We start from the raw sequence: 225,616 nt of genomic DNA, 5'->3' as shown, positions 1-225,616 counted from the left end.
GGCCCGGCCCGACTGGCTGATCGAGGTGGAGGTCACCGCGCTGGACCGCTGAGTCCGCGAAACCGTCACCACCGGGCCACCCGACCACGATCACCACAGGAATGGATACCGCGTTGACTTCCCCGACCCGCACCGCCAACCCGCTGCTGACCCGCTATCGCCACGGCCGCCTGGATCTGCCCAACCGGATCGCGATGGCCCCGATGACCCGAGGCCGCGCCGACGACGCCACCGGCGTGCCGAGCGCTTTCGCCGCCACCTACTACCGACAGCGCGCCGGCGCCGGGCTGTTGATCACCGAGGGCATCTCGGTGCACCCGCTCGGCAAGGCCGGACCGGGCATTCCGGCGCTGCGTACGGACGAACAGGCGGCCCGGTGGCGCGAGGTCACCACCGCCGTGCACGACGCGGGTGGGCGGATCTTCGCCCAGCTGTGGCATGTGGGCCGGATGACCCATCCGGTGACCCTGGACGGCGAGACGCCCACCGCGCCGTCGGCGGTGCGGATCACCGAAGCGCCGATCCACACCCGCGACGGCCTGCTCCCGCACGTCACCCCGCGTGCGCTGACCGTCGCCGAAATCGCCGAGGTGGTCGCTGCGTTCGCCCGCGCCGCACGTCGCGCGATCGAGGCCGGGTTCGACGGCGTCGAGATCCACGGCGCCAACGGGTACCTGTTCCAGCAGTTCCTGGCCGAGAACAGCAACCTGCGCACCGACCGCTACGGCGGTTCGCGGGAGAACCGGCTGCGTTTCGTGTTCGAGGTGGTGGGGGCGGTGGTGGCGGAGATCGGCGCGGACCGGGTGGGGCTGCGGATCTCGCCGGACAACCCGGAGAACCAACTCGTGGAGCCGGACGCGCGCGGCACCTACCGCGCGCTGGTCGACACGCTGGATCCGATCGGCCTGGCCTACCTGCACGTCCTCGAACGTGGTGCCTACGCGGCGCTCGCCGACCTGCGGCCGCGCTGGTCCGGCATGTTGATCGCGAACCACAACGGCCCGACCCCGGTCGACCCGGCCATCGGCGAGCGTCTGATCGCCGACGGCCTCGCCGACGTGGTGGCGTTCGGGCGGTTGTTCATCACCAACCCCGACCTGCCGGAGCGGATCGCCCGGGGGCTGCCGCCGGCCCCGCCGCCGGTGGCGGATGTGTACGGCGGCGGTGCGCGCGGCTACGTGGACTATCCGGCGATCACCGTCCCGGAGCGGGTCTAGGGTCGGGGTCGGTCGCGGGTCGGGTCGGTCGCGGACCGGGTCGGGCCCGCAACGGCGCACGGCCCACGGGCAATGCGCGAATCGACGGCGGATCGTGGTGCGGCACGCGGGTGTTCGTGCGGTACGGACCCCGTACCGCACGAACCGCCGTCGGATGGTCGGAAGTTACGCCGCCGCGCCGATCGGGCGGTCGGTGTCGGTGAGCACGGCGCGCAGGGACTCGGGGGTCAGGACGCCGACGGCTCGGCCCTCCGGGTCGGTCACCGCCCATACCCGCAGGCCGCGGGCGCGCATCGTGGCCAGCGCCTCGGCGGCGGGTGTCGTGGGCCGGGCGAAGGGGCCGCGTTCGTGGGTGATGTTCCGGATCGGCGTACGCGCGGTGTACCAGGAACGGTTCTGGTACGGCGCGAGTTGCGCGCGGCGCACGATGCCCAGGCAGCGGCCGTCCTCGGCGTGCAGGATCGTGTGGTCGGCGTCGGCCGCGTGGACGAGGTCGATCGCCTTGTCGACCATGGTGTTCGCGTCGATCCGCACCTCGGCGGGTCGCATGGCGTCGGCGACCGTGGGCGTGCCGGGGGCGGTGGGGGGATGGTGGGGGAGGTTGGTCATCGGGTACGCACCTGGTTTCGAGTCGTCCGGTGGGACCGGAGTCGGGCGGCGGGGCACCCGGGCCCGTGTCGTCGCAGGCCGCGCGAAGGCGCGCGGGGCCGAAGAGGCGGCGAGGTCACGGGACTCGATGCGGGCGGCCGGGCCCGCGCCGGGTGATGGCGCTGTGCGCTGGTCGGCGGACGCAAGGCGGGCCGCACGGACAGCCGGTGCACTCGCCTTCGGACCCGCCGGCACGGCCGGCGTCGTCGCCCACCGAGGACGGCGTCGACAAGGAAGCCGACGTACGGAATGTCTTCGGTACGGCCACCTTACCGTCATTTCGACGGGAGGCCGACATGGCGTCGGTACATATCGTCATGAACCGGCTTTATTTGCCGCCGTGTTCGGGATGGCGAACAGAGAGAATCGGCGCGATCGGGCCGGTGGCCGGTGGCGTTCGCCACCGGCCCGTCGTGTCACCGGGATCGCCGGATCACCAGGTGTAGATCGGCTTCCCGTTGCGGTCCTTGGCCTCGGTGTAGACCTTCATGCACGCACTTTCGTCGGCACCGTTCAACGCGGCCGAATCCTTGGGGAGTTCGCCCGCCGGCGGCGGTGGCGGCGGGGTGGACGGAGGCGCCGAGGTCGGGTTGCCCTTGCCGCCCTTGAAGGTGGCCTCCGAACCCCAGTCGGTGCCGATCTGGACCGTGATGTGCGTCGCGTTCGACTGCGCGGACAGGGCGCTCGCCGGCAGGCCGAGCGAGTCCGCGACGGCCTGGGCCTGGTCCTTGGCGTCGGCCGGGTGGATCACCGTACTGGTCTGCCGCTTGAGCGGGGTCGAGTCCCGGACGGCCTTGGTGAAGCCCTGGGCGATCAGCCGGTCGGTGACCAGGCCCGGCAGGCTCGTCCTGGTCGTGCCGTTGACCACCGTGACCCGGACGGCGGCCTTGTCCAGGGGCGGGGCGGGCGGCGGCTCGGGCGTGGTCGGCGGGTTGGTCTCGGTGCCGGGCGGCGGGCCGTTCTTGTCGAAGGCCACGTCGGAACGCACCATCTTGAACAGGGTTTCCGCGGACGCGGCCGGGACCAGATGCTCGTTCGGCGCCTGCGGGTCCGGCACGTTCGGCATCGTCGTCATGGTGATCCGGTTGGTGTTCACCTTGTTCAGCGTGGTCGCGAGCGAGGTCAGCTTCGGGATGCCGTTGAGCCCGTCGTCCACGGTCAGCGCCTTGGTGGCCGCCTCGGCGACCTTGAACAGCTTGATCGGGTTGGTGATCGTGCTGTTGGACTTGAGCGTGCGCACCATCGAGTTGAGGTACATGTGCTGCGCGTGCGTGCGGCCCACGTCGCCGCCGTCCTCGAAGGCGTGCCGGGTACGCAGCCACTTCAGCGCGTCCTCGCCCTGGATGTTGTGCTTGCCGGCGGTCAACTTCAGGTGCGAGCCGATCTCGTGCCGCACACCGTCGCGGTACTCGATCTGCTCGTCCTGGATGTTGGACTGCACGCACACCTCGACCCCGCCGACCGCGTCGGCCATCGAGACCACGCCGGAGAAGGTCACCATCATGAAGTGGTCGATGTGGATCTTGGTGAGCAACTGCCAGGCCCCGACCACACAACCGGGCCCGCCGCGGCCCAGCGCCTCGTTGATCGTGGTGTTGATCGGGTTGAACTTCTGCTTGGTCTTCGGGTCGACGCAGGTCGGGACCTGGACCCGGGTGTCGCGCGGGATGCTGATCACCGACGCGTTGCTCCGGTCCGCGGACACGTGCAGCAACATCTGCACGTCCGCGCGCGGCGGTCCGCCGTCGCACGCGCCGCCGAGCTTGCAGTCGGTCGGGTTGTCGCGGCCGTCCGAGCCGAGCATCAGGATGTTCATCGGGGTGCGCCCGAACGCGTCGGGGCCCTCCTTGGGCACGTCCACATCGCTGATGTTGAGCTTGCTGTGCTTTATGTTGCCGTTCAGCTTCTGGTAGATCACGAAGCCGGTGATCCCGATCGCGACCAGCGCCAACGACAACACCATCGCGGTGATCTTGAGCTTGCGGAAGCGGCGCGGCTTGCCGTGGCCGGTGGGCTTGGCCTTGCGTCCGGAGCGGGCGCGGCCCCGGCCGTCGGCACGTCGGGGAGGCGGTACGCCCGCGCCGGTGTCGTCGGCTCCGGCCGCCTCGGGGCCGCCCTCGACCGCGGAATCGGTGGGCACGACCGGGTCGGGGGGCGCGGACTCGGGAGTACGCCGGCGGCGCCCGCCGTGCTCCGGAACGGAATTCAAAACAACCCCCGAGAATGCTGTCGTCGGACCGACGTCGCGTTGCGGCGGACTGGCTCGACACCGTATCGGGCGGCCGGAACGGACCGTACATGTACCGGTCGCGGATCATCGTGCCGGCGGCCTTCGGGAAGACGGACGGTCCCGGGCGCGGGACGGTTGCAGCGCGCATCGTCCAAGATGCCGGGGGTTCGGTCCGGGCGCCGGGCGCACGGGCCCGGCCGAACGAGGGACGGCGCCGCCCTCGGGGGGAGGGGGCGACGCCGTCGTATTCGGGTCGGTGAACGAGATCACCTCTCGGCGGGTGGCACACCGCGATTCCAGCCGAACGGTAACTCGCGGCGGCAATGATTGGGCCCGGGGACACCCGCTCACCGACTGCTCCGTACAACGAGCGAGCCGCCGGGGTCATTCCCGGCGATTTCGGCGCGTATTCGGCGGCGGTGTCGAAGCCCTATGCGACGGCGGGGTCGCGTCGGCCGCCGTCCGGTCCGGCCGGGCGGCGCTCCAGGCCGGCCAGCAGCAGGTCGAGGCCCGCCCGGAACTCGTCGGACGGTGAGCTCTCGGCCGCCGCGCCGGCGATCTCGATCAGGTACGGGAAGCGGTCGGCGGGCAGCGCCCGAGCCCGGTCCGTGATGGACCGCACGTCCTCGTCGGGTGCGATCGAGAGCGGGCCGGCGAGTTCGGCCTGGGCGAAGCCGGTGACGAAGCCGGTCACGGTGCGGAAGGCGTACAGCAGCTCGACACCGCGGCGACCGCTTCGGGCCAGGGCACGCAGCAGGGCCTCGCCGTGTACGAGGGTCGCCTCGTCGGTGATCCGGCGGGTGAGGATCAGCGGGATCACGTCCGGGTGGGCGCGTACGGCGCGCCAGTTCGCCTCGGCCAGCCGGCGGACCTCGCTCCGCCAGTCGTCCGCCTCGGCGCCGGGTTCGGTCGCGGGGAGCGCGTCCGCCAGGACGGCCTCGACGAGCAGCCCCTCCAGGCCCTCGCGCCCGTCCACGTAGTTGTAGATGGTCATCGCCCCGGTGCCGAGCGTCGCCGCGAGGCTGCGCATGGTCAGCGCGGCGAGGCCGTGCGCGTCGACCAGGGTCAGGGCCGCGGCGCGCAGTTGTTCGCGGCTGAACTTTCGGGGCGCGGGCATGGTGCTCCTCCTTGACGTACGTACGGCGTACGTGTTCGACTGAGGCTGTTCACGTACAGAGTACGTCAACGCGTCGCCGGTGTCTCCCGGCGTGCTTTTCCCTGTGGCAAGGAGTTTCGATGACGTATGTCGACCTGTTCGAACCCGCGGTGCGATCGGCCGAAGCCGGTGGCCGGATCGAGGTCGGGGAGCGCCGGCCGGCCGGGGGCGCGGTGGAGTGGCGGGTGGCCGTCCTCCGGGTGGAGATCGATGCCGACCCGCGCGCCGACGGGGTCGGGGTGCGGGGATGACCGGGGCGAGGGGTGGGACGACGACCGGGGTGACCGGGACGACCGGGACGATCGCGGCTTCGGTCGGCGCGGGCCGGGCGCTGCCGAGCACCCGGCTGTTGCTGCTGGTCGTGTTGACCGTGCAGTTCACCGTCGCGTTGGACATGTCGGTGGTCAATGTGGCGTTGCCGGACATCCGGGACGACCTCGGCTTCGGCGTCGACGGGCTGCCGTGGGTGGTCAACGCGTATGCGCTGAGTTTCGGCGGGTTGTTGATGCTGGGTGGGCGCGTCGGTGACCTGGTGGGTCGGCGGCGCACGCTGATCGGCGGCCTCGCCGTGTTCGGCCTGGCCGGGCTGGCGGGCGGCTTCGTCTCCTCGCCGGCGGCGCTGATCGCGGCCCGCGCGGTACAGGGGGTCGGGGCCGCGGCGCTGGCGCCGGTGGCGTTCGCGCTGATCACGGTGACCTTCCCGGCCGGGCCGGCCCGTTCCCGGGCGCTCGGCCTGTGGGGTGCGACGGCGGCGGCCGGGGGTGCGTGCGGGGTGCTGATCGGTGGGCTGCTGACCGAGTCGGTGGGGTGGCGGGCGGTGATGTTGATCAATGTGCCGATCGTGGCCTTCGCGCTGCTCGCCGCCCGGCGGCTGCCCGGCGACCGGCCCGCGCGGGGTGCCGGCGGCGGGCTCGATCCGGCGGGTGCGCTGCTGGTCACCGCCGGGGCGACCACGCTGGTCCTCGGTGTGGTGCGGGCCGAACGGCAGGGCTGGGGATCGATGGTCACGATCGGCACGCTCACCGCCGCGGTGGTCTTGCTCGTTGCCTTCGTCCTGGTCGAACTGCGGGTGGCCACACCGCTGTTGCGGATGGGACTGCTGAGCCGTCGGCCGGTGGTCGGCGCGAACCTGTTCATGATGTTGTTGTTCTCCGGGCAGTTCGCCGCGTTCTACTTCACCTCGCTGTATCTCCAGCAGGTGCTCGGCTACGGTCCGGCCGCCGCCGGGGTGGCGTTCCTGCCCTTCTCGCTCGGGGTGTTGATCGGCTCGGTGCTGGCCACCAAGGTGGTGGCCCGGGTCGGGCTCGGGCGGTTGCTCGCGCTGGGCGGGGTGCTGGTGGGGGTCGGCTTCGGGTGGTTCGGGCTGGCCTTCGACGCGGACGGTACGTTCCTGCGCTCGATCCTGGGGCCGTCGCTGGTCGCGAGCATCGGCGCGGGCCTGTGCTTCGTTCCGCTGGGTACCGCCGCCACCTCCGGCGTGGCCGCGCACGAGGCGGGCATGGCCGGCGGGTTGATCAACAGCTCGCGCCAGATCGGTGGTTCGATCGGCCTGGCCGCGCTGGTCACCCTGGCCGCGTCGGTGACCGGACCCGAAGAAGGGGCGTCGAAGCGCGAACTCGCCCACGGCTACGCGGTATCGCTCGGTGCGGCGGGTGGATTGTTGCTGGTCGCCGCGGTCGTCGCGGTGCTGCTGGTGCCGACGAAGTCGACGGTGACGTAGGGGAGTTCGCGCGTCGGGTGCGGTTGTCGCGGCGCGCCGTCCCGCCGCGTCGTGTGAAAAGACCCGTTGGTGGGTGTGCGGCACCGTCGGGCGCGGGCAGGATTGACGGCGTGTGGCAGGTCCCGTACCTGCCGGTGACCGGGGCGTCCGTGGGTCGAACGGCGGCGCGGGCGGGCGGAGTCGACTGCGAAGGGGGCGGCGATGGGTGTGTTCGGGCGGGTGTGTCGGCGGGTGGGGACGGTGGTGGTCGCGGCCGGGGTCGTGGTGCCGTTGGGGGTGGTGGTCGCCGCGCCGGCGAGTGCGGGGCCCACGGCCTGTACCTCGCGAACCGGGCCGTATCAGCGGCAGGTCGAGGCGGCGCTCGGACTGCCGGTGGACGGACGGGAGTCCGCGGCCGACTGCCGGGCCATCCGGACGTACCAGGCCGACAACGGCATTCGCCCGGCGGCCGGTTACGCCGGTCCGGTCACCTACGCGGCGCTGAAGCGGCGGGCCGCCGGCGGCGAGGGCGGGTGTCCGACCGATGTCGGGCGGATCGCGTGTGTGGACCTCGGCCGGCAGGTCAGTTGGATCCAGGACGGCGCGAAGCGGGTGTACGGGCCGGTGCAGATCCGTTCGGGGCGGGCCGACTTCGCCACCCGCACCGGGTTGCACAAGATCTACTACCGGGTGCCGAACCACTGGTCGACGCTCTACGACGTGGCGATGCCGTACAGCCAGTTCTTCGACGGCGGCATCGCCTTCCACGCGATCGACGGCTCGGTCACCTCGCCGCCCGGCTCGCACGGCTGCGTCAACATGCGGCCGGCCGACGCGAAGGCCTACTGGGACCTGCTGCACACCGGTGACGAGGTGTACGTGTACGGCCGCAAGTCCGGTACCTGATCGACGAGTCGTGCCTTCCCCGAGTGCGGGCGGGGAAGGCGGCGGCGGTCAGACCGCGCGCAGCGCGCCCGGGTGGCGGCCGGTGAGGTGGTCGAGCGCGGCGGAGGTGGGTTCGTCGCAGGGGAGGTAGACGACCAGCGTCTGGTCGACGTCGGCGAGGTCCAGGATCTCGCGTTCCAGGCGCAGTTCGCCCGCCTCCGGGTGGGCCAGTCGTTCCACGCCGACCCGGCGCGGCGGGGTGGCCGGCGCGGCCAGTCGGCGGCTGAACACGGTGCCGGCGGTGATCGCGAGGCCGTCCAGGAAGTCCTGGACGTAGGGATCGGCGAACGCGGCGGCCGTGCGCAGGATCGCGGCGTGTTCGTCGGCTATCCGCTCCCAGTCGGGGTAGGCCGTGCGGGCTCGGGGATCGGTGAACACGTAGCGCGCCAGGTTGGGTTGGTCCGGGTCGAGAATGCCGAGGGGGCGGGCCAGCCGCTCGTAGCCGTTGGTGAACGCCAGCACGTTGCCGAGCCGGTCGACCAGCAGCGCGGGGGCCGGTTCGAGCCGGTCGAGCAGCGCGCGTACGGTGGGCCGGATCGCGCGTGCGGGCGGTTCGACCGCCGCGTAGGAGAACGCGTTGCCGGTGGCGGCCCTGGCGAGCAGCCGCACGTGGACCCGCTCCTCCGAGGTCAACCGGAGCGCGTCGGCGAGCGCCGCGAGTACCTGGCCGGAGGGGCGTCGGTCGCGCCCCTGCTCCAACCGCGTCAGGTATTCCACGCTGACCCCCGCCAGGCCCGCCAACTCGGACCGCCGCAACCCCGGGTCACGGCGCCGGGGCCCGTCGGGCAGCCCGACTTCGGCGGGGGTGACCGCCGCGCGACGGTCACGGAGGAAGCCACCAAGCTCGTTCTCACTCACGGCCCGAAGTCTAAGGCGCGCCGACACGGGGGCGGTTGCCGCCGGTTGCCGGTGGCTCGCGCTGGTGGGGCGGGGGTGCGCGATGGGTTGCGTGGGGCGGGCCGCGAGGTGGGTGGCGGGTCTCGGGACGCCGGGGCGTGAGGTCGGGAGCGGTGGGCCGGCGTCGCGGGGTGAGCGGGGCGGGGTCGGGGCGTCGGGGTCGTGAGTGGGGTGCCGGGGGCGTGAGTTCGGGGGCGGTGTGCCGGCGGGCGTCGCGTCTCGATCGGTTGCGGTCCCGGTGCGGGGGCCGGTTGGGGTCGGTGATGAGGCGCCGTCGGTGTGTGGGGCTTCGAGGCCGGGGCTTTCCGGCGGGGGGTGGGTGTGTTGCTCGGCGAGAAGCGGGGGCGATGGCCGGCGGGGAAGGGGGTCGGTCGAGTCCGCGGGGGCTTTCCCGAGTGGGTCGGGCTTTCCGGCGAGGGGCGTGTCTCGACCGGTTGTGGTGCCGGGGGCCGGTTGGGGTCGGTGGTGGGTTGCCGTTGGTGTGTGGGGCTTCGAGGCTGGGGCTTTCCTGCGGGGTGGGTGTGTTGCTTGGCGAGAAGTGGGGGGGCGATGGCGGGCGGGAGGGGGGGGTTGGTCGCGTCTGCGGGGCTTTCCCGAGGGGGCGGGCGTTTTCGGCGAGGGGCTTGTCTTGGTTGGTTGTGGTGCCGGTGTGGGGTTGCGGTGAGTTGGTCGGGGCGTGGAGTCGTGGGTGGGGGTGTGGGTGGCCTCGGTGGGGGTGGTTTGGGCGGTGCCGGGACCGGTGGGCGGTGTTGTCGCCGGCCCCTCGTGGGGGGCTTTCCGGGGGGCTGTGACGTCATGTGGCGTCAAGGTGTGCTGATGTCGAGCTTGCCATGACGTCACTGTGGCGTCATGATGACGTCATGGACCTCACGCCGTATGTCGACAAGCTCTGCCGTGAACTGGCGGTTGCCGCCGAGGCGAACGGCGCGGAGGCACGGGCGCTTGCCGAGCGGTTGATCGGGCCGCTCGAATCGGCGACCAGGCTCGCGCTGCTGAGCGCGCTGTCCGCCGCCGCCGACGAGATCAGCCGCGACCTCGCGCCGGGGTCGGTCGACATGCGATTGCGCGGGCTCGACCCGGACTTCGTGGTGTCGCCGGCGGTCGCCCGCTCGTTCGAGGAGGCCGGCGGCGGTGCCTTCGACGACGAGCCGGACGAGCGACCCGGGCCGCCGCCCGCCGCGTCCGCGCCGGAGCCCGAGGAGGGCGGCACGGCACGGATCACGCTGCGGCTCGCCGAGCACATCAAGCCTCGGATCGAGCAGGCCGCCGGTCGGGCGGGTCTGTCCGTCAACGCCTGGCTGGTTCGTACGGTGACCGCCGCGCTCGACCCCGCCGAGGAGCGCGGGCGCGAACGGCGCGGCACCTCGCGCAGCAGGCAGCGGTACACCGGCTGGGTGCGGTGACCCGATGCCCGGCCGGCGAACCCGCACCGGCACGCGGCACCCGACGGCGGACACGATCGGGCCGCGGCCGGACGCCGGCGCGACTGCCGCGAGACACGCGCCCGATCGGCCCGCGCCGCACGCGTGCCCCGCGGGCGGCGGGTGCGTGCACGACGGAGTACGCCCGGTACGACCTTCAACTCCCAGGACGGGATGTCATGCCTGCTTTCGATACCCCCAAGCCGATCTTCGCCACCGTCGATCTGGTCGTCGGCAGCCTTCGGATCAGCGCGAGCGACCGCGTCGACACGGTCGTCGAGGTACGCCCCACCGACCCGTCGCACACCGCGTCCGTACAGGCCGCCGAGCAGACGTCGGTCACCTGTACCTCGGGGCGACTGTCGGTGCGCGTGCCGAGGAACAAGAGCCGTTCGTTCTTCGGACGCAGTGCCTCGGTGGACGTGACGATCGAGTTGCCCACCGGCTCCCGGATCGAGGGCCAGGCCGCCGCGGCGGACATCCACGTCGAGGGGCGGGTCGGCGAGACCCGGCTCTCGGTCGCCTCGGGCGACATCCGACTGGATCGCACCGGCGCGCTGCGGCTGAACTCCACCGCCGGTGACGTCTCCGTGGCGCACTCGGTGGGCCACACCGACATCAGCGCGGCGGCGGGCGAGATCCGGGTCGGCAAGATCGACGGCACGGCGGTGGTCCGCAACACCGCCGGCGGCATCTCGCTCGGCGCGGTCAGCGGCGACCTGCGCCTGAACAGCACGCTCGGCGACATCACCGTGGACCGGGCGCTGACCACCGTCGGCGCCAAGACCGTGTCCGGCAGCGTGCGGATCGGTGAGGTGGTGCACGGCGCGATCCGGCTGGAGACCGCGTCCGGCGAACTGGAGGTGGGGATCCGCGAGGGTACCGCCGCCTGGCTCGACCTGAACTCGATGGCCGGCAAGGTGCATACCTCGTTGGCCTCGGTCGACGGCCCGGCGCCGACCGACGACACGGTCGACGTGCGTGCCCGCACGCTGTCGGGCGACATCGTGATCCGTCGGTCCTGACGTCCGAAGCACGCAGCGGAGAGGACAGCTCATGTGGGCCGCACCCGAAGTGTCCGGCGGCGTCTGGCCGTTACCGCATCCGGTGCCGATGCCCCTGCTGTGCGCGGTACTGATCCTCGCGGCCCTCGCGCCGTTGGAACGGTGGCGCCGGCAGCGGGAGATCGCGCGGCGTCGCGCCGATCGACTCGCCGGTCGGGAGGTCGCGCCGGTCGCCGCCCGCGCCGTGCCATGTGGCGCCATGCGGTCGGCCGCGCCATCCGGTACTCGATCTGCGACACGCGTAATCGGGCAAATGTCGGAATCATCGACAATTCCGACGGAATATGGGGGCGAATCGCGGCGACCGGCCGCTTCGAACCCGCAGGGAGAACCCATGCCCGTGACCGCCGACCTCGACAAGCTGCTCGACAAGGCCTACGAGAACAAGACGCTCAGCGAGGTCCTGGCCGCGCCGGTCGCCGGACTGGCCGGGATCACCGACGCGCACGCCGAGCACCTGGCGTCGCTGAAGATCACCACCATCGGCGACCTGGGCCGCAACAAGTACTTCCGCTGGGCCGCGTCGCTCGCCGACCTCCAGGACAGCGGCGCCAAGTAGCCGTTGGGCGAGGTTGCCCGGACCGGGGGGTCAACCGGTCGGGTCGGTTTCCAGGGCCAGGAGCAGGTCCACCCGGTCTCGGGCGGAGAACAGGTCACGGCCCGTCAGATCCCGTACCCGGCCCATGCGTTGGTGCAGTGCGCTGACGTGTACGCCGAGCGTTCCGGCGCAGCGCTGCCAGGCGCCGTTGGCGGCCAGGAACGCGGCCAGGGTGTCGATCAGGTCGGTGCCGTGTTCGGCGTCGTACGCCCGCAGCCCGCCCAGCACCCGCTCCGCGAACGCGGCGCGGACGGGCGGGGGGACCGCGGTGAGCAGGGCCGGGTATGCGTCGATCTCGGGGCCTTCGGCCACGGTGAGCCGGCCGGGGCGCGTCCATGCGAGGTCCCGCGCGCCCCTGGCCTCGGCCAATGCCGTCCCCCACGTGGGTGACGTCCCGGCGATGCCGATCGCCAGCCGCTCGGGCCCGAGGAGCGGCTCCCACCAGTCGGCCGCCCGCTCCAGCGCGCGAGCGACGCGCGTCGCGCCGCCGGGCCCGGTTCCGGCCGAGGCGAACACGACCACCTCGGCCTTGCCGACGGCCACCACCCACCGCGCCGTCGGCTCCTCGTCCAGCGCGTGCTCGATCAGGTCGGTGACCAGGCGTCCGGTCGCCGCGTCGGCGCCGTGGCCGGCGGCGGAGCAGACGATCGGCGCCGCGTCGGGTGGGAGGCCGGCCGCAGCCAGGCGGGCCCGAATCGTGTCCGGGGCCGCATTTGACTCGACGAGGTCGACCAACTCCCACGCGTAGGACCGTTCCACGGCCGCCCGCTCGGCGCGCCGCGCGTCGCCGAGCACGAACAGGTCGGCCACACGCGCCAGCGCCTCGTCGGTACGGCGATCCCCACCGCAGACCAGATACCCGACCAGGCCGGCCCCCCGCCCCACGGCGAAGACCGTGTCCCCGCCCACCAGAACCGGCAACCGGCCACCGGTCCGGGCCATGACCCGGGCCACCTCACCGCGGCCGGGGCCGGGGCCGCCGGAGCAACGGCCGCCCGGCGGACCCTCGCCGAGCGCCGCCGCCTCCGGCCGGGCAACCACGCCGAAGCGATTCGCCACGTGCGCCCCGGGCGCCGTACCGGCCCCGGGCGCCGCACCAGCCCCCAGCGCCGCACCGGCCCCGACCGCTCCGCCGGCCCCCACGACTTCGCGCGAACCCGTCGTTTCACGCGGCCCGGCCGAGGTACGCGGCCCCGCGCCGCCCAGCCGTGCCACGATCCCGTCCGCCCCGGCCGACGCTCCTCGCGGCGGACGCGCCGACGGCGTCACCCTGGCGGGCCCACCCGGCCCCGGCTCCTCGCTCGACCGAGAGGGCCGCTCCGCCCCGACCCCCCTACCCGCCGCCGCCCCGTCCGCTTCGCCTCGCGCCGCTCTCCCGCCCGGCCCCGCCGCCCCGTCCGCTTCGGCCGGCCCGCCCCGCTCCGCCGTCGTGCCCTCCGGCGTAGGTGTCGCCGATGCCAAGAGGCGGCCCGCCGGGGTGATCACGTGGCAGTGGGTGTCGAGTTCGGTGGCCAGGAGGGTGAGGAGGGCTCGGGTGTCGGCGCCGTTGGTCAGGGCCGTGAGCAGGCGGGTCTGGCGGCTGGGGGAGCGTTCGGCGGTGGGGTCGGCCTCCCGGGCCATGCGGTGGGCGACCACCTCGGCGACGCGGACCGCCGGGATCGAGTGCGGCGCCAGGAACAGCGGCAGGCCGGCCCGAACACAGGCCTCGACCAGGGGATATGGCACGTCGTCGGGACCGGGCTCGGCCACCGGCGCCCGGGGCGAGAGCACCAGGGCCGCCGCGCCGTTCGTGGTGAGGGCGCGTACGAGGCGGGCGGACTCCGCGGGGGATGCGGGCACTTCGCCGGCCACCACGAGTTCGCCGCCGGCCAGACCCCGCCCCGGGGCGGTGGGATCGTACGCCGACACGCGCCGCACCTCGCGGCCGAGCCGCCCCGTACCCGCCAGCAGGGCCAGTCGCAGCTCGGGCATGCCCAACAAATCGTCGACCCGCACCGCCGTGCCCCCAAGCCCGTCGTCCATATCGTTCGAATGATCGTATGAACACGCGGCGCTCCGGATGGGGACCTTCCACCCTTCGGCCGGATCCGGCCGATGCCGACGGCCGCCTCGGCCGTGTCGGCAGGCGGTTCCCGGGCCGATCGTGGCCGTGTCGTCCGAGGTCGTTCGGCGTGTCGTCGACGGCTTCGCCCACGCCCGGCGATGGCCGAATCACGCCCCCGGAGCGCGCCGGCCCCGCCCCCGATCACACCGGCACGGCCAAGCGATACCCCCGCTTCGTCACCGTCTTGACCAGCCCCTTGTGCGGCCCCAGGGCGCTCCGCAGCCGGGCCACCGCGGCCTCGACCGCGTGTTCGTCCGCGCTCGCGCCCTGCCAGACGCGGCGCAGCAGCTCGGCGCGGCTGAGCACCCATCCCGGCTTTTCCGCCAGCGCGCGCAACACCGCGGCCGGGACCGGCGACAGCGCGATCACCCCACCCCGGACCAGCACCGCGTTGCCCTGCAGCACCAGCCGATCCGTCCCGGTGTCCAGTTCGCGCCGCACCCGGGCCGGCAGTGTCTCGGTGACCGTGCGCACCATCGACCCCAGCCGCCCGCGCTCCGGCCACAACGCCGGCACACCCTCCTCCGACAGCGGCTTCGCGCAGATCGCGCCGATGCACACCGGCAACACGTCGGCGCGCAGCGCGTCCAGCACCTGCTCGCGCCGACCCGCCTCGCCCGCCGCGGCCAGGAACGCGTCGATCGCCGGCGCGCTGGTGAACGTCATCGCGTGCACCTCGCCCCGGACCACCTGCTCGACCAGGCGACGCACGGCCGCCGGATCCTCCGGCGGCCCCCACCGGTACACCGGCAACTCGATCACCTCGGCGCCACGCTCGCGCAGCGCCGTCGCGAAGCCGTCCAGTGGCGCGCCGTGTTCCTGGACCGCGATCCGCCGGCCGCGCAGATCGCGCGCCAACAACCAGTGCAGCAGCTCGTCGTTGGCCTCCGAACCCGGTGAGTACATCTCCCGCAATCCGGACGCGCGCACCGCGCCGGTGGCCTTGGGCCCACGGCTGATCACCGTCGCCGCCGCGCACACCCGCCGCACCTCGCCGGAACGCCCCCACCCCTCCGCCGCGTTCATCCACCCGCGCCAACCGACCCCGGTGGTGGCCACCACGTAGTCCAGCGGCTCGACCAGGCAGCGCTCGGTCGCCCGCCGCAGCTCCCGGTCCTCCCGCAGCGGCACGATGCTCATCGTCGGCGTGCCCACGACCTTCGCGCCCCGGCGCTCCAGAAGCGCGACGAGTTCGTCGCGCCGCCGGGCCGCCGTGACCGCGACCGTGAGCCCGACGAGGGGTTCGGCCGCACCTGTACGAGTAACCATGTCGTGAGATTGACGGACCGGTGTTACGGACGTATTGCCGGGCGATCACCCGGGGGTAAGGGCTCGCGCCCGAAACGCACCCGATCGTGTCGCGGTTCTCACCGTCGCCGCCGCCCCGGGTGAGCCGGCCGTACCGCTCGCGCAACATCGGGGACCAGGACCCGTAACAGCGGCTCGGGACGCTTCGGTGAGCAGCAGTCACCCGCCCCGCCCCCGCCCCGAAGGAGTCCATCCGTGACCGACGCCCAACAGACGCACGTGGTCCTGGTCGGCCACGGCATGGTCGGTCAGCGCTTTCTCGAAGCGCTGACCGAGGCCGAGCCCCGACCGCCGGGGCTGCGCATCACGGTGTTGGCCGAGGAGCCCCGGCGCGCCTACGACCGGGTGCACCTGACCTCGTGGTTCTCGGGTACCACGGCCGAGGAGTTGTCCCTGTGCGGCGACGGGTTCGCCGCCGAGCACGGGATCGACATCCGGCTCGGCGACCCGGTCGAGACGATCGACCGCGCCGCCCGCACCGTGACCACCGGGGCCGGCCACACCGTCGGCTACGACACGCTCGTCCTGGCCACCGGCTCCTACCCGTTCGTACCGCCCGTGCCCGGACACGACACCCCCGGCTGCTTCGTCTACCGCACGATCGAGGACCTGGAGGCGATCAAGGCCGCCGCCGACCGGGCCCGGATCGGCGTGGTGGTCGGCGGCGGGTTGCTCGGCCTGGAGGCCGCCGGGGCGCTGACCGCGATGGGCCTGGACACGCACGTGGTCGAGTTCGCGCCACGCCTGATGGCGTTGCAGATCGACGACGGCGGCGGCCGGGTGCTGCGCCGCAAGATCCAGGACCTGGGCGTGACGGTACACACCGGCGCCGGCACCCGGGCGATCGTGGACCGGGCCGGCCGGGTCGCCGGCATGGTGCTGTCCGACGGCACCGAACTGGCCGCCGACCTGGTGGTCTTCTCCGCCGGGGTACGCCCCCGCGACCAACTCGCCCGCGCGGCCGGACTGGCGGTCGGCGAACGCGGCGGGATCGTGGTGGACGAGTACTGCCGCACCGCCGACCCGCACGTGCTGGCCATCGGGGAATGCGCGCTGGCCGTCGACGGGCGGGTGTACGGCCTGGTCGCGCCCGGCTACGCGATGGCCGAGGTGGCCGCCCGGCAACTCGTCGCCGGCCCGCCCGACCCGGACCGCACCTTCACCGGCGCCGACCTGTCCACCAGCCTCAAACTGCTCGGCGTGGACGTGGCCGGCTTCGGCGACGCGCACGGGGTCGCCGAGGACTGCGTGGAGGTGCTGTACTCGAACCCGCAGGCGGGCGTCTACAAGAAGCTGGTGATCGGCGCCGACGGCCGGCTGCTCGGCGGCGTCCTGGTCGGCGACGCCGACGCGTACGCCCAGTTGCGCCCGCTCACCGGCGGCCCGCTACCCGTCCCGCCCGAACAGCTGGTGCTGCCGACCGCGGCCGGCCCGCGCGTGCGACTCGCGCTGCCCGACACGGCCGTGGTCTGTTCCTGCCACGGCGTCGCCAAGGGCACCATCCGGGCCGCGGTCACCGAGCACGACGTGGTCGACGTACCCGGCGTCAAACGCCGCACCAAGGCCGGTACCGGCTGCGGCGGTTGTGTGAAGCTGATCGGCGGCATCGTCACCGAGGAACTGGCCGCGGCGGGCATCGAGACCCGGCGCGGGTTGTGCGAGCACTTCGCCCGCTACACCCGGGCCGAACTGTACGAGATCGTCCGGGTCAAGGGGATCGGCGGCTTCGCCCGGCTGATCGACGAACACGGCAGCGCCGAAGGGCCCGACGCGGACGGCTGCGAGGTCTGCAAGCCCGCCGTCGGCTCGATCCTGGCGAGCCTGTCCGGCGGGCACATCCTGGACGGCGAACAGGCCGCGCTCCAGGACACCAACGACCACTTCCTGGCCAACCTCCAGCGCAACGGCTCCTACTCGGTGGTGCCGCGCATCCCCGGCGGCGAGGTCACCCCCGAAGGGCTGATCACCATCGGCGAGATCGCCCGGGACTTCGGCCTCTACACCAAGATCACCGGCGGCCAGCGGATCGACATGTTCGGCGCCACCGTCGACCAGCTCCCGAGCATCTGGCAGCGCCTGGTGGCGGCCGGATTCGAGTCGGGCCACGCCTACGGCAAGGCGCTGCGCACGGTGAAGTCGTGTGTCGGGCAGACCTGGTGCCGCTACGGCGTGCAGGACTCGGTGGCGCTCGCGATCGAGTTGGAACTGCGCTACCGGGGGCTGCGCTCGCCGCACAAGCTCAAGTCCGCGGTGAGCGGCTGCACCCGCGAGTGCGCGGAGGCGCAGAGCAAGGACTTCGGGGTGATCGCCACCGCCGAGGGCTGGAACCTGTACGTCGGCGGCAACGGCGGCACCACCCCGCGCCACGCCGAACTGCTCGCGAGCGACCTCGACCACGACACGCTGATCCGCACCATCGACCGTTTCCTGATGTTCTACATCCGCACCGCCGACCGCCTGGAGCGCACCGCCTCGTGGCTGACCCGGATCGAGGGCGGCCTCGACCACGTCCGCGCGGTGGTCATGGACGACGCGCTGGGGATCTGCGCCGACCTCGACGAGTTGATGGGCCGGCACGTGGAGACCTACGAGGACGAATGGGCCGCGACCCTGGCCGACCCGGAACGGGTGCGCCGCTTCGTGTCGTTCGCCAACGCGCCGGGCGTGCCGGACCCGACCGTGCGGTTCACGCCGGAGCGCGAGCAGATCAAGCCGGTGTTGTTCGAGAGGTTGGAGGTGCGTGGGCGATGAGCGGACCAGGGAACGGGTGGTGCGCGGCCGAGCGGGAGCGGATCGACTCCGCGGTGTTCGAGGAATCGGAGGTGTGCGGGTGATGGGTGCGACCGGGACCACCGTCGAGACGACGGTCGAGATCGCCACCGGGACCGGGTGGGTCACGATCTGCCCGTACGACCGGCTGACCCCGGGGCGTGGCGTGGCGGCGCTGATCGAGGGCGAGCAGGTGGCCGTCTTCCGCACGCGTGCGGGCGAGTTGTACGCGCTGGGCAACCGCGATCCGTTCAGCGGCGCCTACGTCATGTCGCGCGGCATCGTGGGTCGGCGCGGCGAGGTGCCGATCGTCACGTCGCCGATGTACCAGCAGGCCTTCGACCTGCGCACGGGCGAGTGCCTGGACGAGCCGACCACGCCGGACGGGACGCCGGCGGCCCTGCCGACCTGGCGGGTGCGGGTCCGTTCCTGAAACCGCCGCCGGGCGCGGGCGCAGCGTCGCGCCCTCGCCCGGCGGCCCCGTGTCACGAGGCGTCGGCGGGCGCGATGTTGTGGTTGCCGGTGAAGAGGTTGCCCGGGTCGTGCGCCGCCTTGAGCTCGCGCAGCCGCGTCCAGCTCCGCGGGTCGTACATCGACGCGACCCGGTCCGGATCGGAGGGGACGCCGTCGCCGTAGACGAAGTTGAGGTTGCGCCCGACGGACAGCGGGTCGAGGACGGCGTGCACGTCGGCCAGCAACGCGCGCGCGGCGTCCGGTCCCGGGCCCTCGACCATCGCCACCACGCGCACGATGTAGCCCGCGTCGCGACCGCCGACGGCGTTGGGCACCGAGGGCTGCCGGGACAGCGCGCCGCCGAGGTGGCGCACCTCGTGCACGACCATCATCGGCGCTTCGGGACCGGTCAGTTCGTACACCTTGCCCACCACGGCGGCGTCCAGGTCGCGCACCAGGACGTTGTCGCCGAGGTAGGCGTGCGGGTAGGTCGGGTCGGCGTGGATCGTGTGCGACTCGGCGTACGGCAGGTCGGCCAGGTTGTCCACCAGGCGCGGGCCGATCGCCCGCAGCGGGGCCACCAGGCGCTCCCCGTCGGCGGCGTCGCCGCTGTACACGATCTTGATCGCCGCGGTGTGCCGACCCCGCAGCGGCGGCGGCACGTGCTCGATGTCGGGCAGGCCGATGAACAGGATCGAGGAGGTCACCTCCTCCGGGACGGTCTCGGTCCAGGCCAGATACGCCGCGGTCGCCGCCTCGACCAGGTCGGCGTCGAAGATCAGCGAGCCGCCGTACACCCGCGCCACCGGCACCAGGTCCACCTCGATCGAGGTGACGATGCCGAAGTTGTCCCGTCCGCCGCGCAGCGCCCAGAACAGGTCCGGGTCGCTTTCGGCGGTGACGTGGCGCAGCGTGGCGTCGGCGGTGACGACGTCGATGGCGCGTACGTGGTCGGCCGCGTAGCCGTACTCGCGGGCGAGCAGGCTCAGGCCGCCGCCGAGGGTGTAGGCGACGACGCCCACGTGCGGCGCCGAGCCGTTGAGCGGGGCCAGGCCGTGCGGGGTGCTCGCGGCGACCACGGCCGCCCAGCGTGCCCCGGCCTGGGCCCGGGCGCTCCGGGCGGCCGGGTCGACGTGTACCTCGGCCATCCGGCGGGTGGAGATCAGCAGGCCCCCGGGCGCGGCGTCGGCGGGCGCGTGTCCGGTGGCCTGGACCGACACGCGCAGCGCGTGCGTGCGGGCGAACTCGACGGCGAGCCGCACGTCCTCGGCGGAGGCGGCGGCCACGATCAGGGCCGGTCGCTGTCGAAAGGCCGTCTGGAATCCGGTGCGTTCGGTGTCGTAGCCGGGATCGTCGGGGGTGAGCGCGGCGCCGGTCAGGCGCGTGTTCAGGGCCTTGACCGCGACGGCGAACTCCGGGTCGTGCTCGGGGGCGGGGGAGGGGGCGTTGGTCGCGGGCACGGGTGACTCCTGATCTCGGGCGGCCGATGCGCGTCCCACTCTCTCCCGAAACCGGCCGGGCGGCCGTCAAGTAGTCGGGTGAGTGTCAGGTAGGCGGGCGAAGGCCGCGGGTGCCGGCCGATCCGCGACGGTCGCCCGAGGGATTCTCACAGCCGGGGATCGGGGTGTTGAGCGAGATGTAGCGTCGTCGAGGCGCAGGGCGCGTCGTGCGGAAACCTGGGGTTTCTACCGTCACCCGACATCGGTTCCCATGCCCTTCCGGACAGGTAGGTTCCCGTGACGACAACGACGACAACCGTGAGCGCACCGGCCCGGAGCGATCGGCCGCTCGACGACTGGCGGCCCGAGGACGAGGCGTTCTGGGATCGGGCGGGCGCTCGCATCGCCCGGCGCAACCTGGTGTTCTCGGTACTGTCGGAGCACATCGGCTTCTCCGTATGGAGTCTGTGGTCGGTCATCGTGCTCTTCCTCGGGCCCGAGTACGGGTTCGACCCCGCGCAGAAGTTCACGCTGACCGCCGTACCGACGCTCGTCGGCGCGGCGATGCGCATTCCCTATACCTTCGCGGTCGCTCGCTTCGGCGGCCGGAACTGGACCGTGGTGAGCGCGCTGCTGTTGCTGGCACCGACGATCTCGATCGCGATCGTGCTGGAGCCCGGTGTCTCGTATCGCACGCTGCTCCTGGTCGCGGCGGTGGCCGGCGTCGGGGGCGGCAACTTCGCCTCGTCGATGGCCAATATCAACGCGTTCTACCCGCAGCGGTTGAAGGGGTGGGCGCTGGGGGTCAACGCCGGTGGCGGCAATCTCGGGGTGCCCGCCGTGCAACTGGTCGGACTGGCCGTGCTGGCGACGGCCGGCGCCGAGCATCCTCGGCTGCTGCTCGCGGTGTACATCCCGCTGATCGTGGTCGCCGCGGTGCTCTCCGCGCGGTACATGGACAACCTCCCGTCGTTGCGCAACGACAAGGGCGCGATGCGGGAGGTGACGCGGGATCCGCACACGTGGGTGATGTCGCTGCTGTATATCGGCACGTTCGGGTCGTTCATCGGATTCGGCTTCGCCTTCGGGCAGGTATTGCAGGTGCAGTTTCACGCCGAGTTCGCGACACCGGTCAAGGCCGCCTATCTGACCTTTCTCGGACCGCTGCTCGGGTCGCTGGTGCGGCCGGTCGGCGGATTGCTCGCCGACCGGTGGGGCGGGGCGCTGGTGACGTTCTGGAATTTCGTCGCGATGGCCGGCGCCGCGTTCGCGGTCTACGTCGCCTCGCGGCAGGAATCGCTCGGTCTGTTCCTGACCGGCTTCGTGCTGCTGTTCGTGTTCAGCGGTCTGGGCAACGGCTCGGCGTACAAGATGATCCCCGCGATATTCGCGGTCAGGCTCGGCTCGGAACCGGCCGCGCGGCGGGCTTCGGGTGCGTTGATGGGTATCGCGGGGGCGGTCGGCGCGTTGGGCGGGGTTCTGGTCAACGTCGCGTTTCGCGAGTCGTTTCTGAATTCCGGGCGCGGGGACGCCGCCTATCTGGCCTTCCTGGGTTACTACGCGTTTTGTCTGGTGCTCACGTGGGCGGTGTATCTGCGGCCGGCGCGGGGTCGGTCCGCCCGGATCTGAGCCGGCTCCCGGGCGAGCGCGGGGCGGCCGAACGCCGGGAACTCCCGGCGCCGGCCGCCCCGTCGGGCCGTGCCCGCGGGTCAGGCGACCTTGCGCGGCGCCCCGGACACGGCGACGGCTCGCACGGTGGTCGGCAGGTCGCGGCAGCGGCCCACCGGGGACAGGATGAGGATCAGGCCGGAGGCCGAGATGGCCACCGCCATCACCCACAGGGCGGTACGGACCCCGAACGCCGAACCCAGCGCGCCGGCCAGGACCGCGCCGAGCGGGATGGTGCCGTAGTTGACGAACTGCATGCTCGCGGTGATCCGGCCGAGCAACCGCGGTGGGCAGTACTGCTGTTGGAAGCTCGACTTGATCACATTGCTCGCCACCACCCCCGCCGACATCGCGAACGAACCGCAGACGAACACCGTCAGACCCGGGCCCGCCGTGGTCAGGGGGATGAGCAGGACCAGGCTCGACACACCGGGCTCGAAGAGGAGGAACGCGCGGGCGGTGCCGATCCGGGAGGACACCCGGCGGGAGACGAACGCGCCCGCCACGCCGCCGACGGCGCCGGCCGCGATCAGCGCGCCGGCCAGGCCCTCGTCGATGCCGACCGTGCGGATCAGGAACACCAGTTGGAGCGACTGGAGACCGATCAGGCCCAGGTTGGACACGCCGCCGAAGAGGGCGAACGCCCGCAGCCAGGGGTCGTGCGCGACCAGGCGCAGCCCCTCGCCGATCTCGCCGACCAGCGAGCGCTCGGCGCGCTCCTCGGGCGCCGGCTTCGACTCGGGCTCGCGGTGGCGGATGCGGAACAGGCAGACGAACGAGGTCAGGAACGTGCCGGCGTTGACGAACATGCCGTTCACGGCGCCCGCGAGCTGCGCGATCAGGCCGCCCGCGCCGACCCCGGCGATCTGTGCCGCGGACGCGCTGCCGTGCAGCTTGCTGTTGCCCTCGGCCTGGTCGGCGGGGAGCAGGATGCCGGGCAGGTAGGCGGTGTACGCGGTCTGGAAGAACACCGCGGACACCCCCGTCGCCAGCGTGATGGCGAGGAGCAGACCGATGCTCAGCAGGCCCGCCCGGTGCGCCAGTGGGACGGCCAGGAACAGCGCGCACGAGGTCGCGGCGGCGGCGAGCATGATCGGGCGGCGGGCCATCCGGTCCACCCAGACGCCGACCGGCAGGCCGATCAGCAGCCACGGCAGCCAGGCCGCGGCGCCGAGCAGGCCGATCTCGAAGGTGCTCGCGTCCAGGGTCGAGATCGCGATCAGCGGCATCGCCACGCCGGTCACGGACGCGCCGAACTTGCCGGTGGTCTCGCCGAACCACAGCAGACGGAAGTCGCGGTGGCGGTGCAGGAGGCCGCTCATCGGGAGTCCTCGTCGGGTTCGGTGGGGGGATCGGCTTCGGTGGTTTCGCTCGGATCGGCCGACGCCGTCCCGTCCTTCGGCCGGCGCGGGAAGGACTGGAACTGGAGGACGACCGTGGCCGCGCCCGGCTGCTCCGGGCCGCGAGTGGCCTCGTGGATCAGTTCGACGACCCGGCGGTTGAGGTCGGCCAGCTGGTCGACGGTCAGGCGCACGCCGCTCCAGTCCGAGGCGATGCGGGCGCGGACCCACTCGGGGCCCATCTCGTCGGCGTCGGCGAACGACTCCAGCAGACGTTCGCCCTGCTGCCGGAAGAACTCGTGCATGTAGACGTCGAGCGCGCCCCGGGCCTCGGGGTCCTGGCGGAATTCGCTGGTGTGCAGGTCGCGCGGGTCGACCACGGCACGCCACCAGCGTTCGCGGCGGGTGCCGCGCTCGGGCACGTCCTCGATGAAGCCGTGTTCGGCGAGGTGGCGCAGGTGCCAGCTGACCGTCCCGGTGCTCTCGCCGACGCGGGCGGCCAGGTGGGTGCCCGTCGAGGGGCCGTCGAGGCGCAACATTTCGAGCAGGCGCATGCGTAGGGGATGGGCGAGGGCGCGCAGGCTGCGGGCGTCGATCCGCCGGCGGGAGTCGGTCACATCCCCACCGTAATACGCAGAGAAGTCTCTGCAAAGGGTTCTCTGCATTTTTTGCAGAGAAGTCTCTGCTAATCCTGCCCGCGCCGTCTCCCCGGGTGCCGCGCCTGGTGTCCGGCCGCCGCCACCGACGGGGACGCCGACCGCGATGTGGCGGTCGGGAGCGGGCTCGGGCTCGGCTCCGGGTCGTGCGAGTCGTGGGTCAGGTGCAGCACGAGGGTCACCAGCAGGCCGATCACGATCACCGTCACCCCGACGAGGGCCTGTACGGTCTCGCGCTGCGGGCGGCGTCGATTCTCGGACATAGCGCCACGTTAGGCATGTTCGTGGTGGTCCGACCGGCAAAGCGCCCGACTTCGCCGAAGGTGTCGCCGCCGGCGCCGGCCCCGAACTCCCCGGCTGCGGATTTCGGATAGGGGATAACGTGGCGCACGCGCTGCCCGGCGCATGGTCGCGGCCGGTACCGGGCAGTGGTCCCGTTTTGTGCACCACTCCAGGCCCGTGAGGAACACCGTGGACAAGCCCGTCCTGCTGACCGTCGACGACGACCCGGCCGTTTCCCGTGCGGTGGCCCGCGACCTGCGGCGACAGTACGGCGACCGGCACCGGGTGGTCCGCGCCGAATCCGGTGCGCAGGCCCTGGAGGCGCTGGCCGAGCTGCACGAGCGCGGCGAGCAGGTCGCGGTGCTGATCGCCGACCAGCGCATGCCGCAGATGGACGGCGTGGCCTTCCTGGAACAGGCCGCGCACCGGTACCCACGCGCGAAACGGGTGCTGCTCACCGCCTACGCGGACACCGGGGCCGCGATCCGGGCGATCAACGACGTCGACATCGACCACTACCTGCTCAAGCCGTGGGATCCACCGGAGGAACGGCTCTACCCCGTGCTCGACTCGCTGATCACCGCGTGGGAGACCGCGCCGGTGCCGGACGAGAGCTGGGCCACGGTGATCGGCGCGCGCTTTTCCGCGCCGTCCTTCGAGCTGCGCGACTTCCTCGCCAACAACGGCGTGCCGTATCGCTGGTACGACGTCGGCCAGGCCGAGGCGCGCCGGCTGCTGCGCGAGACCGGCACCACCGAGGCCGACGTGCCGGTGGTGATCGCCCCCGACTCGACCGTGCTGCGCGGCCCGTCCAAGGGCGAACTGGCCGAGTACGTCGGCCTGTCGGTGACCGCGTCCGACGACCTGTACGACGTGGTGATCGTCGGCGGCGGCCCGGCCGGTCTCGGGGCCGCGGTGTACGCGGCCAGCGAGGGGCTGCGCACACTGCTCGTGGAGCGGCAGGCCACCGGCGGGCAGGCCGGGCAGAGTTCGCGGATCGAGAACTACCTCGGCTTCCCCGACGGCATCTCCGGATCGCAGTTCATCGGCCGCGCCCGCCGCCAGGCGCTCAAGTTCGGCGCGGAGATGGTCAGTACGCGCGACGTGACCGGTCTGCACGTGGACGGCGACGTGCGCACCATCTCCTGCGACGGCGACGTCGTCGCCCGGGGACACGCGGTCGTGCTCGCGACCGGCGTGTCCTACCGCACCCTGGACGCGCCGGGCCTGGCCGAGTTGACCGACCGCGGCGTGTACTACGGCGCCGCGCTGACCACCGGGCCGGACACCCGTGACCAGGACGTCTACATCGTCGGCGCGGCCAACTCGGCCGGGCAGGCGGCGGTGTTCTTCGCCCGCTACGCCCGCCGGGTGATCATCCTGGTGCGCGGCGCGGGCCTGGAGGCGTCCATGTCGCACTACCTGATCGAGCAACTGGAGCAGATTCCCAACGTCGAGGTCCGGGTCCGCACCGAGGTCTCCCGGGCGCACGGCACCGGCCGACTGCGCGAACTCACCCTGCGCGACCGGGACTCCGGCACGGAGGAGACCGTGCCCGCGTCGTGGTTGTTCGTCTTCATCGGCGCCAGCCCGCGCACCGCGTGGCTGGACGGCAGCGGCGTGCGGCGCGACCGGGACGGCTACATCCTCACCGGCGGCGAACTGCTCGACGACTGCGACGGCGAACTCGACGGCTGGAGCCGGCCGCCGTTCGTCCAGGAGACGGCGGTGCCCGGGGTCTTCGCCGCGGGCGACTCGCGCGCGGCCTCGGTCAAGCGGGTCGCCTCGGCGGTCGGGGAGGGCGCGATGACGGTGATGCTCGTGCACCGCTATCTGGACACCCTGGACACCCGGAAGCCGGGCGACGATCCGGGCCGACCGGGCGACGCGCGGACCCCGGCCGACACCCGCACCCCGGCGACGGAGGCATCGCGATGAGTGTGTGCGACGTGTTGCCGCCGGAGGAACTGCGCACCCTGTTCCTGTTCGAGAAGTTGCCCGACGAACACCTGAACTGGCTGTGTGCGCACGGCAGGGTCGAGGCGTTCCCGGCGAACACCACGCTCTACCACGAGGGCGATCCCGGCGAGTGCTTCTTCGTGCTGCTCTCCGGCGAGGTCACGATGAACCGCACGGTGCGCGGCGGCGAGTTGGAGGTGCACCGCTCGTCGATGCGCGGCGCCTACGTCGGCGCGGCACTGGCCCTGGACGGCGAGGGCGCGACCCCGGCGGTGCACGCGTACGGCAACACCGCGCGCACGCACGTCGATTCGACCTTCTTCGTGCTGCCGGCCGCCCAGTTGGCGCAGGCCTTCACCGAGTGGTTCCCGATGGCCGCGCACCTGGTCGCGGGCATGTTCCTGGGCGGGCGCCGGACCGGTTCGGCGGTCGGGCAGCGCGAGCGCATGGTGGCGCTCGGCACGCTCACCGCCGGGCTCACCCACGAACTGGGCAACCCGGCAGCGGCGGCCGAGCGGGCCGCGGCGAACCTGCGCACCCGGCTGGGGGAGTTGCGCCGGGCCCGGGCCGAACTGGCCCGCTGCGGCGCCGCCGCCGACGCGCTGGAGGCACTGGACCGGCTCCAGGGCGAGGTGTTGGCCCGACGGGAGGTGGAGCCGCCTCGGCTGCGCCCGCTGGAGTTCGCCGACCGGACCGACGAAGTGGCCGAGATCTTCGAGGACCTGGACCTGCCGGACGCGTACGAGACGGCGCCGTCGTTCGTCAACGTCGGCCTGTACGAGGACTGGGCCCGGGACGCGGGCGCGGCCCTCGGCGCGGCGGCGCGCCCCGGACTGACCTGGCTCGCGGCCAACCTCGAGGGCGAGGCGCTGCTCGACGAGGTCGCCGACGCGCTGGGCCGGATCACCGATCTGCTCGCCGCCGCCGGGCAGTACACCCAGATGGACCGGGCCCCCTACCAGGAGACCGACCTGCGCAAGGGCCTGGACAGCACGGTGGCGATGCTGGCCGGCCCGCTGCGCGACATCCGGGTCGAGCGCGAGTACGCCGAGGACCTGCCCAGGATCCAGGCCTATCCGGCCGAGCTGAACCAGGTGTGGACGAACCTGATCGACAACGCCGCCGACGCGATGGGCGGCAAGGGCACGCTGACCCTGCGCGCCCGCGCCGACACCGCGTCGGTGGTGATCGAGATCGAGGACACCGGCCCCGGGATAGCGCCCGACATCCAGGACCGGATCTTCGAGCCGTTCTTCACCACCAAGGCCCTGGGCGAGGGCACCGGCCTGGGCCTCGACATCTCGTACCGCATCATCGTCCAGCGCCACGACGGCACGCTCACCGTCGACTCCGAACCGGGCCGCACCACCTTCCGGATCACCCTGCCGCGCTAGGGCCCCGGTCCGACGCGGCCGGCCGGGTCCGTCGGTTCGAGGCGTGGCGGTGCTTCGTCGCCGCGCGTGCGTGAGGGGTTGGGTGTGGGTGGGCGGCCTCGGGGGTGTGGGGCTACAGCCGGGGGAGGCGCATCCGGGTGAGGCGGCCGCCCTCCACGGGGGCGTCGTCCGTGGTGCGGACGGCCAGGGCGCGGTAGGTGCCGGGGACCGTGGCCACCCAGAAGCGGTCGGCGAAGATCGTCGCGGGCGCCTGGAGCACGAAGCGGCCTCGGCGGAACTCGACCCGAGGCGGCACACCGTCGTCGGGCAGCACCCCCCACGCCAGGGCCCAGGCCGGCTCGCGACGGGCCGAGCGGAGCGCGCCGCGCAACAGCGTCGGCGCCAGGGTGGAACCGGCCACCGCCACGTCGATCAGACGGTAGCCCGCGTATACCTCCAGCGCCGGGCGGCCCCGCGAGCCCCTGCCCACGCGCATCGTGCAGTCGCTCAGCCGCAGATACAGTTCGGCGGTCGTCTGCTGCATCACGTCGCTCATGGCGCCCCCGTTCGAAGCCCCCGACGGGTCAGTCCCCTCGGGCCACCCCAGGATTCGCCTTCGGGGTGCTGCGCCGCATCGGCTGTACGAACCGTTTCCGCGACACCGTCTACTCCCCCTGTAGGACGGAGATTCCGCTCGCTACTCCCCCGAACGAGCGAGGCGCGGACTTCAGGCGGCGCCCGGCACGGCCAGCCCGGTCTCGTAGGCACAGATCACCGCGTGTACCCGGTCGCGCAGGCCGAGCTTGCCGAGGATGCTGCTGACGTGCGTCTTCACCGTATGTTCGCTGACCACGAGGGCCTCGGCGATCTCCGCGTTGGACATCCCGAGGGCCAGACAGCGCATCGTCTCCCGCTCGCGCGTGGTCAACACGGCCAACCGCTCGGAGGGTTGGGCCTGCTGCTCCGTACGTGGCAGTCGCCGCGTGTAGTCGGCGATCAGCCGCCGGGTCACCGACGGCGCGAGCAGCGCCTCGCCGCTCGCCACCATGCGCACCGCGTGCACCAGGTCGTCGCGCCGTACGTCCTTGAGCAGGAACCCGGCCGCGCCCGCGTAGAGCGCGTCGTAGACGTACTCGTCGACGTCGAACGTGGTCAGCATGACGATCCGACACGCCGGCGCCTCGGCGGACACCACCCGGGCCGCCTCGATGCCGTCCATCCGCGGCATCCGGATGTCCAGGAGCAGTACGTCGGGCCGGTGCGCGCGCACCGCCTCGATCGCCGCCACCCCGTCGCCCGCCTCGGCCACCACGGAGATGTCCGACTGCGCGTCCAGGATCATCGCGAAGCCGCTGCGCACCAGCCCCTGGTCGTCGGCGACCACCACCTTGATCGTCATCGGACCGCCCGCGTCGCGTCGAGCGGGATGCGCAGCGCGACCTCGAACCCGGGCCCGGTCACCCGCGGTCCGGCCACCACACTGCCCCCGCACGCGCTGGCCCGCTCCCGGATGCCGATCAGCCCGTGGCCCCCGCCCGGGCGCGGCCGGCCGCCCCGCCCGTCGTCGGTGATGGTGATCCCCATCGTGTCCTCGCCCCATTCGAGTCGTACGGTCACCGTCGTGGCCTGCGCGTGCCTGACCGCGTTGGTCAGCGCCTCCTGGACCACACGGTACGCGGCGATCTCCGCGTCGGAGCGCAGCGGTCGACGCTCGCCGACGCTCTCGTACACCACCTTCAGATCGGTCCGCCCGACCTCGGCGACCAGGTCGGCGATATTGGCCACGGTGGGCTGCGGCGCCCGGGCGCCGGCCTCCTCGTCGTCCTTGAGCGTGCCCAGGATGCGCCGGAGTTGCACCATCGCGTCGCGCCCGGCGTCGGCGATCGCGTCGAACGCCGCCTCCGCGCGGGCCGGATCGCTGCGCACCACCACCGGGCCGGCCTCCGCCTGTACGGTCATCAGGCTCACCGCGTGCGCCAGGATGTCGTGCATGTCGCGGGCGATCCTGGCCCGTTCGCGGGCGGCGGCCCGGGCCACCTCGGCGTCGGCGCGGCGGATCTCCAGGTCGCGCTCGTGCTCCAGCCGCCGGGTGCGCTCCTCGATCTCGGCGATGTAGGCGGTGCGGTGCCGGGTGGCCAGCCCGAAGGCGGCGGCGGCGGTCAGCGTCAGGATGTCCAAGGTGGCCTGCTGCGGCGGTTGGGCCTTGGCGAACTCCACCATCAGCGTGATCGGCAGGGCCAGCGCCGCGACGGCGATCCGCTCCCAGCGCCGACCGAGTGAGAAGACCGTGTAGATGGCGATCGTCATGCCGAACTGGAAGGACTGGCCGGGCCGATGGTGCAGCGAGGCCGGTACCGCGAAGAGCGCGACCACACACGCGACCACGAACGGCTGCCGGCGCCGCCAGATCAGCGGGATCGCGGTTCCGCTGAGCAGGAGGAACCCGAGCCGGTACGGCGACCGCAGGTAGATCAGGAACGGCAGCGACACCAGGAACTGCACCAGCAGCGCGATCATCACGTCGAGGAGTCGCGGATCGATCCGCCGCATCACGTCGCGGGTGTGCCGGGCGCGGTCGCGGACGTGGCGGTCCGCGTCGTGCGCGGCGCGAGGCGCGGCGTGCCGATCGGCGCAGCGGTCGGCGTCGCGCGTGGCGAGGTGGTCGGACATACGGCGTACTCCTGGGTGGACGTCTCCGACAGTGTCGCGGTTGCGCGTTCGGCGGCGCTTCGCTCTCGCGGGGGATCTGCTCACCCGGGGTGCGGCGGCGCGGTGGGACCACTCGGTGACGATCGAATCCGTGCGCCGGCGGCGAACGCGCGCCCTGTTGGCGATGCGGGTGGCGTCGCGTCTGGTACGACTGGTGGCATGGCTACCGGCAACCGCTTCGTCCCCGAGCGCGACCGTTCGACGCCGGCGGCCCGGTGGGGCCGGCCGGCGGGTTCGGCCGCGCGCGCATTCGGCCGCCGGAAGAGAGCGGGGGCGCGGCCGTGCGGCCACTGAGGCGGGGTCAGGTGTGGACGATTCCCACCGTCGGCCGCGAACGCACCTTCATGATCGTGCAGAACGACCACGTCGCCGCGCTGCATCCGGGCGCGGCGTTGTGCGCGCTGGTGGACACCATCGGCGACCGCCGCGAGTCGCTGGTCACGGTCCGGATCACCAGCCCGGTCGAGGGTGTCGTGCTCGCGCCCGACCTGTACACGTCGCGCCATCACCGGTTCGAGCAGGGGACGTACCTGGGCGACGTCGGGCCGGAGGAAATGGAGCAGGTGGACGTGGCGTTGCGGGCCGTTCTGGGGTTGTGAGGAGGCGGGGCGCGCGGCCGGGTCGGGGGGCGGGCGGATCCGAGGACCGCGACAATCTCGCGTGCGGGGCGTCGATGTCCGGATACGGCGGGATCGTTCAGGTCTCCAACGGCGACAGCTCGGCGGCGAACGCGGCCGGGAACGCGGTCCACGAGCGCGGTGTCGTGGCGGGGCGGATCACGAACTTGCCCACCCCGGCCGCCGCGTAGCGCCCGATCAACGCGCGTGTGGCGGCCCATCCGGTCGGTACCGGTTCGGCGAGGTACACGTCGGGTCGCCGCCGGCGCAACGCGCCGAAGTCGCGGCCCGGTTCGTCGTCGAACGCGACGATCCGGCGCATTCCGTAGCGGTCGTCGTCGACGGTACGCCCGGCCTGTGCCGCGGCGGCCTCGATCGTGCGTCGCGCCTCGGCGGCCGCGTCGGGGGTCAGCGCCGCGCCGAGCCATCCGTCGCCGAGCCGGCCCACCCGGCGCAACTATCGTGGTCCGCCGCCGCCCAGCCACAGGTCCAAGGGGCGGACCGGGCGCGGGCCGATGGTGACATGGTCGAGGGTGTGGTACTTGCCCTCGAACGAGATGTCCTCCCCTTCGAGGAGCAGCCGCACGACGGTCGGCGCCTCGTCCGTCACCTCGCCGCGCGGGCCCGGGATCGGGAACAGCGGCCGCTCGCGCGCGGTCGCGTGTCGCACGTCGAACACCGGCAGGATCCGGCCCGGCGCGAGCGCGGCCAGGGTTGCCAACTCCTTGGCCACCACGACCGGATTGCGTCCCGGCAGTACGGTCACCCCGCTGCCGACGAGGGGATCGGGCAGGTCTGCGCCGAGCGCGTCGGGCAACCACGGCGAATCCACCCCGAGTTGCTCCATGCGCACGACCGGGTCGCCGAACGTGACGGGGTCGGCGGGGTCGCGCGGCCCGAGGCCGACGCCGATGCGGAGTTTCATGAGCCCAGCCGAACCCGGATGCCGGACCCGGTCAAGCAAGGGCCGGTCCGGCGGCCGACAGGCGCTCCGCCGCCGCGCGCAACTCGGTGATGTAGTGCCGGCGTTCGGTCGGGCCGACGGCGGGCCGCAGCGGGCCGATCTGGAGTTCGTGGGTCGGCCGACCGTGCGCGTCCCGTACCGGCGCGGCCAGGTGGCTCAGGGGCAGGGTGCGGTCCGAGGTCAATTCGGCGTCGGTGTAGGCGTGCGCGCTGATCGCGGCGAGTTGGTCGAGCACCCGCGCGCGCAGCTCGGCCCGTCCGGGATGTTCGTCCAACAGGCCCACCACGTCCCGCAGTACGGGCAACAACTCGGCCGAGTCGCGGCGCGGTCGCCACGCGGCCACGCCGTGCGCGCGGATCGTGTCCAGCACCGGGGCCGACTCGGGTGCGTGTGCGAGCCAGGCGGCCCGTTCGGCGGCCGGCCGCCAGGGCATCACCGCGGCGCCGGCCGGCGGGCGCAGCGGCAGCCGGGTGCCCACCGCGATCCCGGCCGGCACCCGACCCGGTCCCGGTTCGACCGCGACGAACACCACCTGATCGACGCCGACGAGCGACAGGGCCACCCCGCACCCGACCCGCGCCGCGAGTTCGGCCAACATCTCCGCCGCGGCGGCCGGCAGCCGTACCCGGGCACGCACCGCGTCGGCGACGGCGAGCAGTCCGGCGCCGAGCGTGTACAGCCGATCCGGACCGCGTTGCACCCAACCGGGCGCCTCCAGGGCGGCGAGCACCGCGGTCGCGGTGGACCGGTTCAGATCGAGTCGGGCCGCCACCTCGGACACGCTCGACCCGTGCGGCGTGGCGGCCAGCAACTCGACGACGGCCACGACCCGTTCGGTGGGCGGTGACGCGACCATGGGCACCCCTTGCTCCGGTCGGACGGCATCCCTAGAGTCAACGAATATACGTCACTTCGACGACGAATATTCGTCACCCGGTCATGCCGACGGGCTGCCGCCGTCGCCGGAGCTTCGGCCGAGGAGGCTGTATGACCCGAGGAATCGAGGCCGACGAGACGGCGGGGGCGGCGGTCGCGCCCCTCGACCCGTTCGACCCCGGCGCGCCCTTCGACATCGAGGGCCACGACTTCGCCTTCGACGACATCCCCGACCTGCACGGCGTGCTCGCCGCCGCACGGGCGCGCAAGCCGTACGCCGTCGTGCCGTTCCTGGGGACCAGGGCGCTGCTGTTCCTGACCCACGACCTGGTGACCGCCGCGTTCAAGGACGAGGAGGCCTTTCCGGCGTCCGCGATCTACGCCGCCACCACCGAACCCGTGCTCGGGCACACCATCCAGTGCATGCGCGGCGCCGAGCACCGGGTCAACCGCAAGCTCGTGGTTCCCGCCTTCCGACGTCGGGTGGTCACCGAGCAGGTCGAGGCGATCCTGGAACCGCTCGCCCACGAGTTGGTCGACGGCTTCGCGGCGCGCGGCGAGGCCGACCTCGTCACCGAGTTCACCCACGGCTATCCGGTCCGGGTGATCACCCGGCTGCTCGGGCTGCCGATGGACGACGAGGACCGCTTCCGGCGCTGGGCGGTCGACCTGTTCCACTTCCCGATGGCGCCGGAGGCGGCCGAGCGCGCGTCCCGCGAGTTCACCGAGTACGTGACGCCGATCGTCGCGCGTCGGCGACGGGATCCCGGCGACGACCTGCTCTCCACCCTCGCGCACACCGAGGCGGAGGGGCGTCGGCTCACCGACGAGGAGATCCTGTCCTTCCTGCGGCTGCTCTTCCCGGCCGGCGCCGACACCACCTACCTGGGCCTGGGCAACGCCCTGTTCGCCCTGCTCACCCATCCCGAGCAGTTGTCCCGGACACTCGCGGACCCGGACGCCGAACTCGAGTGGGCGGTCGAGGAGGCACTGCGCTGGGAGCCGCCGGTGGGCCTGCTGCCGAGGATGTGCCCCGCTCCGGTGTCCGACTGGCAGGGCCTCGGCCTCGACATCCCGGGGGAGACCCCGCTGATCTTCGCCGTCACCGCCGCGAATCGGGACCCGGCCCGGTATCCCGATCCCGACGTGTTCGACATCGGCCGCCGGGTGCGCGCGACGCTCGCCTTCGGCGACGGACCCCACGTGTGCCCGGGCACGTGGTTGGCGCTCGCCGAGATCCGGGCCGCGCTGAAGGTACTGCTCGAACGGCTGCCGGAGCTGCGGCTCACCGCACCCACGCGGGTACGCGGTCTGCTCGGCACCGCGCTGCGCGGCCCGGAGTCGCTACCGGTCCGGTTCGGGCGCTGAGCCGGGCACGCCCGCTCAGTCGAGGCGGGTGACGTTCTGGAGCAGGCCCCAGGTGAAGTCGACGCGGTGCTCGACGCCGTTCTCGGTGATCACGCTCGCCCAGCGACCGGGGGCGGAGCCCTCGGTGTGGCGCAGGGTCGGGAAGGCGGCGGCGACGTCGGCGATCACGAAGCGCCAGGGGCGCAGGTCCGCCACCGTTTCGGCGGGCGGGGTCGTGGAAGGGTCGGCGCGGACCAGCCACTCCTGCCAGACCCGTCCGTCGGGACCGGTCAGGATCTCGAAACGCAACTCCGGCCACAGCGGCAACTCCCACCACTGCGCCTCGGCGGTGAGGTCCCCGATCGCGCGCCGCGCGCGGCCGTGCGGTTCGCCGAGCGCGGCCCGGTAGGCGCGCCCGGGGCCGCCGATCGCCCGGCTGCGCACCATGCGCTGCCACTGCGCGTTCACCTCGCGCATCCGGGCCCGGGTGAACTCCAACTCGCGGATCGCGTCGGCCACCAGATCGGGCTGGTAATCGCCCATGCGTCGCAACAACACCAGACAGAACTGATCGGGTCCCACGATGCAGATCTCCGTACTCGTTCGTTCGTTACCGCTTCCGATCCATCCCTATCCACAAAGCGGACGCTCGCGCAGGCATTCCCGGCAGGTCGATCGCCCGTACCCGGATGACCGAGGTGCTGTGATCTGACGGCCCGTCAGCGCTATCGTTTCCCCCGACGTCATCGGGCGGCCACCGGACAACCGGCGCCGACCCACTACATGGCAAGGGGTACACATGATCGTCGACTACATCCGGATGCTCGGCGCGGACCGCATCGAACATCCCGGCGGGACCCTGCTGGCCCACCTGACCCGGGTCGAGGCGCTGCTCGACTCCTGGGGCGCGCGACCGACACTGCGTACGGCCGGCCTGTGTCACGCGTTCTACGGCACGGACGGCTTCGCCCCCCGCCTGCTCCCGCTGGACCGCCGCGCGGAACTGGCCGGCCGGATCGGCGTGGACGCCGAGCGCATCGTCTACTTCTACGCCAGCTGCGACCGGGCCGCCGGCCACCCCACCCTGGTCGACGGCCCGTTCCGGGACCGCTTCACCGGCCGGACCTACCTGCCCGCCGAGGCCGAACGCCGCGACTTCGCCGAACTGACCGCGGCCAACGAACTCGACATCGTCCGGGTCGACCCCGAGGCCCGCGACCGCTACGGCGCGGGCCTGCGGGACCTGCTGGCGGGCTTTCGCCCCCTGCTCAGCACCGCCGCCCGGGACGAGTGCGACCGGGTGCTCGGCGACCGCGCCGCGCACACCGGGTAGCGGACGGGTCAGCGGCCGTCCGCCGTCGGGCGATGCTCGACGTACTCCACCACGGTGCCGTCGGCGTGCCGCGCGGTGAACCCGGATCCGGTCGGGACGCGGCGCGGCGGCTCGGTGATCTCGGCCCCGACCGCGGCCAGGCGGTCGAGGTAGGGCGCCAGTTCGGGCACCAGGAGCGTGCCGGTGGTGGATCGGAACCGCTCCACCGTGGCCGGCTCGCCCTCGATCAACAGGAAGCCGCCGACCGCGGCGAGGGCGATGCCGAACTCGCGGAAGGTGAACCACATGTCCCGCTCCACCCCCTGGAGTTCCTCGTAGAACCCGGCGGCCGCCTCCAGGCCGCCGGGTTCCACGAAGACGCGGATGAGCGCGCGCGGCGTGGTGAGCGTGGACGAGTCGTTGCTGCGGCGCCACATGATGTCGGCGGCGGGGTCGGCGGGGGTGTCCCCGGTCGACGCGGGGGCGGTGACGGGTGTGTCGGTCATCGGGAACGGGTTCCTTTTCGGGTGGCCGGCGGCCCTCGGCGGTGCCGCCCGGCGGTGTTCGTCGGTACGTCCGCCACCCTCGCGCCGCCGCCGGCGTCGAGCCAGGCTCCGGCTTGTACGGTGAGCGGCGGTCATAGGCTGGGCCGATGGCCATTCGGGACGAGCACGATCACCGGCACGAGTTGGGCACGTTCCTGCGCGCGCACCGCGAACTGCTCGCCCCCGAGGACATCGGGCTGCCCCGCTCCCCGCGCCGCCGCACCCCCGGGCTGCGCCGCGAGGAGGTCGCCGCGCTGTCCGGGGTGGGCGTGGCCTGGTACACGTGGCTGGAGCAGGGCCGGGTGGACACCTCGCGGCAGGTGCTCGACGCGGTGGCGCTCACGCTGCGCCTGGACGCCGACGCCCACCGGCACGTCCTGGAACTCGCCGGCTTCCACGTGCCGGCCGGGCCCGGCCCGATGCCGGTCGACGCACTGCGGGCGATGGTCGAGGGCTGGCCGATCAGTCCGGCGCTGGTGTTGGATCCCGCGTTGGACCTGGTGGCCTGGAACCACGCCTGGCGGGTGATCGCGCCGGACCCGGCCGAGGTGCCCGCCGAGCGCCGCAACCTGCTGTCGATGTTGCTGACCGATCCCGCGTATCGTGCGCGCTTCCCCGCGCACGAGGCGATCGCCCTCGACCTGGTGCGCCACCTGCGCACCCGCGCCGAACACCCGCGCGGCGCCGAGATCGCCGCCGAACTGCGGTCGGCGCGCCCGGACCTGGCGGCGTGGTGGGCATGCCGGGCGGTCGGGGTGTTCGCGCCCCGGACGGTGGCGACCCGGCCGGTTCCCGGCGTGTCGCCGCGGTTCGCGATGTCCCTGCTGACACCCGCGGCGGCGCCGGACGCGACGGTGCTGGTGGGCACGCCCGTCGACGCCGAGACGATCGCGCACATGGCCGGCCGGGCGGGAACGGAAGCCGGATTCGGCGGACACGACGTCTCCGGGGTCCGTAGCTTGGAGGGGTAGCGACTTCCGACGGGAAGGCAGAACTCATGGATTCCGCCACCCTGGCCGTACCCGGGGCCGAGTTGTACTACCAGGTGCACGGGTCGGGCCCCGTACTGCTGTTGATCAGCGGCGGCAACGCCGACACCGGTCTGTACACGACCCTGGCCGAACGACTCGCGGCCCATCACACCGTCGTCACCTACGACCGGCGCGGCAACTCGCACAGCCGGCTCACCGAACCGCCCACCGAACAGCGGATCGAGGAGCACGCCGACGACGCGCACCGCCTCCTGGCCGCCCTCACCGACGAACCGGCGACCGTGTTCGGCAACGGGACCGGAGCCACGATCGGGCTCGACCTGCTGGCCCGACACCCCGGACAGGTCCGCCTGTTGGTCGCCCACGAGCCGTTCCTGCCCGGCGTGCTGCCCGACGCGAAGTATTGGCGCGAGACCTTCGACGAGATCCACGACCTCTTCCTGCGCAGCGGACGGGAGGCCGCGACGGAGGAGTTGATCCGGCTGTTCGACGTGTCCGTCCCGACCGTGGAACCGGCCGAACTGTCCGACCCGGCGCGCGAGATGCTCGACCGGGTGTTCGCCAACGTGGACTTCAACCTGGCCTACGAAATACGCTCCTTCAGCCGATACGAACCCGACCTCGCCGCACTGCGCGGCGCGCCGCTGAGCCTGGTGGCCGGCGACGAGGGAGCACACACCCCGCTGTATCGCACCGCCGCGGTGCTCGCCGAGCGCCTGGATCTCTCACTCACCGAATTCCCGGCCGACCACGTGGGCCACATCATGCGGCCGGACGAATTCGCGGACGCGTTGTTCGAGGTGTTGGACGTGGCGTAGCGGGCGGGCTCGGGCGGGGGCCGCACGGTCCGCCCCCGCCCGGGCGCCCGGTTACGCCTCCGTGGGGTCCTCCGTTACGGTCAGCACCGCCTTGCCGCCGAGTTTGCGGTCGGTCAGCAGGGCGGCGGCCTCGGCGATGCGGGTCCACGAGCCGCGCCAGGCGATCTGTGGGTCGAGGTCGCCGCGCGCGGTTCGGGCGGCGAGCCAGGTGAGGTCGGCGTCCACGCCCGCGAGGTCGTCGAGCAGGAAGTAGGTGACGATCGAGCGGTTGTGCCGGCCCGCGTCGCCGAACAGCGCGCCGAACGCGAAATGCTCACCCACGCCCGTGGAATGACCGAGGGCGACGAGCGTGCCGCCGGGGGCCAACAGGTCGTACGCGGCGGTCAGATGCGGCCCGCCGACGTTGTCCAGCACGCCGTACACAGGGGCCGTTCGGTACGGGAGGCCGTCGGTCAGCACCTCGGTCGCGCCCAGCGCTCGCAGTTCGTCGACCCGGGCCGGATCCCCGGTGGCCGCGATCACCTCGGCGCCGCCGCGCGCGGCCAGTTGTACGGCGAACCGGCCCACCCCGCCGCCCGCGCCGGTGATCAGCACGCGCCGACCCAGGATCGGGCCGATGCGACGCAGGACGCGCAGGGCGGACAGGGCCGCCACGGGCAGCGCCGCGGCCGACGCCATGGGCATTCCGGCGGGCAGCGTGCCCAGCAGCCGGGTCGGGACGGCACGCAGTTCGGCCCAGGCGCCGTCTCCGCCGAGCGTGGTCACGGGCGTGCCCACCGCGGGGCCCGACCCGTCCGCGGCGGCCCGCTCCACGACGCCGGCCGCGTCCCAGCCGGGGATCGTGCCGGTCGCCCCGGACGGCACCGCGAAGTGCGCCTCACCCGCGTTGATCGAGATCGCCCGGACCCGGACCAGCACCTCGTCCGGCGCGGGTACGGGGTCGGGCACCTCGGCGAGGGTGAGATGGGACGCGACGGCGTGGTCGATGACAAGGGCACGCATGGTGGCTCCGGGGCTGGTGCGGGCTGGGCCGCCGAGCCCGACCGACGGGCTCGGCGCGGCTCACTTTGCCACTGAGTGGCATTTGCGCACAAGAGGCTTTGGCGACCGATGGGCGGATGAGGATAGGGTGGGGATCATGACCACCGAACTGCCGCTGCGGGAACGCAAGAAGCTGCGCACACGGCAGGCGTTGGCCGCGGCGGCCCTGGAGTTGTTCACGACCAAGGGCTTCGACGCGACGACCCTCGACGAGATCGTCGGCGCGGTGGAGGTCTCCAAGCGCACGTTCTTCCGCACCTTCGCGTCCAAGGAGGACGTGGCCCTCGCGCCCGAGCGCGAGCTGTGGACCGCCTATCTCGTCGACCTGGGCGAACGCCCGTTGGCGGGACCCGTCCTGACGATTTATCAGGACGCCCTCACGGAGACCCTCGACGCCATGCCGGCGGACTGGGCGGATCGCTTCGCCGCCAGTCGTCGGATCGCCGACGCCACCCCCGCGCTGAACGCGCTCAGCCTGCGGTTCTGCGCGGACACCACCGATGCGGTGGTGGATACGCTCGCCGACCGGCTCGGTCCGGACGCGCCGGACCGGATCCTGTTGCATCTGCCGCTCGACACGATGCTCGCGGCGTGGCACTGGGCACAGCGCGAGTGGACCGCGCGGGGTGCCGGGCCGGGGTTGGCCGGGCATCTGGAGCGGGCCTTCGCGGCGATCCCGGCGAGTCTGGAACTGGCGATCCCGACGACCTCGGCCTGAACCCGGCGCGATCGTCGGCGCCACCCACCCCCCGGCCGGGGCGCGCGTCGGCGGCCGGGCCGGGGCGAGGGGATCCGCAGGTCAGGCCGTGGCGCCGCCGTCGAGGACCAGGTCGGTGCCCACCGCGAAGCCCGCCTCGTCCGAGGCCAGATACAGCACGGCGGCGGCGAGTTCGGCGAGGTCGCCGACCCGGCCGGACGGGTTCTGCGCCTTCATCCGGTCCGACCGCTCGGCCTCGGTCTCGCCGCTGCGCAGCGACATCGTGGTGGCCAGCGGGCCGGGGCTGACCGCGTTGATCCGGACGCCGTCGCCGATGTGGTCCAGGGCGGCGTTGCGGGTGAGCGCGCTGACCGCGGCCTTCGAGGTGACGTAGGCGCCGAGGTCGGCCAGCCGGCCGTGCGCGCCGAGGTTGGACGCGATGTTGACGATCGCGCCGCCGTTGGCCCGCATGTGGCCGATCTCGTGCTTCATGGACAACCACGTGCCGGTGACGTTGATGTCCAGGGTGGCCCGGAAGTCGGCTTCGTCGAGGTCGGCGAGCGGGCCCACGCCGACGATCGCGCCGGCGTTGTTGACCGCGACGTCGAGGCCGCCGAAGAGTTCGACGGTGCGGGCGACGAGCGCGGCGACGCTCGCCGAGTCGGTCACGTCGGCGGTGACGGCCGCGCCGCGCCCGCCGTCGGCCTCGATCAGCCGGACGGTCTCCGCCAGCGGCGCCGCGCCGCGGCCGGCGACCACGACCGCAGCACCCTCACGGGCGAAGGCGAGCGCGATCGCCCGGCCGGCACCCGAGCCGGCGCCGGTGACGAGGACGGTCTTGGCGGTGAAACGTGCGGACATGGTGGTGTCTCCCGAGGTGTGTGGTGGTGCGGTGACGGTGGGTTGGCGGAGATGGTCGGTTCGGTGGTGCGTCACGGGGCGTGCTCGCGGCTTCGGGTCGGCTCGCCGCCCCGGTCCCGGTCCGGACCCCCGTCCCGGACCAGGACCGCCGCCGTCACCGCGGTCAGCAGGAAGACGACTCCGGCGGTGCCGAAGGCCCAGGCGTAGCCGCGGATCGGGTCGGTCCGCGTGGCGGCCACCGACATCAGCGCGGCCAGGCCGACGGTGGGGCCGAGTTCCATCGCGGTGTTGAGGACGCCGCCGGCCAGGCCCGCCCGATGGGCGGGGACGTCCCCGGTGGTCAGCACGGCGGTGCCCGCGAAGACGAGGGCGGCGCCGATCGGGAGCAGCACCAGGCCGGGCAACAGGTCGACGGCGTAGCGGCTCGGGTGGTCGATCCGGGCGAGCAGGAGCAGCCCGGCGGCGCCCACGACCAGCCCGGCCACGGTGGCGCGGACCGGACCGTACCGCCCGATCAGCGGCCCGGCCGCCCGGCCGGCCCCGATCAGGGCGAGGGTGAACGGGACGAACGCGCCGGCCGTCGCGAGCGGCGACCAGTCGTGCTCCTGCCGGAGGTAGAGCGAGATCAGGAAACTGATCGAACCCGTGCCGGTGGCCGCGAGCAACACCCCGACCAGGCCGAGGATCCGACGCCGATCGCGGACGAAGCCCGGGGGCAGCAGCGGGTCGGCCACCCGGCGCTCGACGGTCGGGAACGCGGCGAGCAGGACCACGCCGGCGCCGAGCGGGAGCAGGACGACGGTCGACGTCCAGGCGTGGTCGCCGGTGACGGTCAGCCCGTAGCCCGCGAGCGTGATGCCGATCGTGGCCAGGATCGCGCCGAGCGGATCGAGGCCGGGGCGGCGTCGCGACGCCGGCACGGACGCGCGGGGCAGTCGCGAGGGCGCGAGCAGCAGGGCGAGCGCGGCGACGGCGACCGGTACGGCGAACATCCAGCGCCAGGACACCCACGTGGTGAGCACGCCCGAGGCCAGATTGCCGGTGGCGGCGCCCAGTACGGACAGGCCGCCCCAGGTCGCCATCGCCCGCCGGTACGCGCCCGGTTCGGGATGTACCGCGCGCAGCACGGCCATCGCGGCGGGCGCGGTGAGCGCCGCCCCGAGCCCCTGCCCGAAGCGCACCGCGACCAGCACCGCGAAACCCGGCGCGAACGCGGCGACCGCCGAGGTCAGACCGAAGACGACCAGACCCGCGGTGAACATCGGGCGCCCGCCGTAGCGGTCCGCGAGCCGCCCGCCGAACAGCAACAACCCGCTGAACGGCAGCCCGTACGCGGCGCTGAGCAACACCAGATCGGCCGCACCGAGACCGAACTCGCGGCCGATGTCGGGCAGCGGCACGCCGATGACGGTGATCGTGAAGATCAGCGTGGCCTGCACGGTGCCGAGCAGCGCGAAGGCCCCGGCGCCCGAGGCCCCGCCGCCGCGCGTGTGGTCGGGTTCCGTGCCGATCCCGATGCTCGTCATGTCGATTCCCCCTCACCGCCGACAGTCTTTTCGGATCGATCGTTCTTGATTTAGGGCATGGTCCAGGACATGTCGCGGTGCGTGCCGAAGGCATGACGGCGGGCGGTCCCCGCCCGGATCAGACCAGCAGACTCAGTGCCTGCCGTGTCGCGTCGCGCAGGCGGTGCGAGTCGGGGCCGGCCTTGCCGACCACGCGCATCCCCTGGAGAACCACCAGCAGGAAGCGGGCCAGGGCCTGCGGATCCCGGTCCGGGCCGAGTTCGCCCTGGGCCCTGGCCCGGGTGAGCGCGAGGGTCAGATTGGTCTCCATCTGACTCCAGCCGTACTCGACGATCCGCGCCGCGCCCGCGTCGTGCGCGGCCAGCTCGGCGGCGGTGTTGGTCAGGAAACAGCCGCGCAGCCGGGTCGGCTCCTCGGACGCCTGACGGGCGAACCGCTCGACCAGCGCCCGTACGGCCGGCAGTACCGGACCGGGCTGGGACAACTCCTCGAACAGCTCGGGGTTGCGCGCCTCGCGGTAGCGGTCGAGCGCCGCGAGGTAGAGGTCGTGTTTGTTGCCGAACGTCGCGTAGATGCTCGCCCGGGCGATGCCGAGGCGCGCCACGAGGTCCGCCATGGAGGTCGCCTCGTAGCCGCGCTCCCAGAACAGTTCGAGCGCGGACTGCAGGGCGGCGTCGGGGTCGAATTCCTTGGTCCTGGCCACGGGTGTGACTCTAGGGCATTCGAGAATGCTCGGTCAAGAAAGATCGACGCGACGGAGCGGGGAGGCAGGGCGACGGGATTGCGGCAAGCCTTCGTCCGCATTCGCTTCTAGTCTGCGGGCATGGAGATCACCACGCTCAGCGTCCGTCGGCTCAACCGCGCCCTGCTCGAACGCCAGTTGCTGGCGCGGCGGCATTCGATCTCGGCCGAGGCGGCGATCACCCACCTGGTCGGCATGCAGGCGCAGGCCCCGCATCCGCCCTACGTCGGACTGTGGACCCGGCTCGCCGAGTTCGGGCCCGCCGACCTGGCCGACGCGCTGACCGATCGTCGGGTGGTCCGGATCGGTCTGATGCGCGGCACGGTGCACCTCGTGACGGCCGCGGACTGCCTCGCACTGCGGCCGGTGGTGCAACCGATCTACGACGCGGACCTGTACCGGAACTCCACGCACGGGCTGGGCGAGTCCACCGTGGACGTCGGGAAACTCGTCGCCGCCGGCCGCGAGTTGCTGGTCGAGCGGGCACTCACCGCCAAGGAACTCGGGCTCGCGCTCGCCGAACGGTTCCCCGGCGAGAACCCGGGGGCGCTGGCGCACGCGCTGCGCGGGCAGGCGGCGTTGGTCCAGGTGCCGCCGCGTGCCCTGTGGGGGCGCAGCGGGCAGTCCGCGTGCACCACCGCCGAACACTGGCTCGGCCGCCCGCTCGGTACGGACACCGCGCCCGACGCGATGGTGCTGCGCTACCTGGCGGCGTTCGGCCCGGCCACCGTCGCCGACGTGCAGGCCTGGTCCGGCCTCGGCCGGTTGCGCGAGGTGGTCGAGCGGCTGCGGCCGAACCTGGTGGTCCGTCGCGACGAGGCGGGCCGGGAGTTGTACGACCTCCCCGACGCGCCGCTGCCGGCCGAGGACACGCCCGCGCCGCCGCGTTTGTTGCCGGAGTTCGACAACGTGTCGCTGTCCCACGCGGAACGTTCGCGGATCATCGGCGAGTCGGACCGCAAGCGGCTGTTCACGGTCAACGGCATCGTCCGCGCCACGTTCCTGGTGGACGGTTTCGTCGCGGGGATGTGGCGGCTCACCCGGGGCGGCAAGCCGGTGACGGCCGGCTCGGCCGCCGCCGGCGCCGCCTCGGCAACGCCGCTGGTCCTCGAGCTGCAACCGTTCCGGCCGATCGACGCCCCCTCGCGCGAGGCGCTGGAGGCGGAGGCGGCCCGGTTGCTCGCGTTCGTCACACCGCACCCGTCCGAGGTGCGCTTCGGGTGAGCCCGGCCCGCAACTCGTGGGCCAGGTCGCGGCCGGCCGGTCGGCGACCGGGGACGTGCAACAGCCGGGCGGTGTCGGCCAGGAGGCGGGTGATCCGGGCCGACGAGACGCCGGATCGGGCCGGCAACACGCGCGTGGTCAGCAGGTCGGCGGCGTCGGACCAGGCGCGGGTACGGGCGAAGGCGTGCAGCAGGTAGGCGTGGTCGTTGTGCGCGGTGCGGCTGCCGGGGATCCGCCCCGCGGCGGCCTGCTCGAACAGGGGGATCGCGCGGGTCCAGTCCCCGTTGTCGGCGTGCACCATCGCGTGGTGCCAGGTGATCTCGGCGGCGTCCAGCCACCACGTCCAGGCCGGATCGCGGGTGCCGGGGCCCTGGAGATGCCGGCCGTACGTCTCGGCGATCAGTCGACGGGCCGCGGCGTGCTCGCCGTACTGGTTGACCGCGCGGGCCCGGCGCAGCACGAACAACGTGCGCACGCCGGGGGGCAGTTCGTCCCGCAACACGTCGTCGCAGATGCGCAGCGCCACGTCGGGCCGGCGCAGGTGGACGGCCTGCATGGCGAGCTGGGACAGCGCGAAGTGCTCGGCGGAGCGATCGCCCGCCAGACGCGCGGTCCGTACCGCCCGCGTGGTGAGCCGCCGGGCGAGCGGGTGCCGGTCGGCGTCGTAGGCCAGCCACCCGGCGAGCTGATCCGCCTCCGCCACGGCGGCGAGCCGGTCCCGGGACGGGGCCGCGCCCGGGACGGCCCGCCCCGCCGCGTCGGCCGCGCGGACGGCCGGCCCCAGCAGTTCGCCGGCGCCGAACCGGGTGTCCAGGGCGACCAGTCGCGCGGTGTGCTCCCGCAACCGCCACGCCTCGGCGGCGTCCTCCCGCCGTCCCCGCCCCACCGGCCCGAAGCGTGCGCCGGGCAGGCCCGGTTCCACCTCGGCCCGGTGCCCGGCGGGGTGTTCCCGATCCACGCGCCCGTGCTCCGTCGACCTCTCCCGCCCGCGATCCGCCCACCGTGACCCCACGACCCTACGGCGCACACGGCGGACGGCGCTGCCACGGGTGCCTACATCAGTCCGACCACCCGGGGCGGGACGAACAGGTGGAAGGCCCGATGCTCCGCGGCCACCATCGCGGCGGCGCCGCCCGGATGGTGCGGTTCGGGACCGGCGTCCAGGATGCGATGATGCCAGGCGCAACGTTCGCAGCCCGGAGTCCAGTCCGGCAGATGCTCGCGGTGGCCCGTGACCAGGTGCCGGGCCAGGCGGATCCGGGATCCGATCATGCTGTCCAGCGGGTCGTGATCGACGCCGCGATCGCCGCTCCGGCGCCGCTCGTCGGTCTCCTCCTGGACCCGTTTCATCCGGTGGTACAGGCGCACACACTCCGGGCAACCCCACATCCACGGCGGGGGTACCGGCCATTGGTTCTCGGGTCTGCCGTCGTCGGCGGTCATGTTCGTCACGGTAGTGGCGGGCCCGGGCGGGTACCAGAGTGTGACGGCGCCGCGACCAAGCGGTACGCCGATCGTGTTCGGGTCAGCCCGCCGCGAGTTCGATGCTCTCGCCGTCGGCCGGGCGTCGCACGGAGCGGCTGTCGGTGCCCGCGAGTTGGCCCAGCAGGCGCTCGGTCATGGCCAGCCCGGTGTCGTTGAACACGCCGTCGTGGATCAGCAGGGCCCGGGCGGGATCCACCTCCCGGATGAAGTCGGCCGCGTCGCCGAGCGCGAGCCAGGGGCCGCCTGCCGGGACCAGGAGGGTGGGCGTGGTCTCCTCCGGAACGGTGAGCGCGTCGCCCGGGTGGAAGACCTCGCCCGCGATCAGGAAGCCGACGTTGTCGATGACCTCGATGTCGCGGTGGATCACCGCGTGCCGCTCGCCGTACACGTGCACCGACACGCCCCCCGCGCCGCCGATCTCGAAGGTGTCGCCGTGGGTGACCGCGTGGATGCGGCCGGCCAGGTCGGGGAACTGCGCGGCCACGGCCGGGTTGGTCCACACCTCCAGATCCGGGTTCGCCGCCGCGGCGGCCCGTAGCGTTTCGGGCACCACGTGGTCGAAGTGCTCGTGGGTGATCAGTACGACGTCCGCGCCGGCCATCGCGTCGGGGTCGCTGAGCGCCCCCGGGTCGATCACGACGGTGCCGTGCGGCGTGGTCAGACGTACACACGCGTGACCGAGTTTGGTGAATCGCATGGCTCTGCTCTCCCGGGTCGGTGGGTCTGCCGCGGGTCGCGCGGTCGGTGCCGCGATACGTCCCCGACGCTTCGTGCCGCGGCCCTCGTCGATCATGCCAAGTGCGGCGCCCTCGTGCGGCGGGAAGGGTGGCCCGGCTGCGAGAGAATCGATCCATGTACGACGATCAGGATCAGCAGGAAGCCCCCGAGTCGATCCCGGTGGGGCGGGCGACCGATCTCGGCGCGGCGTTGCTGATGCCCGACATCGACCGGCCCCGCGCGTGGTTGCTCACACTGAACGATTCGCCGCAGTCGTACGTGGATCTCGACCGACCCGAGCACCTGGAATTCGAGTACACCCGACGGCTCGGGCACGTCGTCGACCTCGCCGCCGCGCCGGGCGAGTCGCTCGCCGCACTGCACCTGGGCGGCGGCGGATTGACGCTGCCCCGCTACATCGCGGCCACCCGGCCCGGCTCGTCGCAGACGGTCGCCGAACTCGACGGCGAACTGGTCGCCCTGGTCCTGGAACACCTGCCGCTGCCGGTCGGGGCGGCGGTGGACGTGCGTACGGGCGACGCCCGCGAGGAGTTGACCGCGCGCCCCGACGACTCGGCCGATCTGATCATCGCCGACGTGTTCGGCGGCGCGCAGGTGCCGGCGCACCTGACCTCGCGGGAGTTCGCCGTCGAGGTGGCCAGGGTGCTGCGGCAGGGCGGGGTGTACGCGGCCAACATCGCCGACGGCGGCGACCTCGACTTCGCCCGGGCGCAAGTGGCCACCCTGCGCTCGGTGTTCCCCGAGGTGGCGCTGATGGCCGAGCCGGGTGTGCTGCGCGGCAGGCGCTTCGGCAACCTCGTCGTGGTCGCGTCCACGGCGCCGCTGCCGGTGTCCTCGCTGGCCCGGCGGACCGCGGGCGACGAGATGCCGGCCCGGGTGTTGTCCGGCATCGAGGCGCGGGTGTTCTCGCGGGACGGGGCGCCGGTCACCGACGAGACGGCCACGGCGTCGCCGGCGCCGCCCGGGGGGACGTTCCGGATCGGGTGAGGGTTCGGTTCGTGCGTCGGCGCGGGGGGTGATCAGGCCCAGAAGGCGTCCGTCGCCGCCGGGTCCTCCACACATTCGTCGAGGTCGGTGACCTTGTCGCCGACGACGCGGAAGACGATGCCGCCGACCTGGTCGAGCGACTTGCCCGCGTGTCGGGCGGTGGCCCGGTGTACGGACATCACGTGGCCCCGGCCGTCCACGAAGAGGTGTCGCAGCTCGACCCGGAAGGTGCCCTCGCTCACGGTGGCGAGGCGTCCGTAGTAGCCGAGGACCGCGTCGATGCCCTTGAAGTCGCCGGACAGAGGGTGGTTGCCCGGGACGTGGTGCGTGCAGTCGGCGGTCAGCAGGGTGCGGAGGGTGTCCGGATCGCCGGCGGAGAAGGCTTCGTAGCCTCGGCGGACGAGTGCGGCGTGTGCGTGCTCAGCCATGACGTTTCGCCACCTTTCATGACAAACCGGGATGAATGGCTGATTCCTCCACCCTGTCACTCGGGCGGCCTCGGGTCCAGGTCGGCGCGGTTCAGGGGCGGAAGGCTCGGCGGTAGTCCGCGGGGGACGTGCCGAGGCGGGCGGCGAAGTGGTGGCGGAGGTTGGCGGCGGTGCCGAGGCCGCTGCATTCGCCGACTTGTTCGATCGGGAGGTCGGTGGTCTCCAGGAGGGACTGGGCGCGGGCGAGGCGTTGGGTGAGCAGCCATTGCAGCGGGGTGGTGCCGGTGGCGGCCTGGAGTCGGCGGAAGAAGGTGCGGGGGCTCATCCGGGCCCGGCGGGCGAGGTCGTCGACGGTGAGCGGACGGTCGAGGTGCCTGCCGGCCCAGTGCAGCACCGGGGCCAGGCCCTCGTCGTCGGTCGCCGGGACGGACAGGTCCACGAACTGGGCCTGGCCGCCCGGGCGGTGCGCCTGGACCACCAGGCGGCGGGCGAGCTGGTTGGCGATGTGCGCGCCCAGGTCGGTGCGCACGATGTGCAGGCACAGGTCGAGGCCGGCGGTCATTCCGGCGCTGGTCAGCACCGAGCCGTCGTCCACGTACAGGACGCTGTCGTCGACGGTGACGTTCGGGTGACGCCGGGCCAGTTGCTCGGTGTGCGCCCAGTGTGCGGTGGCCCGGCGGCCGTCCAGGATGCCGGCGGCGGCGAGCGCGAAGGCGCCGGTGCACAGCGAGACCATGCGCGCGCCGGCGTCGGCGGCGGCCCGCAGTGCGGTCAGGAACGGGGCGGGCAGGTCGACGTCGTGGTCGACGCACTCCTGCGGGACGGCCGCCACGATCACGGTGTCCGCGCCGGCCAGGGCGTCCCAGCCGTGGGGTGTGCGGATGCCGAAGGAGAAGCCGGCCGATCCGGGTGCGGTCGTCGATGCCTCGGGCCCGGGCTCGGGGCGTTCCGCGCAGACGCGGAAGTCGTACCAGGTGTCCGTGAGTTCCGGCTGGGGGGTGCCGAACACGGCGCAGGCGATCGCGAGTTCGTAGGCGTCCCAGATCGGGATGGCGGCGTCGTCGACCACCGCGACGGCCACGGATCCCGGCCCCGATCCCCGGTTCGCGGAGCGGGCGGGTGTCGGCGGGCGCTCGTCGTCCATGACGGGACATCCTAGTCCGTCGGCGGCAGGAATTTTGCGGTGAGAGGCATTCCTGCCACTGTCGGCGCGGTTTCGGCGCTGCGAGGGTGGTCCGGGTCGGGCGAACGGGCGGCGGATCAGGGCCGACGCGGGCGTGATGAACGACCGGGCGACCGACGACCGACGCACGACGTCGAACGACGAACGACATCGACCCACCGACGAAGCACGAAGGACGAAGGACGAACATGAACCACGAAGCCGTGACGGTCATCGGGATGGGATCGATGGGCCGGGCGCTCGCCGAGGCGTTCCGCGCGGCCGGGCACCCCACCACGGTGTGGAACCGCTCCCCGGCGAAGGCCGCCGCCCTGGTCGCGCGGGGAGCGGTCCGGGCCGAGACCGTGGCCGACGCGATCGCGGCGAGCCCGCTGATCGTGGTCTGCGTGCTCGACTACGACGCGATGTACGCGACCCTGGCCGCCGACGAGGCCGCGCTCGCGGGCCGGACCGTGGTCAACCTCGGCTCCGGCTCGCCCGAACAGGCCCGCGAGGCCGCCGTATGGGCGGCCCGGCTCGGCGCCGCCTACGTCGACGGCGCGATCATGTCCACGCCGCCCGGGATCGGCCGGCCGGAGTCGATGCTGCTGTACAGCGGCGACGCCGCCGCGTTCGCCCGGCACGTCGGCACGCTCCGGGCCCTCGGCGACCCGCTCGACCTGGGGCCGGACGCGGGCGTGGCGAGCCTGTACGACACCGCCCTGCTCGGCGTGATGTGGGCGACCCTGACCGGCTGGCTGCACGGTTCGGCCGTGGTCGGCGCCGACGGGGTCCGGGCCGCCGACTTCACGCCGATCGCCAACCGCTGGCTGGCACACGCGGTGACAGGCTTCATCGGGCACTACGCCGCCCAGGTGGACGCCGGCGCCTACCCCGGCGACGACGCCACGCTGGACGTGCACCTGGCCACGATGGACCACCTGGTCCACGCGAGCCGGGACCGCGGCGTCGACACGGCGCTGCCGGAGTTGTACCGCGCCTACACCGAGCGGGCGATCGCGGCCGGGCACGGCGCGGACGGGTACGCGCGCGTGATCGAAGGGCTGCGCGCGTGAGCCCCGGGACGGCGCCGGCCATGGCCCCCGCGCCGCCCGGCGCGCAGCACGGGGCGCCCGCCACCGAGGCGCCCACGTGGTCCGACGCGGTCACCGGGACCACCGCGACCTGCCTCGACGTACTGGCCCGAGCGGCGGCGACCACACCCACCGCCGACCCGGCCGCCTGGCACCGCCTCGCGGACGAGCAGCGCTCGTCCCGACAACTGCTCGACCACCTCGCGCTCGGCCTGGTCGGCTATACCGGCCTGTTGATCGCCCGCCCGACCGATCGCTACATCACGCTGTTCGCGTCGCTCGACCCGCGGGCGCCGATCGACGCGTGCCTGGACGGACTGCGGATCGCCGGCACCCTGCTCGCCGCGACGGTGCGGGACGCCCCGCCCGAGGTGCGCGCGTGGCATCCGTGGGGGCACGCGGATCGCACCGGCTTCGCCGCGATGGGCGTGGTCGAACTGCTGATGCACACGCACGACATCACCCGGGCGCTCGGGATCGCCTGGACGCCCCCGGACGACCTCGCCGGCCCCGCGCTGACCCGGTTGTTCCCGGACGCCCCGCCGGGCGCGGCGCCGGCGGCGACCCTGCTGTGGTGTACGGGCCGGGGCGAACTGCCGGGCAGGCCAAGGGTGTCGGCCGGCGCCTGGAGTTGGGACGGCCGCGTGCGTTGAGCCGCCCGCCGGACGCGTGCGCGGTCGGCGCTTCGATCCGCCCGCGACGCCCCGTGCCCTCCCGGTCCGGGTGGGCGCGGGGCGCCCGTCGGCTCAGACCTCGGCGGGTGTCTCGTTGTAGACGCCCGCGTAGTCCTGCCCCGACAACTTCTGGATCGCTTCCATGATCTCGTCGGTGATCTCGCGCCGGGCCCGGGCCACGTCGGTTCGCCCGTAGTGGCGGGAGAAGTCGAGCGGTTCGCCGAAACGGGCGAGCACGCGCGGGGACAGCTTGGGGATGTTCGAGCCGATCGGCTGGACCAGGTCGGTGCCGATGATCCCGACCGGGACGACCGGGCACCGCGCGGCCAGAGCCAGCCACGCGACGCCGGTCCGGCCCCGGTACAGCCGGCCGTCGCGCGAGCGGGTGCCCTCGGGGTAGATGCCGAACGCGTCGCCGCGTTCGAGCACCGAAAGGGCCGTCTCCAGCGCGGCCTTCGCCGCGCTGTGCGTACCGCGGGGCACGGGGACGGCACCGATGCCGGTGAAGAAGGCCTTGCTGACCCGGCCCTTGAGCCCGGGGCCGTCGAAGTATTCGGCCTTGGCGAGGAACGACACCTTGCGTGGCATCACCACGGGGATCGCGACGCTGTCAACGAACGACAGGTGGTTGCTGGCGATGATGACCGGGCCGGTCATCGGTACATTCTCGCGGCCCTCGGTGCGCGGGCGGTAGATCGCCTTCGCGGTGGGCGCCACGACGCCATGCATGAACTTGTCGATCAGCACGGATCCCCCGTGGGAGTGGTGAGGTCTGAAAACACGCGCCACCTTATCGAGTCCGCGGCACCCCCCACGACGTGTGTACCCACCTGTGCTGTTGACACTGGGTCGGCTGGTGATCACGGTACGGGTGGTGGCACTTCCCACCGCGGATTTTGCCGAACGACGGAGCCGGCGGACCGGCGGGCCCGCCGGCCGGGTGCCGATTCACACCCGGCGGGCGAGCGATTCGAGGAGGAGGTCGAGGACGTCCTCGAAGGGGCTGCCCGACATCCCCGCCCCCAGATGCGGACGTACCGCGCCGATGGCCGGGTAGTCGGTGGCGGGCAACCTCCGGTACGTCTCCTCCCACGCCCGGTCGTCGGCCTCGCGCACCTCGGGGGCGAGCGCGGCATAGGACGCCTCCAGCGCCGCGTGGGCCAGCACGGTGTCGATGAACACGTGGTAGTAGCGGGCCGCGTCGGCGGGGGAGAAGCCGGCCGAGAGCAACAGGGAGACCCCCAGCTCCACCGCCCGGAACTCGTTGTGCCGCCGGGTGACCCGCGCCGCGGCGACGGTGGCCACGCGCGGATGCCGCAGATGGCCGTCCCGGACCCGCAGGCCCAGTTCGCGCAGTGACGCCACCCAGTCGGGGCCGGGTCGGTATCCGGCCAACGTCTCGCCGATCAGGAAGTCCGCGATGGCCAGGAGCAGGTCGTCGGTGCCGCGGAAGTAACGGTAGACGGCGGTCGGGTCGCACCCGAGGGCGGCGCCGAGTCTGCGGACGGTCAGGGCCTCCGCACCGTGGTGGCCGATCAGCCGTACGGCACACTCGATGATGACATCCTCGGACAAAACCACCCCGGACTTGGTCGGCCTGCGGCGCCGGCGCTCGCCCATGACGCGATCCGTCCGAGGTGGTTGCCCCGCGATGTTCGATTGTGTTTGTTTTGCCCTGTTCGATGCGTTCGTCTCGGCTGTCCGGTCCATCCGCTCCTCCGAAGCCGCGCCCACCGTGCCGGGTCCACCTTACGTCAACACCATTGACGTAATTCTGACGCAAGCTGTTTCATCGGCGTCCACCCCTCCCGCAGCTTTCGCCTCCTTGGAGCGCCGATGTCAACGAACCCGCCCCGGGACGACGGCCCACCCGCGCTGCGCAAGTCGCTCGGTGTCGTCGACGGTGTCGCGGTCGCCGCGTCCAGCACGGCCGCCACCACCAGCATCGGCGTCGGCATGGGCAGCCTGGCCGCCACCGTGGGATCGAGCACCCCGGTGATCATCCTGATCGCGTTCCTGCCCATGCTCGGTATCGCCGGCGCGTACGCCCGCCTCAACCGGGTCGAGCCCAACTGCGGCAGCGGCTATGTCTGGGTCGGCAAGTCGATCGGTCCGTGGTCCGGCTTCCTCACCGGCTGGGTCGCCCTGGCCGGGTCGATCATCTTCCTCGCCTACACCAGCGCGATCACCGGCTCGGTGCTGCTCCAGTTCGCGAACAAGGCGGGGTGGCACGAGTTCGTCGGGCTGGCCCTGGACCCGAACTCGACCAAGCTCAGCACGGTGCTGGGGCTGGTCGTACTCGTGGTGGTCACCGTGCTCGCGGTCACCGGGGTGCACCAGGCCACCCGGCTCCAGACCTTTCTGCTCGTCTTCGAGTACGGCGTGCTGCTGATCTTCTGCTGCCGGGCCGTCGCGGTCGGCGAGCAGCCGTTCTCGTTCTCCTGGTTCAACCCGTTCGAGATCGACTCCGCGACGCACTTCGCGCAGGGCCTGGTGCTCGCCGTGTTCTTCTTCTGGGGCTGGGACGCGGCCTTCAGCGTCACCGAGGAGACCAGGAACCCCGAGGACTCGGCTCGGGGCGGACTGATCGCGTTGTTCGTGATGCTCGGCATGTTCCTGCTCGGCGCGATCGCCTTCCAGCGGGTGATGACCGTGCCCGAGACGATCGAGAACGGGCCGCAGGGACTGACCTTCCTCGGCGCCCACCTCGCCGCCGATCCATGGGCGAGCCTGCCGCTGCTGGCGCTGATCTTCTCCGCCGTCGCCTCGCTCCAGTCCGGGGTCATCCCGACCGCGCGCGGCATGCTGGCGATGGGCCGGGACCGGACGCTCGGCAAGGTGTGGACGCGGATCCACCCGACCTTCGGTTCGCCCGCGATCGGCACGGTGCTGATCATGGCGATCGCCGCCGGCACCGCCGTCCTGGCGATCGGCATCCCCAAGCTCAACGACATGATCCTGGCCGCGGTCAACTCGATCGGCCTGATCGTCGCCTTCTACTACGGCCTCACCGCGATCGCGTGCGCCGTGCGCTTCGGGCCGACGCTGCGCGCCGATCCGCGCGAGGGGGTGCGCGCGGTGGTCATCCCCGCGCTCAGCGGCCTCGCGCTGCTCGGGGTCGGGGCGTACCTCTCCTACGACTATCTGACCATGAGCGACGGCTTCGAACTCAGCCCCGACAACGGCTGGTTCATGTTCTCGGTACCGACGGCGGTGATCCTCGCCGGGCTGGGCTTCGCGGCCTACGCCAAGTACGTACGCAAGTCGCCCTACTTCGAGACCGGTCGCGGCACCGACGGTGACGCGATCGAACTGCCGATGGACCGCTACGACGACGCCGCCGATTTCGACGCGTTCAAGGCCAGGGGACACGCATGAGCACCACCAACACCGTCGACATTCGTCCGGCGTCGGCCTCGGTGGCCGCCGACCTGGTCTTCACCGGTGGGCCGGTGTACGTCGTCGACGGCGCGCGCGCACGGGCCAGTTCGGTCGCCGTGCGGGACGGGCGCGTCGTCGCGGTCGGGCACGACGAGGTGCGCGAACTGATCGGGGCCGACACCGAGGTGGTGGACCTCGCCGGCCGACTGCTGATCCCCGGCTTCCAGGACGCACACGTGCATCCCGTGAGCGGCGGCATCGAGATGGGGCAGTGCGACCTGTCCCGGCACGAGACGATCGCCGACTACCGGCGGGTGATCCGCGAGTATGCCCGGGACAACCCCGAGGTCGAGTGGATCACCGGCGGCGGTTGGTCGATGGAGGCGTTCCCCGGCGGGCTGCCGCACCGGTCGATGCTCGACGACATCGTCCCCGACCGGCCGGTGTACCTGCCCAACCGCGACCACCACGGCGCCTGGGCGAACGGCCTCGCGCTGCGCCTCGCGGGCATCACCCGCGACACCGCCGATCCGGCCGACGGGCGGATCGAGCGCGACGCCGACGGCGAGCCGACCGGCGTGCTCCAGGAGGGGGCGGCGAACCTGGTCGGCCGGCTGCTGCCCCCGCTCACCGCCGAGGACCAGGTCGCCGGGCTGTTGCGGGCACAGGCGGTCCTGCACGCGCTCGGCATCACCGCGTGGCAGGACGCGCTCCTGGGCGCACACGCCAACGTCACCGACGCGAGCGCCGCGTACCTGACGGCGGTGGACCGCGGGCAACTCACCGCCCGGGTGGTCGGCGCGCTGTGGTGGGAGCGCGATCGTGGGGCCGAGCAGATCGAGGACCTGCTCGCGCGGCGTGCGGCGGGTACCCGCGGGCGGCTGTCCTGCCGGACGGTCAAGATCATGCAGGACGGGATCGCGGAGAACTTCACCGCCGCGATGCTCAGCCCGTACCTCACCTCGTGCGGCTGCGCCTCGGACAACAGCGGGATCAGCTTCATCGACCCGCGGGCACTGCGCGACCACGTCACGGCCCTGGACGCGCACGGCTTTCAGGTGCACTTCCACGCGCTGGGCGATCGCGCGGTGCGGGAGGCGCTGGACGCGGTCGCGGCGATGCGGGCGGCGAACGGCTGGAAGGACACCCGGCCGCACCTCGCCCACCTCCAAGTGGTGCACCCGGACGACATCCCGCGCTTTCGCGCACTCGGGGCGAGCGCCAACATGCAGCCGCTGTGGGCCGCGCACGAGCCGCAGATGGACACGCTGACCATTCCGTTCCTGGGCGCGGAGCGGGCCGCGTGGCAATACCCGTTCGGTGAACTGGCGCGCAGCGGCGCGACGTTGGCGGCGGGCAGCGACTGGCCGGTGTCCAGCCCCGATCCGCTGCACGGGATCCATGTGGCGGTGAACCGGCGGGTGCTGGGGTCGGACTCCCCGGAATTCCTCCCGGAGCAGCGGTTGGATCCGCACGCGGCGCTGGCGGCGTACACGGCGGGCAGCGCGTATGTGAACCACCTGGACGACACCGGGAGCATCGTGGTGGGCAACCACGCGGACCTGGTGGTGTTGGATCGGGATCCGTTCGCGGGGGCGGCGGGGGAGATCGGGCTGACGCGGGTGGCGGAGACGTTCGTGGGTGGGGAGCGGGTGTTCGGGAGGTAGGGCCGGGCCCGGTGAGGGAGGCGGCCGACGCGTGGCCGCGGACGGTGGGACCGCCGCCGGAGACGCCGGTGGGAGGCGTCGGCGGGGCCCGGTCGACAGTGGCGGGAGCCGGTGTCGCAAACCCGGTGCGGGAGCAACCGGCGCGGCGTCGAGTAAGTATGAAAAGATCGTCGCCGGACTCTGCGGGGCGCACCGTCCGATCCGCCGCACCCCGCAGTCGGCCCGCCACCCGGGTCGGCCCGGAACCCGTCCCTCCCGATCCCGCCGCGTCGCGCCCGGCGGGATCGGGGGACGGGTTTCGGCGCATCACGGTGCCTACACCCTTACGCGGTCGGCGAAATCGGGTCGCGTCGATGATCACCGCGTCGGTGATCCTGCCTATGGTTGACGCGATCGAACCAGCGCCTGGCATGGGGGACCGTTCATGATCGTCGAATACATCCGCTACACGATCGCCGAGGCGGAGACCGGTGAATTCGAGGCCGCCTACGCCCGCGCGGCCGAGTCGCTGACCGCCGCGCCGGAGTGTGTGGACTACGAGTTGAGCCGATGCGCGGAGGAGCCGTCCGCGTACATCCTGCGCATTCGCTGGACCTCGACCGACGAGCACCTGAACGGCTTCCGCAAGGGCCCGCACTTCGCCGCCTTCTTCGCCGCGATCCGGCCGTACGTGGCCGCGATCGAGGAGATGCGGCACTACGCGGTGACCGAGGTGGTCGGTCGGGGCGGGTCGACGCCGACGTTGTACGAGTGGGCCGGTGGCGCGCCGGCGTTCGAGAAGTTGTTCACCACGTTCTACGAGCGGGTGGCGAAGGACGAGATCCTGGCCCCGGTGTTCGCCGGCATGGACGCGCACCACGCGGAGCACGTGGCGTGGTGGCTGGCCGAGGTGTTCGGTGGACCGGCGCGCTACAGCACCGAGTCGGGCGGGCACCGGCACATGGCCTCGAAGCACCTGGGTCGGGGGATCGGCGAGACGCAGCGGCGTCGCTGGGTGGCGCTGCTCCTGGAGACGGCCGACGACGTGGAGCTGCCCGCCGACCCGGAGTTCCGGGCCGTGTTGGCGTACTACCTGGAGTGGGGCACCCGGATGGCGATCATCTACTCCGGCCCCAATCCGCCGCCGCTGCCCGAAACACCCATGCCGCGCTGGGATTGGGGCCTGACGCCGCCATATCGGGGCTGAGCACGCGCACGGCCTGCGCCCGGCCGACGGATCGCGGGTCGGGCCCGACGAGGGCCCGACCCGAAGCCGGACGGGAGTCGACCCGTCCCGCCGCTACGCGCGTCGGACACGGTCCGCAAGCGGCTGACTGCCCATCAGATTGCCGATATAAGCGGCCAAACGGACGTATTGCGGTTCAAACCCAAAATTTGGGTAACGGTAACCACTCTCCTTGGTAAGGATTTCCGTTCCGTACCGACCGTCCCCTCGTCGCATCGGTCCTCCGCAGGGCAGCATCTGCGGCGTCGATGTCACTCGTGACAGCTCCGTCACATGGAGGAACACCCACGTGAAGAGACACACTCTCGTCGCGTTCGCAGCCGCCACGACTCTGGTGGGCGGGCTCCTGACCCTCGCCCCACCGGCCTTGGCGGACGACTCCCCGGCACCCTCGGCCGAGTCCGCGTCCACCCCCATCGCCTGGAAGAGCTGCGGCAGCTCGAATTATCCGAGGCTGGAATGCGGTTCGTTGCAGGTCCCGATGGACCACAGCCGTCCCGACGGGCAGAAGATCACGATCGCGGTGTCGCGGATTCCGCACACCGCCGCCAAGTCGCTCGGCCCGCTCCTGGTCAACCCCGGCGGTCCCGGCGCGCCCGGTCGCGGTCTGGCCGGCTACGTCGCGAAGAATCTGCGCCCCGAGGTGGCCGCGCAGTTCGACGTGATCGGCTTCGACCCCCGCGGCGCCGGCGCGAGCGAGCCGCACCTGGACTGCGTCCCGGGCTTCAACAACCCGGTCCGTCCGGGCACCGTCCCGAACGACTTCGGCGACGAACTCGCCAACATCAAGCGGGTGTACACCTACGCCAAGGCGTGCGGTGACAAGTACGGCGACTTCCTGAAGTACATGAACACGCCCGCCCAGGCCGCGGACATGGACTCGATCCGCGCCGCGCTCGGGGCCCGGCAGATCAGCTACTTCGGCTACTCGTACGGCACCTACCTCGGCTCGGTCTACGCCAAGCTGTTCCCGAGCCGGGTCAAGCGCCTGGTGCTGGACAGCATCGTCGACCCGAGCAGGGACAGCGTCTGGTACGGCGGCCAGTTGACCCAGGACGTGGCGTTCGACGCCAACATGAAGGCGTTCTTCGCCTGGGTCGCCAAGTACGACGCGAACTACCGCCTGGGCACCGACCCGGCCCAGGTCGAGAAGGCCTGGTACACGATGCGCGCGGCGCTGGACAAGACGCCGGCGGAGGGTGTCGTCGGCGCCTCCGAACTCGAGGACGCGTTCGCGCAGGGCGGCTACAACGACGCCTACTGGGCCGAGTTGGCCGAGGGCTTCTCGGGCTACGCGGTCGACCACGTCACCGGTCCGCTGCGTACCGCCTACGAGGACCTGGCGGCGGCCAGTTCCGCCAACGACAACGTCAACAGCGGCTACCTGGCCACCCAGTGCCGGGACGCGGCGTGGCCGAAGGACTGGGCCACCTGGCACCGGGACGCGGTCAAGACCTACGCCAAGGCGCCGTTCCTGACCTGGAACAACGTCTGGTTCAACGCGGCGTGCGCGTTCTGGCCCACCAGCAGCCTCAAGCCGGTGAACGTCGCCAACGACAAGCTGCCCAAGACGCTGCTGTTCCAGGCGACCAACGACGCCGCGACCCCGTACGAGGGTGGCGTGACCATGCACCGCCTGCTGCGCGACTCGGCCCTCGTGGTCGAGCAGGGCGGGCGCAACCACGGCATCTCGCTCAGCGGCAGCACCTGCCTGGACGACTACCTGAACGAGTACCTGATCACCGGCAAGACCCCGAAGGGCAACGGCCACGGCCCGGCCGACGCGGTCTGCCAAAAGCAGCCCGACCCGGTCCCCAACGCGGCCCAGGCCAAGCTGAAGGCGGACGCCCCGAAGGTCTCCAAGACCGCCATGTAGGGCGCCGCGCACAGGAGTTCACCGACACGGGCCCGTCGCCGAGGCGACGGGCCCGTTCGCGCGTGCACCCCCGGCGATCAAGGCCGTGGGCTCCGTCGCCCGGCCGGCCGCGGGATGTGCCGGCCGCCGTCCTGCCGTAAGGTCTGCTGCCGAGGTTCGGCGAAGGGGGACGGCGGTGCACCTGACGGGTGTCGGCAAGCGGTACGGCCTGCGCGGCCCGTGGGTGTTGCGCGCGGTGGACCTGCATCTGCCGCGCGGCGCGCTGATCCGGGTCGAGGGCGGCAACGGCGGCGGCAAGTCCACTCTCCTACGGGTGGTGGCCGGTGTGTGCGAGCCCACCACCGGCAGCGTCACCGAACGCGGCTCGGCCGCCTACGTCCCCGAGCGTTTCCCGCCCGAACTGCCGCTCACCGCACGGCGATACCTGACCCACCTGGGCCGACTGCACGGCCTCACCGGCCGGGAGAGCCGGCGCCGCGCGGACGAGTGGGCCGAACGGCTCGGCTTCGCCGACAAGATCCGCGCGCCGCTGCGAGGGCTGTCCAAGGGCACCTGCCAAAAGGTGGCGGTGGCCCAGGCGTTCCTGGCCGAACCGGATCTGCTGGTCCTGGACGAGGCGTGGACCGGACTCGACCAGCCCTCGCGCGACGTCCTGGACGGCTGCGTGGTCGAGCGCATCGAGGCGGGCGCCACCGTGGTCTTCGTCGACCACGACCCCCGGCGGCTCGCCGACGAGGTGTACGAGACCTATCGGGTCGAGGCGGGCGCGGTCGTCGCGGCGATCCCCGAGGCCCGGGCGATCCGGGTGCTGATCGACATCGACACCGGGCCGAGCCCCGAACTGGACCGCCTCCCGGGCGATCCCGTCCGCGAGCAGAACAGGCCCGGCGTGGTGCGGCTGCACAGCAGCACCGCGCACTCCGACGCGCTGCTGCGACATCTGCTCACCACGGTGCCCGGGGTCAGCGTCCGGGCGGTCCATCGGGAAGGAGACGGCGCGTGATTTCCGCCGTGGTGCGCTATCAGGCGGCACTGCTGCTGCTCTCGTATCGGTGGGTGCCACCGGTGCTGCTCTACGCCGCGGTGATGGGCATCGGTGTGGCGGGCGGCGATCCGCTGCTGTCCTCGTTCGCGTGGGCGGCGGCCGCGATCATGCCGGCCGCGGTGTGGCTGACGCGCGTGGCCGTCACGGTCGAGCCCGCGGCGGCCCGGCACACCGCCTCGGCGGCGGTCGGGCCCGGGCGCGCGCACCTGGCCGGGCTGCTCGTCGCGTTGACCCTGACCTGCCTGCTCGCCGCGATATGCACCGGCGCGCTCGCCGCCGGCACGGACCGCGTCGCCGATCACGCCACGCACGGCGTCGGTCGGGGCGAGGCGCTGGCCGCCGGCGCGATGGCCCAGTTCGTCACCATCCTGGCCGGCGTCGCGATCGGCGCGCTGACCAACCGCCCGGTGCTGCGCCGAGCCGCGTACGCCGTCCCGGTCGCGGCGCTGCTCACCCTCGCCGCCCTGGTTACCCCCGGCAGCCCGGCGGCCCGAGTGCTGAAGGTACTCACCGACGCCGCCGGCCACGACAGGATCGACCTGCCCACCACCCAACTGGCCGTCACCGCAGGCGTATTCGTCGTCGCCATCGCCCTGGTCTGCCGCATCGCCGCCCGGGTGGAACACGACTGACGGGGCGTCATCGGCGTCGCCCACCGGCACCGGCACCGGTCAGGAGGCCCCCAGCCAGGTGGCCAGGTAGGGCGGGAGGTCCTGGTCGGCGCGGTCGGGGCGGATGGGGCCCCGGGTGGTGGTGAGGGGGACCACGCCCGCGTAGTACGGGAGGTCGAGGTCGTCGGGGTCCTCGGCGAGGCCGTGGTCGCGGACCTTCGCGGCCACCTCGTCCAGGTCCAGGCGCAGCACCGTGGTCTGCGCGTTCTCCTTCGGGTTCGGCCCACGTACGTCGTCGGCGCGGCCCGGGACCAGGTGGTCGATGATCACCCGGTAGGCGTGCAGTTGTTCGTCGGGGTCGGTGACGTGCACGAGCGGGCCGTGCGCGATCACGCAGCGGTAGTCCACCGAGTGGTGCATCGCCGAGCGGGAGAGCACCACCGAGTCGATGTGGGTGACCGAGATCGCCACCGGCACCCCCTCGGTGCCGCTCGCCCGGGCCGCGAGGGCGAGTTGCCCGCCGCTGGAGGTGTGCAGGTACAGGCGCTCCCCGTCGCGTCCGAACGCGAGCGGGATCAGCTGGGGCCGGCCGCCGACGGTGAACGAGACGTGCGCCATGAAGCCGGCGTCCAGGATCGCGTGCACCACGTCGACGTCGTAGCGCATGCGGTCGCGGTGACGCTTCGGGGAGGTGGCGGCGGTGACGGGGTACTCGGCCATCACGAATATCCTTTGTACTAGTTCAAAACGCTCTTTGGAGTAGTACAATAAAGCCGGACCTGGGGAGGCTGTCAACGGCATAACCTCCTCCCGGAATGTGCCCAGGACGCAGGAGAAGCATGGCCACCACCGGTCGTACCGCGGCGGACATCGCCGCATCCGTCGAGCGCGACCTGCACGCGCGCGAGATCGCCCCCGGCGACGCGCTGCCGCCCGTGCGCACGCTCGCGGCCGAACTCGGCGTGAACGCCAACACCGTCGCCGCCGCCTACCGCACCCTGCGCGAACGCGGCATCGTGGAGACCCACGGCCGGGCCGGCACCCGCATCCGGGCCCGCCCGGCCACCACCCAGCGCAACACCCTGGGCCCGAGCGTGCCGCCCGGCGCGCGCGACCTGGCCACCGGCGAGCCCGACCCCGCGCTGCTGCCCTCGCCGGTCTTCCCCGAGCCGAGCCGCTGGCGACCCCTGTACGTCCACGGCGCGCTGTACCGGCCGTTCGAGGACGCCGCCCGCACCGTGCTCGACGCGGTGGGCGTACCGACCGACCACCTGGCCGCCACCTCCGGCGCGCTCGACGGCATGGAGCGCTCGCTCGACGCGCACCTGCGCCCCGGCGACCTGGTCGCGGTCGAGGACCCGGGCTGGAGCAACCTGCTCGACCTGCTCGGCGCGCTCAACCTGACCCCGCGCCCGATCCCCGTCGACGACCGAGGACCCGACCCCGCCGCGACCGAGGACGCGCTGCGCGCCGGCGCCCGTGCGTTCGTGGTCACCGCCCGCGCACACAACCCCACCGGCGCCTCGGTGTCCGCCGAACGCGCCGCCGCGCTGCGCTCGATCCTGGCCGCGCACCCGCGGGTGGTGCTCCTGGAGGACGACCACGGCAACGACATCTCCGACCGCGACCTGCACACCCTCGCCGGCACCACCACCCACTGGGCACACATCCGCTCGGCCTCCAAGGCGTACGGGCCGGACCTGCGCTGCGCCATGGTCGCCGGCGACGCGATCACCATCGACCGGATCATCGGCCGGCAGCGGCTCGGCCCCGGCTGGATCAGCCACGCGCTCCAGCACGCGGTCGCCCACGCGTGGACCTCCGCCGAGGTCGCCGAGCACATCCGCGCGGCCCGCGAGACGTACCGGACGCGCCGGACCGGGCTGATCGAGGCGCTGCGCGAGCGGGGCGTGCGGGCGGTGGGCGACACCGGGATCAACGTGTGGATCGAGGTCCGGGACGAGACCGCCGCCGTCGCCGGCCTGCTCGCCCGAGGGTGGGTCGTGGCCCCCGGCGCGCGCTACCGGATCACCTCGCCGCCCGGCCTGCGGATCACCGTGGCCACGCTCACCGCCGAGGAGACCGGCCCGCTGGCCGACGCGGTCGCCGAGGCGGTACACACCGGGGCGGTCCGCACGGGGCGGTGAACGGGACCCGGCGCCGCGGGACGCCGCCGGATGCGGCGGCCGATCGCCGCGGGGCCGCGCGGCACAATGTCCGTGATGGGAGGTGGGGCAAACCGAACCGTGACGTCGGGGGCTGTCACCCTCGCATCCGCGTCCCCGTGCCGGAGAGCATGGGCACACTCCACCGTCACGTCCGCAGCACCCCGAGGATGCCGATGCCCACCTTCCTGAAGGCCCCGTTCACCCGACGAACATGGGCCGAGTTCGGCTACGCCATCCTCACCTTCCCGCTCGCGGTGTTCGGTTTCGGCGTCGCCTTCATGCTCGCCGCGTTCGGGATCGTCCTGACCATCACCCTGGTCGGCCTGCCCCTCCTCGCCCTGCTCGTGATGGGTGCCCGTGCGTGGGGCGGCGTGCACCGCGGCCTGGCCCGGGCCATGCTCGGAGTCCAGGTGCCACCGCTGAGCCGCTTCCGGCGCCGGCCCGGCCCGCTCGGGCTGCTCGGATCCGCGCTCGGCAACGCCGAGGGCTGGCGGGCGGTCGCGTACACCGTGCTCAAGCTCCCGCTGGGCGTGCTCATCGTGATGGTCGCCGGCATGTTCTGGGGCAACGGGCTGGCCATGCTGGTCTACCCGCTGCTCATGGCCGCCTTCGACCCGCACGTCACCGACTCCGACGGCGTCGTGCACCACTCGGGGATCCAGATCAACGACCTGTACTTCGACACCCTGCCGCTGCAACTCGTCGTGTCCGTGGTGGGCGTGCTGTTCCTGCTGATCGCGCCGTGGGCGGTCCGAGGCGTCGTACTGCTCGACCGCCTGCTCATCCCCGCCCTGCTCGGACCCAGCAAGGCCGCCCAGCGCATGGCCGACCTGGAGGAGACCCGCGCGATCGCCGTCGACGACTCGGCCGCCACGCTGCGCCGGATCGAGCGCGACCTGCACGACGGCGCGCAGGCCCGACTCGTCGCGCTCGCGATGAACCTGAGCCTGGCCAAGGAGAAGCTCGACGCCGAGGACACCGAGCGGCCGATGGACGTGGACCGCGCCCGCACCCTCGTGGACAGCGCGCTCGGCAACGCCCGGGAGGCGATCGTGGAACTGCGCGACCTCGCCCGGGGAATCCACCCGCCGGTGCTCGACCAGGGCCTGGACGCCGCGCTGGCCACCCTGGCGGCGTGCAGCGCGGTGCCGGTGGAGGTGCGCACCGACATCGCGGTCCGACCGCCCGCCACGATCGAGACCATCGCGTACTTCTGCGCCGCCGAGCTGCTCACCAACGTCGCGCACCACTCGGGCGCGAGCGCCGCCGTCGTCGACGTGAGTGTGCGCGACGGCCTGCTGCGGTTGTCGGTCACCGACAACGGGCGCGGCGGCGCGCACGCGGGCAAGGGCAGCGGCCTCACCGGACTGGTCGAGCGGGCCCGCACGGTGGACGGTGTACTGCGCGTCGACAGCCCGATCGGCGGGCCGACCCAGGTGACGGTGGACCTGCCGGTCCCCGGCTGAGCCGGTCGCCGACCGGGATGCCCGCCCGGGCATGGGACGATCGAGCCCATGCGCATCGTCATCGCCGAGGACGCCGCCATCCTGCGGGACGGCCTCGTCCAACTGCTTCTCGACCGCGACCACGAGGTGGCCGCGGCCGTCCCCGACGCCGACGCGCTGCGGGCGGCGGTGGCCGAGCACCGACCCGATGTGTGCGTGGTCGACATCCGGATGCCGCCCACGCACACCGACGAGGGACTGCGAGCCGCGATCGACATCCGGCGTGAGTACCCCGGCATAGGCGTGCTGGTGTTCTCGCAGTACATCGAGACCCGCTACGCCGCCCAACTGCTCGGCGGCAACGCGGCGGGGGTGGGCTACCTGCTCAAGGAACGGGTGGTGGACACCCGCGACTTCACCGACGCGCTGGAGCGGGTCGCGGCCGGTGGCACCGCGCTCGACCCCGAGGTGGTCACCCAGTTGTTCGGCGCGGGCCTGCGCAGCGGCGGGCTGAACACGCTGACCCCGCGCGAGCACGAGGTCCTGGGCCTGATGGCCGAGGGGCGCACCAACGCGGCCATCGCGAAGAAGCTGGTGGTGACGGAGCGGGCGGTGGAGAAGCACGTCGGCAACATCTTCACCAAACTGGATCTGCCGCCTTCGGACACCGATCACCGCAGGGTGATGGCGGTGTTGCGGTACCTGCAGCTGTGACCGTCGCCGGACGGGTTCGGGCAGGGCCGGTGTGGGACGGGCGGATCTCCCCCTCCGGGATCCGCGCTTCCCACACCGGCCCACGGGACCGTCCGTAGGTTCAGGGCGTCGGGATCTCCGCCGCCGCGGGTGCGGGGCGGACGACGTACTGTGGGCCGGACACGATCGAGGCGAACGTGGACGGCGGGACGGATCGGGGGGCGGCCGCGGGCCCCGTGGTCCCCACCTCGAGCGTGCCCTGACCACCTTTGGTCGCGTCGCCGCACGCGGTCGGTCCGATGACGGTCGGGATCACCGCCGCGAGCATGCACGCCGCCGTCCCGGGCAGCGCCAGGCCGCGACTCACCCGGCCGGACCCACCGCTCGTTCGGCACACCGCGTCGAGACCGCCCCGAGGTCGGTCTCGCGCGGGTGCGACGAGGGCTGCGCGGTCGTCCGGTGGCCGCCGCCACCGGGCGTTGCCGCATACGCGGGGGGCGAGGTGCACAACGCCCCCGAGGTTGTCGAGGCGGCGAGGAAAGTTCCTCGCCTGCGGTGGGGTTCAGGCATCCGCGGCCTCCCCGAAACGCCGGGCCCGCCCCACCCCGGGCGGGCACGGCGTAGCAGGAGGCTAGGGGCGTTCCTTGTGGGTTTCCTGTGAATGGGCGGTCGGGGAGCGGGAATTCACGGCGGATTCGGACGCGGATCGGGATTTCGGCACGGTGGGGGCGGCGAGAGCGGCGCGGGGTGGCGTCGCGGGTTCGGGTTTTTCCCGATCCGCCTCTCGGCTCCGGTCCCGCATGCGGCCCAGGACGCCGAGCCAGGCGCGTTCGCGGGCGGCGGTCGGGTCGGCGCGCAGGGGGAGCACCACTTCGATCCGGGTACCTCGACCGCTCGGCGGGACGCCCACCGCGACCCGCCCGCCGTGCAGCGCCACCTGCTGGGCGACCAGGGTCAGGCCCAGCCCGGCGCCACCGCTGCCGGGACCACGATGGAAACGCTCGAACACGACGTCGCGCAACTCCGGCGCGATCCCGGGCCCGTCGTCGTCCACGCACACCACGCCGCAATCCAGCCCGGGAAGCACCTTCACCAGGACCCGGCTCGCGCCGTGCACGAGCGCGTTGCACACCAGGTTGTCCACCAACAGCCGCAGCCCCGCGGCGAGTCCGTACACGACCACCTCGTGCGGCGCCTCCACCCGTATCTCGACCGGGAGTTCGACGCCGGGCCGGTGGGCGGGAGCACCCCGGGCCGACGCGTGCGCCACCTCGCCCAGTTCCACCGCCTCGAACGCCGTCGCGTCCACCAGGTCGCCCTGGGCGAGGGCGCGCAGCGCGGCCAGGACGGACAACACCCGTTCGTGGCCCACCCACAGGTCGGCGAGCACGTCCTCGCGCTCGGCCGCGGCCAGGTCCGGATAGGTGGTCAGCACCTCCAGGTCGGTGCGCATCCCGGTCAGCGGGCCGCGCAGTTCGTGGTCGACGGTCGCCGCGAACGAGCGTGCGGTCTCCAGGGCCTCGCGGGTGCGCGCGGTCTGCTCGGCGTATCGGCCGAGCACGTCGTCGAGGGTGCGGCCGAGTTGGTCCACCTCGGCCACGCCCGACGGCACGTGTACCGCCTCGTGCGTGCCGTCGTCCGGATCCAGCCGGGCCGCACGCCGGCGCAGCGCGCGCAGCGACCGGGTGGCCGCGGTGCCGGCGGCCAGCCCGGCGAGTCCGGACAGCGGTACGGCGAACACGGTCACCACGTAGACCCGCCGACGCAGCAGCGCCGCCTGCGCCTCGGGTTCGCCCGAGGGCAGGAACACGTACATCGGCCCGGTCGGCAGCGGCCGGGTGACCATCCGCCACGAGAGCCGACCGGCGTGCACGGTCACCGGGTTCGGCGCGCGGGCGGGCAGCGTCGTGGTCTGCGGTGGTTGCGGGCCGACCATCAACGGCCCGTCCGGGGTGTCCACCCGTACGCCGACGTCGAGCGCCATGCTGAGCACGCGGTACTGACGGGTGCGGAGGGCCTGTTGGCGCACGTCCAGGTCGGTGCGCACCAGGGCGCGGGCGGGTGGGGTCAACCGCTCGGCCCGCTGCTGGAGTTGCTGGTCCTGACGGGCCATCAGGTCGGCGCGGACCCAGTGCACCACGAGGGTGCCGGCGCCCAGCACGAGCAGGGGCACCAGGACGGCGACCGACAGCGCGACGCGGGTGGAGAGCTTCATCCGGTACCGCCGCCGGCCCGAAGTACGAAGCCCACGCCGCGAACGGTGTGCAGCACGCGCGGCCGACCGTCCGCCTCCAGCTTGCGACGCAGGTAGCTGACGAAGGTGTCGACCACGTCGGTGCGTACGTCGAAGTCGTAACCCCAGACCCGGTCCAGGAGTTGATCGCGGGTCAGCACCAGGCCGGGGTTGCGGGTGAAGACCTCCAGGAGGGCGAACTCGCGACGGGTCAGGTCGAGCGGGACGCCGGCGCAGGTGGCGATGTGCGCGGAGACGTCCACCGCGACCGGGCCGACCCGCAGCGCCGCGCCGCCCACCGGTCCGGGCGGTCTGCGACGCAGCAACGCCCGTAGCCGCAGGTCGAGTTCGCGCAGATCGAAGGGTTTCACCAGGTAGTCGTCCGCGCCGCTCTCCAGGCCCGCGATGCGATCGGCGGTCTCGTCGCGGGCGGACAACATCAGGACGGGGGTCGAGGCGCCTCGGGCGCGCAGTTCGGCGCACACCTCGATGCCGCTGATCCCCGGCATGGCCACGTCCAGGACCACGACCTGCGGGGCGGCGGCGGGCACGGCCGGCTCGATCAGGTCCAGCGCGCGGGTGCCGTCGGCGGCGAGGGTGACGTGATAGCCGGCCAGGCGCAGGCCGCGTTCCAGGGCCCGGCGGATGGAGGGGTCGTCGTCGACGACGAGGACGTGGGGTGGGGTGGGGGGTGTGGTCGGAGTCGGGATTGCGGGAGCCTCGGTCACCGGATCGCGGCCTCCGTTTCGGGAGTCCCCGATTCGAGGGGCTCCGGGTACGGATGGGGGGACGAATTCGGGTGCGGATACTGGTGGTTGCCCGGGGTCGGTGTTCGCGGGGCGGTCTCGGTGGACGCACCTTCGTCGCGGATCACGACGCGGCGCGTCGCGCGCGGGTCGGCTCGACCCATGTCGCCCCCGAATGGTTGTTGCCGATGTTGCAGCACAACCTATGGCGGGAGGCGGCTCCGTGTACCGAGAATGACGGCTCGTCAGCTGTGCGTGGGGGGAGGGGTGGCGGGCGGGGGGTTCGGCGGGGTGTCGGGTGGGTTCGGGGGCGGGTCCGAAGGTGCGTTCGAGGGCGGGGCGTCCGGGTGTCCGGGGTCTTCCGAGTGTCCCGGGCGCTCCGGGGGTTCGTGCTGTTCCGACCGCTCCGGGTGTCCGATGAAGCCCTCCGCCGCGATGTCGAGCGGGTCGACCGCGCCGGCCTTCGCGGACAGCCACCGGAACCAGTTCGTGCGGTTGATCGGGACCTGCGGGTTGCGCAGCAGCCACAACACGTGGCCCGCCTGGTCGCGGGTCCACGACTCACCCGAGACGCGGGCCTTCTCCAGTCGGGCGCGGAGGTCGTCGCCGTCGATCACCCGGGCGATCCGCGAGTAGTCGCGGTCCTTGCAGCGGTGTCGCCGATAGACGACGAGTTCGACCAGGTCGAGGAGCCGGGCCCGGGCCGGGCCGTGGTGGCCGGGGACGGCGAGCAGCCGGATCAGGCGCTGCTTGGTGCTCCAGACCTTGGCGTGCCGGGTCCACTCGGCCGGGAAGCGGGCCTCCCATTCGAGATAGGTCAGCGCGTACGGCAGCCCGCCCCAGTCCGGGACCTCGGCGGGCGGGGGCGAGTCGGCGAGCAGCGCGGCACCGGGGGTGAGCAGCCATGCGTCGCGAAATCGCCGCCACGCGCCCTCCTCGGCGGAGACCGAGCGGGGGACCCGCAACACGATGGCGTCGTAGGCCTCGCGCGCCTCGCGCATGTCGCGGGTCACCAGCAGATAGCGGTCCAGTGCGCGGCGATGGGCGACCTCGTCGTCCGAAACGAGCGCGCGCATCCAGCCCAGCAGGGTGTCCCAGTCCTCGATCGCGCCTCGTTCGGTCACGCCGACGATCTACCCACGTGGCCGGCGAACAAGTCCGCCCCGTCGCACCCGGCGGACGGAACCCGCCGCGAAATCCGGCGAGACGTCGCCGTCGCGTCGCGCATGCCTGGCTCTCGCTCTCCTCGGGGACCGGGCGCGATCGAGGTCGCGCGAAATCGGTGCGCCATCCACCCTACGAGCGGATCGCCCGCGTGGTGGGAGGCCGGCGCGGCGGGTCGCCGAGACGCGGGGCCGCCCGTCGGACGCGCGGCCTCGGGACGGTCGACCCGTGGTCGCCCCGGATGCGCCGAGGGCGGCCCGGTGCCGAGCCACGATCTCCTCGACGATCCGTGTCGGCCGTTCGTCGGCCCGATCGATGCCGCCGTTCCGGGCGCCGACCCGAGCGGCTTCGGGGAGGAAGGCGGTCTCGGCCGCACCCGGTTGGGGGTCGGGCGGCCCGGACTCGGCGCACATCCGGACCGGTCGGCGGGCCTGGGACGTCCGGTGCCGCTCGATCGCCCGCGTCGCCGCGCCCACCGATGTCCGCGCCGTGCGCGCCGACCCCGAGACGGGACTGCGGGCCGGGTTCGGGGTGGGGTCAGGCGCCGTTGCCGGCGGCCAGTTGGGGGGTTCTGGGGATGCGGCCGGCCAGGGTCAGGGCCGGGACGTTGGGGTGGACGGGGCGCGGGGGCAGGGCGGCGAGGCCGGTGCGGTTGGGGCCGGCCGTGGCCAACTCGGCGCGGATGCGGACCTCCATCAGGGCGCCGGCGGGGGCGGCCAGGGCGGTGGCCAGGAGTTCGCAGGCGGCCTCGGTGCGGCCCTCGGCACGTTCGACGACGGCGAGGGCGTACAGGGCGTAGGCGCCGACCGGGGTGAGGCCCTGGGTGCCGGTCAGGCGGAGGGCCTGCCAGGCGCCGTCGCGGGCCTCGGCGACGCGGCCCTGGGTGGTCGCGGCCATGGACAGCGCGGCCAGGAACCACGCGGCCAGCGTGCCCTGGCCGGTGGAGCGGGCCAGGCGCAGGCCCTCGGCGGCGTGGGTCTCGGCCTCGACGGCCCGGCCGGACAGCGCGCCCGCGACGGCGAGCGGCATCAGCGCCGCGGCGAGCGCGCCCCGGGCGCCGTGGGTGCGCAGCACGGCGGCCTCGTCGAGCAGGACCTCGTACGCCGCCTGGTCGGTCGCCGCCGCGTGGACCGCGAGCGGGGTCACCTCCCAGAGCGCGATGCCCAGGCCGTACAGCCGGGCCCGGGTGGCCGGGGCGACCATCGCGGGGGAGACGCCGTCGGCGCCGAGCGCGGCGACCACGGTGCGCAGCGGGTCGTCGGAGGCGAGCGGGAGGGCGGCCAGGGCGGTCCGGGCCTGGGTGGTGCGGGCCCGGTCGCCCGCCTCCCACGCGGCGCCGGTGGCGGCGAGCAGCAGCGCGGCGCGGCCATGGGCCGCGTCCAGGAGCAGCGCGCCCGCCTCGGAGCGATGCCCTTCCGCGTGCCGGAGGGCGGCGCGGAGCCGGATCGCGGTACCGGAGGAGTGCGCGGACGAGCCCTCGTCGGCGACGCCCTCGACATCGGTGGCGTCGGCGGTGTCGAGCAGGGTGCGGGCGCGGACCGGGAAACCGGCCTCCCACGCGGCGTACGCGGCGGCGACGTAGCGGCGGCGGGCGGTCGGGCGGTCGGCGGTGAGCCGGGCGGCCTGCTCCCACGTCGCCGCGGCGGCGCCGGCGCCGAGTTCGCGGCGGGTGCGGCCCGCGCCGGCCTCCAGGGCCGCGGCGAGATCGGCGTCGGGCCCGCCGGCGAGCGCGGCCAGGTGCCAGGGACGCCGGTACGCGAGGGCGCCGCTCGCGGCGTAGACCAGTGCTCCGTGCAGCGAACGGCGCTCCGCCGCGCTCAGCGAACGGCGTACCTCCTCGCGCGCCGACGCGTTGCGAAAGCGCACCCGGTGCTCGGTGGTGTCGACGAGATCGGCCCGAAGGAGTGCGAGTCGCGCGCCGCGTCCGATGCCGATGCGCCGTCCGGCGACGGCCAACTGGTCCAGGTCGGCGGCCGGTTCGAGCGCCGCCAACGCGAGCAGCCGCCGCGCCTCCTCGGGCAGGCCGGCCGACGGCCCGCCGCCGCTCGCGACGCGACCGGCACCCGAGCGGTCGCCGCCGCGGGCAGCCGCCCCGGAAGAGCCACCCGCCGTCACCCGATCGTGGTCACGGTCGCCGGACCGAGCGGCCCGCACGGAATCGGACCGGTGGTCGCTCCCGGCACCGGTGCCGCCACCCGTGCTTCGGGCGTCGTCCGCGTCCGTATCGGCCTCGAGACCACCGCCCCAGAAGACGTCGGTACCGGTGGCCCGCCCCGACGACCGCCCACCGACGCCGGAACCCGAGCCCGAAGCCCCCCGTCCGGCAACCTCGTTCGCCCCGGGGCCCGCACCCGAACCGGACCCGTCCGTCGTACGCCGCGCGGACGACGCCGCGAACACGTCGGTCCCGCCGCCCACGACCCGCGTCGGCCGAACCGGCCGCACGTCACCGTCGACCTCTTCGACCCCTTCGGCCGCTTCGACCCGCCGACCATCCGCGGCCGTCGTCGCTCCGTCGCCCGCACCCGTCCGGAAGTCGCCGTCGTGACCCCGGACCGCGTCGCCCGTCCGCGTGCCCGCCTCGGCGTCCCGCGCCCGGCCGGAGGTCCACGCCCCGACGGTGCCCGCTCGGCTCGTCTGCCGGGTGTGCTCGGGGAGTTCGTCCCGGCCGGCCTCCGCCGCCGCCCGGGACGTGCTACCCGCGTCACACGTGGCCCGGGCGGCCTCGTCGTGGGTGGTCGTCGATTCGGCGTCGGTCGGGTGTTCGGTCGGACGAGTCGCCTCGTCGGTGCACGCGTCCGGCGAACCGGCCGGACCGGCCGGGGACTCGGCGGCGGCCGTGTGCTCGACCGGCTCGGCCGCTCGCGGGGCGGCGAGGTCGTCGCCGGCGGCCGGCTCCGCGCCGTGCGCCCCCGAGTCGGCCACCCACTCGGCTGCACCCATTCGGAGCGCCCCACCGGACGCCCCCGCTTCGACCCGCTCCGACGGCCGCCCGTCCGAGCCGGCGAACTCGGCTTCCGCCGCGTCGTCCGCCCCGGCGACTCCCGTACCCGACTCGGCACCCTCCGCCGCGGCCCCCGCCCCCTCCCGGGTGGCGCGCAGCACCGCGATCGGCAGCCCCTCCGCGCGGGCCGCGATGTACGTCACCACCGCGGCCGAGGCCGCGTCGAGCCAGTGGGCGTCGTCGACCAGGACCAGGATCGGTTGTTCGCGAGCCGCGATGGCGATGAGGGAGCACGCGGCCGCCGCGACCACGGCGCGGTCGGCGGCGCCGGGGGCCAGGCCGAGGGCGGTGCGCAGCGCCTGGGCCCTGGTGTGCGGCAGGCGGCCGATGCGCGGGTGCAGCGTGGCGAGGAGTTGGCGCAGGCCGGTATAGGGGAGGGCACCGCCGCCGCGCGGGCCGCTCGTACGCAGGACGGTCATCCCCTTGGCCGCCCACACCGCCTCGGCCAGGAGCGTCGTCTTGCCCGTCCCCGCGGCCCCGCGCAGCACGACCGCTCCGCCGTCGCCGGCGCGCGTCCGCTCCAGCAGTGCCGTGACGGCGGCCAGTTCGTCGTTCCTTCCGTGTAGCACGGAAAATCTCCTCGCTTCTCGCTCACACCCCCGTGGTGTGCCCGGCGGCCCCGCCGGATCCGACCGGGCCGCCGCACTATGAGCCTGAGCTTGCCCGTTCCCGGTCAACACATGTTCAACATTCACTCAACGTGTGAAGTCCGCACCAACCAATTACCGACATGTGACATCGACGTGGGGTCGATCCCTCATCCGCACTCGGTCGAACATCCACCGACTCCTCGGCTCGATCGCGCCTTCGGCGCCTCGATCCCGCCTCGACTCCCGTCTCAGTCCCGGTACTCCGGTCGCCGCCCGTCCCGGCGAGCGCGAATGGCCTCCTCGAAGTTCTCGGTCGTCAGCCTGACGTACAACTGGGCGTGCCCCTCGTGATCCATGTGCGAGTGCATGCTGCCGGCCTCCAGGCCGGACCACAGCAACCGCTTCGTCACCTCCACACCCACTCGACTGAACCCGATGATGCGCTCGGCGAGTCCGTACGCGTCGTCGAGCAATTTCTCGCCCGGCACCACGCGCGACACCAGTCCGATCCGCTCGGCCTCGGTCGCGTCCACGTCCCGCCCGGACAACATGATCTCGAATGCCCGAGACGACCCGATCGCCCGGGGGAGCAAATAGCTGATTCCGAGCTCGCTCGCGGTCAGTCCGTTGTTGATGCCGGCGGCGCGGAAGTACGCCGTGTCGGCGGCGATTCGGATGTCGGTGGCGGTGGCGAGGCAGAAACCGCCGCCGATCGCGGGGCCGTTGATCGCGCCGATCACCGGCTGGTGCAGCCGGCGCAGCCCGAGGATCACGTCGTCCAGGATCTCCATCGAGCGGCGCGCGATGCTCGTCCGGGTCAGGCCCCGGACCCCGGGGATGCGTCCGGAATTCTCCAGATCCGCACCGGAACAGAACCCCCTCCCCGCGCCGGTCAATATGACGACACGCGTATCGTTGTCGGAACTCACTGCTTCCAGAGCCTCACGGAAGGGGACCATGACGTCGAAGGCCATGGCGTTCATGCGGTCCGGTCGATTGAGGGTGATGAGCGTGACGTGGGGGCGGGGCTTGTCGACGAGTACGAAAGACATGGGGGCGTCATCCTCGGCATGATGGAGGGGCGAAGGACTGCGAGTCGCACGGCGTCCGACCGGGCGACCGGGGTATCGAAGAGCGCCGATCCGATCCCGGCGCCGACGATCGGCACGACACGTCCGGTCGCCGATCGGGCGGGCGTTCGCACCCCGGTCGAGGAGGAACGTCCGGTGGCGCGTCGGTGGTTCGGGGCGCGGATCCGGTCGGCGGTGCGCACCCGGAGCGGGGACCGTGGACGGTTCGGAACCCGTACGTGGTTCGGGACACGCAAGCCATTCTTGACCAAGTCAATGAAACCGCTCAAGGCCGATCCCCGGTCGTTCGACGCGTTCGCGGGCGACTACGACCGATACGCCGGATTGTGTGACCCTCTCGGCGAGTGGCTGGCCGGTCTCGAACTCGCCGGCGACCGTGCCCTGGACGCCGGTTGCGGCTCCGGCCGGCACGCCCTCGCCCTGGCCGGCTCCTATGCCGAGGTGGTGGCCGCCGACGTGAGCGCGCCGCTGATCGAGGTCGCGCGGGTCCGCCGGCCGCACGAACGGATCCGCTACGAGGTCGCCTCGCTGCTCGACGTACACCACGCCGAGGGCTTCGACCTGGTGCTGAGCATCGGCACGCTGCACCATCTCCCGGACCTGACCGCCGCGCTCACCCATCTCGGGTCGCTGGTCCGCCCCGGCGGCGAACTCGTCCTGGTCGACGACGTGTCCACCGAACCGGCCGCGACGCGCCGGCAGCACGTGCTCTTCGCGGTCCGCGAACTGGCCCGGGACCTGCGCCGACTGCGCGTCCGGGACGCCTGGTGGCTGTACCGCTTCCGCACCGGCACGGCCTGGCTGGACCACCTGATGTCCGACCACTACCTCACCCGCGCGCAGTACCGCGCGCGCTACGCCGAGGTCTTCCCGGACGCCGACTTCATCGACCTGGCCGACGCGACCGCGATGCGCTGGCGCCGTCGGACCGACGACCGGCCGGCCCACGGTCGAGGCCCGTCCGGGCAACGATCGGAGGCCACGGATGTCGATTGACACCGCGGACGGCATACCGACGTCGCCGCGGGCGGGCGGGGACGGCGCACCGGTGCGGGTCGACCTGGGTCGGCTCGCCTATCCGTTCGCGCAGACCGAGATGGCGCGCTGGGTCGCCGAGCGGCAGCGGAATGCCGCGCCGGACCGGCTGTTCCTGCTCACCCACCCGCCGGTGATCACCTACAGCGCGCGCACCCCCGCCGCGGACCTGCCGGACCCGGCCTCGCCGATCCCGCTGGTCGAGGTGGACCGGGGCGGACACGCCACCTACCACGGGCCGGGTCAGCTGATCGGCTACCTGGTGGTGAACGTACGCGCGCTGGGCCCGGGCGACCTGGTGCGCCGGGTAGAGAACGGCCTGCTCGCCGCGCTCGACGCGCTGGGCTTCCCGGCGGTACGGCGCGAGACCCCGGCGGGTGCGCCGAGCCTGGTCGGGATCTGGACGCCGGACCACCGCAAGCTCGCGTCGATCGGGATGCGGATCCGACGGGGTGTCAGCAGCCACGGCTTCGCGCTCAACGTCGACCCCGACCTGAGCGCGTTCACCACGTTCACCGCGTGCGCGCTCCCGGGCACGACGATGACCTCCCTGGCCGAACTCGCCGCCGAGGCCGGTCGCCCCGCCCCGACCGAGGCGGCGGTCCGCGACGCGGTGGCCGACGCCCTGCTCCGCGAACTCACCCGCCGCCCCCCGCCGGACCCGTCCACCCGACGCACGGAGGCGGACGCCCGGCACGGGTAGCGGCCGCTCAATCCGCCCGCACGCCCGTGACGTCCCACAGGTGATGCACCGGGTCGTGGATGAAGTACCGGGCGAAGGACTCCACCGTGAAGACGGTGCCGTCGCTGCGGTTGCCGGTACGCGACCACCCGTCGTCGGTCACGCCCGCGAACGCGTCGGCCAACACGCCGCCCGCCGCCGCGAGATCGGCCGCGACGCGTACGGGGTCCTGCTCGGCGTAGCGCGACTCGATCGCCGTCGCGTCCTGGTCCCAGTTCGCGAAGTCGGGGGCGTCCCGGGTCGACATCAGCCGCAGCCGTTCGTCGAACAGCACGAAGACGTCGCGGACATGGCACGCGTATTCGAGCGGGGACCACGTGTCCGGATTCGGCCGGTTCCGCAACTCGTCGCCGCCGGAGACGAGCATCTCGTGCCACGCGGCCGCGTTGGCGCGGGTCAGCGCGGGGATCCGGGCGAGCGGAACGGCCGGGGTGTCCAGGCCGCAGTCGGGACAGGGCGTGTCGAGCACCCACGTCCAACTCTTGGTCTCGGGAATGATCATGCGCCGAGGATGGCCCACGCGCCCCCGCCCCAACAAGGCATTTCCCCCCGAAGCCCCCGTGCCCGCGACCGCGGCGCGCCGCCGTCCCGGGCCCACCGGATCACACCCGCCACGCGAGTCGATCCGCCTATCGGTCCTCCTGCCGCAGTACATCCGCGACGGCGGATTTCGAGGACGCCTTTTTCCGCCTCTCCTTCTCGGTGGGCAAAAGCGTTTCGCCAAGCACCCACACCAGGAACCCCAGCACGATCAGGGCGAAGCCCGCCGGCAACTGATAGCCGTGCAAAAAGGCCGCCCGGGCGAGCAGCCCCCAGGCCCGGAACCAGCCGACGAAGTGGTGAACGATCCCACCGACGCCCTGGAGGACCAGGAACAATCCGAAAATGTCCAGGATCTTGCGCATGACCCTCACGCTATCGACGCCCCTCGATCCTCGAAACGGCCGAGCGGCCAAACCCGATCGACCAAAGTCGAGACCCGCACGTCGACGGTCGGTGAGACGGGCCGCCTCGCGGCGAAGGGCTCACTGCGGCTCCGGCCGAACGGTGGTCCGCGGCGGCCATGAGTGGGCCCGGGGGCACCGATCTCACCGACCGCCGCCGACAACCCGCGCCCCCCGTCCGACATTCCCGTCCCCACGCGGAACTTCCACCCGCGTCCCGAACCGGCGCCGCCGCGTCGAAACACCCCGGAATGGTGCACAATATGCCCCGTCCCTCCCCGGCGCCCCCTCCCGCCTCCGCCCGAACCCCGCGCCACCCTGTTCCGTGGTAGCCCGCACCCGGCCCCCCGCCACGCCCTACGATCGAGTCATGTTCGTGATCACGCTGACCTACGTCGTCCCCGTCGAGGACATCGACGCGCTCATGCCCGGCCACCTCGAATGGCTCGACCGGTACTACGCGGACGGCACCCTGCTCGCCTCCGGGCGCCGCGTCCCGCGCACCGGCGGGGTGATCCTGGCCCGCGCCGACGACCGGGCCGCGCTCGACGCGGTGCTTGCGGAGGACCCGTTCCGGAAGGCGGGCGCGGCCACCTACGACGTTGTCGAATTCGCGCCCTCCAGGACCGCTCCCGGGCTCGAAGGACTGCTCCCGGCCACCTGAAGTGCCGTCAATAGCCGTTCATTTCCAGCACATTTGATGGCGATTACTCACCAATTCAGACAACAAACGAGTACAGGCTTCCGCATTCACACCTTCGGGTGATTTCGTGATGGGAACACACCCGGACCGGGCGACGGGGAGCGCTCATCCGCCGGGGCGTGCATTCCGCGCCGAGTACCCCGATCGCGTCACCCCAACCCCCGCTCGGCGCCCTACCGACACAACGGCACAGCTTGCGACAGGACGTATGGGGGAGGCGCTGACCGATGCGCGTGCGAGAGACCCGGATGCCCGGGTGGCCTGCGGACATGTTCGTGCCGGAGTTCCCCGTGGCCACCGCGCGCCTGCGTCGCAGGGTCGCGGATTCGGTGCAGCCCGACGGGGCGGTGCGCAGCCCGTGCCGCAGCCGCGTGCTCGAATCGGCGCTGCTGCTGCGCCTGCTGGAGCGCACCGGGATCGAATCCGATCACCACCGCCGGGTCGCCCGGTTCCTCGCCGACCGCCTCGACGGCGCCGAACCGCTCGATCGGCTGCTCACGACGATCGCTTTGCGCCACCCCGACGACTTCGCCGAACACGGCACGGACGCCCTGCTCGACCGGTTCCTGGAGCGGGCGCCGGCGTTCCTGAACGCGCGCAAGCGGGTCCTGCTCGAAACGGTGCTGGCCCTGCTCGGCCCGCCCCGGCGCGCGCTCCGGCGTCCGTTCGACCCGAGCGCGTTCGACATCGGGAACCTGCACCCGTGGGCGCACGTGCAGACCATCGCGCTCAAGGTCGCGTCGGCCGATCTGACCGGTCACGCCGACCAGATCGACGCGTGCGAGGTGCGTCTGCTGGTGGACACCCAGCAGGTGTCGGGAGTCTGGGAGGGCAATCTGCTCGTGCACCTCCTGGTGCTGCACGCGCTGGTCGGTCGACCGCACCTGGACGGAGTGCTGGTCAACGGCGTGGCCAAGGCGCTGGCCCATCAACGGGTGGACGGCGGGGTGCCGTTCGTGACCGACACGGACACCTGGTGCGCGGTCACCGCGGGTGTCGCGCTGGACGCGTCGGGCGCCCCGATGGAGGTCCGCCGCCGGATCGGCGACCACCTCGCGGCGCGCCAACGGGTGGACGGGGGCTGGTCGTACACCGACGCCGCGGCGCTCGCCGACGTCGACGACACCTCGGTGGCGATCGAGTTCCTGCACGCCACCGACCCGCTGCGCTACCGGCGCGCGATCGACGGCGGCCTGCGCGCGCTGTGGTCCTACCAGGGTTCCGACGGCGGTTTCCCCACGTACATCGCGGGCGCGCCCTCGGAGGCGTGCATGACCGCGGCCGCGGTCAACGCGCTGAGCGTGCGCGCGCCCCGGCACGTGCAACGCATCACCGCCGCACGCCGGTTCCTGGCCTTCGCGCAGCACGTCGACGGCACCTTCGACCCGGACTGGAGCCGCAGCCGCTACCACGCGATCTTCCGCGCCCTGCTCGCCACCGACGCGTGCGGCCCCGACGCCTACCGGGCCACCGTCAAGCGGGCGCTCACCGCGGTGCGCGAGGGGCAGAACCCCGACGGCGGCTGGGGCCAACAACCCGGCGACCCCAGCGACGCGATCAGCACCGCGTACGCGCTGATCGCGCTGTGCCGCCAGGCCGACCCCCGCCCCGTGGCGCGCGGCCTCGAACACCTGCTGAGCACACAACGCGCCGACGGCGGGATCGACTCGGTGTCGGACATGCTGGGCACCCGGCCGTTCCTGTACGTGATCCCCAGCCTGGCCGACCACTTCACCCTGCTCGCCCTCGGCCACCTGGGCAGTCGGCTGGCCGCCCGGAGGCGCCGCCCGAGCGCCCCGCGGGGCCCCGGCGCGCAGTCGGCGTACCCCTCAGCCCTGCGTGCCCCCGCGCCCGGTTCCACCGGATCGCGCGGTGGGGGCAGGAACACCCCGACGCAGACCGGCGAAAGGAGCCCGGCGTGAGCACACCGACCGTCGTCGACCTCCCGATCAGCTTCCACCTGCCGAAGCTCGCGAACCTGTTGCCGATGACGTTCCATCCGGAAACGGACCGGCTGATGCGCGAGTCCCGCTGGTGGGCCCACCGCCACCTCGGCTTCGCCTACGCGGGCGACGCCGCCCGGATCGACAAGAACGTGGACGGAACGCTGCTGGTGTCGTTGTCCGTTCCGCACGCCGACTACGAACTCGCGCTGACCACGGCCAAGGTGATGAACTACCTGATCGGCATCGAGAACAGTCTCGTGGACAAGGCGGGCCTGGGCGGCAGTTCGTTCGCCACCCGCAACGTCTTCGGCCGCTTCATGGCCGACCTGCTCGGCTGGGGGGACGGCTCGACCCCGCTGCGCGAGGACTTCTCCTGGTTGCGCGAGCGTATGCCGCCCGCGCGCTGGATCCGATTCGTCTCCTACATGGAGGACTTCGCACACGGGTTCACCACCGAGTTGGAGAACTGGCGCGACGCCGGGATATCCGACTACGACACGTACATGGACGACCGCCGGCACAGCCTGGGGGTGCGCTGGTTGTTCGGGTTCGCCGAGGAGGGCGTGCCCGGCGTGGCGCTGTCCCAGGAGGCGTTCCGGACCGCCGACATGGTGGCCATCCACGACACCGCGATCGACGGCTACACGCTGATCAACGACCTGGTCTCCTACCGCAAGGAACTGGTCATGGACGACCGGGTGAACCTGGTCTACTACCTCGGCGAGGCCGAAGGGCTCGACCTCGAAGGGGCGATGAACAAGATCTGCGGCCTGATCGACGCCACCGAACGCAAGTTCCTCGACCTGCGCGACCGGATCATGGCCGGCCCGCACGGCGGGGAGCCGGGGATGCGCGCCTATCTCGACGAGGTCGGCCACGTGATGACGTCCAACCTGTGGTGGGCCACCGTCAGCAAGCGTTACGAACCCGGCGGCCTGGGCTGGGACGGCTCCACCGCCGGCACCATGACCTTCCACCGGGACCGGGCCGTGTTCGTCCCGGATCCGACTCCGGGCGGCTGACCGGAGACCGCCCGAACGCATCGCCGAGTACACCCGGCGCGCCCCGGATCGGTCCTCGTGGCGCGCCGGCGGGCTTTGCCCGAACCTGACGTAACGTCAAGGCCACCCTCGGACGGCTTTAATCATTCACTCATGAAGCACGTCCATGCTGCCTACATGGACTTTCCGCGTTGTGGCACCCCGCGTCCTGCGGTTCGATCCGGCTCGCACCCGGTGGGGAGGGCGCGACCGCCGGTCGGGCCCCGGGGAAAACATCGGGCGGGCGGTGAGCGGAACGGCGCGGTCGGGGCAGGCGTGCGGTGATGGCAGTCTCCTTCGGCACCTTCGACAAGCGCACCCGACCCACCCGCCCGGCGAGCGCCCCCGGCCGCTCGACCCCGAGCGCCGCGCGCCCGCCGGCCGAGCCGGCCGGCCCGACGGCCCGGACCGATCCCCCCGCGACCGGCCGCCGACCCCACCTGCACCGGGTCGACCTGATCCGCGACATCGCCTTCCTGTGCGTGATCGTGGTGCACGTCATCGGGGTGACCTACCCGTTCCCCGGCGAGGGCCCCGCCTTCACCCAACTGGTCCTGCACGCCACCCGCGCGGTGTTCTTCTTCGTCAGCACCTTCGTGCTCTTCCACAGCGCGTACCACCGGCCGCTGCGCGTGGGCGCCTTCCTCGGCAGGCGGTTCAAGCTGCTCGGCGCGCCGTATCTGCTGTGGTCCACCGCCTACTGGGCACTGGGCGACCACGCGAGGATCCGCGGCGACCTGCCCGGCGCGCTGGGCGACCTGCGCGGCGGGATCGTCTGGGGCGGGTCCTGGTACCACCTGTACTTCCTGCTCGTCTCGCTCCAGATCGCGGTGCTGTTCCCGCTCCTCCTCAAACTGGTCCGGGCCACCGCCGGGCGGCATCTGCCGCTGCTCGTGGTCACCGCCGCGGTGCAACTCGGCGCACTGACGGTGCTGTTCCACCCCACACCGCTGAGCGGCCCGCTGGAGTGGTACCGCACGCACGGCGGGATGCTGCTGCCGACCTACGGGTTCTTCGTCCTGTCCGGCGCGCTGGCGGCGGTACACCTGGACGCCTTCCACGCGTGGATCGTCGGGCACACCCGGACCGTCTGGGCCGGCACGCTCGGCATGCTCGCGCTGACCTGGCTCTGGTACCGGCACACCGTCGCCGGGGGCCGGGACACCGCGACCGCGTCGATGGCCACCCAGCCGGTGAGCCTGCTGTGGGGCCCGGTCGCGGTGATCGCGCTGTACGCCCTGGCCACCCGCTGGGAACGGGCCCGCCGACCCGTGCCCGGTCGTCGGGCCGCCGCGCTCGGGGCGCGACTGGCCTTCGGGGTCTACCTCGTGCACCCGATGATCCTGCGGCTGCTGGAACTGAGCGGATTCGTCGCCGCGTTGCCGTGGTCGCCGGCGGTGGACACCATCGTGCTCGTGGCCGTGGTCGCCGGCGGGTCGGCCGGGTTCGCCTGGCTGGTCGCGCGAACCCCGGTCGCTCCCTGGGTGATCGGCCGCGAGCGTGCGCGCGGCGGCCGGGCGGCGTCGGTGACCATACGGCGATCGACACCGGCCGGCCCACACCGGCGCCCCGACGCTCAGCACATGGGCAGCAGGTCCTTCACCGACCCCGTGGTCTCCAACCACGCCTCGGGCGCGTAACCCACGCCCTGGCTCGTGGTCACCAGCACCCACTGGTCGCTCTTGCCACCGCGCCAGCCGTAGACGGTGACACCGCCCTTGGCCCGGCAGGTCGCGGTCAGTTGGGTGCCCGCGCTCACCTCGGTGACGGTCTTGCCCTTGCCCGGCTTCTCCCGTATTTCCAGGCCGATCGCCTGGCGCGCGATCACCGCCATCTTCACCGTCGAGGTGGGCGAGGGCACGGCCGTCCCGCTCGCCCTCGCCGACGGGTCGGCCGACCCGGACGCGCCGGGCGACACGGTGCTCGACGCGTTCTTCTTCTTGTCGTTCTTGTTGTCGTCGCCGGAGAGCACCCACCACACCAGGATCACGATCACCCCGACGATCACCGCCCCGATCACCAGACCGTTCCCGGATTTCGGTGGGGGCGGACCTCCCGAGTTCGGCGCCCGACGGGCGGGCCTCAGGCGACGCCAATCGAATCGGGACGACCCCGCAGACGGCATGGTGACTCCTTCTCACGGACGTGCGGTGATACCGGAAAAACTCGACGCTTGATTCTTTCGTGTCCCGACCCCGTCACGGTAAGGCGATCCGGAATCGCCGCGCCGTACGATTCCCGGCCACATGTCACACCGGACCCCTATGGTCGGCGCATGACCTCTGCGTTGCCACGGATCACCGACGACCAGCGACGAGCGCGTTTGGGCACTCGGCACCGACTGGCGGCCGGCGCGCGCGCCGCGCACGCGGAGGACGCGGCCCGGTCCGTGCTCCTGCTGCACGCCACCGACCCGGCGACGGTATACGTGTCCACGTGCGCCCGCCTGGCCGAACCGTCCGTCGCCGAGGTCCGGCGGGCGTTGTACACCGACCGCAGCCTGGTGCGGATGCCCGGCATGCGGCGCACCGTCTACGTGGTCCCGCGCGAACTCGTACACGTGGTCCAGCGCTCCAGCACCGACGCGGTCGCGGTCACGCAGCGCCGGGTGCTGCTGCAATTCCTGGCGTCCGGCGGCTACGACGAGGCCTGGCTGGAGCGGGTCGAGGCGGACACGGTGGCCGCGCTCACCGAGGCGGGCGAGGCCACCGCGATCGAACTGGGCGCGCGCGTACCGCTGTTGCGCACCCAGATCCGGGTCGCGGTGGGCAAGCCGTACGAGGCGAACCAGGGGGTGTCCACGCGGTTGTTGTTCACCCTCTCGTGCGAGGGCCGGATCGTGCGGGCCGAGCCGCAGGGATCGTGGCTCTCCAGCCGCTTCCGCTACACGACCATGCCGCCGCTGCCCGAGATTGGCAAAACCGAGGCGAAGGCCGAGTTGGCGCGCGGCTGGCTGGCCGCGTTCGGGCCCGGCACGGCCGACGACCTCAAGTGGTGGACGGGCTGGACGACGGCCGACGTGCGGCACGCCCTGGCCGCCGTCCGGGCCGTCGAGGTGGGGCTGGACGACGGCACGGTCGGCTGGGTGCTGCCCGGCGACGAGGAGCCCGAGCCGACCCCGGAGCCGTGGGCGGCCCTGCTGCCCGCACTCGACGCCACCCCCATGGGCTGGAAGGCCCGCGACTGGTACATCACCCCCGCCCTGCGCGAGCACCTGTTCGACCGCATGGGCAACATCGGCCCGACCGTCTGGTGGAACGGCCGCGTGGTCGGGGGCTGGTCCACCCGCCCCGACGGCGACCTCGCCTGGCGCGCCCTGGTCGACCTCGACCCCGAGGCGACCAAGGCGATCGAGGCCGAAGTGGCCCGACACACCTCGTGGTTGGAGGGTACCCACATCACCCCGAGATTCCGCGTCCCCCTGGACCGCGAACTGAGCGCGTAGCTCGCGCGGGGCGGGCGGGGCAGGCGGGGCAGGCGGTCAGATTCGGCCGACCGCCGCGTCCGCCCCCGCGCGGACCGGCTCGGCGCGCGGGCCGGTGGTGTAGACCACGAGCAGCAGATCCGGGTCCCCGGGCAGGGACAACGTCTCGTAGGTGATGTCCACGGGGTCGCCGCCGGCGGGACGCAGGCGCTTGGTGCCGTGCGTTTTCTCGGCCACCTGGTGGGCGTCCCACAGCGGGCGGAAGCGCGGATTGCCGGCGGACAACTCCTCAACGAGAGCGGCCATTCGGGGGTCCCCGGGGTGGCGCGCGGCGTCCAGGCGCAGATACCCGACGGTGTCGGCGGCGACCTGCTCCCACTCGGGGTAGAAGGTGTGCGCGTCGGGGGCCAGGAACGCGTGCCGGGCCATGTTGCGCGCGTGCGGCGCCATCGCGCCCAACCCCATCAGCGCGTCGGCGAGCGCGTTCCACGCGAGCACGTCCATGCAGCGGCCCAGCACGAACGCCGGCGCGTCGATCCGGTCCAGAAGCGTCTGTACGCCCGGCCGCGCGGTCGAGGGCGCCGGCCGGCGCACACTCACCCGGGTCGGCCGGGCCAGATCCCACATGTGCGCGTACTCGGTCGGATCCAGCCGCAGCGCCCGCCCGATCGCGTCCAGCACGGCGTCCGAGACATGTTGTCCGCGGCCCTGCTCCAGGCGCACGTAGTAGTCCACACTCACGCCGGCGAGTTGCGCCACCTCCTCGCGCCGCAACCCCGCCACCCGGCGCTTGCGGCCGAACACGGGCAGGCCGACCTCCTCGGGTCCGACCCGGGCGCGGCAGGCGCGCAGAAACCCGCCCAGTTGCTCGAAGGACGTTTCGGCGGACGTGGCGTTCATGATCGGACCCTACTGCCGGCCCTCGGCCGACGCGGCGACCGGGCGCGAAGGTGGTACGGCCGGACCCAGGTAAACGTGTGCACTGGGTGTCCGCGCGGGCCGGCGGCACAGTGGTTCGAGTCAGCAGGTCACGCAGTACGGATCAACCCGGGAGACACCCCCATGGACCACACCGCACTCACCGGTCGCACCGCCGTCGTCACCGGGGCCGCCAGCGGCATCGGCGCCGAGACCGCCCGGCGGCTCGCCGCGAACGGCGCGCGGGTCGCCCTGCTCGCCCGCCGTGCGGACCGGCTGAAGGACCTCGCCGCCGAGATCGAGGCCGGCGGCGGTACGGCGCTCGCCGTCGCGGTCGACGTCACCGACCAGGACTCGGTGGACGCCGGCGCGGCCCGGATCCGGGCCGAACTGGGCCGCGTCGACCTGGTCGTCAACGCGGCCGGGGTGATGTTGCCCAACCCCGTCGACGACGGCCGGATCGACGAGTGGACCCGGATGATCGACACCAACGTCACCGGCGCGCTGCGGATCATCCGGGCGTTCACCGCCGACCTGGTCGCGGCGGCGGCCGACGGCGGCACCGCGGATCTGGTCGACGTCTCCTCGATCGGCGCGCACGTGACCTTCCCGAACTACGCCGTCTACGGCGCGACCAAGGCCGCGCTCACCCACCTGTCGGCGTCCCTGCGCAGCGAACTGGGCCCGCGCGACGTTCGGGTCACCAACATCGAGCCCGGCCTGACCGACACCGAACTCGGCTCGCACATCGACAACGCGGCCCTGGGCGAGGCCGGCCAACTCGGCGCCATGTTCGACACGATCGGCGCCCTGTCCCCGACCGACGTGGCCGACCTGATCGTCTACACCACGACCCGCCCCCGCCACGTCAACCTGCGCCACATGGTCGTCCTCCCCACCCACCAGGCCTGACCTTCCACCCGCGGTCGACGGCCGGCGGGCGTACGCGGTGATGTTGCGTCGAGGGGCGGGTGTTGACTATGACTTGTCAGGGCCGGTCGGCACCCCCTTGCTAGGAGTTTTTCGTGGCGTTGTTTCGTCGCCAGTCGCGCAACCAGCAGAACACCGCCTGGGGACAGGATGTGCGCGGTGTCCTGATGAGTGCCCCGCCGGAGCGGATCAGGCAGGATCTGCGACTGATGATCGGCCGACCCGGCCCGCACCTCGGTGCGCAGGCCATGGTGTGGCCGCTGGGCGTGCGCGGCGAGATCGTCGCCGTGGCGTGCGTGAAGGGACCGGACGGCACCGCGGTCACGATCGAGACGCCGATGGTGCAGCACTGGGGGATGGCCGTCGAGGACGTGTGGCTCCAGGCCGCGACCAACCTGCGGATGGAGGGCTTCGGCGGCACGCCGATGGAGATCTCCCCCGGAACCACGCTGCACTCGCTGCTCGGCCAGAGCTGGCCCGGCTCGGCGCAACTGTTCCGCCTCGGCGAGGCGATCGGCGACCCGCTGCGCGCCGGCGCCCTGGTGTGCGCGCCGATGGACAACGGCCTGCTCGCGCTGCCGCTCAACTCGCAGCGCACGGTGGGCATGGCCGGATTCGTACTGAAGACCGCACAGGGCCTGACCCGGGACCAACAGCCCCTGTCCACCGGGATGTTCTGGTGGCACGAGGGCATCCTGGAAGAGCTGGAGGTCGAGTGGAAGGGCCCCGAACACGCGAGCCTGACCGGATCCGCCCGCTTCGGCCAGGTCGTTCGCGCGCTCCCGCAGCAGTAGCCGGAACCCACCGCCTCCGGGCCGCCCGGCGCGCGGGCCCTACATCTCGGTCAGCCGGTAGTGGTACCGCTCCCGCTCCACCGTCCACGAACGCCCGTCCGGGCGCGGTGCGGGCGGGAAGGCGGTACCCGCCGAAACCGCCTCGAGCCGCAGCCGCTCGGCGTCCACCACCGGTGCGCCCGCCACCCCGTAGTACAGCTCGACCGCCGCGTCCCGATCGCCGTACACCAGGATGCGATCACGCATCAACACCGCCAGCGCGGGCCGCTCCGGGTCGAACAACCCCCATGTCGTCCCGTCGCCCGGATGCCCCAGGAACAACACCGAGCGCGGCTCGGCCAGCGCGAACCCGGTCAGCCGCGAGTCCACCGGGCCGAGCACCGGACCCGCGTCCACCGCGCCGTGATCGATCAGGTCGCGCAACACGTCCAACGCGGCCGGCGGCAGATCCTCGCCGATCACCGCGAGATCGCCGGTCAGCGCGTGGGTACGTCCCGGACCGGCGTGCGGCCCGCGCAACTGGAGGAACCCGCAGCGCGCGACCGACACGCTGGTCAGCGCCGCGCCCTCGGTCCGCTCCCAGGCGACCGCCAACTCCAACCCGGGCCGCAACCACATCGGCGCGACCAGCAACCCGCCCGGGGCCAACTGCTCCACCCACTCCGGCGGCAGGTCCGGCACACCCACCGTGGCCTCGATCCGGTCGAACGGCGCCCGGTCCGCGACGCCGGCCCAGCCGTCCCCGGTCCGCACGTCCACACGCGTGCCGAGCCCGGCCAACCGCCGCGCCGCCGCGCCCGCCAACTCGGCGGACACCTCGACGCTGACCACCTCGCCCGCCGCGCCGACCAGATGGGCGAGCAGCGCCGCGTTGTAGCCGCTGCCCGTGCCGATCTCCAGCACCCGCATCCCGGGCCGCACGGCCAGCTGTTCGAGCATCAGCGCGATCATCGCCGGCTGGCTGACCGTACTGTCCGGCAACCCGCGCGCGTCGATGGACAACACCACCACCCGGTCCTCGTACGCACGTGCCGGCGAGGTGCCACCGGGCACGAACACCTCGCGCGGCACCTCGGACATCGCGCTCGCGACCGCCTCGGTGCGTATGCTCCCGCCCAGCCGCAATCGCTCCACCAGCGCGTTCCGCAGCCGGGCCGCCGTGCGCTCGTCGTTCATGGCCCCCGTGTACCCACCTCGACGCCCCTCGGCACCCCGCACGGCGCCCGGCCCGCGCGGCGCGCGCCCCCCGAATCGACACGCCTCCCTCTTGTCCCACCACCCCCTCGTGTGGACCATGGGCCGACGGTGACCGGCGCGTTCGCCGGCGGAATGGGGGAACGGTGACCTACCACGAGAGCATCCGCATCGAGGCGACGGCCGAGCGGGTCTGGGAGATCCTGACGGACGTCGAGCGCTGGCCCACCTGGACCGCGTCCATGAGCGAGGTGCGCCGATCGGACCGGGAGCCGTTCGGCGTCGGGAGCCGGGTCCTGGTCAAGCAGCCCCGGCTGCCCGCCACCCGATGGACGGTCACCGAATGCGAACCGGGGCGATCGTTCACCTGGACGTCGCGCGGCGGCGGGGTGACCTCCCTCGCCGAGCACCGCATCCGGGTCGACGACGGTGGCGTCACGGTGGAGCTGATCCTGCGCCAGAGCGGCCTGCTCACCCCGCTGGTCGGCCTGGTCGCGGGCAACCTCACCCGGCGCTATCTGCGGATGGAGGCGGCGGGCCTGAAGGAGCGTGCCGAACGCGACGCCTGATCGGTGCGCGCGGCGGGCACCGGGCGCCGCGGCCCCGCTTACGGGTGCGCGGCGCGGGAGCCGGTGCGGGCGGTGATCTCGTCGCCGGACAGGTACGCGTCGGTCTTCTCCAGGTTGCCCATCCGGCCGTCCTGATCCGACATGAAGCCGAGGCGGACCAGGTCGTCGCCCGCGAAGGCGTGCTGGATCCAGTTGGACAACACCCGGGTGCGGGCTCGGATCGACGGCACCGTCAGCAGGTGGTAGCCGCGCGTGATCGCCTGGGCGGGCAGGCCGCGCATCTCGTGGCCGAGCGGGCGGGCCACCGCCTGGGTGCCGCCGAGGTCGACGACCAGGCCCAGGTCCTTGTGCCGGAACGGGCTCAGCGGTTGGCCGCGCAGCGTGGCGACCACGTTGGCGGCGGCGATCTTGGCCTGGCGGTGCGCGTACTGCGCGGTGGGCGGGCAGATCGCGCCGTCGCCCTTGGCCAGGTCCGGTACGGCCGCGGCGTCGCCGAGCGCGAACACGTCCGGATGCCCGGGTACGGCCAGATCGGCGGCGACCGCCAGCCGGCCCCGCACCAACTCGGTGCCCAGCGTGCCGACCAGCGGGCTCGCGGTGACGCCCGCCGTCCAGACCAGCGTGCGGCACGGCAACTTCTCGCCCGTGGTCAGGGTGACCGAGTCCTCGGTGATCTCCTGCACGCTGACCCCGAGCCGCACGTCCACGCCGCGCTTGGCCAGCATCTGCAGGGTGGCCTTGCCCAGGTTCTCGCCGAGTTCGGGCAGCAGGCGCGGCGCGATGTCGACGATCATCCAGCGCACCTGCGCGGGGTCCAGGCGCGGGAAGTGCCGCAGCGACTTGGTGGTCAGCATCTCCAGGCACGCGGCGGTCTCCACGCCCGCGTAGCCGCCGCCGACCACGACGAACTGGCAGCGCGAGGCGCGCTCGGCCGGGTCGGTGCTGGAGTTGGCGATCTCCAGCTGGGCGATCACGTGGTCGCGCAGATACACCGCCTCGGCCAGGTTCTTCATCCCGTGGCCGTAGGTGGTCAGGCCGGGGATGTCGAAGGTGCGGGTGACGCTGCCCGGGGCCAGGACCAGCTTGTCGTAGTGCTCGTTGCCGATGTCGCCGGAGATCTTGCGCACCACGCAGACCTTCGCGGCCAGGTCCACGCCGATCACGCCGCCGGGGAGCACGTGCGTGCGCTCGAACATCCGGTGCAGCGGCACCGCCGTGGTGCGCGAGGACAACACCCCGGCCGCGACCTGCGGGAGCAGCGGGCGGTACACCATGTAGTCCATCGGGCTGACCAGCACGATCTCGGCCTCGCGGGGGCCGAGGGATCGCTCCAACCTGCGCACCGTCTCGAACCCCGCGAAGCCCGCTCCGACGACGACCACCCGCTGCACCATGGCTGCCCCTTCCGGGAAGGCCCGGGCAGGAAACCCGCGACCATTTGGCACATTTTGTCCAAACATATGGCCGAATGGGGGAGGCCACGAGCGGGACGGGCCATCCGGGGGGCGCGACGGCGGCGGGCGGCGGGGGCGCGGGAGAGCGCCGACGGGCGGCGGCGGCCGGCGGTCGGCTCGGGCGGCCGGGGGCTCAGGCGGACGGGGGCTCAGGCGGTGCGGCGGCGACCGCGACCGAGCGCGAAGCCGGCCGCCACGCACAGGACCGGGGCGGTGAGCAGGCCCGCCACCAGGTTCAGACCGCCGTAGCCGGCCATGCCCAGGACCGATCCGGAGACCGCGCCGCCCGCCGCGCCGGCCAGGTTCATCAGCAGGTCCGACACACCCTGCACGCCCGGCCGCTCACCCGCCGGCACCGACTCGGCGAGCAGCGCCGAGCCCGCGACCAGACAGCACGACCAGCCGAGGCCGAGCAGGATCAGCCCGACCATGGTGCGCCACGTGGAGTGGCCCGAGGTACCGGCCGTGAACACCGCGAGCAGCAGCACGAACTGGCCGCCCAGGATCACCGGGATCCGGCCGAACCGGTCGGCCGTCCAGCCGACCACGGGGGACAACGCGTACATCCCCGCGATGTGCAGACTGATCGTGAGCCCGACCAGGGTCAACGCGGTGCCGTGGTCCTTCATGTGTACGGGTGTCATCGCCATCACCGACACCATCACCACGTGCCCGAACGCCACTGTCGCCAGGCCGAGCAGCGCGCGCGGCGCCCGGCGGATCACCGCGAACGCCCCGCGCAGACCGGCCCGGGGCGGCACCCGGTCGCCCAGATCGGCGCGCGCGACGAGCAGCGGGTCCGGGCGCAGCGCCACCCACAGGATGATCCCGGCGCCGGCGAACGAGACGATCGAGAACAGGAACGGACCGGCCAACTCGGGCAGGTCCAGGGCGCGGCCGACCACCGCGCCCGGCTCGTTCAGGTTGGGACCCAGGACCGCGCCGACGGTGGTCGACCAGACCACGACCGACAGCGCCCGGGCCCGGCCGGCGTCGTCGGCGAGGTCGGTCGCCGCGTAGCGCGACTGGAGGTTGGCCGCGGTCCCCGCGCCGAACACGAGCAGCGCGGCGATCAGCAGCGGGAACCACCCCAGCACCGCCGCCAGGATCACCCCGCCGGCCGCGATCGCCGCGACCGCCCAGCCGGCGGTGAGCGCGACGCGACGTCCGTATCGGGTCGCGGCGCGCGACATCGGCAGCGCGAACAACGCCGCGCCCAGGGTGATCGCGGTGGTGGCCACGCCGGACCAGCTCTTGGACCCGGACAGGTCCTCGGCGAGCAGCCCGCCGACGGTCAGCGCCGAACCCATGCCCACACCGCCGACGACCTGCGCGGCGATCAGGGTCCGAACGGTGCGCCGTTGCAGGTCCGAGCGGTCGACCGGCTCGGGGTCGGCGGACACGGGGGCGGCCGACTCGGGGCGAGCCGACTCGGGTATGGCCGGGTCAAGAGCGGTCATGCCGGATTCACCACCGGTTCGGGGATCGGACGAGGTGCGGACCCACAGCGTGCCGCACGAGACCGGCCCGCCCCGGGCGGGGCGCTCGCGAACCGGTTCGGGCGGGTGTATACCGCTGCGGAGGAAGATCATCGCACCGGCGGCCCCGGGTGGGTATGGGCGGCCGTCGGGCGGGCCCGGGTGTGCGCGGTTCGGGAGTCGGGTACGGGCGGGCGCCGCGCATCGGAACGGATCGGCTGAGCATGACACTGGACGACGAGCACGCCTGGGCGCTGTTGCGCGCCCTGGACGACCCGGACCACCTGACCGCCCCGGCGGACTACGACCCCGACGCCGCGCGCGAGCGGTTCGACCGGCTCGTGGCGCGCCTGGACGCGGACTTCGCCTGTCGGTGCCCGGTCGAGGGCGAGGCGGGGGCGGCGAGTCGGCACGGGGCGATCGTGGTGCCCGCGACGGCGCTGTCCGGGACCGGGCGGATCACCCTGGTGGTGAGCAACTTCGGCGACCTGGCGGTGATCGGGGTCGACGCGCCGGACGACCACCCCGTCGGCGCGGCACCCGCGTACGTGGCGCCGGAGGAGACGGAACGGGTCGCCGCCGCGCTGGACGACCTCGGCTACACCGTTGTGCCGGAGGACCTGCTGCGGACCACGTACGACGGGGCGAGCAGGCTCGCCGACCACTACACGGTCGAGGACGCGCCGACCTGGTGGATCCGGTTCTTCGACTACCCGTAGGGGCCGGCCCGGCGGCCGTCGGGTCGGTCGCGTGCGGCGGGGCGTCGCCTGGGTAGGTGTGTGCGTCATGAGATTCAGGGTGCCGATCGGTGACGAATTGCGGACGAGCCTGGGTGCGCCGAAGCGGGTGAAGTTGTTGGACAGCAGCCCGCGTTCGCGGGTGTGGCGGGTGGAGTTCGGCGGCGAGCGGGCGATCGTCAAGTGGATCACCGACGGAGGCGACAACCGGGACGGCGCGTCGGTGCGCTTCGCCCGCGAGGTGGCCGGGTTGCGGCTGGCCGCGCGGGGGCCGGTCGGGCCCCGGGTGCTGGCCACCGATCCCGACGCGTGCGTGATGGTGTTGGAGTATCTGGACGACCTCGGGCCCACCGACGACTGGCTGCCCGGCTACGCCGAGGCGCTGGCCCGGCTGCACGCGCTCACCGGGCCGGCGGACGCGGACGCGCTGCCGGCCTGGCGCGCGCCGACCGCCGCCGACGCCGAGTCGTTCCTGCGGTTGGCCGCGGCGCTGGACGTACCGATCCCGCCGGGTGTGCCCGCCGAGTTGGCCGCCCTGCTGACCCGGCTCGACCCGGTCGGCCGGTACGCGCTGTTGCACGGCGATCCGTGTCCGGGCAACGACCTGCGGACGGTCGACGGGGTGCGGTTCGTCGACTTCGAGCAGGCCGCGCTGGGCGACGGGCTGGTCGAATTGGCCTATCTGCGGATCGGGTTCCCCACCTGCTGGTGCGCGATGTCGCTGCCCGGACCGCGGTCGGCCGAGGTGGAGGCGGTCTACGCGGCGACCTGGCGGGCGCACACCGGCCGCGACCTCGACCCGGAGGCGTCCGTCGCCGACGCCTGCGCGGGCTGGCTGATCCGGGGCGACGCGCTGGTCGAGCGGGCGCACCGGGACAGCGTGGACCACCTGGACCGGGTGCCGGTGCAGGACTTCGAGTGGGGTTACATCTCGGCCCGCGAGCGGCTGGTGCACCGGCTCGGCGTGGTGGCCGACACCGCGACCGAGCCGTTGCGCGAACTGGGGCTGTTGGCAAGGGAGTTGCGCGGACGCCTGCTGACGTCCTGGCCGGGACTGCGCCCGCTGCCGGGTCCGGACTCGCGCCCCTGGTGAGGAAGCCTCCGGTTCAAGGCTTGCACCACTACAGTTGAAGTACTATAACTGTAGTCATCTTGCCGGGCCGTCGTCCGGCTCGGAACGCACCACGGAAAGAGACCGCATGCGAAAGCTCACCTACTTCATCGCCACCACCATCGACGGCTTCATCGCCGACAAGGACGGCGGCTACGACTTCTTCCCGGTCGGGGAGGACGTGGTGGCACACCTGGTCGCCGAGTATCCGGAGACGTTGCCGACGCACCTCGCCCCGCACGTGGGGGTCGCTCCGGACGCGGAGTTCCGGCACTTCGACACGGTCGTGATGGGTCGGGGCACCTATGAGCCCGGTATTCGACAGGGCTTTCCCGACCCGTACGCCCATCTCCGGACCTATGTGGTCACCGAGACGATCACCGAGACCCTCGACCCCGCGGTGACCCTGATCGCCGGCGACCCGGTCGCCAAGGTGCGCGAGTTGAAGGCCGAACCGACCGGCAAGGGCATCTGGCTGGCCGGTGGGGGGCGCCTGGCCGGCAGTCTGATCGACGAGATCGACGAGTTGGTGATCAAGACCTACCCGGTCCTGATCGGCAGCGGAATTCCCATGATGTCGGGCGTGTTCGGGGCGCACGCGTTCACCCGCACGGGTGGGACGGTCCTCGCCGGGGGGACGTCGGTGGCGACGTACGGTCGCACGTGACGGCGAGGGCGTCGGCGGGGCGCGGTTCGATCGCCGGGTGGTCCACCCCGGCCGATCCCGCGTCCCGGTGGTCGCCGGGTGGTCGGGACGTCGGACGTCGGGTCGCTAGGTGAGCGGTAGTTCGAAGTCCACCACGCGGTGTGCGATGCGCAGGCCGGCGAGGGGCAGGGCCAGGCGGACGGCGCCCTCGGTGTCGCCGTCGAATTCGAACACGGCCAACTCGCGGACGTCGGGCCGCTCCCGGCGCAGCAGGTCCACCAGCGCGGCCACCAGGGCGCCGAGGATGTCGGGGGCGACGCCGGGGGCGGTGATCGCCTCGCCGGCGTTGAGGTACGCCAGGTCGTCGGCGACGTCGACGGTGAGTTCGGCGCCCTCGCCGATCAGCCCGACGAGTGGCGGCGGGAGGGTACGGGCGCGGATCGCGGGCAGGCCGCCCGGGGCCCACCAGCCGCGCGGGTCCACGGTCCAGATCCGGGCGATCTCGCCGGTGGCGCGGGCTCCGGTGGCGCGGGCGGCGTCGCCTTCCGGGCCGGTGTCGGTACCGCTCCAGTGCAGCATCGACGCGCCGCCGGCGCGGGCCCGCTGGGCGGCTCGGCGGTACATCGACACGAACGCGGCCCGCTCCTCGGCGGTGGCGCCGGGATCCGCGCCGTAGGAGCCGTGCACCAGCCGACGGGCGAGCCGGTCGGCGCGCTCGCCCTGGGCGGTGACGCCCGCCTCGCCGTTGCCGTACAGGCTCACCCAGCCGAGCAGTCGCCCGTCGCGGCGGGCGCGGACGGTGCCGATGCGGTCGCCGGGGTCGGCGGGGGCGGTGGCGTCGGCGGGTGTCGTCGGTGCCGGGAGGCCGACGGCGGCGTATACCTCGGTCGCGGCCCGGAGGTCGGCGCCCGGGTCGCTGTCCCATTCAAGGGAAATGTCACGCTTCATGGCCCCATCGTCCCTCGCGCGACGCGGGCGTACCGGTTGCGACAGGCCGGGGACGGCGCGGGTGTGCGGTCGGGCCCGAGGTGTGCCGACCGCGGGCAGGGCGGCCGGGGTGGCTACGCGTATGTGTGCAGCGCGGCCACGATCGCGGCGGCCAGGCGGTCGGCGGCGCCCTCGGCGTGGGACAGGAACAGCGACGGCTCGGTCAGCTCCAGTTCCAGCAGGGTGGGCGTGCCGTCCGCGGCGGGGATCAGGTCGACGCGCGCGTAGAGCAGCGGGGAGATCGGGATCTCGGTCAGGACCCGGGCTCCGACGGCGAGTTCGGCGGCGGAGGGCTCGCGCGGTTCGATCGTCTCGGCCCGGTACAGGCCGTCGGTCAACGCGCCGGTGCCGTCGAGGATCGGGCCCTTGCGGACGGCGTGGCTGAAGACGCCGTCGAAGTAGACGAGCGCGGTCTCCCCGGCGGTGTCGACGGCCTCCAGGTACGGCTGGACCATGACGGTGCGGCCGTCCGCGAGCAGGGCGGTGGCGTGTCCGGCGGCGAGCGCGCGTTCCTCGGGGGAGGCCAGGTCGTACCGCTCGGTGTCGCGCGACCCGGCGCTTATCGCCGGCTTGACCACGCGCACCCCGGAGGTGGGCAGCGTCACGGTCGAGTCGGGCTCCAGCCACATCGTCTCGATCACCGGCAGGCCGGCCCGGGTGAGGTCGCGCAGGTAGGTCTTGTCGGTGTTCCAGGTCACGATCGCCGCCGGGTTGGCCAGGCGCGGTACGGTCGCGGCCCACTCGACGAACTCTTTCCGGTGCAGCGGGTAGTCCCACACCGAGCGCAGCACCACGAGGTCGTACGCGTCCCAGTCCACCGTCGGGTCGCTCCACACGGCGCTCTCGGCGCGGATGCCGTGCGCGGCCAGCGGGGCGATGAGCAGACGGTCGTCCGGGTCGAGATCGGGCAGCTCGGCGCAGGTGACGAGGGCGACGCGGGGTTCGATCATGGCGTCAGATTATCCGGACACCCGGATTGATGATCACATAAGTCGGGTGGTGTCTCGTGGGATGACCCGACCGGGTGTGTGCTCGCGGGGCCGGGGCCGGGGCCGGGGCCGAGCCCGGGGGTGGGCGTGGCCGGGCGCCGGCGTCGGGGGCCGGGTGAGGTCGAACACGGGTGCGTACTGGGGCAGTTGCCCGGAGGCGGGCCGCTGCGGAGTGTTCCGGCCCCGACGGCTGGGGCGGATGGGACGTGGGAGTCGTGGGCGGTGGTCGGCCCCGCGGCGTGGTCGTTTGACGGGCCGGCGCGTTTCGGGGCCGCCCCGGGGGTGAGAACGATGACAGGGACAAGGCTTTGGGGGCACCGTGGTCAGCTCATCGGACACCGCGCCCTTCGGGCCGGCCGAGATCGTCGCCATACGTCACGGCGAAAGCACGGCGAACGCCGCCTTCGCCGCGGCGGCGGCCCGCACCGCCGCCCGGTCCGCCGCCGTCGCGGCGGATCCGGCGGGCGGGTGGGAGGCGGAGGAGCCGGACGGGGACGGCGAGTTCGACCCGTCGGTGGTCGGGCGCGATGCCGACATCGCGCTCAGCGCACGCGGCGAGGATCAGGCCGGCGCGGTCGGGCGGCGGCTCGCGCTCAGGGGGGAGACCCCGGACGTGGTCCTGGTCTCGCCGTACCGTCGGGCCCGCTCGACGATGCGGATCATCGCCCGCGAGGCCGCCCGGGTGGGCCTGCTGTTGCCGCCGCCCCGACGCGACGAGCGGTTGCGCGACCGGGAGATGGGCGTGCTGGAGTTGCGTACGGCCGCCGCCGTCGAACGGCTCCACCCGGACGAGGCCGAGCGCCGGCGGCGGGTCGGCGACCTGTACTACCGTCCGCCGGGCGGCGAATCGTTGGCCGATGTCGCGCTGCGGCTGCGCACGCTGCTGACCGACCTCCGGCACGAGGCGCCGGGTGCGCATGTGCTGATCGTGGGACACGACGCGACCGTCCTGATGCTGCGTTACGTCCTGGAGGGGCTGACCGAGACCGACGTCGACCGGTTGGTACGGACCGACCCGGTGGGCAACGCGTCCATTTCCCGCTGGCGGGTCCGGGACGGGCGGCTGCGGGGGATCCGCTACAACGACATGCGCCATCTCCGGGGGATCGACGTGCACTGAGGGCGGTCGGGCGGCGCGGCCCGGTCCCGGGGAGGCCGGGCCGGGCGCGGAGTGTGGGGGTCCCGGTGCCGTTCGGTCCGGGGGGCGCACCGCTCGCCGTCGCGCATCGTCGGCGCGTTGGGGCGTACTCCCGGGCGGTGCCGGTGACCGGCCGCGGGCCGAATCGCCGGGACTCCGGCGCCGCGTGGGGCTCGTCGAGAGCCGGCGGCCGACGGCCGGGTACGGGGGAGTGGACCCGGCCGTCGGCGCCCTTCACACCCACGGGATGGGGGGTGCGCCGTCGCGCATCGGGGGTGTCAGGTCCCCTCCCGCTCCCGTTCGGTGCCCTTTGGTTGCCCGGGTTCGAGGCCGGAAAACCGCCTCGGATCGAAGAGGTCGAACCCGGCCGGACCAGGCTGCCAACCGATCGCGCGGACGACCATTCGGAGGCGATAGCGCCATTACCGAACAGAAACTTGACGCTGCGTCAGTAACCGGAACGGGAACCCCCGGGACCCGTTTCATCCCTGATCAGCCGCTTGATCACGGATCCGGAGGAGAGGGTGCGCGCCGATCGGATCGGCCCTCGATCGGCGCCCGGTCGGCGCACGTCCGGCCCTCGCCGGACCCTCGCCCGGCCGTCGGCCCACCCCGTCCGGCTCACGTCCCCGGCAGCCGCTCCAGTGCCGCGATCAGGTCCGGGTAGCGGCGGGTCCGGGCGCCGCCGTCCACCCCGTACGTGCTGCCCGAGACGAAGCCCGCCTCGTCGGAGGCCAGGAACAGGACCACGGCGGCCACCTCCTCCGGTTCGGCGAAGCGGCCCAGCGGGGCGTTGGCCACGTACTCCTCGACCACACCCGGGACATGCCACATGCCGGCGGTGGCCTGGGTGCGGATCAGGCCCGGCGCCACCGCGTTCACCCGGATGCCCGCCGACCCCAACTCCAGGGCCGCCACCTCGGTCAGCGCGACCACGCCGGCCTTGGCCGCGCAGTACGCGGCCATGCCCCGGCCGGGCTGGACCGCGTTGAGCGAGGCCATGGTGACGATCGAGCCGCCCCCGCCGGGGCGGGCCCGCATCGCGCGGCCGGCGTGTTTGACGGTCAGGAACGCGCCGTTCAGGCACAGGTCGACTACCCTGCGCCAGGCCGCGTAGTCGTGGTCGGCCAGTTCGGCCGCGGTGCCGCCGCCCGCGTTGGCCACCGCGATGTCCAGGCCGCCGAAATCGTCCACCGCGGCCCGTACCAGCGCGGCCACGTCGTCCTCGACGGTCACGTCGCACAACCTGGTGTGGCACCGCTCCGGGCCCAACTCCTCGGCGAGCGCGGCCAGTCCGGCGGCGTCCACGTCCCCGGCCACCACCACGGCCCCCTCGGCCACGAACCGGCGCGCGACGGCCCGACCGATGCCCGCCGCGGCGCCGGTCACCAGCGCGACGCGGCCCTCGATCCGACCTCCGCCGGCCGGTCCCGCCCCGTTCGTCCGCCCGCTCACGTGGAGGCCCCCTTCGTGTTCTCGTAGTCCTTCACGGCCCCGCCGACCGCCTGCGCCGTCCGGTCCCGCCAGGTCTCGGACAGGCCGACCTGCCAGTCCTGCGACGCGAGCGGGCCGTGCGCGGCGCCGGTGAAGTACGGGATCACCTCCCGCGCGATCAACTCGTACGACCGCCTGGTCGCCGCCGGGTCGGCGAAGTCGGCGCCCATGAACAGGTAGGTGCCGAAACCGCCGGACTTCTGCCACAACCGCTCGATCTGCCGAATCGCCATCTCCGGCGTGCCGCAGATGAACGAACCGGTCGTGTTGCCCCGATCGATGCGCCGGGCGAGCGGGGTGTCGGCGTCGAGCGGGATCGGCAGCACCTTCGCCTGGTAGTTCTGGATGCCTTCGAGGCCGTACGCGACCTCGCGGCGCGCCTGCTCCTCGGTCTCGGCGATGTGCATCATGCCCATCAGCCGCCACGCGGACCGGTCCATGATCCGCCCGTGGCGCGCGGCCACCTCGTTCGCGATGCCCCAGTGCGAACCGAGCGCGTCGAAGCCGCCCTCCTGGCTCGCGGCGATCGAGAGCATGCCCGCGCCGAACCGGCCTGCGGTGCGCGGCCCGGCGGGGGAGAAGGTCGCGGCGACGGCGAGTTCGAACGACGGGTGGGTATACGGCCGCAATTGCAGACGGGCGTCGCGCAGGGTGAACCAGTCGCTCTCGCGGGTCACCGGCTCGCGGCCCGCGAGCAGGGCCACGATCGCCTCCAGGGATTCCTCCATCATGGCCCGCTGGCGCGCCGTGTCGATACCGAGCATGTGCGCGTCCGAGGCGAGTTGGCCGGGGCCGACGCCGAGCATGACCCGGCCGCGGGTGAGGTGGTCGAGCAGGACCATGCGGTCCGCGACGTGCAGCGGGTGGTGGTACGGCAGCGAGACCACGCCCGTGCCGAGGCGGATGTGTCGGGTTCGGGCCGCGGCGCTCGCGATGAACAGTTCGGGGGAGGCGACGATCTCCCAGCCGCCCGAGTGGTGCTCGCCGATCCACGCCTCGGCGTAGCCGAGCCGGTCCAGATGTTCGACCAGGGCCAGATCCTGTTCGAGCAGCAGGGTCGGATTGCGCCCCGCCTGATGGAACGGGGCCAGGAACACCCCGAACTTCAGCGGACTGCGCTCGCCGACGGCCACCTGCCGGGCGATCTGCTGCGCTTCCGTTTGCGCCACTGCGACTCCTTGACTGGACGGGACGGGACCGCGCGACCGGCCGGAAACCGATCGGCCGTCAACGTTCCATGGCGCGATGCGCGAAGCAATAGACGCACTATGCGAAAGGTGTACCGAGGGTGGTCGGGCCGCGGCCGGCCGGTCGGCAGGTCGCTCGATCGGGTACGGAGCGCCGCCCCGAGGCGCCATGGTGGTGACGGAGCCCGAAATGTATTGGCCCGTCCGGCGCCGAGCCGGTAGTAAGGGATGTCACCCCCGGATCCACTCCGACCGCTCACCCCCGACCGCAGCACCCCGACCGCAGGACGAAGGACGCGCGCACGCCATGGGCTACATCGATGTCAACACCATCGGATTCACCTTGCCGGATGGACGTGTGCTGCTGGACGAGGTGAGCTTCCGGGTCGGCGACGGCAGCACCGTGGCGCTGATCGGCGCGAACGGCGCGGGCAAGACCACCCTCCTGCGGATCATCACGGGCGAGCTGAAACCGGACAGTGGCGCGGTGGCCCGCACGGGCGGGCTCGGCATCATGCCGCAGTTCGTCGGCCGGATCCGGGACGCGTCCACCGTGCGCGACCTGCTGGTCTCGCTGGCCCCACCGCGGATCCGGGACGCGATGCGCGCGGTCGACGACGCCGAACTCGCGCTGATGGAGCACGACGACGAGAAGCACCAGATGCGCTACGCCGGCGCGCTGGCCGAGTTCGGGGACGCCGGCGGCTACGACATCGAGCCGGCGTGGGACCAGTGTTGCCAGGCGGCGCTCGGCACGACCTACGACGTCGCCAAGTGGCGCGAGGTGCGCACGCTGTCCGGCGGCGAGCAGAAGCGGCTGGCGCTGGAGGCGCTGCTGCGCGGGCCCGACGAGGTGCTGATCCTCGACGAGCCGGACAACTACCTCGACGTACCCGGCAAGCGCTGGCTGGAGCAGTCGCTGCGGGAGAGCCAGAAGTCGGTCCTGCTGGTGTCGCACGACCGCGAACTGCTCGCGCGCGCGGCCGACCGCATCGTCACGATCGAACTCGGCGCGGCGGGCAACACGGTCTGGATCCACGGGGGTTCGTTCGCCACCTACCACGAGGCCCGGCGCGCGCGATTCGAGCGCTTCGAGGAGTTGGGTCGCCGGTGGGACGAAGAGCACGCCAAGCTCAAGGCGTTGGTCCTGCTGTACAAGACCAAGGCGGCGTACAACGACGGTCTGGCCTCGCGGTTGCAGGCCGCGCGGACCCGCCTGCGCAAGTTCGAGGAGATCGGCCCGCCGCAGAACATCCCGCGCGAGCAGGACGTGAAGATGCGGTTGCGCGGATCGCGCACCGGCAAGCGGGCGGTCGTCGCGCAAGCGCTGGAACTGAGCGGTCTGATGAAGCCGTTCGACACGGAGATCTGGTACGGCGACCGGGTGGCGGTGCTCGGCTCGAACGGCTCGGGCAAGTCGCACTTCCTGCGGCTGCTGGCGGCCGGCGGCACGGATCCCGAGGCCGAGCACGAACCGGTCGGCGACACGGTGATCGCGCCGGTCGCGCACACGGGTCGGGCCCGGCTCGGCGCGCGGGTGCGGCCCGGGTGGTTCGCGCAGACGCACGACCATCCGGAGTTCGCGGGCAAGACCCTGGTCGACATCCTGGGCCGGGGCGACGAACACCGCAGCGGCCTGGGCCGGGAGGGCGCGGCCAGGGTGCTCGACCGGTACGAGCTGGCCTACGGCGCGGAGCAGCCGTTCGACACCCTGTCGGGCGGCCAACAGGCCCGATTCCAGGTGCTGTTGCTCGAACTCTCCGGCGCCAACCTGCTGCTCCTCGACGAGCCGACGGACAACCTGGACCTGGTCTCCGCCGAGGCCCTCCAGGACGCGCTGGAGGCCTTCGACGGCACGGTCCTGGCAGTCACCCACGACCGCTGGTTCGCCTCCTCCTTCGACCGCTTCATGGTCTTCGGCCAAGACGGCCGCGTCCGCGAAACGGACGGCCCGGTATGGGACGAGGGCCGCGTGGACCGCGCCCGAACCTGACCCGAAACCCAAACCAAGTCCCGGGGCGGGCAAGGGAGTTCGCGGCCCGCCCCGGTGGACGGTGGACGAATCGTGCCTGCTCGGGGTACGGTCCCCGACGTGATGATTCCCAGCGAGCCTGGTAGATGACGGGCCACAACCGAGAAGAAATCAGTGAAGCAGCCCGGCTCCACGTGCTGCGCGGTCTGCGCCGGGGCGAGATCAGGACCGGCTTCGTTTCCGCGATCGTGAACTTCGGCGTCTTCGTCGACATCGGCGGAGTGGACGGCTTGATCAGCGTCCCCGAACTCACCTGGAAACACTTTTCCCACCCCTCGGAGATCGCCTCGGTCGGCGACGAACTCAGCGTCGAAATCCTGGACGTCGACCTCGACCGACAACGCGTCTCCCTGTCGCTGAAGTCACTCCTGCCCGATCCGTGGCAAGAGTTCGCGGCAACCCACACCAGAGGCCAATCCCTGTCGGGGACGGTCACCAAGGTGATCCCGTTCGGCGCTTTCATTCGCATCGCCGACGGCATCGAGGGCCTGCTGCACAACGCCGAACTCCCGGAACACGCGGCCGATTCGCCGGAGTCCATCCGCCGGGAAGGCGACGTGTTGCGGGTCGAAATCCTGGACATGGACCTGGTCCGCCGCCGCGTCGCACTGACGCTGCCCGCGGTCCCCGGCCCGCCGTCGGCAGGTGATGCACAACCCCGGTAGCGCGCGTGGGCGCGGCGGTCCCCATGTGCGGACCGCCGCGCTCACGCGGCACGGCGGCAAGACCCCCCGCCCGGGTCGGGCTTCGGGGTAACCGGAATGACGAGGGTGGGTGGTCTGCCCTACGGTTCGGCGGATGCATCCCCACTTCGACGCGGCGAATGAAGCGAACGAGCCGGACGAGTCGAGCGCCGCGCGCGACGTGGTTGTTCGGTGTGCCGACGACCCGGATACCCGGATATGTCTTCGGGACGCGTTCAGTCCGGACGACGAGGTGGCCGTCGCGCACTCCCCGGCGTCGCGGCTGGTGAACTACACGGTCGAGTTGTGTGGGCCGGGGCTGGCCGCGCGCCTGGAGCGGGTGGTGGGCTGGAGCGGCGAGGCGACCGAGATCGACGGCTTCTTGACGGACCTCGCCCGGGACTTCGGGGGATGGGACGGTGAGCGGACCTGGCGTACGGACGACCGGGATCTGACGGTCAGGGCGGTGTTCCGGTCGGGGGGCCGGGTGGAACTCACCTGGGAGCTGCGGCCGTGGCGTGCCGCCGACGGGCGGTGGACGGCCTCGGCGACCACGGTGTTGGCGGCGGGGGAGCGGTTGTCGGTGCTGGCGGCCGATGTCAGGCACTTCCTGGCCGGTGCGGAGGGCTGATGGTGCCACGGCGGCCGCGCCGGTGCCGACCCGGGCCGCCCGCCCGGCTCACCCGTGTTCGGCGAAGGCCGCCCTGATCGCCGCGTGGTCCGTGCCCGACGCGAGGAGCAGGCGCAGCAGCACGCGGGCCTTGTACGGGTCGAGCAGTCCGCCGTCGAGCAGGCCGCGTCGTTGCAGGTCGGTCTCCGAACCGATGGCGCCGTACGTGTGGCGCAGCACGGGGCCGGCCCCCGTGCGCGAGGTCAGGACGACCGGGACGCGTTCGGCGAGCGCACCCAGCGTCGGGGCGAGCGCGGACGGGACGTGGCCGACGCCGAATCCGGCCACCACCAGCCCCCGATGGCCGCCGGGGAGGCCCGCGAGCAGCGTGCCGTCGTCGTCGAACGTGGCCGGGTACAGCGCCACGCGGGCCTCGGCCAGTGCGGCGGTCGAGGGCGTCGGCAGCGGGGTGTGTCGCGGGGGAGCGGTCAGGATCCGGACCCGCTCCTCGACCACCCGGCCCAGCGGCCCGGTGTCGGGCGAGGCGAAGGCGCCCGTGCTGCTGCTGTGCGTCTTGCGGACCCGGCGCGCGGCGTGGATCTCGTCGCCCAGGACCACCAACGCGCCGAGCCCGCGCGCCGGTTCGGCCACCGCGACCCGCACGGCGGCGAGCAGGTTCGCCGGCCCGTCGGGGCCCGCCAGGGTCGGGTTGCGCATCGCCCCGGTGAGGACGAACGGCTCCGGGTGCGGCCACACGAGGTCGACCAGGTAGGCGGTCTCCTCCAGGGTGTCGGTGCCCTGGGTGACCACGACGCCCGCGGCGCCCTCGGCGACCGCGCGCGATCCGGCGGCGACCACGTCGAGGATCCGGGCGAAGGTCAGGTCCGCGCTGGGTACGGCCCGGACGTCCTGGACGTGCAAGCGCACGCCCGACTCGGCCAGGCCGGGGACGGCGGCGGTCAGGTCGGCGCCGGTGAGCCGGTTCACCACCGGGTCGGCGGCGGATCGGTCGGTGCCGGCCATGGCGATCGTGCCCCCGAGAGTGAACAGCGCGACGTGCATCGGTCGGACCTTCCCGTGGATCACTGCGATGGACCCGGACACGGTATCCGCCCGATCCGAGGACCCGCCCGACCCGCTCGACCCGCCCGCCGGCGGTGGTCTCGGCGAGCGAGGGCACACGTGGAACGACCCCGAGGGACGTATGTCCACTCGGGGTCGCCAGGTGCTTTTCGGTGCCGTCGTGCGACGGTCCCGTTCGTCGGGCCGGATTCGACATCGTGCGCTCGGACCGGCCTGCGGGTCGGGGGTCATCGCCGCCGTCACCGGGTGAGCAGCTGCAGGTTCCGACGCATGCGCAGCGACTCGATCGCCGCGGCGCTCTGTACCGTCTCCTGCCGTACCTGCTCGGCCCGACGGGCCTTGGCGGCGGCGCGTCGGCTGCGCAGGGCCGCCACGACCATCCGGTCCCGACGGGCGACGGTGAGAAGCTCCTGCTGACGGTTCTTGTAAAGCTCGTACTCGATCACTGTGTCCACCTTCTGTTACTTCGACCCGGTCTCCCCGGCTCGTGGTAACAGCTTCGCGCCCCAGTGGGGGTCGGGGCATGAGGCGGATGCCGCATCTATCCGGGGATCCGTCGACACCCGGATACCTAAGCCGATCCGAGCCGGCCTAAGCCGACGTAAGGCGGCCTAAGGTCCCCTGAGGTCTTCCGAGGCAGGTCCGTCGAGAATCCGGTGACGACGCCCTGACCTGGGCAGATGCGCGGTGGACGATACCCCCCCGGCCGCAGTCAGCGGATAAGGCCCCGGCTCCGGGCCGCGGCGAGCCATCGCGGGTACTGGCCCACGAGTCGCTCGAAGAGTTCGTCGTCGTCCAGGCCGTTCAGGTCGGCGACGGTGAAATACGCCGTGTTGTCGAGGAAGCGGCCGGGCAGGTCGTCCAACTCCGCCAGGAACTCGAACTCGTCCGGCTCGCCGATGGCCATGAACTGCCAGAACACCGGCTCGTAGCCGGAGGAGCGGATGTGCTCGCGGGCCGCGTCCTCCTCGCTCGTCGCGCCGTCCGTCACGAACATCACGAATACCGGCGGCTCGGGCGGCGTGGTCGCGGGCAGCGGCGTCGAGCGTGGGGCGCCGGAGCCGAAGTAGTACTCCCGCACCGCCCGCATCGCCTCGCCGTAGTCGGTCCACGGGCCCACGTCCGCCTCGGCGTACACGGTCGCCACCCGCCCCCGGTAGTTGTCCATGTTCATGCCGCCGAACCGCCGGGCGAAGGCCGCGAAGGGGAACACGTCCACCTCGCCGTCGTCGTCGAAGCGCAGCCCCAGCGACAACACCCGCTCGGCCAGTGCCTGCACCCGACCGCTCTCGTACATCTCGTCCATCGAGATCGACATGTCCAACACCAGCGCCACACGCGCGGTGTGCTCGGCCAGGCCGTGCTTTTCCAGACCGATCGCGGCCTTCTTGGTCAGCGAGAGCAGTGTGTCGTGACCGTCGCGGGCGAGCCGCTTCTCCATCGAGATCAGCCGCTGTTTCCCAAGGTCGACCACGGGTGCCGAGGGCGCGGACTCCTCCGCCGCCACGTTGATCCCGAAGTCCGTTGCCAGACTCGCCAGTCCGGAGTCGTAGCCCTGCCCGACCGCGCGGAAGCGCCACCCGCCGGCCCGGCGGTACACCTCGCCGAACACGAACGCCGTCTCCGTCGTCGCGTCGTCGATGTCGAACGAGACCACCGGGGCGCCGGTGGCCGCGTCGGTCAACTCCAGCCGCAGGCCCGGCACCCGGCCGAACGCGCCGCCGTCCGCCGAGGCCGCCAGGATCACCGCCGCCAGGTCGGCGGGCGCCCGGTCCAGGTCGAGGGCCACGGTGTCGGAGCCGGGCCGTTTGCCCCGGTGGCCGACCGCGCCCGAGGGATGGCCGGGCTGGTTGTGGAAGACCATGTCCGCGTCGCCGCCCACCCGGCGTTCGCCGTTCAGCAGCAGCGCCGACACGTCGACGTCCGGCACGCCCGGACCCGGTCGCCAGTTGAGGGTGGCGTGCAGATTCCCGGTCGACAGCGGGGCGTTCGCGCCCTTGGCGAGCTTCGTCATCCCCTCACCGTGCCACAGCGCCCGAGCCGCGGTGCGGTTCGGGCGAGTTCGGTACGGGCGGACGAGGACGACTCCGCCGGCACCGGCGGGGATCCGGTCCGCCAGGATGGGCCCATGGCGTCGATCGTGTTGGCATCGCTCACCGTGGGCTGGATCCCCGTCGCGCATCGCATGGAGCTGCTGCGCTGCGACGAGGTGCCCGCCGGCTACACCGTGACCACCGGCTTCGTGTTCGCCGTGGACGCGGTGGGGCGTACGTTGCTCACCCGGGTGGACCGGCCGGGACGCGGCTGGGAGGTGCCGGGTGGGCACCTGGATCCGGGCGAGACCCCGGCCCTGGCGGCCGCGCGGGAGCTGGCCGAGGAGACGGGGCTGCGCCTGGACGCGGGCCGGCTGACGCTGCTCGGCGGCCAGCGGATCACCCTGTCGGATCCGCCGCCGGCCGACTACCGGTATCCGGCCCGGGCGTTCCAGGCGTTCCACGCCGTGCGGCTGCCGGACCGGGGCGCGCCCACCCGGCCGGAGCCGGGCTCGGAGTGCGGGGCGGCCGAGTGGGTGGGGCCGGCCGAGGTCGCCGCCCGCTGCCGGGGCGCCGCCTGGCTGCCGCTGCACGCGACGTTGTTCGGCTGACCGGGACCGTTGCGTCCGACGGGCGGGCCCGGCCCACCCCCCGCCGCGCCCCAGGGCCGAAACGGGCTAATCTGCACCGATGATCACCGTCTCCACCGCCAACGTGAACGGGCTGCGGGCCGCGGCCGGCAAGGGCTTCACCGAGTGGCTGGGCGCCACCGAGGCCGATGTGGTGTGCCTCCAGGAGGTACGGGCCACGCCCGACCAGCTCAGCGACGAGGTTCGCGATCCCGAGGGCTGGTACGCCTACTACGCGCCCGCCACCGCCAAGGGCCGGGCCGGCGTCGCGGTGTACAGCCGGGTCCGGCCGAGCGCGGTCCGGATCGGCTTCGGGTCGGCCGAGTTCGACGCGTCCGGGCGGTGGATCGAGGTCGACCTGCCCAAGGTGACCGTGGCCAGCCTGTACCTGCCCACCGGCGAGGCGGAGACGCCCAAGCAGGAGGAGAAGAACCGGTTCATGGCCGACCTGCTCGCGCACCTGAAGGTGATGCGCGCGACGGCCGCGATCGGCGGGCGCGAGTCGCTGGTGTGCGGGGACTGGAACATCGCGCACACCGAGCACGACATCAAGAACTGGAAGGGCAACGTCAAGAAGTCCGGGTTCCTGCCCGAGGAGCGGGCCTGGCTCACCGACCTGTTCGGCGCGGCCGACTGGCACGACGTGGTCCGCCGGATCCACCCCGAGGGCCCCGGGCCGTACTCGTGGTGGTCGTATCGGGGCAAGGCGTTCGACACCGACGCCGGCTGGCGGATCGACTACCACGTCGCGACCCCGGAACTGGCCGACGTCGCGCTCACGGCGGTGACCGAGCGTGCGGACAGCTACGACGCGCGCTGGTCCGATCACGCGCCGGTGACGGTGGCGTACGACATCTGAGCGGGGCGGGTTCCCGCACCGTCCGCGCGGGCGGGCCGCACGGCGTCCGCGCGGGCGGGCCGCTACGACATCCGTGCCGGCTCCGGGATCGGGTCGGGGTCCGTGCCGGGCGCGTTCGGCGTGCCGTAGAGCGTCTCGCGGCGCCGCCGCATGGCCTTCGTGTGGCATTCGTCGCAGCACCACGGGGTGACCGGCATCGCCATCAACTCGGCCATCCGGGCGCGGGTCGTGTCGTCGGCGGGGGTGTAGACCATCATCCGGGTCTCCGGGACGTTCAACTGCAACCGGGTGGCCGCCAGGTCCAGCCGGCCCACCGTGACGTGCAGGAGCCGCTTGATGTGCCGACTGCCCGAATTGACCTCGCGGCGGGCCCACAGCCGGGCGAACTCCGCGCTGGCGTCGGCCAGTCGGCTGACGAAGGACTCCCACTCCGGCTCACCGACGTGCCGGGCGAACGCGGTCTGCAACTCGGCGACCATGCGCGGTTCCTCGTAGGCCCGGTCGATGAACGGATTACACGTCTCCCGCGACGTGAACGTGGCCCAGATCGCGTTGCGCTCCTCGATCGGCATTTCGGCCAGGCTCGGAAACAGCCTGGAGTACGCGTCGTTCCAGGCCAACACGTCGTAGCGGGCGTTGTACACCGCGGCCGGATGCGGGACCAGCGTGTCCAGGATCTCCTGGATCTCCGCCGGCAGCGTCGCCCCCGGAGGCGACGCGACCTCCCAGGGCACCTGCGCGAGGCGGTACAGGTGGGTGCGCTCGGCCGGGTCCAGCCCCAGGGTGCGCGCGACCGCGTCCAGTACCTGGATGCTCGCGTTGATCGGCCGACCCTGTTCGAGCCAGGTGTACCAGGTCACCCCCACCCCGGCGAGCAGCGCCACCTCCTCGCGCCGCAGTCCCGGCGTGCGTCGGCGCAGACCCGGGGGCAGGCCGACCTCCTCCGGGGTGCGGCGCTCGCGCCGACTGCGCAGGAACGCGCCCAATTCGGTGCGCCGACTGGCGGTGTTGGTGCTCATGCGGCCATCCTCGCCGCTCTCCCGCCGGGCTGCCAGGTGCTCTCGGTACCAGGATCGACAGGCTCTCGGCAACAGGATCGCCGGCCCCGCACGCTCCTTGCATGACCACGACAACAGCCGCGCCGGCCACGGCGCGGCGCGCCCATCCGCTCCTGCTGACGGCGTTGCTCACCGCACAGTTCATGGCCTTGCTCGACACCTCGGTCGTCAACGTCGCCGGCCCCACCATCCGTACCGACCTGGACACCAGCGGCGCGGGTCTGCAACTGGTCGTCTCCGGCTACACCATCGTCTACGCGATGCTCATCGTCACCGGCTCCCGGCTCGGCGGGCGGCACGGGTTCCGGCGGATCTTCGGCGTCGGACTGGTCGTTTTCACCGCCGCGTCGCTGGCGTGCGGGCTCGCCTGGGACGACACGTCGCTGATCGCGGCCCGCGCCGTCCAGGGCGGCGGCGCCGCGCTGATGGTGCCCCAAGTGCTCAATCTGATCCAGGCGACCTACGCCGGGGCCGATCGGGCCCGGGCGATGGGGCGCTACGCCGCGACCATCGCCGGCGGCATGGTCGCCGGGCAGGTGCTCGGCGGACTCCTGGTCAGCGCCGACCTGTTCGGGTTGTCCTGGCGGCCGGTGTTCCTGATCAACATCCCGGTCGGGATCGTGCTGTACGTGCTCGCGCGCCGGGTGTTGCCCGACGGCGGGGTCCCCTCGGCGCGCGGTCTGGACCTGCCGGGTCTGGCCCTGCTCGCCCCCGCCCTGCTGGCCCTGGTCGTCCCGCTGGTGATGGGGCACGAGTTGGACTGGCCGACCTGGGGGTGGGTGAGCCTGGCCGGGTGCGTCGTGCTGTTCGTGCTGTTCGGGTTCGTCGAACGGCGCGCGTCGCACCCGCTGATCCCGGCGTCGTTGTTGCGGGTACCCGGGGTGCTGCCGGGAGCGGTGACGTTGCTGCTGACGATGACCGCGTTCGGCGGGCTGATGTTCTCCACCGCGCTGTACGTCCAGGGCGGCCTGGGCTACTCGGCGCTGGAGGCGGGGTTGACCTTCATCCCGGCCTCGCTGGTGTTCGCGACGGTGTCGCTGCGCTGGCAGTTGTTGCCGGCCGCGTGGCATCCGCGGCTGCCGATGATCGGGATGCCGATCGGCGCGCTCGGCTTCGCGGCGACCGCGTGGACCTTCCGCACCGGGCAGCCGCTGCCGGTGCTGCTCGCCACGATGGCGGCGGGCAGCTTCGGGCTGGGGGTGGCGTACAGCCCGGTGATGACGCTGGCGCTGCGCCGGGTGCCGCTGCCGCAGGCGTCGGACGCGTCGGGCCTGATGGTGACGATGATCCAACTCGGCCAGGTGCTCGGCGTGGCCGTGTTCGGCACGCTGTACCTGTCGGTCGGCGGCGACTTCCACCACGCGGGCGAGGTGACGGCGCTGTGGATCGCGGCGACGGTGTTGGTCACCACCGTGCCGGCGGCGCGGCTGCGTCGGTGAGGTTCCGGGGGGCCACGGGGGTGCCCCTCGGTGTTCGTCGACGAACTCGGGGCCGCGGCGGGTGCTATCCGGTGTTCGCCGCGGCCTCCGCCGCGTCCTGGGCGGCCAGGACGCGGTGGCCGTATTCGAGGGACCACTCGCCCAGCGCCCGGAACGGGACCAGGAGGGATTCGCCCAGGTCGGTCAGCGCGTACTCGACGCGCGGCGGCGCCTCGGCGTAGGTGCGGCGGACGACCAGGCCGTGGTACTCGAGTCGGCGCAGCGTCTCGGTGAGGACCTTCGCGCTGATCCCGCCGATGCGCGCGGCCAGGGCGCCCGGCCGGGTCGGGCCGTCGGCCAGCGCGTACACGACCACGCTGTTCCAGCGGTTGGTGAGCAGGTCGAAGGCGACGCGGGCGCGGCAGTCGGCGACGTACTCGCCTTCGTGCTCGGTCATGGCACCCATTCTCCCCCGGCCGTCACTTACCGAACGGTGCGGATCGGCGCGCCTAGCGTCGTGGAGCCGGAAAGACACACGTCGTATGGGGAGAAGCGCGATGCGAATCGGAATATTGGGCGCGGGCAACATGGCGGCGGCGCTGGGGGCCAAGTGGGTCGGGGCCGGACACGACGTGCTGATCGGGGCCCGGTCGGCGGAGCGGGCCGCGGTGCTCGCCGAGCGGATCGGGGCGCGGGCGGGCACGCTCGCCGAGGCCGCCGGGCACGGGGAGGCGGTGCTGGTGTCGGTGGGGCACGCGGCGGTCGGGGAGGTGGTCCCGCCGCTGGCGCCGAGCCTGGTGGGCAAGGCCCTCCTCGACTGCTCGAACCCGATCGTGCCGGGGCCGGGCGGCCTGATGTTGACCACGGACGGCGGCCCGGCGGCGGCCGGGGCGCTCGCGGCGGCGGCCCCCGGGGCGCACGTGGTCAAGGCGTTCCACCTGAGCGCGGCCGAGGTGTGGGCGGGCCCGCACGCGGCCGGCCTCGGCGTGCCGCTGTGCGGTGACGACCCGACGGCGCTGGCCGTGGCACACACCCTGGTCGCCGACGTCGGATCGGTACCGCTGCCGGTCGGCGGCCTGGACCGGGCGGGCTACCTGGAGGCGACCGCGGCGATCGTGATCGGCATGTGGTTCGCGGGCCAGGACCCGCGGACGATGTTGCCGCTGCCGGAGAACGCCCACGGGTAGGACCCGTCCGTTCCTTCACGGTCCGGCGTTCCGCTCTCTTCGGCCGTGTCCAAGGCCCTAGGCTTTGCGGTGTCAGGGATCGGCCCGAAGGGACGTGAACGACATGCCGGTGATTCGAGTCGCACGCGCCTTCGACGGCGAACGCGCACTGCCCGGGCCGGTATCGGTCTTCGTCGCGGACGGTCGGATCGTCGGACTGGAGCCGGGCGCGGCCCACGTGCCGGACGGTTGGGAGGTGGTCGACCACCCCACGGCGACCATCCTCCCCGGCCTGTTCGACCTGCACAGCCACCTCGGCGGCGACGGTCGTGACGGCGCGCTCGACCGGTTGCCCGACTACTCCGTCGCCGAACTCGACGCCGTGATCGACGACTCGCTACGGCGCGAACTGGCGGTCGGGGTGACCGTGGTGCGCGATCTCGGCGACCGCGACTGGTCGGTGCTGCGGCGGCGCGATCGGGCGCCGGACGGGCGGGCCGTGCCGACGATCCTGGCCGCGGGGCCGCCGATCACCAGTGCCGGGGGCCACTGTTGGCGATTCGGTACCCAGGCCGTCGGGTCGGAACAACTGCGCGCGGCGGTGCGGGAGCGGGTCGAGCGCGGGGCGGACGTGGTCAAGGTGATGGGCAGCGGCGGCACCATGACGCCGGGCACCGATCTGATGCACTGCCAATTCACCCGGGCGCAGATGCGCCTGATCGTGGACGAGGCACACGCCGCCGGCCTGCCGGTGACGGTGCACGCCCACAACCTGCCCGCCGTCGAACAGGCCCTCGCCGCGCACGCCGACGGCATCGAGCACTGCACCTGTCTGACCGAGCAGGGCGTGCGGATCTCCGACGACCTGCTGCACCGACTCGCGGCACGGGGCATCCCCGTGTGCCCCACGCTCGGAACCGACCCCGACGCGCTCGCGCCGCCGGCGGCACGGGAGTTGCTGGCGCGCATCGGAGCGACCCGGGAGGTCCGGCTCGCCCACGTGGTCCGCCTGCACCGGGCCGGGGTCCGCATCGTCTCCGGAGCCGACTCGGGAATCAGCGCCGCCAAGCCGCACGGCAGCCTCCCGGCGGCGATCGCCGACCTGGTCCTCGGCGGCGTCTCGACGACCGACGCCCTCGCGTCGGCCACCTCCCTCGCCGCCGACGCGGTGGGCCTCGGCACCCGCAAGGGCCGCCTCCGCGCGGGCCACGACGCCGACCTGCTGCTGTGCGAGGGCGACCCCGTCACCAACATCGGGGCACTCACCGCGGTCACGGCGGTCATGGTCGGCGGGACCTGGGCGGATACGCCCTAGGCGTTTTCGGTCAGGTACGCGATCAGGACGGGGACGTGGCTGTGGGATGGGTCGCGGACGGCGGTGAGCAGGGTCACGTGCCCGGTGCCGGCTCGGGTCAGTAGCGCGGTGCGGGCGGATTCGGCGGTCGGGGAGTCGAGTTCGGCGCGGTAGCGGGTGCGGAATTCGGCCTCGGTGAGGGTGCCGCCGTGCAGGGCGCGCCGCAGCTCGGTGGACGGGGTCAACTCCTTGGCCCAGTCGTCGAGACGGGCGTCGGCCTTGGTGATTCCGCGCGGCCACAGGCGGTCGACCAGCACGCGCAGGCCGTCGTCCGGGTCGACGGGGTCGTATACGCGGCGGACGCCGATGGTGGGTCCGCCGGCCGTGGGGCGCTGGGCCATGGTGGCTGCCTCCGGTTGGGGGTCGATGCCCGATGCCCGCGTGTACCCCGCCGCCGGGCGGTCCCACCATCGGGCCGCGCGTGCGTTCGATATGCGTGTTCGGTGCGCGTGTCGGGCGCGGGTTCAGTACGCGATGCCGACCGGTTGGCGGTACGTCGCCGGGTCGTCGACGACCGCGAGCATCGCGTGCGCCACGTCGGCTCGGGCGATCGTGGCGCCGCGCGGCACGCTGCCGCCGATCTGCGTGCGGTACACGCCGGTGACGGCCGCCTTGGTCAGCTTCGGCGGTCGCATCGCGGTCCAGTCGGTGTCGCTGCGGGCGAGTTCGGCCTCCATCGCCGCCAGGTCCGCGTAGACGTCCTTGAGCATCGAGCGCAGGATCGGGATCAGGCCCTTGCGGACCAGGATCGAGTCCTCGGACGGCGTCGGGCCCACCGGCGCGGCACTGATCGTCACCAGGCGCCGCACCCCCGTGTCGGCCATCGCGGTGAGGATCGCGGCGGTCGCGGCGGCGGCGATCCCGGTGACCTTGCGGTTGCGCGGCCCGATGCCGGAGAGCACCGCGTCGTGCCCGTCGATCGCCTCGCGCAACTCGGCCGGATTCGTCACGTCGGCCCGGACGACGTCGATGTTCGGGTGTTCGAAGTCGGGCCGGGACGGCGCCCGGACCACGGCCGTGATCTTGTGTCCGGCCGCCGCGGCCTGCCGCAGGACGTGTCCGCCGGTGGCACCCGTCGCGCCGAGAACGGTGAGCCTCATGTGTCGCCTCCCGAGGTTGGTGAGTGTTCACTCACCCCTCCATGGTGAATACTTGCTCACCACTACGTCAAGTCCGGCCCAGGACCACCCACGACGAACGGACGATCGCCCCGATGCACCACTCGCCCCACCCGGGCGCGGACCGGCGGGAGCCGTCGCCGTCGACTCCCGGGCCGACATCCGGGACCCGCGCCGCGTCCCGCCCCGAGACCGGCCCCGGGGCGCGGCCGGCGGTGCCCACCCGGCAGCGCATCGTCGACGCCGCCGAGCATCTGATGCGAACGCTCGGCCTGGCGCGGACCACCACGAAGGAGATCGCGCGCGCCGCCGGCTGCTCGGAGGCCGCGCTGTACAAGCACTTCACCGGCAAAGAGGAGCTGTTCGTCGCGGTCCTCCAGGAGCGGTTGCCGCCGCTGGGGCCGCTGCTGGCGCAACTCTCCGGCGAGGCGGGCGAGGCGGGCGAGGCGGGCGAATCGATCGCGTCCGGCACGGCTGCGGACGCGGGGGGTGACGCCGTGGAGCGGCGGTTGGCGGCGATCGTGCGCCGCGCCGTGGAGTTCTACGAGGAGAGCATGCCGATCGCCTCGTCCCTGTTCGCCGAACCCGCGCTGCTGCAGCGCCACCGCGAGGCGCTGCGCGGCATCGGCGCCGGTCCGCAGGTACCGCTGCGCATGCTCGCCGACTACCTCGCGGTGGAACGCGACCGGGGCCGGATCGCACCGGGGACCGATCCCGACGCGGCCGCCGCGCTGCTCCTGGGCGCGTGCTACCAGCGGGCGTTCCTGCGGCACTTCATGGGCGTCGAGGACGGCCCGCCCGCGGCCGAGTTCGCCGCGAGCACCGCCCGCACGCTGATGCGCGGCATCGCCCGCACCTGATGTCGGCGCGGGCTGCGACACTCCGGGCAGCGGATGTCCGCCCGCGATGTCGGCCCGGGCTCATATCGTGCGCGCATGGAACTGACACCGCACATGATCACGATCGACTGCGCCGACGCGGGCCGGCTCGCCGCCTGGTGGGCGGACGCGCTGGGCGTGGAGATCGCCCAGGACTTCGGCGAGTTCGTCATGGTCGCGGCCGAGCCGCTGGTCCTCGGCTTCCAGAAGGTGCCGGAGCCGAGGGTCGGCAAGAACCGGCTGCACATCGACTTCTCCGCCCCCGACCGCGTCGCGGCGGTCGACCGGCTGGTCGGGCTCGGCGCCACGGTGGTGGGGGATCGCAGTGCGCCCGGGCTGACCTGGACCACCATGCGGGATCCGGACGGCAACGAGTTCTGCGTCTCCGGCTGACGGCCCGGGCCCGGATTCAGCCCCGGTTCAGGTGGTCCGCCAACGCCCGCAACGCGGTGATGGTCTCCCGGTCCAGGCACTCGTCGTCGGCGGTGGGCCAGGCGCTGGTCTTGACGATGACGACGTCGGCTTCGGGGTCCACGTAGAGGTATTGGCCGAAGACACCGATGCCGGTGAAGGCGCGCCGTGCGCCGCCGAGGGTCCACCACTGGCTCGAATAGCCGTAATGCGGTCGGCCGCTCGGGCCGAGTGCGCCGACCGCGATGTGGGGGACGTCGCGGCCGCGGCTGCGCGCCACCCACTCCTTCGGCACGATCCGCTCGCCCGCCCACTCGCCGTCGCGGGCCATCAGCAGGCCGATCCGGGCCAGGTCGCGGGTGCTCGCGTTGAGCGAGCCGCCGCCGAGCGCGGTGCGCGGGCGGCCCCGGGTGAGGAAGTAGTACGCGTCGTCCTCGGTGCCGATCCGGGACCACAGGCGGCTCGCGGCGTACTCCGCGATCGGCATTCCCGTCGCGCCCTCCAGGACCCACCCCAGCACCTGCGAGTCGATCGTCGAGTAGTTGAACGCGGTGCCCGGCGGGCTCATCCGGGGCAGCGAGCGGATCACGTCCAGGATCGATCCGCCGCCGGTGACCGCGCGCTCGAAGCGGTTGATCGCGCTCTCCGGGACGGTCCAGTCCTCGACCGCGCCCACGCCGCTGCACATGTCCGACACCTGCTCGACGGTGGGCCCCTCGAACGCGGTCCCGGCCAGGTCCGGGCAGTAGGTCGCGACCGGGTCGTGCAGACTCGTGATCGCGCCCTCGGCCAGCGCGATGCCGACCAGGATCGACGTCACCGACTTGGTCAACGAGAAAGCCTGGAAGCGCACGCCCGGCCCGGCGCAGCGGCCCGCGTAGCTCTCGTGCACGATCGCCCCGCGATGCAGCACCAGGAACGACGTGGTGAAGGTGCGCGCGTGCAGGTCCGCGAGCGGGCGCTCGACCCGGTCGAGGGTGTAGGTCGCCTCGATCGACTCCGCCCGCTCCGGCCACGGGGACGGCGTCGCGGCACGCGGGACGACGGTCTTGGGCATCAGCGCGTTCATGTGGGTGAAGGTCCACTCGTTCACCGGACGCCGCAGCATCAGATCGCCCTGATGTCGCCAGAGCCACACCGCCCCGGCCGCGGCCCCGGCCAGGGCCGGCACGGTCCGACCCCAGCGCGGCATACCCGAAGCAGAACCCACGACGCCACTCTCCCTGTTGTGCGCACTCGTATCGGATCGGACCGGACCGGGGGGCGGCCGGAGCCGCGCATCAGTAGAGCATCGACGCGCGGGAGGATGCGAGCGGCACGCGGTGGGCGGTCAGGCCCGGCCGCGGAGGTAGCGACCCCGGGAGAGTTCGGTGACCACGACCGGTTTGTCGCGGCCCGGGACCACGGTGCGGCGCTCCTCGGTCATGCCGAGTTTCGTCATGACGTTGGCCGAGGCGGCGTTGTCGACGTGGCATACGCTCACCAGGCGCGGGACGCGGGCGTACTCGAACGCGAAGCGCAGCACCTCGACGGCGGCCTCGGTGGCGATGCCGTGACCCCAGTACGGCCGGGCCAGCCGCCAGCCGATCTCGACGGCGGGCAGGATCTCCGGCAGGAACTCCGGTACGGCCAGGCCGGCCCAGCCGACGACCGTGCCGACCGGGCCCGGGTCGGGTGTGCGCAGTTCGATCGCGAACAGGCCGAACCCGCGTGCCTCCCAGTCGCGTTCGTAGCCGGACAGGGCCGCGGCGCTCTCTTCGGGCGTACGCGGCAGCCCGTCGCCGACGTAGCGCATCACCTCGGGGTCGGCGTGCATCGCGGTGAGGGCGGGCAGGTCGTCGTCGTGCCAGCGGCGGAGCAAAAGCCGGTCGGTTTCGATCATCGAACCATCGTGCATGATCCGACGGCGGGTCGGGGAACGTATTCGCGGGCTTTCGCACGCCGCCCGATCGGGTCGCCACGCGCCGCCCGACCGGGCCCGCGCACGATGTCCCGTCGGCCCTCGACGCCATGTCCGATTCCCGCCGGACGATGCGCCGCGGATCGCGCACAGTGGGTGGTGAAAGCCCCGGTGTCGCATCGGGATCGGTACTCGCGGCCCGCGCCGCGGTCTTGGCGAAAGGTGCCATGATGACCGTCCACACCACCCTCGACAGCCCGCTCGGCGAGCTGCTGCTGATCGGCGAGGAGCGCCCCGACGGCACGGTCGCGCTGTCCTCGCTGTCCGTACCCGGCCAGAAGGGCGGGGCCGGGGTGCCCGCCGACTCGCGTGCCGACGCGACCGTGTTCGCCGAGCCGGTGCGCCAACTCGGCGCCTACTTCGCCGGCGAACTGCGCGACTTCGACCTCCCGACGGCCCCGCGCGGCTCGGCCTTCCAGGAGCGGGTCTGGGCCGCGGTCGACGAGATCCCGTACGGCACCACGACCACGTACGGCGAGATCGCCCGACACGTGGGCATCTCGCGGGCGGGCGTGCGCGCGGTGGGGACCGCGATCGGCGCCAACCCGCTGCTGCTGATCCGCCCGTGCCACCGGGTGATCGGCGCGGACGGCGCGCTGCGCGGCTACGCCGGCGGGCTCGACCGCAAGGAGTACCTGCTCGACCACGAGGGCGCGCTGCCCGCGCGGCTGGGGTGAACGCCGTGGACACCCTCTTCGCCGCCGAACCGGTGACCGGCACCGACCTCGCCGCGCGCCTCGACGAGCACGGCCACGCGCTGACCCACCGGATCCTGGACCCGGACGCCTGCCGCGAGATCGCGGACCTGTACGACCGACCCGAACTGTTCCGGGCCACGATCGACATGGCCCGACACCGGTTCGGGGCCGGGCAGTACCGCTACTTCGCCGCACCCGTCCCGGAGCCGATCGCGGCACTGCGCGCGTCCTGCTACCCGCACCTGCTGCCGATCGCCCGCGCGTGGGCGGAGCGGCTGGGCCGGCCCGCGCCCTGGCCGGACACCCTGGACGAGTGGCTGACGATGTGTCATGCGGCGGGCCAGACCCGGCCGACGCCGATCCTGCTGCGCTACGGGCCGGGGGACTGGAACGCGTTGCACCGCGACCTGTACGGCGACCTGGTCTTCCCGCTGCAGGTGGTGATCGGCCTCGACGCGCCCGGCGTCGACTACACGGGCGGCGAATTCCTGCTGGCCGAACAGCGGTTCCGGGCGCAGTCGCGCGGGACCGCGATCAGCCTGCCGCAGGGGCACGGGCTGGTCTTCACCACCCGGGACCGGCCGATCCGCTCGGCCCGGGGCTGGTCGGCCGCCCCGATCCGGCACGGGGTCAGCACGGTCCACTCCGGCCGGCGCCGCACCCTGGGCCTCGTCTTCCACGACGCGGCGTGAGCGACGTGAACGGCGGCGCGGGTGACGGATACACGCTGATCGGGCCGGACGGGCGGCCCCGCCGCAGTGCGACCCCCGGCACCCTGGGCGGGACCACGAACGGCCGGCTGTACGGGCGGCTGGACTGCCGCAGCGCGTTGCGGGCGATCGCGCGCGGGGGCTACGTGGCGAGCCGGGTCTTCTTCGCGACCGAGGCGGACGCGGTGGCGGCGGGGTTCCGGCCCTGCGCGGTGTGCCTGCCGGCCGAGTACGCCCGCTGGAAGGGCTGCCCGCCCGCGCCGCACACCGAGGCGGAACTGGCGGACCTGCTCCGGAAGTTGACCGGTCGGCGCACGCTGGCGATCGGACACGGCCGGGACCGCGCGTCCACCGCCGCCGCGCACGCGCTCGCGGCGGCCTGGCCGGGCGAGGTGGTGAGCGTCGTCTCCTGGCCCGAGCAGGCCGCCTCGTGGTTGCGCCCGGCGCTGCGGCTGACCGCCCAGGCGCCGGACGCCTGGGTGGTGGCGGGCGCGGCACGGGGGTGGGCGGGGATGCGGGAGCGGTTGTTGCGCAGTACCGATTGGGATCCGGAACGCACGTATGGGTTCGGGGCGTTGGCGGACGCGATCGGGGACGCGGGAGAGGAGTGGGACCCGACGGCCGGCTTCCTGTCGTACGCTCCGATCATGGCCGAGCGCACCTTCGTCCCCGACGACTTCGTCATCCCCTCGCCGCCGAGCACACCGTCCTTTCGCTTGGAGCCCCTGGCGGCCCGGCACAACGAGGCCGACCTCGCCGCGTGGACGTCGAGCATCGACCACATCCGCGCCACACCGGGTTTCGCGGGCCGCCACTGGCCGCCGCCGGAGGGCATGGCCTCGGCGGACAACCTGCGCGACCTGGTCGAACACGCGGACGACTTCACTCGGCGGGTGGGCTTCACCTATACGGTGCTCGCTGTCGGGGAGGTCGGGGAGGTCGGGGAGGTCGGGGAGGTCGGGGACGCCCGAGGTGTCGAGGGCGTCGGGAGCGCCGAGGGCGTCGAGGACGTCGTCGGGTGCGTCTACATCTACCCCGACCGGGACGACCCGTCGATCACCGACGTGCGCTCGTGGGTGCGGGCCGACCGGGCCGACCTCGATGCTCCGCTCCACCACGAGGTGTCCGCGTGGCTCGCCGCCCGGTGGCCCTTCGAGCACGTGGTCTACGCCCCTCGGTAGGCGTGTGCCGTCCCGCGCCTGGATGTCCTGATCAGGTGAACTCCGGAACCAACGCGGCCAGTTCGCGCCATTCGTCGAGCGGGACGCGGCCCTGGTCCGGGGTGAGGACCTGGAGGCAGACGTGGTCGGCGCCCGCGTCGAGGTGTTCGCGGACGCGCTTCGCGACGGCCTCGGTGTCGCCGATCGCGAACAGGGAGTCGACCAGGCGAGTGCCCTCGCCGTCGATTTCGGCCCGGCTGAAGCCGAGTCGGCGGAGGTTGTTCACCTGGTGCCGGGCGGCCCGATAGCCGGCCACGAAGCCGCGCGCCACCTCCAGGGCCGGGGTCCGGTCGGCGGTCGGCGAGAGGATCACGGTCAGCGCCACGGACAGGTACGGGTCCGGGCCCATCGTCTCCCGGGCGAGCGCGGTGTGGTCCACCGTCACCAGGTAGGTGTGCGCGCCCCAGGTCCGGCGGCCGGCGAGGGCGAGCATCCCGGGCCCGAGGGCGGCGAGCACACGGCGGGTGGGGCGCTCGGGCGGGTCGCCGACGAGTACGGCGGCGTCCATCTCGTCGAGGTACGCGCCGACGCCCGCGACGGCGGGGGCGGTGTTCGCCTTGGGCATGCCGGGGATGTCCGCCTGCCCGGCGGCGCGGTGGCCGCCCAGGCCCAGCACGAAGCGGCCCGGATACGCCTCGTTGAGCGTGGCCTCGGCGGCGGCCATCAGGCGCGGGGTGCGCTCGGACATGATCGCGATGCCGGTGGCGACCGGGAGCGTGTGCGTCGCCGACAGCAGGAGTTGGGCATGGGTCGTGGCCTCGCGGCCGATGCCCTCGCCGATCCACAGGCCGCCGTAGCCGAGGGCCTCGATCTCGGCGGCCGCGTCGCGTACCTCGCCGGCGGGTCGACCGTCGAACGCGAAGGTCCACAGGCCGAGTCGCCCGAGGGCGGTCTTGTCGTGCGTCATCGGGTTCCGTTTCGGTTCGTCGGGGTGTGCGGGTGGGGCCGGCGGCGTCCCGTGGGCACGGCTCCGCCTGCCGGGCACGGCTGCGCCCGACATACCGGAGGGGTCCTCCGGTTTGCCTCTTCCACCATATGGAGGCAGGCTCCGTTTGACAATCGTGGTGTCGTTCGAGAGGGAGTGCCGATGAGCCGGCCGATGCGCGCCGATGCGCGGCGCAACTACGAGCGGCTGCTCGCCGAGGCCCGGGTGATGTTCGGTGAGCGGGGCGTCGACGCGTCGCTCGAGGAGTTGGCCCGGCGGGCCGGGGTCGGGATCGGGACGCTGTACCGGCATTTCCCGACCCGCGACGCGCTGGTCGAGGCGGTGGTGCGGGATCGGTACGACGGCCTCACCGCGCGGGCCGAGGCGTTGCGCGACGCCGACGGCGCGCGGGACGCGCTGGCCACGTGGTTGCGGTTGCTGATCGAGGGGGCCGGTACGTTCCGGGGGATGAGCGCGACGCTGATGGCCACGCTCGCCGACGAGACCTCGGAGCTGTACGCCTCCTGTCATGCGATGCGCGAGGCCGGCGCCGACCTGCTCACCCGCGCGCAGGCGGCGGGGGAGGTGCGCGCCGACATCGACACGGACGGGTTGTTCACCCTCGCGCACGGGATCGCGTGGGCGCACGAGCAGCGTGAAGTGGACGATCCGGAGCGGTTGCCCCGGCTGCTCGACGTGGTGGTCTTCGGGCTGGCGACGCGCGACTGAGCACGCGCCGCCCCGGAGATGGGGTGAACACGTGCCGGAGCGCGCGGCAGAGGCGCGCGGCGGGGACGCGCCCCGCTCGGAGTGCGCGCGGTCGGCTCGACCAGACTGCGGGGCATGGACAACCAGGCGAATGGGCGTGCGGAAGACGCGGCGGACGTGCGGATCACCGGCGCCGCGGGGGCGCTGTTCTTCGATGCCGAGGGGCGGGTGCTGCTCGTCGAGCCGGACTACAAACCCGGGCTGGAGTTTCCCGGCGGGATCCTGGAGCCGGGGGAGTCGCCGTGGGAGGGCTGCGTCCGGGAGGTGCGGGAGGAGTTGGGGATCGTGCTCGACGGTGCGCCGAACCTGCTCGTGGCGCAGTGGGTGGCGCCGACGGGCGAGCATCGCGGCGGTGTGCGCTGGCTGTTCGACGGGGGCGTGTTGACGGCCGAGCGGATCGGGGAAATCCGGCTCCAGGCCGACGAGTTGCGGGCGTGGCACCTGCTGACGCCGGATCAGGGCGCGGCGGCGATGCCGGCGGAACGGGCCGCGCGACTGCGGGCGGCGCTGCGGGCGCGGGCGGGTGGCGGGGGGATGTACGTGGAGGGCGTGGAGTGAACCGGGCGCGCTAGCGGTGCGTGCCGCCGCCCGTCACGGCAGCCGTCAGCGCTTCGACGAGCGGGATCGGCGGGGCGTCCGCCGCCGGGTACACCAGCAGGGAGCCGTCGGCCGCGATGTCGAAGCGCACGCCCGGTCGGCCGTCGCGGGCGGCCTCCTCCGGGTCGAGGGGGATGGGCGGGCCCTCGCCGAGGATCAGGGTGTCCGGGGTCAGACCGGCGCGCAGTACGGCCGCCTCCAGGGTCCTGGCCCGGCCCGGATGCGACGTGCTCAGCCAGATCCGCCGCGCCGGGAACGGGTCGTGCTCCAGGAACGGACGACCCGCGTGGTCGAGCGAGAACAGGTCCAGGACCGGTCGGCGGTGGGCCACGACGGTCGGCCGGCGGCCGGTGAGTCGCGACCGCATTCCGGGCGGCGGGTAGCCGAGTACGGGTAGTGCCGCGATGCCCCGGCGGTCGAACTCCGCCGCCGTCGCGGCCAGCAGCGCCTCGACGCGCTCGGCGATCGAGGTCCGGTCGGCGGGTCGACGTGCGGCCGAGGTGGGGCCGGCCGATCGCTGCCGCTCGGCCTCGATGCGGGCCTCGAAGTCGCTCATGGCGGCAACCTACCGGCGCCTCGCGCGCGGCGGGGCGATTCGGGTGGGCCGGTGTGATCGGGGTGCGGTCGAGGCGTGATCATCGGCCCGGCCCGACCGTCAGCCCGTCCGGGTCCGCTCCTGGCCGAGCGGCAAGCCGGATTCCTTGGGAACAACCGTACCGGGATGAAAATTGACGGTCCATCAGCCTTGTCGATTGGCAAAGGTCGACGTATGTTCATGGCCAACAGGAAGGGGGACCCGTGGCGATTCCGGCACCGGAGGACACCTACGACCGGGTGCTCCTGGCGGCAGAGGAGCTGTTCGGCGAACACGGCTTCGCCGGCACCTCGCTGCAGGCCATCGCCGACCGTGTCGGGGTGACCAAGGCGGCCCTGTACTACCACTTCCGGACCAAGGACGAACTGCTCGACGCCCTGCTGCGCCCGGCCCTGAACGATCTGGACCGGGTGTTGGAGGTCGCCGAGAGCAGGCGCGGCACCACCGCTCGCCAACGCCTGCTGTTCGAGGGCTACGTCGACTTCCTCATCCGGTACCGCACCCTCGCCGTCATCCTCGACCGGGACGTCGCGATAGGCCGCCACCCCGCCATTCAGCCCCGACTCGCCTCGATCACCGCGCGGGTGCGCGAAGTCCTCGACGACGTCGACGACTCGATCGAATACCGCGTGTCGACGGCGGTGGCGATGGGTGGCATCTACTCCGCCGTCGCCGCCTTCCCCGAACTGCCCGACGACGAGCTGGGTCGCATCCTGCGCGGTGTGGTCCGCAAGCTCCTGGGCCCGCGCCGCAGGGCGCCGGGCACGGTCGCCGGGGTCTGACCGAGCACGCGCACCGCCCCGCCCCGCAAACCCTCCGCGGGCCCGACACCAGCACGGCAGCCCACCGCACCACCGCACCACCACACCCCGCACCACCGCACCACCGCGACGTTCGGCACCCGTCCCCGGCCGGATCCCGCGGCGACCTCGCACACCCTCCGGCAACGGGAGTTCCACCATGACGTGTCCGGTCCTCGACCACGGCTTCGACCCCACCGACCCCGACCTGTACACCACGCGCATCCCGCTCGACGAGTTCGCGCTGCTGCGCAAGACGTCCCCGGTGGTGTGGGTCCCGCAGACGCCCGAGGTGTCCAACTTCGGCGACGACGGCTATTGGCTGGTCACCCGGCACGCGGACGTCAAGGAGGTCTCCACCAAGCCGGAGATCTACTCGACGAACAAGAACACGGCGATCATCCGCTTCGCCGAGGGCATGGACATGTCCAACATCGATGCGCAGAAGCTCATCATGATCAACATCGACCCGCCGGAGCACACCCGGCTGCGCAGCATCGTCCAGCGTGGCTTCACGCCCCGCGCGATCAACGCCCTCCAGGCGGCGCTGACCGAACGCGCCGCGCAGATCGTGGCCGACGCCAAGGCCAAGGGCTCGGGCGACTTCGTCACCGAGGTCGCCTGCGAACTGCCCCTGCAGGCGATCGCGGAGCTGATCGGCGTACCGCAGGAGGACCGCCGGAAGATCTTCGAGTGGTCGAACAAGATGCTCGGCTACGACGACCCCGAGTACGCGGAGACGCAGGAGGCGGGCGCGCAGGCCGCCGCCGAACTGATGCTGTACTCGATGGGCATGGCCGAGGAGCGCAAGGCGTGCCCGGCGCAGGACATCGTCACCCGGCTGATCACCGCCGAATCCGACGGCAGCCTGTCCTCCGACGAATTCGGCTTCTTCGTCCTGCTGTTGGCCGTGGCCGGCAACGAGACCACGCGCAACGCGATCACGCACGGGATGCTGGCGTTCTTCGACAACCCCGACCAGTGGGAGCTGTACAAGGCGGAGCGGCCGGAGACCACGGCGGACGAGATCGTGCGCTACTCCTCGCCGGTGATGTCCTTCCAGCGCACCGCCACCCAGGACACCGTGCTCGGCGGCCAGGAGATCAAGGCGGGCCAGCGGGTCGGCATCTTCTACAGCTCGGCCAACTTCGACGCGGACGTGTTCGAGAACCCGACGAAGTTCGACATCACCCGCAGCCCCAACCCGCACCTGGGCTTCGGCGGCGGCGGCCCGCACTTCTGCCTCGGCGCCTCGCTCGCGCGCATGGAGATCAACCTGATGTTCAACGCCATCGCCGACGCGATGCCCGACATCACGAAGGCCGCCGACCCGAGGCGCCTTCGCCACGCGTGGATCAACGGCATCAAGGAACTCCAGGTCGACTACACGGGCAAGTAGCCCACGAGGTCTCGGCCCAGGCCCTCGGGAAACACCCTCCGACCTGGCCGAACACGACAGGCGCCGCCCGCTCCCGGGAGCAGCGGGCGGCGCCTTCACACGCTCCGGCGCCACCGATTGGGGCACGATTGGGGTACGACCTGTCAGCTCACACTGCGTGACGCCTCACGTGCCGGGGTTGCCGCCTCATACCAACTGGAGAGCTTCGGCGATCGCGCGCTCGATCGATGGGGTCGCGTGCCGGTAGGTCTCTTTGACCGTCCTCGTCTCGTGCCCCGGACGCTCCTCGATCGCGACATCCGGATGCTCCGCCTCGCCCAGCCAGACCGCCTGGCCGTGTTGTAGACCGTGGGGACCATGCCCTCCAAGCCCGTGACGCAGGGCAGGGCGGGCAGCGCGCGATGCCCGCGCGACGCCAGCCGCCGCGGACGCCCTCGCGTGGCGGGATGCCAGAAGCTGTCGTAGAAGCTACTGCCGGTCAGGAGCTGCCCGCCTTCGGGTGCGGTGAAGACGAACCTGGAACTGTGCGTGGCCAGCAGCGCGGACAAGCGGTCGGCCAGGAACGGCGGCAACTCGATGCGTCCACCCGAGTCGTACTTGGGAATCGGCAGGGTCCGCGCTCCCCTTGAAACTGAAATTGACGCGCCACGGTGAGGGACCGTTCGTACTCCTTGCCCAGGAGGTTGCAGTCCGTTCGCAGGAGCCCGTACAACTCGCCGAGGCGCATGCCGGTGTACGCGAGCGTGAGGATGATCATCTCGCCCATCTCGCCTCGCAACGCATGGCTGCGCTGTGCGAGTTCAGTGACCTGGTTCGGCGTCGCGAAGATCGTCTTGGCCTTCTCTTCGGCTTGACCTTGCCGCGGCGCGACTTCCAGCCGCCGTCGCCGCCTGCCCTGGTGGAGGAGTACAACCGAACCGGAGTGTGATTATTTCCCGCGTAACTCCAGATATTATTTCTCAGATATTACAGGAGAGCCAATGTGCCATACGACAGGTGACCTGTGGCAAGATATTCCCATACAGCCGCTGGGAACGGGATGGGGATCCGCATGTCTGAGAACCTGGCTGACCTGGCCAACCGATGCCGAGCCGCAGACGGGCTCTTGAAGGTGTCGCTAAGGGAAATGCGCGAAGAGCTCGGCTACGGGAAGCTGGGGAAGTGGGTACTCGTAGCACTGGCGGAGGCCCTACAGGCAGAGCAAATTGGGTCCATCCCGCTGTGGATCCTTGATCCGCGGATCAACGACGAGCCGCGCCAGGAGCAGACCATCTGGCTCTACGACATCGCCGAGGGTTCCGGATTCGCCCAGGCCATGGAGATCGCCGCCGACCCGACGCAGTACGAGGACAGCGCGATCCGGGATGTCTACGATCGGCTGGTCGTGGACGAGGTGGGCATGACTGCCGAGCAAAAGCTCGCCCGCATTCGACGGTTGTGCGATTCCTGAGCAGCGATCGTTGAAGCCCTCGCTGTTGCCTTCGGGCGGCGGGGGCTTTCGTGCGTCCGGAGTCAGCCGATGCTGCCCTGGTAGTAGAAGGAGCCGCTGCCACTCGGCGCCCCAGCCAGCGTGGGGTGCTGTCGTGCATCTGTGCGGCAGTACCCGCCGGGTCCGATACCGCGGTGGTGGGCGCGGCCGGCGTCCGGGTGATGCGCTACCAGGCGATGGCGCGGGTGACGGAGACGACCAGGACCGAGCCGCTGACGTCGTAGCGGATCACCACTCCGGTGATCGTGGCGTCGCGGCGGTCGCGATCGGAGCCGACCTGGGTGGAGCCGTGCCCGTAGGGGTCGTTGCCGATGGTCGACTCGACCGTCGACTTGAAGGCGCGGATCCGCCCGGCCGAGAGTGGTTTGAGGCCATCCTCGGCCTCGTCGGAGTACTGGACGTAGTAGCGGCTCATCGGGGTACCACGTGTCCGTCGCTGTCGGTCCACTGGGCGAAGCCGAAGTCGCCGGCCTTGATGCGACGGGAGGCCTCGTCGTCGTCCTCGTGGGCTTCGGGCGGGAGCGCCCAGTCGATGAGGGCGCGGCGTTCGAGTTGGTCGAGGGGGGTTTCGTACATGGCCTTGTCGAATTCGTCACGGCGGTCCTCGGGGAGGGCGGCCCGAATCTCGGCAAGGGTGTTCGGGAGTTCGATGCGCTCGCCGCGGACGACGGTGGTTCTGGCCATGGTGTCTCCTCGGGTGTCGGCCTCCAGGGTGGCACCGCCCGCGGCGTGATCGGTAGCCGGCGCACTCGGGTGGAGCACGCGCCGGGCGGTGCGCCCTGTGCGGCCGGACTATTGGCCGACCTAGCAGGCCCCGGCCCGGCGGTGCTTGGACACCACTGCCGAGACCCCCGCCCGGTCGTTGTCTCTAGCGGCGGCCGGCCCCCGACTCCCGCCCGGTCCTCGCCGTCCTGTCGGTGGCCGGGCGGGCACCCGCGGGGCCGCACGTGATCCGTGACGCTGTGGCCCCGCATCCACCACTCACCAGGGAGACATCGCGATGGCCTACGAGGGACCGCCCCAGATGGGGATCACGTCGAGCACGCCCAGCCGGGCAGCCCGTTCCCGCCCGGGATGGTGGTCAACTTCGGCTCGGACAACTTGGTGTACGTCCGGCCTCACAACGCCGAAATGCGGAGCTGGCACGCGCCCGCCGACAGCCTGCGGATCGTCAACCGGTCGCCACGCGTGCCGAACTGGTAGACCTCGAGGCCGCGATCACGGAGTGCCGGCTTCGGCCGGGGTAACACCGCCTCGATCGTGATCGGTAGCCGGCGCGCTCGGGAGCGGCACGCGCCGGGCTTTACCTGCACACGAGTTCGACGATCCGTGCCGTGTCGGAGAGATCGTCGAGGACGTGGTCCGCGTGTGCGAGCGCGTCCTTGTCACTCGCTCCGGTGGCAACCGCGATGACCCTGGCGCCGCCCTGACGGCCGGCGTCCACATCCGCCGGCGTGTCCCCGATGATCACGGTGTCGGCCGCGGTGAACGAGGTGCCGTAGCGCGCATCGGCAAGTTCGCGGGCGGCACGTACCAGCTCGGGTCGGTCGATGTGGTCGTCACCGTAAGCCCCGAGGCTGAAGTCGACAAGCCCGTCCAGTCCGAACACCTCCAGCTTGATGCGGCTGACGGAGCGCGGATTGCCGCTCACCACGGTCTGCACGACGCCGGGCTTCTCGGCCAGGGCGGCAAGGAGGGACGCCGCACCGGGGAGGGCGTGGCCGCGTTCGCGCATCTCGGCGGCTCGGGTGCGATAGCCGTCGGCCAGGGCATCGGCGAAGTCCGGGAAGGCGAACTCGCCCGGATCGAGGCCGTGGACGCGGGCGGTGTCGCCGAAGATCACCTGTTCGGTGCGTCCGTGTACGCTCGCCTGCTCGCGCATGGTCACGCCCGTCACCCTGCGGAACGCGTCGGCGAACACCTCGCGGCCGACGCCTCCGGTGGCGATGAGGGTGTGGTCGATGTCCCACAGGACGAGGCGATGGCGCGCCATGGTCACTCTCCGGGTGTGTATCGGGCGGTCCGGCCAGCGTTTCATGGTCTGCCCGCCTACCGTGGGGCCAGTGCCGAATGCGCGAGACGAGGACCGGATGAGCCGGAACGCGGCGGACATTCCCATCGGGGAGCGCGTGCGCTTCCACCGATCACGACACGGCAGGACCCAGGCCGCCGTCGCGGGCCTCGTCGGTATCGCCGAGGACTATCTGTCACAGATCGAACGCGGCCTCAAGACGCCGACGATCGCCGTACTCCACGCCCTGGCGCGGGAGCTGGGGGTGCCTACCTCCGCCCTGCTGGGAGAACCGCAGCGCGCGCAGGAAGACCGGGTCCGGGCCGGCCTCGACGCGGTGGAGCGGGCGTTGATGGGCCTCGGTCCGCCGCCGGACGCTCTGCGGCCCGACCTGCCGGTGTTGAGAGACCGCGTCGAGGCCGCGTGGCGCACGTACCAGTCGTCGCCGACCCGATTCTCCGACGCCGGAGTGCTTTTGCCGCCGCTGATCACGGACATCGATCACGCCCTGCGGTCCTGGAGACCCCCGGGAGAGACGAAGCAGTGCCGCGATGCACACCGGATCGCCGCCGATCTCTACGCCCTGCTGCGCACCTACTGCAAGCGCACCGGCCGCATGGACCTCTCGCTGCTCGCCGCGGATCGCGCCCGCCGCTCGGCACAGGAGGCCGACGACCCGCTGCGGATCGCGGCATCCGACTGGAACCTCGGGCACGTGCTGCTCTCGGACGGGGAACCCGAGGGGGCCGAACTCGTGGCTCGGCGGGCCGCATCCGAGCTGGGCGAATGGCGGTCGGAGCCCGACCGGGCCGCGTTGTACGGGTCCCTGCACCTGGTCGTCGCGGTGGCGCTCGCTCGACGACGCCGCTGGTCGGATGCCCGGAAGGTCCTGCGTGAGCACGCCGATCCCGCGGCCCGGGTCGCGGGCGAGGGCAACGTGCAGTGGACCGTGTTCGGACCGACGAACGTCCTGCTGCACCGGGTCTCCATCGCGATGGAGGCGGGCGACACGGGAGACGCGTTGCGGATCGCCAACGGCGTGGATCCCTACGTGATGCCCTCCGTCGAACGGCGGGCCACGCACCTGCTCGAACTGACCCGCTGCTACGAGCAGCGACGCGAGGATCCGGCGGTGCTCCTGCACCTGAAGGAAGCCGAACGGGTGGCACCCGAGGACGTCCACAACAGCCTCCTGGTCCGCGAGCTGGTGCGCGGACTGCGGCAACGAGCAAGGCCCTCCTATTCGCGCGAGGTCGCCGCACTCGCGGCACGCATGGGCACGCTCGCCAACTGATCGCCGAACTGCGGGACTACCCGAGCCCACAGCTCGGGTGGTCCCCGTCGATCGCTCCTATCGTGCCGTCGTCGGCAGTCGATCGAAGGGAGCCGATGGTGGAAGACGAACCGGTCACCGAGTGGTTCGCCCGGGTCGGCACCTCGCCCGGCGTCGGCGGGATCGCAAGTCGGTGGCATGGCCCTGCGGTTCGGGTCGTCTCCGTCGGCCCCCTGTTCGACGTGGTGGTCGTCGCCGCCGACCTCGGCAAGGAGGCGTGCTCACTCCTCAAGGTCGCGAACGACCTCGGCCCTGTCGTCGGTACCGATTTGGGCAGGCTCTCGTTCCTGACCGCGCCCCACGGCGGCGATCGATGGAAGGAACTCAACGCCGATTCCGGCCTCTCGGCCGTTGCCCAGGCGCGGTATCTGTCCGCGGGAACCTACCTGTGGCTGCCTACCCCCGACCCGCCGCCGGCTCCCTGGCAGCCGATGGCCTGGTGGGTCGAGCACCCTCGGATGGTCGACGGCGCGGTGCGACTCACGGATGCCGCGCACCTGTGCGCGGCCATCGGGGTCGCCGTACACACGCTCGCTGCCGGCGCCTTGCCCGGAAGCGGATGATCTCGCTTCGCCTCTCTCCGGCGGCTGACGAGCCGCCTTCCGGCCGGTGCGGGTGCGGGTCCGCATGCGGCGTCGACCCGGTGGTGTGTTCCCGCGCCGGGTCGGTGGGCGTCCGTGGCGAGCGGCGGGCAACCCCGGCCCGGCGGTGAGCCGCTACCACCGCCGGGCCCATGCCCCCGCCCGGTCGTCGCCACCGCGTCGGCGGCCGGGCGGGGCACCACGCGGGGCCGCGCGAGGAAGGGACCGCCGCAGCCCGCAGCCACCACTCATCACGATCCACACCTCGGAGACGGCGTGCCATCACCCGACAGCACATGGCTCGACTACGAAGTCGCAGGCGGGGCCGACGATCAGACCCTCGTCTCGCGCTACCTGACCGCAGACGGCGAGGCGTACGAGTTCGAGCGGTTCAGGATCCCCGACGGCACCGTCGGTGCGCTCATCGCGGCGATCCTGCTGCGGGCCGACCAGAACGTGCGCTCCGACATCCTGCGGGCAGAGGTCGCCGTCAACGACCGGGTCGTCTCCGCCCGGCATGCGGCGATCGGCCGCAACTCCAGCCTGTCCAACCCGCCCGACTGGCTGCCTTGGGGGATGCGCGACGGCGGGACGCTGCGATAGCCGGCGCGGCCGGTGATCACGGTACGTGGTTGGTCAGCCGATCCATCTTCCGCAACCCACGTGTGTACAGAGCAGGAATGTGGAGCACGACATTCCGGATCTACCCGAGCCGCACCCGCCACCGATCCGCCGGCCGCAGCAACTCCTCGACCACGGCGAGCCGTCCGTCCCGCGAGAAGCAGATCACCCGTACCACCCGGTGGATCGTGCCGACGGCAACGCCGAGCATGACCGGTCCGGACGGATCGCCGGGCCGGACCCGGGCCGCGTCGGCGTCGGCGTGGATGCGCGCACGGGTCTCCGGGGCGTGGCCCGCTGGACGGCCTTGGCGGTGATCTGCCCGAGCGGGGCGTTGTCGCCGCCTCGTCGAACGCGGCACGCCGGGCTTCGGGGAGGGCCGTGCGGACGTTCGCGAGAGTGCCCGGAAGGGTGACAGGTTCGCTGTCGGTGCCGGTGGCCGGCGCGCACAGGTGCGGGCATACCGCGGTGGGCGCCGGAGCGTGTCCCGACCGCTTCGGCTCGGGGTGCGGGATGGGCTCGTGTGCCCGATGGGCGCCGTCGGTCGTGCGTTGCGCCGACGGCGCCTCGCCTGGTCAGCGCTTCAGGAGTTCGGCTTCCTTTTCCGGGGGGAGGCCGACCACCGGACGGTCGGGGCGTTGGGGGGCGACTCCGCCCAGGGCGCGGAGCCAGGTCCAGGTGTCGGCCACGGTCTCCTCCGCCGGGCGGATGCGGAGGCCGGCGGCCAGGGCCTTGCGCACATCGCGGCGGTGGATGCTGTCGTAGTCTTCGCCCGCCGGGACCCACACCGGCAGTTCGATCCACGGCCGGACATCCGCGGCCAGGATCGCCTCGGGGTCGATCCAGCGCAGTTCGGCGGTGGAGCCGGTGACCCGCACGCACAGTTCGAGCAGTTCGCCCATCGTGGTGTGGCCCGTCGGCGAGATCAGGTTGTACGGGCCGCTCAGGGCCGCCTCGGCGGCGTGCACCGACCACTCGGCCAGGTCGCGCGCGTCGATGAACTGCAGCGGGGACTCGCGCGGGCCGGGCGCGACCACCGGGCCGCCTCGGGCGATCCGGTTCAGCCACCACGGGAGGCGGCCGATGTTCTCGCGCGGGCCCAGGATCAGGCCGGCGCGCGCGTGCACGTACCGGTCGCCGAAGGCCCGCTCGATCGCGATCTCGGCGCCGCGCTTGGCGACGGAGTACTCCACATCGCCGTCGTCGGGCGAACCCTCGATCAACGGCGCCTCCTCGCCCAGCCCGGGGAGCGTCGGGTTCGCGTACACCGAGCACGTGGAGATGTACACATAGCGCCCGACCCGGTCGGCCAGCAGGTCGGCCGTGTCCCGCACCGCCCTGGGCGCGGCACTCCAGGTGTCCAGGACCACGTCCCATTCACCGTCGGCCAGCGCCGCCAACCCGCCCTCGACCGTGCGGTCGCCGATCAACGGGCGTGCCTCGGGCGGGAGTTCATAACGACCGCGGTTGAACACGGTGACGTCCCAGCCCTTGGCGAGCGCGGCGTCGGTCAGGGCCCGGCCGACGAATTCGGAACCACCCAGGATCAAAGTTCTCATGATCCGACTCTGCCCGCGTACGCCCGCCACGGGAAGGACCTCTGCTCTCGGCGGAATCACCCGGGCATCCGCGGGGATCGTCCGGACGCCCACACGAGTCACCCGGACGCCCGCACCACCCACTCACCTCGCCGACCCGCGCGTACACGGATGCCCCGTCCCGTCCCGGTCCACCGACTCCTGCTCGGCCAGTTCCCGATCCAGCAGGCGCAACAGCCGCAACAACTCGGCCCGGTCCGCCTCGCCGAGCCGGTCGAACACGGCCGCCCCCGCGCCCTGACGAATCGCCCGGATCCGCCGCACCTCGGCACGCCCCTCCTCCGTCGGCTCGACCAACGTCGCCCGCCGATCCACCGCCGAGGCGCTGCGCCGGACCAACCCGCGCGCCGCCAGGTCGTCCACCACCGTCGTCGCCGAGCGCGGCACGATCTCCAGGCGCGCGGCGAGGTCCGCCATCCGCAGCGGCTCACCGGCGTGCGCGAGCACCTTCATCGCGTGTGCCTGGGCGGGGGTCAGGCCCAACGGGGCGAGTTCGCGGCCGGCGCGGATCCGGATGCGCTTGGCCAGGCGCATGAACAGGTCGCCGATCGGCGCCGAGCTGGATTCCGGCGAACTCACGCGTGTCACGTCCCGAGGAGCGGGGATCCTGATGGATCCGGGTACACCCATTGTCTCCGGACCCGTCGCACGGTCCCCATTCGCGGGTCGCCCGCCGGCTCCGATCCGTCACCCCCGGTCCCGCACCACGGGGGCGTGCCGGACGAACGCCGCGTCCCGTGCCGCGAGTTCCCGACGCGGCCCACCGGCGCGCAACACCACGTCCAGCACCCGGTCGATCTCGCACGCGTAGCCCCCCGAGGCCCAGGCCGCGTTGGCCTCGACGACCGCCCAGCCCGCGTCGGTGCTCCCCACGTCCACCACGACCGCCGACGGCAGGTCCGCCCCGGCCGCCGCCAGCACCTCCGCGCCGAACGCGAGCGCGTCCGGACCGCGCCGGCACGCCGCGATCGGCGCGATGTCGAGGTCGCCGTCGACGGCGTACCGCGACGCCGCGTGCACCGCCCCGTCCAGACAGAACAGCCGGTACTCCGCCCGGAACACCACGGTCTCGCTGAGCAGCACCACGGTGTCCGGGTCCGCCGCGTCGCCACCCGGCAATTGCGTGCCGTCCCGGTACACCCGGGCCGGGAACGACTTGTCGTTCGGCGGCTTGACGAACATCGGCCGACGCAGCGTCCACGCGTGCGCCAACGTGGTCGCGGTGATCTCCCGACGGGTCAGCTCGACCGGCAGTCGCGCCAACCAGTCCTCCGGTGCCTCCAGCAGGCCCAGGTCCAGGTCGCGCGCGGTCGCGTCGGCGAACAGCGGACCCGCGTACAGGTGCGCCCGCACGCCCATTGCGTCGGCCGGCGCCCGCCAGGTGTGCAGGCGGCGTACCGGCAGGTCGCGGCGGTGGGCGGCGCTCGCCAGGGCCCGGTCGGTGTCGGTGCTGCGCGGGGACAGGACCAGGACGCGGTCGGTGTGGGTCATCGGTCCAGGGTGTCGGGGGCGGGTGCGGCGGGGCGAGTGTTTTTCGGCGTCGAGGGCGTGGCATTGTTTCGGGCATGCTTCCCCTGGTCCATGCCATTCGCTACGTCACGCCCATGCGTGAGGGCGGTTCGTTGCCCGGGCTCGTCGAGGCCGACGACCTCGGTACGTATGTCGTGAAGTTCCGCAGTGCCGGGCAGGGGCCCAAGGTCCTGGTCGCCGAGGTCGTGGTGGGCGAACTGGCGCGTCGGCTCGGGCTGCCGGTGCCGGCGCTCGTGCGGGTCGAGGTGGATCCGGTGATCGCGCGCGGCGAACCGGACCAGGAGGTACAGGAGCTGGTGCGGGCCAGCGCCGGGCTGAACCTCGGAATGGACTTCCTGCCGGGCTCGGCCGACTTCACCCCCGCCACCTGGGAGCCGGATCCCGAACTGGCCGCGCGCGTGTTGTGGCTGGACGCGCTGACCTCGAACGTGGACCGTTCCTGGCGCAACCCGAACCTGCTGGTCTGGCACGGCCGGCTGTGGCTGATCGACCACGGCGCCTCGTTGTGGTTCCACCACGCGTGGCAGGCCGCCGCGTCCGCCGCCACGCGCCCGTTCGACGCGAGCGACCACGTACTGGCCGCGCTCGGCGGACCCGGCCTGCTCAAGGCCGACGCCGAGCTGGCCCCGAGGATCACCCGCGAGCTGCTGACCGAGGTGCTGGCCCTGGTCCCGGACGAGTGGCTGGAACCGGGCGAGGCGGAACGCGCGCTCGGCCTGGACGGTCCCGGCGCGCTGCGCGAGGCGTACATCGCGCACCTGCTGGCCCGCGCCGCCGCCCCGCGCGCGTGGTTGCCGGAGATCGCGCCCGAGGTGTCCGCGCGCCAGGGCGCCGCGCAGCCGTCGAACCGTCCGGATTGGCTGAAGTGATGACGATGGCCGTGCAGCGGGAGTTCTTCGAGTACTCGATCATCCGGTTGGTGCCGCGCGTGGAGCGCGGGGAGTGTCTGAATGTCGGGGTGGCCCTGTACAGCCAGGCCTTCGACTTCCTGGGCGCGCGTACGCACGTCGAGCAGTCCAGGTTGTGCGCGCTCGACCCGGAGGCCGACCCGACCCAGGCCCGGGCGGTACTGGCCGCGTGGGAGCTGGTGTGCGCGGGCAGCGAGTCGGCCGGCGCGCCGGGGGCGGAGCCGCTCGGCCGACGTTTTCGCTGGCTGACCGCGCCGCGCAGCACGATCGTGCAACCCGGCCCGGTACACGGCGGGTTGACCGCGAATCCGGCGGCGGACCTGGATCGACTGTTCGATCTCCTGGTGTTGTGACCGGTACGCCCACCGGTGCCGTGACGACGTGTCGCCGCGGGCGCCCCCTCGGGCCGTGACCCCTCACGCCGCGTGTTTGTGACGGGTCGTGATCTGTCGGTGGTCGAACGCGCTGCGCTACCGTGGCCCGCACGGGTGCGTTCCCGGACTCCGACGGAGGAGGCGACGATGATCCGTACCTACGGTCCGCAGAGTCGCGGCATGGTGGTCTGCACACTCGTGCTGCTGACCATCCTCGGCCTGTACAGCGCGGTCTACGAAGCGGTCGCGTGGACGTGGCTGGTGTGGTCGCTCCTGGCGATCGTCACCGGCCTGCTCGTGGCCACCGATCGGGGCGTGTAGCGACGCCGATCCGGGGCGTAGGGCGGCGTGCCCCGGGCCCGGCGGCCTCGCGGCTCGCGCGTCGCGGCTCGCGCCTGGCTCTCACGCCACCGTGAACCCGTGCCTGTCGCCGAGCCGGGCCAGCGAGCGGCGACCCGGGATGCCGTCGGCGTCGGAGCCGCTGTAGCCGAGTCTGCGCTGCCACTCCGCGTACGCCCGCACGGTCGCGGTGCCGTAGTGCCCGTCGGCCAGGCCCTCGGCCAGCAACCCCTCCGCGACCAGCGCGTTCTCGACCATGCGTGTCCCCATGTAGGTGACGGGCGTCCCGGCCCGCTTCGGGTCCGAGCGCGCCGCCGCGACCAGTTCGGCCAGGTCCACGGCGGGCCGCTGGGCCGGGATCTCGACGGGTGGGCCACCCGTGGCGGCGGCCACGATCCCGGGGAAGACCAGCTCGGTGAACTGCCGCACCCGCGCGTCGCCGGGGCAGGCGGTGCCGCCGAGCGACCACTTGGCGAACATGCGGTGGTGGCCGTAGCCCGGGTCGTCCCAGGTGCGGCACACCCGCAGCGGCAGGCCGTGCCGTTGGTGCAGCCAGACCCCCAGCCGGATCAGGCTCGCGATCTGGGCGTCGGTCCACGGATCGGTGTGCTCCAGGTTGCTCGCGCTCTCGCAGCTGACCGCTCCGGTGCCGTCGGCCCGCCGGTTCGCCGAGGCGTTGGCGTCGGCGCGGGTCTCGGTGCCGACGAACTGGAACAGGCCGCCGTCGTACGCGCAGCCGAAGTGCGACTCCAGGTTGGTCGAGTCGCGCCAGTACTCGTACATCCGCTCCCCGGACCACGGCGCGGCGATCGAGTGGAGGATCAACTGGGTGGGGCGGATGGTGGGCTGGGCATCGGATTCCGGTTGCAGTTCACGCTTGGTGGCTCCGGAGTACCAGGCCATGACGGTCCCCCTGGGATCGGCTACGGGAAAGTCGCGAATGACCATGGTCACTACGCTTCGCCCGACTTTGGTCGATCTTCGGGAATTTCGGGTCACCGGTCCCGGATTCGTCGATAATGCCCACCGGTGGAATCCGCCCTCGGAGCCGGCTCGATACGTGCCCCACGCCGGCCGAAGATGCCGGCCGCGCGCGTACGACTTCAGCCGGTATCCGGGCATTTCGTGGGTTTTGCGGCGCGGGGTCGGTTACCGGTCGGTTGTCGAGTCTCCACAAGTATTAGGACGTCCTCTTTATCGGTGTCGATACCCCGGCGCCGACGTATCCCTGACAGCGTTGCGAGACAAGTGACCGGCTCGCGATCGCGCGTCGGTCATCTGTGTCGCGTTTTGACAAGGCTTCGACTGAGCTGGGGTGCGTTCTATGTCGCTCGGCAGGACCGATGTGGTGGTGACGGGGATGGGTGCGACCACGCCGTTGGGCGGGGATGTGCCCTCGACGTGGGCGGCCCTGCTGGCGGGCGAGTCGGGCATCGGCCCGCTGACGGACTCCTGGGCGTCCGACCTGCCGGTGCGGATCGCCGGGCGGATGAAGGTCTGTCCCGAGACGGTGCTCGACCGGGTCCGGGCCCGGCGGCTGGACCGGTGCCAGCAGGCCGCGCTCGTGGCGGCGCGCGAGGCGTGGCGCGACGCGGGCGCGCCGGCGGTCGAGCCGGAACGGTTCGCCGTCGTGGTCGGCACCGGCATGGGCGGCGCCATGACGATGCTCGCGCAGCACGACCTGCTCGCCGAGTCCGGGGTGCGCCGGGTGTCCCCGCACACCGTGCCGATGCTGATGCCCAACGGGCCGGCCGCGCAGGTGAGCATGGAACTGGGCGCCCGGGCCGGCGCGTACACCCCCGTGAGCGCGTGCGCGTCGGGCTCCGAGGCGATCGCCTACGGCCTGGACCTGATCCGCCTCGGCCGCGCCGACGTCGTGGTCGCGGGCGGGGCGGAGGCGACGATAGGCGCGCTGCCCATCGCCGGTTTCGCGCAGGCCCGCGCGTTGTCCACGCACGACGGCGACCCCGCGACCGCGTCGCGTCCGTTCGACGCCTCGCGCAACGGCTTCGTGATGAGCGAGGGGGCCGCGCTCGTGGTCCTGGAGCGGGCCGAATTCGCGTCGGCGCGCGGCGCGTTCGTGCACGCGTACCTGGCCGGCGCCGGGGTCACCTCGGACGCGAACCACATCACCGCGGGGTACGGCCCCGGCCAGGTCCGGGCGCTGCGGCTGGCGATGGCCGAGGCGGGCGTCACCGGCGCCGACGTGGACCACATCCAGGCGCACGCGACCTCGACCCCGGCCGGCGACGTGCTGGAGGCCTCGTCGATCACCGAGGCGATCGGTACGCACGCGGCGGTCACCGCGATCAAGTCGATGCTCGGCCACCTGTGCGGCGGCGCCGGCGCGATCGCCGCGGTCGCGGCGGTGTCGGCACTGCGCGACGGGGTCGTCCCGGCCACCATCAACCTGGACTCGCAGGACCCGGACATCGACCTGGACGTGGTCGCCAAGGAACCCAGGGTCGGCCCGCTCAACGTCGCGGTGGCCAACGCCTTCGGCTTCGGCGGACACAACGCGACGCTGGTCTTCACGTCGGCCAACTAGCACCGCCGACTCCCCGGGAGCGAGCGCTCCGATCGGCTTCGGTCGGGGCGCACTCGGACGGCGGGGCGCATCCGGTGGGCGTGTCGCCGGCGACGAAAAACCCGGTGCGTCGGGGCTGTGTCTTCCGCCAGGCTTGGTTCTGTGTTTTTATCGAGAATCCCGCGTGCATCGAGCGAATCAGGAAGCTCGTTTGCCTCATTCGTTTCTAGGCTGAAGCCTATGAAGACCACGGGGAAGAGCAGCGCGGACACCAGCGGCGAGGCGGTCGGCGGCGAGACCGGGAAGTCCGGTCCGATCGCCGCGTTCGCGCGCTTCGTGGTCTTCGGCGGCGGCACCGGGATCGCCTCCTCGGGGGCGCTGGTCGTACTCTCCGGCACCATGCCGATCGCGGTCGCCAACGCGTTCGTGACCGTGGTCTCCACGGTGGCCGCCACCGAGTTGCACAGCCGGTTCACCTTCGGCGGCGGCCGGGCCGGGCTGCGCGCGCACGGGCAGTCCGCGCTCAGCGCGCTGGCCGCCTACCTGGTCACCACGGCCGCGATGCTGGGCCTGCACGCGGCGGCCCCGGGCGCGGGCGTCCTGGTCGAACAGGGCGTCTACCTGGGCGCTTCCGGCCTGGCCGGGATCGGGCGCTTCGTGGTGCTGCGGCTGTTCGTCTTCGCCCGCCCCGCCGCCCGGCCCCGCCCGGCCGCGCCCGTGCTGGCACGCGCCCAGGTGGTGGCCGCGGCGTAGGGGGCGGGCGCTTGGGCCCGGCCCGGCGTGGTTCGGCCGCTTCGGCGGCCGGTGCGGCTCAGCGTGGTTCGAGCGTCCACCACTGCGACGGGTGGTCGGTGTCCTCCCACTGGCGTACCGCCCCGCCGGCCTCCGTACTGCCGTCGGCGACCTCGAGCAGCAGCCCGCTGACGTAGTTGATCAGCGTGACCCGCCCCGCCTCCTCCGCGTGCTCCTCCAGGATCCACTCCTGCGCGCCGAAGTTGTTGGCCCGCCAGAGCTGTACGTGGGCCCCGTTCTCCACCGAGGCCCCGATCACGTCCAGCCGCTTCCCGGCGACCACGTGCTCCAGGTGATACACGGCCCCGCCCGGATGGACCGCCGAGACCCGCCAATGTTGCGCGGTCGTACCGTCGTCGGCCCCCTGCACCACCCGGGCCCCGCCCCCGGTTCGGCCCCCCTCGACCTCGAGCACGAGCCCACTGCGCACATTGCGCACCACGTACACACCCTCGCCGATTCCACCCACGCCGCGCTCCCGGACGCCAAACAAACGATCTTGAACAAACCACCCTCCCACGCCCCACCGACACCCACCACGCCAGGCCGGATCGGCGAGGTCGAACGACGTCACGCCCAGGGCCCGGGCGCACGCCGCGATCCGGCCCCGTGGCCTCCCGCTCGGGCGCCGGCATGCCGAACTCCATTCCCGATCCCGAGCAAGGCGTAGACGCTCGTAGGCTCCCGGCATGACGAATCGTGTGCTGTATGTCGTGGCCGGGGCCGCTCCTCCCGTGCGCGACCTGGTGAACCTGGTCCGTCTCCTGCGCGAGGACGGCTGGGACACGTGCGTCACGCTCACCCCAACGGCCGCGGCGTGGCTCGGCGCCGGCCTCGACGACCCGACCGCCCTCGCCGGACGCCCGGTACGCACCCGCGAGCGCCACCCCGACGACCCACGGCCGTTCCCGGCCCCGGATGCCCTGCTCGCCTGCCCGTTGACGTTCAACAGCCTGAACAAGTGGGCGCTCGGCATCTCCGACAACGTGGCCCTCGGCACCCTGAACGAGGCGCTGGGCGCAGGCATCCCGGTGGTCGCCGTGCCCTGGTTCAGGGGCGTCCTGGCCGCGCATCCGGCCTCCACCCGGAGCCTGGACACCCTGCGCGCCTGCGGTGTCGACCTGGTCCTCGACGAGGACGGCGCGCCATTCGACGGCGACGAAGCACGCGACTGGGCAACGGTAATCAGCCGCCTGCCCACCCTCGACCCGGGCGCATGACCGGCGCGTGCTCCACCCGGGTTCGTCGGCTACCGATCACGGTGGGCCCGATGCCACGCCGACGGCACGGACGACACCCGCGACACGCGCGTGCCGGTCGGCGTCGTCGGCCTCGCCCGGACCGGCTGACCGCCACCCGGCCGCCGGCTGCGTCCATCGAACAGGCGTTCGGATTCGGAGGGTGCGAAGGCGCCGTCCGGTGCTCCCGGGCCGGGCGGTGTGTTCGGCGCCGGTGCCGGCCTCCTCGGCTCGGAGGTGTGCGGGTCGGTCAGAAGGTGAAGGCGGGTCCGTTCGGCTGGTAGCCGGTGCAGGCGATGTCCTGGGCGACCCCGCCGAGGGTGGTGAGCATGCGCAGCGACCAGTTCGTGGCAGTCGGTGTGCCGGCGGTGGCCGTCAACATCAGGGACGTGCCAGCGGGGAGCCTCGAGGGTGCGGGCAGTGGGCCGAACACCTGGTCCGGGCCCGGCGCGTTGACCTTGCCGGTGAATTCCAACGGGGGACTCGCCCAGCCGCCCTGCGTCATGCGTATGGTCGTGGTGATGGTGTTCATGGGGATGTACACCGGGTTGGTGCCGTAAAAGCGGACCTTGAGCCGCTGCTTGCCGGGAGTGCCGGGGTCGGACGAGGTCATCGTGGCGTTGCCGTTCCAGAACCAGGTGACGCCGTAGTTCAACTCCAGGCAGTTCACGGTGATTTCCCGGGACTCCGGCGGCACCGCCCGGGCGGTGCCGGACAGGACCGTGACGGTGGCGAGGGCTCCCGCGAGGGCGGCCGCGGCGCCGGTGGTGAGCATGCGACGAGACATGGATCGATCCTTTCGAATGCGCGCGGGTCGAGAACGGATTCGCGTTCGATCGACCGGCGGAACCGGTGACCCGGTGTGCCGCCGGCCCCTGTCTGCCGTGCGTGGATTCGAGACGTCGCGTCGCACGTACCGCGGTCTTCCGCGCGGTTCCCGCGTGCCGCTCGAATGTGATGAACTAGCTTGCCCACTACCGGAGTTCGGGATCGATCCGACTGCTCCCGGCATCGGCTGCGACGAGTAAAACGGCGACGATAAACGAAGTCAATACCGATGTGAAAGCAATTCGAACACGGCTGTTCCGGCTCAGCGGATCGGGAGAATTTCGTCGAGGAAGGCGGTCCAGGCGGCCTGTACGCGTTCGGCGTGGGCCGGGTTCGTGGCGGCCAGGTGGTCCAGGAGGAGGCCGCGGAGGACGGCGAGGACCAGGGTCGGTGGGACGCGGTGGTCGGCCAGGACGCGGTCGAGCGGGGGGAGCCATTCGTCGACGGAGGCGACGGCGAAGTCGGACCAGGGGGCGTCGCCCTGGAAGGACCGTACGTAGCCGTCGAAGAACAGGCGCAGCGCGCCGCGTCGTTCCGGTGCCACCAGCCAGGTCCACAGCAGGTCGAGGGTGTCGCGGGCGGTTCCGGGGCGGCCGTCGGCGCGGGTGACCAGGGCGAACTGTTCGGCGCGGCCGACCTCCAGGATCTCCCGGATCAGGCCCTCCTTCGAGCCGAAGAGGTAGAGCAGCACGCGCGGGCTGGAGCCGATCGCCCGGGCCAGGGGGCGCAGCGACAACTCGGCCAGGCCGTGTTCGGCGACATGGGCCACGCTCGCGGCGAGCAGTTCGTCGCGGCGGGCGGAGGTGGGGGGTTTCGCGTCGGCGGTCATCCGCATATCCTCCACTGAAACGACTGTTTCAGTGGAGGGTCGGTGCGGCGTTCGTGAAGGTTTTCGAGATCGTGACCTCGACATCGGGCCCGCGCGTCGTGCGGATTCGGGACGCCGACCGCCCCGGTGACCTGGGCGCGGTCGCCGCGCTGCACGGGGTGCTGTACAGCCGCGAGTACGGCATGGACGCCACGATGGAGGCGTCGGTGGCGGCCGGGATGGCCGAACTGGTGCTGGCGCGGGCCCGGGAGGGGGACGACGGGCCCGGGCGGATGTGGGTGGCCGACGACGGCGAGCGGGTCCTGGGCGCGGCGGGGTTGACCCGTGAGGAGCACGGCCTGATGCGACTGCGCTGGGTGATCCTGGATCCGGTCGCCCGGGGGCACGGCGTGGGCCGCGCGCTGCTCGACGTCGCGCTGGCCGAGGGCCGCCGGCGCGACGCGGCCGGGGTGTACCTGTGGACCATCGCGGGCCTGGGCGCGTCCCGACACCTGTACGAGCAGGCGGGTTTCACCCCGACCGAGGAGCGCCCCGCGCGCACGTGGGGGATCGATGTCGTGGAGCAGCGGTTCGACCTGAAGTGGTGAGCGGTAGGGGGTCGGAGCGGCCTGGTGAGGTGACCTCCACGGCCGAGCCGGATCCACGTGCCCCGGACCGCGTCGTCGGCTCGCCGAACGAACCGGGCATGCGGTACGCCACCGCGCGCGGGTGGGCCCGGTGTTCCTCGAAGCGGCCGGCAAGGACGTCGTTCTCGTCCATCGGTCCCACATCTTCGTGGTGTCGTGTCACGGACACGACCGACGGGAGCGAGGCGATGTGACGGAACGGACGATCGAGCCGGCCGGCGAGGGCCCGGCCCGGGTGCTCAGCGCAGCGGCAGGCACACCCACACGGTCTTGCCGCCGGTGGCGTCCGGCTGGATCCCCGCGTAACCGCCGGCCTCGGCGACCAGGGTCTTCACGATCAGCAGGCCGCGGCCGCTGTCGTCGTCGACCGTCTCCACCAGGGCCTTGGGGCAGAACGGATGTCGGTCGTGCACCCCGACCTGGAGCGCCCCCTCGGCCGTGCCGCGCACGGTCACCGCGATGGCGGGGGTCAGTACGCCCGCGTGTCGGACCGCGTTGGTCACCAATTCGGAGACCACCAGGCGCAGGGTGTCCACAAGATCGCCGTGGGCGGGCATGCCCCACTCGACGGCGATCGCGACCACCTTGCGGCGGGCCGCGGACACCTCCGCCTCGTGTGGCGGCAGGTCGAATCGACACACCGGATGGGCATCGTTGAGCACGGTCATGCCGCGCCTCCCGAGCCGGTGGCGGTCACGTGACGGACGGACACGGCACCGTTGCGGCGCCTGGTGTGGCTCATGATGTCCCCGATGGCGGGTGTACGGATCTTCCGAGGGAATTCCCTCGGAGCGTACCGATTCCGACACCCGCCGCGTCCAGTTTGCGACACTTCCACGCCTCCCTCGGCGGGGCGTTCGGGGGCGCGCGCCGGCGAAACGCCCTGGCGGGCGCGCCGCCCACGCACAGCGTGCGCCAGGGGCGGCCGAACCGGGTCCACCCGTACGCGTGATTCGTGTTTCGCGCGCCCGCCGCTCCGCGGTCGACCGGGCCGAGCCGGGCACCGGGCGGTTGGCGTTCGTCACGGCGTGGGCGGATGTACGTCCGTGCCGGTCAGGTGCGGGCGGACCAGGACCTTGACGTGTTCGTCGGGGCGGCCGAGGGTGTCGATCGCCGCGGCCACCCCCTCGAAGCCGACCTGACCGGTGATCAGCGAAGCCGCGTCCACACTGCCGGCGGCGATCCGGGCGAGGGTCTTCGGGTACTCCTCGGGCGGATAGGTCAGGCACATCTTCACCGTGAGGTCCTTGTAGATCCCCACCACCGGCCGGAAGGTGTCCTCGGTCATGCACACCCCGATCAGCAGCACCGTGGCGCCGCGGGGTGCGGCGTAGGTGATCCGGTCGAACATGCCGGCCTTGCCGGAGCACTCGAAGACGGTCGGTGCCCATCCCGGCTCGGCGCTCTCGCGCCACGCGTCGAACGGATCGCGCTCGGCCGGGTCGACCACCACGTGTGCGCCGAACGCGCGGGCGAGTTCGCGCCGGCGCGGCGAGGGTTCGGAGACGACGACGGGCGCGACACCGCGTTCGATCAGACCGGCGATCGCGCCCAGGCCGATCGGGCCGGCGCCGATCACGATCGCCGAGCCGCCGCGTTCGGCGCCGGAGCGGGCCACGTTGCCGAAGCCCACCGCCAGCGGCTCGGTCAGCGCCGCGACGTGCGGCGGCACGTGTCCGGGCACCTTGACCAGCGCCGCGGCCTGCATCACCATGCGCTCGCCGAAGCCGCCGGGGAAGGTGTTGGAGAAGCCGATGGTGCGCAGTACACCGCCGCCGTCGAGCGCCCACGGCAGCCCGACCACCACCTCGCCCGGCTCGAACCCGGTCACCCCGGGGCCCGGGCGGACCACGCGCGCGGCGAGTTCGTGGCCCATGACCAGGTCGGCGTCGGGGTCGAAGACGAACGAGGGGGTGTCCGAGTCGATCGAGGCCCGGAGGAATTCCGCGGTGTGCCTGTACGCGGACAGGTCCGAGCCGCAGATCCCGCAGGCCACCGTCTCCACGAGGACCTGACCCTCGCCGGGTTCGGGGGCCGCGATGTCCTCGACGGTGAATGTGCCGCCGCGCAGTACCGCTGCTCGCATGATGGGCGTCTCCCTGCCTGGGCTTCGGGTGGATGGGTCTCGGGTGTGACGACCGGTCAGGACGCCGGCGGGGTCATCGCCGCCACGACGGCCTGGCGCAGGGCGCCGATGAAACGTTCGCTGTTCTCGTTCGCCCAGGCCATCGAGGCCCGCCGGGGGCGGTTGGCGCCGGTGAAGTGCGGCACCACGTACTCGGCGAACAACTCGTAGCTGCGCCACTTGTCGGCCGGCCGGGCGATCGGCAGGTCGAGCAGCAGCAGCGTGCCGAAGCCGCCGGACCGCTCCGCCATCGCGGTGATCCGTTCGATCGCCTGCGCGGGAGTGCCGATCATCGCGACGCCGAAGGTGGGGAAACCCTCGCCGGTCCACCGCGTGATCGCGGCCGCGGGCGTCGCCCCCCACGGCATGGTCGTCCCGGACAGGCCCTGGATGTAGTCGACGAGGTGGTGCACCCCGTACTCGGCCTGCTCGCGCGCCGCCTCGACGGTCTCGGCCAGATGCATCGGGACGACCAGGCGCCAGCGTTCGCGGTCGGCGACATGGCCGTGCTCGGCGCAGGTCTCGGCGTACACGTCCCAGTTCGTCGCCAGCGCGGCGAAGCCGGACGGGTCGGCGGCGGCGAGCGAGAGCAGGCCCATGCCGTGCGTGCCGGCCTGGACCGATCCGGACGGGGAGACGGTGGAGGCGCACACGGTCTCGATGCCCGCGCGGGTGTACGGGCCCAGGTGCAGCCGGGCCTGCTCCAGCGTGAACCAGTCGGTCTTCATGGTCACCGTCTCGCCGCGCAGGAGCGGGACGATCGCGGCCAGCGCCTCGGCCATCATGCTCCGCTGGCGCATCGGGTCGATGCCCATCATGAAGGCGTCCGAGGCCAGTTGGCCGGGCCCGGAGCCGAACATCACCCGCCCGCGCGACTGTTGGTCGAGCTGCACGATGCGGTCGGCCAGGACCAGCGGGTGGTGGTACGGCAGCGAGTTGACGCCGGTGCCGAGCCGGATCCGGGTGGTGCGCTCGGCGGCGGCGGCGATGAACACCTCGGGGGAGGCGATCGTTTCGTAGCCGGCCGAGTGGTGCTCGCCGATCCACGCCTCCTCGAAGCCGAGGGTGTCCAGGTGCCCGACCAGGTCGAGATCGCGGCGCAGTTGCAGCGCGGGGTTGCCGTCGATGCCGTGGTAGGGCGCGATGAACGCGCCGAAGCGGGTCGGTGGGGCGGCCTCTGACACGGGCGGGCCTTTCGTCGACGCGTGGAGCACTTTCATAGGACACAAGAACGTGCTTGGATGAGTTATGTCCTACATGGAGGATGGCGAGGAAACAAGGGGCGCCGGCCGGACGTCGCCCGGGTCGGCCGCGGGTACCTCGACCGGCCCGCGCACCCGGCGCACCGCCGACGGCGGGCCGAGTGCGCGCACGCTGCTGCTGACCGTGCTGGGGGAGTACGTGCGCTGGCCGGGGCACGACGGGGTGTGGTCGCCCACGGTGGTGGCCGCGCTCGACGCGCTCGGGGTCCCGGAGGCGGCGACCCGGCGGGCGATCACCCGACTGACCCGGGAGGGGTGGCTGTCGGTCCGCTCCGAGGGGCGCTACACCCGGCTGACCCTCGCGCCGTCGCTGTACCGCCTGCTGACCGGCTGGACCGAGCGGCTGGCCCGGGCGACCCGGGAGACGCCCTGGTCGGGCCGGTGGCAACAACTCCTGTTCCGCCCACCGGCGGCGCTGCGCGAGGCGCGGGCGGTGATCGAGGAACAACTCGCCTTCGAGGGCTTCGGCGACCTGGGCCGGGGCGTGTGGATCGCGGCCGACCCGGGCGGGGTGGACGCACTGCGCGCGTTGATCGCCGAGCAGGGCCTGACCGAACACGCGACGTGGATGACGTCGACCGTGTGCGACGCCGCGCGGGAACGGGCGCTGGTCGAACAGGCGTGGGATCTGGTCGCGGTGCGCACGATCCTGGACGACTTCGTCGCCCGCTTCGCCGACGTGCGCGCCGACTCCGACGAAGCGGCCTTCGTCCTGCGCACCCGCATGGTGCACGCGTGGCGCCAAACCTTCGAACGCGACCCGCGCCTGCCGGCCGCGCTCCTCCCGATCGACTGGCCCGGCGGCACCGCGAACGACCTGTTCATCACCACCTGGCGGCGGATCCACACCCCGGCCGCCCGCTGGTGGGCCGCGCTGGACCGCGACCCGAGACTGCCCTGATCCCGGCCGGTCCGGTCGAAGCCCCGGGCGCCGTGATCAGGAGGGGGTTTCGCTCCAGCGGTCGAAGGTCCTGCTCGCGCCGTCGTAGGTCAGCCAGGTCCCGTCACCGAGAGGGTGTACGTAGGCGGTGACGGGGCCGGTGGGGTACGTGACCGGGCCGCGGAGGGTGAGGGTTCGCGCGTCCAACAGCCAGTGCCGGGCCGGGCGATCCGCGTCGTCGTCGGCATCGATCGTGGTGGCGATGACCGTGTCGGTGTCCACGAAGCCGCAGGTGTGGTCCCACCAGGACGGGGACTCGTCGTCGTTCGGCTCCGGGTCTGCCTCGGCGAGCACCGTGCCGTCCAGGGCGTGGAGTCGCAGGTCGGCGCCGTTTTCTTCGACGGTCAGGAAGCCGTGGTGGCCCGCCTGGACGTCCATCAGGATGCGGTCCATGTCGTCGTTCAGGTCCCACCCGGTCAGCGTGTCGCCGTCCAGGCGCGCCCAGTGCAGCAGAACGCCGTCCTGGCCCATGCCGATGCAGAGGCCGACGTGGATCCCGTCCGGGTGGGCGAGTTGGTGTGAGCCGCCGGCCGCGCTGTCCAGCCGCATGCGGGCGAGTTCACGTCCGTCGCGGGCGTCCAGGACCACCCAGCACTCGTGCCAGTCGTCCCAGTCCACGTCGTGTCCGCCGCGCACGACGTGGGCCCAGACGTGTCGGCCGTCGTCGGAGACGTGACAGGAACCGCTTTCGAAGCCGCGGCACACCTGCTGTTCGTCGCCCGTGTGGGTGTGACCGCCGACCGGTCCCCAACAGCTGTGCCGGTACTCCCACAACCGCTCGCCGTCGGCGCCGACGGCCGTCACCGCACGCTGACCGGAGAACACCATGAACGACGCGTCGGGGCTCAGCGCGTCGGCGCCGTGGTCCCACCCGGGCCACGGAACGGGGAACGTGGCCCTCGGGGCGAGCGTGCCCGCGAAGAACTCGTCCACGTCGTGGACGTCCACCCGGTGCTCGCGCCGAACCAGGACGCGGCGTGACCCGTTCCCACGCTTGTCCACGGCATGTGTGTGGACCGGGGCATCCCCCGGCAGCCGCGCCGAGTCGCGCAGATGTGCGGTGATCGACATGCCGGAAAGCTAGCGAACGTCGGCGACAGGCGGTCATCCGGGCCGGCGGAGGGTGAACTCGTTGCCGTCGGGGTCGATCAACAGCACCCGGCCGTCGGCGTCCTCGGCGGCATCCGGGCGCGTCGCACCGAGCGAGATCAGCCGGGCGATCTCCGCTTCGCGGTCGGCGTCGGCGGGCAGCGCCAGCTCGAAGAACAGCCGGTTCGGGCCCGTCTTCGGCGCCACCGGGGGGCCGCCCCAGGTGATCTTCGGGCCGCCGTCCGGGGATTGGATCGCGGTCTCCTCGTCCTGGTCCCAGACCAGCGGCCATCCCAGCGCCTTGCTCCAGAAACAGCCGACCTCCCGCGTACCGTCACAGGAGAGCGCGCCGATGCGGCCGGGGCCGGTGTCGGAGAGGAACCTGTTGCCCGCCGCGATGACGCAGAACTCGTTGCCGTCCGGATCGGCGAGCACCACGTGGGTCTCCTCCGGGAGTTGGCCCACGTCGAGATGCCGGCCGCCCAGCTCGAGGGCCCGGGCCACGGTCTTCGACCGGACCTCCGGGGAGGCACTCGTCAGGTCGAAGTGCACCCGATTCCGACCGATCCTCGGCTCCCGGCTCGGCAGGAAGCGCACCCGAAACCCGGCAGGGTCGGGCGACAGGATCGCGACGTCGTCATCCGCGCCGTCGACGGCGCTCTCCCATCCCAGGATCTCCGACCAGAACCGCGCCAGGCCCGCCGGGTCGGTCGCGCCGAAGCAGACGGCGAACAGTCGACTGGTCATCTTTCGTGCGTCTCCGATCGACCGGCGGTCGCTTCGACGCCCGCCCGAGTCCGAAACGTGCAGCCTAGGCGCGACGCACGACCCCCGCATCCGAGTTTTCCGGACGGGCCTCGGGACCTGCGCGCCGTGCCACGAGGCGCGGGTCCCGAGGGGGAGGGCGGGGTCAGTTCGCGCGGGCGTGGAGTTCGGCCGCCGCGCGGTCGAAGGCGGAGTCCTTGTGGTGGGCGAACTCCTCGTCGGTGAAGACCGGTTCACTGATGTGTGGGGGGATTCCGGTGCCGTCGAAGGTGGTGCCGTCGCGGGTGCGGAAGACCTCGTTGGGGAGGCCGAGTCGCCAGCCGTTGGGGAGGGCCCGGTCGAGGACGTCGGAGAAGACGCCCTGGGTCGCCTCGCCGATGCGCACGGTGTGGCCCGGGCGGTTCATCAGGGACTGGGTGAAGGTCTCGCCCGCGCTGACCGTGGAGCCGCCGGTGAGGACCGCGAGCGGGCCGGTGTAGTGGGGTACGCCCGGAGCGGGGCGGACCCGGATGGGCTGGGCCGGGGTGAAGTGGGCGGGGTCGAGGGGGTCGTTGCGGGCCTGCTTGGCGTAGGCGAAGTAGGGGCGGTCGGTCAGGCGCGCGGCCAGGTTCAGGCCGAGGTTGTCCGCGCCGCCGCCGTTGACGCGCAGGTCGACGATCAACCCGCGCAGTCGGTGCACCCGTTCGGTGGTGAGGATGGAGTTCAGCGCCCGGTCGAGTTCGGCGGCGTTGACGGCGTAGCCGCCCCTGGGGTCCTCGACGTAGCCGAGGAAGCCGGAGACGCGCAGGTAGCCCTGGCCGTCGGGCAGGTCCGTGTAGCTGATCCGACCCTGGCCGTACTCGGTCAGCGGATGGTCGGCGCCCAGGTCGCGCTCCTGGATGTACGCCTTGATCCTCGCGTCGAGTTCGGGCGTCGGGGCGGTCGTGCCGGGGCGGGCCTCGGCGAAGAAGCGGTTCGGGCCGCCGTTCAGGTACAGGTGCGCGTCGTCGAGCGGGTCCAGCATCTCCCGGAAGATTCCGAAGAGTTCGTCGTCGGTGGTGTTCGGGCCGACCCGGGACCGGTATCGATCGCCGACGGACCGCCAGTCGACGCCCTTGGCGGCGAAGAACGGGTAGTTCTCGGCGAAGGTCCGATGGAAGACGTCGAACGTGGTGCGCGGGTCCCCGGGCAGGGGACGGGAGCAGGTCGCCGGCAGGGCCGCGACGCGGCGCAGGTTGCGGTGGTCCGGTGCGTCGGTGAAGTGCAGCGTGGCCTGCCCGCGGTTCGGGTTCACCCGTACGGCGAGGACGCGGCCGTTGTCGGCCTGGTAGCCGATCGTGTCGCCGTCCACCGTCGCGCGGGTCGCGGTCGAGCCCTTGAGGCAGCTGATCGCGGTGGTGTCGTACTGCTGCAACGTGCCGTTCTCGATGGTCAGCACGGTGCCGTAGCCGTCCACCCGCCAGACGCCGTCCTGGTGGGGTGACGGGCGCTCTCGTGGCGCGGTGTCGGCCGTGGCCGACGCGATGCCGGCGGTGGTCGCGAGCAGGGTGGCGGCGGCCACCGTCGCACAGGTGCCGAACAGCTTGGTCATCGTGGTTCCTGTTCCGATGCGGTACGAGCTTCGGTCGAACGATCGAATCGGTGCTTGTCTGTACGCACCAGAATCCGCCGGCTCCGGGCCGGCGCGACATCGCGCGAGCCGGTCTGTCTCGGGTGGGGGTAACCCCCGATCGGCCCGTCCCGCTTGCGAACGCATACCCCCTGCCCCTATGTTTTGTTCAGGCGTTCGTATGAAGATCTATTCAGACGTTACGATGTCGAAGCCGACCCGAGGTGGCATATGGGAATGACGACGGAGGCGGCCCGATGGCGCAGCCGGTGAACGCCGATCTGGTGGACTCGGTGCGGTCCCGACTGCCCGACGGCGGGCACCTGGCCGAGACGGCCGACGTGTTCGCGCTGCTCGGCGACCCGGGGCGCTTGACCCTGCTGGTCGCGCTCCTGGAGGGCGAGTTGTGCGTACGCGACCTCGCGGCCGCGTGCGGACAGGGCGAATCGGCCGTCTCGCACCAGTTGCGGCTGCTGCGCGCGCACCAGGTGGTGACGGTGCGCCGGGAGGGGCGACTGGCCTACTACCGCCTCGCGGACGCCCACGTGCGCCTGCTCCTGGACGTGGCGTTGGCGCACATCGGCCACGCCCCGGCCACCGATCACATCGGCTGCGCGACCGAGATCCCCGGAGGGGCCCGATGAGCACCCGCGATCACGACCACGGCGCCCCGGGCGGGCCCGGGACCACCGAGCCGGTCCGCGGCCCGGCCGCCGGCCCCGGCGACCACGGCCCCGGCGACCACGACCACGCGGCGCACGCCGGGCACGACCACGGCGGCGGCAGCCACGCCGGGCACTCGCACGGCGTCGCCGCCGACGCCGACCGGCGCTACCTGACCGCCGCCCTCGTCCTGATCGGCGCGTTCATCGTCGTCGAGGTCACGGTCGGCATCCTGGCCAGTTCACTGGCCCTGATCACCGACGCCGGCCACATGGTCACCGACGCGTTCGCGATCGGCCTGGCGCTGGTGGCGATGCGCCTGGCGGCCCGGCCCGCGCGGGGGCGGTGGACGTACGGCTTCAAGCGGGCGGAGATCCTGTCCGCGCAGGTCAACGGCATCACGTTCCTGGTGCTCGCGGTGTGGTTCACCTACGAGGCGGTGCGCCGGCTGATCACGCCGCCCGACGTCGAGGGCGGCCTGGTCATCGTCACCGCCGCGGTCGGCATCGTGGTCAACGTGATCGCGGCCTGGCTGATCTCCAAGGCCAACCGCTCCAGCCTCAACGTCGAGGGCGCCTACCAGCACATCCTCAACGACCTGTGGGCGTTCATCGCCACCCTGGTCTCCGGCATCGTGGTGCTCACCACCGGCTTCGCCCGCGCCGACGCGATCGCGTCGCTGGTCGTGGCGGCGCTGATGCTCAAGTCCGGCATCACGCTGGTCGGCGAGTCGTGGCGGATCTTCCTGGAGGCCGCCCCCACGGGCACCGACCCGGACGCGGTCGGCGCCGACCTGGCCTCGGTCGAGGGCGTCACCGAGATCCACGACCTGCACATCTGGACCATCACGTCGGGCTTCCCGGCGCTGTCCGCGCACGTCCTGGTCGAGCCCGGCGACGACTGCCACCGGGTCCGCGACCGGCTCCAGGGGCGGCTGCGCGAGCGGTACTCGATCACCCACACCACGCTCCAGGTCGACCACGCCGACCCGACGGTGTTGTCCATCGGTGCCACACGCGGCCACTGCGAGGACCCGCACGGGGCGGTACACACGCCCTGAGCGGGCGCGCCGAGGGCGACACACGATCGGGCCCGCGTACCTCGACGGTACGCGGGCCCGAAGCGGATGCCGGCGGCCGGCGAACGGGTCAGTTCGCGGCGGCGGCGCGCACGGTGCGCAGGCGCTCCGAGCGCAACTGCTCGTGCCAGTGGTCGCCCAGCGGGGTCAGCGGCACACCGGTGGCCCAGGTGAGCAGCAGGTCGGCCAGCGCCGGGTTGCGGGACATCACCGGACCGTGCATGTACGTGCCGATCACCCGACCCGCGTACGCGCCCTCGGTGCCGTCGCCCGTGCCGTTGCCACTGCCGTGGGTGACCCTGGCCAGCGGCTTGGCGCCGGGGCCCACGTACGTGACGCCCTGGTGGTTCTCGAAGCCGGACAACACCGGCAGTCCGAGGGCCGGGTCGACCTCGGCCAGCACCTCGCCGACGCAGCGCTTGCCGGGCGCGCCGCGGCCGGAGCGCACGTCGAGCAGACCCAGGCCCGCCTCGGGCTGGTCCAGGTCGTCGATGAACTCGGTACCGATGATCTGGTAGCCCGCGCAGACCGCGAGCAGCGCGGCGCCCGCGCCCACCGCGGTGGCCAGGCCCGGGTCGCGGCGCAACCGCTCCGCGGCCAGGCGCTGCGGCCGGTCCTCGCCGCCGCCGATCAGGTAGATGTCGCCGGACGTGGGCACGGGCTGGTCGGAGCGTACGTCGACGCGCTCGACCTCGATGCCGCGCATCAGCGCGCGCCGCTCCACGATCAGCGCGTTGCCCTGGTCGCCATATGTGCTGAGCAGGTCCGGGTAGATCCAGACCAGGCGCAGCCTGCTCTCACCGATCATGCCTGTGCCGCTTCCTTGATCGTCTTGCGCAGCTGTTGGAACGCCGTGTAGTTGGCGATGACCTCGATCTGGCCGGGCGGGCACGCCGCCACCGCCTGGGCGGCCGTCTCGAAGACCTGGAACTGCAGGCCCGCGACCTCCAGGCGGACCGCCAGGTCGAGGCGGCGCTGACCGAGGACGAACAGCGGACGGCCGGCGAGCTGGGTGAAGTCGACGTCCCAGATCCACGAGGTGTCCTTGCCGTCCGCGTCCAGCGCGTTGACGGACAGGATGACCGGCGTCGGCGGCGGGTTGATCAGCGAGAACGTCTCGACCCAGCCGGCGGGGTTCTTCGCGAGCAGCAGTCGCAGCTTGCGGCCCATGTAGTCGACCACGTCGTAACGACCGGCAACGGCCGTGACGTGCTTCATGCGCTCCAGGGCCGCCTCGACGGGCACGCCGAACAACGACGCTATGGCCGCCGCGGTGACCGCGTTGGCCCGGTTGGCCCGGCCGGGCAGTTGCAGGTGCAGCGGCCAGATCCGCCCGTCGGGGTCGACCATCTGCTCCCCGGCGAGCGACCACGTGGGGGAGGGGCGGCGGAAGTCGCACTGCGAGCAGAACCAGTCGTCGCCCGGACGCTGCATCACGCCACCGCACTGCGGGCAGGACCAGGAGTCCTCCTGCCAGGTCTGCCCGGCGGCGACCCAGAGCACGTCCTTGCTGGACGAGGCGGCCCACACGATCAGCGGGTCGTCGGCGTTGGCGACCACGATCGCGTCGCGCCCGCGCAGGCCCTCGCGCCACTTCTCGGCGAGCATGCGGGTCTCGGCGGCCCGGTCGAGCTGGTCACGGGAGAGGTTGAGCAGCGCGATGGCCACCGGGTCGGAGTCGCGGGCGACACCGGCCAGGTACTTCTCGTCGACCTCGATCACGCCGTAACGCGCCTCGTCGCCCGCGCCGGCCAGCGCGGAGGTGATTCCCGCAGGCATGTTCGCGCCCAGCGCGTTGGACACCACGGGACCCGCGGCGCGCATCGCCTCGGCGACCAGGCGCGTGGTGGTGGTCTTGCCGTTGGTGCCGGAGATCAGCACCACCTGCAACCCCACCGACAACTGCGCGAGCAGGTCCGGGGCGAGCCGCAGCGCGAGCTTGCCGCCGATGACCGAACCGCTGCCCTTGCCGGCACGCCGTGAGATGGCCGCGGTCACCCGACTCGCGGTGATCGCCAATTTGGAACGCGGCGGCAACGCCTCGGGGGAGCGCCGCGGCGCGGCCCCCTGGCCGGGAACGCTATTGCCTGACATCGAAGAAGGTTCCTCCAAGCGACGGCCCCGACCGGCGGTGGCCCATGACCGGGTGTACCGGCCGCCACCCTATCGAGATCATCCGCCCTTCCGTCGCCGGCGACGGTGTGTACGGGATGTGCATGAGAGGGGACGCCCGCGCCGGTCGTCGCGGTTGCGGTCGAGCCGGTCGGCTCGCCGCGCGCTCCGCCCGCGTGCCCTACGGCAGGCGCCAGTCGATGGGCTGTGCTCCCTGGGCGACCAGGAGGTCGTTGGTGCGGGAGAACGGGCGCGAGCCGAAGAAGCCGAAGTCGGCCGACTTCGGGGACGGGTGGGTCGACTCCACCACCGCCGCGCCCGGGCCGAGCAGCGACCGGGCGTTGCGCGCCTCGCGGCCCCACAGGATGGTCACCAGCGGCGTGCCGCGCTCGCCGAGCGCCCGGATCGCCTGCTCGGTGACCTCCTCCCAGCCCTTGCCGCGGTGTGCGTTGGAGCGCCCGGGAGCGGTGGTCAGGGATCGGTTGAGCAGCAGTACGCCCTGCGTGGTCCACGGGGTCAGGTCGCCGTTGGTCGGCAGGGGCAGGTCCAGGTCGCGGTTCATCTCGGTGAAGATGTTGATCAGCGACGGCGGCAGCGGCCACACCTCCGGGGCGACGGCGAAGCTCAGGCCGACCGCGTGCCCGGCGCCCGGGTAGGGATCCTGGCCGACGATCAACACGCGCACATCCGCGAACGGCTGCATGAACGCCCGCAGTACGTTCGCGCCCGCGGGCACGTAGCGTCGCCCCGCGGCGATCTCTCCTCGCAGGAAGTCGCCCATGGCGGCGATGCGACCCGCCACCGGTTCCAGGGCCTTGGCCCATCCTGCCTCGACAATTTCGCCCAACGGCCGTGCCACCATGGGAGTTGAGCATAGGGCAAACGGGTGACACGACCCGCACGCCGACGTTCCGGTCGGCGAGCACCCGCGACGGGTGCCGCCGACCGTCCGGGCCGGTCAGATCCGGGGGACACGACCGTTGAGCAGCGCGGTCCCCAGACGGGTGCGCACGTGCACCATCGACTGGCCGCGGCGTTCGGAGGAGACCAGCCCCGCCTCACGCAGCACGCTCGCGTGGCGGCTCGCGGTGGCCATGGACACGCCGATGATCGCGGCCAGGCGGGAGGTGTTGACCCCGCTGCCGATCGCGTCCAGCGCGGCGGCCCGGGCGGAGCCGACGAGCCGGGAGAGCGGGATGGTGGACGCGTCGAGGGCGACCCGGCCCCGGGTGAGCCAGTCGGCCGGGCGGGCGACGGGATAGGTCAGCACGATGGGGAGTCCGGGCCGCACCACGGCGAACGGATGCGGGCCGCAGAAGAACGACGGCGCCAGCACGATGGACCGGCCGTCGGCGCGGATGTCGGCGTCGACCGGGCAGGGCGTGCTCAGGATGTCGTCGCGCCAGCACATCAGTTGCGCCGGGAAGCTGCCGAGCAGGCCGCGTACCCCGCCGGAGAGCATCGCCTCCGCGCGCTGCGCCCGATCCGCCTCGAACGCGGTCGCGGCCCGGGAGGCGTACGGGGCGACCGCGATCGTGTGATAGGCGCGCAGCAGTCGGCCGAAGCGTTGCAGACCGGCCGCGTCGCCGCCCGCCAGGATCCCGGCCCAACTCGGCAACGGCCGTCTGCCGGCCGCCAGTCGGGCCAGTTCGGCGGCGATCGTGGCGGGCGGGGTGGCCAGTACCCGGTCGATGCCGGTGTCCAGGTCGCCGGCCGTACCCGGGGGCACCAGGAAGTCGGGGAAGGGCTCGGAAGGCGGATAGAGCCGGGCGAGTTCCCGGACCGCCCGGGTCAGCTCGGCCGACTCCAGCGCGGCGCACACCTCCTGCCGCCACGCGGCGAACACGGGGTCGGGCTCCCGGTTTTGCAGGAGATGCAGGGTGAACGCGATCTCCCACATCGGGTCGAGCCGATCGGCCAACCGCAACCGGTGCAGATCTTCGCCGGTCAGGTGGAACCGGAGCATGCTACCCCCGCGACAATCCCTTCAACGGCCCCCACGCCACGGTAGCGACCCCAACGCCCCGGTCGAAAGGTTTGCATCGGGCTGCAAGGGCCGGGGCCGCGCGGGTTGGGCCTTTCGGCCGGTCAGGCCGGGGACATCACCTCGTACAGGTTGCCCGAGTCGTCGGCGAAGAACAGGCCGCGCGGGCACAGGGGGTGGTCGATGCGGCCGTTGGTCCGATCGCGAGGGCTGCTGCCGTACGGGATCCCGGCCGCGCGGATGCGGGCCAGGATCGCGTCGAACGTGTCGGGGTCGACGTCGAAGGCGAGATGGTGCCCCTCGGCGGCGGGCACGGTCATGAAATCGAGCGTGAGTCGCTCGTTGACCCGCACGGGGGCGAAGTGGCCGTCGGCGCCGGCCGGAGGCAGTTCCTCCAGGCCCATGACGGTGGCGAAGAAGCGGGCCGCGGCGCGGTGGTCGGTCGCCGGGACGATGGTGTGGTTGAGGCTGACGGCCACGGTGGGGTCTCCCCGGGTCGAGCCGGGATCCGTCCGTCGGCCGGCCGCGTTGTGGACGGCGGCCGTTCGGGACGGGACCCGGCGTGGCGGATGCGGTACGGAGGACGCCGACGCGACGGAGGCGGTTGCGGTGTCGGCCCGGCCGGCCTACTCGGGTATGACGGGGAGGACCCCCCGCAGGGCCTCGGTGTCCCCGCCGGCCAGGGACAGCGCCACCGCCGCCTCGCACGCGGCCAGCGCGAACACCGCGCCCACCCACGTGCGTTCCGCCGGGGTCAGGCGCCGCCACTCGAGCGCCCCGCCCGCCCCGTCGACCAGGTCCGACGCCGCCGCGAACCAACCCCACTCGGCGGTGCCGCGCCCGGAGGCCAGCGCCCGCAGTACCCCCGCGCCCAACAGCACGTCGCGCGCGCCCAGACCGCGGCCGAGCAGCGACGCCTCGCGGGCCGCCGTGGGCCGCAACCACACCCCGCCGCGCGGGGCCACCAACGACACCACCCCGGCGGCCACCCGGCCCGCCGCCAACACCGTCGCCACGCGTCCGGCCGACCCGGATATCGCGCCCGAAACCGCCACCACTGCCCCCGATCGAAACCTGCCCGTACCCCCGGCCACTCGACCGGCGGCCCACACCGTAGCGGTGCCCCCATTCGGGCCCCGCACCCCCACCACGCGCGGAACCCGCCCACCGGTTTCCATCGAGGCCCCCGCGACCCGCACAGGCGCCCCCGCTCGCACCATTAGTCCCCACGGACCCCCGCGTCCGCTATCGGGAAGGCCCTCACGTCGGCCCGTCCGGACGGCCGGCCGAACCGGCCCGGCCTCCGGCCCACCCGGGCGCCCGCTCGGTCGCGCTCAGTCGCGGAGGGCGCCGTCCGGGCGGTAGACCATCAGCCGGCGGCCCTTGGCGACGCGGAGCTGGGAGGCGCCGGGGCGGACCTCGCCGTCCACCGCGAGTTCGGCGCCCTCCTGGATCTCGGACAGGTGCATCGTGCGCGCCGTGGACGCCTCGTAGACCCGCGAGGTGCCGAGTGTGCCGGACAGCACGGCGGCGACCAGTCGGGTGCGGGCCAGGGGGCGCGACGCGTCGACGATGCGTACGTCGAGGAGGCCGTCGGTGAGGTCGGGGCGATACGTGGGCGCGAAGCCCTCCGGGGCGTACTGCCCGTTGCCGAGGAAGATCAGCCACAACGACCTCGGCCGACCGTTGACCCGCATCTTCACCGGGCCCGCGTCCCGCAGCACCCGCACCAGGCCGACCAGCATGGCCGGCCACTTGCCGATCTTCCGCTCCAACTCCTCGCGGAAGCGCACCAGATCGGGATACACGCCGAGCGAGAACGTGTTCAGGAACAACTCCGGGCCCAACTCCTCGCCGTCGTCGGAGAACGGGTGTGAGTGGTCGCGCTGGAGTTCGGCGACGTCCACCAGGACCGCCTCGCCGGCGGCGAGCGCCTGCGCGGTGTCGTCGAGCCGGATCAGCCCCAGGTCGCCCGCGAAGTGGTTGAGCGTGCCCGCCGGGAAGACGGCGAGCGGCATGCCCCGGTCCAGCGCGATCCGCGCCGCGCAGTTCACACTGCCGTCGCCGCCGGCGACGCCGAGCACCTGCGCCTCCCGGGCCGCCTCGCACAGCAGCGCGACCAGGTCGCCGTCCTGACCGCGCTCGACCACCTTCGCGGCGGGCAGCAGTTCGCGCAGCCGCTGCGCGGTGTCGCCCTCGGGGCCGGCCGAGGCGTTCACCACGACCACCAGGCCGTCGCCGTCGACCAGCGACGGCACCTTGCCGCGCGGCTGCGGCGCGGTCGCGGCCTCCACCGGCCGGGTCGGCCACCAGCGCAGCGTCACCGCCGCCAGGCCCGCGCCGAGCGCCGCGCCCGCGAGCACGTCACCCGGGTAGTGCACACCCGTGTACACCCGGGAGAAGGCCACCGAGCCGGCCAGCGCGCCGGCCGCCACGCCCAGCGGGCGCGACTCCAGCGCGACGCCGGTGGCGAACGCCGCCGCCGACGCGGCGTGCCCGGACGGGAACGAGGTGGTCCACGGCTGCCGGCTCAGCCGACGGGCCATGGGCACCGCGTCGATCACCGGACGCGGCCGGCGCACCCAGCTCTTGAGGAGCACATTGCTCACCGTCGACGCCAGCGCCACCGAACCCAGGCCGCGCAACGCCGCCCGGCGCCCGCTGCGCCCGCCGGAAAGCGCCATCCCCGCACCGGTCACCGCCCACAGGCGCGAATGGTTGGCCGCCCGCGACAAGGCCGGCAACGCCTTGTTCGCCCACGGCACATGATGCGATGCCACCCACGCGAAGGCCGCCCGGTCGGCGGCATGGATCTTTCCCATCCGTGAATCTTCGCAAAGATTCCCGACGAACACGCAAGGCGGGAGTCGATCCGACGTTCGAAGCCCCGACGGCTCGGGTCCCGGACACGATCTAGCGGGACAGGGCCGCCGACGTCGCGGCGAGTTCGGCGCGGTACTCGATGCGCTCGGACCACGCGGCGGGCCAGGCGTCGATGCCGTGCGCGGCGCCGATCATGGCGCCGGCCAACGCGGCGATCGAGTCCGAGTCGCCGGAGGAGCCGGCCGCCCGGGCGACGGCGGAGCGCGGGTCGTCCGGATACAGCAGGACGCACAACACCGCCGTGGCCAGCGCCTCCTCGGCGATCCACCCCGCGCCGGTGATCCGACACGGGTCGGCGCGGCGGTCGCCCTCCGCCACGGCCCGGTCCAACCGGTCGAGCACGGTCAGGCACTCCTCCCAGCCGCGCGCGACGAACCCCTCCGGGGTGTCGGCGAACGGGCCGCGCCACAGGTCGTCGCCGAGCCAGTCGCCTCGGTACACCTCGCGTTGCGCCTCGGCGTGCGCGCGCAGCAGGCCGGGGAGTTCGGCGATCGGCGCGCCGGTGCGCAGCGCGTGGACGGCGGTCGCGGTCAGGTCCGAGGCGGCCAGCGCGGTGGGGTGTCCGTGGGTGATCGCGGACTGGAGTTGGGCGGCGCCGCACCGGTCGGCCTCGTCGACGCCGTCGAGCAGGCCCAGCGGGGTGACCCGCATGTTGGCGCCGCAACCCTTGGAGCCGCGCCGGGTGGCGTCGGGCCAGGCCCGTCCGGCGGCGAGCTCCGCGCACGCGGACAGGCATGTGTGGCCCGGCGCGCGAGTGTTGTCGGGGGAGTCCCACCAGGTCAGGAACCGGTCCACCAGGAGCGGGGTCAGCCGGTCGGCGGTGAACGCCCCGTCGTCGGCGCGCGCGTCGATCACCGCCCCGGCCACCGCCAGGCCCATCTGGGTGTCGTCGGTGACCCGGGCCGGCGTGCCCTCCAGGTCCATCGGCCCGGGCAGGTCGTACCGGCGCACGATCTGCGCGTACGACAGGAACTCCGTCGGCGCGCCCAACGCGTCCCCGTACGCCAACCCGAACATGCTCCCGCGCACCCGCTCCGCGTTCCCCACCATGCGATACCACCCTTCGTCGACCGCCCACCCTGCCGGCCCGGTGTGCCGGTGGCCGATCGAGTTTCGCCGACCCGCCCGCACGCCCGGCCGCGCACACCCGGCCGTCCGACCGGGGGACCCGTGTTCCCGGGGTCGGGTCGGTGAGGGTTGGAAACGGGCGAGTCGGGGCGAAACTCGGAGGATGGACGTACTTTCCGGTCGTATCCTGCTGCGCCCCGCCGATCCCGAGCGTTCGCTGATCTTCTATCGCGACGTGCTCGGCCTCGCGATCGCCCGCGAGTTCGGTACCGGGATCCATCGCGGGACGGTGTTCTTCCTCGGCGGCGGCTTCCTCGAGGTCTCCGGCACCGCGACCGGCGGCGGGCCCGGGGGTGAGGATCTGCGGTTGTGGCTCCAGGTGCGGGACCTGCCGGCCACCCACCGCGAACTCGTGGACCGGGGCGCCACCGTGCTGCGCGCACCGCGCCGCGAGGAGTGGGGGCTCGACGAGATGTGGATCGCCGATCCCGACGGTGTGCGCATCTGTGTGGTGCAGGTCCCGGACGAGCATCCGATCCGCTATCGGCCCGGCATCTGACCGTCGGGCGCGCCGCGTTCCGTGCCCCGCGCGCCTCGGTCGCGTCGACGGGGCCGGGCGGATTCGTCGACACCTCTCGACGCCCCTTGACGGCCCCACGGCGGCGGCGACACACTCAAGCTACCAGCCGGTAACAATTCGACGATGTCCCGGGGGCCCGCCACCCATGACCGCCTTCAGCCTCGCCCTGAACGAGGACCAGACCACCATCCGCGACTGGGTGCACACCTTCGCCGCGGAGACCATGCGGCCGGCCGCCGCCGAGTGGGACGAGCGCGAGGAGACCCCCTGGCCGATCATCCAGGAGGCGGCCAAGATCGGACTCTACTCGCTGGACTTCTTCAGCACCCAGGCCTTCGACCCCAGCGGCCTGAGCATTCCGCTGATCATGGAGGAACTGTTCTGGGGCGACGCCGGGTTGGGCCTCGCGCTGTCCGGTACCGCGCTCGCCGCGGCGGGCCTGGTGGCCAACGGCACCCAGGAGCAGATCATCACCTGGGCACCCGAGTTGTTCGGTACTCCCGACAACGTCCGCGTCGCCGCGTTCTGCTCGTCCGAGCCGAACGCCGGCTCCGACGTCTCCTCGATGCGCACCCGGGCCGACTACGACGAGGCGACCGGCGACTGGATCCTCAACGGGGTCAAGACCTGGGCCACCAACGGCGGTATCGCACACGTGCACGTCGTGGTCGCCACCACCGACCCCGCGCTCGGCTCGCGGGGCCAGGCCAGCTTCGTGATCCCGCCGAACACGCCGGGGCTGTCCCAGGGACAGAAGTTCAAGAAGCACGGGATCCGCGCGTCGCACACCGCCGAGGTGATCCTGGACAACGTCCGGGTGCCCGGCGACTGCCTGCTCGGCGGCAAGGACAAGCTGGACGAGCGGATCGCGCGGGCCAGGTCCGGCACCTCCGCGCGCTCGAACGCGGCGATGGCCACCTTCGAGTCGTCGCGCCCGGCGGTCGCGGCCCAGGCCGTGGGCATCGCGCGCGCCGCATACGAGGTGGCGCTGGAATACGCCCAGGTCCGCGAGCAGTTCGGCCGGCCCATCATCGACAACCAGGGCGTCGCGTTCACCATCGCCGACATGCGCACCCGGATCGACGCGGCCCGCCTGCTCACCTGGCGCGCCTCGTGGATGGCCGCGACGAAACAGCCGTTCACCGCGGCCGAGGGCTCGATGTCGAAGCTGTACGCGGGCGAGACCGCCAAGTGGGTGACCGCGGCCGCGATGCAGATCCTTGGCGGCAACGGCTACACCCGCGAATACCCGGTCGAGCGCATGCACCGCGACAGCGCCATCTACACCGTCTTCGAGGGCACCAGCGAGATCCAACGCCTGGTCATCGCCCGCACGTTGGCGGAGGTGCCGATTCGCTGACCCGCGTCGCGGCGGCCCCGCGCCGCGTCGTCGGGCGGGGCGTCGGGGCGGCGCCCCCGGGCTCAGCCGGTCCAGACCACGTTCATCACGCTGACGCGGACGCGGTTGTCCTCGATCACGAAGGTGATGAAACCGAAGGCTCCGAACGCGACTTCGCGCATGGTCTTGAGACCGCTGTGCATCCGGCCCCCGACGCTCCACGGGTCACGCTCCAGCGCACTCTCCAGGTCGTTGAGCGCGGCGACCGCGGGCTGTGGCAGGCCCGCCTTCTGCCGGGCGGCGGGCGCGTCGTACACCACGAGGTAGCTCATGTGCGCCTGGTCTCGGCGGCGGGCACCGTTTCCAGTTCCTCGCCCGCGTGCAGCCGGGCGGCCCGTTCGAGGACACGTTCGTAGTCGCCGGTGCGGCGCAGGATCAGGTGCCGCTGCCACCCGGCGAGGAGATCGGCGAGCAGGGCCAGTTGCCCGGTGTCGTGGGCGTGGGCGAGGGCGGCGGCGAACTCCCGCTCGAACTCGGCGCGTACGTCCTCGGGCAACTCGGCTCGGATCTCGGCCGGCGACGGCCAGCGGGCACCCCCGACCCGGATCACCAGGTCCGGCGTGCGTGGTTCGGGGATCGTCGTGTCCATGCCCTCAGCGTGCCGGCTCCGCCGGGTCGGCCGACAGCAGGCGCGCGACGATCGGCCGTACGCCCGGCGAAGCGTGGCCCGTGCGCCGGTTCAGGACGCCGGGCCCGGCTCGGGGGCCGGTTCCGGCTTGTCCGGGGGCGGAGGTGTGCCCGGATCGGGCGGCAGGGGCTCCGGGCCGGGTTCGGGCAGCGGGTGGGGGAGGGGCATCGGCGGCACCGGGGGCAGCGGATCGGGCCACGGGTCGGTCACGGCGACCTCCAAGCAGGTAGCGCGTCGCGGTCGCGACGTCGCCACCCGGATACCCGCCACGACCGATCCCATCTCCCGGCACGGCGAACACCCGGACGCCGCCGCCCCGACCGCACGACCGACACCCGCCACCACCGGCCGGCCCTACGCGGGCTCGAACGCCGCCCCGGTCACCCGCACCGCCCGGCCGACCCACGCGTCCGCGCGCATCGACGCCAGGACGGCCGCGTCGGTCGAGGAGGCCACCGAGCGCACCCCGCCGCCGCCCTCGCCCTCGACGACCGCGATCGCCACCGCCGGTTCGCCCCCGTCGAAGGCCACCGTGCAGCCCACCACCCGCGCCGGGCCCGCGTAGTCCGGGTCCACCGGGTGGGCGGGCAACTCGGCGCTCACGTCCACCGCGCGAAAGCCGCCGGGAGCGGGGCGCGTCGACCACAGCGCCCCGGCCTGCTTGGTCACCATGCCCGACACGCTGGTGACCAGGCCGTCCCCGCCCTCGCGCACCCGTCGGGCCACCTCGACGGTGGCGTGCAGCGCGTACGTGTTGAGCGGACCGCCCGCGAAGGCCATCCCGCCGGTCGTGGTCAACTCCCGATCGGCGCGCCCGGTCAGGCCCAACTCGTGCCGCTGGATCCGGACCGCCGCCGGGAAACAGCTGTACAGGTCCACATGCGCCGCGTCGGCCGCCCCGGGCCCGAGCGCCGCGCCGACCGCCGCGAAGCCCGGCGAGCGGGCCGGGTCCGGCCGGGCCACCAGCGGCACCATCGTGTTCGACTCCGCCGCCACCGTCGGGAACACCCACCGCTCGCGCGGGACGCCGAACCGCCGCGCCGTCTCCACCGAGCACAGCACCAGCGCGGCGGCCTGGTCGACGTTCATCTGCGAGCAGTGCCACTTGGTATAGGGGCTCGCCAACCATGCGTTCCGCCCGACCGGGGCCAGCAACTCGTCCTCGGACACCGTGCGACCGCGGATCGACCGCCCGCCCTCGGCGGCGACGGCGGCGAACTCCGCGCACAGCGCCGCGATCTCCCGGGCGTCCCGCGCCGGCGACACCCCGCGCGCGGCGCCGATCGCCGACTCCAGGACCGCGTACTGCCGGGCCGGCACCGCCAGATGGCGATCGATCTCGACCCGGGCCAGGATGTCCGCGCCCGGCGCCCACACCGTGTCCGGCACCCCGTCCGCGACCGGATCCGTCAACTCGACCCCGGCGATCCGGGCACGCAGCCGCCGATGCGCCGCCTCGCCGCCCACCACCAGGACCGCGTCGACCCGGCCGGCCGCGATGTCGGTGCTCGCGCGGGTGAGCAACGACTGTTGCAGGACGCCCAGTTCGGCCAACGTGCTGTGCGCGTCGACGAGCCCCAAACGCTCGGCCAGCCACCGACCCGGGTCGCCGTGCCGCCAGGTCCCGCGCGGCACCAGGATCCGCCGCACCGCCCCGAGCAGCCCGCCGAGCCCCTCGGCCGCGTCCTCGACGGCCCGCGCCATCAACTCCAATTCGCCCACCCCGGCCCCCGCCTCGGCCAGGCGCTGATCCGCCACCCCGACTCCGACCAGCACCGGCGTGCGCGGATCGATCCCGTGCAACCCCATCGACGCCCCCTCACACGCGCCGCCACCCGGCGCGCGCCGACGCTAGCGGCGAACCCGAACGATCACCAGCGGCCCGGCCCGACCGGTTCGGCCGTTCGCCGGCGCGGGCATACGACAACCTTCCGGTGGGTGTGGCCAGGAGCGGTGCGGCGAGGAGCGGGTGGATGAGCGAGCACGATCCGTTCGTACGGGTGCGTGGGGCACGGGAGCACAATCTGCGGGACGTGGACGTGGACATCCCGCGCGACACGTTCGTGGTGTTCACCGGGGTGTCCGGGTCGGGCAAGTCCTCGCTCGCGTTCGGCACGCTGTACGCGGAGGCGCAGCGGCGCTACTTCGAGTCGATCGCGCCCTACGCGCGCCGGTTGATCCAGCAGGTCGGCGCGCCGCACGTGGACGGGATCGACGGATTGCCGCCGGCCATCGCCCTGCGGCAACAACGGTCCGCGCCGACGTCGCGGTCGACGGTGGGCACACTGACCACGTTGTCGAACTCGCTGCGGATGTTGTTCTCCCGCGCGGGAACGTATCCGCCGGGCGCGCCGAGGTTGGACTCGGACGCGTTCTCCCCCAACACCGCCGCCGGGGCCTGTCCGAACTGTCACGGGCTCGGGCGGGTGCACGACGTCGACGAGGCGTCGCTGGTCCCGGATCCGGACCTGTCGATCCGGGACGGGGCGATCGCCGCGTGGCCGGGCGCGTGGTACGGGAAGAATCTGCGGGACATCCTGGTCACGCTCGGCTACGACGTGGACCGGCCGTGGCGCGAGCTGCCGAAGGCCGAGCGGGACTGGATCCTGTTCACCGACGACCAACCGGTGGTCACCGTGCACCCGGTGCGCGACGCGAGCCGGATCCAGCGCGACTACCAGGGCACCTACAGCAGCGCCCGGCGGATCGTGCTCAAGACGTTCGCGACCTCGAAGAGCGCGACGCAGCGCAAGCGGGTGGAGCGTTTCCTGCGCGGCGGGCCGTGTCCGATCTGCCACGGTCGGCGGTTGCGGCCGGCCTCGCTGGCGGTGACGTTCGCCGGGTACGACATCGCCGCGCTCGTCGCGTTGCCGTTGACCGAGGCGGCCCGGGTGCTGGCCGAGGCGAAGCCGGACGGGGAGGCGGCCGCGACGATCCGCGCGGACCTGGTGGCGCGGATCGCGGTGCTGGTCGAGTTGGGGCTGGGCTATCTGGGCATGGCGCGCGAGACGCCGACGTTGTCCTCGGGCGAGCTGCAGCGGCTGCGCCTGGCCACCCAGTTGCGGTCGGGGTTGTTCGGGGTGGTGTACGTGCTCGACGAGCCGTCGGCCGGGTTGCACGCGGCCGACACCGAGGCACTGCTCGTGGTGCTCGACCGGCTGCGGGCGGCCGGGAACTCGCTGTTCGTGGTGGAGCATCGCATGGCCGTCGCGCGCCGGGCCGGGTGGCTGGTGGACGTGGGTCCGGGCGCGGGCGAGGGCGGCGGCCGGATCCTGTACAGCGGTCCGCCGGCGGGGCTGCGCGAGGTGGCCGACTCGGCGACGCGCCGCTTCCTGTTCCCGGCCGGCCCGCCGCCGGTGCGCGCGCCGAGGCCGGTCGGCGCGTGGCTGACGTTGACCGGGGTCACCCTGCACAATCTGCGCGATCTGGACGTGGCGTTCCCGCTGGGCGTGTTCACCGTGGTCACCGGGGTGTCGGGGTCGGGCAAGTCCAGCCTGGTCGGCGGGGTGCTGGCCGAGGTGACGGCGGCGCACCTGGGCACCGGGGCCGAGCCGGACGAGGACGGCGGGCCGGTGTCGGGCGAGGTGCGCGCGGTCGAGGGACTGGCGGCGATCGACCGACTGGTGCGGGTGGACCAGAAGCCGATCGGTCGCACGCCGCGGTCGAACCTGGCCACCTACACCGGGCTGTTCGACACCGTACGCCGGTTGTTCGCGGAGACGGAGGCGGCCCGGGCGCGCGGGTGGACCGCGAGCCGGTTCTCGTTCAACGTGGCCGAGGGGCGCTGCGAGACCTGTGCGGGGGAGGGCTTCGTCGCGGTCGAGTTGTTGTTTCTGCCGGGCACGTACGCGCCTTGTCCGACCTGCCACGGCGCCCGGTACGACCCGGCCACCCTCGAGGTCGCCTATCGCGGGCTGAACGTGGCGGACGTGCTCGGGCTGACCGTGGACGACGCGGCCGGGTTCCTGGCCGACGTGCCCGCCGTCGCGCGCAGTCTGACCACGCTGCGCGAGGTGGGCCTGGGCTATCTGCGCCTGGGCCAACCCGCGACCGAGCTCTCCGGCGGCGAGGCGCAGCGGATCAAGCTGGCGAGCGAGTTGCAGCGGGCCCGGCGCGGCCACACGCTCTACGTCCTGGACGAGCCGACGGCGGGTCTGCATCCGGCGGACGTGGAGTCGTTGACGCGCCTGTTGCACGGTCTGGTCGACGCGGGCAACACGGTGGTGGTGGTCGAGCACGACCTGGACGTGATCGCCGGCGCCGACTGGTTGATCGACCTGGGACCGGGCGGCGGCGTGCACGGCGGGCGGATCGTGGCGAGCGGCGTGCCGGGGGACGTGGCGGCGCGGGGGGTGGGGGTGACCGCGCGTTTTCTCGGCGGGGGATGACGGGGTCGGTTTCGGCCGGACGCCGGCGCGCTCCCGGCTCGTCCCGGGGCGGCGGCTCGACCCCGGTTCGGTCAGGCGGTGTCGGGGCCGGCCAGGAACGCCAGCAGGGCCGCCGGGTCCTCGCTCGCGCACGCCGCGCGCACGGCCGCCTCGTGTGCCTCGGCCAGCGCGTTCAGCCGAGCGAGTCGGTCCGTACCGCGCCGGGACAGGTGGACCGTGATCCGGCGGCGGTCGGCCCCGGACTGGCGGCGGTAGATGTGGCCGCCGTCCACCAAGGCGTCCACGATCCGGGTCAGCGTGGCCTGCGGGATCACCAGGGCCCGGGCCAGTTCGCCCATCGATCGCCCCTTGCCGTCGCCCAGGGCGCGCAACACCAGCCACTGGTCGAGGGTGCAGTCCTCCTCGGTCAGCGCGACGGTCAGCGTGCGGGTGAGTCGGCGCTGTGCGACGGTCAGCGCCTCGACCAGAAGCGGTGGAGCGACGGCGCGTTCGGCGAGTTCGCCGGCGGACATGCTGATCACCCCTTCACCGGACCGTTCTCAGGAGCATACTTACTCGCCTGATGAGCGTCGAGACAGTCCTGATCGAGCCGCTCGACGCGCTGTATTCCGATCGGAATCCCCAGGTGCTTCGAGTGGGCCTCGTGGTGCCCCAGTCCGGTGCGCTCGGCATCATCGGCCCCTCCGCCGTGGACGCCGCGCTGCTCGCGGCGCACGAGATCAACTCCGCCTGCGGGGTGCGCGACCGCCGGCTCGAGCTGGTGCTGGTGGACGCGGGCGTCCCACCCGCCGAGGTCGCCGCGCAGGTCCGCCGGCTCGCCGACGCCGGGGCGGTGGAGGTATTGGTCGGCTTCCACACCAGCGACGTGCACCGCGCGATCGAGGCGGTGGTGACCGGACGCGTGCCGTACATCTTCACCCCGCCGCACGAGGGTGGTCGCCGGCTGCCCGGCGTGGTGTGCACCGGGGTCGACCCGATGCGGCAGCTGCGCGAGTCGATCGGTTGGCTGACCCGGCAACATCGGCTGCGCCGTTGGGCGTTGATCGGCAACGACTACATCTGGCCGCAGGCCACGCACCGGGCGGCGGCCCGGCTGATCGCCGAGGCGCGCAGCAGTGTGGTGTACGAGCGGCGGGTCGCCTTCGGCGCGGTGCGCGAGGGGCTGGACGAGTTGTTCGCGGGGCTGCGGACGACCGGGGCCGACGCGCTGCTGCTCAGTCTGATCGGGCGGGACCTGGTGGACTTCAACCGGGCGCTGCGGCACGCCGGTCTGGACCGGATCCTGGTGCGGCTTTCCGGGTCCCTGGAGGAGAACGGCCTGTTGGCCTACGGCGGCGACGACACCGGCGGGATGTACGCGGTGATGCAGTCGTTCGCGTCGCAGACCGACGATCGCCGGCTGGGGCTGGCCGAGCGGCACCGGGCGCTGTTCGGGCCGGAGGCACCGGTTCTGGACGCCTACGCGGAGGGGCTGTACGACGGGCTGCACCTGGTCGCGGCGCTCGCGTCGTGGAACGCGCTGGGCCCCAACGGGTTGGCGGCGGCGGTGCATCGCCTGCTCGACGGGGACCCGGAGGGCACCCGCGCGGCCTGGGCGCGGTCGCCGCTCGGCCCGCCGCGTCGACAGGTGTTCCTCGCGCGGGCGGAGGGACTGGATTTCGCCGTGCTTCCGCGCCGCGAAAGTACTTCCATTTGGAAATAACTGGATCTAGGGTCTCTCCGAGACCCCTCGGGGTCATCCCGAGGAGAGATCATCATGAGCGAAGTCCCCGCGCCCGAATCCGCCGCGAGACCCGGGTCCACCGGCAGACCCGACCCGACCGGTGGACCCGAGTCGATCGAGAAGTACGGCTACAAGCAAGAGCTCCGCCGTTCGCTGAGTTTTCGCGACCTGCTCGTCTACGGCCTGGTCTTCATGGTCCCGATCGCGCCGTTCGGCATCTTCGGCGGCGTGTTCCAGGGCTCCGGCGGCATGGTCGCGCTCACGTACATCATCGGCATGGTCGCGATGATGTTCACCGCGCTGTCCTACGCGCAGATGTCCCAGGCATTCCCGATGGCCGGATCCGTGTACTCCTACGCCGGTCGCGGCATCGCCGCCCCCGTGGGCTTCCTGGCCGGCTGGATGATCCTGCTCGACTACATCCTCGTGCCCGGCCTGCTCTACCTGATCGCCGCCGTGGCGATGAACTCGCTGGTCGGCTCGATCCCGGTGTGGATGTGGGTGGTCGGCTTCGTCGTGCTGAACACGGCGGTGAACTACCTGGGCGTGGAGATGACCGCCAAGGTCAACAAGATCATGCTGATCGGCGAGTTGATCGTGCTGCTGCTGTTCGTGGTCGTCGGCGTGGTCGCGCTGATGGACGGCAAGGGCCGGGGCTTCGACTTCACCCCGCTGTACAACGGCGACACCTTCTCCTGGAGCCTGGCCTTCGGCGCCGTCTCGATCGCGGCGCTGAGCTTCCTCGGCTTCGACGGCATCTCCATGTTGTCCGAGGAGAACAAGGACTCCGCCAAGGCCATCGGCCGCTCGATGGTCGCCGCGCTGCTGCTCGCCGGCACCCTGTTCATCGTGCAGACCTGGGTGGCCTCGCTCCTCGTGGAGGACCCCAAGGCGCTGATCGCCAACGGCGACCCGGACGGCACCGCGTTCTACGACGCGGCGCGGGTCGCGGCCGGCGGCTGGCTGGCCAAGCTCACCGCCGTGGCCACCGCGGTCGCCTGGGGCTTCGCCAACTCGCTGGTCGCCCAGGCGGCCACCTCGCGCCTGCTCTACGCGATGGCCCGCGACCGGCAACTGCCGTCCATCCTGGCCAAGGTGCACCCCAAACACCGGGTGCCGGTCAACGCCACGCTGCTCACCGCCGCCGTCTCGCTCGCGCTCGGCCTGTACACCAGCACCCGCGACGACGGCATCACCAAGCTGAGCAGCCTGGTCAACATCGGCGCGCTGACCACCTTCCTCGTCCTGCACGTCTCGGTGGTCGTGCACTATCTCGTCCGGCACAAGAGCCGCGACTACTGGCGACACCTGATCGCGCCCTCGATCGGCTTCGCGATTCTGGCGTACGTCGTCTACAAGGCCGACGACGACGCGCAGCGCCTGGGCACGATCTGGTTCGCGATCGGCCTTGCCCTGCTCTCCGGTCTGGTCCTGGCGGGCCGCCGGCCCAAGATCTCCGCCATCGATCCGATCGAGGAACCCGTATGACCCTGCTCGAAGTCGTCTCGCTACGGCCGACCTACCACCAGTACGCCTACACCTTCGGCGGTCGCCGGCCGCTGGTGACGGTGCGTCCCGGCACCATCGTCGAGTTGTCCACCGAGGACTGTTTCGGCGGCAACGTCAAGGGCTTCGACGATCTGCCCAGCGCGGTCTGCGAGTTCCCCTACCTCAATCCCGTCACCGGCCCGATCGCGGTCGAGGGCGCCGAGGTCGGGGACACCCTCGCGGTGCACTTCGTGGACATCTCGCCCGCCCGGGACTGGGGCATCTCCAGCACCTTCCCGCACTTCGGCGCGCTGACCGCGACGCACACCACGGCGATGCTGCACGCGCCGCTGGAGGAACGGGTCTGGGTGTACGACCTGGACGTCGAGGCGGGCGTCTGCCGCTTCCGGGCCCGCAAGAGCGACTTCTCGGTCGAACTGCCGCTGGATCCGATGCACGGCACCGTCGGGGTGGCGCCGGCCGGTGGCGAGACGCTGATGTCGATCACCCCGGGGCCGCACGGCGGCAACATGGACACCCCCGAGATGCGCGCGGGCACCACCGCGTACTTCGGCGTCAACGTCGCGGGCGGCATGCTCTCGATCGGCGACGGCCACGCCCGGCAGGGCGAGGGGGAGGTGTGCGGGACGGCGGTGGAGGCCGCGATGCGCACGGTGATCGTGGTCGACCTGATCAAGGGCGGCGCACCGGTGTCGCCGCGCCTGGAGAACGACGCCTACCTGATGACGACCGGCTCGGCCCGCCCGCTGGAGGACGCCTACCGGATCAGCCAGCGCGACCTGGTCGACTGGACGGCGAGCCTGCTGGACCTGGACCTGCTCGACGCCTACCAGCTGGTCAGCCAGGCCGGTCTGGCCCCGGCCGCCAACGTGTGCGACACGAACTACACGATGGTGGCCAAACTCCCGAAGGCGACGCTGGGTCGGCAGCGGGCCTACGAGGGGCGGCACGACCACCTGCGCGCGGTGGCGGGGGCGTACCTGCGGGAGCGCTGAGGCCGGGTCGCGGCTCCGGCACCTCGGGGGAGCGCCGCGACATCGACTCCGGGACCGGAGAGGCCACGGTCCCGGCACCCGGCGGCGTGCCGCCCCCGCGCCGGGTGGGGAGGGGACATCCCCGGGCGAATCGCGTCCGCCGACGCGCGTCCCCCGGGGCCCGGGGATGTCCCAGGCAGGCGGGAGCCTCCGGCTTCCGGCCGACACGTGGAAGTCCGCGCCGGTCGGGAATTCCTCGGGCGGCGACGTGTTGCCACTCGTGTGAACGTGTTTTCGCCGCAGGTCCGGTTCTCCGTCCTCGATCGATCGTTGACGCTTCGCGGCGAGCACCCCGCCTCGGCGCTGCGGCACGCGGTGGCGTTCGCCCGGGAGGTGGAGCGGTTGGGGTATCACCGCTTCTGGGTCGCGGAGCATCACAGCGTGCCGGGGGTCGCCGGGTCGGCGCCGACCGTGCTGGCCGCGGCGGTGGCGGCGGCGACCGAGCGGATCCGGGTCGGCACCGGCGGGGTGATGTTGCCCAACCACCGACCGCTGGTGGTGGCGGAGCAGTTCGGGGTGCTGGAGGCGCTGTACCCGGGGCGGATCGACATGGGCCTGGGGCGCTCCGTGGGCTTCACCGACGGGATCCGCGCGGCGCTGGGGCGGGGCAAGGACGCGGCGGAGGACTTCCCGGAGCGGCTGGCCGAACTGCTCGGCTACTTCCTGGGCACCCAGGACGCACACCCGGGCGTCCACGCGCGCCCCGCCGAAGGGCTGCGTCCGGCGCCGTTCGTGCTGGCCACCGGGGCGGGCGCGGATCACGCGGCCGCGGCGGGCGTGCCGTTGGTGGTGGCCGCGGTGATCGGCGAGGAGCGCATGCTGCGCGCGATCGAGCGCTACCGGACCGCGTTCCGGCCGTCCACGTGGTCGGCGCGACCCTACGTGGTGGTCGCCGGTACGGTCGCCGTCGCGGACACCGCCGAGGCGGCCGACGACCTTCTGCTGCCCGAGGCGTGGGCGGCGGCCCATTCGCGCACCCGCGGCACCTTCCCGCCGCTGATCCCGGCCGCGGAGGTCCGCGCCGCCGTGCTCACCGCACGCGAGCGCGAACACCTGGACGCCGCGCGGCGCGACCGGATCGCCGGCACTGCGGAGACCGTCGCGGCGGAGCTGGCGGCCCTGTTCGCCCGCACCGACGCGGACGAGTTCCTGGTCACCACGAGCGCCCACGACCGGGCCGGCCGCGTGGACTCGGCCCGGCGCCTGGCCGAACTCGCGGGCATCGCACCCCGGATCGGCGCGGCCGCGACGCGCTGAATCGGGGGATTCGCCTCGCCCGCCCGGACCTCCGGCGGCAGATGGTGGGCGTTGCTACCGTGGTGCGGCTCGAGTGGTCGTTCTGCGGGGAGGTTTCGAGCGATGGCCCATGTCGGCCGGCAGCCGGACGTACGTCCACACCCGAACACACCCGGGACCGGGCCCGGTCACGCGCCGGTGGAGACCGCCGCGCAGATCGAGCGGCGGTGGATCGCCAACGTCGCCTCCGTGGTGGTCCCGGGCGTGCTCGCGCACCGGATGTTGCGGCCGGCGCACCGGATCGGCAAGCCCGACGGACTGATGGGCAACCTCAACCGGGTGCGCGCGTGGCTGGGGCTGATGATCGTGCTGGCGGTGTTCCTGCGCGGGCTCTACCAGGAGCGCACGCACGGCTCCGGCGAGTCCGCCACCACGACCCGGATCCAGGGCGCGCAGGTGGTGGCCGAGGTGGCGTCGGCGATGGTGCGCCGGATGGTCCTGCTGCCGGTGTACGGGATCATCGGCATCGTGCTGATCGGCTGCCTCCTGGTGCTCTTCGCCCGGCCGCACCTGCGCTCGCTGACCATGCGTCAGTTGATCCACCCGGTCCGCTCGGTCGGGCTGTTCCTGGTGGTCCCGGTGATCGGCGTCGCGGTGGCCTGGGGCTGCCGCAGGGGCGCCGGCCTCGGGAGCAACACCAATACGCTGCGCACCGACGGCACGATGGTGCAGCTGGTCCTGTCGTGGGTGTCCATGGTCGTCGGGATCTGGGTGTTCGGCTTCGCCGTGGTGGCCATCTGGCAGGTGGCCCAGCACCTGTTCTCGGCGGCCGACGGCCACCCGATGTTGCCCGCGCTGATGGCGATGTGGCTGGCCTGGACCTTCACCCTGACCGACCTGCTGATCAAGACGGACAACCCGCTGTTCGCCGGCTCCGACATCGTGCCGGACAACATCAAACTCCCGGTGGGCGTGGGCGGATCGCTGATCATCACCGCGCTGAGCGTGTGGGAGATCCGCCGCCTCGGCCGCTGGAACGGCATCACCTGGCGCAGCGGACCGTGGGGGTCGCGCTCGCCGCAGAGCCGGGGGCCGGCCCGGGGCGCGTCCCGCTAGCGGTCGCGCGGGCCGTCGACCGGCGCGTCCGCCGGCGGGTTCAGGACGATCCGCGCGCGCCGGTGATCAGGCGGTAGCCCAGGCCGGTGGTGGTCTCGTCGACCAGGAACAGGCGGCCGTCGTGCTCGAAGGGCTTGGGCATCGCCTCCGCGAGCGAGACGCCCAGGCGCAGCGGGTATTCGTCGAGGACGGTGATGTGGCCGTCGTTCGGGTCGAAGCGGACCAGGCGCGGCGGCTTGCTGCCCCGGGCGTTGACCCACACGCGCAGGGCGCCGTCCGGCTCGACCGCGATCGGGGCGGCCTTGCTGTCCACGCTCAGGCCGATCACCTTGACCGCGGCGGGCAACTCGGAGATCCAGCGCACCCGGCCGCTCGCCCGGTCGATCGCGATGATCTGGTTGGCGCCCGGGGAGGACGAGGCGTGCACGGACCGGCCGTTGTTGCCGGGCACGTAGATGGTGCGATCGTCGGCGAGCAGGCGCGGGGCGGTGCCGCGGGCGTCGCCGACCAGGGGGTTGCCGGTGTCGATCGGGTACGCGGGTTCGCCGCGGTCGGTCAGCACCGTCGGTCGGGTCGCGCCGCCCGAGCCGGTCGGCTCGTTGACGATCACCGGTGAGGTGGCCACGACCGGGGAGGCACCGGGCGGACCGCCCTTGGGCAGGGTGTGCGTCCAGGCCGGCTTGCCGGTGACGGGGTCCAGGGCCCAGACCGTGTCGGCGCCGGCGCACTGTCCGTTGGCGACGAGGGCCGCGCCGCCGCGGAATCCGGTGACCCGGCAGCCGGCGGCCACGGTGTTCGCGGTCCAGAGCTGGGCGCCGTCCCTGATCCGGAACGCGGTGTCGCCGCTGACCGCCACGCCGCGCGAGACGGCCACCCGCTCCTGGGCCGGGGTGTCCTTGGCGGCGCGCGGCTTGCTCCAGGCCTCGGTGCCGGAGGTGACGTCGATGCCCGCGATGCGGTCGCAGGCGGTGCCGACGCCGTAGACGATCACCGCGATCGTGCCGTCGGTCTCGGCGCCGGCGGCGCACATCGAGGCGCCGCCCGGGAGCGGCTTCTCCCAGGCGGTGGCTCCGCTGTCGACGCGGTACGCCACCACGCGGGCGCGCTCCGAGCGGACCACGGTGTCGCCCTGGAACCAGGTGCCCTCGAGGGTACGCGGGTCCTTGGCCGCACTCGCCGGGGGCTTCGGACCGTCTCGGCCCTCCTTCAACGCCCAGGAGACCGCGACGTGTTCGCCGGAGTTGGCGTAGTCGTTGCCGTCCTTGACCGCCTGCCGGACCGCACCGACGCCGGCCACCGCGAGCACCGCGAGGGCCAGGAGCGCGCTGCGGAGCAGGACCGGGCGATCCCGCCGCGTCCGGACCCGGTCGGGGGAGAGCGGCGGGCCGAAGACGAAGTGGTGGTCCGAGGGCGCCGGTTGCAACGGCATCGGGGACGACGGGGGTGTCGGCGTCGGGCCGCCGGGGCCGTAGGGCGGCGAACCCGGGCCGCCGGGGCCGCCGGGGCCGCCGTGCGGCGGCGGGTAGGTGTGCGGGCCGGCCGGGGGATGGGTGTCGTACAGCGGCAGGTTGGGGTTCGCGACGAAACCGCCGCCGCCGGAGGACTGGGGATACGGCGCCGGACGGGTGTGCGGTTGCGGTTGCCCCTGGTTCGGGACGTGCGGTTGCGGTTGCCCCTGGGCCGGGGCGTGCGGTTGTGCCTGTCCCCGGGCGGGGTCGTACGGCTGTGCCTGTCCCTGGTGCGGGACGTGCGGCTGCGGGTGTGCCCGGCCCGGGCCGTGGGGCTGCGCCTGTCCCTGGGCCGGGTCGTACGGTTGCGGCCGGCCCTGTGCCGGGGGCGGGGCGAAGTCGGGGCGGCCCGACGTGTTCGACCCGGGCGGTGCGAACGGCGGTGGGCCGGACGGTGTCGGCCGCGGGGGCGCGAACGGCGGTTGTTCGGCCGGGGTCGGCTGCGGCGGGGCGAACGGCGGCTGTTCGGACGAGGCCGCTCGGGTACGGCGGTGCTCGTCCCACGGGTCCTGCGGATCGGTCGGGTTCTGCGGGGTGCTCACGCGGCGGCTCCCGAAGTGCCGGGTATCACCGGGGCGCCGAGGCCGACCTCGTGCGGGCCCGGCAGGTCCTTGAGGTCGCGGCGGTCCACGTGTCCGACCGACTGGCCCACGTTGTGCAGCCACAACACGAGGAAGGTGATCACCGCGGCGGAGGCGGCGGTGACGAGTACGCCGACCACGACCACCAGGACCTTGCGCGGCGCGGCCGGCCCGCGGGCCGGAGCGGGCTCCGGCGGCGCGCCCCACGGCGTCGGCGTCGGTCCGGCGGCCTGTCGCCGCGGTGGCGATGACTGCGTCATGACGATCGTGCCCCCCGTGTCCCGTTCCCTGTTCACCCCGTGTCGCGGCCGTCGCCGATCCGTCCCCGACACGACATCGCGTCGATTACCGTACCGATCCCGGCCGCCCGCCGCCGACAATCCGGGCCGGTTCGAGGGTGGACCCGCCCCGACCGAGGGATCCGCCCGGGCCGTACGTGCGTCGGATCGACGTCGGACCCCCCATCGCGGCGGTGCCGTGGTGGGAGAGGATGTGGTCCGGGCGTCGTCCGTAGTCGGCGACGCATCGCAAGTCGCAACGGGGAAGTGGATCCGTGTCGTTTCAGCAATCGCCGGGCGGCGAGCAGCCGCAACAGCCCCCCGGCGGGCCCTATGGTCCGCCGCCCGGTCCGTACGGGGCGCCACCGCCTCCCGGTCAGCCCTACGGCGGCCCCTACGGCCCACCCGGCCCGCCGCACGCGGTATCGCAGCCCGGCGCCCATCCCTACGGGGCCCCGCCGCCCCCGGGCCAGTGGGGCTACGGGCCCGGATACGGCGGCCCGCCGCCGCCCGGGCAGCCCAAGCGCAAGGTCGCGATCATCGTCGGGGCCGTGGTGGGCGTGCTCGCCCTGGGCACCGTCGCGGTGCTGGGCGCCACCGGAGCGTTCTCGTCCGACGACGACAAGGACCCGGTGGCGAATCCCACCTCGTCGTCCCTGACCTCGGGCCCGCCGACCACGCGGCCCACCTCGCCCGCGCCCGTGCCGCCGGACCTGCCCACCACCCGCCCGCCGAGCACGACCTCGGCGCCCAAGCGCACCGTGGACACCCCCGACAAGGCGGGTGGACTGAACAAGATGGGCGACGACGCGTATCCGGCGCAGAAGTCGCTCCGGGACGGGGCGAGGCCCGGCTCCAAGGTCGCGGCGTACGGTGCGTCGGGCGCGAGTTCGCCGAGCGCGGTGGTCATGGTGATGGCGAATCCGGCGCCGCGCCAGTCGCCGATGACGACGATGGACCAGATCATCGCCGGCATGCGGGAGGGCGCCGACGAGAAGTCGGCGGACCTGGGGGCCGTGCGCGAGATGGGTGCCGGCTCGATGGGCGGCGTGTTGCGCTGTACCACCATCAAGTCCGGCGGCAAGACGCTGCCGACCTGCGTGTGGGCCGACGCGGACACCGTGGGTGTCGTGTACGGAATCAACGACAAGACGTTGGACGAGACCGCGGCACAGACCCTGCGGCTGCGCCCGGACCTGGAGAAGTGATCGAGGGGTAGCACACGACCTCGATCCCCCGGCCGGGCCCACGGGTCCGGCCGGGAGATCCGTGCACCCCGACGCCGTCGGTGCGGGTGGGCCGGGATTCGCGGATCCCGGCCCGGGCGGGCCGGCTCCGACGGGGCCGAGGGCGGCCCGTCGGGTGGGCCCGGGGTCGGTCAGGCCGTGCCCGGGGCCGCCGGGATCCGGCTCGTCATGCGCTCCATCCCGCTGATCCAGTTGTCGCGCAGCGCCGCCGTGGCCGCCGGGACGTCGCCGGCGCGCAGGTGCTCGGCGATCCGGCAGTGCTCCTCGGCCTCGCGCTCCAGGAGGGTGTCCTCGCCGGCGATCAGGTGGGTGTAGCGGCGCATGCCCGCCTTCACGCTGGTCACCAGATCGAGCAGTCGTTCGTTCGGGCACCGGCCGAGCAGCAGGTCGTGCCACTCGTCGTCGTGCCACTCGATCTCCGACTGCTCCGCCACCGGATCCGGGAAGCCCCGGGCCAGACGCAGCAACTCCGGTGCCATCTCCCGGAGTTCATCCGGGTCGGAGAGCTCGAGCGCGAGTGACTCCAGGCCCGCGACGATCTCGCACAGCTCGCGGAACTCCTTGCTGCTGACCGGCGCGAACCGGAAGCCGCGCCCCTGATTGCTCTCCAGGACACCTTCGCCGGCGAGGGTGATCAGGGCTTCGCGCAGGGGAGTGCGACTCACGCCCAACTCGGCGGCGAGCACCACCTCGTTGATGTCCTTGCCCGCCGCGAAGTCGCCCCTGTCGAGGCGCAGAAGCAACTCCTCGCGGATCTGCTCCCGCAGAGGTCGCCGCTGGATACCCATGTGTCGGTTACTCCTCGTGTCGATGGTCGCCGATATCTGGTGCTTGACATGTCACACCGTAGCCACCTTGAATTATGAATACAGAATACATGAACGGAGATCAACGTGCGGTTGACGCGAGTGCCGGGATTGCTGTTCGGAGGTGACTACAACCCCGAGCAGTGGCCGGAGGAGGTCTGGGCCGAGGACGCCAAGCTGATGGTCGAGGCCGGCGTGAACATGGCGACCGTCGCGGTCTTCTCCTGGTCACGTCTGGAAACCCGGGCCGGGGAGTACGACTTCGGCTGGTTGGACCGGGTCCTCGACCTGCTGCACGAGCACGGCATCGCCGTCGACCTGGCCACCGCGACGGCCACCCCGCCGCCCTGGCTGGTGCGCGAGCACCCCGAGGTGATGCCGGTCGACGCGCACGGCACCCGGCTCGAATTCGGTTCGCGACAGGGCTACTGTCCCAGCTCGCCGATCTTCCGCGCGGCCGTCGTGCGGCTCACCCGGGCGATGGCGGAGCGTTACGGACGGCACCCCGCACTGGCGATGTGGCACATCGGCAACGAGTACGCCGACCACACGCTGGAGTGCTTCTGCGACGAGTCGGCCCGGCACTTCCGCCGGTGGCTGACCGACCGGTACGCCGACATCGACGGCCTCAACGCCGCCTGGGGCACCTCGTGCTGGGGCCAGCACTACACCGACTTCGGCCAGATCAACCCGCCGCGCGTGGCGCCGGGGCCGATCAACCCGGCCCAGGTGCTCGACTGGCGGCGGTTCTGCTCCGACGCCCTCCTGGAGTGCTTCGAGGCGGAGAAGGCCGTGCTGCGCGAGGTCACCCCCGAGATCCCGGTGACCACCAACTTCATGAGCATCCTGCACGGCCTGGACTACTGGAAGTGGGCCGCCGCCGAGGACTTCGTCAGCGACGACGCCTACCCCGACCCCGCCGACCCGACCTCGCACACGGGCATCGCGCTCAGCTACGACCTGATGCGCTCGCTCAAGCGGCGCCCGTGGCTGCTGCTCGAACAGGCGCCGAGCGCGGTCAGCTGGCGCGAGGTCAACGTGCCCAAGCCGCCCGGCAAGATGCGCCTGGACAGCCTCCAGGCGCTGGCCCACGGCGCCGACGGCGTGATGTTCTTCCAATGGCGCCAGGCCCACTACGGTCCCGAGAAGTTCCACTCCGCACTCCTGCCGCACGGCGGTGTCCGCACCCGAGGATGGCAGGACACGCTGCGCCTGGGCAGCGATCTGGGCAAGCTCGCCGAGATCGCCGGCACCCACGGCCGCGCCGACGTCGCACTGGTCCTGGACTGGGACTCGTGGTGGGGCCTGGAGGCCCCCGAGTCGATGCCGACCAAGCGCCTGGCGCTGCTGCGGCTGATGCGCACCTGGTACGAACCGCTGCACGCGCTCGGCATCACCGTCGACCTGACCCCGCCCGACCGCGACCTGTCCGACTACCGCCTGGTGATCGCGCCCAACCTGTACCTGTGCACCGAGGAGAGCGCGGCCAACCTGCGCGCCTACCCCGGCGAACTGGTCGTCGGCCCGTTCAGCGGCGTGGTCGACGCGGCCGACCGGATCCACCCCGGCGGCGCCCCCGGCCCGCTGCGCGACTTGCTCGGACTGAGCGTCGACGAGTTCTGGCCGCTGGCCGACGGTGTCGAGCAGGGCGTGCGCCACGCCGACGGCACCTCGGGCACCGCGACCCGCTGGGCCGAGTGGATCCGTACCGAGGGCGCCGTCGCCGTCGCCGAATACGCCGACGGCGACCTGGCCGGACAACCCGCGATCACCCGCCTGGGCCGCGTCACCTACGTCGGCTGCGCCCTGGAGGACGTCACCCCCGTACTCACCGACGCGCTGGCCCGCGCCGGCGTACGCCCGGTCGCCGACCTGCCGCCCGGCGTCGAGGCCGGGCTGCGTAGCGGCCCCGACGCCGACTACCTGTTCCTGCTCAACCACGGCACGACCACCGCGGCATTGACCCTGCGCGCCCCCGGCACGGACCTGCTGACCGGACGCGACCTGCACGGCTCGATCGAGATCGGGCCCAGGGACGCCGTGGTGCTGCGCACCGCTCACGAGGGAGAGAAGTGACCCACCCCTATATTCCCAATGCCGAGCCGGCCGTACGGGCCGAGATGCTGGCCGCCATCGGGGTCGAGTCCGTCGAGGACTTCTACGCCGACATCCCCGCCGCGTTGCGCCTGAACCGCCCGCTCGACCTGCCCGCGCCGATCACCTCGGAACACGAACTGGTCCGGCACATGGGCGCGTTGCTGGGACGCAACACCGACACCACCGAGGCGCTGAGCTTCCTGGGCGGCGGCTGCTACCCGCACCACGTGCCCGCCGTGTGCGACGAGGTCAACTCGCGCGGCGAATTCCTCACCGCCTACGCGGGCGAGCCGTACGAGGACCACGGCCGCTTCCAGGCGATCTTCGAGTACGTCAGCATGATGGCCGAACTCCTGGAAATGGACGTCGTCAACGTCCCCACCTACGACGGCTTCCAGGCGTCGGGCACCGCACTGCGCATGGCCGCCCGCTACACCGGTCGCCGCACCGTCCTGGTCACCGCCGCGATCGGCGCGGACAAGTTGAGCAAGCTGCACGACTTTCTCGCGCCCGACATCGAGATCACCATGATCCCGGTCACCGAGACCGGCGAGGCCGCCGCGTTCACCGTCGACGACACCGTCGCCGCGGTCTACCTGGAATACCCCAACGCGTACGGCGTGGTCGAGACCCGGATGGCCGAGATCGCCGAACTCGCGCACGCCCGGGGTGCGTTGCTCGTGGTGAGCGCCGACCCGATCGCGCTCGGCGTGCTCGCCCCGCCCGCCACGCTCGGCGCGGACATCGTCTGCGGCGACATCCAGTCGCTCGGCATGCACCAGAGCTACGGCGGCGGCCACGCCGGCTACATCGCCACCCGGGACGAACCGCGCCTGGTCGCCGAGTTCCCCTCCCGCCTGTTCGGCATCGCGCCCACCGCGGTACCCGGCGAATACGGCTTCGGCGACGTCTTCTACGACCGCACCTCCTTCGCGCTGCGCGAGGAGGGCAAGGAATGGGTCGGCACCGCCGCCTCCCTGTGGGGCATCACCGCCGGCGTCTACCTGGCCCTGATGGGCCCGGAGGGCATGCGCGAACTGGGCGAGACCGTCCTGGCCCGGACCCGCTACGCGATGGACGAACTCGGCGCCGTACCCGGCGTGCGGGTGCTGCACCCCGAGGGTGTGCACTTCCGCGAGTTCGCCGTCGAGGTGGGCGACGCCGACGCGCTGCTCACCGCGCTGCGCGCGCACGACATCTTCGCCGGTGTGCGCCTGGACGCCGGCACGCTGCTGGTCTGCGTGACCGAGCGGCACTCCAAGGACGACATCGACACGCTGGTGCGAGCGGTACGAGAGGTGCGGGGCTGATGAGTGCGACCGTGGAGTCCTTCGCGAAGTTGCCGATCGAGGCCAAGCCGCCGCTGCGCCGGTTCCACCAGGCGCGCTGGGACGAGCCGATCATCTTCGAGCTGTCCAGCCCCGGCCGGCGCGGCATCGGGGTGCCCGAGGCGGGCGTGCCCGCCGTCGAGCTGCCGGCCGCGGTGCGCCGCCAGGCACCGCCCGCGCTGCCGGAGATGTCCCAGCTGCACGTGCTGCGCCACTACGTACGGCTGTCCCAGGAGACGCTGGGCGTCGACGTCAACATCGCCGTCGGCCAGGGCACCTGCACGATGAAGTACAGCCCCAAGGTCAACGACCGCTTCGTCAGCGACACGCGGATCGCCGAACTGCACCCGGCCCAGCCCGAGGACAGCGTGCAGGGCGTGCTGGAGATCTACTGGCGCATGGAGCGCATGCTCGCGGAGATCTCCGGTCTGCACCGGGTCAGCCTCCAGCCCAACTCCGGTTCGGCGGCCATCTACACCAACATCGCGATGATCCGCGCCTACCACGCCTCCCGGGGCGAGGGCGAGCAGCGCGACCAGGTGATCACCACGATGTTCTCGCACCCCTCGAACGCGGCCTGCGCCAAGCTCGCCGGGTACGAGGTGATCACCCTGATGCCGGACGCCGAGGGCCACCCGGACATCGAGGCACTGCGCGCGGCGGTCGGCCCGCGCACCGCGGCGCTGATGATCACCAACCCGGAGGACACCGGGATCTACAACCCGCGGATCGCCGAGTTCGTCGAACTCGTGCACGGCGTGGGCGGGTTGGCCTGCTACGACCAGGCCAACGCGAACGGCATCCTGGGCATCACCCGGGCCGCCGAGGCCGGGTTCGACCTGTGCCACTTCAACCTGCACAAGACCTTCTCCACCCCGCACATGTGCGGCGGGCCGGCCGCGGGCGCCAGCGGTGTGGCGGAGAAGCTGGTGCCGTTCCTGCCCGGTCCCACCGTCGAGTTCGACGGCGAGCGCTACTTCCTCGACGCCGACCGGCCGCAGTCGATCGGCAAGGTCCGGCCGTACCTGGGGGTGACCCAGAACGTGGTGCGCGCCTACGCGTGGATCATGGCGCTGGGTGCCGAGGGCCTGCGGCAGGTCGCCGAGACGGCGGTGCTGAACAACAACTACCTCCAGCACAAGATCCTGCAGATCCGCGGCGCGTCCGCGCCGTGGGGCAGGCGCCGGCTCGAGCAGGTGCGCTACTCGTGGGAGGAGCTGTACGAGGAGACCGGCGTGCACTCGGAGGACATCGGCGTGCGCGCGGCCGACTTCGGCGTGCACTACTGGACCAGCCACCACCCGTACCTGGTGCCCGAGCCGTTCACCCTGGAGCCCACCGAGTCGTACTCCAAGGAGGACCTGGACGAGTACGCCGCGATCCTCGCGCACGTCGCCGAGGAGGCGCGTACCGACCCGGAGTTCGTCAAGGGCGCGCCGTACAACTCGACCGTGCACAAGATCGACCCGACCTGCCTGGACGACCCGGAGCAGTGGGCGCCGACCTGGCGGGCGTACGTCCGTAAGCACCTGTCGTGAGAATCGGCCTGATCGTGAACCCGGTCGCCGGCCTCGGCGGCGCGGCCGGGCTCAAGGGCAGCGACGGCACCGAGGTACAGCGCGAGGCGCTGGCCCGCGGCGCCACCGCCCGGGCGGGCGAGCGCGCGGCGGCCGCGGTGCGCGCGCTGCTCGCCGCCCGCCCGGACGCCACGGTGGTCACCGTGCCGGGCGCGATGGGGGAGGCCGCCGCGCGGGCGGGCGGCGCCGAGCCCGAACTCGCCGCCCTCGCCCCGGGCGAGCCGTCCTCGGCCGGCGACACCCGGGCCGCGGTCCGCGCGCTCGCGGCGGTGGACGTGCTGCTGTTCGCGGGCGGCGACGGCACCGCCCGGGACGTGCTCGACGCCGGGCCGGGCGTGCCCGTGCTCGGCATCCCGGCCGGGGTCAAGGTCTACTCCGGCTGCTTCGCGGTCGGTCCGGCGGCGGCGGGCCTGGCCGCCGCCGAGTTCGCCGGGTCGACCACCGAGGCCGAGGTGGTGGACCTGGACGAGCAGGCCTACCGCGAGGGCCGGGTCAGCCCCCGGCTCTACGGCACACTCACCGTGCCGGCCGCCCGGGTGCGGCTCTCCGGCCGCAAGACCGGATCCACCACCGCGGCGCCGACCACGGTCGAGGGCATCGCCCGCGAGGTGGTCGCCCGGATGCGCCCCGGCGTGCGCTACATCCTGGGCCCCGGCAGCACCACACGCGCGGTGGGCCGGGCCCTGGGCAGCGAGGGCACCCTGCTCGGGGTGGACGTGGTCGCCGACGGCGTGCCGATCGGGATCGACGTGAGCGAGCGGGCCCTGCTCGACCTGGTGGACGGGCACGAGGTGGCCGCGGTGGTGTCGGTGATCGGCGGCCAGGGCTTCGTACTCGGCCGGGGCAACCAGCAGATCAGCCCCCGGGTGCTGGCCCGGGTGCACGAACTGACCGTGCTCGCGACCCGGGAGAAGCTCGCCGCGCTCGGCGGCCGGCCGCTCCTGGCCGACACCGGGGACCCGGCCACCGACGCCCGACTCGGGGGCTATGTCCGGGTGGTCACGGGCTATCGCGAGAGTGTCCCCTATCGAATTGTTCCTGCTAGTGAGGAGAGCGTCGGATGAACGGGATGACTGGATCCCTGCACGGCAAGGTCGCCATCGTCACCGGCGGCGGCTCGGGCATCGGCCGCGCCACCGCGCTGATGTTCGGCGCGGAGGGCGCCGACGTGGTGATCGCCGACATCGACGCCGCGGCCGCGACCCGCGTCGCCGAGGAGATCTCGGCGCAGGGCGGCCGGGCGGTGGCGGTCGAGGCCGACGTCTCCGCCGAGGCGGACTGCGTGGGTGTGGTCGCCGCCGCGGTGGAGACCTTCGGCGGGCTGCACGTGCTGTTCAACAACGCGGGCATCATCCGGCGCGCCGACGCGATCGGCACCTCCGTCGACGAGTGGGACCGCGTGATGGCGGTCAACGTGCGGTCGGTGTTCCTGATGTGCAAGCACGCCGTGCCCGCGATGACCGACGGCGGCTCCATCGTCAACACCGGCTCCGGCTGGGGGCTCAAGGGCGGCGGCAACGCGATCTCCTACTGCGCGTCCAAGGCCGCGGTGGTCAACATGACCCGGGCCCTGGCGATCGACCACGCCGCGGCGGGCATCCGGGTCAACTCGGTCAACCCCGGGGACACCGACACCCCGATGCTCCGCGAGGAGGCCCGGCAACTGTCCGAGGACTGGGCGGCGTTCGAGGCCGACGCGGCCGACCGCCCGATGGGTCGCGCCGGCCGGCCGGACGAGATCGCCCGCGCGGTCCTGTTCCTCGCCTCCGACGCGGCGAGCTACATCACCGGTACCGCCCTGGTCGTGGACGGCGGCGGCCTCGCCTAGTCCGGGCCCCGCCGCCGAGTGCGGCGGGCCCCTTCCCCGCACGTGCACGTCCCGCACTCATCCCCCCGGAGGTACATCGTGTCAATCTCCCGCACCGCGAAGACCGTGGCCGTGCTGGCCGCCGGCGCCGCGCTCGTCGCCACCAGCGGTTGTGGCGGCAGCAGCGGTTCCGGTTCCGGCTCCAAGACCACCGTCACCTGGTCGACCTGGGGCAACCCGGAAGAGCTCGCCCGCTTCAAGGCCTTCGAGAAGGACTTCGGCAAGCGGCACCCCGACATCAACCTGAAGCTCCAGGCGGTGCCGTCCTACAGCGACTACCACGCCAAGCTGCTCACCCAGCTCTCCTCCAAGACCGCGCCCGACGTCTTCTACATAGGCGACGACTTCGCCGGGAAATTCGTCTCCGCCGGGGTGCTCGCCCCGCTCAACGACAAGATGGCCGCCCCCGACAGCAAGGCCAAGCCCGAGGACTTCTTCGACGGCCTGTACGGCGGCGCCAAGAAGGACGGGCAGATCTACGGCATCCCGAACGATGCCAACCCCGAGGTGCTCTGGTACGACAAGCAGACGCTCAAGGACGCCGGGATCACCGACGACCCGGCCGCGCTGAACGCCCAGGGCAAGTGGACGATGGCCACGTTCCTGGAGATGAACCGCAAGCTCAAGGCCGCCGACAAGGCCGGCTCGGTCTTCTACAACTGGTACGGCTCGACCTACAGCATGATCAACGGCTTCGGCGGCAAGGTGTACGACGGCGGCAAGTTCGTCGGCAACACCGACCCCAAGTCGCGTGAGGCATTGAAGACGCTGGCCGACGGCTACCAGGACAAGACGTTCCTGGTCGCCGACCTCCTGCCCGAGGGCAACGGCTCCGACGTGCAGTTCATCAAGCACAAGGTGGGCTTCGCCGCGGGCGGCCGGTGGATGATCGACACGGTCAAGAAGGGGCAGCAGGACAACTACGACATCGTGCCCTTCCCGTCGCAGACCGGCGTGCTGATGCCGCAGACGGTGGGCACGTCCTTCCTCGCGATGAACAAGGACACCAAGAAGGCGCAGGCCGCCTGGACGTTCATGTCCGAGTTCGTCTCCAAGGACGGCCAGCTGCTGCGCCTGAAGGGCGGCGGCAACGCGGTGCCCTCGGTCAAGGGCGCGGACAGCGTGGTGATGGAGGGCTACCCCGCGCACGCGCAGACCTTCATCGACACCCGCGACGGCGGCTTCGCCAACTACCCGGAGGAGGCCGGCGTGCCCGCGCTGACCGCCGACATCAACGAGCACCTGCTGAAGTTGTGGACCGGCAAGATCGGCTTCGACCAGGCGATGAACGAACTCGGCTCGCTCGTCTCCGCCAAACTGCACTGACCGGGGGCCGCCGTGACCACGTCCACGCTCAGCCGCACCACCGACACACGGCGCCCGACCACCGAGGAAACCTCCGAGCGCCGCCGGTCCCTTCGGGGCCGGCGGCGCCGGGAACGGTGGTGGGCAGCCCTCTTCCTCGGGCCGCAACTGGCCTTCCTGCTGCTGTTCACCCTGATCCCGCTCGGCTTCGCGGTCGTGCTGGCGTTCATGAAGTGGGACGGCCTGGGCGAGAAGTCCTGGGTCGGCTTCGACAACTTCCAGACCCAGCTGTCCGACCCCACCTTCCGCGACGCGGTCCTGAACACGCTGACCCTGGGCCTGATCACGGTGCCCGTCGGCCTGGCCCTGGCGCTGTTGATCGCCATGGCGCTGAACAACGTGCGCGGCAAGACCTTCTACCGGGTGGTCTACTTCCTGCCCGTGGTCACCAGTTCGGTGGCGGTCGCGGTGATCTGGCAGATGCTCCTCGCCAGCGGCGACCTGGGCATGCTCAACAACACCGTGCACGACTGGTTCGGCATCACCCTGCCCGACTGGCTCAACGACCCCGACTGGGTGATGGTCGCGATCGCGGCGGTGACCATCTGGTCCTCGCTCGGGCTGAACGTGGTGATCTTCCTGGCCGGCCTCCAGTCCATCCCGGCACACCTGACCGAGGTGGCCCGGATCGACGGCGCGGGCCCGCTGCGCATCTTCCGACACGTGACGCTGCCGCTGCTCTCGCCGACCATCTTCTTCTCCTTCGTGGTCGCGGTGATCAGCTCGTTCCAGGCGTTCGACCAGATCTACGTGCTCGTCGACCCCGACCACAACGAGGGCGCGCGCACGATCGTGTACCAGGTCTACGACCTGGGCTTCAAGAAGTTCGAGTTCGGCGCCAGCAGCGCCGCCGCCCTGCTCCTGACGCTGATGACGATCGTGGTGACCCTCGTCCAGTTCCGCGCGCAGAAGCGCTTCGTCCACTACGAGTCGTAGGAGAGGAGGGTCGTGATGGTCACGGCCATCCGCCGTCGTATCGGCACCGTCGCATTGCACACCCTGCTCGTCGTGGGCGGGCTGCTGATGGTGTTCCCGTTCATCTGGATGTTGCTCACCGCGTTCAAGGGCGAGGGGCAGATGATCCAGGATCCGCTGTCCTGGATCCCGGATCCCTGGCGGGCGAGCAACTTCCCCGACGCCCTGGACGCGATGCCGTTCGGGCGCGCCTATTGGAACAGCTTCTACATCGCCGCGATCACCGTCGTGGTCACGCTGCTCACCGCCTCGATGGCCGCCTACGCGTTCAGCCGGATCGACTTCCCGTTCTCGCGTTCGCTGTTCGTGGTCTTCCTGCTCACCCAGATGGTGCCCACCCAGGTCACCCTGGTGCCGCTGTACGTGATGTTGTCGCACTTCGGCTGGATCGACACCCACCTGGCGCTGATCCTGCCCGCCATCGCCAACCCGTTCGCGGTGTTCATGATGCGCCAGTTCGTCCGCGCGGTGCCGATCGAACTGGAGGAGGCCGCCCGGCTCGACGGCGCCAACCGGTGGACGATCTTCACCCGGATCGTGCTGCCCAACATCAAGCCGGGCATGGCGGCCCTGGGCATCATCGTCTTCCTGGGCAGCTGGAACAGCTTCATCTACCCGCTGATCTTCCTGAACTCCGAGGACAAATTCACCGTTCCGATGTTGCTCGCCTCGTTCAAGGGCCAGCACGGCGGACTGGACTACGGCATGCTGCTCGCCGCGTCGACGATCTCCGTGGTGCCGATGCTGATCGCGTTCGTGATCGGTCAGCGGAAGATCATCAACAGCATGGCGGCATCCGGCATGGGAGGACGCTGACATGCCCACGCCCCTACTCGACCTGGTGGCGCTGGACCTGCGCGAACGCCCGTTCACCGACCGGGGATCGCGACTGCTCGTGCTCGCCGCGGACGACGGCGACCTGTGGATCGCCCGGTCCGAGTACGAGACGCGGCCGGCCGACACGAGCGTGCTCACCGCGCTGCGGATCCGCGCGGCCGACGGCGCGGCGCTGCCGATCCGGGCCGCGCGCCCGGACCGGATCGCCTTCGCGGGCGGGGTGCACCTGGCCTTCGCCGACGCGGACACCCTCGTGCTCACCGGCACCGGCGCCCGGGCCGAATGGCTCGACGCGGACGGCATCGCGCACGGCGCCGCGATCGACGGCCGACTGGTGCTGGTCGGCAAGGACGCGCCCGACGCGCCGACCGTCCCGGGCGCGGCCCGCGCCCGCTGGACGACCTGGTTCGAGCGCATGCCCGCCGTGCGCGCCGACCTGCGCGAGCGGGCCGCGCTCGCCTGGTGGACACTCGGGATCAACCTGCTGCCGATCCGATACGCGGGCGGTCGCGAGGGCCTGGTCCCGTCCCGCTTCGGCTACGTCGGGGTGTGGAACTGGGACGCGTACTTCCACGCCATCGCGCTGCGCCACGGCGATGCCGAACTGGCCCGGGACCAGATCCGGATCCTGCTCGCCCACCAGCGCCCCGACGGGCTGATCCCCGACGTCGTGCACGACGAGGGGGTGCTGGCCGAGACCACCGACCTGCCCCGCTCCGACCGGGCCCGACTGGCCGAGCACGTCGGCAGCGCCCTGGGGGAGGAGGAGGCCGCCGCCGCGTCGACCGGCGAGGTGGTCCCGGTGACCAAGCCGCCGCTGACCGCGTGGGCGGTGTGGAAGATCCACCGGGCCGCCCCCGACCTCGACTTCCTGGCCGAGGTCTACGAGCCGATCGTGCGCTCGCAGCAGTGGTGGCTCACCCACTCCGACCCCGACGGGGACGGCCTGGCCGAATACCTGCACCCGTACTCCAGCGGCCTGGACGACAGCCCCGTCTGGGACTACGGCCCGCGCGCCGAACCGCCGGACCTGAACTCCTACCTGGCGCTCCAGTTCGACGTCCTCGGCGACATCGCCGACGCGCTCGGCCGGGTGGAGGAGGCCGCCGGCTGGCGCGAACGCGCGGCCGCGCACACCGAGTTGCTGATCGCCCGCCGCTGGGACGGCGAGCGCTTCGGCACCGTCTCGGCGGGCCGCGCGGTGGCCACCCGCACCCCGCTGGAACTGCTGCCGCTGCTCACCGGCCGACTGCCGCGCGCCATCGCCGACCGCCTGGTCGCCGACCTGCGCTCGGCGAGCTTCTGGGGCGAACGCCCGGTGCCCACCGTCGCGTTCGACGACCCGGACTTCGACCCCGACGCGATGTGGCGCGGGCCGGTCTGGCTCAACGTCAACTACCTGCTGATCGAGGGCCTGCGCCGATCCGGATACCCGGACGTGGCCGACGAGTTGACCGAGCGCACGGTGCGGATGGTGGCCGAGGGCGGCGGCCTGTACGAGTACTGGAACCCGCTCACCGGCGCCCGAGCCGGCCGCGCCACCTCCGGCTTCGGCTGGTCCAGCGCCCTGTTCGTGGACCTGGCCCGCACCTGAGCCCGAACGGCTTCCCGCGCGGGCGCACGCGGGAAGCCGTCGACGGGCGGGGACCGGTCGCTCGGACGTCGTGGATCCGGACGTGTGCGCTACCGGGCGCCGAGCACGTCGGACAGGTCGTAGCGGGTCGGCTCGGCGAGTTGTTCGTACGTGCACTCGGCCGGGTCCTTGTCGGTACGCCACCGGCGAAAGCGTGTGGTGTGCCGGAAGCGGTCGCCCTGGACGTGGTCGTAGGCCACCTCGCAGACCGGCTCCGGCCGCAGCGGCACCCAGTCCGAGAGCCGGCCGCCCGACCAGCGGGTGACCGCGCCCGGCAACCGGTCGGCCTCGTGCGCCTCGGCCTCGGCCCAGTGCGCCCACGGGTGCCCGGTCGGGTCGGTCATCCGGTACGGCGCCAACTCCTCGACCAGCTCGGCCCGTCGGGCCGCGGTGAACGCCGCGCTCACCCCCACGTGCTGGAGCCGGCCCCGGTCGTCGTACAGCCCGAGCAACAGCGAGCCGACCACCGGACCCGACTTGTGCTCGCGGTATCCGGCCACCACGCAGTCCGCGGTGCGCTCGTGCTTGATCTTGACCATCGCCCGCTCGTCCGGCAGGTACGGGCCCGCCGGGTCCTTGGCCACGATCCCGTCCAGTCCCGCGCCCTCGAAGCGGTCGAACCAGTCCCGGGCCACCGCCGGGTCGGTGGTGGCCGGCGCGACGTGGATCGGCGGCACCGCGTCGGCCAGCGCCGCCTCCAACGCGGCCCGCCGCTCGGTCAGCGGGCGGGCCAGATACGACTCGTCGCCGAGCGCCAGCAGGTCGAACGCCACGAAGGAGGCGGGCGTGGTCTCGGCCAGATGCCGAACCCGCGAGGCGGCCGGGTGGATCCGGTCCTGGAGCCGATCGAAGTCGAGCCGGCCGTCCAGCGCGATGACCAACTCCCCGTCCAGCACGCAGCGCGGCGGAAGCAGCCGCAGCGCCGCCTCGACCACGTCGGGGAAGTAGCGGTCCAGCGGCTTGGTGTTGCGGCTGCCGATCAGCACCTCGTCGCCGTCCCGGAAGACGATCGCCCGAAACCCGTCCCATTTGGCCTCGTAGTGCAGACCGGGGGGAATCCGCGCGGCGGCCTTGGCGAGCATCGGCTTGACCGGGGGCATCACGGGAAGGCGCATGCGGCCCAGTGTGCGCGGGGCCCGGAGCGGTCGCCTCCGCAGCGGCCGACGGGGGCCGGGAGTCACCGAGAGGAGCGCCGGTGGAACGGGCCGTGCCAAACGGGACGAATTTGTATGAATCCGCCTACCCTGAGGCATGAGCGAGGCCGAGGAATTCGAGATCGACGGCAGATCCGTCCGGGTGAGCAGCGTCGACAAGGTCTACTACCCCGAGCGCGGCTTCACCAAGGGAGACCTGGTCCGCTACCTGATCGCGGTCGGTGGCGGCATGCTCCGGGGCCTGCGCGACCGGCCCACCACGCTGCAACGCTTCGTGCACGGCGTCACCGGCGAGTCGTTCTTCCAGAAGCGGGTGCCCAAGAACCTGCCGGAATGGATCCCCACCGCCCGGATCACCTTCCCCAGCGGTCGTTTCGCCGACGAGATGGCCCCGGACACCGTGGCCGCGCTGGTCTGGGCGGCCAACCTCGGCACCCTGACCTTCCACCCCTGGCCGGTCCGCCGCACCGACACCGAACACCCCGACGAACTGCGCATCGACCTCGACCCGCAACCCGGCACCGACTTCGCCGACGCGATCCACGCCGCACACGCGATGCGCGAGGTGCTGGACGAGTACGGATTCACCGCCTGGCCGAAGACCTCCGGCGGTCGCGGCCTGCACCTGTACGTGCCGATCCGCCCCGACTGGGAGTTCACCGAGGTACGGCGCGCGGTGATCGCGCTGGCCCGCGAACTGGAGGCGCGGATGCCCGATCGGGTGACCACCGCCTGGTGGAAGGAGGAGCGCGGCGAGCGCATCTTCGTCGACTACAACCAGATGGCCCGCGACCGCACCATCGCCGCCGCCTACTCGCCGCGCCCCACCGTCCGGGCGACCGTGTCCGCGCCGCTGACCTGGGACGAGGTGGACGACGCGCACCCCGACGACTTCGACCTGGGCAGCATGCCGCCGCGCTACGCGCGCCTGGGCGACGTGCACGCGGACATGGCGGAGCACGCCTTCGACCTGCGCCCGGCCCTCGAGTTGGCCGACCGCCAGGCCCGGGACCACGGCGTCGGCGACCTGCCGTACCCGCCGGACCACCCCAAGATGCCGGGCGAGCCACCCCGGGTACAGCCCAGCCGGGCACGCGAACACTGACACGGGCCGTCCCCCCGACGGCGCAGCAGCGCAGGCGGGGGCGTCGGCGGCGAGCCGACACTGAGGGGAACCCACCCCCAGGAAGGCCCCTCCCATGTGCCTGTCGCTTCCCACCCGGCTGTCGAGGCGTACCCGGCTGTCGGTTCGCAAGGACGTAGGTCTGCTGGCGCTGCGCGTCGGCACCGGCGGTGTCCTGTTCGCGCACGGCGCGCAGAAGTTGTTCGGATGGTTCGGCGGTCACGGCCTGAGCGGCACCGGCTCGGCGATGGAAGGCATGGGCTTTCGCCCGGGTCGGCAGAGCGCGCTGGCGGCCGGGCTGGGGGAGGCGGGCGGCGGTGTACTGCTCGCGCTCGGCCTGGCCACCCCGGCGGCCGGGGCGGCGGCGGCCGGCGCGATGGCCGGCGCGGTCTCGGTGCACGCGCCCGCCGGGTTCTTCGCCCAGTCGGGCGGCTTCGAGTATCCGGCCTTCCTCGGCTTCGTCGCGGCCGGGATCGGGCTCGCGGGGCCCGGGCGGTTCTCGGTCGACCACGCGACCTGCCACGTGCTGGACCGCCCGTGGGTGGTGGGCCTCGCGTTCACCGGCAGCGCTGCGGCGGCGGCCGCGGTGATCGGGCGGCGCCAGGCGGCCACCCGGGAGCAGGGCGACGCCGACGCCTCGGCGGACGCGGGCGAGTAGCGGGTCAGTCCTTCGCCGGGTGCGTCCAGGCGAGCAGTCGCTCCACCGGCCATGTGGTGATCACCCGCTCCGCCGGTACCTCGCACTCCTCGGCCCGGGCGCAGCCGTGCGCCTGCCAGTCCAGTTGGCCGGGGGCGTGTGCGTCGGTGTCGATGGAGAAGTACACGCCCGCGGCCAGCGCGCGGTGGATCAGTCGGGTCGGGGGGTCCCGGCGCTCGGGGCGGCAGTTGATCTCCACGGCGGTGTCCGACTCGGCGCAGGCCGCGAACACCGCCTCGGCGTCGAAGGTGGACTCCGGGCGGCCCTTGCCCTGGACGAGCCGGCCCGTACAGTGCCCCAGCACGTTCACCCGGGGGTTGCGGACGGCGGTCAGCAGGCGGTGGGTCATCGCGGGGGCGTCCATGCGCAGTTTGGAGTGCACCGACGCGACGACCACGTCGAGGCGGGCCAGGAGTTCGGGCTCCTGGTCCAGCGAACCGTCGTCGAGGATGTCGCACTCGATGCCGGTGAGCAGGCGGAACGGGGCCAGTTCGGCGGCGAGTTCGGCGACCACGTCGAGTTGCGCGCGGAGCCGGTCGGCGGTCAGCCCCCGGGCCACGGTCAGCCGGGGCGAGTGGTCGGTGAGTACGGTCCACGCGTGGCCCAGGTCCCGGGCGGTGCGGGCCATCACCTCGATCGGGCTGCCGCCGTCCGACCAGTCCGAGTGCATGTGGCAGTCGCCGCGCTGGGCGGCGAGCAGCGTCGCGCCGGCGGTGGGCAGCGGCGACGGGCGGGCCTCCAGGTCGGCGAGATAGCCCGGGATCCGGCCGGCCCACGCCTGCTCGATCACGTCCGCCGTCTTGGGGCCGATGCCCTTCAGCTCGCCCAGCGTGTGCCGGGCGACCCGGGTGCGCAGCTCCGCCGGATCGAGCCCGGTGATCACGGCGGACGCGGTGCGGAAGGCCTTGACCCGGTACGTGGGCGCCTGGTCGCGTTCGAGGAGGAAGGCGATGCGATCCAGCGCGGCCACCGGGTCCGGCGCGGGCGGGGTCGTGTGGTGTGGGGGCATGGGTGGACTGTGGCCGCGCGGGGCGGCGGTAAACCGGTGGGCCGGCTTCCCGGGTGCGGTCAGCGGCCGGGTTCCTCGTCCTTGAGGGACTTGCGGATTTCTTCGCGGAGTTCGGGGTTGTCGGTGTGGCCGTGTACCGCCTGGGCGTGCTGGGCGGCGGCCACGACGACCTCGTCTTCCGTGCCGGCGATGGTGAGGGTGCAATTCGATTCGCTGGGGAACTCCCGGCAGTCGGCTACCTTGCGCATGGTGTCCTCCCGGACGGTTCGTCCCCGAGTCTCCGAGGGTCGTGACCCCGGGCACGACGGCACGAGGCCACGGTCCAATTTTAGGCGGTCCTGTCCGCTTTTCGGGTCATGATCGAGCCAAGCGTGAAGGCCGGGGCGATCATGATCACGGCGCTCGCGTAGATGTCGGCGGTACGACTCGGGCCGATCGGGGACACCGCCATGCCGGCGGCCGTCAGGGCGGGTGACCTGCGGCCGCCCGGCACGATCGAGGTGGTCGCGGTCGCGATCATCGGGGCGAAGACGACGAGGCCGCCGATCGGGTGGCTGCGCACGCCGAGGATGCCGGCGGCCGGCGACGGGCCGAGGGACAGGTACAGGCCGGCGACGGCCCGGGTGGCGACCAGGGTCGGGACCACGGCCAGGAAGCGGCCCCGGGTGCCGGACGGGACGCCGACCCGAGGGCGCGGCCAGGTCAACGCGCCGGGGTGCGGCCGGGCGGTCTCCGGCATCACCGCGACGGCGACGATGCCGATCGGGAACAACACGCCGAGGATGACGAAGACCAGCGCGCGGGGCGCGGGGGCGTACTCCACCGGCAGGCCCGAACCCAGGGCGCCGGCGCCGAGCTCGATGCCGGGGCCCGCGCTGTTGACCAGGGTGGCCGGGCCCGGGCGGCCGGCCGGACCGGAGGTCCATCGCGCCGGCGCTGATCGCGCCGGTCGCCGCGCCGGTGGCGAGGCCCTGTACCGCGCGGGCGGCGAGCAGCCACGGGACTCCGTCGGCGACCGCGAACAGCGCCATCGCGACGGCCTCGGCGGCGAGCGCGGCGATCGGTACCGGGCGGCGGCCGACGTGGTCGGACAGCGCCCCGACCACCATCGGCGCGATCGGCAGTGCCGGCGCGCAGAGCGCGAAGACCACGGCCAGGGTGGTCGCGGAGAAGCGCCATCGGGATTGATGGACGACGTGGAGCGGGGACGGTGCCGCAGCCGCGCACATGAAGGCGAACAGGATTCCGGCGATCGTCCGGAACGCGGCGCGGCGCGATATTCGCCCGGTCGTCGGGGCGGTCTGCGGATGCGACCGGGTCGCGGATGTGGCGCCGGTCCGGCACGACACCGACCGGCCGCCCGAGCCCACCGGCGCGCTGGACGAGGATCCGGCCGGCTACGCGGTGTGGGCGCTGCTCGACTTCTCCGGGCCGGGCGGCATCGCGTTCTTCCGGGCCGAGGTGGCGCCGGACCCCGACGACCGGCGGGCCGGGCCGGCGAGGTGCCCGGACCGGTGCGCCGTGCGGATCGACGCGCTCCTCGCGAAGGCGGCCGAGCGGGGCCGGGTGGTCCCCACTCGGCAGCAGGTCGTCGATCGCATCATCGCCCCGCGGTACTTCCGCGTGGTCTTCTCGATCCCGGACACGGACGAGGCGTACGCCCGGGCGCCGGCGGCCGACCTCCTCGACCACCCGGACTTTTGGCCGGGACGCGCCTCGTCGGGGTGAGTCGAGGGCGGTCGGGCCTCGGCGGGTCGGGGCCTCAGCCGTTGGCGAACTCGTGCACGCCCCACCAGCCGCTCTCGTCGTGGAAGATGCCGACGCCCGCCTCCGTATGCGAGGGGTCGGTCTGGTTGCGGTAGTGGCCGGGGCTGTGCCGCCACATGTCCTGGAACTTCTCGGCGGCCTGGCGGGCGGTCATGGCGGGGTCGCCCCACATCACGATGTTCTCGGCCACCCCGGTACGCCGGCCGGTGACCAGCGCGTCGGCCTCGCGACCGGAGTGGGCGAAGCCGTTGCGGCGCATGTGCTCGGCCCAGGTGCGGGCGAAGGCGCTCAGGTCGGCGCTCGCGCGCAGCGGCGGCAGGCCGACCTTCGCCCGTTCCGCGTCGAGCAGTTCCAGCGACATCGCCTCGGCGTCGGTGATCGACTGCGAGGGCGGGCGGTTGCCGCGCACGGTGGGATTGGCTCCGGGCGGGCCGTCGGCGGCGGACGCGGTGGTGGGCCGAGTGCCGGCTCCGGTCCGGGACGTGGCGTCGGTGCCGGGGCGACTCGTGGCGGTGGACGGGGCGGGCTTGCGGGTCGACGGGGCGGTGCTGCTCGGGGCGGTGCCGCCGGAGGGGGTCGGGGTGCCGGTCGGGGGCGGGGTCGCCGCCGAGGGGGCCGCCGACGCGGTGGTGCCAGCGGCCGGGACGGTGCCGCTCGGGGCGGCCGATCGGCTCGCGCCGTCGTGGTGTTCGGCGGATCCGCAGCCGGCCACGACGAGCGCGGCCAGGGCGGCGGCCACGGCCGTGGTGACCGCTCGGCGGTGGTGGCGCACGGGGCGCATGCGGTGCACGGGGCGCATGCGGTGCTCGGGGTGCTGCGAGTGCTTGGGGCGCTTGGGGTGCTGCACGCTGGGTGGCTCCTCGGAGGCTACGGCTCGTCGACCGGCCGGAACGCCGGTGACACCCGGGAGAGCCGGGGCGCGCGCGGGGATAACGGAAATCGGCGCGGGAGTTCCCCGTCCGGTCGCCGATCAGGCCGGTGCCGCGAAGAGTTGCGTCCACAAGGTCGTGCCGCCGGGGCCGAGCGTGACGCCGACGCCGAGATCGGTGAAGCCGCAATCGAGGATGTTCGCCCGGTGCACCGGGCTGCCCAGCCACTCGTCGACGACGTGTGCGGCGTCGGGTCGGCCCCGATTCAGGTTCTCGCCCCACAGTCGCCACCGGTATCCGGCGGCGTCGATCCGGGCGTCGGCGCGCACTCCGTCCGGGTCGACGTGGTCGTAGAAGCGCCGGGCCGCCATGTCGTCGGAGTGTTTGCGGGCGGCGCTACGGAGGCGGTCGTCGACCCGCACCGGGGCGCAGCCGTGCTCGGCGCGCGCGGCGTTCACCAGGTCGACGACGGCGCGTTCGAGCCGGGCGCGGTTGTCGACGGGGGCGGTCGAGCGGGTCGTGGGCGGCGGTGTGGTGGCGGCGGGCGGTTCCGTGCTCGGCGACGGGGGTGGGGTCGTGGCCGGTATGGGTGAGGGCGGGGGCGGCGTCGCGGCGACCGGTGTCGGGCCGGCCGCGCTTCGGGCCGGCGCGTCGTGGTGCGGTCGGTCGAGGAGGACGACGGCGGCCAGTACGACGAGGACGATCGCGACGGCGGCGATCGTGGCGGTGTGCCGGAGCCGACGAGCCGGTCGGAGGGCGGCGTGGGCGGGCGGCCCGCCGCCGGGCTTCGCGCCGGGACGCGAAGTGCCGACGGGTCCCGTGGCGCCGCCCGAGCCCGAAGCGCCTACCGAGCCGGAAGTACCGCCCGAGCCCGCTGCGCCGCCCGACGCCGAAGCGCCTACCGAGCCGGAAGTACCGCCCGAGCCCGCTGCGCCGCTCGACGCCGAAGTGCCTGCCGAGCCCGCTGCGCCGCCCGAGCCCGCTGCGCCGCCCGACGCCGAAGTGCCTGCCGAGCCCGCCGTGCCGCCCGAGCCTGCGGCGCCCGCTGCGCTGCTCGAGCCCGGGGCCGCAGTGCTTGCCGCCCCCGCCGGTCCCATTGCCCCGGCCGTCGCCGTCCCCGCGCTCGGGTGCCACAGCGTCGCCATCGGGGGCAGCAGTGCCAGGCCCGCGAGCAGGCCCTCGACCGGGGCCAGGCCCCGGCGGTGGTCGCCGCACGCGCGGCACGTACGGGCGTGGCGGGCGATGCGCTTGCGCCACAGCGGGGTCGGGCCGCCGTCCCAGTCGCCGAGCAGCGCGGACAACTCCGCGCAGCGCGGCGTGGCGGCCAGCGCACGGACCACCACTCGGGCCGCGTCCAACTGCTCCTTCATCCGCTGCACCCGGACCGCGGCGTGTGTGGCGGGCAGGTCCAGGGCGGCGGCGAGTTCGGTCCGGGTGAGCGTACCGGCCGCCTCCAGCCACCACAGCGCGAGCAGTTCGCGGGTCTCCGGGTCCAGCCACCGGGTCGCGCTCGCCACGTCGCGACGCTGACCGGACAGGCCCAGCCGCAGGATCGTCAGGTTCGCGAAGTCGGAGCCGGGGTCGGCGTGTCCGGCCACCTCGTCCAGCGGGGTGGTGAAGGCGCGGCGGGCGTGCCGGCGCCGGATCCGGTTGATCGCGATGGCCACCAGCCAGGACCGGAAGCGCTCGGGGTCGCGCAGCCCGCCGAGGCCGGTGAGCGCGTCGACCATGGTCTCCTGCACCACGTCGTCGACGTCCGCGTGCCCGTCGAGGGCCCGGCCGACGATGTTGTAGACCAACGGCAGCCAGGTCGCGACCAGTTCGTCCCGGGCGCGCAGGTCACCGCCCCGGGCGGCGACGACCAGGGCGGTGTCGTGCTCGATCTCCACGTAGCCACATCCACTTTCTCGACCGGCGTGACGGGCCCGCTCCCGTCCATCCGCCAGGGAGATGCCGTGGATCGACGCGGATAACGGAAATCGCCGGACGAGTTCCGAGGAAGGCGACGCGGATCAGTGTGGCTTGGCCGCCAGCAGGTCCTCGACCCGGGCCCGCACCTCGGGGGTGTCCAGGCCGCGGATGGTCACCGTGGTGCGCCGGCGCAACACGTCGTCCACCGTCATCGCCCACTCGTGGTCGCGGGCGTAGGCGGCCTGGGCCCAGATGTCCGGCCCGTCCGGGTGGATGCGCTCGCCGAGCGAGCGGTCGGCGCGCACCATCGCGGCCAGGTCGTAGGCCAGGTTGCCGTAGTGCGAGGCGAGGTGCCGGGCCACCGCCGGGTCGACGCCGTCCTCCGCGGTGGCCTCGCCGAGCAGCCGGTGGGCCACCGCCTCGGGATTGGCCGAGCCCGGCAGCGCCACCCGGCGCAGCGGGGTGGCCATGTCCTGTTCCAGCGCCACCACGCCGGCCTTGGCCAGCTTGTCCATGACGGTGCGGCCGATGTGCCGGTAGGTGGTCCACTTGCCGCCCGCCACCGACAACATGCCGCCGCGCCCCTCGCTGACCACCGTCTCGCGCTTGGCCTCGCTGGTGGCCCCGGCCCCGCCCGGCAGTACCCGCAGGCCGGCGAAGGAGTAGGTGATGTCCTCGCGGCGCAGTTGTTTCGGGTCGACGGCGCTGCCCGCCTCGTCCAGGATCTGCGCGATGTCGGCCTCGGTCGGCGAGACCTTGCCGGGGTCGCCCTCGTACGCCTCGTCGGTGGTGCCGAGCAGCAGGTGCTCCTCCCACGGGATGGCGAAGGAGACCCGGTACTTGTCGATCGGGATGGTCAACGCCGCGCGCCACGGCTGCTGTTGGCGCAGGACGAGGTGGACGCCCTTGGACAGTCGGATGCTCGCCTCGGCGGCCGGGTCCTCCATCCGGCGCAGGTGGTCCACCCACGGGCCGGTGGCGTTGAGCACGACGCGCGCGTTCACCCCGAATTCGGCGCCGTCGAGGCGGTCGCGCAGTTCGGCGCCGGTGACCCGGCCACCGGCGTCCTTGCGCAGGGCGACCACTTCTGCGTGGTTGAGCACCGTCGCGCCCGCCTCGACCGCGGCGCGCACCGTGGTCACCGCGACCCGGCTGTCGTTCATCTGGTGGTCGCCGTACACCGCGGCGCGGCGCAGGCCCTCCTTGCGCAGGGCCGGGACGAGTTCGAGCGCGTTGTCGGGGCCGATCACCTTGCCCATGCCGTCGCCGAACGCGGACAGGGCCGAGTAGAGGAAGACGCCGGCGCCGAGTTTGGCCGAGCCGTGCGGGCCGTCCTTGTAGACCGGGACCAGGAAGGACAGCGGGCGGACCAGGTGGGGGGCGACGTCGCGGGCCAGGGTGCGGCGTTCGCGGTGGTTCTCGGCGACCAGCTTGAGGTTGCCGGTCTGGAGGTAGCGCAGGCCGCCGTGGACCAGCTTGGAGGACGCGGACGAGGTGGCGCCGGCGAAGTCGCCGGCGTCGACCATGGCCACCCGCAGGCCGGTCTGGGCCGCGGTCCAGGCCACCGCCGTGCCGAGGATGCCGCCGCCGATGACGAGGAGGTCGTGGGTGCCGCGCGAGAGTTCGGCCCGGCTGTGGGCGCGTGCGGGGACGGTCGGATCCGTGGCGGTGCTCATCACGCGTCTCATTTCCACTCGGCCGGCTACTACGGTGTGGGCGGGACGGGTCCCGAGCCCAACCTATGTGGTCGGCATTGTCGAACGCCGAACGACAGTTTTCCGGCCGTGCCCGGCAGCGTCAAGTACGCACAGTCGAATCGGCGGACCGAGCGGGCGCGCCGAAGCCGGGTCGCGCCGCGCAGGCCGTGCGCGTCGGCTCAGTACGGGAACGACGCGCCCAGGTCGCGCGAGACGGCGCGGGCCGCGTCGCGGACCGCGGCGACCAGGGCGGGCCGCGGGGCGCCGTCGGCGACGATGCGTTCGACGGCGCCGCTGATGCCCACCGCGCCCACCGGGGTGCCGCGCCGGTCGCGGATCGGCGCGGCGATCCCGGCCAGGCCCAGGACCGACTCCTCGACGTCGCCCGCCCAACCGCGCTCGCGCACCGTGACGCTCTGCGCGTCCATCGCCGCCGCGTCGGTGATCGTACGGGCGGTGAAGGCGACCGCGTCGGTCTCGTCCAACTCCGCGCGCGCGGCCGGATCGAAGGCGAGCAGGACCTTGCCCCACGCGGTGGAGTGCAGCGGCAACATGGCGCCTATCTCCAGCACCTGGCGGCTGTCGTCCGGCCGGAAGACGTGGTGGATCACCAGCACGCCGCCCTTGTGCAACACGCCGATCCGTACGCTCTCCCCGGTGCCGCGGGCCAGGTCGTCCGCCCAGACCAGGGCCCGCGCGCGCAATTCGTGCACGTCCAGATAGGAACTGCTCAGCCGCAGCAGCTCGGCGCCGAGCTGATACTTGCCGCTCTTGGGGTCCTGCTCCACGAACCCCTCCTGGTGGAGCGTGCGCAGGATGCCGTGCGCGGTGCCCTTCGCCAGACCCAGGGTGGTCGCGACCTCGCTCAGGCCGAAGCGCCGTTCGCCGCCGGCGAGCAACCTCAGGATCGCCGCTGCGCGTTCCAGCGACTGGATGGGACCGGGCATACCGACTCCTCCGTCGAAGATCAGGTTGGCAATGTAGAACAGCGGTCACGAACATGCCGGCCGGGTCCGGGTCCGCCCGGTGCGCCACGGCCCCCGTCGGTCGGGCCGGAGACGAGATGTTCACCGACTCTTGACGGCGGCGCAACCCGCGGAGAACACTGCCGGACAGTGGTCGTCAATGTCGAATACCAGTCGAATCCGAATCGAATACCCGTCGAGGCCCGATCGAGTACCGATCTCGATCACCGGTCGTAGTCATCCCACAGACCGAAGCGGGACGGCCGATCCGCCGTGACCGGCGCGCTTCCGCGGATGCGCCGTGTGTCGTCCGGCGTCGTGTCCCATTCCGGCGTAGCATCCCGCCGCCGGCCAACCGGTGGCATTCACGAAGGGGCTCAGTGATGACGAACGGCGACATCTTCGTCGGCGAGACCTTGGGTACATCCATCCTGGTTCTGCTCGGCGTCGGCGTGTGCGCCGCGGTGACGCTCAACCGGTCCAAGGCGCAACACGCCGGCTGGTTGGCGATCACCTTCGGCTGGGGCTTCGCGGTCCTGGCCGGCGCGTACGCGAGCGTGTCCCTGTCCGGCGCGCATCTCAATCCCGCGGTCACGCTCGGGATCGCGGTCAAGACCGGAGAGTGGGACAAGGTGCCGCTGTATCTGGCCGGGCAGTTCACCGGGGCGGTGATCGGCGCCGTGCTGGCCTGGGCGACCTATCTCGGGCAGTTCCGGGAACACGGCGAGCCGGTACTCGGGGTGTTCGCCACCGCGCCGGAGATCCGCCACCCGATCCAGAACGTGATCACCGAGACGATCGCCACCATGGTGCTGGTCATCGTCATCCTCACCCAGGGCCTGACCAACGGGCTCGCGCTGTCCGGCACCGGCGTACTGATCACCGCGCTCCTGGTGGTCGGCATCGGGCTGTCCCTGGGCGGCCCGACCGGCTACGCGATCAACCCGGTCCGCGACCTCGGGCCGCGCCTGGCCCACTCGTTCCTGCCGATCCCCGGCAAGGGCGGCTCGGACTGGACCTACGCGTGGGTGCCGGTGGTCGGCCCGACGCTGGGCGGGCTCGCGGCCGGCGGCCTGTACCGTCTCGCCTTCTGACCCCCTCCCACCCGCCCCACCCCGACTCCCACGCTCGGATCCTTCGGAAGAGGAGCCATGTCCGACACGTACATCGCCGCGATCGACCAGGGCACCACGTCCAGCCGCTGCATCATCTTCGGCGCCGACGGCCGGATCGTCGCCGTCGACCAGCGCGAGCACCGGCAGATCTTCCCGCGCCCGGGGTGGGTCGAGCACGACGCCGCCGAGATCTGGAGCGTGGTGCGGGCGGTCGTCGCCGGCGCGCTGGATCGGGCCGGCCTGCGGCGGGAGCAGATCCGCGCGCTCGGCATCACCAACCAGCGCGAGACGACCGTGCTGTGGGATCGCCATACCGGGGTCCCGGTGCACAACGCCATCGTGTGGCAGGACACCCGCACCGACGCGCTGTGTCGCGAACTCGGCGGCAACGTCGGCCAGGACCGCTTCCGGGTGGAGACCGGACTCCCGCTGGCGAGCTACTTCGCCGGTCCCAAGATCCGCTGGCTGCTCGACCACGTCGAGGGGCTGCGGGAGCGGGCCGAGCGGGGCGACATCCTGTTCGGCACGATGGAGTCGTGGGTGGTGTGGAACCTCACCGGCGGTCCGGACGGCGGGGTGCACGTCACGGACGTCACCAACGCGTCGCGCACGATGCTGATGAACCTGGAGACGCTGGACTGGGACGACCGGATCCTGCGCGCGATGGACGTGCCGCGCTCGCTGCTGGCCGAGATCCGCTCCTCCGCCGAGGTGTACGGCACCGCGAAGGGCGTTCTGGAGGGCGTGCCCGTCGCCTCCGCGCTCGGCGACCAGCAGGCCGCGCTGTTCGGCCAGACCTGCTTCGAACCCGGCGAGGCCAAGAGCACCTACGGCACCGGGAGTTTCCTGCTGATCAACACCGGGCCGCGGATCGTGCAGTCGCACCACGGACTGCTCAGCACGGTCGGCTACCGGCTGGGCAAGGACGCGCCGGTCTACGCGCTGGAAGGCTCGATCGCGGTCACCGGATCGCTGGTGCAGTGGATGCGCGACCAGATGGGGCTGATCGCCACCGCGGCGGAGATCGAGACGCTGGCGCTGACCGTGGAGGACAACGGCGGCGCCTACTTCGTGCCCGCCTTCTCCGGACTGTTCGCGCCGTACTGGCGCTCGGACGCGCGCGGGGTCATCGCGGGGCTGACCGCGTACGTGAACAAGGGGCACATCGCCCGGGCCGTCCTGGAGGCCACCGCGTGGCAGACCCGGGAGGTGGTGGACGCGATGGAGCGCGACTCGGGCGTCGAGTTGGCCACGCTCAAGGTGGACGGCGGGATGACCGCCAACAACCTGCTCATGCAGACCATCGCGGACGTGCTCGACGCTCCCGTCGCCCGCCCGTTCGTGGCGGAGACCACCGCGCTCGGCGCCGCGTACGCCGCCGGTCTCGCGGTCGGCTACTGGCCCGACCTCGACTCGCTGCGGGCCAACTGGCACCGCGCGGCGGAGTGGACCTCGCGGATGGACGAGGCCACGCGCGAGCGCGGCTACCGCAACTGGCGCAAGGCGGTGGACCGGACGATGGACTGGGTCGAGGAGTCGGACGCGCGCCCTCGCGCCCGCTGACCGATCGGATGGCGGTGCCCCGGGCCGGCGCGTGGCCGACCCGGGGCACCCTCCGGCGCGTGACCCCCGCCGGGGTCGTGGCACCGCCGCGCCTCGGCGGGCGCCGGACGCCCGCGTCGGCGGGCCCGGTCTCAGTGCGTCGGCAGGTGCCGGGCGAAGAACCCGTGCACGTGGCGGCGGACCGTGGGGATCGACCGGGTCGGGGCGATCGCGCCGACCAGCGCGTCCCGGGCGGCCGGCGTCATCCGGCCGGACGCCGCCAACTGCGGCGCGATCGCCGCGTAGTCGGTGAACACCGCGTGCGCGGCCGAGTGGATCCGCCGCCGGGGCACCGGATGGCGGGAGTGCGCGAGCAGCGCCGACCAGGAACGCTCCAGCGCGGCATGCTCCGGGAAGCCGTCGGTGTCGACCAGCAGCAGCGGCCGATCGGCACCGTCGCGGGCGATGGGATACAACTCGCCCACCTGTCCGAGCACTCGGGGCGGGTGGTCCAGATAGCCCTCCAGGTTGATCGCGGCGGCGACGCGGCGGTCCTCGGCCATCGTCTCGGCCGCGGTGGTACCGCCCGCCGAGTGGCCGTACACACCCACCCGGCGCGGATCCAACACCCGGTGCAGATCCGCCGGGAGCGGGCGACCGGTCGGGTCCGGATTGCCGCCGGCGGCGAGTACGGCCACCTGGTCCAGCACGAACCTCGTGTCGGCGATCCGGGTGTCGATCATCGTGTCGGCGATCGTGGGATCGTTGCGGGGGTCGAACCGGAACACGGTCCACCGCACCCGGTCCCGCCCCGCCAGGTCGACCGGAAACTCGACCACCGCGGCGTCCCCCGGATGGTCCATGGTCACCACCACGTAGCCCCGGCTCGCCAGTTCCTCGGCGAGCCCGGTGCCCATCCCGCGCGGATCGCCGCCGCCGGGGCTGTACAGGAGCACGGGGCGCCGCGTGGTCTGCGCGGGGGCGTCGATGCGGGAGTGGGTACGGGTGGCCGCCCAGTCCACCCCCGTCGACGGCAACTGCGGATGCCCCAGCGGACCGGCCACGGCGAACTCCCGCGCGGCGGCCTCGGTCAGCTGCGGCGCGACGGTCCGCCCCGCCACACCGCGCGCCGGGTAGAACACGGTGACCATCACCTCCCGGACCGCGATCGGCTCCCACGGGTCGGTCCGGGACCGATCGACCAGGTATAGCGTGGTGGTGCCGACCGGATGCGGGCCGGTCGGCGCGGGCAGTCGCAGCCGGCCGGGTACCGACGGGTCCGCGCCGCCCGACCCTGCCCGCGCGGGTCGGGCCCGGACCACGCCGCCCGCGAAGAGCAGTGCGGCGGCCGGTATCGCCGCCCCGAGGATGCCTCGCCGACCGATCACGGGACCTGCTTCGTGCACCATGGATCCTCCTCGTGTCGTCCTGCCCGGGTCGCCCGGAGTGCCCGGTGACCCGCTGACTTGCGGCTTCGGCGGGCTTCCGGCCGAATACGGGGCAGGACCCGAAGGTTGGCATCCGAGGGGGGCCGCGTACGAGGGTTGCGGCCCAGGCCGAAAGGATGGCGCCGTGCCGACAGGAGGGGTAATGCTCCGGATCCGATTCACCACCGCGGACTTCGGCCGGATCAGGTTCGCGCCGCGACCCGCCCCGTTGTCGGAGTTGAACGTGGCGCTGGCGCGGATGCTCCGTCCGGACGACGCGCTCCTGCTCGGCACCTGGCGGCAACGCCTGCTCCGGGCCCTGCCGGCGGCGGCCGAGCCGTTCGGGGACCTGGTGCCGGGTCCGGTGGCGCCGAATTTCCTGGACGAGTTCGCCGATTCGCTCACCGAGGGACTGGACTCGATCCGCGCCACCCGCCCCGAGGAGGTACGGGCCGAACTGGAACGGGTGTACGCCCCGCATCCGAGCGCCGCGCCGGCGTGGATTCGCGACCTGCACCGCGGCGACGAGCCCGCCTGGCGGATCCTGCGCCGGGCCCAACACGCGGCCTACGAGACGGTGTTGGCCCCGGTGTGGTCCGTGGTCCAGGACCTGCACCGGGCCGAATTCACCCGTCACGCCCTGGGTATGGCCGAACACGGCCTCGGTCCGACCCTCGCCGACCTCGTCCCCGGCAGCCGACTGCACGAGGACGTCTGGGAGTTCGCCGGCCCCGCCGCCCGGGAGATCCCGCTGCGTGGGCGCGGGCTGCTGCTCCGACCCACCTTCCACTGGAGCGGACACCCGCTGATCTCCGACCTGCCCGACCGCCCGGTGACCGTCACCTATCCCGCCGGCCCCGGCCTGCCGCCGACCCCCGACGGCCCGGCCGACACCGCGGACGCGCTCGCGGCGGTGCTCGGCCGAACCCGAACCGACATCCTGTGCCTGCTCGCCGCCGGCCACACCACCGGCGACCTCGCCCGCCGCCTGCGGGTGAGCAACACCACCGTCTCCGAACACACCGCGGCCCTACGCGCCGCCGGCCTGATCACCACCACCCGCGTCGGTCGCGCGGTCCGCCACGAACGCACCCCGATCGCGACCCTGCTGATCGGCCGGCACGGTCTGCAAAGCGTTGACAGTCCCGGGTGACAGCGGTTTGGGTGGGCGGGTCGGCGTGCGTTTCGTGGGCGGCCGAGGGCCGTTCGGGGGAAGGGGATCGGTCATGGCGCGTATTCGTGAGGGATTTCGCGGCGAGGGGCCCGGGGCGTTCACGCCGGACGGGTGCGCCGTGGAGATGTACGGGATTCTGCCGGTGCGCGAGGAGCCGGACATGATCGCGCTCGGGGCTCGGGACGGGGCACGCAGGCTGCTCGAACTCGGGTGTGGGGCCGGGCGGGTGACCCATGCCCTGATCGAGCGGGGGTGGGAGGTGACGGCGGTGGACGAGTCGCCGGAGATGCTGGATCGGGTGCGCGGGGCCGAGACCGTGTTGTCCACGATCGAGGACCTGCGGCTCGACGAGCGTTTCGACGTCGTGTTGTTGGGCTCCTACCTCGTGCACCAGGCCGAGGCCGAGGCCCGCAAGGCGATGCTCGACACCTGTCGGAACCATGTCGCCGCCGACGGGGTGGTGCTCATCCAGCGCGAAGGCCGCGACTGGCACGACGAGTTGCCCCGGATCAACGAACACCCTCGCGGCGCCGTGCGCGTCCTGGCCGCCGACCCGCTCGGCAACGGGGTCAACGCGATGCGGATCGAGTACGAGTTCGACGGCGTGCGGTGGGCGCACGAGTTCCGTTCCCGGCCGCTCACGGATTCGGAGTTCACCGAGGTCCTCGCCGAGTCCGACCTGGTGCTGGACGCCTATCTGGATGAACACCGCACCTGGGCACGGGTGTTGCCGGCGTCGTGAACGACCCCGGCCACCCGTCAGCGCAGCAGTGTCGGGGAGGCCCCCTTCGTGACGAGCAGGCGTGGGGCGCCCGTTCCGTCGGCCGGGACGGCGTAGACGTCGCGGTCTCGGCCGTACATCACCGTGTTGTCGTCGAGCCAGGCGGCCTGGTCGTCGACGTTCGCGTGTTCGGCCAACGGGGTTTCGCGCATCGTGGCCAGGTCCAGCACGTGGAGTCGCCATGTGGCCTTGCCGGAGCGCTTCTTGAAGGCGATACGGGTGCCGTCGGGGGACAGGGACGGGCATTCGACGCCGTCGCGGATGGTGTGCGCCTCCCAGTTGGCGTAGTCGCCCTCGACCAGGTAGGTGTGGCCCTTCGTGCCGACCGTGGCATAGAAACGGTTGTCGTCGGCGGCGAAGGTGACGCCCCAGTAGTTGACGTCGGGGGAGTGGTAGGGCTTGCCGTCGACGGTCAACGGGATGGCCTCGATGTTGATCAGGGTGTAGTCGGTGCGGGTGTCCAGGATGCCGGTCCAGGTGGAGAAACCGGTCTTGTTGTACGACTCGCCGGTGACGAACACCGTCCACGACACCATGTTGCCGCTCGCGGAGACCCGGGCCCGGCTGGGGGTGCCGGCGAGTTCGATGCGGCGTTTGACGTTCGTTTCGGCGTCGACGATCAACGCGTCGGTGCCGGGCAGCGGGCCGCCCCGGGTCTGGAGGCAGACGCCGGTGCCCGCGCCGACGGCGAAACGTTCGCAGCGCAGGCCGCTGTCGGTGCGGGTGGCGGCGGGGGTGTCGAGACCGGTGTCGGCCACGGTGCGGTGTCCGCCGGCGCGGTTCGTGTCGACGAACACCAATCGCCCGCGTGCGGTGAGGTCGAGCGGGCGGCGTTCGACCGTCGCCTCCTCGTTGCGGTCGGCCGCGAAGGTCGAGTAGCCGACCGCCACGCCGACCAGGACCAACAGCCCCAGGGCCAGGGCGAGCGCGCGTTTCATCCGGTCACCTCCGGGTCGAGCGGGGCCGACGGCAGCAGCCGCCGGGCCAGGAGCAGGCAGCCGGCCAGTCCGGCGCCCATGGCGTAGAGCGCGGGGCCCGCGCCCCACAGGGTCCAGGCCGCGCCGAAGACCACCGAGGACAACAGCCGGGCCCCGGCCTGTCCGGTCTGCAGCAGCGCCAGCCCGCTGGTGCGCAGGTGCACCGGCAGCAGCGGTCCGGCCGCGGCCATCAGCACGCCGTCGGTGGCCGCGTAGAACAGGCCCTGGAGCCCGAGCACCAGGAGCAGCACCGCCCAGCGCGACGCGGTCCCGGACGTGTGTCCGCCGGTGGGCGCGGCGGCGACCAGGTAGGCGGCGAGCAGGGCGAGGTGGCCGCCGAGGAAGACCCGGAAGCGCCCGACGCGGTCGGCGAGCCGGCCGATCGGCACGGCGAGCAGCAGGAACGCCCCGGCGGTGCCCAGCGGCAGCAGCGGGAAGTAGCGCAGCGGGATGTCGAATCCGCGCTGCAGGACGAGGTAGACGAACGTGTCGCCGACGGTGAGCAGGCCGAGCAGCGCGGCGGCCACGCAGGTGCGGCGGAACGGCGCCAGGCGCAGCAGGCCGAACGCGGCCCGGAGCGAGGCCGCGCGCCGGGGCGGCGCCGGTTCGCGATGGTCGCGGACGTACAGCATCAACAGCAGCACGCCGAACGTGGCGACACAGAAGGAGACCACGAACACCGCGTCGTAGGCGTCGTGGGTGGTCCACAACACGGCGAACGCGGCGAGCGGCCCGAGGAAGGCGCCGACGGTGTCCATGGCGCGATGCACGCCGAACGCCCGGCCCAGGTGCGGAGTCGGGGTGCTCAAGGTGATCAACGCGTCGCGCGGCGCGGTGCGCAGACCCTTGCCGGTGCGGTCCGCCGCCAGGACCAGGCCGAGCCCGGCTACGGAGGAACCGACCAGCGGCAGGCCGAGTTTGCACACGGCGGACAGTCCGTACCCGGTGCCCGCGACCAGTTTGCGGCGCCGGGTGCGGTCGGCGATCTGGCCGCCGAGCAGGCGGACCATGGCGGTGACGCCGAACCAGCCGCCGTCCAGGAGGCCGTATTGCAGCGGGCTCAGTCCCAGGGTCAGGACGAGGTAGGTGGGCAGTACCGCGGTGACCATCTCGGCGGAGATGTCGGTGACCAGGCTGACGGTGCCGAGGGCGAGCACGTTGGCCGGGACGTTGCGGGTGAATCCCCGCGACGTCCCGACCGCCGTGCGCCCACCGGCCTGATCCGCGCGCCGGGTGGCGGCGATGTACACGGGCGATCCTCCGGAGGCCGGGTGGATGGGTCAGTGGCAGGTGACCGGACCGAAGGAGTCGAGTTGGGTGCCGTCGTAGCGGACGAGTTGGCCGGAGTAGGTGCCGTCGGTGAGGGTCAGCTTCAGCACGGCGGGCGAACCGGTCACCCGCTTCTCGCTGTTGGGCTGCGGGGATTCGAAGTCGTAGGGATCGGCGCCGCCGGTGCCGACGAGCAGTTCACGGATTCCGGCGGGGTCGGCCTTGGCCTTGGGGTTCTGCGGCGCGTAGCGCTCGTACAGGTGGTCGTGCCCGTTCAGGATCAGGTCGGCGTGCGCGTCGTAGAGCACCTGCCACGCGGTCTGGCTGACCTTGTCCGCCTGCGGGCCGGAACTGTACAGCGGCTTGTGCCAGTAGGCGGCCACGCAGCCCTGCGTGTTGTTCGCCAGGTCGGCCTTGAGCCACTTGATCTGCGCCGAGGTCGCGGACATGGACTGCTCGGAGTCGAGCGCGACGAAGTGCCAGCCGCCGCGGTTCCAGCTGTACCAGGTGGTGCCGTCGGGGGTGGCGCGGTCGCCGAAGTAGGCCTTGTATCCGGCTTCCGGGGTGCTGTCGTCGTACTCGTGGTTGCCGGGGGAGGGGTGGGTCTTGGCCTTGAACCGGCCCCAGGTGGTGTCGTAGTACTTGCGGTAGTCGGACAGACTGCCGGTGTCGTATTGGTTGTCCCCCAGGGTGATCACCTCGTCCGGGTTGATCGCCTCGACCCGGCGTGCGGTCTGCTGGGCGCCGCACTCCTGGCTCGCGGTGCAGCCCGGGTCGGAGATGTCCCCGGCGGCGGCCACGGTGAAGGACGAACTCCCGGCCTGGGGTGTGCCGATCACCGCCGCGCTGGGTGCGGAGAGGTTGCCGGCCGCGTCCTTGGCGCGGATCGTGTAGGTGTAGGAGACGCCCGTGGTCAGGCCGGTGTCGGTGTAGGTGGTGCCGACGCTCGTGCCGACCGCGACGCCGTCGCGCAGGATGTCGTATCCGGTCACGCCGACGTTGTCGGTGGCGGCGGTCCAGGCCAGCGAGACACCGGTGGGGGTGGTGCCGGTGACCTTGGGCGAGGTGGGCGCGCTCGGCGCGGTGGTGTCGGGGCCGCTCGTGCCGCCGAACACCTCGAACTCCCAGAGGGAGTAGCCGTAGTCGGTGCCGCGGGTGGACGCGTAGACGCGCACGTGGCGGCCGTGGGTGGCCAGGGAACCGACGTCGTCGGTACCGCCGTCGCCGGCCGAGGTGGAGTACACCTTGGTCCAGGACGCGCCGTCGGGCGAGACCTCGATGCGGTAGGCCTTGGCGTAGGCGTCCTCCCAGGTCAGCCGCACCCGGGAGATCGAGACGTCGGAGCCGAGGTCGACGCTCAGCCACTGGGCGCCGGATCCCTCCTTGCTCGCCCAACGGGTGTCGGACTTGCCGTCGACGGCCTTGGCCGCGCCGTAGGAGGAACCTTCCGTCGAGGAGGCGGTGGCGGGTTTGCCGCGCGAGAGCAACACCTCGGCGGCGGAAGCGGTTTCGCCGAACGTGAGCACGGCGGCGAGCAGGGCCAGGACCGCCGCGATCGCGGCGATTCCGCGGGATCGGGAGGGCCTGGGCAGGGCGTGTCGGAAGGCCCGGGAAGGCGGCCTTCGGCGGGTGGGGCGCAGGGGTTGGGGCAGGTGCACGTCGTCCTCCGGTGGTGAGGAGCCGATCGTCGTCGAGCCTGAACCGGGCAGGGTGGTGCGCTCGTTCGGGCCGGAAAACGACCTGGGTGTGCCGTCGTGGGGTGCCGACGGGAGGCTCCGGCCCGACCGTCGGCCCGACGATCCCAAGGTGCCGCGCGCCGCGTCAATACTTGTTAGGAAACTTTACTAACAAGACTTCGGCCGGTCGCGAGCCGGCGACGGATCGTCTGCCCGCGCGCCGGACGCCCGCTACGGGGACGGTGGTTGGTGGACGACCGGCCCCGGGGCGGTGGGAGCGTGGTTGAGGACCAGCAGGCCCAGGACGACGGCCAGGGTGAAGACGGCGACGATCAGGCTCGCCAGGATCAGCCGGCGGCGGCGTTCGCGGCGCTGCCACTCGCCGTGCGCGGCGCGGTACGCGTCGGGAGCCGGGTGCACCTCGCCGGCCAACGTCTCCAGGGCCTCGCGCAGGAGGTGCTCGGTGTCGGGCGAATCGGCCGCGCGGCCGTCGGCGCCGGGGGAGTTGCTCATCGCCGTACCTCCATCGCGTGCGTGAGCGCGGCCAGTCCACGCGCGGTGTGCGTCTTGACCGAACCGACCGAGATGCCCATGGTCGCCGCGATCTCCTTCTCCTTCAGGCACAACCAGTGGCGCAGTACCAATGCCTCGCGCTGGCGGGCGGGCAGGGCGCGCAACGCGCGGATCAGCGCCCGCTGGTCGTCGCGCAGCAGGGCCGAGGTCTCCGCCGAGGCCACCGTGTCGATCCGGTCCTCGACGTGTCGGCGGGCGACCTGGAGGTGGCGTATTCGCATCCGGGTCAGGTTGCAGACCACCGACCGCAGATAGGCCGCGGCGGCGTCGGGGGTGCGCAGTTTCCGGTACTTGCGGTAGATCTCGTAGTAGGCCTCGGCCACGATGTTCTCCGGGTCGTCCGCGCCGAGGAGGGTGGCGAGCCGGAGCATCGAGGGGTAGTGCAGGTCGAACAGGCGCGCCACCTGGACCTCACGATCCGACGCGGCCGGATCCGGGGCCGGTCGGGCCGAAGGGGCCGGTCGGGGCGAGGCGGCGGGCTGCGCCGAAGGGGCGGCCTCCCGCGCCGGGACGGGCGTCGGCGGCGCGGCGTCGGAGGTGTCGCGTCGGATCCGTTTCACGAGCCGTTCGCCCCCTTCTCCGGCGCCCGCCACAGTGCCGAACGCAGGGCCAGGCGCGCGGGCAGCGCCGTGGTGTCCGCGCCGCGCGCCGCGCCGACGCGGTCGTACACCCCGGTCAGGGCCAGGGTGACCGCGAGGTTGAGCGCGAGCGCCCCGAGCCCCGCGTACACCTGCCCGCCGTGACCTCCCACCTCGATGCGCACCAGCGAGACGAAGCCCTCCCGGACCACCGCGACGGTGCCGGCCAGCATGCCGACCGCCCAGCCGACGAGCAGCGCCCGATGATGCAGGCGCCGGGTGAACAGACCGATCACCACGGCCGGGAAGATCTGCAGGATCCATACCCCGCCGAGCAGTTGCAGGTTGATCGCGGCCTGATCGCGCAGCCCGAAGACGAACGCCACCGCGCCCACCTTCGCGGTCAGCGACACCGCCTGGGCCACCCGGGTCTGCCGCTTGGGGGTGGCGGTGGGTTGGAAGTACGCGACGTAGACGTTGCGGGTGAAGGAGGTCGCCGCCGCGATCGACATCACCGCCGCCGGCACCAGCGCGCCCACGATGATCGCGCCGAACACCAGCCCGGCCGGAAAGGCCGGCAGCAACCGGTCCACGAGCAGCGGAACCGCCGCCTCGGCGGCGCCCGGCGGCGCGTCCACCGCCATCGCCAGCGCGGCGATGCCCAACACCCCGAACATCGCGAGCACCGCCGTCCAGGCGGGCAGCACCACGCACACCCGGCGCAGCGTGTGCGGACCGGCGGCGGCGAAACCGGCGGTCAGCACGTGCGGATACAGCAGCAGGGCCAGTGCCGAGCCGAGCGCCAGGGTGGCGAACCCGCCCTGCTGATGCGGACTCAGCACCAACGAGGCATCCCCCGGACCGGATCCGGCCAGCCGCCGATCGGCCGCCTCGAACATCGGCCCGGGACCGCCGAATCGAGCCAGCACGAACCCCACCGCCACCGCCGCGGAGACGAACACGGCCGGCGCCTTCAACGCCGAGATCACCGTCGGCGCGCGCAACCCGTGCCGGTAGGTGGCGATCGCCAACCCGGCGAACAGCGCCACCATCGCCACGTCCCCGGCCGCCCCGCGCGCCTGCAACCCGGCCGCCGCGAGCACCGCGCGGATGCCCAGGACCTGCAGGGCCAGATACGGCATCGTGGCCAGGATCCCGGTCAACGCGACCACCAGGGCCAGCGCCGGCGAGCCGTAGCGGCCCCGGACGAAGTCCGCCACCGTCACATAGCCGTGTCGCCGGGCCACCGCCCACAACCGGGGGAGCAGCACGAAGGCCAGCGGGCACACGATCACCGTGTACGGCAGCGCGAAGAACGCGCTCGCCCCGCGCCCGTAGACCTGGCCCGGCACGGCGGTGAAGGTGTACGCGGTGAAGATCGTGCCGCCGAGCAGGAACCAGGTCCACACCGGACCCAGGCCGCGATCGGCCAGCGCCCACCGTTCCAGCGACGGCAGGTCGTCGTTGCGGTGCAGCCTCGGCGCGGTCACGGCCAGTAGCGACGCGCCGCCGACGACGATCAGGAAGGCCGCGGTCGTGGCCCCGTCGGTCATCCGTCACCGCCCGCCTCGGCGTGTGGGCGCCCTCGCCCACAGGTTGCGCGAGCGTACCGGACCCGGGATCGGCGACCGCGCGCGAATCCGCCGGAAATCGGCTGTCAACCGAATCGCCGGTCCGCGCAACTCTTCCACAGACCGACGATCCGTCGGTCCGCGGCATCGACCACAGGAGGCGACATGACCGGGGAGAACCCCCCGCACGCCGTCGGACGCACCGGCGCGACCCGCCGGATCGCGGCCGGCGCCCTCCTCGCGGCACCGGTCACGGCGCTGCTGTGGGTGCCCTGGTACGCGCGTCGGGAACCGGAGTTCGCCGGTGTCCCGTTCTTCTACTGGTATCAGCTCGCCTGGGTACCCGGCTGCGCGATCGCCATGTTCTGCGCCCACCTGCTGCTCCGCCGCCGCCCCGACCGGGACCACTCCTGACCCGGTCCGGCGTCGCCGTCGGCTCGTTCGCCCGTCCCTCCCCCCACGCTCGAACAAGGAGTACGCGTGTCCGTCACCGAGACCCGCAGCCCTCGCCCGGACGACTCCGACGACCCCGACGACCCCGGCGGCTCTGCGCACAACATCGGGACCATCCTGATCTGGACCGTCGTCGCCCTGATCGGGGCGGCCGGCTGGGGCGTGGTCGCGCTGGCCCGCGGCGAGGAGATCTCGGCCGTCTGGCTGATCTTCGCCGCGGTCGCCTCGTACGCGATCGCCTACCGCTTCTACTCGCGCTTCATCGCCCGCCGGGTCCTGGAGCCCGACGACACCCGCGCCACCCCGGCCGAACGCCTCGACGACGGCGTGGACTACCAACCCACCGACCACCGAGTCCTGTTCGGCCACCACTTCGCCGCGATCGCCGGCGCCGGACCGCTGGTGGGCCCGGTGCTCGCCGCGCAGATGGGCTACCTGCCCGGCACCATCTGGATCGTCGTGGGGGTGATCTTCGCCGGTGCCGTGCAGGACATGGTCGTGCTGTTCCTGTCGATGCGTCGGGACGGGAAGAGCCTGGGCCAGATGGCCCGCGACGAGATCGGCCGGATCGGCGGCGCCGCGGCGCTGATCGCGGTGTTCGTGATCATGATCATCCTGCTCGCGGTGCTCGCCCTGGTCGTGGTCAACGCGCTGGCCGACTCGCCCTGGGGGACCTTCTCGGTCACGCTGACCGTGCCGATCGCGCTGTTCATGGGCGTGTACCTGCGCTACCTGCGCCCGGGTCGGGTCCTGGAGACCAGCGTGATCGGGGTGGCGCTGCTGCTGGCCGCGATCGTCGGCGGCGGCCAGATCGAGGACACCGCGCTCGGCGACGCGTTCACCTGGAGCCCGACCACCCTGGTGTTCTGCCTGATCGGCTACGGCTTCGTCGCCTCGGTGCTGCCGGTGTGGCTGCTGCTCGCCCCGCGCGACTACCTGTCCACGTTCATGAAGGTCGGCACGATCGTGCTGCTCGCGATCGGCGTGCTCGTGGCCGCGCCGAACATGAGGACGGACGCCGTCAGTTCGTTCGCCGGCTCCGGCTCCGGGCCGGTATTCGCCGGGACGATGTTCCCGTTCCTGTTCATCACCATCGCTTGCGGCGCGCTCTCCGGATTCCACGCGCTGGTCGCCTCCGGCACCACGCCGAAGCTGATCCGCAAGGAGTCGCAGGTCCGGATGATCGGCTACGGCGCCATGCTGATGGAGTCGTTCGTCGCGGTCATGGCGCTGATCGCCGCGTGTGTGATCGATCCGGGCCTGTACTACGCGATGAACGCCCCGGCCGGCGTGCTGGGCGCCACCGCGGAGAGCGCGTCGCACGCGGTCGCCGGTCTCGGCTTCACGATCACCCCCGACGACCTGCGCGCGGCGGCCCACGCGGTCGAGGAGAAGACCCTGATCGCCCGCTCCGGCGGGGCGCCCACGCTCGCCGTCGGGATGTCGGAGATCTTCGCCGACGTGTTCGGCGGCTCGGGGATGAAGGCGTTCTGGTACCACTTCGCGATCATGTTCGAGGCGTTGTTCATCCTGACCACGGTGGACGCCGGCACCCGGGTCGGCCGGTTCATGCTCCAGGACATGCTCGGCAACGTCTGGAAGCCGATCGGTCGGGTCGACTGGAAGCCCGGCATCTGGATCACCAGCGCCGCGGTGGTCGGCCTGTGGGGCTACTTCCTCTACGCCGGCGCCACCGATCCGCTCGGCGGGATCAACCAGCTCTTCCCGCTCTTCGGCATCGCCAACCAACTGCTCGCGGCCGTCGCGCTCACCGTCGCCACCACGGTGCTGGTCAAGTCCGGCAAGCTGCGCTGGGCCTGGGTCACCGGCATTCCGCTGGCCTGGGACGTCGCGGTGACGTACACCGCCGGCCTGGAGAAGATCTTCTCCGACGACCCCCGCATCGGCTTCTTCGCGCAACGCGACCGCTACGCCGACGCGATCGACGCGGGCAAGGTGCTCGGCCCGGCCAAGAACATGGACGACATGCACACGGTGGTGCTGAACTCCACCGTCGACGGCGTGCTCATCGCGATCTTCCTGGTGCTGATCGCCCTGGTGATCGCCAACGCGGCCGTGGTGTGCGTGCGGGCGATCCGCGCCGGGGGATCGTTGCCCACCACCGAGACGCCGTGGGTCGAGTCCACCCTGGACCTCGCGCCGGCCGGCGCGGCCGGGGGCCGGGCACTCGCCGGCGCCGGGGCCGGCGACGCGGCGGCACGCCCGTGACGCGGCGGGCACGGGGTCTTCGGCACGCGCCCGGGCGGGTGTTCGGGTGGGTGCGGTGGTACCTGCGGGAGATCTCCGGCGACGCGGACTACGAGCGACACTGCCGGCGACACCTGCGGGAGCATCCGGACCGACCGGCCCCGACCCGAAGGGAGTACGAGTCCTGGCGGACCCGGCGACGGGAGGAGCGGCCGCAGACGCGCTGCTGCTGAGGCGCCGGCGGTGAGAGGGCGGTGTCGACACGCGTCGACACCGCCCTCTCGTGCGCTCGAATGAACTCCGGCGAGAAAAAATAGTCCGAATCGATGCGCTCCCGTGCTGTTGCATATGTGACCGATATGTAAGCGACATGTGAACGTTCGTCGCGAGCAAATACGTTCGACTCCCTCGACGGGTCGTCGAGACCCCACGCGCGCGGGCGTGTGAGCCGGGTGCGCGGCCCGTCGGATCAAGGGTCCTCGCGCGTCGACGACGCAGGTCGGGGACGGGCGTGCGCGGGGCGTTCGCGCCCTACACCAAGTGACCCGAACGGTTCAACCGGGTGGTCGAAAGCGCCCGGACCGGGCCTGAATTCGCCCCTTGCGTGCGATCGACCCGGTACTCCAATGTGTTGATCTGTGTTCGCCCGTGTACTCAACGTATGCAGTTCATGGAGCGCGGAATGACTGTGTTCAGCACCGATGCCCATCCCGCTCACCCCGCGCCGGAAGACGCGGTGGCCATCGTCGGGTTGGCCTGCCGGCTCCCCGGCGCCGACGGCCCCGACGAGTTCTGGGACCTGCTGAGCAGCGGACGCGACACGATCACAGAGGTGCCCCGCCACCGCCGGGACGCGAGAGCGACGGACGACGCGAGCCGCGCGGCCGGCGGATCCGCCCACCCAGTCGCGGACCGACCGCGAAGAGGCGGATTCCTGGACGCGGTGGACCGGTTCGACGCCGCCTTCTTCGGCATCACCCCGGGCGAGGCGGGCCTGATCGACCCGCAACAGCGCCTGATGCTCGAACTGTGCTGGGAGGCGCTGGAACACGCGGGCATCCCGCCGACCCGGATCCGGGGCAGCGCCACCGGGGTGTTCGCCGCCGCGATCTGGGACGACTACGCCACCCTGCTGCGCCGCGCCGGCGTCGAACCCGGCCCCCGACATGCCACCGGCCTGCACCGCAGCATGATCGCCAACCGGGTCTCGTACACCCTCGGTCTGCGCGGCCCCAGCATGACGGTGGACGCCGCCCAGTCCTCGTCCCTGGTCGCGGTACACCTGGCCGGCGAGAGCCTGCGCCGCGGCGAGTCGACCCTGGCCCTGGTCGGCGGGGTCAACCTGGACCTGGTTCCCGACCGCGACGGCGACGCGGCCAAGTTCGGCGGACTCTCCCCGCAGGGCCGCTGCTTCACCTTCGACGCCCGGGCCGACGGCTACGTGCGCGGCGAGGGCGGTGCGGTGGTGGTGCTCAAGCCGCTGTCCCGGGCGCTGGCCGACGGCGACGTCGTGCACGGCGTGATCCGGGGCAGCGCGATGAACAACGACGGGGGCGGCGAGGCGCTGACCGCGCCCGACCCCCGGGCCCAGGCGGAGGTGATCCGGCTGGCCCGACGGCGGGCCGGGGTCGCCGCGTCCGCCGTCCAGTACGTCGAACTGCACGGCACCGGCACCCCCGTCGGCGACCCGATCGAGGCCGCCGCACTCGGTGCGGCGCTCGGCACCGAACGGGCGAACCGGCCGCCGCTGGCCGTCGGTTCGGTGAAGACCAACGTCGGGCACCTGGAGGGCGCGGCCGGCATCGTCGGCCTGCTCAAGACGGTGTTGGCGATCCGACACCGGCGGCTCCCGGCCAGCCTGAACTTCGCCGAACCCCATCCGCGGATCCCGCTGGACGAACTGGGCCTGCGGGTGCAGACGGCGGAGGGCGAGTGGCCCTGCCCGGACCAAACCCTGATCGCCGGGGTGAGTTCGTTCGGGATGGGTGGGACCAATTGCCATGTGGTGCTTTCGGAGGCGGAGCCCGCAGGCGTCTCGGTGCCCTCGGCCGGGGTGGAGCCGGTCGGGGAGCCCGCGACCGGCTCGGCGCCCTCGGGCCCGGTCGCCGTGCCGATCTCCGGCGTCGACGCGAACGGGCTTCGGGCCCAGGCCGCGCGGTGGCACGATCACGTGCGCGAACATCCCGACGTGGCACCGGCCGACCTCGGTTACTCGGCGGCCACCACCCGGAACGCGTTCGCCGCCCGCGCGGTCGTACTCGCCCACGACCGCGCCGAACTCCTCGGCGGGCTCGACGCGTTGCGCGGAACCGGCGTGGATCCACACCTGGTCCGCGCCGAGGCGCAACCCGGCCGGACCGCCTTCCTGTTCACCGGCCAGGGCAGCCAATACCCGGGCATGGCTCGGGAGTTGTCCGCCCGCCATGCCGTCTTCGCGGCATCCCTCGACGCCGTCTGCGCCCACCTGGACCCGCACCTGCCCCGTCCGCTGCGCGAGGTGTTGTTCGCGTCGCCCGACGGTCCGGACGCGGCGCTCGTGCACCGCACCGAGTACACCCAACCCGCGCTGTTCGCCGTCGAGGTCGCGCTGTACCGGCTGTTCGAGCACTGGGGGGTGACCCCGGACCTGCTGCTCGGCCACTCGATCGGCGAGCTGTGCGCCGCGCATGTGGCCGGCGTCTGGTCCCTGCCCGACGCGTGTGCGCTGGTCGCGGCCCGGGGGCGGCTGATGCAGGCACTGCCGGACGGCGGGGCGATGGTGTCGCTGCGGGTCGCCGAGGACGACGTGCTCGCCTCGCTCGAACCGGTCCGCGACCGGGTCTCGATCGCGGCCGTCAACGGGCCGCTGGCCACGGTGATCTCCGGCGACCGGGACGCGGTCCTGGACGTCGCGGCCGGTTGGCGGGCACAGGGCCACAAGACCACCCGACTGCGGGTCGGGCACGCCTTCCACTCACCGCGCATGGACGCCATGACGGACGCCTTCGCCGAGGTGGCGGCCGAACTGACCGCTCAGGCGCCCACCCTGCCCGTCGTATCGAACCTGACCGGCCTGCCGCTGACCGCCGAACAGGCCTGCTCCCCGGACTACTGGGTCCGCCACGTGCGGCACACCGTGCGCTTCCACGACGGGGTGCGCCGGCTGCGGGCGCAAGGCGCGACGGTACTGCTCGAACTCGGCCCGGACGGCAGCCTGTCGGCGGCGGCCCGGACCTGCCTGGTCGACGGCGAGCGGGACACCGTGGCCACGATTGCGACACTGCGCCGCAACCGCCCCGAGGCGGACGCGTTGACCACGGCGGTGGCCCGCCTGTACGCGAACGGCGTGGACCCGGACTGGGAGCGGGTGTTCGAGGGGCGTGGGGCACGCCGGGTCGCACTGCCCACGTACGCCTTCCGACGCGCACGCCACTGGCCGGGCGCCCCGACGGAGGCCGCCGACACCGCCGCGCCGGACGAATCGCCCGCCGGGGCACCGACGTCGGTCGAGCGACTGGCCGGACTGTCCGCGGCCGAACAACATCGGATCCTGCTCGACCTGATCCGCGCACACGCGACCGCGGTCCTGGGCCCCGGCGCGAGCACGACCGTCGAACCCGACCGCACCTACCGCGAATCGGGCCTGGACTCGCTCGCCACCGTCGAACTGATCACCCGGCTGGCCCGGGACACCGGCCTCGACCTGCCCCCGACCACGGTCTTCGACCACCCCACACCCGCCGCGCTCGCCCACCACCTGCGCACCCGGGCGCTCGACCCGCCCGCGCCGACCGGCCCCCGGCCGACGCCCGGGCCGACCGGTGCCGACGAACCGATCGCCATCGTGGCGATGGGCTGCCGGCTGCCCGGCGCGGTGCGCACCCCCGAGGACCTGTGGCACCTGGTCACGAACGGCGTGGACGCGATCACCGCCTTCCCCACCGACCGCGGCTGGGACCTGGATCGGCTCCACCACGACGACCCGGACCGGCCGGGCACCAGCTATGTACGGTCCGGCGGATTCCTGGACCGCGCGGGCGACTTCGACGCGGAGTTCTTCGGGATCGGCCCGCGTGAGGCGCTGGCCATGGACCCGCAGCAGCGGCTGCTCCTGGAGACCTCCTGGGAGGCGATCGAACGCGCGGGACTCGACCCGACCGCGCTGCGCGGCGAGCGGGTGGGGGTGTTCGTCGGCGCCACCGCGCAGGAGTACGGCCCGCGCATGCACGAAGCCGGCGACGCCCACGCCGGATTCCTGCTGACCGGCACCACGCCGAGTGTCGCCTCCGGGCGGATCGCCTACACGCTCGGCCTGTCGGGCCCGGCGCTGACCGTCGACACCGCCTGCTCGTCCTCGCTGGTCGCGGTGCACCTGGCCGCCCGTTCGCTGGTGAGCGGGGAGTGTGCGCTGGCCCTGGCGGGCGGCGCCACCGTGATGGCCGGCCCCGGCATGTTCGTCGAGTTCGCCCGGCAGCGCGGCCTGGCCCCCGACGGTCGTTGCAAGCCGTTCTCGGCGGACGCCGACGGCACCGCCTGGGCCGAGGGCGTGGGCGTGCTCCTGCTGGAACGCCTGTCCGACGCGCGCCGCAACGGCCATCCCGTACTCGCCGTGCTCCGCGGCTCGGCGATCAACCAGGACGGGGCCAGCAACGGGCTCAGCGCGCCCAACGGGGCCGCCCAGCAACGGGTGATCCGGGACGCGCTGGCCGCCGCCGGACTCGGTCCGGACGACGTCGACCTGGTCGAGGCGCACGGCACCGGGACACCGCTGGGCGACCCGATCGAGGCGCAGGCGCTGCTTGCCACGTACGGCCGGGAGCGGGCCGCCGATCGGCCGCTGCTGCTCGGCTCGGTGAAATCCAACATCGGCCACACCCAGGCCGCGGCGGGTGTGGCCGGACTGATCAAGACCGTGCTGGCCCTGCGGCACGGCGCGGTGCCCGGGACGCTGCACCTGCGCGAACCGTCGCCGCACGTGCGGTGGGCGGACGGGGCGATCACGCTGCCGACGACGACCACGGACTGGCCGGCGTACGACCGACCGCGCCGGGCGGCGGTGTCGTCGTTCGGGATCAGCGGGACGAACGCGCATGTGATCGTGGAGGAGGCGGATGCCGGCGAGGAGGCACCGGGGCTTGCCGGCGAGCCCGGGGCCGACGGTGTCGCCGACCCCGTGCCGCTGGTGGTTTCCGCGCGGAGCGAGGCCGCGCTGCGGGCGCAGGGGGAACGGCTCGCGGTGCTGCTGCGGGGGGCGGACGCTCCGGCCCTGGCCGATGTCGGGTATTCGCTGCTCCGGGGTCGGGCCGGGTTCGAGCACACCGCCGTGGTGCCCGCACGCACCCACGCCGAGGCGCTGCACGGGTTGGCCGCGCTCGCCGCCGGTCGACCCGCCGACCGGCTGATCCGCGGCGGCGCGGCGGCCCGGGGCGCAACCGTGTTCGTCTTTCCCGGACAGGGCACCCAGTGGTCCGGGATGGCGTTGGAACTCCTGGACACCTGCGAGCCGTTCGCCGCCTCCATGCGGGCCTGCGCCGACGCGCTGGACCCGTACGTCGACCGGTCGCCGCTCGACGTGCTCCGCGAACCCGGGACCCCGGCGTTGACGCGCGTCGACGTCGTACAACCGGCGCTGTTCGCGGTGATGGTCTCGCTGGCCGCGCTGTGGCGTTCGATCGGCATCGAACCGCAGGCCGTGGTCGGCCACTCGCAGGGCGAGATCGCCGCCGCGTACGTCGCGGGCGCCCTGTCCCTGGCGGACGCCGCCAAGGTGGTCGCGCTGCGCAGCCGGGCGCTGGTCGCGGCCGCCGGCAGCGGCGGGATGGCCTCGGTGCCGCTGCCCGCCGACCGGGTCGCCGCGCTGCTCGAACCCTGGGCCGGCCGGCTCGGCGTGGCCGCCGTCAACGGGCCCACCGCCACCGTGGTCGGCGGCGACACCGAGGCACTGGACGCGTTCCTGGGCCGTTGCGCGGCGGACGACCTGCGGGCCCGGCGGATCCCGGTCGACTACGCGTCGCACTCCGCGCACATGGAGGGGATCCGTGATCGGCTCCTGACCGACCTGGCCGAGGTGCGGCCGCGAGCCGCGTCCACGCCCTTCTATTCCACCGTGACCGGCGCTCGCCTGGCCGACACGAGCGGCCTCGACGCCGACTACTGGTATCGCAATCTGCGCCGAACGGTGCGGTACGAGGCGGCCGTTCGGGCGTTGAGCGAGGACGGTCACCGGCTGTTCGTGGAGGTCGGCCCGCACCCCGTGCTCACGCTCGGCACCCAGGAAACGTTGGACGCGTGCGGCGGCGGCACCACGATCGGCACGCTGAGCCGCGACCACGGCGACCGGGGCCGCTTCCTCGTCTCGGTGGCGGAGGCCGTCGCGCACGGCGCCCGGCCCGACCCCGAGGCGTTGTTCGACCCGGCCGGTACCGGGGTGCGGGCGGTCGCCCTGCCCACCTACGCGTTCCGACACCGCCGCTATTGGTTGACCCCGCGTGAGTCGACTCCCGACGGTACGGCCGATCTCGGCCTGACACCGATCGCCCACCCGCTGCTCGGCGCGCTCGGTGTCGAGCCCGACGGCACGGTGATCGCGACCGGTCGGATCTCGCTGCGGGATCTGCCCTGGCTGGCGGACCACGCGGTCGTGGACACGGTGGTGCTGCCGGGGACCGCGTTCCTCGAACTCGCCCTGTGGGCCGGGGAATCGGCCGGGGTGCCGCAGGTCGAGGAACTGACCCTGGAGACCCCGCTGCCGTTGCCGGAGACCGGCGATGTGCACCTGCGGGTTGCCGTCGCCCCGGCGGACGAGGCGGGCCGGCGGATGGTCACCATCCACTCCCGGCGCGCGGGTGGCGGCGCTGCCGATGCGGAGCGGGAGCCGTGGGTTCGGCACGCGGGCGGGGTGCTCGGTGACGCGGCGCGGGAGGTCGACGGTGGCGGGCTCACCGAGTGGCCGCCACCCGGTGCCGATGTGCTCGATCTCGCCGACGCCTATCCCGTGCTGGCCGGGCTGGGCTACGGCTACGGGCCGGCCTTTCGGGGACTGCGTGAGGCCTGGCGCGGCGCGGCCGGCGAATTGTTCGCCGAGGTGCGGCTGCCGGACGCACTTCGGGAACCCGACGTGGAAGGCGCCGAGTTCGGTATTCATCCCGCGCTGCTGGACGCCGCGCTGCATCCGCTGCTCCCGTCGCGGGACGCGCCGACGGGTGCGCCGCGTATCCCGTTCTCGTTGGCGGACGTACGCCTGTATGCCACCGGAGCCGACGTGCTTCGGGTCCGGTTGCGCCCGACGGGCGACGGGGCCACGGAGCTCACGGTTGCCGACGGCACCGGTGCGCCGGTCCTGTCCATCGGCGCGCTCGCCCTGCGTGAACTGCCCGCGCACGGGTCGGTCGCGGCGGATCCCGGGCCGTACGACGCGATGTTCGACCTGCGCTGGATCGTGGGCCCGACCCCGGCGCAGCCGCCGGGTCTTCGGCACGCGTTCATCGGGGACGACCTCGGCGTGGGCGGCGGCGAGGTGTATCCGAGCCTCGCGGACCTCGACGCGCGACTGCTCGCGACGGGGGAACCCACGCCCGACGTGGTGTTCGCCGCCGTACCGACGGGGGCGGACGACGACGTCCCGGGCGCCGCGCACGACAGCGCACGTTGGGCGTTGGACCTGGTCGGGGGCCGGCTCGCCGGTGAGCGGTCGAGTGCGGCCCGGCTGGTCGTGGTCACCCGTGGTGCGGTCGCCGCTCGGTCCGGGGACGTGCTGCCCGGGCTGTCCGCGGCTCCCGTGTGGGGGCTGTTGCGGACCGCGCAGTCCGAACACCCCGATCGTTTCGTGCTGATCGACCTGGACGACGCGGTGCGCTCCGCTTCCGCGCTGCTCGGCGCGGCCGTCGCGGGTGAACCTCAACTCGCCCTGCGGGACGGGGCGGTTCACCTACCCCGCATGGTTCCCGCCGAGCGGGTCGACCCGACGGACCCGGTCGAGTCGCCGGCTGCCCGACGCCGACCCGATCCGAACGGGACCGCGCTGATCACCGGTGGCACCGGCACCCTGGGGGCGCTGGTCGCCCGCCGACTGGTCGCCGAACACGGCGTCCGGCACCTGCTCCTGCTCGGACGTACGGGTCGGGAGGCGGCCGGGGCCGAGGAGTCGATCGCCGAACTCACCGCGCTCGGCGCCCGGGTGACCGTGGCCGCGTGCGATGTCGCCGACCGGGCCGCGCTGCGCCGGGTGATCGAGGACATCCCCGCCGAGCACCCGCCGACGATCGTCGTACACGCCGCCGGTGTGCTCGACGACGCGACGCTGCAGTCGTTGACCCCGGATCGGCTCGACGCGGTGCTGCGCCCCAAGGTGGACGCGGCCTGGCATCTGCACGAGCTGACCCGAGCGGCGAACCCCGCGGCGTTCGTGCTGTTCTCGTCCGTCACCGCGATCACGGGCAATGCCGGGCAGGGCGCGTACACGGCGGCCAATACCTTCCTGGACGCCCTCGCCGAACACCGCCGCGCCGCCGGGCTGCCCGCCAACGCGCTGGCCTGGGGGTTGTGGGCCGAGGGCAGCGGGATGACCCGCCACCTCGACCACACCGACCGGGCCCGGATGTCCCGGGGCGGGATCGCGGCGCTGCCCACCGAGACCGGACTCGCCCTGTTCGACGCCGCGTTGCACCGGGACCGGCCGTACACGATCCCGGCCCGCCTGGACCGCAACGCGCTGCGGGCCCTGGCCGCGAGCGGCGCGCTGCCCCCCGTACTGCGCGGCCTCGTTCGAGTCCCGCCGCCGCGTGCCGCCGCCTCCGGCGACCGGACGGACACGTCGTCGTGGAACCGGCGGATCCGGGAACTCCCGGCCGAGCAGCGCGAACGGGCGATCACCGACCTGGTGCGCGGGCAACTCGCCGCCGTCCTCGGACACGACACACCCGAACGACTCGACCTCGACCGCGCCTTCCGCGAACTGGGCGTCGACTCGCTGACCGCCCTCGAACTGCGCAACCGGATCAACACGTTCACCGGCCTGCGGCTGCCCGCGACCGCGGTCTTCGACCACCCCAGCGGAACGGCCCTGGTCGCTCGGATGACGCGCGAGGTGGTCGGCGCCGCGCCGAGCGAGCCGATCACGCCCGCAGCCGGACCGACCACGACGGTCGACGAGCCGATCGCGGTCGTCGGCATCGGCTGCCGGTATCCGGGCGGCGTGGCCGGTCCCGAGGACCTGTGGCGACTGGTCGCGGCCGGCACGGACGCGGTCGGCGACTTCCCCGGGGATCGTGGCTGGGACCTGGCGAACCTGTACGACCCCGACCCGGACAAGGTCGGCAAGATCTACACCCGGCGGGGCGGATTCCTCTACGAGTCGGGCGAGTTCGACGCCGAGTTCTTCGGCATCTCGCCGCGTGAGGCGGCGGCCATGGACCCGCAGCAGCGGCTGCTTCTGGAGACCGCGTGGGAGGCGTTCGAGCACGCGGGCCTGGATCCGAGGACACTGCGCGGGAGCAACACGGGTGTCTTCGCCGGGGTGATGTACAACGACTACGCCTCGCGGCTGCATCGCGCTCCCGACGGGTTCGAGGGCATGCTCCTGGCCGGGAACGTGGGCAGCGTGGTGACCGGCAGGGTGTCCTACGCGCTGGGCCTGGAGGGGCCGGCGGTCAGCGTGGACACCGCCTGCTCGTCGTCCCTGGTGGCACTGCACCTGGCGGCGAACGCGCTGCGGTCGGGCGAGTGCGATCTGGCCCTGGCCGGTGGGGTGACGGTGATGTCCACCCCGAACGTCTTCGTCGAGTTCTCCCGACAGCGCGGCCTGTCGGCGGACGGCCGGTGCCGGTCGTTCGCGGCGGGCGCGGACGGTACGGGATGGGGCGAGGGCGTCGGACTGCTGGTGGTGGAACGGCTGTCCGACGCGCGGCGCAACGGGCATCCCGTGCTGGCGCTCCTGCGCGGCTCGGCGATCAACCAGGACGGCGCGTCGAACGGGCTGACCGCGCCGAACGGACCGTCCCAGGAGCGGGTGATCCGGGCGGCGCTGGCCGGTGCCGGGTTGTCGGCGGCGGACGTGGACGCGGTGGAGGCGCACGGGACCGGGACGACGCTGGGCGACCCGATCGAGGCACAGGCGCTGTTGGCCACGTACGGACAGGACCGGCCCGCGGATCGGCCGTTGTGGCTGGGCTCGATCAAGTCCAACATCGGACACACGCAGGCCGCGGCCGGGGTGGCCGGCCTGATCAAGATGATCATGGCGATGCGGCACGGCGTACTGCCCGAGACGCTGCACGTCGACGCGCCGTCGCCGCACGTGGACTGGTCGACCGGACACGTCGAACTGTTGGCCGAGCGTCGACCGTGGCCCGAGGCCGGCCGGGCGCGTCGGGCCGCCGTGTCGTCGTTCGGGATCAGCGGGACGAACGCGCACGTGATCGTCGAACAGGCGCCGGCGATCGAACGGGTGGCGTCCCCGGCCGCGCCGGTGGGCGTGGCGGGCCTGGTGCCGTGGGTGTTGTCGGCCAGGACCGACGAGGGGCTGCGGGCGCAGGCGGCGCGGCTGCGGGAGTGGTCGACGCGGCATCCGGACGCGGATCCGGTCGACGTGGGGTGGTCGCTGGTTCGGGAGCGGTCGGTCTTCGATCGGCGGGCGGTGGTCCGTGGTCGCGATGCGGGTGAACTCGCGGCCGGCCTCACCGAGTTGGCTTCCTCGGGTGGTACCGCCGACGGTCGGCCGATGTTCTCGGGCCCCGGGCCGGT

Annotated in this window: 213 protein-coding genes and 1 pseudogene (1 of these 214 cut by a window edge); 108 read left to right on the top strand and 106 right to left on the bottom strand. The window is 72.8% G+C overall.

Going from position 1 to position 225,616, the window contains the following annotated elements:
- Both EMA17_RS28760 and EMA17_RS28755 read left to right on the top strand, forming a co-directional pair.
- Positions 1–52: the final stretch of a RidA family protein gene (locus tag EMA17_RS28760; RefSeq protein ID WP_246126960.1), read on the top strand. The gene continues 413 nt to the left of window position 1, outside the view; only the last 52 of its 465 coding nucleotides appear in the window; the start codon falls outside the window, past its left edge; the stop codon is at positions 50–52.
- A gap of 49 nt (positions 53–101) precedes the next feature.
- Positions 102–1,217 carry an alkene reductase gene (locus EMA17_RS28755; protein WP_126640044.1) on the top strand — a complete coding sequence of 372 codons (1,116 nt, stop codon included), beginning with the start codon at positions 102–104 and terminating at the stop codon, positions 1,215–1,217.
- Positions 1,218–1,382: 165 nt separating this feature from the next.
- On the opposite strand, the gene EMA17_RS28750 is transcribed toward EMA17_RS28755, so the two are convergent.
- The 3 genes from EMA17_RS28750 to EMA17_RS28740 form a co-directional block, all read right to left on the bottom strand.
- Entirely contained in the window at positions 1,383–1,826 is a 444-nt protein-coding gene (locus EMA17_RS28750; protein WP_126640043.1) for a CBS domain-containing protein, read from the bottom strand.
- Between the two features lie 472 nt (positions 1,827–2,298).
- A complete protein-coding gene (locus tag EMA17_RS28745) occupies positions 2,299–4,005 on the bottom strand; it encodes an LCP family protein (protein WP_126640042.1) in 1,707 nt (568 codons plus the stop codon).
- A gap of 520 nt (positions 4,006–4,525) precedes the next feature.
- Positions 4,526–5,212 carry a TetR/AcrR family transcriptional regulator gene (locus EMA17_RS28740; RefSeq protein ID WP_126640041.1) on the bottom strand — a complete coding sequence of 229 codons (687 nt, stop codon included), beginning with the start codon at positions 5,210–5,212 and terminating at the stop codon, positions 4,526–4,528.
- Between the two features lie 119 nt (positions 5,213–5,331).
- Between EMA17_RS28740 and EMA17_RS51995 the strand changes: the two genes are divergently transcribed.
- From EMA17_RS51995 to EMA17_RS28730, 3 genes are all read left to right on the top strand, one after another.
- A complete protein-coding gene (locus tag EMA17_RS51995) occupies positions 5,332–5,502 on the top strand; it encodes a hypothetical protein (RefSeq protein WP_160161594.1) in 171 nt (56 codons plus the stop codon).
- A complete protein-coding gene (locus EMA17_RS28735) occupies positions 5,499–6,971 on the top strand; it encodes an MFS transporter (RefSeq protein WP_126640040.1) in 1,473 nt (490 codons plus the stop codon). Before EMA17_RS51995 ends, EMA17_RS28735 begins: the two co-directional genes overlap by 4 nt.
- A 201-nt stretch (positions 6,972–7,172) precedes the next feature.
- Entirely contained in the window at positions 7,173–7,856 is a 684-nt protein-coding gene (locus EMA17_RS28730; protein WP_126640039.1) for a L,D-transpeptidase family protein, read from the top strand.
- A gap of 48 nt (positions 7,857–7,904) precedes the next feature.
- On the opposite strand, the gene EMA17_RS28725 is transcribed toward EMA17_RS28730, so the two are convergent.
- Positions 7,905–8,753, bottom strand: a complete 849-nt coding sequence (locus EMA17_RS28725; protein ID WP_126640038.1) for a helix-turn-helix domain-containing protein — start codon at positions 8,751–8,753, stop codon at positions 7,905–7,907.
- A gap of 899 nt (positions 8,754–9,652) precedes the next feature.
- Between EMA17_RS28725 and EMA17_RS28720 the strand changes: the two genes are divergently transcribed.
- The 3 genes from EMA17_RS28720 (at position 9,653) to EMA17_RS28710 (ending at position 11,836) form a co-directional block, all read left to right on the top strand.
- Positions 9,653–10,195, top strand: a complete 543-nt coding sequence (locus EMA17_RS28720) for a hypothetical protein (RefSeq protein WP_126640037.1) — start codon at positions 9,653–9,655, stop codon at positions 10,193–10,195.
- A 197-nt stretch (positions 10,196–10,392) separates the two neighbouring features.
- On the top strand, positions 10,393–11,238 hold the full coding sequence (locus EMA17_RS28715; protein ID WP_126640036.1) for a DUF4097 family beta strand repeat-containing protein: 846 nt from the start codon (positions 10,393–10,395) through the stop codon (positions 11,236–11,238).
- Between the two features lie 373 nt (positions 11,239–11,611).
- Complete coding sequence (locus EMA17_RS28710) at positions 11,612–11,836, top strand: hypothetical protein (RefSeq protein ID WP_078974137.1); 225 nt, start codon at positions 11,612–11,614, stop codon at positions 11,834–11,836.
- 30 nt (positions 11,837–11,866) lie between these two features.
- Here the strand turns inward: EMA17_RS28710 and EMA17_RS28705 are convergent, their stop codons facing one another.
- Positions 11,867–13,846, bottom strand: coding sequence for a helix-turn-helix domain-containing protein (locus EMA17_RS28705; protein ID WP_160161593.1), 1,980 nt, complete (start codon positions 13,844–13,846; stop codon positions 11,867–11,869).
- A 274-nt stretch (positions 13,847–14,120) separates the two neighbouring features.
- On the bottom strand, positions 14,121–15,248 hold the full coding sequence (locus EMA17_RS28700) for a uroporphyrinogen-III synthase (RefSeq protein WP_126640034.1): 1,128 nt from the start codon (positions 15,246–15,248) through the stop codon (positions 14,121–14,123).
- Positions 15,249–15,482: 234 nt separating this feature from the next.
- On the opposite strand from EMA17_RS28700, the gene nirB reads away from it, so the two are divergent.
- Positions 15,483–18,038 carry a nitrite reductase large subunit NirB gene (nirB, locus tag EMA17_RS28695; RefSeq protein ID WP_281290545.1) on the top strand — a complete coding sequence of 852 codons (2,556 nt, stop codon included), beginning with the start codon at positions 15,483–15,485 and terminating at the stop codon, positions 18,036–18,038.
- 82 nt (positions 18,039–18,120) lie between these two features.
- Entirely contained in the window at positions 18,121–18,489 is a 369-nt protein-coding gene (gene nirD / locus EMA17_RS28690) for a nitrite reductase small subunit NirD (protein WP_126640033.1), read from the top strand.
- A gap of 52 nt (positions 18,490–18,541) precedes the next feature.
- On the opposite strand, the gene EMA17_RS28685 is transcribed toward nirD, so the two are convergent.
- Positions 18,542–19,969 (bottom strand): FAD-binding oxidoreductase, encoded by a 1,428-nt coding sequence (locus EMA17_RS28685; RefSeq protein ID WP_126640032.1) that lies wholly within the window; start codon positions 19,967–19,969, stop codon positions 18,542–18,544.
- 297 nt (positions 19,970–20,266) lie between these two features.
- Between EMA17_RS28685 and EMA17_RS28680 the strand changes: the two genes are divergently transcribed.
- Positions 20,267–21,577 carry a nitrate/nitrite transporter gene (locus EMA17_RS28680; RefSeq protein ID WP_246126958.1) on the top strand — a complete coding sequence of 437 codons (1,311 nt, stop codon included), beginning with the start codon at positions 20,267–20,269 and terminating at the stop codon, positions 21,575–21,577.
- Between the two features lie 80 nt (positions 21,578–21,657).
- Here the strand turns inward: EMA17_RS28680 and EMA17_RS28675 are convergent, their stop codons facing one another.
- From EMA17_RS28675 to EMA17_RS28665, 3 genes are all read right to left on the bottom strand, one after another.
- Entirely contained in the window at positions 21,658–22,938 is a 1,281-nt protein-coding gene (locus EMA17_RS28675) for an MFS transporter (protein ID WP_126640030.1), read from the bottom strand.
- On the bottom strand, positions 22,935–23,573 hold the full coding sequence (locus tag EMA17_RS28670; protein WP_246126957.1) for an ArsR/SmtB family transcription factor: 639 nt from the start codon (positions 23,571–23,573) through the stop codon (positions 22,935–22,937). The genes EMA17_RS28675 and EMA17_RS28670 overlap by 4 nt, the downstream gene beginning before the upstream one ends.
- 68 nt (positions 23,574–23,641) lie before the next feature.
- Complete coding sequence (locus EMA17_RS28665) at positions 23,642–23,875, bottom strand: hypothetical protein (RefSeq protein ID WP_126640028.1); 234 nt, start codon at positions 23,873–23,875, stop codon at positions 23,642–23,644.
- A 208-nt stretch (positions 23,876–24,083) separates the two neighbouring features.
- On the opposite strand from EMA17_RS28665, the pseudogene EMA17_RS28660 reads away from it, so the two are divergent.
- A pseudogene (locus tag EMA17_RS28660) lies at positions 24,084–25,739 on the top strand (FAD-dependent oxidoreductase); the annotation flags it as partial.
- 89 nt (positions 25,740–25,828) lie between these two features.
- The gene (locus EMA17_RS28655; RefSeq protein ID WP_126640027.1) at positions 25,829–27,247 is read left to right on the top strand and encodes an ATP-binding protein; all 1,419 of its coding nucleotides are present in this window, start codon (positions 25,829–25,831) and stop codon (positions 27,245–27,247) included.
- A gap of 112 nt (positions 27,248–27,359) precedes the next feature.
- Here EMA17_RS28655 and EMA17_RS28650 read toward each other — a convergent pair whose 3' ends face one another.
- The 3 genes from EMA17_RS28650 to EMA17_RS28640 all read right to left on the bottom strand — a co-directional run bounded on the left by EMA17_RS28650 (position 27,360) and on the right by EMA17_RS28640 (position 29,896).
- Positions 27,360–27,782: a hypothetical protein gene (locus EMA17_RS28650; protein WP_126640026.1), complete on the bottom strand. Its 423-nt coding sequence runs from the start codon at positions 27,780–27,782 to the stop codon at positions 27,360–27,362.
- Positions 27,783–27,953: 171 nt separating this feature from the next.
- Positions 27,954–28,625, bottom strand: a complete 672-nt coding sequence (locus tag EMA17_RS28645; protein WP_126640025.1) for a response regulator transcription factor — start codon at positions 28,623–28,625, stop codon at positions 27,954–27,956.
- The gene (locus EMA17_RS28640; protein WP_246126955.1) at positions 28,622–29,896 is read right to left on the bottom strand and encodes a sensor histidine kinase; all 1,275 of its coding nucleotides are present in this window, start codon (positions 29,894–29,896) and stop codon (positions 28,622–28,624) included. Before EMA17_RS28640 ends, EMA17_RS28645 begins: the two co-directional genes overlap by 4 nt.
- 344 nt (positions 29,897–30,240) lie before the next feature.
- Here EMA17_RS28640 and EMA17_RS28635 point away from each other — a divergent pair, with 344 nt between their 5' ends.
- Positions 30,241–30,534, top strand: a complete 294-nt coding sequence (locus EMA17_RS28635) for a type II toxin-antitoxin system PemK/MazF family toxin (protein ID WP_126640024.1) — start codon at positions 30,241–30,243, stop codon at positions 30,532–30,534.
- A 97-nt stretch (positions 30,535–30,631) separates the two neighbouring features.
- On the opposite strand, the gene EMA17_RS53395 is transcribed toward EMA17_RS28635, so the two are convergent.
- The 3 genes from EMA17_RS53395 to EMA17_RS28625 are packed head-to-tail and all read right to left on the bottom strand — an operon-like array spanning position 30,632 to position 32,372.
- Positions 30,632–31,000, bottom strand: a complete 369-nt coding sequence (locus EMA17_RS53395) for an LLM class flavin-dependent oxidoreductase (RefSeq protein WP_218043086.1) — start codon at positions 30,998–31,000, stop codon at positions 30,632–30,634.
- 9 nt (positions 31,001–31,009) lie between these two features.
- Positions 31,010–31,477 carry an LLM class flavin-dependent oxidoreductase gene (locus EMA17_RS53390; RefSeq protein WP_218043084.1) on the bottom strand — a complete coding sequence of 156 codons (468 nt, stop codon included), beginning with the start codon at positions 31,475–31,477 and terminating at the stop codon, positions 31,010–31,012.
- 31 nt (positions 31,478–31,508) lie between these two features.
- A complete protein-coding gene (locus EMA17_RS28625; RefSeq protein WP_126640023.1) occupies positions 31,509–32,372 on the bottom strand; it encodes a helix-turn-helix domain-containing protein in 864 nt (287 codons plus the stop codon).
- Between the two features lie 131 nt (positions 32,373–32,503).
- Here EMA17_RS28625 and EMA17_RS28620 point away from each other — a divergent pair, with 131 nt between their 5' ends.
- A complete protein-coding gene (locus tag EMA17_RS28620; RefSeq protein WP_246126954.1) occupies positions 32,504–33,760 on the top strand; it encodes a cytochrome P450 in 1,257 nt (418 codons plus the stop codon).
- A gap of 15 nt (positions 33,761–33,775) precedes the next feature.
- Here EMA17_RS28620 and EMA17_RS28615 read toward each other — a convergent pair whose 3' ends face one another.
- Entirely contained in the window at positions 33,776–34,321 is a 546-nt protein-coding gene (locus EMA17_RS28615; protein ID WP_246126953.1) for a hypothetical protein, read from the bottom strand.
- 217 nt (positions 34,322–34,538) lie between these two features.
- On the opposite strand from EMA17_RS28615, the gene EMA17_RS28610 reads away from it, so the two are divergent.
- Positions 34,539–35,072, top strand: coding sequence for a DUF6817 domain-containing protein (locus EMA17_RS28610; protein WP_126640022.1), 534 nt, complete (start codon positions 34,539–34,541; stop codon positions 35,070–35,072).
- An 8-nt stretch (positions 35,073–35,080) separates the two neighbouring features.
- Here the strand turns inward: EMA17_RS28610 and EMA17_RS28605 are convergent, their stop codons facing one another.
- Positions 35,081–35,557 (bottom strand): VOC family protein, encoded by a 477-nt coding sequence (locus EMA17_RS28605; RefSeq protein WP_246126952.1) that lies wholly within the window; start codon positions 35,555–35,557, stop codon positions 35,081–35,083.
- Positions 35,558–35,703: 146 nt separating this feature from the next.
- On the opposite strand from EMA17_RS28605, the gene EMA17_RS28600 reads away from it, so the two are divergent.
- Positions 35,704–36,567 (top strand): MmyB family transcriptional regulator, encoded by an 864-nt coding sequence (locus EMA17_RS28600; RefSeq protein WP_126640021.1) that lies wholly within the window; start codon positions 35,704–35,706, stop codon positions 36,565–36,567.
- Between the two features lie 26 nt (positions 36,568–36,593).
- Positions 36,594–37,406 carry an alpha/beta fold hydrolase gene (locus EMA17_RS28595; protein ID WP_126640020.1) on the top strand — a complete coding sequence of 271 codons (813 nt, stop codon included), beginning with the start codon at positions 36,594–36,596 and terminating at the stop codon, positions 37,404–37,406.
- Between the two features lie 51 nt (positions 37,407–37,457).
- Here the strand turns inward: EMA17_RS28595 and EMA17_RS28590 are convergent, their stop codons facing one another.
- Positions 37,458–38,408 (bottom strand): zinc-binding dehydrogenase, encoded by a 951-nt coding sequence (locus tag EMA17_RS28590; protein ID WP_126640019.1) that lies wholly within the window; start codon positions 38,406–38,408, stop codon positions 37,458–37,460.
- Between the two features lie 136 nt (positions 38,409–38,544).
- On the opposite strand from EMA17_RS28590, the gene EMA17_RS28585 reads away from it, so the two are divergent.
- A complete protein-coding gene (locus tag EMA17_RS28585) occupies positions 38,545–39,165 on the top strand; it encodes a TetR family transcriptional regulator (RefSeq protein ID WP_126640018.1) in 621 nt (206 codons plus the stop codon).
- Positions 39,166–39,246: 81 nt separating this feature from the next.
- Here the strand turns inward: EMA17_RS28585 and EMA17_RS28580 are convergent, their stop codons facing one another.
- The 3 genes from EMA17_RS28580 to EMA17_RS28570 form a co-directional block, all read right to left on the bottom strand.
- Positions 39,247–40,005, bottom strand: a complete 759-nt coding sequence (locus EMA17_RS28580) for an SDR family NAD(P)-dependent oxidoreductase (protein WP_126640017.1) — start codon at positions 40,003–40,005, stop codon at positions 39,247–39,249.
- Between the two features lie 71 nt (positions 40,006–40,076).
- A complete protein-coding gene (locus EMA17_RS28575) occupies positions 40,077–41,531 on the bottom strand; it encodes an MFS transporter (protein ID WP_126640016.1) in 1,455 nt (484 codons plus the stop codon).
- A gap of 118 nt (positions 41,532–41,649) precedes the next feature.
- Positions 41,650–42,234 (bottom strand): TetR/AcrR family transcriptional regulator, encoded by a 585-nt coding sequence (locus tag EMA17_RS28570; RefSeq protein ID WP_126640015.1) that lies wholly within the window; start codon positions 42,232–42,234, stop codon positions 41,650–41,652.
- Between the two features lie 120 nt (positions 42,235–42,354).
- Between EMA17_RS28570 and EMA17_RS28565 the strand changes: the two genes are divergently transcribed.
- Entirely contained in the window at positions 42,355–43,497 is a 1,143-nt protein-coding gene (locus EMA17_RS28565; RefSeq protein ID WP_126640014.1) for a winged helix DNA-binding domain-containing protein, read from the top strand.
- On the opposite strand, the gene EMA17_RS28560 is transcribed toward EMA17_RS28565, so the two are convergent.
- From EMA17_RS28560 to EMA17_RS28550, 3 genes are all read right to left on the bottom strand, one after another.
- Positions 43,463–44,455 carry an NsdA family TPR-like regulatory protein gene (locus EMA17_RS28560; protein WP_218043082.1) on the bottom strand — a complete coding sequence of 331 codons (993 nt, stop codon included), beginning with the start codon at positions 44,453–44,455 and terminating at the stop codon, positions 43,463–43,465. The two genes, EMA17_RS28565 and EMA17_RS28560, sit on opposite strands and share 35 nt — an antisense overlap.
- Before the next feature lie 95 nt (positions 44,456–44,550).
- Complete coding sequence (locus tag EMA17_RS28555; RefSeq protein WP_126640013.1) at positions 44,551–44,940, bottom strand: hypothetical protein; 390 nt, start codon at positions 44,938–44,940, stop codon at positions 44,551–44,553.
- 82 nt (positions 44,941–45,022) lie between these two features.
- The gene (locus tag EMA17_RS28550) at positions 45,023–45,679 is read right to left on the bottom strand and encodes an MBL fold metallo-hydrolase (protein WP_126640012.1); all 657 of its coding nucleotides are present in this window, start codon (positions 45,677–45,679) and stop codon (positions 45,023–45,025) included.
- 155 nt (positions 45,680–45,834) lie between these two features.
- On the opposite strand from EMA17_RS28550, the gene EMA17_RS28545 reads away from it, so the two are divergent.
- The gene (locus EMA17_RS28545) at positions 45,835–46,707 is read left to right on the top strand and encodes a spermidine synthase (RefSeq protein WP_126640011.1); all 873 of its coding nucleotides are present in this window, start codon (positions 45,835–45,837) and stop codon (positions 46,705–46,707) included.
- A 32-nt stretch (positions 46,708–46,739) separates the two neighbouring features.
- Here the strand turns inward: EMA17_RS28545 and EMA17_RS28540 are convergent, their stop codons facing one another.
- Positions 46,740–47,135 carry a nuclear transport factor 2 family protein gene (locus EMA17_RS28540; protein ID WP_126640010.1) on the bottom strand — a complete coding sequence of 132 codons (396 nt, stop codon included), beginning with the start codon at positions 47,133–47,135 and terminating at the stop codon, positions 46,740–46,742.
- 91 nt (positions 47,136–47,226) lie between these two features.
- Complete coding sequence (locus EMA17_RS28535; protein ID WP_443093122.1) at positions 47,227–48,216, bottom strand: GlxA family transcriptional regulator; 990 nt, start codon at positions 48,214–48,216, stop codon at positions 47,227–47,229.
- Between the two features lie 251 nt (positions 48,217–48,467).
- Between EMA17_RS28535 and EMA17_RS28530 the strand changes: the two genes are divergently transcribed.
- Positions 48,468–49,373: an NAD(P)-dependent oxidoreductase gene (locus EMA17_RS28530; protein ID WP_281290546.1), complete on the top strand. Its 906-nt coding sequence runs from the start codon at positions 48,468–48,470 to the stop codon at positions 49,371–49,373.
- On the top strand, positions 49,370–50,044 hold the full coding sequence (locus tag EMA17_RS28525) for a DinB family protein (protein WP_246126951.1): 675 nt from the start codon (positions 49,370–49,372) through the stop codon (positions 50,042–50,044). Before EMA17_RS28530 ends, EMA17_RS28525 begins: the two co-directional genes overlap by 4 nt.
- A 93-nt stretch (positions 50,045–50,137) precedes the next feature.
- On the opposite strand, the gene EMA17_RS28520 is transcribed toward EMA17_RS28525, so the two are convergent.
- Positions 50,138–50,812: a lysophospholipid acyltransferase family protein gene (locus EMA17_RS28520; protein WP_246126950.1), complete on the bottom strand. Its 675-nt coding sequence runs from the start codon at positions 50,810–50,812 to the stop codon at positions 50,138–50,140.
- 201 nt (positions 50,813–51,013) lie between these two features.
- Entirely contained in the window at positions 51,014–51,685 is a 672-nt protein-coding gene (locus EMA17_RS28515) for a TetR/AcrR family transcriptional regulator (protein WP_170222256.1), read from the bottom strand.
- Positions 51,686–51,901: 216 nt separating this feature from the next.
- On the opposite strand from EMA17_RS28515, the gene EMA17_RS28510 reads away from it, so the two are divergent.
- From EMA17_RS28510 to EMA17_RS28485, 6 genes are all read left to right on the top strand, one after another.
- Complete coding sequence (locus EMA17_RS28510; protein ID WP_126640006.1) at positions 51,902–53,443, top strand: APC family permease; 1,542 nt, start codon at positions 51,902–51,904, stop codon at positions 53,441–53,443.
- On the top strand, positions 53,440–55,113 hold the full coding sequence (locus tag EMA17_RS28505) for an amidohydrolase (RefSeq protein ID WP_126640005.1): 1,674 nt from the start codon (positions 53,440–53,442) through the stop codon (positions 55,111–55,113). The genes EMA17_RS28510 and EMA17_RS28505 overlap by 4 nt, the downstream gene beginning before the upstream one ends.
- A gap of 424 nt (positions 55,114–55,537) precedes the next feature.
- Entirely contained in the window at positions 55,538–56,299 is a 762-nt protein-coding gene (locus tag EMA17_RS28500; protein WP_126640004.1) for a group II truncated hemoglobin, read from the top strand.
- A 328-nt stretch (positions 56,300–56,627) separates the two neighbouring features.
- Positions 56,628–58,214: an alpha/beta hydrolase gene (locus EMA17_RS28495; RefSeq protein WP_126640003.1), complete on the top strand. Its 1,587-nt coding sequence runs from the start codon at positions 56,628–56,630 to the stop codon at positions 58,212–58,214.
- Between the two features lie 175 nt (positions 58,215–58,389).
- On the top strand, positions 58,390–59,217 hold the full coding sequence (locus EMA17_RS28490; protein ID WP_126640002.1) for an ATP-binding cassette domain-containing protein: 828 nt from the start codon (positions 58,390–58,392) through the stop codon (positions 59,215–59,217).
- Entirely contained in the window at positions 59,214–59,891 is a 678-nt protein-coding gene (locus EMA17_RS28485; protein ID WP_126640001.1) for an ABC transporter, read from the top strand. The genes EMA17_RS28490 and EMA17_RS28485 overlap by 4 nt, the downstream gene beginning before the upstream one ends.
- A 39-nt stretch (positions 59,892–59,930) precedes the next feature.
- Here EMA17_RS28485 and EMA17_RS28480 read toward each other — a convergent pair whose 3' ends face one another.
- Complete coding sequence (locus tag EMA17_RS28480; protein ID WP_126640000.1) at positions 59,931–60,590, bottom strand: pyridoxamine 5'-phosphate oxidase family protein; 660 nt, start codon at positions 60,588–60,590, stop codon at positions 59,931–59,933.
- A 119-nt stretch (positions 60,591–60,709) separates the two neighbouring features.
- Between EMA17_RS28480 and EMA17_RS28475 the strand changes: the two genes are divergently transcribed.
- The 3 genes from EMA17_RS28475 to EMA17_RS28465 all read left to right on the top strand — a co-directional run bounded on the left by EMA17_RS28475 (position 60,710) and on the right by EMA17_RS28465 (position 64,197).
- The gene (locus EMA17_RS28475) at positions 60,710–62,017 is read left to right on the top strand and encodes an aminotransferase class I/II-fold pyridoxal phosphate-dependent enzyme (protein ID WP_126639999.1); all 1,308 of its coding nucleotides are present in this window, start codon (positions 60,710–60,712) and stop codon (positions 62,015–62,017) included.
- 194 nt (positions 62,018–62,211) lie between these two features.
- Positions 62,212–63,504, top strand: a complete 1,293-nt coding sequence (locus EMA17_RS28470; RefSeq protein WP_246126949.1) for a sensor histidine kinase — start codon at positions 62,212–62,214, stop codon at positions 63,502–63,504.
- A gap of 48 nt (positions 63,505–63,552) precedes the next feature.
- Entirely contained in the window at positions 63,553–64,197 is a 645-nt protein-coding gene (locus EMA17_RS28465) for a response regulator (RefSeq protein ID WP_126639997.1), read from the top strand.
- A 100-nt stretch (positions 64,198–64,297) separates the two neighbouring features.
- On the opposite strand, the gene EMA17_RS28460 is transcribed toward EMA17_RS28465, so the two are convergent.
- The 6 genes from EMA17_RS28460 to EMA17_RS28435 form a co-directional block, all read right to left on the bottom strand.
- Positions 64,298–64,543 (bottom strand): hypothetical protein, encoded by a 246-nt coding sequence (locus tag EMA17_RS28460; RefSeq protein ID WP_126639996.1) that lies wholly within the window; start codon positions 64,541–64,543, stop codon positions 64,298–64,300.
- Between the two features lie 264 nt (positions 64,544–64,807).
- Positions 64,808–66,391, bottom strand: coding sequence for a sensor histidine kinase (locus tag EMA17_RS55465; protein ID WP_126639995.1), 1,584 nt, complete (start codon positions 66,389–66,391; stop codon positions 64,808–64,810).
- On the bottom strand, positions 66,388–67,137 hold the full coding sequence (locus tag EMA17_RS28450) for a response regulator transcription factor (protein ID WP_246126948.1): 750 nt from the start codon (positions 67,135–67,137) through the stop codon (positions 66,388–66,390). The genes EMA17_RS55465 and EMA17_RS28450 overlap by 4 nt, the downstream gene beginning before the upstream one ends.
- Positions 67,138–67,400: 263 nt before the next feature.
- A complete protein-coding gene (locus EMA17_RS28445; protein WP_126639994.1) occupies positions 67,401–68,279 on the bottom strand; it encodes a hypothetical protein in 879 nt (292 codons plus the stop codon).
- A 577-nt stretch (positions 68,280–68,856) separates the two neighbouring features.
- Positions 68,857–71,892: an ATP-binding protein gene (locus EMA17_RS28440; RefSeq protein ID WP_160161592.1), complete on the bottom strand. Its 3,036-nt coding sequence runs from the start codon at positions 71,890–71,892 to the stop codon at positions 68,857–68,859.
- Between the two features lie 269 nt (positions 71,893–72,161).
- Positions 72,162–72,965, bottom strand: a complete 804-nt coding sequence (locus tag EMA17_RS28435) for an enoyl-CoA hydratase (RefSeq protein ID WP_126639992.1) — start codon at positions 72,963–72,965, stop codon at positions 72,162–72,164.
- 282 nt (positions 72,966–73,247) lie between these two features.
- Here EMA17_RS28435 and EMA17_RS28430 point away from each other — a divergent pair, with 282 nt between their 5' ends.
- Together EMA17_RS28430 and lipB are read left to right on the top strand one after the other, a co-directional pair.
- Positions 73,248–74,000, top strand: coding sequence for a class I SAM-dependent methyltransferase (locus tag EMA17_RS28430; RefSeq protein ID WP_160161591.1), 753 nt, complete (start codon positions 73,248–73,250; stop codon positions 73,998–74,000).
- Positions 73,990–74,742: a lipoyl(octanoyl) transferase LipB gene (gene lipB / locus EMA17_RS28425; protein WP_126639990.1), complete on the top strand. Its 753-nt coding sequence runs from the start codon at positions 73,990–73,992 to the stop codon at positions 74,740–74,742. The genes EMA17_RS28430 and lipB overlap by 11 nt, the downstream gene beginning before the upstream one ends.
- Before the next feature lie 7 nt (positions 74,743–74,749).
- Here the strand turns inward: lipB and EMA17_RS28420 are convergent, their stop codons facing one another.
- Together EMA17_RS28420 and EMA17_RS28415 are read right to left on the bottom strand one after the other, a co-directional pair.
- Positions 74,750–75,283 (bottom strand): DinB family protein, encoded by a 534-nt coding sequence (locus EMA17_RS28420; RefSeq protein ID WP_126639989.1) that lies wholly within the window; start codon positions 75,281–75,283, stop codon positions 74,750–74,752.
- Positions 75,284–75,410: 127 nt separating this feature from the next.
- Positions 75,411–75,686 carry a hypothetical protein gene (locus EMA17_RS28415; protein ID WP_126639988.1) on the bottom strand — a complete coding sequence of 92 codons (276 nt, stop codon included), beginning with the start codon at positions 75,684–75,686 and terminating at the stop codon, positions 75,411–75,413.
- Between the two features lie 409 nt (positions 75,687–76,095).
- On the opposite strand from EMA17_RS28415, the gene EMA17_RS28410 reads away from it, so the two are divergent.
- From EMA17_RS28410 to EMA17_RS28395, 4 genes are all read left to right on the top strand, one after another.
- A complete protein-coding gene (locus tag EMA17_RS28410) occupies positions 76,096–76,389 on the top strand; it encodes a YciI family protein (RefSeq protein ID WP_126639987.1) in 294 nt (97 codons plus the stop codon).
- A gap of 266 nt (positions 76,390–76,655) precedes the next feature.
- Entirely contained in the window at positions 76,656–78,350 is a 1,695-nt protein-coding gene (locus tag EMA17_RS28405) for a prenyltransferase/squalene oxidase repeat-containing protein (protein WP_126639986.1), read from the top strand.
- Positions 78,347–79,396, top strand: coding sequence for a terpene synthase family protein (locus tag EMA17_RS28400; RefSeq protein WP_078974090.1), 1,050 nt, complete (start codon positions 78,347–78,349; stop codon positions 79,394–79,396). The genes EMA17_RS28405 and EMA17_RS28400 overlap by 4 nt, the downstream gene beginning before the upstream one ends.
- Positions 79,397–79,698: 302 nt before the next feature.
- Complete coding sequence (locus tag EMA17_RS28395; RefSeq protein ID WP_126639985.1) at positions 79,699–81,054, top strand: acyltransferase; 1,356 nt, start codon at positions 79,699–79,701, stop codon at positions 81,052–81,054.
- Here EMA17_RS28395 and EMA17_RS28390 read toward each other — a convergent pair.
- Complete coding sequence (locus EMA17_RS28390; RefSeq protein WP_126639984.1) at positions 80,991–81,434, bottom strand: hypothetical protein; 444 nt, start codon at positions 81,432–81,434, stop codon at positions 80,991–80,993. The genes EMA17_RS28395 and EMA17_RS28390 overlap by 64 nt on opposite strands.
- Before the next feature lie 255 nt (positions 81,435–81,689).
- On the opposite strand from EMA17_RS28390, the gene EMA17_RS28385 reads away from it, so the two are divergent.
- Positions 81,690–82,859 (top strand): winged helix DNA-binding domain-containing protein, encoded by a 1,170-nt coding sequence (locus EMA17_RS28385; RefSeq protein ID WP_126639983.1) that lies wholly within the window; start codon positions 81,690–81,692, stop codon positions 82,857–82,859.
- Between the two features lie 36 nt (positions 82,860–82,895).
- Here the strand turns inward: EMA17_RS28385 and EMA17_RS28380 are convergent, their stop codons facing one another.
- Entirely contained in the window at positions 82,896–83,738 is an 843-nt protein-coding gene (locus EMA17_RS28380; RefSeq protein ID WP_126639982.1) for a helix-turn-helix transcriptional regulator, read from the bottom strand.
- Positions 83,739–83,900: 162 nt separating this feature from the next.
- Between EMA17_RS28380 and EMA17_RS28375 the strand changes: the two genes are divergently transcribed.
- Both EMA17_RS28375 and EMA17_RS28370 read left to right on the top strand, forming a co-directional pair.
- Complete coding sequence (locus EMA17_RS28375) at positions 83,901–84,668, top strand: SDR family oxidoreductase (protein WP_126639981.1); 768 nt, start codon at positions 83,901–83,903, stop codon at positions 84,666–84,668.
- A gap of 113 nt (positions 84,669–84,781) precedes the next feature.
- The gene (locus EMA17_RS28370) at positions 84,782–85,480 is read left to right on the top strand and encodes a hypothetical protein (RefSeq protein WP_126639980.1); all 699 of its coding nucleotides are present in this window, start codon (positions 84,782–84,784) and stop codon (positions 85,478–85,480) included.
- A gap of 39 nt (positions 85,481–85,519) precedes the next feature.
- On the opposite strand, the gene EMA17_RS28365 is transcribed toward EMA17_RS28370, so the two are convergent.
- Positions 85,520–86,656, bottom strand: a complete 1,137-nt coding sequence (locus EMA17_RS28365; protein ID WP_160161590.1) for a methyltransferase domain-containing protein — start codon at positions 86,654–86,656, stop codon at positions 85,520–85,522.
- 164 nt (positions 86,657–86,820) lie between these two features.
- On the opposite strand from EMA17_RS28365, the gene EMA17_RS28360 reads away from it, so the two are divergent.
- Entirely contained in the window at positions 86,821–87,243 is a 423-nt protein-coding gene (locus EMA17_RS28360; protein WP_126639978.1) for an SRPBCC family protein, read from the top strand.
- Between the two features lie 38 nt (positions 87,244–87,281).
- On the opposite strand, the gene EMA17_RS28355 is transcribed toward EMA17_RS28360, so the two are convergent.
- Positions 87,282–88,637 carry an NAD(P)/FAD-dependent oxidoreductase gene (locus EMA17_RS28355; protein ID WP_126639977.1) on the bottom strand — a complete coding sequence of 452 codons (1,356 nt, stop codon included), beginning with the start codon at positions 88,635–88,637 and terminating at the stop codon, positions 87,282–87,284.
- A 209-nt stretch (positions 88,638–88,846) separates the two neighbouring features.
- Positions 88,847–90,157, bottom strand: coding sequence for an MFS transporter (locus tag EMA17_RS28350; RefSeq protein WP_126639976.1), 1,311 nt, complete (start codon positions 90,155–90,157; stop codon positions 88,847–88,849).
- 242 nt (positions 90,158–90,399) lie between these two features.
- Here EMA17_RS28350 and EMA17_RS28345 point away from each other — a divergent pair, with 242 nt between their 5' ends.
- The 3 genes from EMA17_RS28345 (at position 90,400) to EMA17_RS28335 (ending at position 92,690) form a co-directional block, all read left to right on the top strand.
- The gene (locus EMA17_RS28345) at positions 90,400–90,894 is read left to right on the top strand and encodes a hypothetical protein (RefSeq protein ID WP_126639975.1); all 495 of its coding nucleotides are present in this window, start codon (positions 90,400–90,402) and stop codon (positions 90,892–90,894) included.
- 67 nt (positions 90,895–90,961) lie between these two features.
- A complete protein-coding gene (locus EMA17_RS28340) occupies positions 90,962–92,005 on the top strand; it encodes a phosphotransferase (protein ID WP_126639974.1) in 1,044 nt (347 codons plus the stop codon).
- A gap of 106 nt (positions 92,006–92,111) precedes the next feature.
- Entirely contained in the window at positions 92,112–92,690 is a 579-nt protein-coding gene (locus tag EMA17_RS28335; protein ID WP_126639973.1) for a dihydrofolate reductase family protein, read from the top strand.
- 105 nt (positions 92,691–92,795) lie between these two features.
- Here the strand turns inward: EMA17_RS28335 and EMA17_RS28330 are convergent, their stop codons facing one another.
- Together EMA17_RS28330 and EMA17_RS28325 are read right to left on the bottom strand one after the other, a co-directional pair.
- A complete protein-coding gene (locus tag EMA17_RS28330) occupies positions 92,796–93,617 on the bottom strand; it encodes a hypothetical protein (RefSeq protein ID WP_126639972.1) in 822 nt (273 codons plus the stop codon).
- A 113-nt stretch (positions 93,618–93,730) separates the two neighbouring features.
- A complete protein-coding gene (locus EMA17_RS28325; protein WP_126639971.1) occupies positions 93,731–94,606 on the bottom strand; it encodes an ATP-grasp domain-containing protein in 876 nt (291 codons plus the stop codon).
- 358 nt (positions 94,607–94,964) lie between these two features.
- Here EMA17_RS28325 and EMA17_RS28315 point away from each other — a divergent pair, with 358 nt between their 5' ends.
- On the top strand, positions 94,965–95,765 hold the full coding sequence (locus tag EMA17_RS28315; protein ID WP_126639969.1) for a histidine phosphatase family protein: 801 nt from the start codon (positions 94,965–94,967) through the stop codon (positions 95,763–95,765).
- 639 nt (positions 95,766–96,404) lie between these two features.
- Here EMA17_RS28315 and EMA17_RS28310 read toward each other — a convergent pair.
- A complete protein-coding gene (locus EMA17_RS28310) occupies positions 96,405–97,238 on the bottom strand; it encodes an SDR family NAD(P)-dependent oxidoreductase (protein WP_126639968.1) in 834 nt (277 codons plus the stop codon).
- On the bottom strand, positions 97,235–98,446 hold the full coding sequence (locus EMA17_RS28305; protein ID WP_126639967.1) for an LLM class flavin-dependent oxidoreductase: 1,212 nt from the start codon (positions 98,444–98,446) through the stop codon (positions 97,235–97,237). The genes EMA17_RS28310 and EMA17_RS28305 overlap by 4 nt, the downstream gene beginning before the upstream one ends.
- A 325-nt stretch (positions 98,447–98,771) precedes the next feature.
- On the opposite strand from EMA17_RS28305, the gene EMA17_RS28300 reads away from it, so the two are divergent.
- The 3 genes from EMA17_RS28300 (at position 98,772) to EMA17_RS28290 (ending at position 101,810) form a co-directional block, all read left to right on the top strand.
- Positions 98,772–100,457, top strand: coding sequence for an ABC-F family ATP-binding cassette domain-containing protein (locus tag EMA17_RS28300; protein WP_126639966.1), 1,686 nt, complete (start codon positions 98,772–98,774; stop codon positions 100,455–100,457).
- A gap of 125 nt (positions 100,458–100,582) precedes the next feature.
- Positions 100,583–101,161: a S1 RNA-binding domain-containing protein gene (locus EMA17_RS28295; RefSeq protein WP_126639965.1), complete on the top strand. Its 579-nt coding sequence runs from the start codon at positions 100,583–100,585 to the stop codon at positions 101,159–101,161.
- 133 nt (positions 101,162–101,294) lie between these two features.
- Positions 101,295–101,810 (top strand): DUF6228 family protein, encoded by a 516-nt coding sequence (locus tag EMA17_RS28290; protein WP_246126947.1) that lies wholly within the window; start codon positions 101,295–101,297, stop codon positions 101,808–101,810.
- 48 nt (positions 101,811–101,858) lie between these two features.
- Here EMA17_RS28290 and EMA17_RS28285 read toward each other — a convergent pair whose 3' ends face one another.
- The 3 genes from EMA17_RS28285 to EMA17_RS55460 all read right to left on the bottom strand — a co-directional run bounded on the left by EMA17_RS28285 (position 101,859) and on the right by EMA17_RS55460 (position 104,886).
- The gene (locus EMA17_RS28285) at positions 101,859–102,851 is read right to left on the bottom strand and encodes an asparaginase (protein ID WP_126639964.1); all 993 of its coding nucleotides are present in this window, start codon (positions 102,849–102,851) and stop codon (positions 101,859–101,861) included.
- Positions 102,852–103,111: 260 nt separating this feature from the next.
- Positions 103,112–103,318, bottom strand: a complete 207-nt coding sequence (locus tag EMA17_RS28280; protein ID WP_126639963.1) for a hypothetical protein — start codon at positions 103,316–103,318, stop codon at positions 103,112–103,114.
- Between the two features lie 266 nt (positions 103,319–103,584).
- Entirely contained in the window at positions 103,585–104,886 is a 1,302-nt protein-coding gene (locus tag EMA17_RS55460) for a VWA domain-containing protein (protein ID WP_160161589.1), read from the bottom strand.
- 114 nt (positions 104,887–105,000) lie between these two features.
- Here EMA17_RS55460 and EMA17_RS28270 point away from each other — a divergent pair, with 114 nt between their 5' ends.
- Together EMA17_RS28270 and EMA17_RS28265 are read left to right on the top strand one after the other, a co-directional pair.
- Positions 105,001–105,516 carry an NUDIX domain-containing protein gene (locus tag EMA17_RS28270; RefSeq protein ID WP_126639961.1) on the top strand — a complete coding sequence of 172 codons (516 nt, stop codon included), beginning with the start codon at positions 105,001–105,003 and terminating at the stop codon, positions 105,514–105,516.
- Positions 105,517–105,595: 79 nt separating this feature from the next.
- The gene (locus tag EMA17_RS28265) at positions 105,596–106,393 is read left to right on the top strand and encodes an exodeoxyribonuclease III (RefSeq protein ID WP_126639960.1); all 798 of its coding nucleotides are present in this window, start codon (positions 105,596–105,598) and stop codon (positions 106,391–106,393) included.
- Between the two features lie 62 nt (positions 106,394–106,455).
- On the opposite strand, the gene EMA17_RS28260 is transcribed toward EMA17_RS28265, so the two are convergent.
- Complete coding sequence (locus EMA17_RS28260; RefSeq protein ID WP_126639959.1) at positions 106,456–107,412, bottom strand: helix-turn-helix transcriptional regulator; 957 nt, start codon at positions 107,410–107,412, stop codon at positions 106,456–106,458.
- Between the two features lie 101 nt (positions 107,413–107,513).
- On the opposite strand from EMA17_RS28260, the gene EMA17_RS28255 reads away from it, so the two are divergent.
- Complete coding sequence (locus tag EMA17_RS28255; RefSeq protein ID WP_126639958.1) at positions 107,514–108,890, top strand: MFS transporter; 1,377 nt, start codon at positions 107,514–107,516, stop codon at positions 108,888–108,890.
- Between the two features lie 64 nt (positions 108,891–108,954).
- Here the strand turns inward: EMA17_RS28255 and EMA17_RS28250 are convergent, their stop codons facing one another.
- Positions 108,955–109,326 (bottom strand): winged helix-turn-helix transcriptional regulator, encoded by a 372-nt coding sequence (locus EMA17_RS28250; RefSeq protein ID WP_126639957.1) that lies wholly within the window; start codon positions 109,324–109,326, stop codon positions 108,955–108,957.
- 100 nt (positions 109,327–109,426) lie between these two features.
- Here EMA17_RS28250 and EMA17_RS28245 point away from each other — a divergent pair, with 100 nt between their 5' ends.
- Together EMA17_RS28245 and EMA17_RS28240 are read left to right on the top strand one after the other, a co-directional pair.
- The gene (locus tag EMA17_RS28245; RefSeq protein ID WP_126639956.1) at positions 109,427–110,056 is read left to right on the top strand and encodes an NADPH-dependent F420 reductase; all 630 of its coding nucleotides are present in this window, start codon (positions 109,427–109,429) and stop codon (positions 110,054–110,056) included.
- A gap of 103 nt (positions 110,057–110,159) precedes the next feature.
- Positions 110,160–111,350, top strand: coding sequence for an amidohydrolase family protein (locus tag EMA17_RS28240; RefSeq protein WP_126639955.1), 1,191 nt, complete (start codon positions 110,160–110,162; stop codon positions 111,348–111,350).
- Here EMA17_RS28240 and EMA17_RS28235 read toward each other — a convergent pair.
- Together EMA17_RS28235 and EMA17_RS28230 are read right to left on the bottom strand one after the other, a co-directional pair.
- Complete coding sequence (locus EMA17_RS28235) at positions 111,347–111,730, bottom strand: DUF488 domain-containing protein (protein ID WP_126639954.1); 384 nt, start codon at positions 111,728–111,730, stop codon at positions 111,347–111,349. The two genes, EMA17_RS28240 and EMA17_RS28235, sit on opposite strands and share 4 nt — an antisense overlap.
- Before the next feature lie 123 nt (positions 111,731–111,853).
- Positions 111,854–112,489 (bottom strand): NAD(P)-dependent oxidoreductase, encoded by a 636-nt coding sequence (locus tag EMA17_RS28230; RefSeq protein WP_126639953.1) that lies wholly within the window; start codon positions 112,487–112,489, stop codon positions 111,854–111,856.
- A gap of 113 nt (positions 112,490–112,602) precedes the next feature.
- Between EMA17_RS28230 and EMA17_RS28225 the strand changes: the two genes are divergently transcribed.
- Together EMA17_RS28225 and EMA17_RS28220 are read left to right on the top strand one after the other, a co-directional pair.
- Positions 112,603–113,367, top strand: coding sequence for a TetR/AcrR family transcriptional regulator (locus tag EMA17_RS28225; protein WP_126639952.1), 765 nt, complete (start codon positions 112,603–112,605; stop codon positions 113,365–113,367).
- 75 nt (positions 113,368–113,442) lie between these two features.
- Positions 113,443–113,778 (top strand): VOC family protein, encoded by a 336-nt coding sequence (locus tag EMA17_RS28220; protein WP_126639951.1) that lies wholly within the window; start codon positions 113,443–113,445, stop codon positions 113,776–113,778.
- Positions 113,779–113,794: 16 nt separating this feature from the next.
- On the opposite strand, the gene EMA17_RS28215 is transcribed toward EMA17_RS28220, so the two are convergent.
- Complete coding sequence (locus EMA17_RS28215) at positions 113,795–115,006, bottom strand: serine hydrolase domain-containing protein (RefSeq protein WP_246126946.1); 1,212 nt, start codon at positions 115,004–115,006, stop codon at positions 113,795–113,797.
- A 120-nt stretch (positions 115,007–115,126) separates the two neighbouring features.
- Positions 115,127–115,678 carry a GNAT family N-acetyltransferase gene (locus EMA17_RS28210; RefSeq protein ID WP_126639950.1) on the bottom strand — a complete coding sequence of 184 codons (552 nt, stop codon included), beginning with the start codon at positions 115,676–115,678 and terminating at the stop codon, positions 115,127–115,129.
- A gap of 248 nt (positions 115,679–115,926) precedes the next feature.
- Here EMA17_RS28210 and EMA17_RS28205 point away from each other — a divergent pair, with 248 nt between their 5' ends.
- The 3 genes from EMA17_RS28205 to EMA17_RS54365 are packed head-to-tail and all read left to right on the top strand — an operon-like array spanning position 115,927 to position 118,345.
- Entirely contained in the window at positions 115,927–116,433 is a 507-nt protein-coding gene (locus tag EMA17_RS28205; RefSeq protein WP_126640110.1) for a methylated-DNA--[protein]-cysteine S-methyltransferase, read from the top strand.
- Positions 116,430–117,146 (top strand): 2OG-Fe(II) oxygenase, encoded by a 717-nt coding sequence (locus EMA17_RS28200; RefSeq protein ID WP_126639949.1) that lies wholly within the window; start codon positions 116,430–116,432, stop codon positions 117,144–117,146. Before EMA17_RS28205 ends, EMA17_RS28200 begins: the two co-directional genes overlap by 4 nt.
- Positions 117,143–118,345: an Ada metal-binding domain-containing protein gene (locus EMA17_RS54365; protein WP_246126944.1), complete on the top strand. Its 1,203-nt coding sequence runs from the start codon at positions 117,143–117,145 to the stop codon at positions 118,343–118,345. Before EMA17_RS28200 ends, EMA17_RS54365 begins: the two co-directional genes overlap by 4 nt.
- A gap of 31 nt (positions 118,346–118,376) precedes the next feature.
- Here the strand turns inward: EMA17_RS54365 and EMA17_RS28185 are convergent, their stop codons facing one another.
- A complete protein-coding gene (locus tag EMA17_RS28185; RefSeq protein WP_126639948.1) occupies positions 118,377–119,291 on the bottom strand; it encodes a TIGR03620 family F420-dependent LLM class oxidoreductase in 915 nt (304 codons plus the stop codon).
- Positions 119,292–119,471: 180 nt separating this feature from the next.
- Between EMA17_RS28185 and EMA17_RS28180 the strand changes: the two genes are divergently transcribed.
- Entirely contained in the window at positions 119,472–120,038 is a 567-nt protein-coding gene (locus EMA17_RS28180) for a TetR/AcrR family transcriptional regulator (protein ID WP_126639947.1), read from the top strand.
- 114 nt (positions 120,039–120,152) lie between these two features.
- Positions 120,153–120,635, top strand: coding sequence for an NUDIX domain-containing protein (locus tag EMA17_RS28175; RefSeq protein WP_126639946.1), 483 nt, complete (start codon positions 120,153–120,155; stop codon positions 120,633–120,635).
- Positions 120,636–120,645: 10 nt separating this feature from the next.
- Here the strand turns inward: EMA17_RS28175 and EMA17_RS28170 are convergent, their stop codons facing one another.
- On the bottom strand, positions 120,646–121,230 hold the full coding sequence (locus tag EMA17_RS28170) for a hypothetical protein (protein WP_126639945.1): 585 nt from the start codon (positions 121,228–121,230) through the stop codon (positions 120,646–120,648).
- 242 nt (positions 121,231–121,472) lie between these two features.
- Between EMA17_RS28170 and EMA17_RS28165 the strand changes: the two genes are divergently transcribed.
- The 4 genes from EMA17_RS28165 to EMA17_RS28150 all read left to right on the top strand — a co-directional run bounded on the left by EMA17_RS28165 (position 121,473) and on the right by EMA17_RS28150 (position 124,918).
- The gene (locus tag EMA17_RS28165) at positions 121,473–122,051 is read left to right on the top strand and encodes a TetR/AcrR family transcriptional regulator (protein WP_160161588.1); all 579 of its coding nucleotides are present in this window, start codon (positions 121,473–121,475) and stop codon (positions 122,049–122,051) included.
- A 178-nt stretch (positions 122,052–122,229) separates the two neighbouring features.
- On the top strand, positions 122,230–123,468 hold the full coding sequence (locus EMA17_RS28160) for a cytochrome P450 (protein WP_126639943.1): 1,239 nt from the start codon (positions 122,230–122,232) through the stop codon (positions 123,466–123,468).
- Positions 123,469–124,093: 625 nt separating this feature from the next.
- On the top strand, positions 124,094–124,396 hold the full coding sequence (locus tag EMA17_RS28155) for a hypothetical protein (RefSeq protein WP_126639942.1): 303 nt from the start codon (positions 124,094–124,096) through the stop codon (positions 124,394–124,396).
- Positions 124,397–124,519: 123 nt separating this feature from the next.
- Positions 124,520–124,918, top strand: coding sequence for a hypothetical protein (locus EMA17_RS28150; RefSeq protein ID WP_126639941.1), 399 nt, complete (start codon positions 124,520–124,522; stop codon positions 124,916–124,918).
- Between the two features lie 205 nt (positions 124,919–125,123).
- Here the strand turns inward: EMA17_RS28150 and EMA17_RS28145 are convergent, their stop codons facing one another.
- The 3 genes from EMA17_RS28145 to EMA17_RS28135 all read right to left on the bottom strand — a co-directional run bounded on the left by EMA17_RS28145 (position 125,124) and on the right by EMA17_RS28135 (position 126,950).
- Positions 125,124–125,372, bottom strand: a complete 249-nt coding sequence (locus EMA17_RS28145; RefSeq protein WP_126639940.1) for a hypothetical protein — start codon at positions 125,370–125,372, stop codon at positions 125,124–125,126.
- Positions 125,369–125,641: a hypothetical protein gene (locus tag EMA17_RS28140; protein ID WP_126639939.1), complete on the bottom strand. Its 273-nt coding sequence runs from the start codon at positions 125,639–125,641 to the stop codon at positions 125,369–125,371. Before EMA17_RS28140 ends, EMA17_RS28145 begins: the two co-directional genes overlap by 4 nt.
- 619 nt (positions 125,642–126,260) lie before the next feature.
- The gene (locus EMA17_RS28135; protein ID WP_126639938.1) at positions 126,261–126,950 is read right to left on the bottom strand and encodes an HAD family hydrolase; all 690 of its coding nucleotides are present in this window, start codon (positions 126,948–126,950) and stop codon (positions 126,261–126,263) included.
- A gap of 70 nt (positions 126,951–127,020) precedes the next feature.
- On the opposite strand from EMA17_RS28135, the gene EMA17_RS28130 reads away from it, so the two are divergent.
- The 3 genes from EMA17_RS28130 (at position 127,021) to EMA17_RS28120 (ending at position 129,485) form a co-directional block, all read left to right on the top strand.
- On the top strand, positions 127,021–128,262 hold the full coding sequence (locus EMA17_RS28130; RefSeq protein ID WP_246126943.1) for a helix-turn-helix domain-containing protein: 1,242 nt from the start codon (positions 127,021–127,023) through the stop codon (positions 128,260–128,262).
- A gap of 95 nt (positions 128,263–128,357) precedes the next feature.
- Positions 128,358–128,864 (top strand): hypothetical protein, encoded by a 507-nt coding sequence (locus EMA17_RS28125; protein ID WP_126639937.1) that lies wholly within the window; start codon positions 128,358–128,360, stop codon positions 128,862–128,864.
- A 294-nt stretch (positions 128,865–129,158) separates the two neighbouring features.
- Positions 129,159–129,485 carry a hypothetical protein gene (locus EMA17_RS28120; RefSeq protein ID WP_126639936.1) on the top strand — a complete coding sequence of 109 codons (327 nt, stop codon included), beginning with the start codon at positions 129,159–129,161 and terminating at the stop codon, positions 129,483–129,485.
- A 100-nt stretch (positions 129,486–129,585) separates the two neighbouring features.
- Here EMA17_RS28120 and EMA17_RS55455 read toward each other — a convergent pair whose 3' ends face one another.
- The 4 genes from EMA17_RS55455 to EMA17_RS28105 all read right to left on the bottom strand — a co-directional run bounded on the left by EMA17_RS55455 (position 129,586) and on the right by EMA17_RS28105 (position 132,592).
- Positions 129,586–129,714 (bottom strand): hypothetical protein, encoded by a 129-nt coding sequence (locus tag EMA17_RS55455; protein ID WP_281290544.1) that lies wholly within the window; start codon positions 129,712–129,714, stop codon positions 129,586–129,588.
- A gap of 364 nt (positions 129,715–130,078) precedes the next feature.
- Positions 130,079–131,062, bottom strand: a complete 984-nt coding sequence (locus EMA17_RS28115) for an SDR family oxidoreductase (protein ID WP_126639935.1) — start codon at positions 131,060–131,062, stop codon at positions 130,079–130,081.
- A gap of 123 nt (positions 131,063–131,185) precedes the next feature.
- The gene (locus EMA17_RS28110; protein WP_126639934.1) at positions 131,186–131,680 is read right to left on the bottom strand and encodes a MarR family winged helix-turn-helix transcriptional regulator; all 495 of its coding nucleotides are present in this window, start codon (positions 131,678–131,680) and stop codon (positions 131,186–131,188) included.
- Between the two features lie 108 nt (positions 131,681–131,788).
- Positions 131,789–132,592, bottom strand: coding sequence for an ATP-grasp domain-containing protein (locus tag EMA17_RS28105; RefSeq protein WP_126639933.1), 804 nt, complete (start codon positions 132,590–132,592; stop codon positions 131,789–131,791).
- Positions 132,593–132,666: 74 nt separating this feature from the next.
- On the opposite strand from EMA17_RS28105, the gene EMA17_RS28100 reads away from it, so the two are divergent.
- From EMA17_RS28100 to EMA17_RS51990, 3 genes are all read left to right on the top strand, one after another.
- Positions 132,667–133,500: a HipA family kinase gene (locus EMA17_RS28100; protein WP_170222255.1), complete on the top strand. Its 834-nt coding sequence runs from the start codon at positions 132,667–132,669 to the stop codon at positions 133,498–133,500.
- On the top strand, positions 133,500–133,892 hold the full coding sequence (locus tag EMA17_RS28095) for a DUF3037 domain-containing protein (RefSeq protein WP_078974045.1): 393 nt from the start codon (positions 133,500–133,502) through the stop codon (positions 133,890–133,892). The genes EMA17_RS28100 and EMA17_RS28095 overlap by 1 nt, the downstream gene beginning before the upstream one ends.
- Positions 133,893–134,060: 168 nt before the next feature.
- Positions 134,061–134,234, top strand: a complete 174-nt coding sequence (locus EMA17_RS51990; protein ID WP_160161587.1) for a hypothetical protein — start codon at positions 134,061–134,063, stop codon at positions 134,232–134,234.
- An 81-nt stretch (positions 134,235–134,315) separates the two neighbouring features.
- Here the strand turns inward: EMA17_RS51990 and EMA17_RS28090 are convergent, their stop codons facing one another.
- Entirely contained in the window at positions 134,316–135,155 is an 840-nt protein-coding gene (locus tag EMA17_RS28090) for an N-acetylmuramoyl-L-alanine amidase (RefSeq protein WP_126639932.1), read from the bottom strand.
- A gap of 421 nt (positions 135,156–135,576) precedes the next feature.
- Here EMA17_RS28090 and EMA17_RS28085 point away from each other — a divergent pair, with 421 nt between their 5' ends.
- Complete coding sequence (locus tag EMA17_RS28085; RefSeq protein WP_126639931.1) at positions 135,577–136,800, top strand: beta-ketoacyl-[acyl-carrier-protein] synthase family protein; 1,224 nt, start codon at positions 135,577–135,579, stop codon at positions 136,798–136,800.
- A 219-nt stretch (positions 136,801–137,019) separates the two neighbouring features.
- Positions 137,020–137,532, top strand: coding sequence for a GtrA domain-containing protein (locus tag EMA17_RS28080; RefSeq protein WP_126639930.1), 513 nt, complete (start codon positions 137,020–137,022; stop codon positions 137,530–137,532).
- A 58-nt stretch (positions 137,533–137,590) separates the two neighbouring features.
- Here EMA17_RS28080 and EMA17_RS28075 read toward each other — a convergent pair whose 3' ends face one another.
- Entirely contained in the window at positions 137,591–138,040 is a 450-nt protein-coding gene (locus EMA17_RS28075) for an RICIN domain-containing protein (RefSeq protein WP_246126942.1), read from the bottom strand.
- A 220-nt stretch (positions 138,041–138,260) separates the two neighbouring features.
- On the opposite strand from EMA17_RS28075, the gene EMA17_RS28070 reads away from it, so the two are divergent.
- Positions 138,261–138,791 carry a flavoprotein gene (locus tag EMA17_RS28070; protein WP_126639928.1) on the top strand — a complete coding sequence of 177 codons (531 nt, stop codon included), beginning with the start codon at positions 138,261–138,263 and terminating at the stop codon, positions 138,789–138,791.
- Between the two features lie 268 nt (positions 138,792–139,059).
- Here EMA17_RS28070 and EMA17_RS28065 read toward each other — a convergent pair whose 3' ends face one another.
- Both EMA17_RS28065 and EMA17_RS28060 read right to left on the bottom strand, forming a co-directional pair.
- Positions 139,060–139,596: a hypothetical protein gene (locus EMA17_RS28065; protein WP_126639927.1), complete on the bottom strand. Its 537-nt coding sequence runs from the start codon at positions 139,594–139,596 to the stop codon at positions 139,060–139,062.
- A 303-nt stretch (positions 139,597–139,899) separates the two neighbouring features.
- Positions 139,900–140,466: a TetR/AcrR family transcriptional regulator gene (locus EMA17_RS28060; RefSeq protein WP_126639926.1), complete on the bottom strand. Its 567-nt coding sequence runs from the start codon at positions 140,464–140,466 to the stop codon at positions 139,900–139,902.
- Between the two features lie 71 nt (positions 140,467–140,537).
- On the opposite strand from EMA17_RS28060, the gene EMA17_RS28055 reads away from it, so the two are divergent.
- Positions 140,538–141,053 carry a GNAT family N-acetyltransferase gene (locus EMA17_RS28055; RefSeq protein WP_126639925.1) on the top strand — a complete coding sequence of 172 codons (516 nt, stop codon included), beginning with the start codon at positions 140,538–140,540 and terminating at the stop codon, positions 141,051–141,053.
- Between the two features lie 278 nt (positions 141,054–141,331).
- Here EMA17_RS28055 and EMA17_RS28045 read toward each other — a convergent pair whose 3' ends face one another.
- The 3 genes from EMA17_RS28045 to EMA17_RS28035 all read right to left on the bottom strand — a co-directional run bounded on the left by EMA17_RS28045 (position 141,332) and on the right by EMA17_RS28035 (position 144,401).
- A complete protein-coding gene (locus EMA17_RS28045; RefSeq protein WP_126639924.1) occupies positions 141,332–141,760 on the bottom strand; it encodes an ATP-binding protein in 429 nt (142 codons plus the stop codon).
- Between the two features lie 353 nt (positions 141,761–142,113).
- Positions 142,114–143,178, bottom strand: coding sequence for a zinc-binding dehydrogenase (locus EMA17_RS28040; protein ID WP_126639923.1), 1,065 nt, complete (start codon positions 143,176–143,178; stop codon positions 142,114–142,116).
- Between the two features lie 56 nt (positions 143,179–143,234).
- A complete protein-coding gene (locus EMA17_RS28035) occupies positions 143,235–144,401 on the bottom strand; it encodes an LLM class flavin-dependent oxidoreductase (protein WP_126639922.1) in 1,167 nt (388 codons plus the stop codon).
- Between the two features lie 64 nt (positions 144,402–144,465).
- Here EMA17_RS28035 and EMA17_RS28030 point away from each other — a divergent pair, with 64 nt between their 5' ends.
- Positions 144,466–145,380 carry a PaaX family transcriptional regulator gene (locus tag EMA17_RS28030; RefSeq protein WP_126639921.1) on the top strand — a complete coding sequence of 305 codons (915 nt, stop codon included), beginning with the start codon at positions 144,466–144,468 and terminating at the stop codon, positions 145,378–145,380.
- Positions 145,381–145,416: 36 nt separating this feature from the next.
- Here the strand turns inward: EMA17_RS28030 and EMA17_RS28025 are convergent, their stop codons facing one another.
- The 3 genes from EMA17_RS28025 to EMA17_RS28015 all read right to left on the bottom strand — a co-directional run bounded on the left by EMA17_RS28025 (position 145,417) and on the right by EMA17_RS28015 (position 148,843).
- Positions 145,417–146,490, bottom strand: coding sequence for a hypothetical protein (locus EMA17_RS28025; protein WP_126639920.1), 1,074 nt, complete (start codon positions 146,488–146,490; stop codon positions 145,417–145,419).
- A gap of 33 nt (positions 146,491–146,523) precedes the next feature.
- The gene (locus EMA17_RS28020; protein ID WP_126639919.1) at positions 146,524–147,255 is read right to left on the bottom strand and encodes a VOC family protein; all 732 of its coding nucleotides are present in this window, start codon (positions 147,253–147,255) and stop codon (positions 146,524–146,526) included.
- 163 nt (positions 147,256–147,418) lie between these two features.
- On the bottom strand, positions 147,419–148,843 hold the full coding sequence (locus EMA17_RS28015) for a S41 family peptidase (protein ID WP_126639918.1): 1,425 nt from the start codon (positions 148,841–148,843) through the stop codon (positions 147,419–147,421).
- 275 nt (positions 148,844–149,118) lie between these two features.
- Here EMA17_RS28015 and EMA17_RS28010 point away from each other — a divergent pair, with 275 nt between their 5' ends.
- Entirely contained in the window at positions 149,119–149,505 is a 387-nt protein-coding gene (locus EMA17_RS28010; protein WP_126639917.1) for an ArsR/SmtB family transcription factor, read from the top strand.
- Positions 149,502–150,584 carry a cation diffusion facilitator family transporter gene (locus EMA17_RS28005; RefSeq protein ID WP_126639916.1) on the top strand — a complete coding sequence of 361 codons (1,083 nt, stop codon included), beginning with the start codon at positions 149,502–149,504 and terminating at the stop codon, positions 150,582–150,584. Before EMA17_RS28010 ends, EMA17_RS28005 begins: the two co-directional genes overlap by 4 nt.
- A gap of 88 nt (positions 150,585–150,672) precedes the next feature.
- Here EMA17_RS28005 and EMA17_RS28000 read toward each other — a convergent pair whose 3' ends face one another.
- The 8 genes from EMA17_RS28000 to EMA17_RS27965 form a co-directional block, all read right to left on the bottom strand.
- A complete protein-coding gene (locus tag EMA17_RS28000) occupies positions 150,673–151,407 on the bottom strand; it encodes a type 1 glutamine amidotransferase (RefSeq protein WP_126640106.1) in 735 nt (244 codons plus the stop codon).
- Positions 151,407–152,696: a MurT ligase domain-containing protein gene (locus tag EMA17_RS27995; RefSeq protein WP_126639915.1), complete on the bottom strand. Its 1,290-nt coding sequence runs from the start codon at positions 152,694–152,696 to the stop codon at positions 151,407–151,409. Before EMA17_RS27995 ends, EMA17_RS28000 begins: the two co-directional genes overlap by 1 nt.
- A 199-nt stretch (positions 152,697–152,895) precedes the next feature.
- The gene (locus EMA17_RS27990; protein ID WP_126639914.1) at positions 152,896–153,576 is read right to left on the bottom strand and encodes a uracil-DNA glycosylase; all 681 of its coding nucleotides are present in this window, start codon (positions 153,574–153,576) and stop codon (positions 152,896–152,898) included.
- 96 nt (positions 153,577–153,672) lie between these two features.
- The gene (locus tag EMA17_RS27985) at positions 153,673–154,680 is read right to left on the bottom strand and encodes an ArsR/SmtB family transcription factor (protein ID WP_126639913.1); all 1,008 of its coding nucleotides are present in this window, start codon (positions 154,678–154,680) and stop codon (positions 153,673–153,675) included.
- A gap of 122 nt (positions 154,681–154,802) precedes the next feature.
- Positions 154,803–155,177 (bottom strand): VOC family protein, encoded by a 375-nt coding sequence (locus EMA17_RS27980; RefSeq protein WP_126639912.1) that lies wholly within the window; start codon positions 155,175–155,177, stop codon positions 154,803–154,805.
- A gap of 147 nt (positions 155,178–155,324) precedes the next feature.
- Positions 155,325–155,714, bottom strand: a complete 390-nt coding sequence (locus EMA17_RS27975; RefSeq protein WP_126639911.1) for a hypothetical protein — start codon at positions 155,712–155,714, stop codon at positions 155,325–155,327.
- A gap of 318 nt (positions 155,715–156,032) precedes the next feature.
- Positions 156,033–157,520 carry a bifunctional phosphatase PAP2/diacylglycerol kinase family protein gene (locus tag EMA17_RS27970; protein WP_126639910.1) on the bottom strand — a complete coding sequence of 496 codons (1,488 nt, stop codon included), beginning with the start codon at positions 157,518–157,520 and terminating at the stop codon, positions 156,033–156,035.
- 91 nt (positions 157,521–157,611) lie between these two features.
- Positions 157,612–158,631, bottom strand: a complete 1,020-nt coding sequence (locus EMA17_RS27965; protein WP_126639909.1) for an ADP-ribosylglycohydrolase family protein — start codon at positions 158,629–158,631, stop codon at positions 157,612–157,614.
- A gap of 181 nt (positions 158,632–158,812) precedes the next feature.
- Between EMA17_RS27965 and EMA17_RS27960 the strand changes: the two genes are divergently transcribed.
- Both EMA17_RS27960 and EMA17_RS27955 read left to right on the top strand, forming a co-directional pair.
- Positions 158,813–159,208, top strand: a complete 396-nt coding sequence (locus EMA17_RS27960; protein ID WP_126639908.1) for a VOC family protein — start codon at positions 158,813–158,815, stop codon at positions 159,206–159,208.
- Positions 159,209–159,374: 166 nt separating this feature from the next.
- Entirely contained in the window at positions 159,375–160,589 is a 1,215-nt protein-coding gene (locus tag EMA17_RS27955) for an acyl-CoA dehydrogenase family protein (protein WP_126639907.1), read from the top strand.
- Between the two features lie 62 nt (positions 160,590–160,651).
- Here EMA17_RS27955 and EMA17_RS27950 read toward each other — a convergent pair whose 3' ends face one another.
- From EMA17_RS27950 to EMA17_RS27940, 4 genes are all read right to left on the bottom strand, one after another.
- Positions 160,652–160,900, bottom strand: a complete 249-nt coding sequence (locus EMA17_RS27950; RefSeq protein ID WP_126639906.1) for a hypothetical protein — start codon at positions 160,898–160,900, stop codon at positions 160,652–160,654.
- On the bottom strand, positions 160,897–161,217 hold the full coding sequence (locus EMA17_RS27945) for a DUF6247 family protein (protein ID WP_126639905.1): 321 nt from the start codon (positions 161,215–161,217) through the stop codon (positions 160,897–160,899). Before EMA17_RS27945 ends, EMA17_RS27950 begins: the two co-directional genes overlap by 4 nt.
- 90 nt (positions 161,218–161,307) lie before the next feature.
- Positions 161,308–161,466, bottom strand: a complete 159-nt coding sequence (locus EMA17_RS52630; protein WP_170222254.1) for a hypothetical protein — start codon at positions 161,464–161,466, stop codon at positions 161,308–161,310.
- A gap of 144 nt (positions 161,467–161,610) precedes the next feature.
- Complete coding sequence (locus EMA17_RS27940; RefSeq protein WP_126639904.1) at positions 161,611–163,065, bottom strand: acetyl-CoA acetyltransferase; 1,455 nt, start codon at positions 163,063–163,065, stop codon at positions 161,611–161,613.
- Between the two features lie 164 nt (positions 163,066–163,229).
- Between EMA17_RS27940 and EMA17_RS27935 the strand changes: the two genes are divergently transcribed.
- On the top strand, positions 163,230–165,644 hold the full coding sequence (locus tag EMA17_RS27935) for an excinuclease ABC subunit UvrA (protein WP_126639903.1): 2,415 nt from the start codon (positions 163,230–163,232) through the stop codon (positions 165,642–165,644).
- A 71-nt stretch (positions 165,645–165,715) separates the two neighbouring features.
- On the opposite strand, the gene EMA17_RS27930 is transcribed toward EMA17_RS27935, so the two are convergent.
- Positions 165,716–166,156 (bottom strand): MarR family winged helix-turn-helix transcriptional regulator, encoded by a 441-nt coding sequence (locus tag EMA17_RS27930; protein ID WP_170222258.1) that lies wholly within the window; start codon positions 166,154–166,156, stop codon positions 165,716–165,718.
- A gap of 50 nt (positions 166,157–166,206) precedes the next feature.
- Here EMA17_RS27930 and EMA17_RS27925 point away from each other — a divergent pair, with 50 nt between their 5' ends.
- The 5 genes from EMA17_RS27925 to EMA17_RS27905 all read left to right on the top strand — a co-directional run bounded on the left by EMA17_RS27925 (position 166,207) and on the right by EMA17_RS27905 (position 172,262).
- Positions 166,207–167,346: a substrate-binding domain-containing protein gene (locus EMA17_RS27925; protein ID WP_126639902.1), complete on the top strand. Its 1,140-nt coding sequence runs from the start codon at positions 166,207–166,209 to the stop codon at positions 167,344–167,346.
- A gap of 54 nt (positions 167,347–167,400) precedes the next feature.
- A complete protein-coding gene (locus EMA17_RS27920; RefSeq protein ID WP_218043079.1) occupies positions 167,401–168,855 on the top strand; it encodes an APC family permease in 1,455 nt (484 codons plus the stop codon).
- On the top strand, positions 168,852–169,871 hold the full coding sequence (locus EMA17_RS27915; protein WP_126639901.1) for an acetamidase/formamidase family protein: 1,020 nt from the start codon (positions 168,852–168,854) through the stop codon (positions 169,869–169,871). Before EMA17_RS27920 ends, EMA17_RS27915 begins: the two co-directional genes overlap by 4 nt.
- Positions 169,872–170,132: 261 nt before the next feature.
- Complete coding sequence (locus EMA17_RS27910; protein ID WP_126639900.1) at positions 170,133–171,167, top strand: MsnO8 family LLM class oxidoreductase; 1,035 nt, start codon at positions 170,133–170,135, stop codon at positions 171,165–171,167.
- 102 nt (positions 171,168–171,269) lie between these two features.
- Complete coding sequence (locus EMA17_RS27905; protein ID WP_126639899.1) at positions 171,270–172,262, top strand: hypothetical protein; 993 nt, start codon at positions 171,270–171,272, stop codon at positions 172,260–172,262.
- Positions 172,263–172,302: 40 nt separating this feature from the next.
- Here the strand turns inward: EMA17_RS27905 and EMA17_RS27900 are convergent, their stop codons facing one another.
- Complete coding sequence (locus EMA17_RS27900) at positions 172,303–174,312, bottom strand: outer membrane protein assembly factor BamB family protein (RefSeq protein ID WP_126639898.1); 2,010 nt, start codon at positions 174,310–174,312, stop codon at positions 172,303–172,305.
- Positions 174,309–174,611: a hypothetical protein gene (locus tag EMA17_RS27895; protein ID WP_126639897.1), complete on the bottom strand. Its 303-nt coding sequence runs from the start codon at positions 174,609–174,611 to the stop codon at positions 174,309–174,311. The genes EMA17_RS27900 and EMA17_RS27895 overlap by 4 nt, the downstream gene beginning before the upstream one ends.
- Before the next feature lie 293 nt (positions 174,612–174,904).
- On the opposite strand from EMA17_RS27895, the gene EMA17_RS55450 reads away from it, so the two are divergent.
- Positions 174,905–175,837 carry a hypothetical protein gene (locus EMA17_RS55450; protein ID WP_126639896.1) on the top strand — a complete coding sequence of 311 codons (933 nt, stop codon included), beginning with the start codon at positions 174,905–174,907 and terminating at the stop codon, positions 175,835–175,837.
- Positions 175,838–176,007: 170 nt separating this feature from the next.
- On the opposite strand, the gene EMA17_RS27885 is transcribed toward EMA17_RS55450, so the two are convergent.
- Complete coding sequence (locus tag EMA17_RS27885; protein WP_126639895.1) at positions 176,008–176,664, bottom strand: GntR family transcriptional regulator; 657 nt, start codon at positions 176,662–176,664, stop codon at positions 176,008–176,010.
- 105 nt (positions 176,665–176,769) lie between these two features.
- Between EMA17_RS27885 and EMA17_RS27880 the strand changes: the two genes are divergently transcribed.
- From EMA17_RS27880 to EMA17_RS27840, 9 genes are all read left to right on the top strand, one after another.
- Positions 176,770–178,758 carry a beta-galactosidase gene (locus EMA17_RS27880; protein WP_170222253.1) on the top strand — a complete coding sequence of 663 codons (1,989 nt, stop codon included), beginning with the start codon at positions 176,770–176,772 and terminating at the stop codon, positions 178,756–178,758.
- Entirely contained in the window at positions 178,755–180,089 is a 1,335-nt protein-coding gene (gene gcvPA / locus EMA17_RS27875; RefSeq protein WP_126639894.1) for an aminomethyl-transferring glycine dehydrogenase subunit GcvPA, read from the top strand. The genes EMA17_RS27880 and gcvPA overlap by 4 nt, the downstream gene beginning before the upstream one ends.
- Complete coding sequence (gene gcvPB, locus EMA17_RS27870) at positions 180,089–181,645, top strand: aminomethyl-transferring glycine dehydrogenase subunit GcvPB (RefSeq protein WP_126639893.1); 1,557 nt, start codon at positions 180,089–180,091, stop codon at positions 181,643–181,645. Before gcvPA ends, gcvPB begins: the two co-directional genes overlap by 1 nt.
- The gene (locus tag EMA17_RS27865; protein WP_126639892.1) at positions 181,642–182,748 is read left to right on the top strand and encodes an ATP-NAD kinase family protein; all 1,107 of its coding nucleotides are present in this window, start codon (positions 181,642–181,644) and stop codon (positions 182,746–182,748) included. Before gcvPB ends, EMA17_RS27865 begins: the two co-directional genes overlap by 4 nt.
- Positions 182,745–183,512, top strand: coding sequence for an SDR family NAD(P)-dependent oxidoreductase (locus EMA17_RS27860; protein ID WP_126639891.1), 768 nt, complete (start codon positions 182,745–182,747; stop codon positions 183,510–183,512). The genes EMA17_RS27865 and EMA17_RS27860 overlap by 4 nt, the downstream gene beginning before the upstream one ends.
- A gap of 78 nt (positions 183,513–183,590) precedes the next feature.
- The gene (locus EMA17_RS27855; RefSeq protein WP_246126940.1) at positions 183,591–184,877 is read left to right on the top strand and encodes an ABC transporter substrate-binding protein; all 1,287 of its coding nucleotides are present in this window, start codon (positions 183,591–183,593) and stop codon (positions 184,875–184,877) included.
- A 12-nt stretch (positions 184,878–184,889) separates the two neighbouring features.
- Positions 184,890–185,852, top strand: coding sequence for a carbohydrate ABC transporter permease (locus EMA17_RS27850; protein ID WP_078973998.1), 963 nt, complete (start codon positions 184,890–184,892; stop codon positions 185,850–185,852).
- A gap of 15 nt (positions 185,853–185,867) precedes the next feature.
- Positions 185,868–186,707, top strand: coding sequence for a carbohydrate ABC transporter permease (locus EMA17_RS27845; RefSeq protein ID WP_126639890.1), 840 nt, complete (start codon positions 185,868–185,870; stop codon positions 186,705–186,707).
- 1 nt (position 186,708) lies between these two features.
- On the top strand, positions 186,709–188,322 hold the full coding sequence (locus tag EMA17_RS27840) for an amylo-alpha-1,6-glucosidase (RefSeq protein WP_126639889.1): 1,614 nt from the start codon (positions 186,709–186,711) through the stop codon (positions 188,320–188,322).
- Between the two features lie 89 nt (positions 188,323–188,411).
- Here EMA17_RS27840 and EMA17_RS27835 read toward each other — a convergent pair whose 3' ends face one another.
- A complete protein-coding gene (locus tag EMA17_RS27835) occupies positions 188,412–189,476 on the bottom strand; it encodes an ATP-dependent DNA ligase (protein ID WP_126639888.1) in 1,065 nt (354 codons plus the stop codon).
- A gap of 136 nt (positions 189,477–189,612) precedes the next feature.
- Here EMA17_RS27835 and ligD point away from each other — a divergent pair, with 136 nt between their 5' ends.
- Together ligD and EMA17_RS27825 are read left to right on the top strand one after the other, a co-directional pair.
- The gene (gene ligD, locus EMA17_RS27830; protein ID WP_126639887.1) at positions 189,613–190,620 is read left to right on the top strand and encodes a non-homologous end-joining DNA ligase; all 1,008 of its coding nucleotides are present in this window, start codon (positions 189,613–189,615) and stop codon (positions 190,618–190,620) included.
- 94 nt (positions 190,621–190,714) lie between these two features.
- Complete coding sequence (locus tag EMA17_RS27825) at positions 190,715–191,296, top strand: DoxX family protein (protein WP_126639886.1); 582 nt, start codon at positions 190,715–190,717, stop codon at positions 191,294–191,296.
- 4 nt (positions 191,297–191,300) lie between these two features.
- On the opposite strand, the gene EMA17_RS27820 is transcribed toward EMA17_RS27825, so the two are convergent.
- The 3 genes from EMA17_RS27820 to EMA17_RS27810 form a co-directional block, all read right to left on the bottom strand.
- Positions 191,301–192,344 carry a PHP domain-containing protein gene (locus tag EMA17_RS27820; protein WP_126639885.1) on the bottom strand — a complete coding sequence of 348 codons (1,044 nt, stop codon included), beginning with the start codon at positions 192,342–192,344 and terminating at the stop codon, positions 191,301–191,303.
- Positions 192,345–192,403: 59 nt separating this feature from the next.
- Positions 192,404–192,592 carry a DUF1059 domain-containing protein gene (locus tag EMA17_RS27815; protein ID WP_126639884.1) on the bottom strand — a complete coding sequence of 63 codons (189 nt, stop codon included), beginning with the start codon at positions 192,590–192,592 and terminating at the stop codon, positions 192,404–192,406.
- 80 nt (positions 192,593–192,672) lie between these two features.
- A complete protein-coding gene (locus EMA17_RS27810) occupies positions 192,673–193,167 on the bottom strand; it encodes a hypothetical protein (protein WP_126639883.1) in 495 nt (164 codons plus the stop codon).
- Between the two features lie 137 nt (positions 193,168–193,304).
- On the opposite strand from EMA17_RS27810, the gene EMA17_RS27805 reads away from it, so the two are divergent.
- Both EMA17_RS27805 and EMA17_RS27800 read left to right on the top strand, forming a co-directional pair.
- A complete protein-coding gene (locus tag EMA17_RS27805) occupies positions 193,305–193,532 on the top strand; it encodes a hypothetical protein (protein WP_126639882.1) in 228 nt (75 codons plus the stop codon).
- A 39-nt stretch (positions 193,533–193,571) separates the two neighbouring features.
- Positions 193,572–194,072 carry a hypothetical protein gene (locus EMA17_RS27800; RefSeq protein WP_126639881.1) on the top strand — a complete coding sequence of 167 codons (501 nt, stop codon included), beginning with the start codon at positions 193,572–193,574 and terminating at the stop codon, positions 194,070–194,072.
- Between the two features lie 34 nt (positions 194,073–194,106).
- On the opposite strand, the gene EMA17_RS27795 is transcribed toward EMA17_RS27800, so the two are convergent.
- The 4 genes from EMA17_RS27795 to EMA17_RS27780 form a co-directional block, all read right to left on the bottom strand.
- Complete coding sequence (locus tag EMA17_RS27795) at positions 194,107–194,958, bottom strand: CAP domain-containing protein (RefSeq protein WP_126639880.1); 852 nt, start codon at positions 194,956–194,958, stop codon at positions 194,107–194,109.
- A gap of 123 nt (positions 194,959–195,081) precedes the next feature.
- Positions 195,082–196,869, bottom strand: coding sequence for a sigma-70 family RNA polymerase sigma factor (locus EMA17_RS27790; protein WP_126639879.1), 1,788 nt, complete (start codon positions 196,867–196,869; stop codon positions 195,082–195,084).
- 123 nt (positions 196,870–196,992) lie between these two features.
- Positions 196,993–198,567 carry a glycerol-3-phosphate dehydrogenase/oxidase gene (locus EMA17_RS27785; RefSeq protein WP_126639878.1) on the bottom strand — a complete coding sequence of 525 codons (1,575 nt, stop codon included), beginning with the start codon at positions 198,565–198,567 and terminating at the stop codon, positions 196,993–196,995.
- Positions 198,568–198,767: 200 nt separating this feature from the next.
- Positions 198,768–199,535, bottom strand: coding sequence for an IclR family transcriptional regulator (locus EMA17_RS27780; RefSeq protein WP_126639877.1), 768 nt, complete (start codon positions 199,533–199,535; stop codon positions 198,768–198,770).
- A gap of 401 nt (positions 199,536–199,936) precedes the next feature.
- On the opposite strand from EMA17_RS27780, the gene EMA17_RS27775 reads away from it, so the two are divergent.
- Together EMA17_RS27775 and glpK are read left to right on the top strand one after the other, a co-directional pair.
- Positions 199,937–200,647 carry an MIP/aquaporin family protein gene (locus EMA17_RS27775; protein ID WP_126639876.1) on the top strand — a complete coding sequence of 237 codons (711 nt, stop codon included), beginning with the start codon at positions 199,937–199,939 and terminating at the stop codon, positions 200,645–200,647.
- A 57-nt stretch (positions 200,648–200,704) separates the two neighbouring features.
- Positions 200,705–202,231, top strand: coding sequence for a glycerol kinase GlpK (glpK, locus tag EMA17_RS27770; protein WP_126639875.1), 1,527 nt, complete (start codon positions 200,705–200,707; stop codon positions 202,229–202,231).
- Positions 202,232–202,362: 131 nt separating this feature from the next.
- Here the strand turns inward: glpK and EMA17_RS27765 are convergent, their stop codons facing one another.
- On the bottom strand, positions 202,363–203,619 hold the full coding sequence (locus tag EMA17_RS27765) for an alpha/beta hydrolase (protein ID WP_126639874.1): 1,257 nt from the start codon (positions 203,617–203,619) through the stop codon (positions 202,363–202,365).
- A gap of 181 nt (positions 203,620–203,800) precedes the next feature.
- Between EMA17_RS27765 and EMA17_RS27760 the strand changes: the two genes are divergently transcribed.
- Positions 203,801–204,790: an ArsR/SmtB family transcription factor gene (locus EMA17_RS27760; RefSeq protein ID WP_126639873.1), complete on the top strand. Its 990-nt coding sequence runs from the start codon at positions 203,801–203,803 to the stop codon at positions 204,788–204,790.
- A 73-nt stretch (positions 204,791–204,863) separates the two neighbouring features.
- Positions 204,864–205,553, top strand: coding sequence for a class I SAM-dependent methyltransferase (locus tag EMA17_RS27755; protein WP_126639872.1), 690 nt, complete (start codon positions 204,864–204,866; stop codon positions 205,551–205,553).
- 17 nt (positions 205,554–205,570) lie between these two features.
- Here the strand turns inward: EMA17_RS27755 and EMA17_RS27750 are convergent, their stop codons facing one another.
- The 6 genes from EMA17_RS27750 to EMA17_RS27725 form a co-directional block, all read right to left on the bottom strand.
- Positions 205,571–206,530 carry a TolB-like translocation protein gene (locus EMA17_RS27750; RefSeq protein WP_126639871.1) on the bottom strand — a complete coding sequence of 320 codons (960 nt, stop codon included), beginning with the start codon at positions 206,528–206,530 and terminating at the stop codon, positions 205,571–205,573.
- On the bottom strand, positions 206,527–207,819 hold the full coding sequence (locus tag EMA17_RS27745) for an MFS transporter (RefSeq protein WP_126639870.1): 1,293 nt from the start codon (positions 207,817–207,819) through the stop codon (positions 206,527–206,529). The genes EMA17_RS27750 and EMA17_RS27745 overlap by 4 nt, the downstream gene beginning before the upstream one ends.
- Positions 207,820–207,849: 30 nt before the next feature.
- Complete coding sequence (locus tag EMA17_RS27740; protein WP_126639869.1) at positions 207,850–209,496, bottom strand: discoidin domain-containing protein; 1,647 nt, start codon at positions 209,494–209,496, stop codon at positions 207,850–207,852.
- 249 nt (positions 209,497–209,745) lie between these two features.
- Positions 209,746–210,027, bottom strand: a complete 282-nt coding sequence (locus tag EMA17_RS27735; RefSeq protein WP_126639868.1) for a hypothetical protein — start codon at positions 210,025–210,027, stop codon at positions 209,746–209,748.
- The gene (locus EMA17_RS27730) at positions 210,024–210,647 is read right to left on the bottom strand and encodes a sigma-70 family RNA polymerase sigma factor (RefSeq protein WP_371863047.1); all 624 of its coding nucleotides are present in this window, start codon (positions 210,645–210,647) and stop codon (positions 210,024–210,026) included. Before EMA17_RS27730 ends, EMA17_RS27735 begins: the two co-directional genes overlap by 4 nt.
- The gene (locus EMA17_RS27725; RefSeq protein ID WP_126639867.1) at positions 210,644–212,218 is read right to left on the bottom strand and encodes a sodium:solute symporter family protein; all 1,575 of its coding nucleotides are present in this window, start codon (positions 212,216–212,218) and stop codon (positions 210,644–210,646) included. The genes EMA17_RS27730 and EMA17_RS27725 overlap by 4 nt, the downstream gene beginning before the upstream one ends.
- Before the next feature lie 183 nt (positions 212,219–212,401).
- Here EMA17_RS27725 and EMA17_RS27720 point away from each other — a divergent pair, with 183 nt between their 5' ends.
- The 4 genes from EMA17_RS27720 to EMA17_RS27705 all read left to right on the top strand — a co-directional run.
- Positions 212,402–212,650: a DUF3311 domain-containing protein gene (locus EMA17_RS27720; RefSeq protein ID WP_126639866.1), complete on the top strand. Its 249-nt coding sequence runs from the start codon at positions 212,402–212,404 to the stop codon at positions 212,648–212,650.
- 144 nt (positions 212,651–212,794) lie between these two features.
- On the top strand, positions 212,795–214,918 hold the full coding sequence (locus tag EMA17_RS27715) for a carbon starvation CstA family protein (protein ID WP_174861442.1): 2,124 nt from the start codon (positions 212,795–212,797) through the stop codon (positions 214,916–214,918).
- Entirely contained in the window at positions 214,822–215,130 is a 309-nt protein-coding gene (locus EMA17_RS55790; protein WP_307721565.1) for a CstA-like transporter-associated (seleno)protein, read from the top strand. Before EMA17_RS27715 ends, EMA17_RS55790 begins: the two co-directional genes overlap by 97 nt.
- A 449-nt stretch (positions 215,131–215,579) precedes the next feature.
- The coding region (locus tag EMA17_RS27705) for a type I polyketide synthase (protein ID WP_160161586.1) at positions 215,580–225,616 on the top strand (10,037 nt) is incomplete at its 3' end.

Origin of the sequence: Embleya hyalina, assembly GCF_003967355.1 — a bacterium.
GTDB lineage: Bacteria > Actinomycetota > Actinomycetes > Streptomycetales > Streptomycetaceae > Embleya > Embleya hyalina.
The sequence above is the reverse complement of the archived record's forward strand: the minus strand, read 5'-3'. Positions and strand labels throughout refer to the sequence as shown.

Coding starts and splice junctions, on each gene's coding strand:
- EMA17_RS28590 (WP_126640019.1), bottom strand. CDS start 38,408: ATGCGTGCCCTTGTCATCGACCACGCCGTCGCGTCCCATCTCACCCTC.
- EMA17_RS28405 (WP_126639986.1), top strand. CDS start 76,656: ATGCGCGTGCGAGAGACCCGGATGCCCGGGTGGCCTGCGGACATGTTC.
- EMA17_RS28080 (WP_126639930.1), top strand. CDS start 137,020: ATGAAGACCACGGGGAAGAGCAGCGCGGACACCAGCGGCGAGGCGGTC.
- EMA17_RS27940 (WP_126639904.1), bottom strand. CDS start 163,065: ATGGGGTTGCACGGGATCGATCCGCGCACGCCGGTGCTGGTCGGAGTC.
- EMA17_RS28715 (WP_126640036.1), top strand. CDS start 10,393: ATGCCTGCTTTCGATACCCCCAAGCCGATCTTCGCCACCGTCGATCTG.
- EMA17_RS53390 (WP_218043084.1), bottom strand. CDS start 31,477: ATGAAACTCCGCATCGGCGTCGGCCTCGGGCCGCGCGACCCCGCCGAC.
- EMA17_RS28645 (WP_126640025.1), bottom strand. CDS start 28,625: ATGACGATCAAGGTGGTGGTCGCCGACGACCAGGGGCTGGTGCGCAGC.
- EMA17_RS28125 (WP_126639937.1), top strand. CDS start 128,358: ATGGTGGAAGACGAACCGGTCACCGAGTGGTTCGCCCGGGTCGGCACC.
- EMA17_RS28260 (WP_126639959.1), bottom strand. CDS start 107,412: ATGAGCACCAACACCGCCAGTCGGCGCACCGAATTGGGCGCGTTCCTG.
- EMA17_RS27780 (WP_126639877.1), bottom strand. CDS start 199,535: ATGCCCGGTCCCATCCAGTCGCTGGAACGCGCAGCGGCGATCCTGAGG.
- EMA17_RS28505 (WP_126640005.1), top strand. CDS start 53,440: ATGAGCACCACCAACACCGTCGACATTCGTCCGGCGTCGGCCTCGGTG.
- EMA17_RS28005 (WP_126639916.1), top strand. CDS start 149,502: ATGAGCACCCGCGATCACGACCACGGCGCCCCGGGCGGGCCCGGGACC.
- EMA17_RS28240 (WP_126639955.1), top strand. CDS start 110,160: ATGCCGGTGATTCGAGTCGCACGCGCCTTCGACGGCGAACGCGCACTG.
- EMA17_RS28740 (WP_126640041.1), bottom strand. CDS start 5,212: ATGCCCGCGCCCCGAAAGTTCAGCCGCGAACAACTGCGCGCCGCGGCC.
- EMA17_RS28295 (WP_126639965.1), top strand. CDS start 100,583: ATGACGGGCCACAACCGAGAAGAAATCAGTGAAGCAGCCCGGCTCCAC.
- EMA17_RS28625 (WP_126640023.1), bottom strand. CDS start 32,372: ATGGTCGCGTCACCGCCCACCGAACGGGTCGTGGCCGTCGTCGAGTTG.
- EMA17_RS28365 (WP_160161590.1), bottom strand. CDS start 86,656: ATGAACGACGAGCGCACGGCGGCCCGGCTGCGGAACGCGCTGGTGGAG.
- EMA17_RS28030 (WP_126639921.1), top strand. CDS start 144,466: ATGTCCTACATGGAGGATGGCGAGGAAACAAGGGGCGCCGGCCGGACG.
- EMA17_RS27930 (WP_170222258.1), bottom strand. CDS start 166,156: ATGTCCGCCGGCGAACTCGCCGAACGCGCCGTCGCTCCACCGCTTCTG.
- glpK (WP_126639875.1), top strand. CDS start 200,705: ATGTCCGACACGTACATCGCCGCGATCGACCAGGGCACCACGTCCAGC.
- EMA17_RS28600 (WP_126640021.1), top strand. CDS start 35,704: ATGGCCATTCGGGACGAGCACGATCACCGGCACGAGTTGGGCACGTTC.
- EMA17_RS27925 (WP_126639902.1), top strand. CDS start 166,207: ATGAGCGTCGAGACAGTCCTGATCGAGCCGCTCGACGCGCTGTATTCC.
- EMA17_RS28475 (WP_126639999.1), top strand. CDS start 60,710: ATGGCCACCACCGGTCGTACCGCGGCGGACATCGCCGCATCCGTCGAG.
- EMA17_RS28335 (WP_126639973.1), top strand. CDS start 92,112: ATGCGAAAGCTCACCTACTTCATCGCCACCACCATCGACGGCTTCATC.
- EMA17_RS28470 (WP_246126949.1), top strand. CDS start 62,212: ATGCCCACCTTCCTGAAGGCCCCGTTCACCCGACGAACATGGGCCGAG.
- EMA17_RS28255 (WP_126639958.1), top strand. CDS start 107,514: ATGACCACGACAACAGCCGCGCCGGCCACGGCGCGGCGCGCCCATCCG.
- EMA17_RS28330 (WP_126639972.1), bottom strand. CDS start 93,617: ATGAAGCGTGACATTTCCCTTGAATGGGACAGCGACCCGGGCGCCGAC.
- EMA17_RS27815 (WP_126639884.1), bottom strand. CDS start 192,592: ATGCGCAAGGTAGCCGACTGCCGGGAGTTCCCCAGCGAATCGAATTGC.
- EMA17_RS51990 (WP_160161587.1), top strand. CDS start 134,061: ATGATCCGTACCTACGGTCCGCAGAGTCGCGGCATGGTGGTCTGCACA.
- EMA17_RS28375 (WP_126639981.1), top strand. CDS start 83,901: ATGGACCACACCGCACTCACCGGTCGCACCGCCGTCGTCACCGGGGCC.
- EMA17_RS27950 (WP_126639906.1), bottom strand. CDS start 160,900: ATGAGCTACCTCGTGGTGTACGACGCGCCCGCCGCCCGGCAGAAGGCG.
- EMA17_RS27720 (WP_126639866.1), top strand. CDS start 212,402: ATGACCGGGGAGAACCCCCCGCACGCCGTCGGACGCACCGGCGCGACC.
- EMA17_RS28435 (WP_126639992.1), bottom strand. CDS start 72,965: ATGTCTTTCGTACTCGTCGACAAGCCCCGCCCCCACGTCACGCTCATC.
- EMA17_RS28340 (WP_126639974.1), top strand. CDS start 90,962: ATGAGATTCAGGGTGCCGATCGGTGACGAATTGCGGACGAGCCTGGGT.
- EMA17_RS28145 (WP_126639940.1), bottom strand. CDS start 125,372: ATGAGCCGCTACTACGTCCAGTACTCCGACGAGGCCGAGGATGGCCTC.
- EMA17_RS28070 (WP_126639928.1), top strand. CDS start 138,261: ATGACGAATCGTGTGCTGTATGTCGTGGCCGGGGCCGCTCCTCCCGTG.
- EMA17_RS28285 (WP_126639964.1), bottom strand. CDS start 102,851: ATGCACGTCGCGCTGTTCACTCTCGGGGGCACGATCGCCATGGCCGGC.
- EMA17_RS28065 (WP_126639927.1), bottom strand. CDS start 139,596: ATGTCTCGTCGCATGCTCACCACCGGCGCCGCGGCCGCCCTCGCGGGA.
- EMA17_RS28270 (WP_126639961.1), top strand. CDS start 105,001: ATGGCGTCGATCGTGTTGGCATCGCTCACCGTGGGCTGGATCCCCGTC.
- EMA17_RS28020 (WP_126639919.1), bottom strand. CDS start 147,255: ATGACCAGTCGACTGTTCGCCGTCTGCTTCGGCGCGACCGACCCGGCG.
- EMA17_RS27725 (WP_126639867.1), bottom strand. CDS start 212,218: ATGACCGACGGGGCCACGACCGCGGCCTTCCTGATCGTCGTCGGCGGC.
- EMA17_RS28730 (WP_126640039.1), top strand. CDS start 7,173: ATGGGTGTGTTCGGGCGGGTGTGTCGGCGGGTGGGGACGGTGGTGGTC.
- EMA17_RS28640 (WP_246126955.1), bottom strand. CDS start 29,896: ATGTCCGACCACCTCGCCACGCGCGACGCCGACCGCTGCGCCGATCGG.
- EMA17_RS27915 (WP_126639901.1), top strand. CDS start 168,852: ATGACCCTGCTCGAAGTCGTCTCGCTACGGCCGACCTACCACCAGTAC.
- EMA17_RS27955 (WP_126639907.1), top strand. CDS start 159,375: ATGACCGCCTTCAGCCTCGCCCTGAACGAGGACCAGACCACCATCCGC.
- EMA17_RS55465 (WP_126639995.1), bottom strand. CDS start 66,391: ATGAAGCTCTCCACCCGCGTCGCGCTGTCGGTCGCCGTCCTGGTGCCC.
- EMA17_RS28565 (WP_126640014.1), top strand. CDS start 42,355: ATGGAGATCACCACGCTCAGCGTCCGTCGGCTCAACCGCGCCCTGCTC.
- EMA17_RS28150 (WP_126639941.1), top strand. CDS start 124,520: ATGTCTGAGAACCTGGCTGACCTGGCCAACCGATGCCGAGCCGCAGAC.
- EMA17_RS28655 (WP_126640027.1), top strand. CDS start 25,829: ATGAGTGTGTGCGACGTGTTGCCGCCGGAGGAACTGCGCACCCTGTTC.
- EMA17_RS27920 (WP_218043079.1), top strand. CDS start 167,401: ATGAGCGAAGTCCCCGCGCCCGAATCCGCCGCGAGACCCGGGTCCACC.
- EMA17_RS28345 (WP_126639975.1), top strand. CDS start 90,400: ATGACACTGGACGACGAGCACGCCTGGGCGCTGTTGCGCGCCCTGGAC.
- EMA17_RS28230 (WP_126639953.1), bottom strand. CDS start 112,489: ATGAGGCTCACCGTTCTCGGCGCGACGGGTGCCACCGGCGGACACGTC.
- EMA17_RS28720 (WP_126640037.1), top strand. CDS start 9,653: ATGGACCTCACGCCGTATGTCGACAAGCTCTGCCGTGAACTGGCGGTT.
- EMA17_RS27935 (WP_126639903.1), top strand. CDS start 163,230: ATGAGCGAGCACGATCCGTTCGTACGGGTGCGTGGGGCACGGGAGCAC.
- EMA17_RS28090 (WP_126639932.1), bottom strand. CDS start 135,155: ATGGCCTGGTACTCCGGAGCCACCAAGCGTGAACTGCAACCGGAATCC.
- EMA17_RS27990 (WP_126639914.1), bottom strand. CDS start 153,576: ATGGTGGCACGGCCGTTGGGCGAAATTGTCGAGGCAGGATGGGCCAAG.
- EMA17_RS28550 (WP_126640012.1), bottom strand. CDS start 45,679: ATGCGATTCACCAAACTCGGTCACGCGTGTGTACGTCTGACCACGCCG.
- EMA17_RS28710 (WP_078974137.1), top strand. CDS start 11,612: ATGCCCGTGACCGCCGACCTCGACAAGCTGCTCGACAAGGCCTACGAG.
- EMA17_RS28555 (WP_126640013.1), bottom strand. CDS start 44,940: ATGACCGCCGACGACGGCAGACCCGAGAACCAATGGCCGGTACCCCCG.
- EMA17_RS28060 (WP_126639926.1), bottom strand. CDS start 140,466: ATGACCGCCGACGCGAAACCCCCCACCTCCGCCCGCCGCGACGAACTG.
- EMA17_RS27760 (WP_126639873.1), top strand. CDS start 203,801: ATGCTCCGGATCCGATTCACCACCGCGGACTTCGGCCGGATCAGGTTC.
- EMA17_RS28185 (WP_126639948.1), bottom strand. CDS start 119,291: ATGACGCACGACAAGACCGCCCTCGGGCGACTCGGCCTGTGGACCTTC.
- EMA17_RS28665 (WP_126640028.1), bottom strand. CDS start 23,875: ATGTCCGAGAATCGACGCCGCCCGCAGCGCGAGACCGTACAGGCCCTC.
- EMA17_RS27970 (WP_126639910.1), bottom strand. CDS start 157,520: ATGGGAAAGATCCATGCCGCCGACCGGGCGGCCTTCGCGTGGGTGGCA.
- EMA17_RS28095 (WP_078974045.1), top strand. CDS start 133,500: ATGACGATGGCCGTGCAGCGGGAGTTCTTCGAGTACTCGATCATCCGG.
- EMA17_RS27835 (WP_126639888.1), bottom strand. CDS start 189,476: ATGCGCCTTCCCGTGATGCCCCCGGTCAAGCCGATGCTCGCCAAGGCC.
- EMA17_RS28380 (WP_126639982.1), bottom strand. CDS start 83,738: ATGAACGCCACGTCCGCCGAAACGTCCTTCGAGCAACTGGGCGGGTTT.
- EMA17_RS28410 (WP_126639987.1), top strand. CDS start 76,096: ATGTTCGTGATCACGCTGACCTACGTCGTCCCCGTCGAGGACATCGAC.
- EMA17_RS27750 (WP_126639871.1), bottom strand. CDS start 206,530: ATGAAACGCGCGCTCGCCCTGGCCCTGGGGCTGTTGGTCCTGGTCGGC.
- EMA17_RS28045 (WP_126639924.1), bottom strand. CDS start 141,760: ATGACCGTGCTCAACGATGCCCATCCGGTGTGTCGATTCGACCTGCCG.
- EMA17_RS28500 (WP_126640004.1), top strand. CDS start 55,538: ATGATCGTCGAATACATCCGCTACACGATCGCCGAGGCGGAGACCGGT.
- EMA17_RS27840 (WP_126639889.1), top strand. CDS start 186,709: ATGCCCACGCCCCTACTCGACCTGGTGGCGCTGGACCTGCGCGAACGC.
- EMA17_RS27785 (WP_126639878.1), bottom strand. CDS start 198,567: ATGAGCACCGCCACGGATCCGACCGTCCCCGCACGCGCCCACAGCCGG.
- EMA17_RS28705 (WP_160161593.1), bottom strand. CDS start 13,846: ATGCCCGAGCTGCGACTGGCCCTGCTGGCGGGTACGGGGCGGCTCGGC.
- EMA17_RS28225 (WP_126639952.1), top strand. CDS start 112,603: ATGCACCACTCGCCCCACCCGGGCGCGGACCGGCGGGAGCCGTCGCCG.
- EMA17_RS28545 (WP_126640011.1), top strand. CDS start 45,835: ATGTACGACGATCAGGATCAGCAGGAAGCCCCCGAGTCGATCCCGGTG.
- EMA17_RS28515 (WP_170222256.1), bottom strand. CDS start 51,685: ATGGGCGAGCGCCGGCGCCGCAGGCCGACCAAGTCCGGGGTGGTTTTG.
- EMA17_RS28135 (WP_126639938.1), bottom strand. CDS start 126,950: ATGGCGCGCCATCGCCTCGTCCTGTGGGACATCGACCACACCCTCATC.
- EMA17_RS55460 (WP_160161589.1), bottom strand. CDS start 104,886: ATGACGAAGCTCGCCAAGGGCGCGAACGCCCCGCTGTCGACCGGGAAT.
- EMA17_RS27765 (WP_126639874.1), bottom strand. CDS start 203,619: ATGGTGCACGAAGCAGGTCCCGTGATCGGTCGGCGAGGCATCCTCGGG.
- EMA17_RS28480 (WP_126640000.1), bottom strand. CDS start 60,590: ATGGCCGAGTACCCCGTCACCGCCGCCACCTCCCCGAAGCGTCACCGC.
- EMA17_RS28610 (WP_126640022.1), top strand. CDS start 34,539: ATGATCGTCGACTACATCCGGATGCTCGGCGCGGACCGCATCGAACAT.
- EMA17_RS28160 (WP_126639943.1), top strand. CDS start 122,230: ATGACGTGTCCGGTCCTCGACCACGGCTTCGACCCCACCGACCCCGAC.
- nirD (WP_126640033.1), top strand. CDS start 18,121: ATGGGTGCGACCGGGACCACCGTCGAGACGACGGTCGAGATCGCCACC.
- EMA17_RS28300 (WP_126639966.1), top strand. CDS start 98,772: ATGGGCTACATCGATGTCAACACCATCGGATTCACCTTGCCGGATGGA.
- EMA17_RS55455 (WP_281290544.1), bottom strand. CDS start 129,714: ATGCTCGGCGTTGCCGTCGGCACGATCCACCGGGTGGTACGGGTGATC.
- EMA17_RS28015 (WP_126639918.1), bottom strand. CDS start 148,843: ATGACCAAGCTGTTCGGCACCTGTGCGACGGTGGCCGCCGCCACCCTG.
- EMA17_RS27775 (WP_126639876.1), top strand. CDS start 199,937: ATGACGAACGGCGACATCTTCGTCGGCGAGACCTTGGGTACATCCATC.
- EMA17_RS28115 (WP_126639935.1), bottom strand. CDS start 131,062: ATGAGAACTTTGATCCTGGGTGGTTCCGAATTCGTCGGCCGGGCCCTG.
- EMA17_RS27960 (WP_126639908.1), top strand. CDS start 158,813: ATGGACGTACTTTCCGGTCGTATCCTGCTGCGCCCCGCCGATCCCGAG.
- EMA17_RS28245 (WP_126639956.1), top strand. CDS start 109,427: ATGCGAATCGGAATATTGGGCGCGGGCAACATGGCGGCGGCGCTGGGG.
- ligD (WP_126639887.1), top strand. CDS start 189,613: ATGAGCGAGGCCGAGGAATTCGAGATCGACGGCAGATCCGTCCGGGTG.
- EMA17_RS28755 (WP_126640044.1), top strand. CDS start 102: ATGGATACCGCGTTGACTTCCCCGACCCGCACCGCCAACCCGCTGCTG.
- EMA17_RS28465 (WP_126639997.1), top strand. CDS start 63,553: ATGCGCATCGTCATCGCCGAGGACGCCGCCATCCTGCGGGACGGCCTC.
- EMA17_RS28220 (WP_126639951.1), top strand. CDS start 113,443: ATGGAACTGACACCGCACATGATCACGATCGACTGCGCCGACGCGGGC.
- EMA17_RS28350 (WP_126639976.1), bottom strand. CDS start 90,157: ATGACCGCTCTTGACCCGGCCATACCCGAGTCGGCTCGCCCCGAGTCG.
- EMA17_RS27985 (WP_126639913.1), bottom strand. CDS start 154,680: ATGCTCCGGTTCCACCTGACCGGCGAAGATCTGCACCGGTTGCGGTTG.
- EMA17_RS27945 (WP_126639905.1), bottom strand. CDS start 161,217: ATGGACACGACGATCCCCGAACCACGCACGCCGGACCTGGTGATCCGG.
- EMA17_RS27820 (WP_126639885.1), bottom strand. CDS start 192,344: ATGCCCCCACACCACACGACCCCGCCCGCGCCGGACCCGGTGGCCGCG.
- EMA17_RS28385 (WP_126639983.1), top strand. CDS start 81,690: ATGACCTCTGCGTTGCCACGGATCACCGACGACCAGCGACGAGCGCGT.
- EMA17_RS28540 (WP_126640010.1), bottom strand. CDS start 47,135: ATGGCTGAGCACGCACACGCCGCACTCGTCCGCCGAGGCTACGAAGCC.
- EMA17_RS28595 (WP_126640020.1), top strand. CDS start 36,594: ATGGATTCCGCCACCCTGGCCGTACCCGGGGCCGAGTTGTACTACCAG.
- EMA17_RS27755 (WP_126639872.1), top strand. CDS start 204,864: ATGGCGCGTATTCGTGAGGGATTTCGCGGCGAGGGGCCCGGGGCGTTC.
- EMA17_RS27800 (WP_126639881.1), top strand. CDS start 193,572: ATGAAGGCGAACAGGATTCCGGCGATCGTCCGGAACGCGGCGCGGCGC.
- EMA17_RS27825 (WP_126639886.1), top strand. CDS start 190,715: ATGTGCCTGTCGCTTCCCACCCGGCTGTCGAGGCGTACCCGGCTGTCG.
- EMA17_RS28235 (WP_126639954.1), bottom strand. CDS start 111,730: ATGGCCCAGCGCCCCACGGCCGGCGGACCCACCATCGGCGTCCGCCGC.
- EMA17_RS28265 (WP_126639960.1), top strand. CDS start 105,596: ATGATCACCGTCTCCACCGCCAACGTGAACGGGCTGCGGGCCGCGGCC.
- EMA17_RS28420 (WP_126639989.1), bottom strand. CDS start 75,283: ATGATCATTCCCGAGACCAAGAGTTGGACGTGGGTGCTCGACACGCCC.
- EMA17_RS28415 (WP_126639988.1), bottom strand. CDS start 75,686: ATGCGCAAGATCCTGGACATTTTCGGATTGTTCCTGGTCCTCCAGGGC.
- EMA17_RS28620 (WP_246126954.1), top strand. CDS start 32,504: ATGACCCGAGGAATCGAGGCCGACGAGACGGCGGGGGCGGCGGTCGCG.
- EMA17_RS28170 (WP_126639945.1), bottom strand. CDS start 121,230: ATGAGCGACTTCGAGGCCCGCATCGAGGCCGAGCGGCAGCGATCGGCC.
- EMA17_RS28580 (WP_126640017.1), bottom strand. CDS start 40,005: ATGTCCGCACGTTTCACCGCCAAGACCGTCCTCGTCACCGGCGCCGGC.
- EMA17_RS28735 (WP_126640040.1), top strand. CDS start 5,499: ATGACCGGGGCGAGGGGTGGGACGACGACCGGGGTGACCGGGACGACC.
- EMA17_RS28575 (WP_126640016.1), bottom strand. CDS start 41,531: ATGACGAGCATCGGGATCGGCACGGAACCCGACCACACGCGCGGCGGC.
- EMA17_RS27995 (WP_126639915.1), bottom strand. CDS start 152,696: ATGTCAGGCAATAGCGTTCCCGGCCAGGGGGCCGCGCCGCGGCGCTCC.
- EMA17_RS28210 (WP_126639950.1), bottom strand. CDS start 115,678: ATGATCGAAACCGACCGGCTTTTGCTCCGCCGCTGGCACGACGACGAC.
- EMA17_RS28040 (WP_126639923.1), bottom strand. CDS start 143,178: ATGCGAGCAGCGGTACTGCGCGGCGGCACATTCACCGTCGAGGACATC.
- EMA17_RS27860 (WP_126639891.1), top strand. CDS start 182,745: ATGAACGGGATGACTGGATCCCTGCACGGCAAGGTCGCCATCGTCACC.
- EMA17_RS27965 (WP_126639909.1), bottom strand. CDS start 158,631: ATGGTGGGGAACGCGGAGCGGGTGCGCGGGAGCATGTTCGGGTTGGCG.
- EMA17_RS28180 (WP_126639947.1), top strand. CDS start 119,472: ATGAGCCGGCCGATGCGCGCCGATGCGCGGCGCAACTACGAGCGGCTG.
- lipB (WP_126639990.1), top strand. CDS start 73,990: ATGTCGATTGACACCGCGGACGGCATACCGACGTCGCCGCGGGCGGGC.
- EMA17_RS27885 (WP_126639895.1), bottom strand. CDS start 176,664: ATGGGTATCCAGCGGCGACCTCTGCGGGAGCAGATCCGCGAGGAGTTG.
- EMA17_RS28175 (WP_126639946.1), top strand. CDS start 120,153: ATGGACAACCAGGCGAATGGGCGTGCGGAAGACGCGGCGGACGTGCGG.
- EMA17_RS28395 (WP_126639985.1), top strand. CDS start 79,699: ATGGCAGTCTCCTTCGGCACCTTCGACAAGCGCACCCGACCCACCCGC.
- EMA17_RS28205 (WP_126640110.1), top strand. CDS start 115,927: ATGACCGTCCACACCACCCTCGACAGCCCGCTCGGCGAGCTGCTGCTG.
- EMA17_RS27845 (WP_126639890.1), top strand. CDS start 185,868: ATGGTCACGGCCATCCGCCGTCGTATCGGCACCGTCGCATTGCACACC.
- EMA17_RS28605 (WP_246126952.1), bottom strand. CDS start 35,557: ATGACCGACACACCCGTCACCGCCCCCGCGTCGACCGGGGACACCCCC.
- EMA17_RS28010 (WP_126639917.1), top strand. CDS start 149,119: ATGGCGCAGCCGGTGAACGCCGATCTGGTGGACTCGGTGCGGTCCCGA.
- EMA17_RS28140 (WP_126639939.1), bottom strand. CDS start 125,641: ATGGCCAGAACCACCGTCGTCCGCGGCGAGCGCATCGAACTCCCGAAC.
- EMA17_RS28100 (WP_170222255.1), top strand. CDS start 132,667: ATGCTTCCCCTGGTCCATGCCATTCGCTACGTCACGCCCATGCGTGAG.
- EMA17_RS28105 (WP_126639933.1), bottom strand. CDS start 132,592: ATGACCCACACCGACCGCGTCCTGGTCCTGTCCCCGCGCAGCACCGAC.
- EMA17_RS28325 (WP_126639971.1), bottom strand. CDS start 94,606: ATGATCGAACCCCGCGTCGCCCTCGTCACCTGCGCCGAGCTGCCCGAT.
- EMA17_RS27895 (WP_126639897.1), bottom strand. CDS start 174,611: ATGACGCAGTCATCGCCACCGCGGCGACAGGCCGCCGGACCGACGCCG.
- EMA17_RS28510 (WP_126640006.1), top strand. CDS start 51,902: ATGTCAACGAACCCGCCCCGGGACGACGGCCCACCCGCGCTGCGCAAG.
- EMA17_RS28700 (WP_126640034.1), bottom strand. CDS start 15,248: ATGGTTACTCGTACAGGTGCGGCCGAACCCCTCGTCGGGCTCACGGTC.
- EMA17_RS28355 (WP_126639977.1), bottom strand. CDS start 88,637: ATGGTGCAGCGGGTGGTCGTCGTCGGAGCGGGCTTCGCGGGGTTCGAG.
- EMA17_RS28585 (WP_126640018.1), top strand. CDS start 38,545: ATGACCACCGAACTGCCGCTGCGGGAACGCAAGAAGCTGCGCACACGG.
- gcvPB (WP_126639893.1), top strand. CDS start 180,089: ATGAGTGCGACCGTGGAGTCCTTCGCGAAGTTGCCGATCGAGGCCAAG.
- EMA17_RS28085 (WP_126639931.1), top strand. CDS start 135,577: ATGTCGCTCGGCAGGACCGATGTGGTGGTGACGGGGATGGGTGCGACC.
- EMA17_RS28650 (WP_126640026.1), bottom strand. CDS start 27,782: ATGAGCGACGTGATGCAGCAGACGACCGCCGAACTGTATCTGCGGCTG.
- EMA17_RS28290 (WP_246126947.1), top strand. CDS start 101,295: ATGCATCCCCACTTCGACGCGGCGAATGAAGCGAACGAGCCGGACGAG.
- EMA17_RS27905 (WP_126639899.1), top strand. CDS start 171,270: ATGGCCCATGTCGGCCGGCAGCCGGACGTACGTCCACACCCGAACACA.
- EMA17_RS27735 (WP_126639868.1), bottom strand. CDS start 210,027: ATGAGCAACTCCCCCGGCGCCGACGGCCGCGCGGCCGATTCGCCCGAC.
- EMA17_RS51995 (WP_160161594.1), top strand. CDS start 5,332: ATGACGTATGTCGACCTGTTCGAACCCGCGGTGCGATCGGCCGAAGCC.
- EMA17_RS28750 (WP_126640043.1), bottom strand. CDS start 1,826: ATGACCAACCTCCCCCACCATCCCCCCACCGCCCCCGGCACGCCCACG.
- EMA17_RS28025 (WP_126639920.1), bottom strand. CDS start 146,490: ATGTCGATCACCGCACATCTGCGCGACTCGGCGCGGCTGCCGGGGGAT.
- EMA17_RS28675 (WP_126640030.1), bottom strand. CDS start 22,938: ATGAGCGGCCTCCTGCACCGCCACCGCGACTTCCGTCTGCTGTGGTTC.
- EMA17_RS28250 (WP_126639957.1), bottom strand. CDS start 109,326: ATGACCGAGCACGAAGGCGAGTACGTCGCCGACTGCCGCGCCCGCGTC.